Origin of the sequence: Thermosphaera aggregans (assembly GCF_014962245.1) — an archaeon.
Taxonomy (GTDB): domain Archaea; phylum Thermoproteota; class Thermoprotei_A; order Sulfolobales; family Desulfurococcaceae; genus Thermosphaera; species Thermosphaera chiliense.
This window is the reverse complement of the sequence record NZ_CP063144.1, coordinates 341061-563084: the sequence shown is the minus strand read 5'-3', so window position 1 is coordinate 563084 and position 222024 is coordinate 341061. Positions and strand designations below refer to the sequence as shown.

Sequence of the window (222024 nt, the reverse complement as noted above, 5' to 3'; positions counted from 1 at the left end):
CGGGAAAATATTGAAAACTAGCAAAACCAGGAAAGCTGGAAGTATTAGCAGCCACGGGTTCACCATTTTTCCTCGCTTCAAATAGAAGCGCGCCAAACCCGACACCTTTTATAGTTTTCTAAGCCTTCGCACTTAATAAAACTTAGACTAAGTTAAACATATAAATGTGTATGGTGTAGATACATATTGGTGGGTATATTGAAAACATCCCTGCTAGTGGGTATTCTAGTTATAGCTATTATTATTGTCGCTGTTGCCGCCTACTATTTGACGCAACCTCCAGCTAAGGAAGTAACCATCGTTATTCTAAGCCCTGAATGGGAGCCTGGTAAGATAATGGAGCAGATGGCAGCGGATTTCACGGCTTATGCTCAGGAGAAGCTTGGGTATAAGGTTAACGTTAAATTCGACTTCACTCCATGGGGTACCTATTACACGCGTGTAACAAGCATTATGACTGCTAAGAGTAGCGAGGTAGACATTATTTTCGCTGATAGTCAATGGCTTGGAGAGCTGTATGAAGGAGGCCACATAATATCTTTAAAGGACTACATACTCAACGATCCTGATCTCAAGTATGCGGTTCTGAACGATACTTTCGAGAACCTTGTATACTTCTACACTGCTTACCCACAGGGCAGTGACAACTACGTGGCAATACCCGGGTATGCTGATGCAACCCCTCTCCTATACTTCAGGACAGACCTCTTCAACCACCCGGATGAGAGAGCCGCGTTCAGGGCTAGGTACGGGTACGATCTGCCGACAACTTTGGAGGAGTGGAAGAACTTAGACTGGGTTCAGTTAAAAGACATTGCAGAGTTCTTTACAAGGAAGGCTGGTGAGACATTGGCAGGGAAAACGTTGACAGAGGACTTCTACGGCTTAGCCCTCGTATTGTCCAGGGACTACGATTACATCTCATGCTTTTTCCTGAGCGTGTTCTGGAGCTGGGGAGCGGAGCTATGGGATCCTGTAACTAAGAACCCGGTTAACTATATCAACAGCACTAAGGCTAAGGAGGCTTTAACATTCTTCGTCGACCTCACCAACTACATGCCGCCGGGCCCTGCAACCTTCGACTACGACAAGGTCATATCCCTTTATGCACAAGGTAGGGTTGCAATGACGATTCTATGGCCATCAATGGCCCCGGCATTGTTCGACCCCAACACATCCAGGGTTTATAATGCAACCGGGGTGGCAATACAGCCTCATCACAACGGCACGAGGTATACCACGCTGGGAGGCCAGCCATTAGTGATAAGCTCGTACTCGAAGAATAAGGAGGAGGCTAAGCTGTTCCTGAAATGGTTCTACACTGTCGCTTACAAGGAGTACTCTATGAGAGTGGGGTTCACCGCGAGGAAGTCGGTGGCGCAGGATCCCGAGTTCCTTGACTCGAAGCCGTGGGCAAGAGTTTTCACCGAGGCTGTGAAGTATGCGAAAGACTTCTGGAACGTCCCGTTCTATGGGCGGCTGCTGGAGGTTCAGCAGCTGTATTTGAACATGGCTGTTGCAAGGGAGGTTTCCCCTGCTGAGGCTTTGGATATTATTGCGCAGAGGCAGTGGGAGATTATACAGGAGTACAAGTAGTTTCTTTTTTAACCTGTAAAACCTCTTTTAGAGGGCTTGTTCGCTTATATTTCCCTTCTTAAATGTTTTTCTATAGGTCGGGGTTTATTGGGGAATAGGATCAGCCTGAAGTATCTGATGGGTCTTGGATTGCTGAATACTGCTTATTCAATGTACGTTGTGATCTCACGCCCTCTCTACGGGAACGACGTGTACGGGGAGTGGTTTGTCTTCTACCTTGTAAGCGCGGAGTACACTCCCGCTCTTTTCTCCTTCATTGTAGGAGGCTTGAGCGATGTCTACGGGAGGAGAAGGGTTCTCTGGCTATCGCTCCTTGGAAGCTTACTGCTCTGGCATCTTTTCACGGTTGAGAACTGGGTTTTGAAAATCCTTGCTGTTGCAGGGTATGCTTTCTCACACAACCTAGCAGTGACCATTGCGTTAAGCAGTGTTTTAGAGGACAGGGTTAACGTGGGCAGGAACTACTCGTGGGCAGCGCTAGCCGGCTCGACTGGCTGGGCGTTAACTACTACAGTCGTGTAGTCTTCCAATTCGTCAACGGCAAGCCAGTTTTAAAACCCGGATACGGGTACACCTGCACTCCCAGAGGATACAGCCCTGCTGGAAACCCGTGCAGCGATTTCGGATGGGAGGCTTATCCTGAAGGACTCTACCTACTGTTGAAAGAACTCTTCAACCGTTACAGAGTCGACTTGATCGTGACTGAGAACGGGGTTTCAGATAGTAGGGATGCGTTAAGACCTGCATACCTTGTCTCCCACGTCTACAACGTGTGGAAAGCAGTAAACGAGGGAATACCTGTGAAAGGCTATCTCCACTGGAGCCTGACAGACAATTACGAGTGGGCCCAGGGGTTCAGGCAGAGGTTTGGACTAGTCATGGTCGACTTTAAAACAAAGAAAAGATATCTCCGCCCTAGCGCTCTAGTGTTCCGTGAGATAGCGAGAACTAATGGAATACCGGAGGAGCTGGAGCATCTCGTAATGATGCAGTAAGCTGTTTCACAGGTTGATGAGAGCCGGGGGCGGGATTCGAACCCGCGGTGAAACGGGTGTCCGTGAACCCTGAGCGCTTAATAGCCCTGCAGCCCGCCGCCTTAGACCGCTCGGCCACCCCGGCTCAATTCTACATTAATGTTAAAGGATTAATTAACTTTTACGTATAAGATTCCTAATACTCTTATTACTCGTATAGCATGTACTTATTTTTCACTTAGATTATCGGTAAATATATAAAAACGTTTTGTACATAAATTAAATATTGTATGATAATTACAAATGTATTAAAAAAGTGGTGATATACTCATGCCCAATATAGAGAGAAGGAAGGTTCAAAAAACAGGCTCATCATCGTTTATAATCACACTTCCAAAAGAGTGGGTTGACGCTGTTAAGCTGAAAAGCGGCGATCACGTATATGTCTACGAGTACGAGGGGAAGCTCGTAATAATACCGCCTGAAATGGAGGTGTTTCAATCACAGTCAACAATCAAGGTTTCAGCAGACATCCCGACGGAGCAGGTTTTCAGAATGCTGGTCGCGGCTTACTTATCCGGCTACAGCAATATCACAATACTTTTCGACCCCAGCTTGCCCAATCTCGCAAAGAGAGTCAGCGATATAAAGAACCTTGCAAGGGTGAAGCTCGCAGGCGTCGAGGTTGTCGAGGAATCCTACAACGCTGTAACTTTCAAAATACTGCTGAATATTAAGGAGCTCCCAATAGTGAGTGCTCTCCGCAGGCTACATTTAATTGTGAACAATATGCTGCAGGACGGGGTGGAGGCGTTACTGAGCAATAACAGGAACCTGGCTGAAGCAGTCATTCAGAGAGATGACGAGGCAGACAGGTTCCATCACATGATAGTTAGGGAGCTGTCAATGGCTTTAATCGATGTCAGAGTCCAGCACGAACTAGGCCTTTCAAACATTATCGAAGCAATGAACTACAGGATTATAGCCAGGAACCTTGAGAGAATAGCTGATCACGCCACCAACATTGCTAAAAGATTATTGAGAACTGAGAAAATAGCTAGAGTAGACATGGTTGAAAACATTTCATACAAGGCCCTGGAAATATTCAACAAGGCAATGGAGGCTTTATACAGCCAGAGTAGAAGAGGTGCTGAAGAAGTCATCCAGGGCGCGAAAGAGGTTGTCGAGCAGATAGACAAGGTTCTATACGAGGATATAATCCCGGCTAAAATGGAGGAGCGTGAGAAAGCATTCCTAGTAATGGTATGCGACAGTTTAAGAAGGATCGTAAGATACTCTAATGGGATAGCAGAGGCTTCCCTGAACATTAAAGCTTCTAAATCACCCGAGATAGAGGTTAAATAGGTTTAAAACTCCCCGAGAGAATATTTTTCAACGTGTGACCCCGGTGCCCATGCAACGCCCCCGAGTACCGGGGGAAGAGTGAGCATGGGTCGGGTCACTCCCGGCCTCAATCCTTTGCCGTGAACATCACGGTTTAAAAACAATCACCGTAAGCTAGAAAAGGCTATCTTCTCCCTTCCCTGCTCTTAATATACAAGTCGTCCTCGGGGCCGGCCTCAACCCTTTCCGGTATGACCGTTTCTTCTTCAACAGTGAGCTTTTTCTCCCTAATATAAACCAGTAGCAGTTCGTCCGGCACGTTATCCATCTTGCCTATTATGTGAGTCCTTCCCTGGGTCTTCAGCCATTCGATGAAGTCTTCTTCGAGGCCGGCGTTGATTATTAGGGAGATGAGTTCTCTCCTGAATGAAGGATCGAGTCTTAGCTCACCCACTGTAGGAGACACCTACTAATATATTGGTTTTTGAAACTTAATAACGTTATCGAGGACGTGTTACCATTTAACTGTATAGTCTTACGCGGAGAATACCTGCTAACCCGTTGAATGTCTTGTTAAACCATTCTGATTCTGGAACATCACTGCTGAGAACCAGCGCCTTAGCCCCGCCCTTCTTAGCCAGCTCTAGCCACTGCTCAACATCCTCGCGCTCCTCACTAATAATCAGCACTGCAACCATCCCCATCTCCAGAGCATTCCTAACCTCTTCCTCACCGTACACGATAAGCCCGTCGTCCTTTGCTAGGTGTAGTTTGAACTCTTCAATGTATTTTAAAAGATCTGCATACTCCTGCTCCTTCAGCAGGTCTCCAGCCTTCAAGATCATTTCCCTGAGGCCTGCCTCACCCTGATACCCTACATCTATCAGCTCCGGCAGGACAATCTTCTTCAGCCTGTAATCCAGGTAGTCCTTCTCCAGGAAGTCGTACTTCGCATAGGCTGGGCCGCCTACTAGAATCCCCTTCAACTTCCCCTGCTCGTGAAGTGGTAGGAAGACTCTGTTAGCATGCTCTCCAACCCTCTTGTAAAACTCTTCAACCATTTGCTCAATAATCCTGTCGTACCTCCGCTGGCTCTGACCACCCTTCTCATGCTTACCAGGGATGTAGTCCTCAAGCTCCTCGACAATCTTCAGCCTGTTTCCTTTAAGCATGCCGATCGTTGCCGCATCCCTTTCTATGAGGAGAAGCCCAATGATGTTGGACTCGGAAACCATCTCCTCGAGAAACTCTGTGTGGAAGTGCTTATCGGTTCTGTAGAAATATACTGGAACCTCCTCCGGAGGGATCAGCATTACCAGTATTGATTCCCCGGTATCCGGGTTCTCGCCGGCGAACAACACCAGCCCCTTGTCCGGGATCTTCGGGATCTTGCTGAGCCTGTCTATAGCCATTGAGAGAGCTCTTTGAACAGCAGACTTGGTCTTCTTCAGCTTAATGTTGTCTGTGATGGATAGCTCCTGCCTCAGCATGTTTAAGACATCGCTAACGGGTCTTCCAGGAGGGACGTACAGGCTGAGCAGGATTGTAGCATGTGCCTTCCACTTTTTAAGCTCCCTAACTATTTCTCTAAGCTTTTGCTTATCCACGCGCATTGATTCAAGCTGTTCCTCACTATAGCTAAAGACTCATCCCTTGAACACCTTAACGAACGTATATATTTCAGGTTTTAAATACGTAACGATAACTAATAGGTTAAAGGTTGCTGCATTGCCCTCAACGCTGGCGGCTAACTGGAGGAAAATCATTGCCACGCTGTTAATGGTAACCCTTGTAATACTAGCTTACAGTATCCTGACAGCCGGGTACGAAGGATTTAAAGACCTGGTCTCGTGGAAAGGGTTGGCATCCTTCACGGTTCTCATGGCAGGCTGGTTTATCTCAGCGGTGAGGCTGAAATATCTTGTGGGAAAAATCTACGGTTACAGGCTTAGCCTTAAAGCTTCTCTGAAAGCCCGCTTACTAGGAGGTTTAGTCGCGAACATCACCCCATCAGCCATAGGCGGGGAGCCGGCTAGGGCTGCATTCCTTAGAAAAATCATGGGTAAGGATATAGAGGAATTGTACGCGCTAGCTCTCTACGAGGTCTACTACGACGTGATACTTGTCAACACAGTGGCCCTAATACCAGCCCTCCTCTACATCCCGGTTTCAATCCCGGTAGTACTTGTCGCATCCTTCATGGTTACCTCATGGCTGTCAATGAGTTATTTTATTAAACGGAATAGTGGGCGCTCAAATAATTCACTCCTGCTGAAAATATCCGCAAGACTCCCCGCATTCTATGAGAGGTTTGTGAAGTTTTCAAACGGATACAGGGAGATATCGTCTAAAATAGGTTTCACCGGGGTGCTCGTGCTGGTTGCGCTGACAATAGTTTATAACACAACCTGGGGCTTAGCTATATTCTTCCTGGCAGGTGGCAACTACCTACTAGAAGGCGTTATAGCATACTACTTCATGATGAGCATGGGTTCAATACCCACGCCCGGTGGAAGCATATCTTCAGAATACGGCTTATCAATCATTCTTCCACCATCCATCGTTGTTAGCTACAGAACTCTTTTCTACTATTCAACAATCCTAATAGGATTCGTTGTTGCCGCTAGAGAGCTGGCTCAGGGAAACGGGTGAAAACGGTTTAAAACTTCCAGAACGTATTAACAGACTCGTAAGCTTGGTGATAAAGAGTGAGCTGCCCGTTTTACCACAATGGCTTATGCTATAACCCCTCGGTGGTTTCAACATACGGGAGGCCCTCCAGCGTCGTGGTTAAACAGGAAACATGCACTACTAAAAACTATAGAGAGTGCAGCTATTTTGCCGACCCCCCGGAGCAGGAGGCTCCGAGAGAGGTTTACCCCATCATTCACAAGATAGCCTGCACCGTGTTCAGCGAATGCCCTAACTTTCTAGTTAAAAGGTTTGGAGAAGAGGATTGCGTAGCATATTGCAAAGCCATTGAAAAATACATCCCTAGAAACAGCGTGTCAAAGTGCGTAGAGCTGTGGAGGACATGCCCCTATCTCTCGCTAGCCAGTGAGAAATAGGCTTGCCCCTACCGATATTGGAGAAGCCTAGTTGAAAACCCATCCTGCTACAGCAGGGCTGATCACTTTAAACAGGGCTAATTCATTATTCAAAACTAAACCTTGATTCTCACGCCACTAAACGATTGTGTCGGCTTCCCACGCGCTCACAATCCCGTATGGCGCTTGCGAGAGCTCGCTGAGATCTAGAGCAAGCGTCAACATGTTCAAGACTTCGCTAAGGCTTGGAGGTGTTTTCACAACTATAGGGGGAAACCCTGCTATTTTCAAAACAGGAAACTCGACCTCATCTTCCCAAACAATTTTCAACTCCAATTTGGCGGAGTTGGCTTTGCTGAACGCTTTTACGGCTTGGCTAACGATCTCTACGGTAAACAATGATAGGAAGTTCTTGGAAACAATCAGCTCTACCTTCAATTCACACTCCCCATTCAACATCCTTTTAAAATCCTTTTTAAAGGAAAGGTTTTATTCTCCTAGATACAAAATATAATCACAGGGGTTTCTATGAGTGAGCCAATCCAGGAAGCGAGGAGACCCGTGGAGGTAATTGTAGACCTGTCCAATATTCCAGTGAAGCCGGTGGGGAAGAAGGAGATTCAGCAGTTGGAGACCGCTTTAATCATAGGGACATTGTTCCGCCCAGAGATAGTGGAGCTGTTAAAAGACCCTGTTGAGAGGGCTACATGGGTTGACAGCCTGGCTATTGCTGCATCAGCGCTGGCCAGGAGCAAGGCGGGGATGATGGTGCCTCAAATAGCCGAGGAACTGGGTAGGAGCGAGACAACCATTAGGTCTCACCTATCAGGGAAGACTAAGGCTGGAAAACTGGTGGCGGAAACATATGAGAAGCTGAAAGCCGGGGAGTTGAAGCTCTCGTTCCCGTTTGTAAGCGGGTTCAAAATCGAGGAGGAGAGGGTGAAGAAGCTGGAGGCTGAGCTAGAGGAGGCAAGGAGGGAGAACACAATGCTCAAATCCCAGTTAGAAGAGGCTAGGAAGCGAATAGTGGAACTCGAATCCTTGATTAGTGAGAAGGAAAAACTAATAATTGATCTAAGCGAGCAGAACAAAGCTCTTTCATCCAAGAACCAGGATTTAATGAACAAGCTGGAATCATTGACCAGGCTTATAGGAGAGTTGAAAAAGCTGTTAGAGTCCGCCGGTTTTTAAACATTAATGGTTTGATAAGCATTAGGGGTTGTTTTGAGAATAGTAGTTGCAAGACTCGACTATAATGGAGAACTAGTGGAAATCTACCCCTTATCCAGCATATCTAAGAAGGAGATGGATGAGGTTGTTGAAGCATCGAAGGATGTTGTCAGATCTCACTTGTTCTTGTCGAAAGAGCTTAAACGTCCCCTTCCCCGCAGCATTGTAATAGATGCAAACATTTATGAGATAACAATAGTGTTTAAACCGAAAGGAATCCTCGTCTTTGCATCGCTAAAGGACAGTGTACTGAGTACTCAAAACCAGGGCGCAATCGTCACCGCGTGAAGAGTCTCCTAAAATTTTCCTCAATCTTTTCCTCAACGATTTCTCTATCCAGGTTGTGAAGCCTTGCTAAAAGGTCTAACGAATCACTGATCAGCTCGGGGTTTAAGCTAAGGCTTTTATACTGGTATGGAGCATCACTCTCTGTTAACAAGTTGCTTAACGGGGTTTTGGAGATTATCCTGTAATGCTTCTCCTGGATCTTCCATGAAGGGTTTACACCGATAAAATACCCGCTATCTATCAACTCCTTGATAAGATCCTCGGGGCCAGTATACCAGTGGAAATATGCTTTCTCAACCCGCCATGTTTTAAGCATTTGGAACACCTCCCTGTGCGTCCCAGCTGTGTGAAGGTTCAGGACTAGATCGTACTCCCTGGCATAATCTAGGAAGATTTTGAAAACCTCTCGTTGACGTGGAAGCGTCTCCGGGACAAACCTAGAGTCAAGCCCCACCTCACCTAAGCACTCAATATTGTTTGAAACAGCTATCTCCATGAGGCTCCTCGCCTCTTCAACGCTTGAACGAGCAATATTCCATGGATGGATCCCGACGCAGGGCTTGATGAAATGGAACCGCCTGGAAAGCTCAATGGTAGCCTTACTTGTCTCCACGTCCTCTGCAACACATGCAAACAAGTGGCTTCCAGAGTAGTGGTCCAAGTCTTTTAGCTCGTTGCAGTGAACATGCATGTCAATAAGCATGGGTTCACCATTAGCTCAAGCACTAGTATTTTCCAATTATGGATTTAAAACCTTAAACCTCTCCCTTAATAAGCCCTGCTGGTTCTCAAAGAGACGTTGTTTAACAAGGGGGTTAGCGGTGGAAGCTCCCTGCAATATGGGAGCACGGTCTCACTTATTGTATCATCGTGTAAGTTTCGTCATGCTATTAAATCCTGTTTACAGAATTATTTATTAGACCCAGATGATGAGTTTGCCGAAACCCGAAAAACATTGATGTGGTGTCTCCCGATACCTGATGGTGAAGCAGATGGGTATTAAACTCGTTATACTCGACTACGACTTAACCTTTGTGGACAATTACGTGGACTTCTACGAGGCCTATTCGAGTACTTTAAAAACCTATGGGTGCGAGCCTCCTGGTTTCGACAAGTTCATGGAGATGTTGGAGCATGATATGCTGGAGGATAGCGTCCCAGCGGGGATAAGTAAGGATGACTTCTGGAGACTGTTTAGAAGGCTTTACGTTTCCAGGCACGGGGTTTTGAAGAAAGGATGTAGGGAAGCATTGATCGCTTTGAAAACCAAATATCACACTAAGACGGTCATAATATCTGGAAGGGAGTCGAGCCCCAGTTTTATATGGATGGAGTTGAGGAGGCTGGGGGTTGATGAGTTCATAGATGAGGTCTACACACTGCAGGATCTGGTTTACCTGAACGGGGTGGAGGAATCACTCTTCGACAAAACCTGGCTCATAAACTACGTCATGAGAAAGCACGGGGTGCAGCCGTGTCAGACGGTTTTTCTCGGAGACTACATCACAGACTACGTCAGCGCCTTGAAGAGCGGCGTTTACTTCATAGGGGTTAATCAAAGTGAGGTGAGAGGAGGATTAATGAGAAAGAAAGGAGTAAGCCTCGTGGCCAAAGACTTCTACGATGTACTCCTCCACCTCTCCTCTCTCAACCATGTCATGTGCTGAGATACCTTCCCTCACTGTTGATGTATGCTTCCCCTGATTCCAAAAGATTGTTTAAAGCCCTCCTGATCTTGTCCTCGCTGGCTATCCCGGATAAGATAGCGTGGATCTCCCTGAGGTTTAAAGGCTTAATCGAAATAAGCTCCTTGATTATCGAGGCAAGCTGGTCCTCGTTCGGAGCCGTCATCAAGACGATGTCGTCATCCTCGTGAAGTATTTTCAACCTTACTCTTCGAGCCAGCTCTTCTATCTCCTCTTGAGTTATTGAAATATTGCCCAATTCCAACACCATAAGCCTTTCTCGACTCAGCTTTAAATTATAAATTAAACAACCGTATAAATGTTATTGCCCACAGGTCGGGAACGGTTGATCAACCTCATACTTCAGTATGATAAGAGAGTCAGGTACAGCTTGAACGCGATCCTAGCCTCGATTGACAAGCTTGGAGTCTCCAGGGTTTTACTATCGAAATCCTTTGATGAAAGCCTGCGTCACGCCTCCTCACCCCCGAGAGGAGAGAAATGCGTTTACGCAACATCCCTTCTCACAACCATGCTCGCCGACGACTCCTACTTGATAAACCTAGTTGAAACGGTTAAAAGAATCCGTGAGAAGGGGTGCTTAACGATCGTGGGAGGTCCACACGCTTCTGGAGACCCTTACGGGTCCCTATCAGTCTTGGGTTTCGACTTCGCCTTCATAGGTGAAGGTGAGAAAACCATTGCGGACTTTCTCAGCGCTTTAGAGAACAATCTCGACGTGCACAGTGTGAAAGGCTTGGCCTACAGGGATCGTGAAACCGGAGAAGTCTCGTTCACCGGTAGAGGGAAATCCGTAAACCTGGATGACTACGACCCGTTCCCATACTGGAGAGGTATCGTGAACCCTATAGAGATCACGAGAGGCTGCTCATTCGGATGCTTCTACTGCCAAGTCTCCTACCTTCACGGCTTCACTCTAAGACATAGGAGTGTCGAGAAAATAGTTAACTATGCTGAGATTTCGATGAAGCTTGGATTAAAAGATTTAAGATTCATCTCCCCAGACAGCCTCTCCTACGGCTCACCGTATTCAACAAACCCTGTTAACATGGAGAAGATCGTATTTTTAATGGAAAGCCTTCACGCTAAAACCGTTCAATACGGGGGAAGAATATTCTTCGGATCCTTCCCCAGCGAGGTTAGGCCAGAGCATGCTCAGGAAGATGTTTTAAGAATTATACGAAAATATGTTGCCAACAAGGAGTTGATCATCGGAGGGCAATCAGGGAGTGAGAGAATGCTCAAGCTGGTTAAAAGAGGCCACGGAGTTGGTGAAATAGAATCAGCTGTAGACTCAGCGTTGAGAACAGGCTTCACGCCCAGCGTGGACTTCATAGTAGGGTTTCCCGGCGAGACCGAGGAAGATATGCTTTCCACTTTAAAACTGGCTGAAAAATTAGTTGGTAAAGGAGCTAAGATACATCTCCACTACTACATCCCCCTACCTGGAACACCGTTAGGGTTGAAAAACCCCTCTCCCCTGCCTGTCAAGGTTAGAAAAGAGTGGAGCAGGCTCGTGGGTGCTGGAAAGGCTTACGGCTCCTGGTTAACTCAGGAAACCCTTTCAAAGAAAATCATTGAGCTATACGAGAAAGGCTTCGTATATCCAAGGAAAGCGGGTCTTGCCAGCGCCCAGCTTCTTCATCCTTCAGGCTGAAAAACCTTAGGTCATCCCCATAGAGAATTCTTTGAAAAAGAGTTTTAAAACAATTTTATTATTTCTCCAAGCCAATAATCATAGTGGGGGTGGGTTTTGAACCCTGTTCTCCAAAAAGTTATGGAAACTCTTCGCAAAAACATTGAAGAATCCTCAAAAGGGGTTATTCTTCAAGTAAGGGTTGAACCCGGTTCCGAGCCCGAGGGTTTCACCATAGAGTCTGATGAACTGGTTTTCAAAACCTCCGAGCCTGCTGAGCGGGGACGCGCTAATGCTTCGTTGATAAAGTACTTGTCCAGGGAGCTTAAGATTCCTGTTTCAAAGATCGATATAGTGTACGGTCAGCGTGAAAAGTTGAAGAAGATCCTTATAATGGATGAACCAGCTGATAAAATTGTTGAGAAGCTTGCCAGGGTTGTAAATCTCATCTAATCTTTTCTCAAAATCGTGAATAGAGGCGGGCTGATCCACTCGCTTTTACAGCGCGGGCACCTGGAGGGTTTTTTAGGCTTGTCGAGATCTTTGAAAACATACCCGCACTTCCTACAGTAAGGAGGCTCCATACCAAGGTATTCTCTCCCTTTCGAGCGGGCTTTAACTGTTCTCGCAATATGCTCCAGGTGCTCATAAACATCTCTAGGGGTTAAGTCCTCTAAACCGAGGAGGCTGATGATCTCCTCCACGCTCAAAGGCTTCGAAGCCTTATACAGGAGGGTGAGTATTCTCTCCCTAGTGGTTGACTCCTCATTCTCCACGCGTACCACCCTCTTAAAACTCTTTATACTTTAACGACATGTATATACTATATGGTGATGGATTTATGGGTAAGAGCTGGGTTAGAGAAATCTATGCTAAAAAGCTTCAAGAAATGATTGAGAGGGGGGAGATCTGGGAGATAAGGAGGTTGAACGGCCCCACAGGCCCCCGCGCGCTTGTGAACGGTAGGGAAATGATCATTCTATCCTCAAATAATTACTTGAACCTAGCTAATGACCCGCGGTTGAAAAAAGCAGCCGTCGAGGCGATGGAGAAGTATGGCTGGGGACCGGGGGCTGTATGGGCTATTGCAGGTTATCATGAACTCTTGGACGAACTCCATAGAAAGATAGCGGAGTTTAAGAGAACAGAGGCCGGGCTTGTCTTCCCAACAGGCTTTGCTGTTAACGCTGGCACAATCCCAGCAATCGTGGAGCAGGGAGATGTTATTTTATCCGACGAGCTGAACCATGGAAGCATCATAGACGGGATAAGGCTTTCAAGGGCTGAGAAAGTTGTGTACAAGCACTGCGACGTGGGCGATCTTGAGGATAAGCTTAGGCAGGTTCACGGGAAGTATAACAAGATACTCATAGTCACAGACGGCGTCTTCTCGATGGATGGCGACATAGCGCCTCTCGATAAAATAGTTAAGCTGGCCAGGGAGTTCAACGCAATGGTGTACGTTGACGATGCCCACGGTGAAGGAGTGTTAGGAGATGGGCATGGAAGCCCTGCACACTTCGGCGTTGACGAGGAGGTAGACTTCCACGTGGGCACGTTCTCTAAAGCCCTTGGATCCTCGGGCGGCATGATAGGAGGGGATTATGAGGTCATAGAATTCATTAGAAACAAGGCTAGAACATGGCTCCTCAGCACAGGATTCCCTCCAGCGGTGGCAGCAGCTAACTTGAAAGCTCTCGAGATAGTGATGACGGAGAAGGAGAGAATCAGGAGGCTGTGGGACAACAGGAACTACTTCAAGAAAAGGCTTGATGAAATGGGGTTCAACACTGGTAAGAGCCAAACGCCAATAGTGCCCGTGATAGTCGGAGACACTAAGAAGGCGAGGGAGCTGGCGAAAATGCTCTGGAACGATGGCATCTTCGTGGTCCCAATAGTGTACCCAATGGTGGCGAGAGGGACAGAGAGAATTAGAAACCAGGTTAACGCTGGACACACGATTGAAGACCTAGATAAGGCTTTAGCAGCCTATGAGAAAGCCGGTAGAAAACTCGGACTGATCTAGGTGACGCAACCTATGAAGAGAATCCTGGTTATTGGCGCAACAGGACAGATCGGCACCGAGCTGGTTCCAGCTCTACGCAAGCTATACGGGAACGATAACGTGGTGGCTGGATACCATAGCAAGCCGCCCACAGGCAAGCTGACAGAAGGCCCTATAGAGCAGGTGGACGTCCTGAGCAGGGAGTCTGTCGAAAAAGCTATCAAGAAGTACGATATCAACGAAGTATACCATATGGCTGCAATCCTGTCAGCTGCCGGGGAGAAAAACCCTCAGCATGCCTGGAGGGTTAACATGGATGGATTATATATCGTGCTCGAGCTGGCGAGAGAGTATGGTTTCAGGATCTTCTGGCCGAGCTCCATAGCAGCTTTCGGACCAAGCTCTCCAAAAGTCAACACCCCCCAGGTAACCATCATGGATCCCACAACAATGTACGGGATCACAAAGTATGCTGGTGAACTGTTGACAAGATACTACGCGTACAAGTTCAACGTTGACGTCCGCGGGGTGAGATACCCCGGGATTATAAGCAGTGAAGCCCTTCCAGGCGGTGGGACCACTGATTACGCTGTGGAAATATTCTACTACGCTCTTGAAGGGAAAAAGTACCGCTGCTACCTGAGGGAGGATACAATGCTTCCAATGATGTACATGCCTGACGCTGTGAAAGCAGCTATTCAGCTAATGAATGCTGACAGGAGCAAGCTGACGATTATGAGCGGCTACAACGTAGCAGCTTTCAGCTTCACTCCGAAGCAGCTAGAGCTTGAAATCAAGAAGTACATTCCGGATTTCAAGGTAGAGTACGCCCCTGACTTCCGCCAGAAGATTGCTGATTCATGGCCTAAATCGCTTGACGATAGTGTGGCGCGAAGCGAGTGGGGCTGGAGCCCTGACTGGAGTTTTGAAGCCATGGTTAAGGATATGTTGGGCAAGCTTGCATACAGGCTTGGTAAGACTGAAATTTTGGAGAGAATTAAGTAGTTTCTCCAACCAATATTTTTACCTGATTAGAAGACTCAATACCTCCTCGAGATCTTCCACAACATATTTAGCATGCTCACACGCAATCCCGCACGGCTTGACAGCGATAGAGATGCCTACTTGCTTGAAAACAGGGATATCCCACTTGCTGTCTCCAACATAAGCCACACTCTCCATTCTATACCCTTTGGATTCAGCGAGCTTTTTAATTACAAGCCACTTCTCCTTTAAAGGAACCCTGGCAACACCCCCTGGCACCAGCTCGTCATTAACAAATAACACGTCGTTGAATAAGCAGTCGCTAACCCCGAGCTCCCTGCAGATCCGGGAGACGAGGATGCCTATGCCACTGCTCACCACGGCGACAGGGTAGTTGTTCCTGAGCAGTTCACCTACAACTCTAGCCGCTGATTTCTTAGGCTTAATCTTTGAGAAAGCCTCCTCCACATGGTGCTTCTTGATAGGGGAGCCGAAGCTGTGTATCATCAGTGATATATCTATCTTCATCCAGTCTAGATAGCTTATCAACCCTTTCTCGTATAGTTCAGCGAAATACGAGTTGTCACGGCTACCGAAGAATTCGTGTAGGACCCGCCAACTACTATTGTTCTCGGTTAGGACACCGTCGCAGTCGAAAACCACTAGGGGCTTCATAACTTACCTATCACCGTTTTAAAATCATCTGGCTTAAGGGTAATTAATGATTACAGATCTAACGCGAACTAGGGCATTCGAGAATACTCTGCAAATCCCTGGACAAGAGGCTGGGATCGTCCTCTTTGAGCTCGATAACCATGTTAACCACGATCTTTTTCCTGTAAAACTTGATCTTCGCAAACCTGCCCTCTCCTAGCTCAACCCTGACCTCTTTCCTATCAGGATCCGACTCCATGTTAGGATACTTAGACTTCAGTAATGTAATCAACTCCCCTATGCTTCGACCCCGGTTATTCTTTCCATGACTACCTGCCTTATTATTCTTCAACATGCTTATCCTCGACTCCAAAGCCTTTGAGACTTCGACATAGTCGCGGTAAGCTTCCAACGCCTCCTCGAGTATTTTCACCAGCGCGTTTCTAAGACCATATGTATCGAAAACTTTGACCAAGTTATTGAAGTCATCGCTCATTAAGAATTCAGCTAATTTCTCAACATCCCCGCCATAAATGCTGAAACCGTATTTTTCCTCGCAATCATGTATGATTTTTCTTATCTCATCCAATATTTTGACATGCTCGCTCTTCCTAACATCTATAACCTTGCTTAGTACGGGGTTAACTATGTGTCTTGTGAAGTCAACGCTCATTAATCCACCGTGAAAGATAATATTATAAACCTTTTTAATACATTAGAAAATACAGTTCATAGCTTGGGAATGGGATTAGAGTTTGACTAGACAGCAGAAAAAGCATAGTTGGAACCCGTATACAAGTGACGTGCAGAGGTTCAGCATATACCCGCGGATTCAACAACCAAAGGATGAATCATTAAAACCTGGAATGATCCTAACAGTCGACATAAACGATGTGGATCAGAAAGGAAACGGCATAGTCTCCTTAAAAGATACAAAGATCATCGTCTACGGGGCCAGCCTGGGGTCAAAGGTCAAGGTCAGAATCTCAAGGGTAGCGGGCGATACAGCCTACGCCGAGATCATTGAGACTTTGAGTGAAGCTGATGAAACATACTAGGAGCAGGGATCCCTTCCTCACAATATCAAGCAAGATAGGTGTGGAAGAAGCCAGCATTCTCCGGCTTGGAGAACCCGTTGAAGGAGAAGTAGCGTGGAAGATAAGAGATCTCCTAGTGAGGAAGCATGACTATCAAGTATTGTATGAGAATGAAGAAGTAGAGGAAGACGAATGCTACTCTTTCGCAATACTTATTGAATCCCGCTACCTCTTCTACCTCATTAAAACCAATGATAAATCAGTAGCTTACCTCAAGGAATACGTTGAGAAAGAATGGGAGAGGATAGAGAATATTCTCGAGGATAACGTAACCCGTTGCGGATTGGAAAAGCAGGGTGTTTAAAAACTATTTTTTATAGCCAATCTTCCTAAGGAAGCTGTGACGCTCTTTTTTATCCTCCTCGCTTTCAACACCCAGCGGGGAATACCCGTCAACCACGCCTATTATAGCACTCCCCTGATCGGTATCCATGACTATTACCTGGACAGGGTTAGCCGTGGCAACGTAGAGTTGCACAATCTCCTGAATGTTTTTCAACTGGTTGAGAACGTTTATAGGGTACGCGTTTCTAATAAACAGGGTAAAAGTGTGTCCCGCTCCAATAGCTTTAGAGGTTTCAATAGCCTGGTTAACGAGCTCGGGATCGTTGCCTTCGTATCTTATGAGTCTCTTACCGCTTGCCTCGTTGAAAGCTACCCCGAACCTTATTCCCGGAACCGAGGTTACCAAGGCCTCGTAAATGTCTTCGACAGTCTTAATGAAGTGGCTTCTGCCGATTATAACGTTCGTTCCCTCAGGTATTTTAACAGTTACGAGGCGTATGTTGGCAGACATTTCAACACCACGTTATATACTTAATAACTTTTAATCTCATAAAACTTGTTAAACCCAGCCCGCAAGATTTAAGGGTGTCTTGCTTTGAAATTTATCGTCAAGCTCAACCAGTTAAACCCTGTTGAAACGGGGGATGATTTTTTAAAGCTGAGAGTTTACAATCTCGTTAACGAGGACTGGTTTGAAGTAGAGCAGGAGGTCAGCAGCTCAAACATAATGGATAGGATGCTTGAAGTAGCCCAGAACACTATAGTCAAGCATAGACCAGAGAACAACTACTTGTTCGTAACCGTGGAATCACCCGGGCTGTTACTAACCCTTGGGGAGGGTGAGACGGCTTCATCTGAGACAATAATATCTCCTAAGCCAACCACGTTGAAAGCCGTCAGGCTGTATAAGTTGGACCAGGAGGGGAGGCCTGTACTGGTTCATGAGTACAAGCCTCCCGGCGAGGTTTTCGTATATGATGGATTCGTCTCAATCCCGGCAACTATGAGCTACGATTTCATAGTGGTGGAGACATCCGAGGATTGGAGGCCGATGTTTCCAAACGAAATCGTCCTACCACCTGTGAAAGAATCTGTTAAAACCAGGAGGAAAAGGAAAAGCTCGACTAGGATGAGGAAGAGTAAAGCCTTAAGCGGTGTTAAAAAGCGTAGAAAGAAGAAGAGTAGAAGAAGGAAGACACGTAAAAGGTGAGAAAAATGAGCCTCCCCCACATAGTTAATGCTAAACCAGGGGATATCAGTAAAAACGTCATAGCTGTGGGAGACCCGGGAAGGGTTGAGCTTCTCGCAACATTGTTAGAGGACCCCAAGGTTGTCAACAAGCATAGAGGATTGATCGTTGTAACCGGTCACTACAAGAATGCCAAAGTAACCATTGCAACGCATGGAATGGGGTGTCCCAGCGCCAACATAGTATTTGAAGAACTAGGTCTACTCGGGGCTAAAAGAATAATCAGGCTAGGCACAGCAGGGGGTTTGCATGAAAACGTTAGAATAGGGGATGTAGTGGTTGCAACCGGGGCAATGTATGTTAACGGGGGATGCGGCCTAGCCCAGTACATGCCGGGTTACTGTGGAGCATCATCCCCGGACCCCGTGCTAACATACCGGATTATCAGGGAGTTGGAGGGGTCAGGGCTTCCTTTTAAGAAAGGCCCCTTGTTCACAAGCGATGCTTTCTACGCTGAAAGCCCTGAAATGGCTTCCAGGTTGAGCAGGTATGGTGCTCTCGCAGTAGAGATGGAGGCAGCCGGTCTCTTCACCCTCGGATGGATGAGAGGGTGGGAAACAGGGTGTGTTGTAGTGGTTAGCAACGTACTCCACGGGAAAGACCCTAACGCCGTGTTCTTGACCACGGCGGAGCTTGCTGATAAGTTCTCGAAAACTGCCCAAGTCTTAATGGAGGTTTTCAACAAGTATTATGGTGAATCCTGATTATGCTGCCCGAGTTGAAAATCTATAACACCCTTACTAAGACCATGGAAAGGATTCAGCCGGTTGAGCCAGGATTACTGAAAATGTACGTGTGCGGACCAACAGTTTATGATTCAACCCATGTAGGGCATGGAAGAGCATACGTCATGTATGATGTTTTCAAAAGATACTTAAACTCGCGGGGATACCACGTCATCCACGTCATGAACATTACCGATATCGATGACAAGATTATCAACCGGGCCAGGGATGAAAACCGTGATTGGATGGAGATCGTTGAGACCTACACTAAAGAGTACTTGGAAGCTTTGAACAGCCTCAACGTCCAAGTAGACCATCACCCAAGGGTTACACAACACATTGACGAGATCATTGAGTTCATCCAGAAGCTTATAGAGCGAGGGCATGCGTACGTTACACCCAGCGGGAGCGTATACTTCGACGTAAACACCTACGAGGATTATGGGCGCTTATCGGGAAGACTGGTAAAGGAGGCATGGAGCCAGGAACCCGATTTCCTGTCCGAGAAGAAGAACCCGTATGATTTCGCCCTTTGGAAGGCCGCTAAGCCGGGTGAACCCTTCTGGGAAAGCCCGTGGGGCAAGGGGAGGCCTGGATGGCATATCGAGTGCAGCGTCATGAGCACCAGGTATCTCGGTGAAAGATTCGATATTCATGGAGGTGGAACCGACCTCATTTTCCCACACCATGAGAACGAGAGGGCCCAGAGCGAGTCAGCGCTAGGGAGTAAGCCGTGGGTGTCTGTTTGGATGCATGTTGGAATGCTCATGGTTGGAGCCGACAAGATGAGCAAGAGCTTGAAAAACATTGTACCTATTAAAGAGGTTGTAAAGAAGTGGGGAGGTAGAACCCTTCGCTACTGGTATTTGATGAGCCACTACAGGAAGCCTGTATCGTTCTCCGAGGAATCCTTAGAGATTGCTAGCGAGCAATTGAAAAGGTTGAACCAGGTCTCAAGCCTTCTTCAAAAACTGGGGAAGGAGGCTGTTGAGCCTCACAAAGCATCTGATGAAGACTTGAAGATACTTAGAAGCCTCTTGAAAACCCACTATAGCTTCCACGCGGCTTTAAGCGAAGATTTCAACACGCCGGAAGCCGTGGCATCTCTTAACGAGTTTACCACAATAGTCTTCAGGGACATACAGCATAATCCAAAATACATCCTTGTCAACACTGCATTCAGGATCTTGCGGGAGTTTGACAACGTTTTCGGCGTGCTTGAGACTCCCCCGGAGGCTCTCGTTGAAGAGGATGTAGACTCCTACATCAAAATCCTTGTTGACGTTAGAAAGGAGTTGAGAAACAGGAAGATGTACGACCTAGCAGACATGATTAGGAGCGAACTAGGGAGGCTCGGTGTAACCTTATCCGACAAGGGGCCTGAGACAACGTGGATACGTGTTAAGAAGCAAGCATTAAACAAGTAGTTTGCAATCCTTGCCTAGGCCAGGAAGGATTTAATTCTCTCAACATCCTTTTCAAAATACGCGTCCACGAACCTGGCTGTACCCTTTTTCCTCATTGACTCGAGACTATTGAAAACATTCACCACCGCGTTCGCGAGGTCTAAAGCATTGCATTGATCAACTTTCACCACCAACCCTGTTTGATCATATCGAGTATTCTTCGCTGACTGACCACAAGCTATGACCGGCCTTGAATCGGTTATCATCATTTGGAAGACAATATTAGATAGCGTGTCGTTAACCCCTATGATCCCCATTATAGACTTTTCCAACAGGCTCACAGGGTTCTCGGTGAAAACATCTATGATGAACGGGTTGAAACAGGGCTTGTCGGGCGCGTTCACATTTATTAGCAGGGAGGTAAAGCCTATTTTCCCTAACTCCAATATTAAGTCCTCTAAAACCCTGCACTTATCAAACCTGGTAACTATGGCGCCATCCCTCGGGAGAGTGTCGCGCACGAATATATGTTCCACGTTGAATATAGGAATGAGAACGTGCTCAAACTCCGGGTAAAGGGAAGAGTTAACCTGATGTTCAACAGGCGTGGTTTCAACGAATAAGACAGGTAATTTCTTCTTGTGAATGTTTAAGAGATACCTCTTGACCTGGCTGGAAAGGTGATAGGGGTAATTCTCCACGGGCTTAACAAATACAACTAGCCTGCCAGAAACAGTGTTGGAGTATGCTTTGAGAAAGCTTAGGAAAACCTCGGTTAAACCTCCCGCGTATATTGTAGTGTTGTCTTCGAGAATATCACCCCCCGAGGCAAGCTTCTCCAGCCCAACTTTCTCGAAGCTTGCTCCCGCCTCCCTCAGAAACTCTTCGACAAGCCAGCAGAATAAGTCATCTCCGTCACAAGCTAAGTAAATCATTTCTAAAACCTGTTTCTCACAATTTATTATTGGAACAAAGTGGTTAAAAAGATGAAGAACAACGGGTTTCACGAGCTTGAAGGATTCAAGAAACACCTACGGGAGAAAATTAAATCGTTAATGACTGTTGAAGAGGCTGAGAAGGCTTCACGCGACCCTCACTCTAAGCGTCCGCCCCGTCCATGCGGGTTAACAGTCCACACGGGAATAGGATGTCCTTTCAAGTGCGCCTACTGCTACATTTACGATATGGGCTTTAAAGCTGAAATCACCGAGTATCCTTTAACAGGCATACAGCTCGTCTACGCTTTAAGCTTGAACAAGTATTTCATCCCGGGCCCAAACGGGACGTTCATAGCACTAGGCAGTGTAACAGAGCCCTTCCACCCCATCACGAAGGAGAAAACGATTGAATACATAGAAGCAATTAATAAACATCTGGGGAACCCGGTCCAATTCTCCACGAAAATGTTCTTAACAGATAGGGATGTTGAAAGATTGAAAACCATTGACCCCTACCTCTCTCCTCTAATCAGTGTTTCAACAATGACTAGAGACAGGTTGTTGGAGCCGGGAGCCCCTCCCGTTGATAAAAGATTTGAAACCATTGAAATACTCCGCAATCACGGGTTCAAGCCTTTCCTCTTCCTAAGGCCGATCATCCCCGGTATTACGGAGAGGGAGTATAAGAATATGATAGATGCTGCTGTTCAGCACGGTGCGGTTGGAGTTGTCGCCGGGACGCTGAGGATCACTAGGAGGATACTGGAAAAACTTGAAGAGTGCGGAGTTGACACCACCGTGTTGTTGAAAAGAGCTGGGAGAAGCCCTAGAGAATTTGAGAACAATGTTCAATACGATGTTAGAACTGGGGATATTAAGATAGAGATAGCGAAATATGCGTTGAGGAAAGGCTTATTGTTCCTCCCCTACGCCTGCATGGCGAACATTTTCTCACACGGCTACAAGTGTTGGAGGATGAAAGCCATGGGGATTGAGCCCCCGGCTGAGGAGCCTCCCGAGATTATCGGGGTGGAGGAGTGTGTCAGTGGTGAGGAGGTAAAGGTGAAATACTTGGGTTTTGAAAACGGTTTCATCAAGGCCAAGGTTGTCAAAGGGGATAAGAAGATTGTTGAAGAACTGTTGAAATACAGGTTTAAATCATGCGTCAGGCTCTATTAGAGACTACTGCTTAGCCTGCTTCGAGACCTCGTTCACGAGCGCGGCTATATCGTTCAATCCGGTAATGGATGAAACCGGTGTTTTACTCTTCACCAGCACAACCTTACCAGTAATCTTCTCAACCGCCCTGATCAAGTCTCCTTCTCGGGTATGGTAAACATCTAAAAGCACGAAGCCGTGTTTAACCAGCTCACTAGCCAGTAGCACGCTCGGGTTTTTAGCCATGATCTCACCAATCCTTATTAATCAATGAAGAGATTTTAATCTTAACAGGGATTTAAATCTTGCATCATACGGTTTTACGCTACAAGGAAGCATGCATAATAGGGGAGTACTCGCCTGAATACTTCCATGTGAAAGCTAGAAACTACGAGCTTGAAGTTAGGCCAAGAATGATATCGTTGACGGGCTGTGGAGACGTTTCCGTGTCAACCCTCCACCGTGGAAGAAAGAGAGCTGTTTACGTTTCACACCAGGTAATTGAGTGTTTTCGAAAAGAAGAGTGCAAGGGTGATGTGGAGAGCGAGGTTAATACAGGGTATTTCACAGTGAAGGCTACCGCCACCCCTCACGGGGACTATATCACTATTCTAACCCCCGGCTCTTTCCTATCAGACTACATTGTCATTGGAGAGGACATGACGTATATTCAATTACCCGGGGGAAGGGATGTATACTTTGAGAAGCTGACGGGCTTGTGCACGATATACATTGTTTAAACAAAGATCATTCAGCCTTTAAAGCTAGCGTTCTTCAAGCATTTCAATAACCGTAGATCTCTCGGGAGTCACGCCCCTTATAGCGTTCACAACATTCTCATGGTTAAACCCTGAGGTAACTATGACCTTGGCACCTGTCTTCCTGGAGAGCTCGCTCATCGACATGATTTTCGAGTACATGCCCCCGGTAGCATCCCTTGAAACATCGCTTTTCAGTGACTCCAGCACGGCGTTTAAATTACTGCTGTCGATACGCTTTATTAGTTCAGGAGTTGAGCACTTCTTGGGATCGCAAGTGTACACGCCTTCCACGTCCGTTAGGAGAAGAATTCTTGAAGGCTTTAAAATATTGGCCACGACTTCGAAAACTTTTTCGGTTGAGAAGATTTCAACAGATCCGTTCTCCGTAAGAATGCACTCCCCGTGTAGCACGGGGATAACCCCGTTGCCCACTAGGTTTACCAATGGTGGAGTGAAAGCTCTAAGCGAGCCCTTCCCGTAGCCTATGACCGCGCTTGTCTGCAGGCTTGTAACCGGTATATCGTTGAGCAATAAGTAGTCCACTATCAGCCTGTTCAAAAGCCTCGTAGCCTGCTGGCACTTAACCATTAACTTTACAGGATTCTCTAATCCATGCTTCAACACTGCGTGGTGTGCGAAACTACCTCCCCCGTTGCCTAAGACTATGCTTACTTCTTTATGGGTAGCCCTTAGTGCTTCAGCTAAAGCTTTAAGTGCTTCATAGTTAACGGATACAGGCTTGTCCTTGAACGTTATGAAACTACCTCCTGCTTTTAAAAACACCACATCCCTGTTCAAACACGACACCACTCTGGGAAGGTTAATATATCATTGTGTTTTTATAGATTAAACGGTGTTACGAGTAGAGATGGGTCATAGACTGGCAGGGTTTTTGAAAAACCATGTTGAAATAGTGGTTGCTAATGTCATATGCGTATTACTGGCTATTTCCAGCTGGAATTACTACGATGTGAGATACTTTCTCGAATGGTACACATACTTTTCCTCTGGGAGGCTTCTATACGTCTATGCTTCATCTGTTTACGATAAAATCGCGTACCCGCCTTTACCCGTCCTTATTTTCGTCTCCGCGCACCACGTGGCTGTGAGTTTAACCGGGAACATTGAAGCAATAAGGTTAATAGATAAACTCCCCTTGATTCTATCCTTCAACGCGATATACTTTATCCTTAGAAAACAGTATGGGAGAAAGGCTGGCATGCTTTGGCTGGTAAATATTGCGGGATACATTATAATCAGCGGCTACCAGTTCGACCTTATAGCAGCCCTATTCCTCCTGCTCGGATATGTCGAGCTAACCCGGAAGAATTTCCTCAGGAGCACTGTTTACCTGACCCTTGCCACACTTGTAAAGCAGGTTTTAGCCGTCTTCATCCTCATCCCGCTACTGATTAAGCTTAAGAACCGTGATTTCAATGGATTACTCCACGTGGTTTCCACAGCCGCCGGGGTAGGCTTAGTATTTGTCACGCCTTTCCTGCTTGCCGACCCTTACGCGTTTATTAATAGAGTATTCTTCTTCCACGCTGCAAGATACCCTCAGGAGCTAAGCCTGTTCGCCATCCCTCTATATGCGACATGGTACAACGTTAACGCTGTCCCGGCATGGCTGGTATGGATCTGGATAATACCCTTAGCGATTTACACTCTCCTGGTTTACTTTTACTTTCTTAAAGAACCGGTTTATGATGGAAAAGTGCTTTTAAAATACTTCATCACTCTGTTAATAGGCTTACTTGTTTTCAACAAGATAGGGGGTTTCAACTACTTCACATGGCTTGCCCCTTTTCTAGTTGTTTTCATCATGGAAAACGCTCCACGTTCAGGCAACCACTTGTTTGAAACACTCTACGTGTCAATACCTATAATATCAAGCGTGATCTACTACGCGTCAACCCTGTTCGCCGCAGCAGTGGTTAGCTCTGAAATATTCATGGTTGAAGACCTGAACTGGGTCTCCGCTGAGGAAGTGATTTTAAGAAGCACGAGCGCTTCCTCACTCCTCTACACACTAGTCCAGGCGTGCAGGTCTAACCCGCTGCTGAACATCCTTTTCACTATGCTGAATCAGAGCAAGCCGGTTTCCCAAATATTTTTCACATTACTGTACAACGCTTACCTCATCTACATTTTAAAAGAAACTTGGGCAATCGCGAAGACCCGGTGATAACGGTGCTAGTCTTCCTCGGAATCGGCTATTCTCTCAAGCATCTAACTCTGGAAGCCATAGAATACTTGGGCAAGGCTGATAAGATAGTGATTGACAGGTACACATCGCTCTACGAGGACGACCCAGCGGAGTTGGCGAAATACACTAAGGGCGAGGTAGTCTACGCTTCTAGGAAGGATCTGGAAGGAGAAGGAATGAGCAAATTAATCGAGGAGGCGCGCTTCAAAACCATCGTTCTAGCCGTACCCGGCGACCCGTTTATAGCGACGACCCACGACTCCCTGCGTGTCGAAGCGATTAAGAAGGGGGTTGAGGTTAAAGTAGTTAACTCCATCTCCGTTCTAACCCTGATACAGAGTAGGCTTGGCCTTCAAGCATACAGGTTTGGTAAAACTGTGACCCTAGTGTATCCGGATTACTTCAAGCCCTACTCAACCATTGAAACAATATATGAAAACCTGAATAGAAGGCTTCACACAATCGTCCTGCTCGACCTGAGACTAGAGCATGGGAGAGCCATGACCATACACGAAGCGGTTGAAATATTGTTGAAACTTGATGATGAGCTGGAAAACAAGCTTGACAACTCGCTAGCTATCGGGGTGGCCAGGCTTTCATGGAGGGATGAGCGGGTTCAGGCTGACCTGCTGCCAAGACTGGTGAAATACGATTTCCCGCCTCCTCCCCACAGCCTGGTAATAGTTTCAACCCCGCTCCCGGTTGAGATGGAAGGCTTAAAACTCATATGTAAGCTTCCAGAGTGAGCCGGTGTAATTACCGGTCTAAATAATCATTTCCCTAAATTCCTAAGCGATTTTTATTAAATCCTGCTTGATAATATTACAGTTTTGATGGTGTTGGACAAAATGTCCAAGCTTATCCCAGCACTAACAGTTATTACAATACTTATGTGCCTCACACCCCTAACCGCGGAGTCGACGACCCTAGTAGTTAATGATGCGTTGGGGAGGAAAGTTGAACTTCCAAGTCCTCCTGCACGGGTTGTTTCACTAGCACCTTCCATAACGGAGATCCTCTTCGAATTAAATACTCAGCAATACATCGTAGGGGTTGACGATTTCTCGCAAGGGGATTGGTATTTAAACATAAGCTTGTTGTTGAAAAAGCAGAATACTCCTTCGGTTGGAGGTTACTGGTGGAGCACTGTCAACATTGAAACAATATTGAGCTTGAACCCTGACGTAGTTCTCGCTGACAAAGGCGCTCACAAACCCCTTCTCGAGGTGTTCCAATCCTACAATGTGACTGTTGTTTTCTTGAACGGGGGTTCGGCAAGAAGCTTCAACGACGTGTTAAGCGATATTTACTTGATCGGCGAAATTTTCAACTCAACCGCTGAAGCACAATCCCTCGCTGACAGGTTGATAAGCTCTCTTGAAGAGGGGAGAATGCTCCTCGAGAAATACCGTGGCCTTAAAGTGCTCGTAGTAGTGGATTTCTGGCAGGGAATATGGGTTGCGGGAAGGGCAACCTACATCGACGACGTACTAGCTAGGCTTGGCCTGTCGAACGCTGCTTCAACATACGGGTGGAGTGCAGTAAGTATTGAGAAAATACATGAGTGGAAACCAGACGTCATCCTAGTGGCTACGTCTTATGCTACACAGGAAACTGTTAAGGAGGCTGGACTATTTGACCTAGGCGTACCCGTTATTGTTTTGGGCCAGGAAGAAGTAGACATTATATCGAGACCTGGTCCAATGATCGTGAAAATCCCTGAAATCCTGAACGCGGCTTTGGCGGAGGCTTTTGATTCTTCAAAACCCACTAACACCGATGCCTATGGTTTAAGGCTCAGCGAGAGCTTCGCGCTCATCCTACTGCTTGCAGGATTCGCGTTAGCATTCATGATAGGGTACTATGTAGGGAGGAAGTAGCTTGAAACAGGAACTAAGGCTGAAAACCGGCGTAGCGTTTTCAGTCTTCATCGCCTCGATAATTCTCCCAATCGCTTACACGTACTTCTCAAGCGTTAACCAGGATGTATCAGATATCATACTCTCGTACCGTTTCTACCGTTCAGTCTACACGGTACTAGCGGGGATAGTCCTGGCATCATCGGGATGCATGCTTCAATCAACTTTTAGAAACCCTCTTGTAGACCATCACATACTCGGGGTTGGAGCAGGAGCATTATTCGCTGTATACCTAACCATTCTCATACACGGATACTCCAGCATGTTTATTATCGCCCTCGCCGCCTCGGCCGGAGGCTTGCTCGCGCTCTCCCTATCGGTAGGGATCGCCGAGGTTATGTCGGGAAGCGATGCAGCATACGTGCTGTCAGGGCTTGGAGTGACAAGCATGTTCTCAGGGCTCTCCATTCTCCTACTCTATTATGTTGCGCCAAGGTATGGACTTGCCTCCCTGATGCTGACCGGGAGCTTCGTGCATTCAAGGAAGGAGATGATGCCCTATGTTCTCACGCCCGCCGCAGTGATGATCATCTCCTACTTCGCCTTGGCTAAAAAGATGAACACTGTGGTGATAGGGGATGACTACGCGTTGCAATTAGGGGTTAATCCTAGAAGAGTTAGGCTGACCACTGCACTGATAGTTGGGGTTTCCTCAAGCCTGATTGTTTCAATTTTTGGAATGATAGGCTTCATAGGTCTTGTAACACCGCACATGGCTAGGCTCTTTTTAAAGACAAGCGATAACAGGCTGATTACACCATTAGCCATGGGCCTGGGCTCCCTCTTACTCTACGTCACCGACTTGTTTTCCCGAACCATCGCTGCAGGAGTAGTAGGGGAGATACCTGCTGGAGCGGTAACATCGGCAGTTGGAGCCCCATTCTTCCTCACACTACTTATCAAAAGGCTTAGAGGTGTTTAGCATTGATCGAGTTGAGAGAGGTTTCGGTGAGATATGGGAAAAACCTCATAGACGCGTTGAAAAACGTAACCGCCGTGATACCTGAGCGTTCCGTGTCCTGCGTCATGGGTCCTAACGCTTCCGGTAAAACCACCCTGCTTAAGGCAATAGCCCAGCTAGTCGATTACAAGGGGATAATCGAGTTCGACGGGAGAGACGCTAGAAAGATTGTTAAAACCTTGAGACGAGTCCTCGCCTACGTGTCAGCAGTAGAGGTTAGAGACCTTCTAGGCGTAACAGTGCTGGACCTTCTCGTTTACTCGAGATACCCTGTCTCCGATAAATTCTTAACAAGCATTAAAGATGTGGAGGAGTCAGTCAAAACCGCTGAATCCATGGGTATTAAGCACCTCCTACGTAGAAGGGTTAACGAGCTCAGTAGCGGGGAGCTTCAAAAAGTTCTCATAGCCTCAGCTATCGTGAGAAGCCCGGAAATCCTTCTCCTCGACGAGCCCGAGAGCCATTTAGACATGCGCTCTAAAATATGGCTTTCAAGATTCTTGAAGAGCATGTCTGACAAGATAACAATAGTGTTGTCTACTCACGACCCTTACTTCGCATCCTTGACCTGCGACTACTTAATGCTCTTATCCCGTGGAAGGCTGGTTTTCTCGGGTCCCCTTGACCAACTACTCCGAAACCCGGGGGTTCTTGAAGAAGTATATGACACGCCGTTTACTACTGTTGAAGTAGGGGATTACGAGGTATTGATTCCCCTCCCCTTCAAACCACAGGGTTAGAAGCGTTAAGCAGTGAAAATGGAGGATCGTGCAGAGCGGCTGAAGTCCTGTATCGGTGAATTCTTTAAGGAGATGCACATAACTGGGCTAAAGAGTGGATAACTACAGAGTCAGACCTTATCCCCTCGTAAACCCTCCAGACAACAACCAAGGAGTTCTCTAACTCTACCCAGCTGTCTCCCTCGAGAATCTTACTTACGTAATCGGCGGGTACGCGTGGAAAAATTATGCCGCGAGCAGAGCCTAACGAGACGCCTATCATCCAAATACTACTAGACGATCCTGTCCCAATAACCAGGTAGTCTCTTAGATCAACAATCCTGGACGCGGCCATTTCTAAGAGATGTGTGGATAGCGGCGCGTAAGCAGTTATATGAAACCCCTTGTTGTTGCTAATAGTTTTGATCTCAAGGGTATTGAACAGTTTCTTGAGAGACTCCTCAATCACGCCCCCGGAGTCATCTATGAGTCCCCTAACTCTCAAATACTCGATTATTTTCCGAACCCTTCTCTCACTCATTTTCAAAACTTTAGAAGCCCCAACTCTCCCCAAGCCCTTCCAACTGTGTGCTAGCAAGACCTGGAGGAGTGTTAGCTCGCTGAACCCTTGGACGTTTCTAAGAGCTCTCAAAGCTTCTATAAAATCACTGCATTGAAGGCTCATTAACGGCCTCCCATGACGGTTTCAACAACTTCTGCACTGTTTAAAACCTTTGCGCCCAGCACCTTCCTCATGTATTCTAAAGCGTACATGTGATCGCTCTCGGAGAAGGCTGCGACAGCGTCAGAAACAACTATGATGTTGAACCTCTCGTAGAAGGCGTCGATAGCTGTGTGGAGAACACATATGTGCGTGTGGATCCCGGTTAACACAACCGTGTTAACCCCTAGGTCCCGTAGCACATTAGCCAATCCTGTGTCACGGAAGCCGCTGTAAGACCTCTTCTGCAAGACCAAGTCCATCTCACCAGGCTGCAACTCCCTCACTATTCCAGACTCCTCACCATGGGTTAGTGCGTGAGGACCCCATATCGATAATTCCCTGTCAAACGGAAGATGATTATCTATTAAGTAGATCACGGGAATGCCATGTCTCCTAGCGTTCTCAGCAAGCATTCTGATAGTGGGAATTATTGCTTCCGCGCTGGGGCTTCTCAGTCTCCCGTGGACAAACTCCTCTATCATGTCAATGATGAGTAGGGCGGGCTTCATGGTGACCACTATATGAATATTAAGACGTAACATCTTATTATGTTAACGAATGATGAACGACTTCGGTCGCGAGCTCTCGGCGATGAAGAACCGTGTGAGGGCTGATCATTATTGATCGTTTTTTAAGCAGGATGCTTACATACGAGTATATACGGTATTTATCAATTATTAATGTTTTTAAATCCGGACATGGATAAAAACCGATTGGTGAAGTTATGAATTCACTTGCATCACTATACGAAAATGACCCCGTATACCAGATGGCTGTTAAACAGCTTAAGGAATCAATCAATATTCTTGGTTACCCCGAGGAGTATGTTGAAATACTGAGACACCCTGAGAAGCTTGTTCAGGTTAGAATAACGATTAAAAGAGACAACGGTAAGCTTGAAACATACCTGGGCTGGAGAAGCCAGCACAACAGTGCTTTAGGACCCTACAAGGGAGGCGTAAGATACGGTGAAAACGTTACCCCAGGTGAGGTAGTCGCACTATCTATATGGATGACCTGGAAGACCTCGCTTGCAGGACTACCATACGGTGGCGGTAAAGGAGGCGTAAGAGTGAACCCGAAGGCTATGAGTCCAAGAGAGCTGGAAGAGTTGAGCAGGAAGTTCTTCGCAGGTATTGCAAGAGATGTGGGCCCCGACGTCGACATCCCAGCGCCAGACGTCTACACCAACCCGCAGACAATGGCATGGTACTTCGACGAATACAGCAAGATCGCAGGCTACAATGCATGGGGAGTTGTAACAGCGAAACCCGTGGACCTAGGAGGGTTGAACGCCAGAGTCGTGTCCACAGGATACGGCACAGCGCTAGCGGCAAGAGAGGCGGCTAAGAAGGCTTTAGGAACGTTCGAGGGCAAAACCGTTGCTGTACATGGTTTCGGAAACGTTGGAATGTACGCTGCTAAATATGCCCAGGAGTGGGGTGCGATAGTAGTAGCGGTTAGCGACAGCAGCGGGTACATCTACGACCCCAAGGGTATTGATGTGGAGGAAGCGATCAGGGTTAAGAACGAGACCGGTAAGGTGACCAATTACAAGAAGGGTGATGTAAAGGTTTCAACAAACCACTTAGAGCTCCTGGAGCTACCAGTTGACGTTTTAATACCTGCCGCCACCGAGAACGTTATAACGATGGAGAACGTTCACAGGATTAAGGCCAAGGTAATCTCAGAGGGCGCAAACGGACCTACAACTCCTGAAGCAGATATAGTTCTCCACGAAAAAGGAGTCGTAGTCGTCCCAGACATCCTTGCGAACGCTGGAGGCGTTACAATGAGCTGGATTGAGTGGAGCCACAACAGGATGGGTTGCTGGTTAACAGACGATGAAGCGTTAAGCAGGCTTGACAAAATGATGACCATAAACTTCCACAGAGTTTACGACGACTGGCAGAAAAGGTTCTCGCAATACCCGATGAGAATTGCCGCCTACGCCATAGCTGTTGACAGAGTAGTAAAAGCAATGAAGCTTAGAGGCTGGATCTAGGGCTTTTCGCCACGCCTATAAACCATTTTCCCGTTTTTTAACCTTATCTCTACAACTCTGTGAAAAGGTATTTGATCCTCCCCGGTGAAGATGTAGCCTCTTCTTACATCAGTTATAAACTCGCCGGGCACCGGCTTCAAAACGTCAACCCCTTCATCCCTGTATTTAACGTAGACAACGTAATCGTTTTTACGGCCTCCGAAGAAAATCTTCTTCAACCATTCCTCGATCTCTCCCTTCCTCCTAGTCAACATTCCACCACGAGATACGTTAAAAGCCGGGTTACTATTATATTAGTTTAAAATAAAAGGCTTGGTGAACCTGTTTGAGAAAGAGAACTATTGGAGCACTACTGATGTTTTCAACAACTGTTTTCATGGGTTTCTACACATACCTGTTATTCTTCTCGAGCAAAAGCCTCCAAGAGGTTACGTTGAAAATTACAATATACTCTCTAGTGTTCATATTCGCGGCCTCTCTCTTTCTAATAGGCTACGGGTTCTTTAAAACCCCCACGTTAACCCCTCAGGAGGTTAGGGAGAGAATTAAGAGAGCGAATACGGGTAAGGAACGTGAGGAGATGCGGTAGGAAATATTACTTCTCCCTGTAGGCTAGCTTATTGAGGAGCCAGGTTAAAACCTCCTTCGCTTCACGGTTTACTTCAACAGCCTTCTCAACCTCTCGCAACGCCTGTGAGACCAACTCGTCTATGAGCTTCAAGTTGTAGTCTAAGCTACCGGTTGATTTAACGATCTCCCTTACTCGTTCAACATGCTCTTCCGTTATCCTCTCACTAGGCAGTTCGTCATACACTTCCTCGAGAAACTCTTTATCACTGCTGGAAGAGAGCTCGTATGCTTTTATAATGAGAAGGGTTTTCTTCTTTCCTTTAACATCACTTCCACTGGGCTTCCCCGTGGTGCGCGGGTCTCCGAATAAGCCTATTATGTCATCCCTAAGCTGGAAGGCTATTCCAGCCGGCATAGCGTAAGAGGAGAGCTCGTTTAGAAGCCTGTCAGTGTACTTTAAAGAGGCTATGGCGCCTAAATGTAAGGGTAACTCCACCGTGTAGGATGCTGTCTTCAACTTGTGAACAAGTAGGATATCGTTTTCACCCACCCTAGCTAACGGCAGATTGGAGTATAGGACATCCAGGTATTGGCCGTAAGCAACCATTCTCAAACCTTTAGAGTAAGTGGTGATAAGTTTTACGAAGGCTTCGCTAGGGAGCTTGAGCATGGCCAGGTTTTCCACGGCTGTTGCTTCAAGATAGTCTCCGACGGTAATTGCTTGTGAAACACCGTAGTGTGTGCAGTTTGACGATGTGCAAGCCTTCAAGCACTCATCCCTGAACCATGCGTGCACGGTTGGACCTCCCCTCCTCAGCTCATCCATATCCATGATATCGTCGTGGACTAGGAGGTAGCTCTGAAGCAATTCAAGCGCTGCCATTAGCTTTGAAATAGTTTCGACATCTCCTGAGCCCCAGGTCCTGCTCCAGTAGCCCACTAAGGCTAGGAAAGCGCGAATCCTTTTCCCCCCGCGTAAAGTATAATCTCTCGCAATAAACGGGATATTGTTTAAATGAGGGCTTACACCGCCTGCTTCTCTCTCAAGCTCGTTGAAAACTTCACTTAGCCTTGACTCAACGAGTTTCACGCTATAGTTCAACAGGTTGGAAAACTCTTCCATCAAATCATCCCGTTAAGTATTGATTACTATGGTGAGTTATTAAGCTACTTGCTCAGTATTGATTTAAGCTCCCTTACCACTTCAAGGTTCTCCTTATCGCCTAGCAACTCCCAGAAAATCCCCTTGGGTCTAACCATCTCTCCATCAATCCTTATCAGCTTAGCCGGTGTCGCAACATAGTCTACCGTGTAGTCATGAGGCTCCAGTGGAACCTCGTCAACGATTTGGAGGTCGTGAATGGTTGTTAAAATAGGGGTTTTCTCGTCGAGAAGATGCAGTTCTCTTAGAATAGCGTACTCGAGCTCTGAGTAGCCGCCTCCCTTCCCAAGCCTTCTACCCTTTAAGTCGACTGCGACGCATCCAGTAACAACAAGATCTACTGGGGGAATTTCTCTCAGCGAGACCCTCCTACCATGCTTGAAAGCTCCCTTAATAGTTGTAGCCTGCCGTATACGTGAAGGCTCTATTGAGCTAGGCTTCAGCACTAGGAAGCCGTTCAACAGTCTAGGAGTCGCCATTACAAGAGTCTTCCCCTGCCTCAACGCGTGCTCTCTTAAATGGGCCTGGGGCGAGTCCGGGTTGGACTTCACGACTTCAGCATTCTCCCACACTTTCAAACTCAATAAGCGCTGAGCAGCCCTTTCAGCCCCTGCAAAGTTAGGTATTCTACCGTAAACAGGTCTCGGAAACAACGCTACATTCTTCTCCTCTAGCAACCTCCAGATTCTCTCCCGAATAAGCTGCTTCTGCGCCTTAATGTTTAAAGTCATCTCTACCTACCAGGCTCTCACATATTTAATTATGTGTGGGAATTATAGGTTGTTGTGGTCTAGATGCCGGGAAAGCTACAGATTGCCCTAGATCTCCTGGAGCTTACGAAAGCTGTTGAAATATCTACTAGGATAGTTTCCGCAGTCACCTGCGAGAACATCTGGATCGAGGTGGGCACGCCTCTTCTGAAATCCTGGGGCAAGATAGCTGTGAAAGCCTTGAAAAACATAACAGACTGCTTCATAGTGGCTGACACGAAAACCATGGATGTTCCCGAGGTCGAAGGCGCGACCGTCTTCAGCGCTGGAGCAGATGCTTACACTATACTCGCGGTTGCTGACGACGAAGTCGTGAAGGAAGGGGTCAGGTTTGCACACGAGAGCGGTAAGACCGTGATAGCGGACTTGATAAACCATCCTGAACCGTTGAAAAGAGGCATTGAGCTAGCTAACTACGGCGTCGACGTGCTACTGTTCCACATCGGTATCAGCGTTCAGAAAGCCCGCGGGGTTTCTGCGAAAGACTTGATCAACGAGGTGAGGGAGCTGAGAAGACTTGTTTCATCCAGGATAGCAGTGGCTGGAGGGCTGAAGCCAGGCGACATAAAGCCGTTGATCGACTCAGGTGTTGACATCGTCGTGGTAGGCGGCGCGATAACTAAGAATCCTGAGCCGGAGAACGTTGTTAAGCAGATACTTAGAGAAATGGGCTATGATTAGAAGGACGGTATGTTAACTATTTTTCCAACAATATTACTCTCCTTTACTTCCTGATACCTTCTACGGTGCTCTCTTATTCTTTCGAGAAGGAGGTCCAAGGCCTTCCTCTTGCACTGCCCGCATAGAATCCTGCCGCTAACGCAATCATCGTATACTTCCTTAAGCTTCTCATCATCATACAGCAGGTGGTAGAGATACATCTCATAAACCGTGCACTTCCACGGCTCACCCCCCAGCCTCCTCTGCTCCTCAGCCGTCGCCCGCCCCCCTGTTAAAGCGCTTACGAACTTCTTCCTAACCACTTCTTCATCATCGTCTAAATGGATAGCGAACTCCGGCCTGCTCTTACTCATCTTATTGCCGTCCAGCCCTCGGATAAGCTTATGGTATATAGATCCCGGGCGCTTCAAGCCTAGCTCTCCTTCAAACCTGTCGGCTATGTCCCTCGTCAACCGAAGGTGGGGGTCTTGATCAGCACCCACAGGGACGAGAACGTTCTTAAACCCCCCGTAGGAGTCTAGCTGCAAGTGCAGGATATCCGCTGCCTGCGTTAGAGAAGCAATGATTTTACCCGGGGACAGCTCCCCATATATCGCCTCCATTTCCGCCATAGTTATTTTCCTGGAAAACATCTGTATCAGACGATAGTATTCCTCCTTCATAGAGGTTTGGAAGTAGAACTCTGTTCTCTCCGGATCTAAACCCCATGCGATAGCGTGGGCTATGAAGTCCACACCGTTTAAAATAGTTGATCTCCTATCCTCCCTCCTCACCACATATGCCTCCGCATCAGCGATCGCGATTTTAACGTGAGCCCCTAGCTCCTGGAAGAACCTTAACTCCTCGTAAACCATAGCAGTGCCTAAGTGAGGCCTACCGCTCGGCATGAATCCTGTGAGAGCCGCTACCCTGCGGCCAGCCCTAAGATCCTCCAGCCACTTGTCAAAATCCCTGTGCCCGAAAACCACTCTACGGGTGAAATACGGGTGTAGCCTGCTCATCAACCCGTAAACCTCGTTAATAGGCCGTATCCCGAACTCTTCCAGCAATTTCTCATAATCCTCTATTGCGAAATGCCCCCAGGGGTCTAGCCTAGCGCTCATCCACAATCCTCCTTAGCATATTTCAATCCTTAACAAGCCATTATAACCTTAACAGGAAGCCAGCAACCCGTGGAAACGGGGAAACCCGCAGAGATGAATGATCCGGCTCAGTCCCGGAGATTCCTCATCACACATCATCCTGGACTAGGATCCTTCATCGCCTTCATCGATCAAGAAAAGTCTTTGTAGACTTAAATACTAGGTGGTTATAGCTTTCGCGAGGCCAGGAGGAGTGTCGATAGGTCTATTAAACCCTACCCCAAGCCTGTATGCGAGCAATTGGATTGGAATGCTGGATATGATCGGGGAGAGATACCTTGGAACGCTGGGTGTTTGAATAGTGACGCTGTCGCCAAACCTGCCAGGACCGATCACGATGGGTTTAGCACCCTTATTGCGGGCTTCCTCCAAAACCTTAACGTACAGTGGTTTAGCCTGATCCTCCGCGGGCTCTATCAGTATCATTGGGAAATCATTGGAGATCAACACCATGGGTCCATGCCTCATCTCGCCAAGCTGGAATCCTTCAGCGTGAATTATCGCTGCCTCCTTAAGCTTCAATGCGCCCTCGAGAGCAAGGGGGTAGTTTATCCCGCTGCTCGCAACGTAAGCGCTCTTCCAGTCATAGTCCAGCTGAACAATACTGGTCACACTCTTGTCAAACTCCGATATCTTCTCCTTCAACAATGCGGAAGCATTCCTAACCTCGTCAACTATTCTCCGGTAATCATCCCGAGTGGTTTTACCTGTGAACATCCCCGTGTAGGATGCGAAGAGAAGCAGTGTCGCAAGCGTCGCAGTAAACGACTTCGTCGCCGGCACCGCTATCTCCGGCCCAGCACCTATCGGAAGGTAAACGTTAGACTCCAAGGCAAGCCTTGACCCGACGTTGTTGGTAATCCCTATAACCACAGCCCCTCTCTGCTTAGCAAGCTTAATGCTCGATATCACATCGGAGGTTTCACCGCTCTGGCTTATCGCAATAACCACAGTGCCGGTCTCAACAGTTTCCAAAGCATAGTAGGGAAACTCTGCTGCTGAAACCGGGTCAACACTCACACCCGCTAAGTCGTTAAAGTAGTAAGAACCTATCATTCCGGCGTGAAGGCTCGTCCCATTGGCAAGTATGAAAGCATTCTTCGCACCGTACACGATCATTGATGCTAAGCGGAGATACTTCTCCATTACCGCGAGCAAAACCCTGTTTAAAGCCTCGGGCGTTTCATATATCTCCTTAAGCATGAAGTGGGGGAAGCCGCCTTTCTCCCCAGCCTCGGCAAAGTGCTTTACCCTTTTACCCTGAAGCCCTGAAGGGGTGATAATGCTTCCGTCAGCGATCCTTACTCCTGAGAAGCCTTCAGCATCCACCCAGCCCACTGTTCCATCCTCAACCACGTACGCGGTTTCAGCGAAGCCGTATAAAGAGGGGATGTCGCTTGAAAGGAAGTAGCAATTCCCCCCTGCACCGATGACCAATGGCTGACCATTCGCGATAAAGAATATCTTCCTATACGGCTCGACAAGAAATGCCAGAGCGTACAACCCTTTCAACTGTCTACTCAGGTTTTGAAGCGCTTCTAACACGTTGACCCGCTGGTTCAACTCTTCTTCAAGCAGGTGGGCCCCTACCTCCGTGTCCGTCCTCCCCTTGAACTGGTGCCCCCTATCCTCGAGTACTCTTCGAAACTCCTCGTAATTCTCGATTATGCCGTCTCCTACAACGGCGATTCTACCGGTGCAATCCAGCAGGGGATGAGTATTCTCTAAGACAGGCCAGCCCCTGCTAGCATATCTTGTATGTGCAACCGCGACGTCCGAGTCAACGTTTAAAAAGCTTAATTGTGGAGCAATCTTCTCTAAATGCCCGGGTGATTTCAATACAACGATTTTATCCCCTCGTAGAAAAGCAACACCAGCTCCGTCATAACCCCTGTAGACAAGCCTCCTCAAGCCATTGTACAAGACGCCTTCAGGTATTCTCTCCTTACAAACCGCGGCAAATATACCGCCCATGCCCAGCCCTCAAGATATATATGAGGAATAACCATATTTATAGTGAAACAATGTGTCTCCAATAAGCGCGTCATGGAGTAAGATGCGGGTTGCCCCGTGTAACTTATGTGAGAATACTAGGGGAGGATAGAATCCGTCTCTCCAAGGGATATCTCGGCTATGACGAGTTTGAAGGTTTGACAATGAGGGTTCGCGAAACCCTGTTTCAATACTATCTGAAGCATGAGGGGCTCGTATTTCACACAATGAGCGGATTCTTCACGGTTCTGCCAGGAAATGCTAGCGAGCTGGATGAGAAAATGGTTTACCAGCAGTTGAACCAGATGGTTGAACACGGGGTTTCATTCGTATCTGTTAGCCATAGTAAACCATACACTACACTGCTACTTGCTTCGAAATACTTGTTCGATAAGCCTGGATTCACCTTTTTAGCGGGAGAGACAGGTGAAGTGGTGATCGCGCTCTTCGATTACAGTAGTGAGCTACCTCCCAATGACCTAGCCCTCAGCGTTTACGTTAGTAAGTACTATTGTGCTGAAATCTCTAAGCTAATGTTTAGAAACGGAGGGTTGCTGCTAGAGTGCAGGGATGCAAGGTCGGTGGGTCTGCTAGATCCTTCAAGCATTAGCGAGTTTTTAAGCCTTGGGCTTGACTTCAAGGTGGGTATAGGTAAAGCGGTGACACCCCTCCAGGCTTATGTGAAAGCTCAAAGATCACTTGACCGGGGAATCCCGTTGGTCGAGTAATGCACTTCTAATCCCTTCCTGTTTGAACTCGAGAATGGTTAAAGTGATGAAAACCGTGAAAACAATGAGCAAAGCAATGTAGGAGAACGGGTCAAGGCCTTCAACCCAGTCCTGAAGACGAGTGTTGTTTATCGGCTGAGTTATCCTTGTCAGGGTTTCCTCCATTGAACTCAACTCGTTGATTCACGCACCCATCTCAGGTAGTCCGGGTTGCCCGCAACAACCGGTATTGCTATGATTTCGGGGACACTATAAGAGTGGATTTTCCTAACCTCCTTGATAAGGGATTCTAGTTTTTCAAAAGTAGTCTTAACAATTAAGAGGAGCTCTCCACCCTCCTCAACCTTGCCCTCCCACCAGTATATGCTTGTAACATCTCTTACAATGTTAACGCATGCCGCTAACTTAGCCTCGACAAGCATTCTGCCTATTTTCAAAGCCTCTTCACGCGTGCTTGCTGTTATTAGGACAACCACCCAGCCACCCTCCAACACCAGCACCCTCCATCCTGAGCAGATTATGATGTCAGATCTGGGGCCCGTTCATCGCTACCGCTCCCCGGTAATACCATTCATCACTCACTATACTTTCAGTATTCCCCGGTTATAATGCTTCGCTCCCGCTGGCCCCAGGCTCGACAACCGTTAGCTTCTCCCTGGCCTTGTTTGACCTGGCGAAGCCCAGGTAGATGTTGATTATTCTAAGTGATTGATTAACCTCCTCATCCAGAAAACACCTGGTTTCAACAACCCTGCCGGTGACAACCACCCCTCTTATCTTCCTGAATCTCTCCTCTCCACACTCCACAACCTCAGCCTTTTCCAGCAAGCCAATCATTGCCAAGGCCTCAACATATCGAAGTGGACAGTCTTTCTCACACGTAATGTAAATGTCAAACTGACTTGAAGACTCCATGCAGGCTTCGACCCCTCTGCTTGTATTAGAGTTATCTACGTAAAATATTATTAATATTCCCAGTGCCACAAGTTATCCAGATACCCTGAACAGTTGTCTAGAGTCCTATTCTTTAAAAACATTTCAACTTCGATAAGAAGAGTGAGCCTTAAACTGGTGGAAAATATGAGTTGGGCAGGAATCAGACGTGAGGAAACCATTGGCGACAAGTTGAGGAGACTCTTCACCAATGACAAGGAGCCGATTGAGAAGAAAGCGATTGTTGCTCAATACAGGGTTAAAACAGCTATTGGCAGGATAAATGGTTACATCGAGAAGCTCTCAGAAAGGGACCGTGAGTTATTTGAAATCATCGTGGACGCTTTGTCAAGAAGGGATGAAGTAAGGGCTAGAATGTATGCTCGCGAAGTAGCCGAGATAAGGAAGATTACCAAGCAGCTGTTAACCGTTCAATACGCCTTGGAGCACGCTGCGTTGAAGCTTGAGACCTTCGTGATATATGGTGGAGCTGTCAACGAGGTTGCGCCAGTACTGGGTGTTATGAAGGAGGCGCTTGGAATACTGAAGGGTGTTGCACCGGACATTTGGATCGACCTCCAATACGCTGTGAGAGAGCTTGAGACCGCGATGGGTGCAGGGATGGTCGACCTGTCGATAGAGGTTGGCACTGGATTGGATGGCGAGGCTAAGAAGGTGTTAGAGGAGGCCAAGGTTGTGGCTGAGCAGAAGATTAAGGAGAGGTTCGCGGAGCTTCCAAGAACTATCGGTGTTGGGGAAGGAGAAGCCTCGAAAACAACTGCTACTCCTTAAAATCCTTAAACACTGATTTTTCCAAGCTTAACATTTAAACTCTGGATTAGTTTTTTATTAACCACGGTTTCTAACTCATCGACCAGGAATTTTATGTCATTGTATTTTTCAACATAGTCTCCCCTATTGTAAGGGTCGAATTCCACTGAGAATCCTTTAGAAATTACTTTAATCCTTCCAGGCGAGAACAATGCTTTAAACCTGCCGGCTGAAACCCAGACCTCGCGGTTTTCGGGGCTGAAGGAAACCATGAACCTCCTAGGGCTTGCCTTAGCGAACACTACCTGATTCTTTAAAGCATAAGCATAGAGATAAGGAGCTAGTTTAATGCCTTCCCCGCCCCCCTGTAGCAACTGTGCTTTCTCGCCTAATGCTTTAACAAGTTTTCCAAGCATCTCAACATCCTCCCTAACTCTTGAAACAAGGCTCACAACCTTACGGTTCATCTTGCCAGACTCCTTTAGCACATTACTCGTTATCTTCTCGGCAATGCTTAACAGGGTCTCTGAAGCGATCAAGAGTCCGCTTGAAACACTCGTCATAGTAAACACCAATGGTTTTAAAATAACTCCCACACCTTATAAATCTCATCAACAATATCAGAGTCTATTGAAACGGTCTCGCTTCCCTTCCTCAGCAACACCTCGGGCTTCTCCGAGTCTTCAACCCAGCCTATAATGTTAAACTCCTTGCCGCTCTCCGCTGCTACTTTTTCCGCTGTTTTCAACCTGGACTCCGGCAGGGTTGCAATGATGCACCCACTGCTCAATATTCTCAACGGGTCGAGACCCAATGAGGAGACTATCCTATCCACCACCGGGTCCAACCTTATACGGGAGGCGTCTACGACGACTTTTTTACGGCTTGCCACCGCTAGCTCTCTCAGAGCCTGGATCAACCCGCCCTCCGTGACATCGTGCATGGCGTTAACGATGTTTCTAAGCCCGAGGGCTACTTTCACGACGCTGATATTGTACATGTAGCTCTTAGCGATCTCGATGAATTCAACCGGGACATTCTTCTCCAGCAACTTCTCCTCCCAATCCCATGCTAGAACCCCCGCGCCCTCTCCACCTATCTTCCCAACCACGACTACTACATCGCCGGGCCGGGCATCCCTCGTCAATACGACCCTACCATTGGTGTACCCGATAGCCGTCATCACTATTATGGTCCGCTGGAGGCCGGGAGTAACCTCTGTGTGCCCGCCTACAACCACACCATTAATCTCCCCTAGAGCCCTCCCTATATCCGTGAAGATCTTCTCAAGCTCCTCCATGTTTAACTCGGGCGATACGAGTATTGTGGGCAGGAACCACCTGGGGTGAACACCTCTCACAGCTAGGTCGTTAGCCGCGACGTGAACAGCTAAGTACCCGGCGTGCTCCACACCGGTTGTAATCGGGTCTGAGTGAGTCACCATGAACCCGTCTCCAAGCCTTACAACCCCGGCATCTTCTCCTTGAGACGGGCCTAGAACCACGTCCGGATCTTTAACAGGTAGTTTTCCAAGAAGCTGGGACATTGTCATCCAATCTAGCTTACCGGTTTTCAAAACCATCAAACCACCACCTGTTAGGGTTAATGAGGAATTTATAAGCAGTTTTAACACTCTTGTTCCTGGCGAAGCAGTCCCGGCATATGTAGGCTACGTTTGAAACCTGGATCATACAGTCCTCACATCCCAGCCTACCGCATACTACGCAGTAGCCTACTGATAACTGTTTCCCACAGAGCTCGCAAAGCGTGAGAGAGCATACTTTGCAGATTCCTCGCTGATCATCGAAGTCCTGCCTGCACACCCTTCTACCGCACAACCTGCATGTGTAGACCGCGTCGTTAACCATGCAGATCTCGCATCTCTGTTGCAAAGCATTGCTCATGGAGGAGGCACCTCGTAGATTTTCGAAACATTGTCAACGTTCAGCTTGAACACGGTTTCCTCGGAAACCTCACTCCTCTCAAGCTTCTCGTTGAAAAACCTGGGAATCTCCCACGGGTATGCTGAAACCCCGGGCCGCTTAGGATCATCTATAAAGTCGGACTCTACCAGGAACCCGTCGAGCCGTATTCCAGGCGTTCCCAGGATTTTCTCCAAGCTAGTCTTAACCGGGAGGGTTGCCGGGAGACCGAGCACGCTGCTCCACAATCCTGTCTCATAGTTAACATGGTGGAGCACCACCCTGTTGCTCTTGCAAGGGATTTTATCAAGTATTTTCGCAATGTTGAAAGCTGTTGCCCAACCCCCCTGCTCAAGGTGTAGGTGGACGAGGGCTTGGTGCTGACAGGCTAGCTCCAGGGCCTCCATCATTATCGTCTCTGATAATACCAGCCTCTCCGGACTCGTGCCGTAGTGCTGCCGCCCAACCTCGCCTATCCCGTGGATCAGGCCCTTCCTTACATAGTCAATTATCAAGTTGAGAACCTTCACCGCCAGCTCGTAAACCTCCTTCTTGCTGAGGCCCCTTCTCAAATACTCGTCTACTTCGCTCGGGTGGAATCCTGCTAGGGCTACAACGCTCAACCCCTCACTCCTAGCGGACTCCGCCTCCCTTACAAGCAGGTCAAGGGTCTTCCTGTAGGAGTCGACCGATATCTCGGTGAAACCGTAATGGTATGGTGGGAGAGAGACAAGCGATATGAACCAGCCTCCTTCCTTCTTAAACTTCTTAGCTACCCTGCCCGCCCCTAAGCCTTGGAGAGGGTTTGTGTGAAGGTGTGAGTCAGCGTACAGCAATTCTTAAAACCCTCCTTGTTTAAATGAGAGTTTAAACTAATAATATAGGTTTGGATGCTATTATGGAAGCTGATGAAACGTTTGAGCTGAAAATACGGGTTTCCCGCGATACTTACGAGAAGCTGAAAGCTTTGGCGGAGAGGAAGGGTTTCACGGATGTCTCAGCCCTTATAGAGGAAATCGTTAAGCAACAGGTGCTAGGACCTGAGGCCGCTAGAGAGGTTGAGCTCGAGAAGCTGAGGCAGAAGCTTGAGCGCAGGCTCCAGGATGAGCTGAACAAGTCCCTCTCAGTTATTGATTCTTTAAGGAGACAGTTAACCGAGCTTTACGAGAGGGTTGACCATATCGAGAGCGTTGTTAAGGAGTTGTCTGAGAAAAAGGCTGAGGCGAAACCGCCCCCGCCTGTTCAACGGGGTAGGGCTTATAAAACAGGTATTGAAAGGCTTAGCGAGGATAAAATCCTGTTCGAGAGCACTCTCCCTCCCCGGATTCAACGGGATGCTTTCTTCTCCTACCTTGAAAGAGAAGGGGCTGTAGTGTTGAAGCTGAGCAGGGAGAGAATAGCCGTGGACAGAGGCTTCTGGGAGGAGTTCAAAGAAAAGCTTTTCAAAACGGTTACAACGAACAAGGAGGATGAGATAAAGCAGGCCCTGGGGGAGAAAGGGTTCGCGCTCTGGAGAGCCCTTTACGATGACAACCTCATAATCTACGACCCTAAGACAAGGGTTTGGAAGCCTTTGTTCAAAAACCCTGAGTAGGGGTCTGAGTTGCTCAATCAATACTACTACCGCGAACTACTGAAACATGTGAATATTCTCGAAAACGGTGCTATACTGCTAGGGGAGAACATATCCGTTGACGGTCATGGAGGCAGAAGGATAAGGGTAGTGACCCACGCCCACTCCGACCATGTAAATCAGCTCTCGGACAGCGTGAGAGAATCGGAGATTATACTAGCCACACCAGTTACTATTGAAATGATTGAACTCTTGGGATACGTGGGCAGGTCTCTTAGAACACTGTTTAAAATGAAGGCTAAGGCGTTAGAGTACAACCAGGTTTTCTCAACAGGGGTTGAGAAAGTAACCCTGCTACCAGCTGACCATATAGTAGGCTCTGCACAGGTCATGGTCGAGTACAAAGGATATAGATTAGGATACACCGGCGATTTTAAGCTAACCAAGAAGACAGCTGTAATGAAAAACCTGGATGTCCTAGTCATAGAAGCAACCTACGGTAATCCCACGCATCGCAGGCCTTTCAAAGACTCTGTACCAGGAATTCTCTACGAGCTGGTCAACTACGGCCTGTCATACTACGGGCAGGTGTTCATATATGGGTACCACGGTAAGGTGCAGGAAGCCATGAAGATCCTCAGGGAGAAAGGCGTGAGCGAGCCCTTCGTGTTAACTGAGAAGATTTACGAGATCACTAAGGCGCTTGAGAAATACGGTTTCAGAATAGCCAATGTTTTCAAGGAAGGCCCTGGGAGAAGGTTTGAGAGAAGCGTGGTGTTCAAACACATGATGTCCGCTTCAAGGCGCAGGCTTGACGGATCAGCCCTTCACATAGTCTTAAGCGGCTGGGAGTTCCGCGAGCCCTTCAGGAGGGTGGATGACTACACGTACCTGGTAGCCCTCAGCGATCACAGCGATTTCGACGATCTAGTCCAGTACGTGGAGACGGCTAAACCAGGCCTTGTCGTAGTGGATGCGTCGAGGAATGGGGATCCTCAAGGGCTTGCCTCTTCCCTCAGGGAGAAGGGTTACTGCACTGTCACGCTTCCCGGAGATCAAGAGTCGCAGATTGAGGAATACTGCTTATGACAAAACACATTGTAGTGAAACATCATATGATTAACACAATGGTAATGGGGCCTGGCGGAAGCGAGTACGTTACCATAGAAACAGCAATTGCTTTCGCGAAGAAAGGGTTTGAAGCATACATTGACTCGTGGACCCTTCGAAAGCCTGAGGATTTGCTAAGGATCACAGGATTCTTCGGCATATGGGTTGACGAGTTGGAGAACTATGATATCGGGCTAGGCGAGCCGCCCGGGAAGCCTGTTTTAACAGTAAACACTAGCGGCGACGCTATTTCAGGTATCGGAGATGTAATATACTTCCACTACCCTAGCCTAATGCCCCACGATACATACTATCCCGGGGTGAAAGGGATTGGAAGAATCGTTGGAAAAGCCTACTCACTCATAAATGCTGTGGCATTCCCATTCGTGTTTAGAAGAGCTAAAGCATTCGTGGCCAACTCCTCATTCACTGCAAGGTTCCTCAGAAGATACTACGGAATAAAACCTTTGATCATACACCCCCCAGCCAACCTTAAACCGCTTCTCATCCAGGAACCCCTGGGCTTTTACGAAAGAAAACCTTACGTATTAACAGTCTCCAGAATAAGCCCTGAGAAAAAGCCCGAGAGAGCTGTCGAGCTGGCATCGCTACTGAAGAAGAAGAAGATTGGTGTGAAGGTTGTTCTAGCAGGCTCCCTCTCAGAATACAATAACGACCTGTATCGCAATTTAAAAAACACTATAAGTAGCGAGGGTCTCGAAGAGTCTCTTGAAATCTTTCCCAACGCCCCGAGAAGCGAGCTTCTAAAATTATATAGAGAATCCCTTCTCTACATCCATCTAACCCCGAGGGAGCATTTCGGGATCTCAATCGTGGAGGCAATGGCGGCTGGAACACCCGTTATTACCCCTATAGATAGTGGAGGGTGGAGCGATATAGGGAACTACAATCCCGATATTGTCAAGCCTTATGAAACCCTGGAGGAGGCTGTTGAGATAATAAGCAGACTAGCTGGCAATAAGGAGGAGTGGGAAAAATTAAGCAGGAACGCGAGAACCAGGTCGTTCTTCTTCGACAGGGAAACATTTCACTTTAAAGTATATCAGGCATTAAGAAAATACATTTATTATGGATGATTGGAAATTGCGGACCTGACACAGGAATGATGAGGAAGAGCCGTTCTGAATATACTCCTACGTCATACCCGGATTAGATGAAGGTGAAAAACCTGAACCATCTTAAAAGCTCTCGCCAGCGAGTAACGACTGATGCACGTAGAGTTGACGCATTGAGGAATAGTCTGAGTCCAGCGTTCCCAGGCCTTGCAGAGGCTTAGCCGAGATGTTCTCAGCGAGGTTAACGCCGAGTTTTAAAGGTTTCCAAGCGTTCTCAAAGAGTTCTTGGTGGTTAAAATCAAAACCCTCGTATCCTCCACAAGCCTCGCAGCAACATCTACCTTGTGCCTCAGCCCAGGGGTTATCGCGTCAGGGTAGTCGAGACGCTTCAGGCTCTCATAGATTGCCTCCATGATCCTTAAATAGCGCGTTGCTTCTTCAACCAGTGCGCGGTCGAGAAGATCTACAATGTACCTTCTAAGCTCTCCCACAACATCCCCAAGCCCCTGCAGGTAAGCAGGTATTGGTACATCGATCTCCTCGAGAGACGGCATTCTCCCCTCCAACACTAAATGATACACGATGACCGCTTCCGCGAACTCGCTTAAAGCGTTATAGGAAAGCCCAGAGTATAGTAGGTCAGGATGCTTTGATAGGAGAGCGAGAAACTCCTCCTTCCTAGCCTTAAGGCTCTCCAGGATTTTTACGGCATTCTCTACTCTTTTAGCATGAACTGATGAGATAAGATCGCCTGACAGCCTGACAATCTCTCTCACAAGCCTGATCGCCTCCTCCCTAACCTTATCCTTCTCGTCAAGCATTTTAGAAACAGTCTCAATATCTCTCCTTAAAACACTCAACACCTGTGGCTCAAAACCCATGGTAACACCGTTTTAAACTATCCCTGGTAAAACTTATAAGAAGCCCTTAATCTAGATTAAAAATGGATCCCGCGGTAGCTCAGCGGCAGAGCGCCCGGCTGTAGTGGGACCACAGTCACCGGGTGGCCGGGGGTTCAATTCCCCCCCGCGGGATCCATTAAAAAGCTTTCTCACATACTATCCAAATCGATCTTTGCTCATTGAAAACCCTGAGCTCAAGGACTTGGAATGGGCCCGCGGGGACTTGAACCCCGGGCCTCCGCCTCTCCCAGGATGGCTTGTAAGGGCGGCGTCCTAACCAGGCTAGACGACGGGCCCTTTAAACAAGTATTACTTTTCACCGGGAATTAAAAATTTTCCACCATGTTTAAAAACCCCTCCCCTCATACTGGTGGTTTGAGAGTGGTATTTTGAAGCCTGAAACTCAGAGCATTATTCTATTCCTTTTAGGGATACTCCTTATCGGTCTAGGGGTTGCGCTGGCTCTCGTTCAGCTCTACACCTACGTGCCTAGAATTGTCTCAGGAGGGCCCGAGGAGGCTTTATCAGGAATCCTGTACGAGCTTCTGGGCCTGGTTGCTAAGTTAGGATTCATAGGATTGGTGATCTACGGGGGCTCTGTCTTGCTGAGAAATGGGGTTCACATGCTCCTGGAGCTACGTAGAATTGAGAAAGGTGTTCCGCAACGTTCGGAGTCTTCAAAGCAGGGTTAATAATCCTATTGTTTTTCACCTTGATCGTCTTGATGTCTCCGCTCGCGATTTTCGTCACCGATATTTCAGCCTCAAACGGGGAGATAATCGGGTTGGAGCCTATTAGAGATGGTGAGTACTGCGGTGTAAGAGTCTCCTACGAGGGGAACGTTAAGCTGGTTGGATTCACATTGTGGATGGGTCAGTCGGAAGTAGTGATTGGAGACCTGGAGAAGGGTTCTGTGCGGGAACGCCCCGTGGACTGCGACGTGATGAGCGAGCCAATCAGGATCTCTTTCACCGTAGCGGGGCTGTACCCTTTTGAGATAAGATTAAACACTACAGGTGGGCAGCCATGAGTGATTCTTTGAAAGACACTGCGATGAGGGTTTCGAAAGAGCTAGCGTACGGGGCTGTTCAATACGTGTTATACCTAGTGTTAATCCCTATGTTGATGAGTAACTTTGGACTACCCGTAGGCCTAGGGCCCTCCTGGCTGGCAGTATATTTCGCCATCGTGATCGCTCTCTCAGCCATAAATGCGGTAGTAGCTTCAAGCCCTGTCTCAATCGGGTTCAAAATACTTAGAAGCTTAGTGATAATCTACGTGTTCCTCGTAGCTACTAACTACGGTGTTGCCGAGATCTCAATGGATAATGTGATTGTGAGTGCTAACTTTTCAATTATTATATATACTTTAGCATCATTCCTTGCCATATACTCGGCAATATCCTCGCTGGACGAGATGCTGGGGATTATCGAAAAATTTAAATAGAAAAGTAAAGATTTATATATAACCAATGTGGAGAGGTTGGTGGAGATGGCTGAGAAAACTGTAGACGAATTGTTGAAAAAATATTTCAAGATAAGCGCGCCGAGAATTATCATAGGTATACTGATGCTTCTCTTCGGCATAGTCATATGGATATGGCCCGACCTCGTAGCTTTACTAATAGCGATATATTTGATAATAAACGGGGTACTAGTTCTGATCGATGAATTGTTGAAGGGCAGAGTCTTCAAATCTTAGAAAGAATCAATCCATTTTTCCCCAATCTTCTCCACCTAAAAACGTGTAGCAATTTACGTTAAAAATTCGAAGCTTTTTTCCTACCTTCCACCCGGCTTCGGGAACAGGAGTATCTCGTGAACCTTCACATATAATCCAAGGTAGACATATCCTCTCTCGCAAATTCGGTATCGCTTGACCCGTTCATCAGGTTCTCGACGTATAAGCCCGTTCGCCTCTAATAGCTTTAAGATCCTGTTGCATCTGTCCACTGGCAGGTTAGCGCTCAAGCATAGGGCTGTCTTACACATCTCACCATTCCTGCTTAAAACGGTTAAAATATCGTATACGATGTCGTGAACACACCTGTTTCTCCTCGTGATGGCCAAAAAGCCTCCACTCTTCCCCGCTTGTTTAAACGTTGCAATCCAAGGCGATGCTCAGCTTATCGGTTTTTCTCAACTCCCCTACCCGGGATTTATCGCTCAGCTCGGCTTTCACAACATACACTAGCACTCCAACCGTGGCCGAATCCTCTACAACAGCCTCCTCAGCTTCCAAGTAATCCACCTCTGCACCTCTGCCAATCCTCACCTGCTTGCCCACCACTCTGTCAACCGAAGCGTTTCTCGCAACCACCACGTTGCAGCCTACCATTAAGCCGTGAACCTCGGATTTCCTGCCAACCTCTACCTCTCGACCCTTGAAGCTACCGCCTCTCGCCATCCCATATATCTCAAGCCGATTTGCGCGAGCCTCGCCGGCTTTCAAAGAGCCTGAAACGCTTAGGTTTTCAGCCTCAACCTTTTCAGAAACACTTAATGATCCTGAAACCTCTATTTTACCTGCCTCGACGTTTTTCTCAACAGTTAGGGAGCCTGAAACCGTGATTCTACCCGACCTCAGCACGCCCGTGATCCTCGCCGACCCGCTTACTTCGAGGACATCTGTTTCAAGATCCCCCTCAACACTCAGGCTTCCAGCGATTGAGAGAGTCCCAAGCTTGACAGGTCCTTTAAGCTTAACACTCCCTCCTACGGATAAGTCTCCAATACCCATTCAACACACCTGTTTAACGAGTCTGCTGTTTGAAATAAATATTCTTGACTCACAATTTGTGAGTTAGGTCGTGGGGGTAAGATTTTTCAAGAAAGAGAGTTAGGGACCGCCTAAATAATTTAGCCTGCTTTAGTTGCTGTTCTAACAGCCTTCTTCGGCCTCAGCGTGCCCTTGGATTTGCATCTCCTGCACTTTGTAGCCCCGGGAGGGTTTAAAGCACCGCATCTCCTGCAGACCATTTTGTTCAAGACTCTTGCCTGCACTATTTTCAGCAACTCCGGGTCGTTAATCGGCATTAGCAACCACCCTTATCCTTTGAATTAGAACACGTGTTTAAAAATATTGGGTTACACCGTTAAACCTATGCTTCTAAGCCTCTCCCTGATCGTCTTCTCCTCGTAGCCTGGGAAGCAGCTTATTGCCTCCTCCACAACCTTCTTGTTGAAGCCTGCTCTCTCAACCTGTTTAAGCCATCGCTTCAGCTTGTCAAGGTCAACCCCCTGCCTAGCCTTTAAAACAAAGTAGTGCTCCGGCCTCAAAGCCCTGGCTCTCACACTGCCCACGGTTAATGTGACAGACAGGTTTAGCAATTCCTCTGGTATTTCAAGATCCATGAAATTCTCATAGAACTCAACCTCCACGGTCTCCCCGTTCACAGCGCATATCAGCTTAGGGGTGCCGAGCTCGGTTGAAGCAACCTCCCACCCGTTCGCCTCCGCGAGGGAGGAGTAGAACTCCTGCTCCCCTAAGGGGCTGGGGGCTAGGACGAACAAGTCTACATCCCCCTCAAGCGTTTTAAAGCCGAGGTGTAGCTGGACAACCGTGTCCCCGATCAACACGTAGTCGACACCGCTCTCGCTGAGCCGTGAGAGCACGCTGGCAAGACTGTCAACGCTGAAACCCATTAGACCATCCCCCTAGCTGTAAATATAAATCGGATTAGGCAAATATTAAATAAGCCTGGTGTGAAAGACTGTTCAACTATGAAAGAGCTGTCCACGCCCAGAAGGTTCTGGGGGAAAGAGTGCTGAAACAGGTAAGCCGGTTTCCCAAACTAGAGTTCTCAAGGGTTAGGCTTGTAGCAGGACTCGACTCCTCCTTCATCAACAGTATTCAAGTCGCCGCGGCAGTCGTGTACGATGTCCGTGAAGACATCGTTGTCGAAGAAAAGGTAGTCCGCAGGGAGGCGGCAATCCCTTATGTTCCAGGGCTCCTAGCGTTCAGGGAGCTCCCGGGCTACTTGAAAACCCTATCCCTCCTTAAAGTGAAGCCGGATATGCTACTGGTGGATGGCCACGGGTTAACCCATCCGCGAGCCTTCGGAATAGCCACACACCTCGGGCTCGTGGCCAAGACCCCGTCGATAGGGGTTGCGAAGAAGCCTCTCCACGGAGTAGTTGACGGAGAAGGCTACATAATAGCCCACGGGCTTAGGCTCGGGAAAGTAATTCATCACGGCGGACGCCGCCTGTACGTGAGCATCGGGTACGGGTTAAGCCTTGAATCAGCCGTGGAAATAGTTGGGAAACTGTTGAGGGAGGGAAGCCACCTACCAATACCCCTCCACCATGCAGACAGGCTTTCAAGAAAATATAAGAAGGAAAACCCGTAGGTAAGAGTTTGAAAGGGCCCGTTGCCTAGCCAGGATAGGGCGCCGGCCTTCGGAGCCGGAGGACCCGGGTTCAAATCCCGGCGGGCCCGCATCCACCGGGAAATTGAGATTATTCAATGTTTTACAGTTCTCCACGTTTTCTCACCTCCCCCGCTAACCCGGTTTCTTCGTGCCAGCCATGGCCAGTGTTAGGGGAAATACTCCTGGCTCACAATGGGTGATGCTTGCTGTGAATTATGGTTGCTCTTAACGTCTCAGCTTTGCATGAAGGATTTTGGCAACAAAGGTTGCAGCCACCATTGCAGCGCTTACCACTGCCGCAGCTACGATGCTTTGATTCTTGCTTTGATTAACCGCAATGCCAAGTAAAGCCCACACGACTACTAAGCCGAATGCTATGTCTTTCCTGGTCAATGCAACCAGCTCCGTGATCAACAGAGCAATTATTATGATTGTAACAGCCCATGCCTCAGGGCTTATCCCGAAACCGTCCCAGTTGATTGAAACCAGTGTAACAGCCACGTTTGCTATGGTAGCAATGGTAATCCATCCAAGATAGATGCTGAAAGGCACGTGAAATCCTATTTTAATCCGTGCTGGGAGCTCAGATGTTGCAACGCCTAGTCTGAGGTAAATAGCTATTAAACTAGCTAGGAGCAGGAACATGACGGCAACGGATGGAACAAGGTACTCAAACTGCCAGAGGAATAGCCAGGCTGTGTTCAATGCGCAGCTAGCTGCGAACAGGTAGCCTATTCTCTCCCTTAACTCCTCTGCTTGACGGTTTGAAAGTGCTTGAGAATAAACAAATATTTCGAGCAGTACATAGATAACCCCCAATATGGCGAAGACATACCCGCCGGGGTCACCAAGGTCGGATACGCGTCGGAGACTTGAGCAGTAGTCTTACCGCCAATAATTGTCGTGCTACCAGCCAGGAAGTTAACAATGACCACGACCGTGAAAGCTACAATGTTCAACAATTTCAAAATGTTTGAAGCCATCTATAACACCAAATATGTCTTCCACCACATATTTAACCTTGAGCACAAAACCCTTGTACCTAGTTGTAGTATCTAAAACAACCTCGGGCTATTCTTCTTTAAGAATGGTTGTAGCAACCGTTCTATAACATCTTCAATCTTCCTGGGCTACGTTATCATGTCTAGCGAGAACGCGCAAACCTTTACTCTAACATTATCAATGCTTCTGGATGGATTATTCAAGTGATTCCCTAATTCATCCTCTTTCTTATTGTAATCCTTCCAGTACTCGTGATCAAACAGGTTTGTTTTTGACAATAAGTACGACTCAAAGATTATTTGTTTTAAGTTTTTACTCCAAGCGGGAGGGAATCTAGCTGTCCGGCAGGTATACATCTATGGCCGTAACTTCCCCGTTCCTGATTTTCAATGCAAGGTTTCCTCTTACTTTGCACCCTGGTATCTCAACTCTCTCACCGTTCTCCAAATGTAGTGTTATTCTTGCTTTCTCGAGGTCAAGCCTCCACGTATCCGCTCTGCGCGGGTTGTGGTAGGTTACTCGGCACTTGCCGAAGAGGGTGAACCCTGCGTTCCCCTCTTCGTCGAAGAGCCACCCCGGTAGAGCCGGCTTAAATTCTAGCACTAGCTCCCCGTTCTCCATTGTGAGCAGTTTGCCACCAATAAACATGTTCTTCCATATGCTGAGGAACTCTGCGTTAGCCCCTGTCAGCCTTGCCACAAAGCCGGCTCCATGAAGGGATTCATCAGGATAGGCGCTGCTGACAATGAAGGATGAGTTTTCAAGCGGGCTCCTCCCGTAGACGCCCGGGTCTAGGAATGCGACCACGACGTTTCTGAAGTCCTGGTAGAACTCGTCGTAAAGCCCATTCCTGATGAGCTCGAGCATGTACTTGTACTCCATGTGAAGCCATATAGACTCGTTCTCCAACCATCCAGGCGGGAACGCCCTAGCCCTCCCGATCTCCATTGGCTGGTCTCTAAGCGGGGCGTTAACCTTGTACATTCCCAGCTTCCTATCATATAGTTCGCTCTCCCTGACCTTCCCGTAGATCTCCTTGAGAGCATCTTTGTCTTTTACAATCCTGAACTGCTTGACCACGCCCTCGAGGAAGAGAGGCATCCTCTTCTTTTCAAACTTGGTGATCCTGACCTCCCCGTCCACCCCCACCTCATACTCCACAGGCTCGTAGTAGTAATACATTGGGAGCAGCCCATCATTCTCATCCATGGCTTGCTTAACACCGGTCCACAGCTTGTCTCTCAGCTTCTTCAACCCGTCAACCAGTTCCCCGGCTTTAACAGCTAATTCCTTACCTTCAAAGCCCAGCCTGGTCTTCTCCCTATACTCCTCTCTGAGCTTGGAGAGATTGTCCCACAGCCAGTGATCCCTTCCCCCACCGCTCATCTTACCGTATTCTTCAAGCAGTTCAAGCTCCTTCCGGTACAGCTCCCACACTTCGACAGGAATTCCCAGCTCCTCGCCAGGGTATTCCTGGAAGGACTCGGTCAGGAAGTCCAATAGCCTAACCAGCTCTGCCGCCTCCCCAACCGATGAGCCGAACAGCCCCGGCAAGCCGTTCAAAGCATCATACCAGCCCGGCTTGCCGGCTTCCATTTCTATTCCAACACCGGCTGGGTCAAGGGTTGCGAACTTTACCAGCGCTAGGTTTAAGAGCTTCACAGCAAGCGTTGTCCTATATATCTCACCCCTCCCTCTCTGAGCCCTCATCAAGTGCTTGAACTCCCATCTCGACTCTATCAACGACTTCTTCTCAGGGTCTTCGGCAAGCGAGCCGTACTGCCTGATCCTACCTCCCTGAACAACGTATCTCTTGCTCCTGGGGAGCACCACCATTGTGTTGTCGTAGTACGTGTAGCTACGGTCTCTGAAAAGGAGGTCTCTCTTCCTCTCGGGGTACACCCCCAGGTAGCTCTCTATCAGGTCCAAGTTGTAGGTCCAGTGATCCACCCAGAAGCCCTCGCCGTGGACAGCGTCTACTTCCTCCTCGCAGTGCTTGATAAGCCTCCTGAGGAACTCGTCATCAGGAACTTTAAGCCTTATCCCCTTCTCCTCTATAAACATTGAGAGCTTACCGGGCGTGAAGGGCTCCCTCAGGAACTCCGCTAGTAGCTCTGGCTTATCCACCAGGTCTTCGAGCATCTTTACATCAATGTTTTTCAAACGGTATTTCACACCATTTATCACCAGGGGATTGTAGCCGTCAGTCTGCAACAGGTTTACGAAGAACTTCACATCGTAGTCTCGTATCTCAGGGTGGAGGAAGACGTATTCACGTCTGTTCTGGTTAACATCCCTGTAGTTAGCGTTCCCTGTTGAATAGTACTCGGGAGTCATGACGAAGTAGTTGTAATCCCTCTCCTGATCCCCATGCTTCCTAAGGTAGAGATAGTAGACGAGGGGCTTCTCCTCATCGAGCACGAGAGGGTAGCCTCCTCTCAGGACATTGTCCAGGTAGCATTGCTTAACATACTCGTCGAAAAGCTTTGAAGAAGTCTTCGTGGAGACATCCTTCACTATCTCCTCTAACACTGCATTTGCCTCGGCACGCTTCCCCTCAAGGTATTCTGGATTTGTGAATTTCCCAACGTACTCCTCAAGCACCGCCATGCTCGGAGCATAGCCTATTACAGTGTAAAGCTTGACCACCCCGCCTGGTTCAAGCCTTGTCTCAACAGGTGAGAAGGCTGACGGCGGCTTGTTGAAAGTCACCTGTCTTCCACCGGCCCACTCCCTCAAGGGTTTAGCAATGAAGTTTACAGGTTTAAACAAGGAGGTGTCGCTGCCGAAGACCAGGTCAGGGTCGACTATGGGCTTCAGCAACACGCTCCTCCCATCCAATACAGCGATGGAAACGTAGAAGTTGCCCTGGGTTAACTCCTCAACCCTGGGGACATCCTCCGTCGAAGACCTCAGCTTGAAGAATGGAACCCCTTTGTCGAGGTTGTAGACCTCCATCCAAGCTTTAATCGTTGTAAGCATGTGTTTTAAAACCCAGTCGTTCACTCCGGAGGGTACTATGAAGGGCATGCCGTCGAGTATTTCAACCCGTCTAGCGTCGGCGGAGAGGTTCTCAACGACCACCCTTCTCACAAGCGCTGGAATCCTCTCCAGTGGGATTGTATAGCATAGGATGTTGATCTTAAGGCCGAGCTTATCGTTAACCTCCTCTATTTCCAGCTCGCCCCTTCCTATGTACATTCTCTGAATGATTCCTTCGCCAGGCATGGTGAAAGGCTTGTGGAAAACCCCTCGTCAGGTAGCTTTATAAATGTCCTGAAGCCATGGGTCCATACTCTTTAGTACGCTATAACAGCGGAGTCGAACTCCATTATCGGGTGATCCTTGTCCTGGAATCCGAAAGAGCTCACGCATTGCGCCCTATTAACGTAGAACACCCAGAGGGGAATGCCCTTCTGCCCTGCTATGCCCGGCAGGAAGCTTGCGAAAGGCCTGAACACGTTGTAGTTCTCTATGTAAAACCTGCCCCTCTCGTCGAATCCGTGCCTCCCCACACGCCATGACCTATAAATAGGGGATCACAAGGGTCTGTTAAAAATGAGGACAGTTTAAATTTTTCAACCTCTTCGAATAAGGAGTAACCCGGTTTTGAAGTTAGGTATTTTTTTAAAAAAAGTGTATCTTATATTAATTAGAGTTTTGGGCACGGTGTAAGGAGTGGTGCTCGAGACCACATACAGGGACTACACGTACAAGTTGACAATAGGGTTCACATTCATCTCTCTCCTGCTCGGGTTAACGATTCAAACTGTTTACAGAGACCTTTTCTCCTCCCTCGTAAAGCTAGCCCTGACTGAGGAGTATAGTTACATCCTCGTCGCGCTTTTCTCCACGCTTTTCGTGATATACCTCTCACTGAGGTACACCGGGTTCTCCTACGGTTTAAGAGTTAGCAAGATACTTGCATCAATTTTACTAGCCCTACTTTCCCTGTCGATTTACCAATTCTCAATCATCGATCTAGAATACAGGGTTCAGTTACAAGCCTTAAGCTTCTCACTCTTCTTCATAGCTCTCGTAACCCTGGTGTATGAGCCGAACACTCCCGGAGAGCTAATTCCGCTTTTCACACCTCTCCTCCTAACTCCTCTGCCGGCCAGCTTTCTCGACTCAGTAACTCCTGTCCTATCCAGGTATGTTGGGAGGCTGGTGGGCTTTATCGCAGGGGTTAGAGTGGTTGAGGCCCCGGGTTTCACCCAGCTAGAGGTGGTTACGTCAACAGGGGAGACAGCGATCCTGAGCGTTGAGGCTGCGTGCACCGGGATTGTAACCGTGAGCTCGCTGATCGCTATAGCACCTTTAATCATCTACATGTTAACATTCGGTGTTGACAAGCCTCTTAGAAAAGCTGGCATTTCAATAGCTGCTGTAGCCGCTTCCCTCTTCATAGGGATACTGGGGAATATCATAAGGGTTTTAACAGTGGTTTACATGGCTAAATGGTTCGGGGTGGAGCAAGCCTACGACTTCTTCCACTACTCCCCATCCCTGATCTACTCCGCAATCTCCACAGTAATAGCTTTCAGGATTGTTGAAAAACACGCACGGTTTAGAAAAACATTCTCGAGAATTCTGGTTAAACAGGTTGGAGAGAGAGTTACGTGGAGCTATGTTCTAGGAGTCTTCGCCGTGTCAATAATATTCACCAGCATCTTCACCGCGGCGGCTGTACACGCTACGGGAACACCTCCGGGTCAATCAGTTGGTATCCGCCCAGGAAGCGTGGAGGAGATTGTTGAAAACCCTGAGAAGTATCTTTCAACAGGAAGCATCGCTTTCACCAGTAAGCAGTATGATTCCTTCCTGACAAGAGTGCTCGGCGCTCTCGCAGTGTACAGGGTGGGTATTAGAGCTTTCAACGAGTACTACACTGGATATGTTGAGGTCGTGGACACCCCTGCTAGACTACATACCTGGCAGCTATGCCTCACACTCCAAGGGTACAACATCCTAGCATCCTGGGCTGAAGAAGTAAACAATACGAGGGTGGTTTTCATATCACTGGAGAAGCAGGGATGGAGAGGGGTTCTAGCCTACACCCTGCTACCCATCCCTGCAGGAATCGGCAACGCTGAAACCACTGTTTACATCAGGGTATCAGCAATGAAGAGCGGGGAACCAGGTAGCCTGGCCTCCCGGTTAACCGTATTGTTAAGTGAGCTGTCCTCAAACACCATACCGTACTCCAACCGGTTTGTTGGACCAGACCTCATCACCATATCCTCTGCCGGCACGTATTTAATACTAGTAATCCTCATAGCCTATATATCAGCAGTGCTTCTCATAGGTAGGATGCGTAGAACGCGTGGTGAAGTTTGATGAGCGAGGCGGTGAGAATGGGGTTCGACGAGGTAAGCCGGGAGATAGGCGACTTACTCTCCGAGATCTCAAGGGTGTACGTGGGGAAGAAGGAGCTCGTGGAGCTATCGATAGGGGCTCTATTGTCAGGCGGGCACTTGCTAATAGAGGGCTACCCTGGAACAGGTAAGACGCTCCTAGCCAAAGCCCTTGCAAAAGCCATCGGGGGAACGTACAACCGTATACAGGGACACCCAGACGTGCTACCCAGCGATATCCTAGGGTTCCACATATACAGGATCACAGGGGAGAGAATACTTGTAAAGGGCCCCATATTTACCAACATCCTTATGTTCGACGAGCTCAACATAACTCCCACCCGGTCCCAGGCCGCACTCCTGGAGGCAATGCAGGAGTACCAGGTTACTATAGAGGGTGTCACCCTTCCACTTGAAAGACCTTTCACCGTCATAGCCACCCAGGTTCCCGAGAAAATCTCGAGCGGTGCTTTTAAAGTGTTGGAAACCCTTCTCGACAGGTTCACGCTGTCTGCACCCAGCTATTACAACCCGCCTGAGGAGGAGCTGGAAGTATTGAGAAGGTCGGATTACATAGTTACCCTTCCCATAGAGCAGGTGACAACTCCTAAACGGGTTTTAGAGGTGTCGAGAAGGCTTCACGAACTAGTCCACGCGAGCGATGAAATCCTTGACTACGTGGTGAGGCTTGTCAACTACGTGAGAAACCATAAAGCCGTTTTGTACGGTCCATCACACCGTGCAACAATAAACCTGCTCAACGTGAGCAGGGTGATGGCGCTTATCGATAAGAGAGATTATGTCATCCCCGACGATGTCAAGAAAGCTTTCATCCCGGTGGTAGCGCACAGGTTCAAGCTTGGCGAGGAGTTCGAGCTGGAAGGGTTGACAACCCAGGCTGTAGCGGAAGAGGCTTTGAAAAATGTCCCAGTCCCCAAGTAGGCTTGTCGACCTGGACGTAGCCTTAATCTCTGCTATAGCATTAGCAAGCATTATCATTAAAGCCGGGGTTCTAAGCCAAGGCTATTTTGCAGGGCTTGCCTTATCAATTATTTTGATAAACCTCCTCTTCCTTGCCCGTATCCCCGCCGAGCTTAGCGATTTGCTAATTGTTTACTCAGGGATCCTCCTTGCTACGTGTCTATGCGAAGCACTCGTGGATTATTTCCCCGGCTTCAATGTTGAAATAGTGTTATCCACGGCTTACATTTTACTAATACTTCTTATTCTAAACCAGTTTCACGCTAAGGAGGGCTTCAGCCATGTTGCAACCCCACTTCTACCTGTAGGGGTTCTAGCAAGCATTATAGCAGGGGTATACTTGGGTGTCGATAAACCTCTTCTACTCATCGTTCTCGGGTTGATCGATGCTTTCTCAGCAATACCTGTCTTCGAGTCTAAGAAGCGGGTTGAGCTGAAGCTTGCGATCACCCTTCTAGCATTCCTCACGCTCTACTCCCAGCCATTCGTGAACATGGGGCTCCCCGCCCTACTAGTACTCCTCGGCCTCCACCTGGCTAGGAACGCTTACATTTTACTTGCGAAACACCGTGCCGCAGGGCTCATACTAGTGTTTGACCTGGCATTGAGACCCTTCGCGGTGGTGCTGGCATGACACAGCAATTGCTCGTGCTAGGGTTGAACATGCTTATAATAGCGGGGCTCTTAGCTGCCTACGGGCTTGCAACCGGCTATAACAATTTAGTCGGTGTAGCGGCTTCGCTGGGAGTGCTAGGGGGAGTGTTCATAGCGTACAGTAGGATACCGCGAGACCCTGCTGTCTCATCTCTCCTAAACTATTCGAAAATCCTGGTGGAAGGGGTTACGAGCACTATTGAAGACCTCGACCTGCTAGATGCCAGCTTGTGCATTGTTACAAAAGGGAGCGAGGTGCTCGCAGTCTACTCGAAGATACCGTGCCCTAGCAGGGTTGACCCGGGCCTCGGGTTCGCCGGTGGCTCACCCTACCTTGCAATACCCCTTGACATGCCTGTGTTGGAGTTGGTGGAGTCGTCCACGGGGGAGCTGGATACCATAGAGAAAGCTTTGCGAACCATCGTGATTGAGGAGCTAGGCATGGCTAGGGATGTAGGGGTTTCCGCAACCGGGAACATCTACAGGGTCTACGTTAGCGGGCTGGCTGATGCGTTGAAAGAGTATGTGAAGTACCCGGTTGACCCCTACTCGATCATTATTGCGTCAACGCTGGCCCGGGCTGCAATGATTAATTATCTAAGAGTTATTGAGAAAACTCAAACGCTTGATGGAGTATTGATCACGCTGGGTGTTGGGGAAGTTGCAGGATAGGGTTCTCGCATTCATCTTCATGTTCACAGTGCTCACGGCTGTTTCAACCCTCTCCCTGAGCCTTATCAGGGAGGAGCGGGTGGACTTCTACGCCTCGTTAAGCATCCTAGCCTACTATGTTTCCTACGCTCTAACCCGTCCTGCCACAGGGTACAGGCATGTCAGAGTCCTTAACATTGCGCTCCTAGCATTGTTCGCGCTCATCATAGCTTACAGGGTTTACGGGGTGCTTGCTGCGTGAGACTCGTTGCAACGGTCGCTGTAATACTGCTTGCAACCCTCATCCTGCAGACACTTCTTGTTGAAACCCTGAGTACTCCTCAACCCGTTACCGACTGCACCTACTTGTTAGCTGTTTTTAAGAAGGTTTTAACCGAGGCTCTGGACGGATCCCCCGTTGGAGAATACTATGCGAGAGTAATGCTTGAAACACGAGTAGAGCCTACTCTTTCAAGCCTGCACGAGAAAGTGTACAGGGCTTTCCTCAAGTACTACAGCCTGTTATCCGGCGAATACGAGGGATCTGAGGCTCTTAGAATCCTAGGAGAGGTTTACGAAGGAGTCGACTCTGTAACCCAATACCTGCAACGGCTCCACTCTTGCTCTCAGGATAGGGAGTCGGCTTACGCATTAAGAGCTAGTGCAGAGCTGATGCTGGAAGAGCTGAAGAGCAGGATATGGGAGCTTAAAGCAGTTATCTCGCAGAGAGACTCGCCTCTCACGATCACCACTAACCGGGACACTTATAGAGCAGGGGAGGACGTGCTAGTTACCGTAGCCGTGAAAAACTCGAGCTGCATGGTCAGCAACATATACTTGTCCACCGGGGTAGAGGTATTAGGTAACACTATTTTCCAGTGCAACTCCACCGAGTGCAACGCCTCAATCCCAACCCCGCCAGCCTACTTAGTAGAGAAGTATGTTGGGAGAGAAGGAGCAGTGAAGATCACGGTCATGGCTGAAGCAGTTTGCGGGGAAATGGTCTACAAGCCCTACAGAAGGATTACGGTGCTTTACTCCCGCCCGAGAATCGCGTTGGAGGCACCGTCAAAGATCACGAGAGGAGAATACTTAAACCTGACCATCTACTCTGAAACCTCTGTTGAAATACCGGGCATTGTGAGCGTTAGAAACCGGGCTGGGGAAACCCTTATTGGAAACATAACTGTTGCGCCAACCCCGCTGGTAATAGGTGTTAACACCTCAATGTACAACTTCACTCTTGGCGAGAACTTGATCAGACTCTGCGTTAACTCCACCGAGACAACGCTCTCCTACTGCATCGATAAGCCGGTGTTCTACGAGCCTAGGCATCCCCGCCTTGAGATCATGGTTCCATCAATAATACTCACCACGTATGGAGAGATCCCAGTATTGATTCAGGGAGACCCGGGCAATGATCTCCTCGTCGAGGTTGAGTCAAAGGGATTGTTTACAAGCAGGGTTTCCAGCATACTCAACATTAACTGTTCTCTACGTGTTCTCGGCAGCGTGCTCCCCCTTTCCCTCATTGAAGTAGTGGTCTCCGTAAGGGATCCGAGCGGGTACTACGATCCTTACAGTTACACGACTCGTGTAGTAGTCTTCAACACGTTGTCGTTAATCCTGACCCTCATCCTGGGCGTGTCATCCACTATCATCCTCCGAGACCGGGAAAAGGTTTTCTTCATCTTTCTGGAAAAGGGGTTGCGGAGAGGTGTGGAGAAAATGAGCAGAGGTATACGCGACCTAACACAGGATTTGCTGAAGCCCTATGTCACAGGCCTAGGCTCGGCGGTGGCTCTGGTATACTATAAGTTGCTTAGACGTCTGACGCAACGGCTTCCCCTAGCATATGAAACTCTCCGAGAACACTACTCTCTCGTTGTTGAAAACGTAGTAGGTAACAGGAGAGTCAAGGAGTTAGCGTGGAAGCTGCTAATCCTGGCGGAGAAAGACATGTATTCAAAGGAGAAGCCAAGCATAGAAGAAGCTAAAGAAGTGTACGAGAGTGTTCTAAGTGAGGAGGAAGCCTAGCCCTATACTAGCGTACAGCGTACTCCTAGGCCTGCTCACAGCTCTATCCCTGATAGCAGTGCTACCCACCAATCTCGACTACTACGTGCTGGACACGGGAGACAACGGCTACTCTACACTCTGCCATGAGTCAAGCCTTACCCTGTACAGCCTGAAAGAGCTGGAGAAGAACCAGGCTGAATCAGCACTGCTCGTGGTAGGGAGGGATAGGCTACTGGATAAGGGCGAGCTGGACTACGTAATTAATTTTTCCGAGAAAGGAGGCTTGGCGATTGTTTTCGGAACCCCTGAGGTAATCCTCCAACTGCTGAAGACTCTAGGCCTGGACGCTGAGCTGGAGGGATACGTGTACGACCCGGTTTTCAATGCCGGAGACTCCCGCACCGTAGTAGCGTGGGACACACGCTTGAACACAACCCTGGTGATCGACACACCGTTTGCTTTAAGGCTTCCAAGCACTCCAGCTCTCGCTGTACATCCAATTATATACACAAGCAACTTCTCATTTATCGACGAACACGGCGATGGCCTTTACACGGTGGGCGAGTACCTGGGCGAGGTTCCTGTAGGGTTTGAAATAGAGGTGGGAAGGGGGTTTATGCTAATAGTGTCGGCGAAAGGGGTTTTAACCAACCGCGTCCTCGAGTTCAACAGGGACTGGTTTTCAGCTGTAAGAGCGGGCAGGAGCATCCTTATAGATCAGTCATGGGTGAGACCCAACCTACTCCTCTATATGAAATCTCTTCTCCACGGGCAGCACGGCATATCCCCCTTCTACCTGGCTTTCATCACTTTAATAGCCACGGTGGCGATCATATATGTTGCTAGGACAGTTTACGCGGAGTAAGGCTGTAAAGGGTTTCACGGCTGTCCTCCTCGTCTCAGCCCCGTTTATAGCCAGGCTGGGCGTGGAGGGTTTAACCCTGGATGCTCACTGGTATATTGCAGTACTACCTGTGTTCATCCTCATGGCTCTCAGCAGGGATTCAAGGCTTCTCTTCGCAGCAGCAACAGGTGCCAGCTTCCTATCATCCTTTAACGGGAACACGGTAATCCTTATAGCCGCGTCCACCACAGCCTTCCTCGGGTTCCTCATCCTCTACGCGAAGGGTCGTGGAAGTATAAGGAAAACCGTAGCAGTAACCCTGTTCTTCTACACACCAGTGCTCATTGTTAACCCATACTCACTGGTACCGCTGACAGCCGTGGTGGCTGGCTTCACCGCTTGCTTGTTGAAGGAGAGCGCTAGGGTGGGAAGATCACGGGTAGAGGTTAGGCAGGCTGGGAAAACCGTGTATGCTGGTGGACAGGTTAATTACCTGGTTTCCATAAAGTGCCCAGGCTTTTTCAAGTACAGAGTGCTCGCGGACGGGCGTGAGGTGAGAAGCGGGAGCGCTGTAAACCAGGCGGATCTGGAGCTAGCGGTTAAAGCGTTGAAAGTAGGGGTTAACGAGACATTTGTTCAAGTAGTCGTGAGCGATGGTAAAGGGCTTGCAAGCACCGTGCACGGGCCGTTTGTCCTCCAGTACACCGTCATGGTTAAGGCGGTTCAGCTTCTAAGGGAAGCGGAGAGAATACTGAAGGAGTACGCTAGGTACATAGCGGCTCCTAGAATACTCGTGGTGAGGCTGGAGAAGGGTGGGGGCGTAGGGGAATACGGTGCTGGCGAACACCTCGTGCCCGATGGACTAGGACACGGATCGCTGGGTAGGGGGCTTACCGGTGGAGGGGGAGGCCCCGGGACTGGTGGTGAAGATCTTGAAAAACAAGCTTTCCTGCCTGCTGGTTTAGACACGCTTTACTTGGGAACGATGCAACATGGGGGTGAGGAAACGGAGCCTTCTTCAAAAGCTAGCATTATGGGTAAGCAACGCTTACGGAGCAGATTCCTCCTCGCAGCTAAGATGATGCGTGAAGTCGCGGAATACGTGTCCAAGATGCTTGCTCAATCCTATACAGGAGATTACGCAGGCGCCCGCGAATACAGCCCAGGTGACAACCCGCACCTGATTCACTGGAAGAAGAGTTTAAAGCTTGAGTTGGAGGAAAGCTTGTTCATCAAGTTGTTCACCAAAGAGGCCGAGGGGGGCGGGGGACGGGGCCTGGGGGAGAAAATCGTGTATTCGGATCTAACTGCAGCAAACCCGGTGGAGCTGGACTTGCTGGTAACTGCTACATACGTGGAGCTGTTAAGTGGGCTGAGGGGGAATGGAGGGTTATCCAGCGTTCACTTCTTCGTGAAAATCCCCGGGGAGGAGCTATACTATATTCATGGAAGTATCCTCGACGTGCTCGCAGCATTCAACAGTATCTTCCGGAAGCACGGTGTTAAAGCATTACACGATTACAGCACGTGGAGCAGGACAAGGACTATTAAGCTGGGGGAGGCAACGGGTTTCGTGGGCGAGCTCGAAGACTACTATAAAGGTATTGGAGCAGGATTAGCCGATGCCTTTAAATCCAGGGCTCCAGGAGTCAGGAACGTTACCCTAATATTTTCGAAACCTCTTGCCTACAAGTATGGAGTGGTAGCCACGGTGCTCAGGGATAACGGGTACTTCGTTAACCTACCTGGCGATTAGGTATTTTACTCCTCCCCAACATTCCAATATTACAGCGCAGGGGTTTCCATGCATAGGAAAGTGTTTGTGGTAGCTTTGTTGATGCTTGCCACGTTTTCGCTCAGCATGCTCTACACTGCTTACAACGAGGACTTTGACGCCAGGATCGCGGAGTATGTTGAAAGAATTGCGGAGCTGGAGGCTAAGCATGTTGATGCTAGCAGCGTTGTAGATAAGCTTAATGAAGCTGTTAAAGCATTTGAGCAGGGTGACCATGCCAGGGCTGGCTTAATCCTCAGCGAGGTTGACACGATGATCGCGGATCTTGAGGAGGGTTCTCAGCAAGCATACCTCCTCCACACAGCCTCGAAGGCTGCTTCCGTGGCTGTTCTCGCCCTCATTCCTCTCCTAGTTTACACTCTGCTTCCACGCGCTTACATCTACTTATGGTTTAAAACCAGGAGGAAGTGGGTTGTGAGGGAGTATTAGCATGATCATGGATGAGGAAGTATTCGCCGTAGTCCTCGCTGTCTCGATCATCGGTGCTGTGCTCGGGATAGCCTTGATTCTGAGGCCGGAGAACCCTGAACCCTTCACGGCAATCGGCCTGCTCAACCAGGACTGTAAAATAGGGGAGTACCCTAGCAATGTTCTCAACGGGTCGACACTGGACCTGTGCATATACGTGTTCAACAACCTGGGACGCACAGGGTATTTTAAAGTAGTCTACAAGATCGCAACGGGTGAAACCCTACCCTCGAACACCACGGAGTCGCCAGCCCCGGTTCTCAAGGAATGGAGGCTGGTTCTAGCTCACAACGAGTCGTGGGAAACCCCTGTTAAAATCCCAGTGTACTCCCCCACCCTTCCCTCCAGGGTTGCACTGGTTTTCGAGCTCTGGGTTCACAATACTGGGGAGGGCTGGGTTTACACTGGCAGGTGGGTTCACCTATACGTGAACGTTACACAGTGGTAGTTATGAAGCGCGAGATCACTCTAGAGGAGTATGTTGCGAAGCTAGGGAAGAAGAGCAGGTGGAAAGCGCTGAAAACTGCTTACGAGAATGCCTCACGTGGAAGGATAAGGCTGGTGGACCCCGATCCTCCTAAAACCCTTGGAAGCTACATCCTCAGGCTAGACTACTCCGCATGGTTCTGGACCCTGATCATCTTAACCATCGCAACGGCAGCCACAGTCTACGCCAGCGGCATCATGCCTACTCTAACACCGCTGAGGTACCTGCTCGGGACAGTATACGTTCTCTTCCTACCAGGATACGTACTCGTAGAGGCCTTGTACCCAGGTGAGGATGATTTAAAACCCCTTGAAAGACTCGCACTCTCAATAGGCCTATCCCTCGCCGTAATCCCCTTGATAGGCCTCCTCCTCAACTACACTCCCTGGGGGATCCGTCTGGACCCGTTGATAACAGCACTCACACTATACAACACGGCAATAGGCCTAGTAGCTGCTGAAAGAAAACACAAGGTTGTTAAGAAAAAACTCCAAGCCTACCCGAGCCCCTGAGCCAGCGGCAACCAATTGATGCAGTGGTTTCACGTCTTACGCCTCCCTAAACCCAGAGTAGTATAATTCCCTGGTCAGCTACAGAGAGGGCGGGCCTTGGACGTTTCCCAGTCGCGCAACCATTAAGATTACATAGCAGGGTTTTTCCACAGCGCTCCAAGCAGTCCCGGGCTGCTTGGGCAGATAAGAAGTCGGGAATGGGTGTTAAAAAAGGTTTGTGAAAGAGAGCTTACTCCTCTTCAATCTTCTTCGTATATATGTTACTAATGCTCCGCCGGTGCCGGCAACTGCTAGTGAAACGATGACGGGCTCAGGAATAGGCATTGGCTGCAGGGTTTCCGGATAATTGCTCGACACGTAGTATGCGACGAGATCGTTGCCCTCTACAGCAAAGACTACCACTGTTCCAGGTGATCCGCCTGGCAACACAACCATGTTCACCGGTATATTGCTAACGCTATCGTCTGTGCTAACCGGTATGACGAAACTCCCGATGCCGCCGTCCTCCCCGACCAGTGCCAGGAACAGGTCGTAGTTGCTCGTGCCGAGATCCCTTACCGAGTACGCTACAGGGAACAACCCTGCTCCTGCATCATAGGCTACTCTAACATAGCTGGAGCTCCTGTCAGCCAGGGAGACCAGGCCCGTGTTCGAGCCATCAGGACTAACCAGCGTGATGTTAACATAGCCTCTTGCACTGTAGGCAAGCAACCACTTCCCGCTACCTCCCGCAATCCACGGGTAATAGGTTGTAGCGGAACCATAATCATACAAAGATATGCGAGATACAATCTTAGTATCTAAATCGAAAACAGCGTATGCCAGCGCGCTGGAGTTTTCATTATAAGCGGTCAACAAGTAACGGCCACTACCGAGCAGTGCAGTGTACATTGGGTAGACGTTGTAGTAGGAGTAGCTACCAGTCATATCAGGCTCTGGCCCTTGATCACCGGTCCTGGAGTCAATGGTGTAGGTGAATATAAAGAAGCCTAATGTACTATGAGAATTTCCATGAATACCTATGATGTTGTGATCGGTTGTTTTATTCCTAGCAACTACGAGGAACGATTTGGTTACATTATCAAATATTAAACCGCCCATAACGTCTACTCCAATCTTTACGTCAGCCGCAGGTGCTCCAGCTAGATTTACATTAGCGAATCTGTTGGTATATTGGGGCGTCAAGTCTAAGAGGTTTAATGTATACCTGGATACAGAGGTGGTCTGCTTGCCGTAGCCTATAATCCACCATCTAGTGCCGTTGGAGTGTTCGAAGAATGCGACTAACGGATGGTTCTGATAAGTATCCAGGTAGATATGTTGTGGCTGTGTAGGAGTGCCTGTTACTGGCACGAAGCTGTACAGTACAACTCTACTATTACCACTTCTGGTGAGGTTTGTCCACGCTACCATGAAGCCTGTTTCATTAGCCGCTATGTCCAACATCCCGCGCCATACGTTGGCGTACCAGTCAGATCCCTTATCTGGACCGTAGTCGTAGCTGTTGACGATGTTCCCCTCTCTGTCCAGTATTCTAACATGCAGTGTATAGTCTCCACCGTAATCCGAGAATGCTACTCCAATGTAGTTTCCATCAGGTGTGACGGCTACTCTAACACCCCAGGAAGTACTGTTAGCTATTGCCCCACTGTGCAGGGGTATCCTGGTTATGGTTGGTAGTTTCTCATTTTGTATCGGGTATTCTATGTACAGGTTCCACTGTGAAGGATCAAAGTCGTTTGGATAGTCCTCTACTACAGCGTGGTTGTTGTCAATCATCCACTTGTTTACGTTTAACAAGTGGGTTGTGTTCTCCCTTACATAGGCTACTGCTATAACTCTTCCTTCACCGTCTACGCCCCCAGCTTTGTCTATGTCCAGATATACTACTCCTCCATGCTGTGCTAGTAGATTGGTTAAGGCCTGCTATGCCTGCTGTCCTTCAGAGGTATCAAGCTCCGGCGCGTCAATATCTGCTAGCCTGACAACCGTCCTGTACTCTCCCCCTACGTAGACCGGCGGGGATATGCAGAACGTGTCCCCGTCCACCACTTCTGTGACAACTACCCTGGCATGCGGGAAGTCGCCGTGAACGCCCACAGGATCTGGTGATGCTGCAAGCGGGGTTAGAGTTGTTAGCAGGATTAGGAGAGTTAAAATAGGGATAGGTTTAATACTCACGAGTATTCAACCTCTCTAAATATTATTTTAGGTATATATTGTATAAAAGCATTTAATATAAAATCCCAGGTTTTCCGCGAACCTTAAGCATCCATTCCTGAGCATTCAGGAGCAAACGCGTTTAGACGCCTATTTCCGGTAAATGCTCAGTGCTCTAAACACGGGAGGGGGTTTGTTGATGCTGAAGTTTACCCGGGATCAAGCAGGCACCTCCGTGCCGGGTTATTTCCCAGAATCGCCGCGTAATCCAGGGATTCCCCTTCTTTAAAGTTTCGTCGAAACTGTGTAATCCAGGGACCGGCCATTCGAAGTTTTCAACCGCTCTAAACATAGGGAATCCAGGCCTTCTTCATGTTTTCACAATGTATTTACTCCATACCTGATAGGCTGGTTTAGGACTGGAGGCATCCAGCCTTTCTTGGCGTGATTGCAGAGCCTGTATCAACACTTCTTTTTAAGCCTTAGAACACTCTTAGGATGGGGAACTAACGTCTCGTATGCTGATTTTGATGTGAAAACCTGGTGTTTAATGCTGGTGTTTTTAAGAGAACGCGGGCCCGCGGGGATTCGAACCCCGGGCCTCCGGCTTAGGAGGCCGGCGCCCTATCCTGGCTAGGCAACGGGCCCTCCTCAGTATTGGGATTATGTTGTCTTGTTTATAAGTGTTTACCTCGACAGCCCGTCACGGGATTGGGGAGTGTTCTCCATTACACCTTCTAAACGTTAATATAGCTTTGAATCGTAAGTAATAATAGAGGTGCATGTTATGATTGTCACGCCTTCATCACAGGCTGATTTAGCGGGTTCTTTCAGCAAGATGCGTGAAGGCCTTCTCTACGGTATCATAGGCTCAGTCTTAGCCGGGGCCTCCCTGATGTTCCTTCTCTTCGGGATGCTAGCCTCCACCGCCTCCAGCGGCGATGGAGGAGGTGCCTCAGCATTAGGGGTGTTGCTGGCCAGCGTGGTAGGAGTCTTAATAGGAGGAGTACTGTGGCTGTGGGGTTTCTACGGGAAATTCATCCCTGGGGTAGAAGAGCTTAGGAAAGCCCGGCCCGAGTACTCGACAGCCGCCACGTTGATCAGGATAGGCTTCATCTGGGGGTTAGTACTAGTCATCATAGGTGTAATCCTGACGTTGATATTGATTGGAATACTCCTAGTGTTAATAGGCTACATCCTGCTGATACTTGGATACGTTGGAATGATCATCCTATGCTTCAACCTCAACTCGAGCGAGGGCAACAGCCTCTACCTGGTAGCAGGCATCCTCCTCATCATAGGAATATTCATCCCAATCCTATCATTCATCGCATACATTCTCATGTACGTAGCGCTGGGAGACGCCGTCAGAAAATACAGCACCATGCAACCACCCCCGCCGGCAACCCCTCAACCCAGCCCAGCCCTTCCCCCGCCAGTATAATTTTTTAAACTACCTCCCAACCTTTCTGATAACGGGGAAACCCGTAGTCATTCTTAAGTTTTTAATAAGGTCATGGTTTATCATGATAGTAAGGAGGGGGCCGTAGTCTAGCCTGGCTAGGATGCGGGGCTTGGGCCCCCGTGACCCGGGGTTCAAATCCCCGCGGCCCCATCTCAAGGCTTGATGAAACCGCTAGAAACTGAGAAATGATGATCTTTCAGCGGACTGACCTGGAAACATTTAAAAAACCATGCGATATAGGGTTTTCACGGTTGAGACGGATTGCACGAGGCAGGCTTACCTGATGATTTAAGCTTTATACTCGGAGAGGTTAAATCCTTAAGCGTTGAGAAGAGGAGCATACACGAACTGCTCCTGGCAATGGCTGACACAGCCTTCCAGGGGAGGGCTTTAGGGGAGGCCTACAAGGTTTTGCTGGAAATGTTCAAGGACCCCGAGAACACTATTTTCCTAGGCCTGGCCGGCTCGCTCAGCACGGCCGGGATGTGGAGGATTGTGAAGTGGCTTGTGGAGCAGAGGTATGTTGACATCGTCGTCTCAACAGGAGCGGTCATTAGCGAGGATATTTTCGAGGCAATGGGGTTTAAATACTATAAAACCCTGCCCACCGTTGACGATGAGAAGCTGTTGAAACACAAGTACGACAGATTCTACGATACCGTGGCAAGCGAGCTGGAGTACAGGGAGATGGAGAAGCTCATAGGAGAGTTCGTCGAAACACTCCCGCCGGGAAAGCCCTTCTCGACCGCTGAATTCCTACACGAGTTCGGTAAATGGCTTAGCGAGAAAGGAATAGACTGCATTGTCTCAGCAGCATACAGGGCTGGAGTACCCGTTTTCTCCCCAGCCCTAGTTGACAGTGCTTACGGTATGGCAACCCTCCTCGCCTACAGGAAGGGACACAAGGTTGTAATAGACATGGTGAAGGATTTCAGCGATATTGTCGAGCTGGGGAAGCGCTCCAGAAAGCTCTCAGCAATATACGTAGGGGGAGGGGTTCCCAAGGACTACGTCAACCTCGTCACCGTGGCGCAAACCCTCATAGGAGAGTATGAGGAAGGGGTTCACGACTACTACAAGTCTCTCGAATACGTTGTACAGTTCACAACCGATGCGCCCCAGTGGGGAGGGCTGAGCGGGGCAACCCTTGAAGAAGCTGTGAGCTGGGGTAAGGTATCTCCTGTTGCAAGGAAGAGGACTGTTTACGTTGACGCTACAATAGCCCTACCGTTAATCTCTCACGCATTGTTGGAGAGCGGGGTTAGAAGAGCTAGGCCTTTCGACACCTCATGGTTCTTCCAGCGCCGAGGCTAGACTAGCGATAGAAGAATCGCTGCCACAGCCAGCGGGTAAGCATATTTCAGCAGGAACGCTACAGCCTGCTCTGGCTTATACCTTGGAAGGATCGAGTCAGCGACCACCAGGATTGTGAAAACCACTATGGTTTTCAGGTAAACCACGAGCGCTGAGGCCATCCAGTTTGAAGGGTCGGCAGGCCAGACTCCTCCTAGGAACAATACTGCAAATATCATTGGCATAACGATTCTTTCAGCGAACTTGAGGAAGAAGCCGAAGGCAAGCCTGGGGCCGCCGAGCTCTGTAAAAACCCCCCAGTATATTTCAGACTCAGCCTCCGCAGTGTCAAAAGGCTTAACCATGAGGGCTCCGAGCATGCCTAGGAAGCCCGATATTGTTGCAAGGATCATCGCTATTGATTCTGAAAACCCGGATGTCCAAGCACCAGCCGCTCTCAGAGAGGTGAGGTAGATGCTGAAATCGCCTCCTGTTCTCGAGGAGATTATCAGCGGAACTAAGAGGGATGCGGCGAAAACAGGCTCTGAGACGGCGAGGACTGCGAGGAACCTGGCAGCGCCAATGGTTGTGTAGGGGTTTGGGTGAGCCACTGCAAGGTATGCTATTGCAAAGGGAGCTATGAGGAGGAAGTAGAGCACTGCTATAGCATCGTATCTCGCATAGATCGGGCTGTAAGCCACGGGTAGTGCAAGCTGGGCTACTATTAAGACACCTATCCCAAGGCTTACAACGATTACAGGGCTGTGCATTAGCGAGTACTTGTTAACCATGTCCCTCTTAGCCACCAGCTTTAAGAGATCTGCTAGAGGTTGCAGTATACCGGCAGGGCCGGCATGAATAGGGCCCCTCCTGAACTGTATTCTCGCCGATAGTTTTCGAGCCAGCCACTGAGTAAATATTATTAGGATTATGGTGAAGACTAGGCCCGGGTAGACCAGCGCTTGGATTATGAGATCTAGGATGCCGGCCATCCACTACCACCCCAGCAGGAAGGATGCAGCGACAAGGGCTGCGAGGAAAATAAGCGCGAGCAGGTACCATGAACTGATTTCTCGGCTGAAGGATTCAAGCCTCAGCACCCTCCTCCCCAGCGCTCTCCTAAGAATGTCCTTGAGAATCCTGATCGCTGAGAGCCTAAGGGGTTCGTCAACAACGAAGCCTCCCATCACTATTAAACCTGATACATCATCTCTCTGCTCAGGTGTTTTAGAAGCGGCTAGTTTCTGAAAAACCACGTAGAAAACGAGATATACTGTAAGCCCTGTTAAGACCGCCATCCCAGTATATATTATGGTGAACTCGTACACATCCATCATAACCACCTGCTACTCGAAGATTTTAGATACGTCTTTCTCAAACACCTCGGAAACACTTTTCCTAGCCTCCTGGTCCTCGAGGGCCTGGGCGTTGATCCAGTGAACATAGAACAGCTTCCTATCCTCGTCAACATCGATCACCACTGTTCCCGGAGTGTTTGTTATCGAGTTCGCTATTGAGACAATCGAGTACTCGCTGCTAACACCGTAGGGAACTCTTACAATAGCTGGCTTGTATTTAGCACTAGGCTTAAGAATGAGCTTAATCACCTCCCAATGAGCCTTAGCCTCTACAACAGTGAAGTATTTGACAAGGTAGGCTACAGCCCTGGAAAACCTTGCTATCGAGAGCTTCCCAGGGTTTCTCACAAGGTCCTGCCCAAGCAGTAGCGACACGCCTAGGCCGGTTAGCAGGGCTATACCAACCTCTAGCACCCCGTAGGAGCCTGTGTAAACCAGGTATATTAAGGCTAGCAGTAGGGTTGGAATTATAGCGGAAACCTTACCCACCGCTCTCAACCTCCTTCAACTTAGTCGTTATCAAAGAACCATACTCCCTTGCAATCCGGATGGAGATTGCAGCTAGGAGCAGTAAGACTGATAAGCCGATGACTATTGCGGTGACTATCAGGACCTGTGGAACAGGGTCAACGCTTCCTGCGGAGAACATGGAGATTTGACCAGCCTCAGGGAACACAGGGTTCTCGAGACTTCCGCCGGGGTAGACTGGCGGGGTGGTTGACGATAGCGTGTAGCCAAGGTATACTAGGAGCACGTATATCGCGTCGCCGAGGATTGTGAACAGAGCCATTTTCTTAACCAGGTGGGGCCTGGAGGCGATGCCGTAGATAGAGAACCCTATTGTCAGGGTCAATGTGAAGCCTATATAGTACCATAAAGCCTCCTCGATCACTTGCCAACACCTCCCTTCTCAAACTCTGCGGTTAAATAGTAGAGTGCGAGAGTGAAGCCCGTTAAGACTGCAAGGTATTCGGCAATGTTATAAATAAATATGGAGCCCGAGAGTAGCATTTTGAAAAACGGGGTTTCTATGAGAGCTGGGTAGCTGAAGCCTGTCCCAGGCTTCCCCAGGTTCTGGAACAAGTATGCTTCCACGTTCACAGCTCTAGAGTATATAACTGGTAGCAACCCGGTTAAACCGATCAACGATACGCCGAGGGCTCTCAGGAATAAGAGCCTCTCGCCTTTGAACCCTAGCATGGTTAAACGCTGGCTTGAGAAAGCCAGCATTAAAATCAGCGGGGCTACGACAAATACCGAGCCGCCTTGGAAGCCTCCCCCGGGTGTTACATGCCCGTGGACGGCGACAGATACGCTTACAACAACTATGACCGGTGCGAGAATCCTTGACACAAGCCTAACTATCACTGTGGAGGCTTGGGTTTTAGCAATCGCCTGACGGGTTCCAGCTATTAATGAGAGGGATGCAACTATTGCTAGGAAGAGGACGCTTGTCTCGAAGAACGTGTCAAACCCTCTTTGATCCCATATTACTGCTGTAACAACTTCGAAACTCATTGAAGTAAGGATGGAGCTTTGGAGAGGTATGACTGTGAGAAGCGTTTCAGCTAAGCCCGTGAGCCCTCTTTCAGGGCTGAGCATTCCCAGAGAGTAAGCCAGCGTGAAAATCAAAACCCCTATCGAAACCGGGATTAAAACCTCAAGCCTCCTCATACCTCTCACCCTTCGAGAGCACGTAGAGAAGTATAACCGTGTTCAGCCCAAGGCCTATGGCAACGTAGGCTATTAGCAGGTCAGGCGCCAGGAAGATTGAAAGTATGAGAGCGTAGAACACGGATTCAACACCAGCCAACACCACGGCTTTGGCAACATCCTTCTCCTGGACAACCACTATTGTTGATATCAAGGCAAGGGTTGCAGCTAAGGATGCGAGGATAAGCATTATCATTTCTTCTCACCCTTCTCCAAATCCTCCCTCAACCTGTCCGCAACCACGCTGGGCTCAGCCTCCCTCGACCTGTAAACCCCCCTTGCAAGGGCATGGGAGCCTGCTGGAACACCCAGGGCTATAACAGCTGCAGCGACCAGGGATACCCCTGAGAACACGGCTTTAAGCCAGAATTCAACATCGAGCCCTAGGACTGTAAACGCTACGCCTATAAGCGGGTAGAAGCCTCCCCCGATGGCTCCTACGGTGGCAGCGTGGAGCCTAGTGTAGAACTCTTTAAACTTGAAGAAGCCTAAGGACGCGACTATGTCCAATACTCCGCCGACAGCGAGGAGACTGATGCCCAGGTAGAAAAGCAGTTGATCAATCACCTAGCCCACCTCTTCTCCAGGTATTTCGCAACGATAAGGTCAAGCAGGAATATCCAGGCGCCGAGCGGTATAACTCCCACTAACAGGTAGGGAGACCTGTAGTGCAGGGCGACAAGCATCATTAAAACGATCAAGTCAACCGTTAACGCGTCAATAGCTAGGACAGCGTCACCGAGGTTTCTCGAGGTGAAAACCCTTATTGAGTAAACAATCATCGCCACGGTGAACAATCCTATTAGAAACGGGGTTACAGAGGCCAGGGATTCCACCGCTACCATTACTCCTCACCCTTGCTTGTGGTTGCCTCGCCTTTTGAGAGAGCGCCCCCGCTGTAAGCCTTGGTGAACAATTCCTTGGTCACTGTAACCCTGCCCAACGGCTCCTTGAGCTGTAGAGGCTGTTTGAAAGTAGTGTCCTTGTTTGTGGTGAATAGCTCGTAGCCTGTGACAGTGGTCATCGAGAGAGCTCCTACCGGGCAGTATTCAACGCAAAGTCCGCAGAAAGTGCACTTTGAGTGGTCTATTCTCGGGAATCTCCTCCTAGGGTTCTGGGGGTAGTTGCCTTCAACTGAAACCATGTCTATGCATGCTGCCGGGCAGACCTGCTGGCACATGCTACAGCCGGTGCATTTAAGCATGTCTAGGACATGGGCTCCCCTAATCCTTTCTGTTTTAAACGGGTTTGACTTCCTCGGGACTAGACGGGTGTAGGGTTTGCTGGCAAGGTGTTTCAAGGATTTAACCAGTGTAGGCAACACCATGCGAATCACCTGTCCAGGTCGGGCGGGCAGGGGTCCAGGGATGCAAGGATCACGGGGAAGTCGGCAATAGTCACCTCTTCCCTGGAGACAATGTGGTCAACCACTGTTGTTAGAAGAGGCATTGACATGCTTCTCAGCCTCACCCTGTAGGGCTTCCTGCCTCCCTGGCTGATGATGTGGATCATGTACTCGCCCCTTGCTGACTCAACCCTGGCTACTCCCTCGCCTACGGGAGCGGTGAGCCCAAGCTTAACCCTGAGGGACTCGCCGGGCCTAACCTCGTCGAGCGCCTGCCTTATTATTGAGAGGGATTGATGTATCTCCTTGAACCTTACGACAGCCCTGTCGTAGGAGTCGCCCGATGCTCCGACAGGTACCTCGAACCTTACCTTGTCATAGTTTAAGTAGGGTGCGTGAACCCTTAAATCATACCTCAGCCCTGAAGCCCTCAGCACGGGGCCAGTAACCCCCAGGTTTAAAGCATCCTCAATCGATAGCTTCCCCAGTCCTTTCAACCTGGCCTTGAAAATGCTGTTTCCCAGTAAAGCTTCCTCCACATCCCTGGCCTTCTCCTCCACGAACTCTACAACGCGCGTTGTCTCCTCCTTAAAGTTCTCTGGGAGCGAGTACCTGATGCCTCCTGGTACGCTGAGGTTGTGGTAAACCCTGTGCCCGGAAATCCTCGCGAACCATTTCAGAATCTCCTCCCTAGCGGCGACAGCCCAGTAGGCCGGGGTCCGCAGGCCAATGCTCCCGCCTATGAAGTGGCTCCAGAACAGGTGTGATGCTATCCTGCCCATTTCAGCCTGGATCATCCTGAGCCATTTAGCGTTCTCAGGTATCTCAGCCTTGTAAATATCTTCAACGGCTAGCGAGTAGGCTATTTCAAGGTGGTCAGGGTCTTCGACGCAGAACCTGTAGCTCATTGCAACATTCATCTCCCAAGTCCTGTTCTCCATCATTTTCTCGAAACCCCTGTGGAGGAATCCCGGGACAACCTCTGCTTTAACAACCCTGTCACCGTCCAGCCAGAGTTTGTAGGCAATGTTGCCAGGAACCCCGGGGTGCTGGGGTCCGAAGTAGACTACCTGGTAGCCGCTACCTTCCATACTTGTAGCCTCCATACATTGTTTTAACCACGAAGCCCGCCGTGTCAACATCCTTCCTAAGAGGCGGGGGTCCCTCCCAGTTGCCTTCAAGTATCCACTTTCTAAGCAAGGGGTGGTTCTCGAATAAAACACCCATCATCTCGTAAACCTCTCTCTCAATGTAGAGGGCTAGGGGGAAGATGTCGTGCACGCTTTCAACGGTGGGATTCGCCCTCGGAGTGTATGTTTTAACCCATTTCTGCTCGCCTGTCCCAGGGTTTTCAAGAATATAGTAGAGCTCTATCACTCCTTTATCAGGGTAGTCAACCGTGTTGATGTTGATGAAGAGGCTGAACCCTTGATCCTTAAGCTCTTTCAAAACCATCTTTAACTTCTCTCTTTCAACGCTTAGCTTGCAGATTTTATGCTTAGCGGAGGCTTCGTAGCACTCGGGGTATGACGGGTTGAAAACATAGTTAACGGGTTCGCCCGCTTGCTTAGAAGCCTTATCCAAGTACTCCTTAAGCCACTGCTTCTCAAGCTCCTCATACCTTGCTATCTTCTCGAAAGCATCAGGCTTTATCCGTGAAATATGTGTCTCAAGCCCGGAGGTGGCGATTTTCCTCCTTAAATACTCCAGCATGCTGAAGTAGTCGTCAGGCATTGGCATGCAGCCTGGAACCCATCCCTCAACATCCACGAACTCGTCAAGCCTCTTGTAGGTGGCGTAGCTGTCCCAGTATAACCCGCCTGTTGCAGTGCAGTTGCATCCAGCCGCGACCAGCCTAGGCTCTGGAACCTGCCTGTACATGTTGAGGAATAGCTTAACCGTTTTCTTGGTTAGATAGCCCATTCCAACGTAGAGGTCGCTCTGCCTAGGGGTTGGTGCAGGCATGTACCCGTATCTCTCCCAGTCTAAAGGAGACATTACTATGGGAGGGAACTCCACCGCTCCGCATGCTGAGCAGTAGTGTATCATCCACATACTCCTGCTACGCGCCCATTTAACAAGCTTGTCAAGCAAGCTCATAGCGAACCACTCTCGCAGTACAGGATTCCGCTTATCTCTGAGAGGTAGTCAATCCTTCCAGCCGTTATCGAGTTTGAAGCCGATGAGATTAATGGTTCGATCGAGAAAGCGTAGACAACTCCGAGCACTATTGTGAGAGCAGTGAGGAGCAGTAGATAGGTTTTAAGGGCTTTGGGAACAAGCTTCAAACCCTCCCTTGGAGGAGCAAGAATCATCGCCGATACTGCTTTAATGAAAGCTGTTAAAGCAAGAAGTGACCCAGCAAGCGAGGTGAAAAGAGCTAGCGGAACAGTCACGTCCGCGTTCAAAGAGTTGAAGAGGTTTACGTAAACACCTAGCTTAGCGATGAAGAAAATGGTAGGGGGCAACCCTGTCACGGCTGCCGCTCCAACTATTAATCCAGCTTGAAGTATTCTCGAAGACCTGAGAGAACCCTCAACGTTCTCGAACACGTCAGTACCGTATGAACTCCTAACCCAGCCTGCCGTCAAGAAGAGCAGGGGCTTCACTACTGCATGGGCCAGTATGTAGGCTAAGGCCACTTCTACGCCAGGTGGTCCGAGAGACAGTGCTATTGCAACATACCCCGAATCCATTACCACGGTGTAGGATATGGTTTTTGAAAAACTCCTAGAGTATAGTGCTCCCAAACCCCCTACTATAATGCTGGCTATTCCAAGGATTCTTAAAGAGTATTCTAGAACAGGGTTCAACCCGTTTAAAACCGTGTAGACAATCCTGGTCAACGCGTAGTATGCAACTCCCTCGGAAACCCCTGCTAGAAGCGAGGCCGTCACCGGCCCCGTGGAGGAGTAGGCTGGAGGAAGCCAGAAGTGGAGTGGTACGAGAGCCTCATCCACAACCAGCCCCCAGAAAAGTAAAAGAGAAAGGGTTTGCAAGGCTTCGACAGGGTTTTGAGAAAGCCCCCTGCCACACGCTGCGAAACCCTGCTCTATCAAACCCATGTGGCCAATGTTCAGGGTTCCCGTGGCGAAGTAAATTAGAACAGCCCCCATGAAGAAGAGAAGCCCGCCAACGCCTGCAACCATGGCGTAGTCGAAGGCGGATCTATAAGATTGCTTAGAACCCCCCAACGCTACAAGACCGTACGTGGAAACCAGCATCACCTCCATCATCACGAACATGTTGAACAAGTCTCCCGTGTACAAGACCCCGGTGAACCCTGCCAGCAGGCCGAGGTATAGAGCTAAGTAGTACTCGTCGCTCTGAGGCTGTAGGACAGGTATTAAAGGATATAGGAGGAGTCCAAGCCCTGTCGCGATGACTGCTAGGAAAGCTGAAAACTCGTCGACAACGTAAGTAATGCCTATGGGAGGAGGGAAGCCTCCGAGCTCATAGTACAGGATCCCGGAATCCTTCACCGATAAGTAAGTTAATAAGGAGAAGATGAGGGATGCGAAAACATAGGCGAACGCGTAAATCCTTGAAAACACCTTCCCTGCTTTAAACACCTTGAAAAATACTAGAGTGAAAGCTCCGAAAACCAGGAGGTAAGGGGTGAGAGCGGGCAGTATGCTTACAGAGCCCATTAGGTTCACCAAACCTAACATTTCTTACAATAACAGGCTATTTAAACCTTATTTCCCGGAAAAACCCACGCTTTGAAACACTACATCCAGATTGTCTCTGCTTATTAGGATGAGTGCGGCGGCCGGGATTTGAACCCGGGATTTCCGGCGTGGCAGGCCGGCGTCCTAGTCCAGGCTAGACGACCGCCGCTTCAAATATATGAATTCCGACCTGGAGGTTTTAAACATTCATGATTGGTTAAAAAGTAAAAAATATTTAGGACTCACTAATCCTATTTTCATAAGGATGCCGCCGTAGTATAGCCCGGTCAAGTATGCGGGCCTTTCGAGCCCGTGACCCGGGTTCAAATCCCGGCGGCGGCATATCCTTGCCCGCCGCAATCCTGCTAAGCCTGGTTATCTACATTATAGAATCCTACACATGTGTCTGTATTCAAGGACCGGTCCCTAGGAACCAGGTGGATGGATAAAATTTCGCTCATGGCTCGCAAGGCTTATCGAAACAGATCCCTTATCTTTTCCGCCGCCTTGCTGACTTTGTAAAAATGTAATAGATATATTTATGAAAAGCTGAATCAATTCAAGAGGAGAGGCGTTTGTGATGATTGGAAAACTAATCTACTGCTCCGTTGAGCTTGAGCGTAAGGTTGCATCTCTCTACCAGGAGCTCGCATCACTCGCTGAGAGTGGGGAACAGTTTGCCTCGCTTCTTTTAAAGCAGATCGGGCTTGAAAGCATGGTTCACAGCGAGGTTCTCCGCTCACTGGGCGTGAGTTTAGGGTTGTACGAGGAAACAGGAGAGTGTCAAACACTAATTGGTGATGTTTGGAGTAGGGTTGAAGAAGCTTATTCAAAAATTAAGCAACCGGGAAAGGCTGATGTCAGAGGTGTTTTGAAAGAACTAGTATCTTTGGAGGGCTTTGTAGGGGAGGAGACGTATCATAGACTCCTACTACCATTACTGGAGAAAGTCTTGCAGGATAGGGATTCCCTTAGGTTAGCCAAGCTCGTGTTGGAGAAGATTATCCAGGATGAAGGCTTCCACGAGAAAGCTGTGAATAGTATTCTGAAATACTAGTTAGGAGGCTACGGTTTACTGGTTATCACGTTTTATTGATTAATGATTTCTCCCACGGTTTCTTGAAACGTTTTGGAGGCGCTGAGTTAAGAGTTCTCACTCGCTGGGAAATGCCTTCTTTAGAAGAGCTTTAAACTCGCTTCTAAGCTTGTTTAAAACCTCCTCGTTCAGCTCGATGGTGCGGGGTTCGCTACCTCTTCTCCAAGACTGGATAATTGGAACTGTACTGCCATTCTTCTCGACGAACCGGGTTTGGACAACCACGTCTGAAAGGGCTGCGTTCATCTCACACCAGTCTCTAGGTGTGCAGGCTCCGAATCTCATATTGGTGACCCCATTGTTCTTTGTCCATATCAGCTCGTTCACTAATGAGTTAAAGTAATCTTTTTCATCGAACAGTTTGCTGAAAACCTCTATCCCGTGGAAAACGATAACATCTGGCTTAGACTTCTCAAACTCTAATATTGAGCGGGAGTATAGTGATGTTAACGCCTCTCCAGCCGGGTTGACTGATTCTACAACCATGTACTTGTCAACCAGCCTATGTGCTTCCTTTCTTGAAATCCCTGCGTAATTTACAAGTACTTTCACAACGCTATCTAAAACCTCGTCCTTCGAGTAAACGTAGGATGTGAAAAACGCCACCATCTCATTCGAAACCAGGTAGTCGAGGATGAAAATAACTGGTATTGCTGACCGTGCAAACGGGTCGTAGGTGAAAAAGACTACCTCACCCCTCAACAGCCTCGGAATAACCTCCCTTGTTAGGGAAAGAGTGTCCTCGAGAGGGGTTCCGTCTCCTAGGAATATTCTCTCAGGAGCAGGGGGTGGAAAAACCCTGATGCCCTCACCCTCCACTATCTCGAATGGGAACTCCACCGCCCTAAGCGGGGCTCCCCGGATCTTTCTAATCTCCATCGCCCTGTCCAATAATCCGCGAACAACATGGTGTTTCAAGATGATGACGATATCGGATACAAACTCTATTGACCCCAGGTTAACTCTCTCCTCACCCATCGGTATCTCTGCAAGCAACACCGCTATCCCCCTAATGCTTCTCGAAACCTCGTAGAAAAAGTTCTGCAGTAACATCCTCTGCTCATCCTTGTTCTTCACTGGCTCGAGAAGGGCGTTTATAGAGTCAACTACGATGACTCTGTAAGAGTCCGAGGAAAGAAGAACCGATAACTCCCTTATCAAATCATCAACCAGGGTCATCATAGGAAACCTTACGTGTTTGAACAAGCCTTTCTCTTCAAGCCCTTCAAGATCGAGCCCAAGCCTCCTTGCATGCCTGTAAAGCTTCTCCTTGTCTTCTTGAAAACTAATATATAAACACTTATGTCCAATCCTAGCATTAGCGTGACACAACTGTAATGCGAGAGTTGTCTTCCCAGCACCAGGATGGCCGACTATGACCGTCAGCGTCCCAGGCTGGAAAGCTTCGTTAAACCTTTTGTCAAGCTCCTTCAAGCCGGTGGTAAAATCCAATAGTTCTCACGCCCACTTAATCCTAACCTGTATCAATATACTTATATAATTTAAAGAATTCTTTTATAATTTTTGATCGTATCCACTTTTAAAACCTTTGAAGCAATATATAAAAGTGTGATTTGCTTGCCACTCAAGACTATTGATAAACGACTGAAAAAGCTTGAAGAACAGTCGAAACGCATAGGGCTCGCCCTGAGGCACGTGCTGGAAGAATTTGTTTGCAGGGCGAACGCGGGAACTGGGTGCACCGATTTATTCGTCAGTAATCCCGGCAAGCTAAGGGATCTACTGCGCGAATATTACGAAGGCAATATTAATACTGTTAAATTCCTGGTGAGAGAGATGTATATAGTTCCCCTCCTCATTCTCGCAGATGAGGAATCATCTGGAAAGGAGGAGTTTTTGACGGAACTCTTCATCAAGGATCCTGATGCTTTTAAAAAAGAAGTAGAGCTTCTACTGGAAAAAATCAAGCCTTAAAAACCTATTTCTTAGAAAATCTCTCAACAGCCTGCTTAATCCTCTCCAACGCCTCGCTCCTACCCCTCCAACCAACAACCCTTACCCACTTGCCCTTCTCCAACTCCTTGTAGTGCTGGAAGAAGTGCTCGATCCTTTGCCTAACAGCCTCGGGGAGATCGCTCACATCCCTGATCCCCTGGAACCTCGGGTCTATCTTCTCAGATGGCACTGCAACTATCTTCGCATCCCTGCCCTTCTCATCCTCGGTTTCCAAAACACCAACAGGCCTGGCCTTGATAACCGAGCCGGGGAGGAGTGGGTCATAGGATACCACTAGGATGTCGACAGGGTCTCCATCCTCCTCAAGAGTCCCTGGTATGAACCCGTAGTTGAACGGGTAAACCATTGAGGTATAGAGGATTCTGTCTACGAAGAGCACGCCGGTATCTTTGTCCAACTCGTATTTAACCCCGGAGTTGATGGGTATTTCGATCACAACGTTAACTTCATCCGGAGCCTTGGATCCTGGACCAATCTTATCATACATGCTCATATAGCCCACCATTTCTTAAGAAAAAGATAAGTTTGACTAGATTAAAAAACAGTAAATACCTAGAGCCTTAGAATGAAGGATGATGGAATACCTTCCTTAATCACGACAGTTATCCTGTTGGGGACTTCGACACCGCTCCACGGCTCTAGAGCCTTCTTCAAGTTCTGAAGGGTTAGTATCGTCCTGTTAATTCTCTCAATAGCTTCCTCAATAACCTGTAGCTCTGATATAGGGTCTGGGTTTACGAGAATCTTCGCATCCTTCAAGTCTATGACTTTACCCGGGCCTGAAATATCCTCGCCTGCAAGCGTTTTCAACAACTCCTTCAGCTTCTTAGCCTGCTCGGCCCTTGCCCTAGCGTCCTCAAGCTTCTTCAAGTTCTCGGCTAGCTGCTGCCTTAGGGAGGCTATTGTTTCATCAATAGATTTTATCACTTCTGCAAAGGATGCATACTCCTTTATTATATACATTCAAATCCTCCTCTTCGTCTTTCGTTAATAATATAGTGCGGATTATTATAAAAATCTTTACGTAAAAACCTATCTTCTCTCCAACAGGAGTGGTATTTGAGAAGGCGTCTCTGCAACAGGTATGCCCGCTTCCTCGAGAGCCCTCCTCTTAGAGGGGTAGTCGCCAATACCCATTGAGATTATTGCGCCTGCGTGACCCATTCTCTTCCCTGGAGGAGCTGTCCTCCCAGCAATATACGCTACCACAGGCTTTTTCACCGGTAGGCTGGCGTAGTATTTTGAGAATCTTTCCTCAGCATCACCGCCTATCTCGCCTATGAGAACCACTGCTTTTGTCAAGGGGTCCTCGCTAAACATCTTGTAAACCTCTATGAAGTCGAGGCCAGTGACGGGGTCTCCGCCAAGGCCGACCACTGTTGAAACCCCCATGCCATGCTTGGCCAGCTCTCTTGCAACCTCGTAGGTGAGTGTTCCACTCCTGGATACTACGCCTACCGTTCCCGGGGTGAAAACGTGTGAGGGCATGATGCCCAGCTTGGCTTCGCCGGGAGTCATTAAGCCAGGGGTGTTAGGACCAACTATTACCACTCCCTTTCTTCTCGCGTAGTTGACAAATTTCAGCTCGTCGTGAAGCGGTATTCCCTCCGTTATAACCACTACTAGCTTAACACCGTTGTCGATCGCTTCGTAAACAGCGTCCGGGGCGAACCTTGCTGGTACGAAGATTATTGAGGCTTCAACCTCGCCGTGCTCCCTCACTATCTCTCCAACAGTGTTGTAGACTTGGACCCCGTGAACTGTTTGCCCCTTCTTACCTGGAGAGGTGCCAGCTATGATCCTTGTCCCATACTCCAGCATGAGCTTTGTGTGGAAGCTTCCCTCCTTGCCTGTTACTCCTTGAACAATTACCCTAGTGTTCTTTGAGAGGAGAATGCCCATGTCAACCACCTCTTGAATACTCGACGATTTTACGCACCGCTTCATCCATTTCAGAATAGACGACTATGCCTTTCTCCGAGAGGATCCTCCTCCCCTCCTCCTCGTTAGTTCCAAGCATTCTCACGACAACGGGTTTTGAAACACCTGTTTCAGCCAAGGCCTCGAGAATGCCGTAGGCAACCTCGTCACACCTGGTTATACCGCCGAAAATATTCACCAGCAGGGTTTTCACCTTGAAATGGGAGAGCAGTAGTTTAACGGCTTCCTTAACCCTTTCCCTCCCCGCTCCCCCTCCTATGTCGAGGAAGTTCGCAGGCCTGCCCCCGTAGTAGAGGATGGCGTCCATAGTGGCCATTGTGAGGCCCGCGCCATTGCTGATCACGCCTATATCCCCGTCCAGCTCAACATAGTTGAAGCCGAGTTCCTTAGCCTTCTTCTCGTAAGCCGTGAGGCCTCTCCCATACAGGGCTTGTAGCTCGGGGTGTTTGAACAAGCTGTTATCGTCCACTATGATTTTCGCGTCGAGGGCGACAAGCCTGTTGTCGCATGTTAGTGCGAGAGGGTTGAACTCGACTAGTTCTGCATCGTAATCAATCATTATCTTATACATGGCCGACAGGACCTGGTCTACCTGGCTGCTGAGAGACCATGGAACCTCCATGAATACTGCAGCTTCCCTACCCATGTAGGGCGAGTACCCGATGGAAGGATCTACGCTCATCCTCCTTATTTTCTCAGGGTACTTCCTCGCAAGCTCCTCGATCTCCACGCCGCCCATTGAGGAGACCAGGTAGGTAATCTGCCTCGTAGCCCTGTCAACAGTTATAGACACGTAGTACTCCCGGGATATGCAAACCTTCTCCTCAACAAGGAGTTTTTCAACCCTTTCCCCCTTGATCACCTTGCCTAGAAGCCCCCTCGCCTTCTCGTAGGCGTCACCAGGGTTTTCAGCTTTTAAAATACCGCCGGCCAGCCCCCTCCCCCCTACCAGCACCTGGGATTTCAACACCACGCTGCCGAACTCCTCAGCCGCTCTCACAGCCTCCTCAGGAGTGGATACCACTACTCCGCGAGGGGTTTGAACCCCATACCTCCTAGCAATCTCTTTAGACTCGTACTCGAAGAGCTTCAAGCAGAAACACCGGTTTCAAATAATATTCAGCTACTACTTAATAAAACAACCGGGAGGGCTGTCGTGGAGGTTTCAGAATCAAGGAGTAGTGCGGGGAGTGGGATTTGAACCCACGCAGGCCTACGCCACCGGGTCCTCAACCCGGCCCCTTTGGCCAAGCTCGGGCATCCCCGCTTCAAAATCATTAATTGCAGGAGGCCTTTTATAATCTTTAACTACCCTGGGCAATATATTGATTAATAGGGTGTTCTCAAGTGTATGTTGAAGTATCGCCTAACGAATACCATGTCCTCCATCCGAGGCCAGTATACTTGATAGTTTCCAGGAGCAGGGATGGAAGGCTTAACGTTATGCCTGCATCATGGGTTTCACCAGTGTATGACGACCCATTCCTCATAGCTGTTTCAATTTGGAGCGGTAGCCTCACACACGAGTACGTAATGGAGACCGGTGAGCTAACCATCAACATCTTAAGCGAGAAGCACGCTGAACTCGCCTACAAGTTGGGGACGGAGTCGGGGAGGGATGTTGACAAGTTTAAGAAGCACGGGCTGAAACCATATCCTTCAAAAACAATATCCACACCTGGTCTTGACGGAGTGCTAGGGTTTGTTGAATGCGTGGTAAGGGATAAGCTACGCGTTGGGGAATCCACGCTGTTCATATGTGAGTCGAAGGCTGTTCACGTTGATAAAGAGGTTTACGAGAAATACGGGTGGAACCTGTCGAAGACGAGCATACTGCTTCACGGGGCTGGTAAAAGCTTCACCACCACGAGCAGGCTTATACGGGTTTCCAAGTAGTTTTCATGAAATCCTTAAATTTGTAGCAACCATTAATATCTTATGTGATAGAGATGCCTAGGGTTCGAACCCAGCTGGTTTCATGGAGCGAGATCGTTGACTGGACTAGAAATCTTGCGAGAATAATCAGGGAGAGTGGTTTCAAGCCGGATCTCGTTGTGGCTGTTGCAAGAGGGGGTTTCGTCCCGGCAAGGCTCCTGTGCGATTTTATGGGTATCGACAATCTCGCAAGTATTCAGAGCCAGCACTGGACTGAAGCTGCCAAGGCTGAGGAGAAGGCTATTATAAAATTCCCCATGATCATAGATGCTGAGAATTTAAACATACTCATCGTGGACGATATCGTTGATACTGGTGAAACACTTAAGCTTGCGAGAGACTTTATCGCTGAGAAGTGGAAGCCTAGCAAGGTTAAAACCGCTGCACTCCAGTGGATAAGCCCTGTGGCGAAGTTCAAGCCCGACTACTACTATATTGAAGTAAAGGAATGGATATGGTTCCAATACCCGTGGACAAGGCTTGAGGATACCTACCAGTTTATCAAGAGAATGGTCTCGGAGACTTTCAAGGAAACCGGGAAAACAGAGTGGAGTTTTAACGAGATAGTGGAGGGTTTCAAGGAATGGTACGGTATCGACGTGGGCGAGGAGTACTACAGGGATGCTTTAAACGTGCTCGTTGATAAGAAGATTCTTGAATATGATGGTTCGAAGAAGGTATACAGGTTTAAGGTGTAGGATATGCTCGTGGAGACTAGGGAGAAAGCCTTAATCGGGGTAATAGGCGGGAGCGGAATATACGACCTCCCAGGCCTTGAGAATGTGAGGGAGGTTAAAATCTACACTCCATACGGAGCCCCCAGCGATAACATCATCATAGGGGAGTTGAAAGGCAGGACCATAGCATTCCTCCCCAGGCACGGCAGGGGGCATAAAATCCCGCCTCACAGGATAAACTACAGGGCGAATATCTGGGCGCTGAAAGCCCTGGGTGTTAAATGGGTTATAGCTTTCTCCGCTGTTGGAAGCCTCAAAGAGGACTACAGGCCCGGGGACTTCGTCCTCCCAGACCAGTTCATAGACATGACCAAAGGAGTTAGAGGGTTCACGTTCTTCGAAGGCGGTATCGTGGGGCATGTGAGCTGTGCAGACCCCTTCTGCGAACACCTAAGGCAGGTAATCCTTGAAGCTGCTTCACAAGTACCCGAGATCAAGATCCATCCAAAGGGAACATACGTTTGCATCGAAGGGCCGAGGTTTAGCACGAGAGCGGAGAGCAGGGTTTGGAAGGAAGTGTTTAAAGCAGACATCATAGGGATGACCCTGGTTCCAGAGGTTAACCTTGCGTGCGAGGCTGAAATGTGCTACGCCACCGTGTCAATGGTGACAGATTACGATGTCTGGGCTGAGAAGCCTGTGACAGCTGAAGAAGTGGTTAAAACAATGGGCGAGAACACTGTTAAAGCGAAAAAGCTGCTTCCGAAGATTATTGAGAGGCTTCCCGAGAAGCCGGATGAGAAACTATGCAGTTGCTGCAGAAGCTTAGAGACCGCTCTAGTATAGCTTTTTTCTCAAAGCTTATAGGGGACTTGGAGAAGGAAGCCGTAGCTCTCGGAGGCGTTATTGAGAGTTTCCTAGCCAGTAGTAGGAAGCCGTTGATAATAACTTATAATAGACAGGGGTACCTGCCTGCTTCAACAGCGTACTGGCACATAGCTACGGTAGACCCGGAGCTGAACACGCTGATAAGCGATATCCCCGCTGTTTCCCTGTACACCCTTGCCTACCGGGAGGGCTGGAGGGTTCTCGTCTTCGCGAGCAACCCCTACACCGGGTTGCTGAACACTATGCAGGTTTCAAGAATACTTAACCACGAGCTCCTCGCTGTAACATCGAAACCCATGGATGAGAGGGTTAAGAGGATTCTCGACAACTACGGCCCAGTGTATGTTGAGAGAGCGGATGAGCTTGAGGCCTCGCTCACGATGGCTCTAGGCGTGAACCATGCTCTCTCAAGCCTTTATAAGGACAAGCTTGAGGCGAGAGGTGCAAGGCTTTTCCAGCACAGTAAGGAGGGGGTGGTTCCCTTGATAGAGGAGCTCATAGAAAGATATTCCGAGCCCTTAACGAAAATTATTTCGCAGAAGGAGGTGCTGCTTACTTCAAGCAAGCTGATGGAGGCTCCAACATTATACCTGGGCGAGTCGTTGAGACGGATTGGCGTGAACGCCAGGTTTGAAAACGCTGAAAACGTAGCAGGACCCGGGTCAATAGTGCTCGTGTCAACAAGCGTGGAAGACTATTATGTCAAAGAACTCAAGTTTCAATACGCTAGAATGGGGTTGAAAACCATTGACCTATCTTTCAACACCGACCCCTTGGAAGCCGGTATTTACCTAGGGCTACTCTCGCTCTACATTGACAAATTAAGAATGCTTTAAAACATCCTCAACCTAGATTCTCTTAAGAGGGTTCACAATGTCGAGTAAGCAGAGTAAGAGAATAATTGATTCGGCATTAATAGCTGCATACGTAGGCGCAGCGATATCTTCCTTCAGCCTTGAGCTCAACTATGTCATAGCCGGCTCGCTAGTGATCCTAGCTTCCCTGATACTTATATTCAAATACACGGGTCAAGCCAGCAGAAGCGAGGCGAGAACCCTAACCTATCTCTCAGCCACCGTCATCGTCCTGGGAGGTCTCACCGGGATTGCGCTAAACAGCTTCTCAAGCATTGCGAGCGTTCTCTACACAGCTGGGTTAAGCCTGCTAGCCCTCGTCTACTCCTTAATGGTTTCAAGGAGGAGGAGTGCTTGAAGATCGGTATAATAGACTATAGGCGGGAGCCGCCGGGAAGCGTTAACGATCTTTTAGAAGCCGCTAGGAGAAGAGGTGTTGAAGCAGTCTATTTGAAACTGCCATTGATGGATGCGTTGATTGATGATGGGAGGATAGTTGTTAAGCAGAGAGATGAGCCTGTTAACATTGACGGGGCAGTGCTACGAGGAATAGGGCTGGTTATGAGCCTGGACGTGTTTGAGAAGAGGCTGGGGGTTCTTGAAGCACTTGCAAGCACGGTGCCCGTGATAAACAACCCGTTTAACGCTTTGATCGCGAAGGATAAGTGGAGAAGCCTGGTAAGGCTCTCGCTTCACGGCCTCCCAGTCCCGGACACGATGATTACTGAAAACCCGTTCTCAGCTATGAGGTATGCCCAGGCGAAGAAGAAGATTGTTTACAAGCCGCTAATGGGGAGTCTTGGGCTTGGCAGCGCCCTGATAGAAGACCCTGACCTAGCCTTTCAGACCACGAGGAGCTTGATGAACATTGGTGTTCCCAGCTATCTCCAGAAATACTTGGAGAAGCCGGGTTATGATTACAGAGTATTCGTAGTAGGTGGGAGGGTGATCGGAGCGATGAGAAGGGTGAGCAAGAATAGTTGGAAAACGAACATTGCGCAAGGCGCCCAGGGCGTCCCGGTGAGAGAGGAGGAAGCGCCGGAGATATTCGCAACGGCTGTCAAGGCTTCGGCGATTCTTGGGCTGGATTATGCTGGTGTAGATGTTGCGGAGGATGTTTCAACCGGGAGACACTATATTTTAGAGGTTAACGCGTTCCCCTACTGGGAGGGCCTGCGGGCTTCAACCGGTGTAAACCCGCCGGACTACATTATTGAACACTTGATAGAGAAGATTAAAAAGTGATCGTGTTAACTCGTTGAAAGATGCTGTTTTAAAGGAATGTTAACATAGTCTTTTTCAAGATGATGAATAGTAAACCGTCGGATAAGTGAAGAAGAGCTCTCATCCTGATTTCTAACACATTAATAATTCCTTATGTGATAAAGGATTAAATGGGGTTTGAATTGACCAGTGAAGTAGTTAGAAGCCTTATACACGGGGCTTTAGTCGGTTTAGGATCCTACTTCAAACCGGGAAGTCTTCACAGGTTGAAGCCTTTGAAAACCTATGATGAAGCATCATGCAACATTGTATCATCCCTCCCGCTTCTAGAGGAGGCTTTCTTGCTGGGGGAGAAGGTTAGGAAGGGTGAGCTAAGCTTTGCAAGCATTGAACTAGGGAAGATTATTGCCAAGCTTCTCAGAGAGTCTTACAGGTTCTGCAACACCTGCCACCCCTCGTACACTGTGCCTTTACTGGTGTTTTCAATGGCTATCGGCCACAGCAACGTTGTAAGCATCACGGCTGATTCAAGCAAGTTTAAGAGAAGCCTGGAGCTCATTCTATCGGTAAACAAGCCGGGAGAGGTTAAATCTGTGGTGGATGCTTTTAAAACTGTTGGAAGAAGTGACCTCTACGAGCACTTGTATTCAACAGGTGTAGATCAGCTAACACTTGTCAAATCCGGTGTCTCATTCAGCGAAGTATTTAAAACCCTCGGGTCTAAGCACCCGGCATTCACGCTTTTAGAATCCAGGGACACCCCGTTGTTCAACTACTTGAAAAAGCTCTCCGAGTACTATAAGAAGACAAGGGATTTGAACAACACGCTCGTAGCGTTCTACCTGGACCTCTCAGAACCATTCATGACCGCTGAAGCGAGGAAGCTTGTTGAGGAGGCAAGGAGCCTTGGCTTAATGACGAGCAAGGAGGGTGCTAGAAAGCTTTACGAGGCTGACCTACAATTAGGCAAGCAAGGTATAAGCCTGAACCATTTAGCTGACATCGTATCAGCCATGGGGGCTGTAGCGGTTTTCGAAGGATTCACCTAGGCTTGGCAAGCCAGTTTAAAATGCTTCTCCTAGGCTTAACCTCAATGACTAAGATTCTCCCCCTGCCTGGGAGGGAGGCATTGTAAATTGGTACATTGTTTACAACCGTGTACTCCACCACGGCGTTGTGAGCGTGGGCGTGGATCACAAGGTCAACCAGCTCGGGCTTAACCACCTCGCTCATCCTCTGCGAGGCGAGATAAGGATAGATGCTCGGCTTCTCCCCCTTTAGATTACTGTATGAGATGCCGTAGTGTGAGGCGAGAATGGTTATCTCCGCTGCTGAATCCCTGCATTCCCTTAAAAGGCCTGCTATTTTCCCGGGGAGATCCCTGTAGTACTCTAGAATCCCCGGTATGTTACTAGCCTGCCACGGGGTCGGCTTGTCCAAGGCTCCTCTCGTACCTACGATACATGTTTTAAACCTGTTTAAACCGAACACTCTCAACTCGTCGTTAAGCCAGGAGATTTCAGGGTATTTCGCGTAGTATTCTCTCTCAAAACCCCTGTACTCCTCGTTTCCAAAAACCCCTATCACCGGAACATTCTCAAACCTCTTCCTAATCGCCTGGTAAACAGGTGCGAAGGCCTCCACGTTATTCTTCTCGACAATGTCTCCGAGGAGGATGAAGGCATCGATGTTAACGGGAACCTCGCCTAAGGATTTGAGGAAGAGGGGCAGGAACTTTGGCGAGTGGACATCGCCAACAGCAGCTATAATCAACTCGCACACCTAATCGTTAATTTTAAAAAACTAGTATTATATCTCTCTACTAGAAGGTGTTTAACATGACCAGTGGTTTAATAAAAGGAGTCAACAAGCCGGGACATAAGGGATGGACAACTGAGAAGTGCATTATCTGCAAGACTAACATAGACTTGTACGAAGCCTACGAGGGGAACAATGCCTATTACTGCCCGAAATGCCTTAGCCAAGGGGTGAAGGCTTACTTCTGTAGCGCTGATGCTAGAAGGGTACACTACAAGTGCCCCTACTGTAAATCAGAGCTGAAGCCTTACTACCCGATTTAAATATCTATCTAACCTATTTAATCCGGCACACTATAATTAACCTTCTTGAAAGCTGGTTGCAATGACGTTTAAAGCAGACCTGCATATTCACTCGTACTATAGCGATGGCAGGGCAAGCCCCAGGGAGATTATTACCTACGCGATCTCCAGCGGCTTATCAGTAATATCTATCACAGACCACAATACCTTCCAGGGAAGCATTGCTGCCTTGAAAACCACATCTTCCTTTAAAAACATTTTAGTGATACCTGGGGTTGAAGTTCGAACGGACGAGGGGGACGTCCTTGTTTACTGCTACGAGGGGTTTGAATTCCCCAGGAGCCTCGGGTTACTATTGGAGAAGGCTCGTGAGAACAACTGTCTAGTGGTTCCGGCTCATCCTTTCGACGTTATGAGGCTTGGAATAGGTGATAAGGTCTTCGACTATAAAGACTGGAGCGCTATCGAGGTGTGGAATGCTGGCGCTAATACAGGGGCAAACAAGAAGGCTGTTGAGGCTGCGAGACTACTCGGCATCCCGGGAGTTGCTAACAGTGATGCACATATTGTTGAGCACGTCGGGGCAGCGTACACGCTTATCGAGGCAGGGGATTTAACGCTTTCAGAGGTTTTCGAGGCTGTTTTAAAAGGGAGGGTGAAGCCTGTCCAGGGAAGATACCCCTTTCGCTCAATGGTGAAGAGGATAAAGTGGAGTATTGAGTACAGGGTTAGAAAGCATTATTCTCGCTCAGGACTCTCTTCTGAAACATAAACTCCTCCGCCAATGCTAACCGCGTCCTCAGGGGCTACCTCCTCGTAGAACTCAACCGTCTCAAGCTTGTGCAAGTCAACGATCTCTTTCAACGCCTCCTCCAGGACGGATGGAAGGAACACCTTTATTTTCAACGGATCGCTAAGCCTCATGTTCCTTTTCTTCTTGTAACCCCAGATAGCAGAGTTAGCCTCCACTATCGCTTCAGCAAGCCTCGTCGACGCTTCAGCAAATTCCTCATCCGGCTCGGGGAATTTCTGAACGTGAACGCTCTCACCGTAGAGCTCCCGGTATATTGCGTCGGTGACGAAAGGCATTATTGGGGCTAGCATTCTTAAAACCCTTCTCAGGATGTAGTGGAGAGTGTGCCATGCACCATATTGTTCAAGCCTCGAGTACTTCTCATCCCTGTTGTACGCTCTTGATTTAACAAGCTCGATGTAGTGTGATGCGAAATAATCCCATGTGAAACCGTAGATTAGGGTTGCGGGCTCGTAAACATCTAGCTCACTATACGCCTTGTCCACCTGGACTAGGACCTTGTTGAACAAGGCGAGGGTCGCCCTGTCAATAGGCCTGAGCTCGTAGTCCTCGGGCTCCGGGAAGCTTGACACAAACCTTGCAATATTCCAAAGCTTGGTTGCGAACAATAATCCAGTCTTAATCAACTGCTCGCTGAACCTGTAGTCGTAACCGAGCTTACTGCTGGCTGCTGCCCAGTACCTGAAAGCGTCACCCCCATACTTCTCCACATACGGATCGGGATCTATGACGTTCCCCTTAGACTTATGCATGGCTTCGCCTTTCTCGTCTAGACCCATTCCCGTTATCCTGACCCATCTGAACGCTGGCTGACCTGTCAGCTGGTAGGTCCTGAGGATGGTGTAGTAAAGCCATGTCCTTATAATATCCTGCCCCTGAGGTCTGAGAGTGTTCCTGAAAGCCCTCCTGAACAATTCATGGTTTCTCAAATACCCTGTGACGTATAGAACTGAAATACTGCTGTCAAACCAGGTGTCGAAAACCTTCCTCTCCCCTTCAATCTCATCCCTCGGCGCGCCGCAAGCAGGGCAATTATCCCATGGAGGCGGATCCCTCCATGGACGGTAATACCTTCCCGGCTCTGGCAGTAGGACTGCCCCGCACCTTCTACACCTCCAGACAGGGACCTCTGTGGCGTAATACCTATCCCTGCTTATAGGCCAGTCGGTTGAAACACTGTTTATCCAGTCAATAAGCTTCTTCTTATGCATTAAAGGCTTGAAGTCCATCAAGTCAACTAGCTCGAGAAGCTCGCTCTTAAAATCCAGTTGCTTGAGGAAGTATTCTCGTGAATGAATTATTTGAACAGGTGTTTTACACCTCCAGCACACTGGGACGCTGTGAACATGCTTCTCTTTCTTAAGAAGCTTCCCCATAGACTCCAGGAGTTCAACAGCCTTACGCCTTGCATCATCTACTTTCAAGCCGGCGAGAACTCCTGCTTCACTGTTCAACCTTCCATCCTTCTCAATGATGATCACCGGGTCCAGCCCGAGGTCCCTGAACATTTTGACATCTACTTGGTCCCCGTAGCTGCAAACCATCACCAACCCTGTGCCGAACTCAGGGTCGACTTCATTGTACTCCAGGATCGGCATTTCGTGACCGTACAACGGGTTCACAGCATGCATGCCCTTGTACTTAACATATCTTTCATCGCTAGGATTATAGACTAGGGCTTTACACGCTCTAAGCATCTCAGGCCTTGTAGTAGCTACAAGCAAGTCCTCACCTGTCTCTTTGACCGTGAACTTTATGTAGTAGAGCTCGCCCTCCTCCTCGTCGTGCTCAAGCTCCGCGTCAGCCAGGGTTGTCTTACACCTGGGGCACCAGTTAACGGGTCTCTCAGCCTCGTAGACTAGGCCCTTCCTATACAGCTCTATGAACGTTGCCTGGGTTAGAGTCCTGTATTCCGGGCTATCTGTCCCGTTAACCCAGTACTGGAAGCTACATCCAAGCCTTCTCCAGACACTAACAATATCCTTTTCAGCCTCGTCGAGAAAGCTTTTACAAGCCTCGAGAAACTTTTCCCTCCCCTCAGGAGTCTTAGCTAGTTCGTGCGGGTTGACCCCGAGCCTCTTCTCGACCTGAACCTCAACCGGTAGCCCATTCCTGTCCGCGTAGAAGGGTACTAAGACGTTATAACCCTTCATCCTGAAATACCTGGCAATCATGTCTATTTGAGCGTAATGGGCAGCACCCCCTACATGCCATTTACCGCTTGCGTAGGGAGGGGGCGTGTCGATAGCTATGATCTCCCTCACATCCTCCGGTGAGAACTCGAAAACCCCTATACGCTCCTCCTCCCATTTAGCCAGAACTTCTTGCTCCCTCTCAATGCTCCACCTGGTCTCCTTCAACTTAGGCACATACTCTTCCATGCTGAAACCCTTTAAGCAGTAGTATCAATAATCTCACATGTATATAAGGATATAAAGAATTACCTGTTGAGAACACCCTACCTCGATTTCAAAGCCTATTAATCAGAAGACTTAGGGAGCGCCGTGATATACGTTGAGCTGGTGAAACTGTCGCGGAAAATCTCGATTGATAAATTAAGGTCGCATGGATAAGGAATCAATGATTCAATTCCCATGAATCCCGAAGCATGAACGTGGTAGTGTAAAGGAGTGGCACTGTATTCGTCTTGAGAAACATAATGAAGCACGGACTGATACTGGTGTAGGAGTCAACACTGCCGACCCGGCTAAGCCTGTAGGCGAGAATACGTGGGTTCGGAATTCGTTTTCAAAGCCTCACAATACTGCGGATCATTAATCTCTGTAGAAGCGTTCACTGCTCGCAGTTAATGTTGAAAGGGTCTTTAAGAGGTGGTTGACACTTTATCAAGCTCCAAGAAGCGTTGAAAACCTTTGAAACCTCCTCCTGCCCTAGCTCTCCTTTGAAAAACCATTTAACACTAATCGTTTCCTCAACCCCTGAAACCCTGACCCCTTCCACTATGATCTTCTCCACCGACAGCAGTGGTTCTCCAGGGAGTTGTGCTGGCGATATAGTTTTGAACAACAGGCAAACTTGTCCTTCCGCAACACATTTCTCCTCGTAATCTTTGAAAGGCCAGCCCTTCCTGTACACGTCAACAGATACTATGAAGTTCTCGCCTTCCCTGAAAACTATCACTCTGTAGTAATCGCTGAAGTAGTACTCGAATACCATTATCCCCGTATCCCCCAATATGTTCCACCAGTAGAAACTGCTGTTTAAACAATAAACTAGGAGACAGGCTTATATACTATCCCAAGGTTGTCAGCTATCTCGTAAGCCCGCTTCATCTCGTCCCTGCTCGGCCTCCTGCTTATATCAGGGTATTTCTCCGGGTACTTGGACACTAAGTGCTCCGGCCTATACTGCTCCATTATGTTGACTAGCACTCTGGGGGTGTTACCAGCAATCCATTCTAAAACCTTCCTAGTGCAACATTCAACGTGGTTTGGCAGGACCAGGTGCCTTATTATCATGTCGCCGTTCTCATAGGCTAGCTTGTGGTTTCTCGTAACAACCTCCCAGTAGTTCCTGACCCGGCTAAGCCTCCATGCACACTCGTTTGAACCATACTTGAAATCAGGCAGCCATATGTCTATAACGTCTGCTAAAAGCTTCATTGATTCAAGGCTCATGTACATGTTACTGTTCCATAGCTGAGGCGTGTTAGTTTCAAGATGCTTAAGGCTCTCCAGGATGAATGGTAAGTGAGGTGTTGGCTCACCACCTACATGGTTGATGTTTCGCGCACCCCTCTTCCTCAGCGAGTCCTGAATCCTTGCAAGCCTTTCAGGAGTAACCCGCTCCCCGCTCCTAGGGGAGACCTGGCTGATGTCATAGTTCTGGCAGAACGCGCACTTGAAATTACATCCCCCGTAGAATATTGTCCCGCTTGGAACCAAGGGGGCCTCCTCGCCCATGTGGTGGAAGTATGTGTGGACAATGCACTCCCTGTCGACAAAGCACACCCCGGGCTTCCCTTGAGCCCTTAAAGCACTACATTTCCTTTCACAAAGCCTGCAGGGAGAGTACAGCCTATAGGCTAAAGCCACTTTCACATCCAACAGGCTGAATGATGGCTTAACAAGATCCTCCAACCCTACACCGCCACTTCTCACTTCCTGCAGGATTCTTTTGAATTCTACACTAGCTTTATCATGAATCCTCCACAAATCATCAATCGACAACTCATCATTGTAGGGGTTCTCGTCAACAGGAATTCTTTTAGCGATAAGGAACTTAGCCGGCTTCAAATCCCTCATCACGCTGTAGTACCATGAAAGCCTTTCCCTAACCTCCTGGTCGTCCCAAACAAGGATCGCGTCAGGTCTAGCGTGGATTATTGAAATAAACCATTCCAAACCCATTAATCCACCATTTTAAAAATATGCTTTAACAACCCTTATGATTCTTAAAAACCCCGATCCCTAGGGCAGAGCAGGCGTCCCGGACTCCACCAGTAATTCGTTGAGAAGCCCCCTAGTTTTCTCCGCCAGCTCCAAGGCTTTTAAACGGGAGTAGTGAAACTTCACCTCACCGCTCAATTTGAATATCTTCTCGTCGAAATGTCTGAGAGTGTCCTCGAGAGATCGGCCGTTCCTACAGCTGTAGAGAAACACTCTGATGAAGCCCACGACGCCGAGAGCATCGAGCTTGTCAGCATCGCTCAGCACCAATGCCTCCGTCGACCCCGGTTGAATATTGTGATTCCTGGCGTAGGAGAAGCTGTGGTATTGTATGGCGTTAACAACTCTTCCTATCACAGCATGATCAATGCCTAACTCTTTCAACAACTCCTCTGCCAGTAAGCCTGAGTAGTAAGCATGAGGCTCACCTATGATTCTTCCCACGTCGTGCAACAGGATGATAGTCTCCAGCAACTCGCGATCCACCACAAGGTTTTCCGCTGAAACAATCCTCTCAGCCCATTTCAAAACCCTCTCCACATGGGGATATCCATGGTCGAAGTCGCCTCCCAGGAGAGCTTTAACCAGTGATTCAATAATCCTCAATACCCACCACCAGCACATTTCACAAGCTCTCTCAACGCTTCAACCGGTATTTCAACGCCGAAAGCCTCCGCAACCCTCCTCCCCGCCACCACCGGGTTCAAGCCTGAATCCTTTAAGACGCCTGCTACCAGCCATGTTAACGCATCGAGCTTCACGCAAGGTATTCCGGACTCCCTGCACACTATCCTCCACGCATCAGCCAGCCTCGCACGGTACGGGTCTCGCATGAGCTTCTCCGAGCAGGCTCGTTCTCCCCCGCCGCATTCTCTCACGATACAGCTCCAAACGCTCAGCTCAGCGTTTCTCAGATCTATGGGTAAATCCACATCACCCTTGACCTCTCTTCCGCATGAAGTGCAGACGTAGTTGTACATTTTAACAGCAAACAGTATTGTCTTGGAGAACCTGCTCGACGCTAGCTCCTCCGCAAGCCTATCCCTGAGTACTTCCAAGGACGAACAGTATTTCAATCCATCAATGCTTAAATCCCTGTAGAGTTTTGTATTGAAGAAAGATTTAACCCTCTCAATCTTCTGCTGGAGCAACCTGTTCCTATGCTTATTACTGAGCAGAAAACCCAGCATGACCGAGTCGGGCGAGCCCCTCGCGGATGCAGTGCTCTCCGCGAAATACTGCCAGTACTCCTCGCCCCGGACATTCAACTGGTAGCTAACCAAGGCATTAGCAATGACGAGCACAGCGGCCTGGTCGCACCCTTTCACCCTGGCTAATGCTTCCACAGCCCTGTACTGAGGGTCGTTTCTCTCAACAATTCCTACGAGATTGGTGAGAGGCTTGAAAATCCTTGACAACTCGTACGCTCTCTGAATGTCGATAAACATTATCTTAATCCTCACTGAATCCCTATCCCGCCTCCTTCTTTATAAGTTGCTTAAGAATTAAGCATTATGGAGGCGTGCTTAATGGTTGGCAACAACATTATGGTCGTTGCAGTGGGGAATGGGCGGGTTTCAAGCCTGGCTTCATCCGAGAAGCTAATTGTTTACGATATGGATACGAAGAAGATACTTGCAGAACTCCCCTCTCCCGGTATAAATGTCGACCTCCTAGAGGACTTGCTCGAAGAGTATGATGCCAGCATCCTGGTCTCGACAAGCGTGCCCGAGGAGCCTGCGCTGGCTATTGAGGAGGGAGGGGTTAAAATACATATTGTCAAGCCTGTTAAACTTGAAGAGTTTCTTGAAAACATTTAGAGGATTAAGCATGATAACTCATTTTCTAATAGACACGAATCATTTAAAGCTGAGGAGAAACATTGTTGACGTTCTCGCAGAGAAGGGGTGCGTCATAGTGTTTGACATTGCTCTCCAGCCCGAGCAATCGGCTGGGAAGCTAATGCTTTACACGTGCAATAACACCGTCGTCTACCTCGCGTTTAAAGGTGAAACACTCTTCATCGATATCCAGGGAGAGAATGCTACAGAGATATTTGAAGAAATAAGTAAGATTCTGCCCCCGGAGCACTCGTTCGTCCGACGGATTGTACGAGGATTTTAAACTAAAAATCTTTTAAAGAATCGCTGCACCGATTTTCTCGCTGAAGTTTAAAACCATTATTGAGACTAAACGCCCCTCTTTGAGTCTGAAAACCACGTCGCCATCCTCACTTAAAACCTCCTCGTCAGCATCCCCTATCTCCGTGGCAAAGTTTAAGTACAGTATGTCGTTTTGCTTATCGTACTCTATCCACATGTTGCCGAGGTTTTCGATAAAATACTTCCTCTCCACGTTAAACACCTATAGAGGGGATGCAACAACATCTGAGAAGTCAAGTGGTAGCGGCTGGCTCTTAGCCTTGTATTCATCGTACTTCTTCTCGAGAAACGCCTTGAACACTGGGCACGTGTCGAACTTTCCCTCCCTGTCGCACTTGGTCCCGAGAGTTATGAAGCACATCTTCGTCCTTTTGTCAAAGTACGGGCATATCTTGTGATACTGCTTAGCACTCTTCAAAATCCTGTTAACCCACTTCTGCTTCTCGTCCACGGGCTTCTTCTCCTGCTTATCCATTAACGCCTCGTTCAGCTCTTTATCAGTTATCCTTGTAGAGGAAGACACTTTAGCCTCACCTCTTCCACAAACGAATCTCTGGCTAGTAAATCCTATATTGTTTTATAATCTAATAAGGATTTCCTAGCTCAACTAGAACAGGGAGCTTCGGGATATGCAGGAAGGCCTGTTAAACGAGCTTAGACGCGTTTACGGTAGTTTAACCCTAAGGCTGGTTGAGTCTTTGAAGACGCCGCCTAGAAGGCTTTACATCCGGGTCAACACTTTGAGAGCAAGCATTGAAGCGGTTCTTGAGGAGATGGAGAGGGAGGGGGTTAGGGCTTGGAGGGATGGAGAGATTGGAGAAGCTGTTTACGTTGAGCTGAAGGGCCCGTATAAACTCCCCGGGGATGTTGAGAAAACTATAGTGGTGGATGAGAAGACCGCTGTCTCCGTGATGATGGGTTCCAACCTGTACAGGCCCGGTGTCTTGAAGGCTGACTCCTTCAGAAGGGGGGACATGGTTAGGGTGGTGTCGAAGCATGGGTTTTACGTCGGTGTTGTTGAAGCAACAGTGTCTTCCAGCGAGTTGTTCAGGATGAATAGTGGCTTAGTAGGGGTAAACGTTGCCTCCGTCTACAGCGCCCCGAGGATAAGTGAGCTCTCGGTTTACCGTAAGGGATTGGTTTATCCGCAAGGACTTCCGGCGATGGTTACTACGATATTTCTAGATCCTCGCGAGGGAGAGCTGGTCGTAGACTTGAACGCATCGCCGGGTGGTAAAACCGGGCACGTAGTCCAGTACACTAGGGGGAGGAGTAGGGTTATAGCTTTCGACCGGAGCGAGTCCAAGATTACGGTGTTGAAGTCGAACCTTGAAAAACTGGGCTTGGCAATGAATGTCCTCCCCATCCCGTACGACTCTAGGTATGCACACCTGGATTTCAACCTTAACGGAAGAGTTGACAAGGTTCTTGTGGACCCACCGTGCAGTAACATAGGGGTTAGGCCGAAGCTAGTTTTTGATAAAACTATGAGCGATGTTTCAAACAATGCCAGCTATCAGAAGCAGTTTTTGAAAACTGCTCACAGCTTGCTGAAGAAAGGGGGCATAGTAGCTTATTCAACCTGTACTCTAACGTCGAAGGAGAACGAGGAAGTAGTATCATACGCTGTGAGGGAGCTCGGATTTGAAAGCGTTGAAGCTGAAACACTGTTCACGCGGTGCGATAAAGTCTATTTTGAAAACATAGTAGGCTACAGATTCCACCCGTTAAACAGTGACATGCCTGGCTACTTCATTGCTTTACTGAGAAAGGCCTGACCCTTTTGATCTCGCTTCCGCATAACGGGCATGTTTTCTCCCCGGGCTCGCCTGGGACATACCCGCACACGGGGCATTTCTCCAGGTAAGCCCTCTCCTCTGAGATGCCGTAGGTCCTCAACGGCTTGAACCCGATTCTTAAGTGGAGTAGAAGGTTTTGCAGACTGTAGTCATCTGTGAAAACAAAGGTTCCGCCAGCCTCCTTAAGCTCAAGGGCTAGGGCAGCTACTTCAACATCAGTCTTCGAAAGCTTTGAAACCTCACCTATTGAGGTAGCATGCTTTAATACTTTTCCAACGAACTCTTTCCCCGGGGATTTAACAGTTATTAAACCAAGGTCTAAAGCCTCCTCCAAGGCCTCCTTGTTCTCGCGATCCTTCACCTCTTCCACTGCGCGAGGAGTCGTGTATAGTTCGATCTCATGCCTCGGCAGGAGCCTGTATATTTTCGCTAGAAGGGCTGACGTGTCCAGGACAGCTGTTTTAAACCTGGGGGAAGGAAACCCATCTCGACTCGATGACATTTTTGAGAAGATCCCTCCTGGGCTTGAACCTTATCACTCTAAGATAGTTGTTAGAGCCTGAGACAACCACCTCTTCTCCACGAGTCAGCGTCGCTATTTTCTCCCCGTCGAAAAACATTGATGAAAAACCCCTGCATGAAACCCTTACGTTTGTTGAAAAAGATGGAAGGATTATGGGTGGAAGGTTGAGCTGCATAGGGTTCAACGGGGTTATAATGATCAAACTGTTCCAGGCGTCAACTAAAGGTCCTCCCGCGGACAAGTTGTAAGCGGCTGAACCAGGCGATGAGGCGACCAGGACGCCGTCTCCTTCAAACTCTAGCCTCGAACTAATCCCCGGGGTGTTGATAACTATGGAGAAGCCCGTGATCCTTCCCTGATCTATTGAGGTTAAAGCGAGCTCGTTAATGAAAACCCTGCAGTCGCTCCCCCTACAGGCTTTCAGCCTCGGATAGTACTGAACTATGAACTCGCCGTTCAAAACATTCTCAACAATCTCCGGGAGAGGCATGGTAATCGGGTCGAAGAAGGCTCCACGCCTGCCGCAGTGAATAGGTAGGATGAAAGCCCCTGTTCTCTGAATAGTGCTGGATGCTTTGAGAAACGTTCCGTCTCCTCCAACCACGACGACGAGTTGTGTGTTCTCTATCTCAGCCGGTAGTAAATCGTCAACAGTGAACAATATGGTTTCAGACCCTCTGCTATAGAAAGCGTTCGAAAGCTCCTTAACCATTTCAATACACTTAAGCGTTGGCTTGTATATCAACGCTACCTTGGAAAACATTCCAATCCACGATCAAACATATGTTAAGCTAAGTAATATAGATTTTAATTAGCTGAGCATGGTGACTGGTTTGGGCGGGAAAGTGCTTTGCGTGGAAGTTGAAAAAACCCGCGCTGAGAAAGCGATAAAGGCTTTGAGGAAAACCGGCCTACTCCTCGAGGACTACTTAATAGAGAGGGCAGGTGACAAGGTACTCATACCTGTTGCTGAGAAGCCTGAATCCATCGATGAAACATTGTTCAGAGTTGTCGAATGCGCCCCGGGATACAAGAAGAAGATAGCTGTTAACCCTCCCTCATACGATTTGCTGGGAGATGTAGCAATTGTGAGGAGCAAGGTCTTGGAGCATAGAGCGTCGGAGGAGGTTGTGGATGCGCTTCTAAAAACTCATCCAAGGCTGAAAGCAATATATGTTAAGGAGGAGACTGTTGAAGAGTATAGAGTACCGGTTCTCAAACTCCTATGGGGAACCCCGGTTGAAGTAGTTGTTGTTAAAGAATACGGTTTAAGCTTCAAGATCAGGCTTGGAAAAGTCTACTATAATCCAAGGCTAACAGAGGAGCATAGGAGGCTCGCATCCCTGGTCAGGGATGGCGAGATCGTTGTTGACTTATTCTCAGGGATAGGCGGGTTCCCAGTCCACATTGCATCATTGAAAACCGCACTGGTCTTGGCAAACGATTTAAACCCTGTTGCCCACGAACTCTTAATAGAGAATATTAAATCCAATATGAGGAGGCTTAAAGGAGTCATCATACCGTTAAACAATGATGCAAGAGACATCCCTGATCACCTCCCGAGGAAAGAGGTGGCTCACAGGGTGATCGCAAACCTCCCTAAGGCAAGCCTAGGCTTTGCCGAAGTCTACGATCAAGTCCTCGCGCCTGAAGGCATCTTACACCTATACGTTCTAACAAGAGATGTCTACACCAGCATTGACGAGGTGGGCAGTGTTCTCCCAGGGTGGAGAATACTCAGCCACAGGCTTGTCCTAGAGTACTCTCCAGGCTCAGGGATTTACAGGTTCGATATCATCAAGCCTGAGCACGTATAGCTTAACCGTTAACACGGCGTCACCGCTTTTCAAACTATTGACCAACCCTCTATCTAGATCCCCGGCTGCCTTCGTCGCGTAAACCCCTATTGTCGCGGGCTCGACATAGCTACTTCTCCTGATAATGATTCTTCGAGGATCGGTAGCAGTAATTTCTCTCGAACCATGTGCTATCAGGTAGTCCTTAAACCCGCCTGCCTCAAGAACAATTAACAATATGTTTCTCGGAGACGTTAAGGCAGCCTTAAAATCACTGGACAGGTTTGACGCAGCCTTGTCAGCATTAACCCCTATTATGCAGTCCCCTCTCAACGTTAAATCACAATCCCTCGTTATCTCCAGCGTTGTCTTATGCTTAGCCGTAACGTTTGGGTGGCCCTTTGCGCGCACTATCTCGCTGGCAACTATCATCCCTAACCCCATGTTTAATTAAACCATAAACCTAATATTTTCAAAGGGATCGCGTTGAGCTTTCACGAGCAGAGGAGTAGAGTTGTCGAACTCCTAGTTGACTCAGGCTACTTGAGAAACCCCAGGATCATTAAAGCTCTCCTAACAGTGCCGAGGGAGTTGTTCGTCCCAGAGGCGATGAGGAAATACGCCTACCATGATACCCCGCTACCCATAGGCTGGGGTCAGACGATAAGTGCTATACACATGGTTGCCATAATGACCGAGGAGCTGGATCCTGAGCCGGGCAACAAGGTGTTAGAGATTGGAACCGGGTCGGGTTATCAGGCCGCTGTCCTGGCTGAAATAGTTGCCAAGCAGGACTCCGGTGGAGGACACGTGTACAGTATTGAGAGAATCAGCGAGCTAGCCTCGTTTGCTAGGAAAAACCTTGAGAAAGCAGGATACTCGGAAAACGTCACGGTACTGGTCGGCGATGGAACACTGGGCTACAGGGAGGCTGCTCCCTACGATAGAATAATAGTAACTGCTGCAGCCCCGGATATTCCTCCGCCACTGCTGGAGCAGCTAGGGGATCCCGGGATCCTGGTAGCACCGGTGGGGGACAGGTATTTCCAAAGACTCTTAATCGTTGAGAAGAAGAATGGGAGAATAAATAAGCGGTGGGGGATAGAATGCGTGTTCGTCCCTTTAATAGGCAGGTATGGATGGAGCGTGGAGGAAAGGTGGAAAAATTAGACTGGGGGTGGGAGAGGGGTTTGCTCCTGTGCAACGGGTTTCTCCGGCGGCTTCCACGTTAATCCGAGAATCCCTCCTATCAAGCCCAAGACAAAGCTTAGGTAGAATCCTCCGCCAACAGTGATCAGGCTTACAATAGAAAGGATTATCCCTATTATAGACCAGGTTTTAACCTTGCCGGGTTCACCACTACGAATCTTAAAAGCGGCAACGATCATTAACAAGCCAATTAACAAGGCTATTGCCCCGACTATTATCATCACAGTCCCTATCGCGAAAGCCGTGAGGAACCCCATACCGGTTGGAAGCGGCATTGATTCTTCAAGGGGAATCTCCGCGCGTAGCAAGGCCCCTATCGCTAATGCTAGTATCGCGAAGAGCAGTAGGATAATGCCTGAAAGCAACATCAGCACGAACGCGGTTGTGGGTTTTTCACCGCTCATGAGCTTCACAAAGTATTTTATGTTAAAACATATCTATAAACGCGATCCTGCCACTTCTTAGCATAGGTTGAGGATAGGGTTCGGAGCGGGTGGTTTTTCTCGATTTAAATGTTTTGAACCTACCTGTTAACAACGCGTAAGCTAGGAGGGCTTGGCAAACCACTTGCCCAGCCCGGTCTGAACTCCTTTAATATTCTCCTTGTATGCTTTAGTAAATCTTTCAAGCGCGTTCTTCACTCTATCCTCGCTAAAATCGTGCTCGTTAACAAGGATCTCGAAAACCAGTTTCTCATCGGGCTCCCTCCACTCTATCTTGTACGAGTCTGTAACAGGGGGTTGGAGGAAGTATTTCTTAATCTCTAGGACATCAACCTCTACGCTGGACTTGAGCAAGGCTTTAGGAATCTTCTCGATCGACCCGTATGTTTTGACGAGCTGGTAGGCTTTCTTAACCCCTATCCCTTCGAAGCCTTCCGGATTATAATCCGTGCCTACCAGAATCCCTATATCTACAAGGTTCTCCAGGGTCAGGTTAAGCTTGGAGAGCAACGTGTTAAGCTCTATCATCTCAGGCTTGACCTCGATGTATTCCTCTCTTCTCGGAAGCTTTCTCTTCCCGCTAATAGTGAGATTCCTTATCAGCCTGGGGGAGCCGAAGAGGAGGCTATCGTAGTCCTGGCTTGCGGAAGCGTAGGCGTCGCCCTTCTTAACAAGGTATGCTGCCTGGGCCTCACCCTCGGCTGGTGCCTGAACGTAGGGAACTCCGAGAGCGTCTAAGAGCTTTTTAGCCTCCTTAACCATCTCATCAGTCAGCTTCGAAGCCATCATCGCGTATCTTCTAGCCGCTTCCAAATCACCTGCTTCAACAGCAGCCTCATACTTTCTAGCAGACTCCTCCTTCAACGCTCTCCTGCGCTCAAGCTCCCTAGCTTTAAGCTCAGGGGGCTTCCCGTCAAACACGTAAACTATTTTCAAGCCTTCCTCAACAAGGTTTATAGTCCTGTAGAAAAGCCCGCTCAAGTGGCTCGTGATCCTGCCCTGGGAATCCATTAGAGGGGTTCCATCCGGCTGCCTTATGGCTGCTAGGAACTGGTACAGGGCATTGTAGGCATCTATCGCGATAACCTTCCCCTTCAATGAGCGCATGTTCTCAATAATGATCTTGGCATCCTCTGGTATGAGGTCTTTAAGGTTTACTCCCATGTCTCTCCCACGATCATTAAAATAGTTGTTTAAAACATTTAAAACTATTCACTTAAAAAGCTCGGGAAAGGATGGTGAAAGCCGTATAACGAATTCTTTTCCAACAGGCTCTACCTGGATATAACCCGATAGCTCCAGCTTCATCAAGGCTTTGTAGAGCTCCGCCTTCCCCACCTCGACCTCGTGCTCCTTCTTCAAGATATCTATCAGGTCGGACTCCGAGACTCCCTCCGGATGGTCGATCACGATCTCCAGGATCAGTCTGAAAAGAGGGGTAAGACGCCAGTAGCCCGGGTTATACTTCATTAACAACCACCTTAAACGTAAACCTGAGGCTTTAAGTGAGACCTGGGGAGTTGCTGCCTCGCCCTAACCCCCCATTCCAGGTAATATCTCAACATATTATCATTAATGCTTGGCTTAATAATCTCTAACGCCCTGTTGAAATGCTTCACTGATACCTCCTTAACGTTGAGGGATTCTCTCAGAGCAGACATGACCGCTTCCCTAACCACCGCCTCAACATCTGCGCCGCTGTACCCCTCTGTTCTCCGGGCGATCTCCCGGAGGTCTACATCCCTTGACAAGGGTATGCTTCTTGTCTGGATCCTGAGTATTTCAAGTCTCGCGTCATAGTCTGGCGGGGGAACATAGATGAGCTTTTCAAGCCTTCCAGGCCTCAGCAACGCGGGATCTATTAGGTCAGGTCTATTGGTTGCCGCTATCACAACGACGTTTTCAAGCTTCTGAATACCATCCATCTCAGTAATCAACTGTGTTACAACCCTCTCAGATACTCCAGAGTCCAGCTCGGCACCTCTCAGCGAGGCTATTGCATCTATCTCGTCGAAGAAGACAACCGTGGGTGCATGTAGCCTGGCTTTCCGGAAGATCTCCCTCACAGCACGCTCAGACTCTCCAACCCACTTGCTCATGATCTCGGCGCCGCGAACAGCTATGAAGTTGGCGCCGCTCTCGGTTGCAACAGCCTTGGCGAGGAGCGTTTTTCCGCATCCGGGAGGCCCATAGAGCAGTATGCCTTTCGGAGGCTTGATCCCGAACTTCTCGAACACCTCGGGCATTCTCAAGGGCCATTCAACACTCTCCTTTAAAGCCTGCTTCACTTCATGAAGCCCTCCTATATCGCTCCAGTGAACCTCCGGGACCTCGACATATATCTCTCTTAGACCGCTGGGTACGATGCTCTTATACGCGAACATGAAGTCTTCAAAAGTAACCTTAACCTTTTCTAAAACCTCTTCTGGTGTAGGCGGATTGGACTTTTCAAGAGGCACATACCTTCTCAAAGCATGCAGGACAGCCTCCTTAACCAGGGCGGCGAGATCAGCGCCGGTGTACCCGTGGGTCATCTCTGCGAGCTTGACCAGGTCGACATCCTCGCCGAGGATGCCAGATTTAACAAGCCTCCTCGTGTGGATTTGAAGTATTTCCAGCCTGCCCTTCTTATCTGGCATAGGTATTTCAATCTCCCTGTCAAACCTGCCAGGCCTCCTCAAAGCAGGGTCGACAGCATTAGGCCTGTTCGTAGCCGCTATCACTATGACGTTCCCCCTGCTCTCTAACCCGTCAAGTAAGGCTAGGAGCTGGGCGACAACCCTCCTCTCAACCTCGCCTATGACCTCATCCCGCTTCGGCGCAATAGCGTCTAACTCGTCTATGAATATTATTGCAGGGTTCTTCTTAGCCTTCTTCCTCGCTAGCTTGAAGATCTCCCTAAGCCTCTGCTCCGACTCACCGTAGTACTTGCTCATAATTTCTGGACCATTGATCACGATGAAGTACGCGTTAGCCTCGTTAGCCAACGCCTTAGCAAGCAATGTCTTGCCAGTGCCTGGGGGACCGTACAGGAGTATTCCCTTAGGCGGGTCTATGTTCAGCTTCCTAAACACTTTCCTGTACTTGAGCGGTAGCTCAACCATCTCCCTAATCTTCTCGATCACGTTGCCTAATCCGCCAATGTCTTCATACGTTACTCTCGGAACCTCCCCGACAGGCTCCTCGAAAATGTAGAGCTCTGTTTCGTCAGAAACTATCACAGGCCCCTTCGGCTTCAAGGTGACAACTCTGAAAGGAATGCTCATCTCCATTATGACTACGTGGATTTCATTATCCTCCATCAAGGGCCTTCCAATAATCCTCCTCTTAACCTCTTCCACCACGCTTGGGTCAGCGGGTGCGAAGTAATTGGTTGGAGCTAGCTTAACCACCTGGGCGTACTGTTTCTCAACCTTCTCCACGAAAACAACCTCGTTAATGTTCACGCCCGCGTTCTTCCTGGTAACCGGGTCAAGCCTTATTACGCCCAAACCCCTATCCTGGTCCCTGCTTGCAGCAGCTATCACGGCCGTCTCCGACTCTCCCTCAACGAGGAGGAGGTCTCCTTCCAATATACCGTGCTTATCCATTACCTCAGGGTCCAGCCTCGCTATTCCTTTATGTAGGTCCCTTCTATCAGCGTCTAGTACTCTTAGAGGTATTCTCAACTTATTCCCTGCCAAATCAAGCACCAGCGTTAACAACCTATAATGTTGAGTGTGAAAAACCCTTAATATAAGAAATTACTAAGGAAGCCTGTAAACAGCTTCAACCTCGACCTGGCTGATGCCTGGAATACTCATTAAAAGGTTCTCCAAGGGCTCTGTACCGCCCTCGGTTTCCTCAGGCATAGCTATTAACAAGCGGAGAGCTTTCAATCCGAAGGCTATGGGTTCCTCATCGCTAGCCTTCACCTGATATCCCTGCGGCAGGCTCTGCTCTATCCGGGCTTTCAACTCGTTCAACGGCGTCTCCACGTCTTCTGGGAGGATTTTAACCACTACAGCAACCTGAGCCATTCACACCACCTCTTCAAGGACCCCTGAACCCGCAGTTAGGGCAGGCGTACTCAACTGCTTGCTGCCTGCACCTCTTACATCTACGGATCAATACCTTCCCGCAGTTAGGGCACATGAACTCCGTACCATAGTCCCCGGGCTCCATGATCCTGTGGCAGCTATCGCACACCGGAGGTGACGCTGCTTCTTCAACAACGATGCCGGCCTGCTGCGTTAAACTGTACTGTGCAACCATGTAGCAACCACCATGCTTAAGCAATCAACAGTTTAAACGTGATTAAGGTATTAAAAATATTCCCTCAGCAACTTGCAGGCTCTTGCTCTTCCGCAGGTAAGTTATCGCAATTAGCCCAAGGGTGAAGCCAACTGTTACCGCTGCCAAACCCATAGGGGCAAGGGCTGGGTTAACCCTGTAGTATGCGCTTGTCGAAAGTAGTTCTAGGATTGCCACACTGTTGAAGAAGAAGGTCTCGGTTAGCTCAACGTACCTTATCAGCACGCCGTTGACATACTTGGCTGTAACATTTGAGAAACCTGTTGCTGCCTGATAACTCTCCGCGAACTCGCCAGTATACGAGGGGTTGGCGAAGAATCCTATGTAGGATGATGAGGGCTCAGCATCCAGCCTGTCAACACCCTTGCTATCCCTGAAACTGTTCTCAACCATCTCCAGGCTTAGGCCGAAAACCTCGCAGTCACCGGTTAATCTAATCCTCCTGTGATCGCCAATACTGTACTCCACAAAAGGATATGACACGCTCTCCACTCTAACCGTAAGAAAAACTTTAACCGTGCAGAACTGATTACTTCGTGAAAGCGTTACAGTGTACTCGTAGTTGAAGAAGTCTCCAGGGCCGTAAACAGGCTCCACGCCTTGCGCGCTAGCCGTTGAGGCCATGGCTAAAAATAGTAGTGTCAGGATTGTGAAACACGATTTAGCACTCATCAAGTCCACATCCAAGCATTGAATAATCCAGCGGGAACTAATATATGAGGAGTATTTAATAATTCTTGTTGAGGGTTTAACGGATTGAAACAGGTTATAATTGTTAGAAGCGATCTCGGGATGAGCAAGGGAAAGCTTGCCGTACAGGTTGCCCACGCGTCGGTGACAGCTGCTTTCGAAGCATACCGTTCGAGAAGGGAATGGTTTGAAGAATGGTGGAGTAGTGGGCAGAAGAAAGTTGTGGTAAAGGTTCCAGGCGAGGCCGAGCTCGTCCAGCTGTATGAGAAAGCGGTGAGGAGTGGGCTTCCAGCATCCTTGATCAAAGACGCTGGGCTGACCGAGCTGCCTCCGGGAACGACAACGGCCGTTGCAATAGGTCCAGCGCCTGATGAGGCTGTTGACAAGCTAACAGGCGGGTTGAAGCTTCTTTGACCTACTACCCTCATCCATTAGATTACGTGACTGGGTTGAAGCACGTTCTCACGCATCGGAAAATAAGCACCGAGCTCAAGATCACCCCTGACACGTTCACCGTGGAGGAGGTTGTCAACTTTCAAGAACTAGGCTTTAACAGGGAGAAAGGCGAGTACGCGGTATTCAGGGTCACTAAGAGGTCTATGGATACTTTACGCGTTAAAAGGCTTCTCGCAAAACAGATCGGGATTCCTGACTCCAACATTATTCACCTTGGGTTGAAGGATAAGGAGTCCACAAGCACCCAGTTCTTCTTCGTCAAGAAAACCCTGGTTAGCAACGATCTTAAGGAAATTTGTGGCGAAAACTACGCCGCTCTCCTAATAGGCTTCGCACGTGCGAAGCCCACGAGAAAATCACTAGTCGGGAACAGGTTTAAGATAACCCTGGAGGCTTCAAGACCCGGCGATTACAGTATTGCCGAGGATTTGCTCAGGCTTATCGTTGCTTCGGGGTTGCCATCATACTACGGGTATCAGCGATTCGGGGTTGAGAGGCCGATAAGCCACCTGCTAGGCAAGCAGATTCTTCTTGGAAGGGAGGACCGGTTCAGCAGGTTCTTCCTGAGAGAGCATTATCCATGGGAAAAAATGAACAGTGCTGTTGCAAGGATTAAAGGATCATTCCCGGGGAGACTGTTTTACGAGAAACTATATGTTGAATCACCACTATCCAAGGGTTTAGAGCTTGTGCAGAAATCAACGTCGAGAATCCTTGTGGAGGCTTACGCTAGCTACCTTTACAATCTTCTCTTAAACAAGCTGGTCGACACGTGCGGGTGGGGCTGTCTAAACAGGGTGCTTCCAGCCCCTGGCTGCGGTGAGGAGGGCTCAACGCTTTACACGGATCTCTTCGAGAAGGAGGGCTTAAACCCTGACAGGATTAGCGAGCTGGGATGCTGGTGGAGGACGGGGTTGTTCAAGCCATCCAACATCAGCTTAAAGCATGCCAACAATCTCCTAGAGATAGGCTTCTTCCTGAAACAAGGATTCTATGCGAGCATGGTGTTAAGGGAGTTGTTTAAGGAGAACTTGGTTTTAAAATAAATCTCTTATTACTCGAAAACAATCCTGGCCTTCCTGCCGGTTAACTTAGCTATTAACTCCTCGAACGTGGTTCTATTTTTCTCCAAAAATCTTCGATCCCTCCTCGGAACCCTTACGTTAACGATTTCCGTTCCATCGGGGAGCCAGACCTGGTTCACGCCGAGGAGTGATGCAGGACTGATCACCTGCTCAATAAGCCTTCTCATATCGCCTGTCTCAACAATTATTTTAACCTTAGCGTCAAGCTCCCTGCTAAGGTGTTTTGAAACCTCCTCAAGCTCGGCCTGCTCCACGCCGTCGCGGAGTATCAGTATGAATTGATCACCTGCCATGAAAGATTTCACATACTCCCCGTTCCTCAAGACCTTGTGCTTTTCCTCAATATCCATTAAAGCCTTCATCACTTTAACCTCATCAATATCGACAACGCCTGTCTCCACTTTACGCTGGCAGCTAGGGCATAAGATGCCGCTTTTAACGCATATCCTGTCCAGCGGGTATTTCAAGCTACATCATCACCGTATTACTCTTCAAAGGGATTTTACGATTAAACAGTAATTTAAACTCTTTTTCAAGGAGAAAGGAGGGATATAATTATTCCTGAAGAAATAAGCAGTGCTCCTCCAACAGTTCTCAGCGTCGGCTTCTCCCTGGACAGGAGCTTGACAGTTAGCTGGGATAGCACCGGGGTTAGCGCGGTGGCTACCGCAGTGGCTGAAACACCTAACTTGTTTATAGAGTAGATGAAAAGGAGCATTCCAATACTCCACCCTAAAACCCCTGTTATGAGCGAAGCCTTGATCAAAGGCTTCGAATCCCCTTTCCCAGGACCCCCTTCCACGATCAGGCCGGCGGGGATGAAGAAGACTGCTATGAACCCGAGCCTCATCACGGTGAGGGTTAAGGTGTCAGCGTATAGGAGGGCCACCTTAATCATAGATGTTGCAAGACCCCATGAAATAGAGGCAACAACAGCGTATGCAACACCCTTCACGTTAAACCTTCCCCCGTTGCCGTTTGAAGATGCTAGGACAATGCCTAGGAAGGCCGTCAAGCTGCCGGCAACAACCGGAAGCCTTAAGGGCTCGTTCAGGAAAACCGCCGCTACGAATTGGGAGACGAAGATGTACGTATAACTTATTATCACCGCGAGGGAGCCGCCGAGGAGTTGAATAGCTTTAGTGTATGAAGCGTCCCCTATTCCGGGCCCTAGCAGAGCCGAGGCCAGAATGACTGCGACACCAGCTTCCGTAAACCCTGGAAAGCCATGACTATTGATCAGCGCGAAAGGGATGAGTGATGCAAGAGCTGTGAGAGCCCTGAACCCGGTGAAAAGCACCGGCTTAATATGCTCCCTGTACTTAGAAATTACGGCAGGGTTCAAGCTCCACATCAGCGATGCCACTATTGGTGCGAGATAATCCACTTTAACCACCCTTCTTCATATGCATACTTATTCGCTCTTAAAGAATATACAGAAGAGACGTTTATACTTATACATTGTTTGAAATAATTACGTGTCAAGGAATCTTACAAGATGTGAAGGATTCCACAGGAGGAAGGGTTTCTTTTAAAATTTTATAAGACGTGGAGAGGTTATTACTAGCAAGTAAAAGGTGTAAATGCTTGATTGAGGTTAACAGTGTTTCAAAATCCTTTGGCAGGCTTAAAGCCCTTGACAACGTCTCATTTAAAGTGTATAACGGGGAGATAACGGGCTACGTAGGCTTGAACGGTGCTGGCAAGACCACAACTATTAGAATAGCTGTTGGAGTACTGCCCCCGGATTCCGGGGACGTGTTAATCGACGGCTTATCGGTGACGAGGGATAAGAAAAAAGCTTCTGAAAGGATCGGGTGGGTTCCAGAGCTTCCCATTTTTGAAACAGACTTTAAGGCGCTGGACTACTACGTGTACCTAGCAGGCTACTACGGCATACCGCCTACCGAGGCGAAGAGAATGGGGAGAGAGGCTTTAGAGATGCTGGGTCTTGGAGACGCGTTGAACATGAAGCTTGCCGCTTACTCGCAGGGAATGAAGAAGCGCTTCGCCCTAGCGGTCTCACTGATCAACGACCCCCCAAACTTCATTTTCGACGAGGTTTTAAACGGCCTGGACCCTAAGGGAATAGTTTTCTTCAGAGATCTAGCCGTGAAGTTTAAGAAGCAGGGTAAGGCTGTATTATTCTCCTCACACATATTAAGCGAGGTTGAAGGAATAGCTGACAAGGTAGTATTCATCCATAAGGGCAAGATCATCGGTGTCTACATGATGAGCGAGATCGTGAACATGGCTAAACCATCCCTGATCATGAAGATTGACAGGGTTGAGGAATCCCTCAGCATTCTCGAGAAGTATGGACGGGTTGAAACCAGGGGTGAGTACGTGGTGGTCTCAGGCTTAAACGCTTCCCCAAGCGTAATCGTCAAGGAGCTCGTGGAGAGCGGCTTCAGCGTACAGGAGGTTAGGAGTGAGGAGAGAAGCCTCGAAGAATTCTTCTTCAACCTGATAAGGGGGAAGGGTGAGTGATGTGAACCCCATTTTCTACGACTTTAAAAGAGCCTTCATACGTCCAGCAACGCTAGTGACACTAGCAGTTTTCATCCTGGTCGGTGTTGGGCTATCATACCTAGTATCCATCTCGCTTAGCATGGGTGCAGGATCTTCTTATCCAGCTTTCCTCGCAAAGCTTGACGTTGAAACCGGGGAGTTAACCATGCACTACAACATCTACGACTCAGAGATGAGACGAACCACAGCTAACGTCGAGGTAAACCTTCTAGTTGAGGAGAACGGGGTTTATCAAACACTGAAAACATTTGCTTTCCGGGCGGATGGCTACCATGTCGTTGAGACAACGCTGGAGTCTGACATCATAAGGTCGCTACCTGAGGATACGGGAAGGTTGCTTTTCGAAGTAAGATCATCAACGCCTTTCGGATTCAACAGTATAGTGGCACGCTTCATAAAGGGAGGCGGAGGAGTGCTCTATGCTTCCACCCCTCTTATCTACTTCTCCAGCCTCGACGGCACGAAGTCGGTGTATTCAGCAGGCTACGTGTTTCTAAAGAATGATGAGCTAACTATTTCAATGTTGATTGAGCCACCCGGCGATGGCTTCGAGCTATACTGCACGTTTTCCACGGACACAGGTAACGCTGGGCTTGAAAAAGCATTGTTAGCCGGTAATGTTTCAACAGGGCTTAATGTTTTCAAGACCAACGCATCGGAGCTAGGCTTGAATGCTTCAACTACAACTGGAATCATGCTCTACCTTAAAAACCCCGAAGGCCTTACCTACTTGAGTGGCGCATTACCTGTGATCAGGATCCAGACAGGGATTATTCAGCGACGTATTACAAACATCGCTCTCGGCACAGCCGGGCTCGGCTTATTCTCCCAATTCTTCCCAATAGTGGTTCTATACCTCGCATACACTCTCGTCGCTAAGCCGAAGGGGATTGGGGCATTGGAGTTCCTCATAGCCCGCCCTGTTACAAGGCTAGAAGTATATGTCACGAGGTTCACGGCCGGGGTTTTAACCGCTCTAGCTTCAACAGGGGTTTTCTTCGCAGCATTCAACGCGAGCATATTCTTGCTCACCGGCTACAGTATCGAGGCATCTTACACTGTGATACTGTTCCTAGGCGTTGCTGGATCACTCATAGCTTTCTACAGCGTCTGCTACATGCTTTCAACAGTGGCAAGCGGGGGTAAGTATCTCGCGGTCTCAATCATCCTGTACCTGTTCTTCACAATGATCATGGGGATCCTGGTATTCATCCTAGCATACTTCATGCACGGTTTCACCCCCAGGCTTGTCGAGGAGCTGCAGAAACTCCAGTATACTAGCTACTACTTCAACCCCCTCGGCTTAACAAGCTTTGCAACATATTTCGTAAACAGGGCAGAATTCCCTGATATCTATGCAGAAGTCTCTGTTGTAAATCCGTACCTAGTCGTTGCCGCTGGGGCCGCTTGGACGCTGGTACCTTTCCTGCTGGGCTGGACCCTGTTCAGGAAGGCAAATCTTTCAAGATAGTTTTCATAAGAGGAAACGGGTTGCTTGGTCATGGTTGATCTTTACTCCTGGCTTAAGAACATGCTGGGCACCGAGCTTCTATACCTTGAAGATTCATATTTGAAGACGGCAACAGTTAATCTTCTCGACTATGCCTGCGATAAGCCGGGCAGGTGCTACCTTGTCTTCGATAAGACAGTGTTTCACCCGAAAACCGGGGGTCAGGGAAGCGATACCGGCTGGGTCAAAGGCGAGGGCATCAAGTTCAGGGTTGAGAAAGCCCTCATGGTTAAGAACGTTGTAGCACACTACGGCAGGTTGGTTGAGGGAAACCTGCCCGTTAAAGGCTCCCAGGTGGTGCTTGAGCTAGACTGGGAGCCCCGGTACAAGACTATGAGGCTTCACACCGCAGGGCACATCTTGGACTACGCTGTGATGAAGGCTTATGGGAGAAATGTCAACACTCTCGAAGCCCAGCACGCTCCCCCGGATGCCTACATAGAGTACGATGCTAGGAGTGCTTCGAAAGAGGTTGTCGAGGAAGTTCTCAGGGAAGCTACGAGAATAGTGGAGGAGGCTCGGAGGGTTAAAGCCTTCTGGGTCAGCTGGGAGCAGCTTCCAGCAAGGATTTACAACGCTCCTAACCTTCAAAGACTTCCCAGGACAAGCAGGTACAGGGTAGTCGAGATTGAAGGAGTCAACGCAATCCCGTGCACGGGGACACACGTCTCTAACACAAAGGAGGTTGGAAGGATCAAAATATTGAGGCTTGAGGAAACCGTTAGAGGCTTCAAACTATACTACGATGCTGATTGAAGGAGATGGGCCCGCGGGGACTTGAACCCCGGGCCTCCGCCGTGTCAGGGCGGCGTCCTAACCAAGCTAGACGACGGGCCCCTTCCTATAATTAAGGACTCAAGTATTTTTAAACCCTACCACGCGGTCTTAAACCAGCAAGCATTGAGTGATGTGTGGTTAGGCAGAATCGTCTGCGAGCGATAATATTATTCACTACTACACGCGATTTCCAGCTACTGGAGTGTGATGTAAAGGCGAATGGGTTAGGAGTAAAAAATCATTTTGGTCTTCTAACTAACCAACCTACGAGGAATCCGACTATGAGTGTTGCAATAGCCCCGGCTATTCCTGTTGAAGTCTCAAGGATGCTTGTGGTGTACGTCTCGGTCTTAGTGGATGTTGTCCACTCAGTACTTACAACCGTTCTCGTCGTAGTCTCTGTCTGAGTCTCCGTTACAGTAGTGTATACCGCGTTGGTCACCGTGGCTGTGCTCGTCACCGTTGTAGTATTGGTTACCGTGGTGCTCACGGGAATCGTAGTGTACGAGGTCTGGACAACTGTGGTTGTAGTTGGGATCACCGTGTAGGATGTCTCCGTAACGGTTGTTGTATTCGTGATTGTTGAAGTAACCGTGGTTGGAATAGTCGTGTAAGACGTCTCTGTTACCGTTTCCGTAGTTGTCTCCGTATAGGTTTCAGTAACCGTAGTGGTCACAGTTGACGTAACGGTTGAGGTGACCGTCTCAGTCACAGTAGTGGTGTTTGTCTCGGTTAAAGTGGTTGTAACGGTTGTTGTCTCGGTCGCGGTCTCGGTCACGGTGGTGGTGGATGTGATGGTTTCGGTAATTGTCGTGGTTGTTGGAACAGTCTCCGTCACAGTGCTCGTAGTTGTAACGGTTGTAGTGGTTGTCACGGTCTCTGTTGTTGTCGTCGTCTCCGTGATCGGGGGGAGGTCGACGCCTATTCTGCCGAGGAACAGGTATGTGTCAGACTCGTTGGTTGCAACATTATATTCTCTGAACAGAACGGCGAATCCGTCCAGCCCGTCCACTCCAACCCTTACAGGCGTCGCGTTCATGGCTGGCGTGGTTTCAAGCGTTATGGGTCCGGTGAACCCTAGGCTGCTCTCCTTAACGCCTCCAACCACTATCGAATAGGTTGTGCCGTACATCATGCTCCATGTTACAATATAGTATCCCATGGGTGAGTAAGCTATTTTCACATATGCCTCATTAAACTCCTGGGTCCCAGCAATCCTGCTCAGGTTGAGCGAGGCTATTTCGCCAAGGCTCTCAATGTCGAGAATCTTGAGCACTACATCGTATCCTCCAGCACCAGGGGAAGAGTAGGCTACTGCTATGGTCGATGATCCAAGAGCGATCGAGGGATAGTGGCCCGGTCCAAGCACGATCCTTCTCAGCACTACTTCACCCCCCACCATCGCAGCCTCAGCGATGAACACGCTTCTCGAACCGTCCGAGTTGTAGGTGAACCCTGCGAAGACAACCCTGTTGTCTGAGACAACCACGGGAAGGAATGGTGAGTAAGTAGTGTCAGTCCTAGTGATGTTGGGCGCTCTCATCGTAACTATATCGCCCAGGGTTTCATTAGCCCCTGAAGTAGGGATCACGGGGAGCTGATACATGCTGGTCAGGTTGAAGAAGACCGGGTTCAGGTCTAACTCTCCAGGAGTTGAAGTATCGTTAACGTATAGGAAGATGAAGCCGTCACCCAGCGGCGCGATGTTAAGGGTTATTGTCCTGTAATCGAGCGTCGTGTTGGGAGGTATCAAGTAGGTTTTCACGAGTGCTTGGCTCGACAAGTCCACGATGGAGAGCATGAAGCCCCTGTACGAACCGTTGCCCATGTAGTGGGCTATGCCGAGAAGGTTGCTCACCGGGTTGTAGGCCGCAACAGGATGCTCGTCGTAAATCCTCGGAGTCTCGGCCACAGGTATGTTGGCTTCAACGCTCCCTGTCGCAGGGTCGATTAGGAAGAGTCTCAGATCCCTGTAATAGGTGGTGTTCGGGAATCTCGAGTACGCTAGCGCCAGCTTGCCGCCGGCTAGGACAAGATAGTTGTCGATTCCCAGGTTGTCGGTGAGCACGGTTTTCTCAGCCTGCCCGGTGGCAGGGTCTATCGTGAAGAACGTGATGTTTCCCTCGACATACGACCCATGGGTTACGTTTAGTATTGAGGTATAGTATTTACCGCCATAGTAGACCAGGTTTGGCTCTATAGTGTACGAGGCGTACGGGGTGTTGTCAACAGGGATTTTCACCCCGAGCGGGGTTTCGCTGACAAGGGGTTGATTCCTGACCTGTGTTCCAAGGGCTAGCGGTAGTATGGATGCTGTTATTAGTGTGAGAATTAGGATTATTTTCAATGCTTCATGCATTCAAACCAACCCTTAATCAATACTAACTTCTCAACGTTAATAAAGTTGAAAAGCGGAGAAGCTTGCCGAATCCCCCAATACTCACGTATGAATCTGCTAGTTAAACGCTATGGTTGAACAATTACCGATTCAATATATTAAGTTGGAAGCTGTTAATATTAGTGAGGTGTTACTTTATTGTCTAGTGGCAAACCTTCACCAGATCTCAGGCTTTACGAGAAGCTACTAATGCTGTTCCCCGGGTACAAGGGTTATAAGGAGAAAGAGCTTATCAGGGAGACCGACAGGGTTGTCAGGGATGAGCTTTACAGGAGGCTTAAGAAGAGCGTTTCAGACCTCAGAAGCTTTTACTCGCTCATAGTGTCGTCATCAGGTTCCACGCCTGTTTCAAACCGTGTTGAAAAACTCATCTACAGGCTTGACTCCCTGGCCGAGAAAACGAGGCACGCACCCTACGGGTACAGACCGCTTTTCCACGCTTTCAAGGTTGACGAGAACGTTCTGGACAAGATGCTGGAGCATGATTTAAACATGGGCGTGGTAGTTGAGGAGCTGAACAAGACTACTTCAAGCAAGCCGTCGAGCATCCTGGAGGCTGAGAAGTTCCTTGCGAGTATCGAGGAGCTTTTAGGGAAGTATGAATCCCTCCTGGAGGAGAGGGAGAGGATATTGTCCGGGATTGTGAGGTGATGATGCGTGAGCAAGACTAACGTTATAGAGTGGGTTAACCCCGGCCCCGAGGATATTTTATGGGTTTACCCGTACGAGGATATTAGATGGGGCAGCGTTCTAGTAGTGCACGAGTATGAGACAGCAGTGTTCATGAGAGATGGGAAAATATACGATGTCCTACCGCCTGGTAGACATGTTTTGACGACACAGAACCTCCCGCTTCTAACAAGGGCTTTCAGGCTCGTGGCAGGCTATGGTGAAACCCCGTTCAAAGCTAGGATAATCTTCGTATCGCTGAAGCAGTTCAGAGGGAAGTTTGGGCTGTCAACAAGGGTTAAGCTGGGTCCCCGCACCCTTTACATGACGGAGCTCCAGAGCTTTGGAGAATTCTGGTACAGGGTTGCAGACCCCGTCCTCTTCCTAACACAGGTAGCCGGGGCCGTGAGGGAGCTGTCTTCAACAGTGGTTGCAGACTTTATAAGAAACTACTTCGTGGAGACGCTGATACAGGAGATCAGCAAGTACAGCGCAATAGATATCTACACCAACCTAACCCAGGTTACAAGTAGGCTGAAGGCGGGAACAATCCAGGAGGCATTCGCGCAGAGAGGGTTAGAGCTCATTGATGTTAAAATAGCCGGGATAACCCTGCCCCAGCTTGAGAGAATGGAGAAAGAGGACCCGACCTATGGACTACCCCTCCTGCTCGCAATCCAGAAGGGAGACGAGGACAAGGTGTTGGAGATTGTTAAAACAGTTGAAGTCATGAGGGCTCTTGGGAAATCACCGGCCGCAGGCTGGATGGGTGCTCTCGTAGCCATGCCGACATTAATGCAGCAGGCTATTCAGCCTACTCAGCCGCAACAGCCTCAGCAGGCACCTCCCCAGCCAGCGCCAACGCCAGCCCAGCCGCAGGAAAGCCCCCTCGTAGCCAAGCTGAGGGAGCTGAAGAAAATGCTTGACGAGGGCTTGATAACCCAGGAGGAGTACGACCAGCTGAAGAAGGAGTTGCTTGAGAAGTATAAGAAGGAGATGTAGCCGTGATATTCTTCAAGAGTGAGAGGGAGAAGTTTGAGGACGAGTTAAACAAGGCTTTCAGCGATAGAAACAAGGGGAATATAGAGGGTGCTGTAAAGCACTTCCTTAACGCTTACGAGATCGCTTCTAAGTCGAACGACCCCGAGATTAACCGGAGGGCTGGGGAAACCATCTTCTACGCGACATTCTACGATGCGCTTTTGAAGAAAACCCCTGAAGCATTCTCGAAAGCCGCAGAGCAGTGTAGGAAGCTAGATCCCGCCCTCCCGTTAGATATTGGGATCGCTGCAAAGCCTACAGCGGGGGAGCTTGCGAGAGATCTCGAGCTGGCTTCAATGATCTTCAGCCTGCCTAGATTCAACATTAACGAAGCCGTGAAGATGGATGAATCGATCGCTCAGAAATATGAGGAGGTTGGCAATATTCTCCTCGGGGAAGGCTCGAGGAGGCTGATACTCGAGGACTTGCTGAACATTCACGACTCTTTAAGCTCGGTTGGCTTCAGGCTCCTAGGTTACGCGAGGATTATAAGAGCGTTGAAAATAGAGGCTGACAACCCCTCTAAAGCTGTTGAACTATACAGTGAGGCAATGGCGTATCTTCAGCAAGCGCCTCCCGAGGTTAGAAGCTTCGTGAACGATAAGCTGGGGAAGCTTTCGAAAACAACGAAGTGCTGGGTTTGTCACAGGGAGATACAGGGCGAGGAGATAAACTACATCTACATGCCGGCCTCGGTTAACAATTATATAAGGGAGAAATATGGGGGCGAGGCGTCTTTCCTCATAGCTGACGGCAAGATAGCTGTGTGCAGGGTATGCTACACCATGGTTTACAATCTAAGCGACGCGCTGGCTAAGAGATATTATGAGCTAGCAATGAAGGCTCTTCAAGAAGTCGAGGCAAGGTTGAACGCTAGGATAAGCTCGCTTGAAGTGAGAGTCTCAGCTATAAGGGTTCAAGTGGGAAGAAGATAAGGCTAGGATAGGGGGATAGCATGGAGACAGTTGTGTTGCGATGCACCAACTGCGGAGCCCCTCTTCCGAAACCCCAGCAAGGAGAGGAATGGGTTAGGTGCGAATACTGCGGCTTCCTCAACAAGATAGTGGACGCCACCCGCTATATTGAAAAACTCAGAGGCGAGCTTGAGAAGTGGATTAAGGAGTTACTGCCCTCCACCGCCGTCTCCACAACTGTTGCAGATATTGCTGCTAGGCATCAAATATTCCAGAGCCTGATAAAGCCGAAGCTGTTAATGACCAGGGCTAATGTTAGGGCGAAATACCTCCAGTACTTGTCAAACCCTGTGACACCTGTTCCACCTCCCACACCGCCAGGGGAGGAGCCGAGAGCGTTTTTCGAGGAGGCGTTGAAAGTACAGGCTGTCAAGGACTTCGCAGTCTCAGAAGAGGATTCAAGATTCGTTAGTGAAACAATAATCTACGGTAACACCGCAGGATACCTCCTCAACGCTCTGCGAGCACTATCGAAGTATGATGTAAAGTCTGCTTTGAAGAATATTGATGAAGCCTTGTCCGAAATTCCAGACGACCCTGGTTTCACGTTTGTTAAACAAAGGCTCAGCTCTATCAAGACAATGCTCGCATCTCTTGAACAGCTCTATGCCAGGAACACTTCAGCAGCACTTGACCTTGCGAAAACAGGTGTTGACCAGTACGCTTTGCTTCTCGAGAGGGTTGGGTCCTCGCCCATCCCGGAGGTTAACAGGGGTATTTTAGAAGTTGAGAAAATGGCTGCTGAATCAATATATCATTTATCAGACGCTGCTCACAAGTTCTTCACGGCTGGAAGAGATCCTTTGGAGATTGTGAGATGGGTTGAAGCATACATGAGTGTTTTCAAATGGCTGAGAGACACCTATAAGAGGCCTATCCAGGATCTTCTGGAGATAATGGTTAACCTCAAGAAGCTAGCATACGGGAAGACGGGTTCACCCGAGGTTAACGTGCTCCCTGGCAGGGGAGGCTTCTACGTTCCATTCTACGTGGTTGAGTGCAGGTTCTCGTTCGTCAAGGGCATTGTTTTCAGGAAGGGCGGGGAGTCAAGGCTCACTGTTCTAGTAGCCTCAATACCTCCATACGCTGAAAACCCAGTTCTAGACGTCCTAGGATTATACACTGGGAGAACGCCGCCTCCCGAGAAAATTGAGGAAGCACCCGGCTACTCTCTGGCTAAAGATATTGCTTCCTCAGCAAGGGTTTCAAGCATACCTGGAGAAGCCAGGGCTTTCCCCCCGTTCATATCCAGCGTGCTAGCCGAGAAGCTCGTGGACGGTTATATTGAAGCAGTCAACAACAAGTACAGGGGCAAGATAACCTTTGCATCCTCCCAGGCAGTAGGCCTGGTTTACATACCTTTCAACACGCTCGACCAGAAAACACTTGTGAACGAGAAAGGACTGGGCGTACGTCTCACAACCGAGTTAAATAACCTGTTAAAGCTAACTATATAGTAGAGTTGAATAAGTATGAGCGAATACCTCGTTCTAACCGGGTTAGCGGCAACAATGCTGTTCGCAATACTGACATTTCTGAGAATTAACATCGCTACAAGCTTCAGAGACTTCGCGGTCTTTATCGCGTCAATAATTTTAGCAATCGCTTCAACGCTTGCTGTAACAGGAGGGGAAGGCGTCACGCTAGCCGCGGGAATCTTCCTCTATGTTAACGCGGTTTGGTTCTACGGCGTGGGAAACGCTCAGCAGTCTGCGAGAAAAGCCTTCTTCGCGCCCAGCGCACCCAGGGTGTTCATCGGATTATTATTCTTCATCATCGCCACATGGATCGCCTTCTCAGGGATTGATTTAAGAATAACCTTGATCATTCTACTAGTATCCATCCTCTTAGCAGCCTACAAGGTTAGAGTGCTTGAGAAGAAGTAATTTTCAATCGTAGTGGGCCCGAGGGGATTCGAACCCCTGACCTACGGGTCACTCCCTCCAGATCTATCTCATCCCGTAAAGGTCGTCTGACCCATAGCACTGGATCTGGAGCTTCGACCGCTGGAGACATCCCCCAGCGTCCGCCGCTCTGCCTGGCTGAGCTACGGGCCCACTACCAGTCATCGAGTTCTATTATAACTTTAGGAGTCATATAAGCTTTTCCGCTTAAAACCATTTTAAGGGTTCAACGAATACTTCTTCACTTGCCGGCAGATGAAGAGGGAACCCGGGGATAGAACCCCCTCTGAACACGGTGTTGACAAGGCCCGCACAAGATGCCGGGTTGAAAAGGTGGTTGCCTTGGAGGATTGGGTAATCTACGCATTGCTAGATGCCTTCATGGCTGCGCTTGCAACGATTTTCGCTAAAATAGGGCTTCAACACGTGGACTCCCTCACCGGCACCGCCTTAAGGTCTATAGTAATGATGGTTTTCGCAGTAGCGGTCATGCTAACCTTCAGGGGAACAGGCTTCGTGTCAACAATTACTTCGAGAGAAGCACTTTTCATAGTGCTAAGCGGCGTGGCTGGAGGAGCATCATGGGTTCTCTACTTCCTAGCGCTCCAGAAAGGGGAGACAACGCCTGTGGCCATAATCGATAAGTCCAGCCTTCTATTCGTGATAGCATTATCAGTGATCATTCTTCACGAACAGCTTACCCTTAAGAAAGTCGTTGCGAGCGCGTTCATGATCGTTGCTATATACCTACTCGTTTTTTAGAAAACTTCTCTACTCCTGCTTTCCTTCCTCTCCAGCTTCTATTTTAGGAGGCTTGAGCCAGAGCTCCCTCATCCTCCTCCTCTTCAAGGTGAACGTCTCGTTCTCAACGTACTTGTAAACTGTTGAATGCCTCCTCCCCTGTATCAGCATTTCAATAGCTGTTTTAGCTATATTAGCTGTTTCAAAATCCCCAATGATAGCCACGTAAGGCTCATATATCGATATGAACGCACCGGTCATTTCCTCAAGAGTCCTCCTCGCCTTACCATCCTCGCCGATTATTCTCCCTAGAACCCTTGCCACATGGTTAGGCTTATCTCCCACGTACTGTCTAACATCTATGACCATTAACACCTGGTCCTCATCCAGCAACCTCATAGCCCTGTCAGGGCTGAAGCCGTAGGCTATTGCCTTAACTATATCCCTTGCCTTCATAAGCTCGAGAGCGGTGGTTGTGGGGAGGGCTGGCTCTATCACTACGCCGCCTGTTAAAGAATCTATCGTTATAGCTGTCCTAGTCTTCTCCTCTATCTCCTTCTTCACCCGGCCGTTATCGCCTATTAAAACCCCTATCCTCTCCAAAGGTATTTTCTCGTAGAGTCTTGTAACGCCTAGGATGAATCTTCCCTTCTCCTCTCCAGACATTTAAACAACCCCTCCAAAACCTCCTCGTCACTTAAAACATTTATCTTGGCTTCATTTTTGAAAAACCTGTTAATATTTCTAACATCCCTTTCGAGAAACTCCTTCGCGTTAGGGTGTGAGTAGTCGACAGCCTGGCTTACATCTATGATTGCTATGTCGAGATCAGGCTTAACCATTATGTTGAACTCTGATAAATCCCCGTGCACGAGCCTAGCCTTGCAGACAATTTTCTCCAGCTCCTCTAAAACCAGCTTGTAAATGTTTTCCAACTCCTCTTTCTCCAGCTCCTTGTAGGCTTCCACTAGCAATGGATACCTCTTACCCTCCTCGCCCAGGAACTCCATAACTAAAACATTGTTGAGAAACGCGACAGGCTCCGGAACCTTGACCCCTGCCTCCCTCATCCTTACAAGATTCCTGTACTCCTTCCTCGTCCACGCATAGATTAGCGCTCTCGTGTCACCGGTTTTAACCCCCTGAAACCTCGGGTCTCCGACAATATACTTCAATATTCCCTTCCTGAACTCTGCTGAGCTTGTTAGGTATATTTTAACAGCCAACGGCCTACCGTCTGAAGCGTAGCCGAGGTAAACCCTTGCTTCTTTGCCAGCACTGATCACGCCTGAAATCCGCTTTAAAACTCTTTTACGAATCAGGGAGACAACCGTTAGGACTGTGGATGTGTCGAAAACCTCCTCAACAGTCTCGTAGAGGTCTGCATCCTTGATTCTCGGCTCCTCTCCCCCTCTACGGAGAAGCCTGTCCACTTCATCGCTCATACGTATTCACTGAGAGCGTCAATGAACTCCTTGCTCAAAAAGCCCTTCTCAATAAGCTTGTTTATCTCGTTACGACCATACTTGTAAACCACTTCACCCTTATCCGGGCTGAAATCCCATAGTCCGACGAGAATTATGTCTCCCTCGTTAATCCACACTCTCTTCCTAAGCTTCCCCGGTATCCTAACCTTCCTGTCCACGCCATCCATGCATTTTGCCAGCAGGTAATCCCCGCCGAGATGCCTTATGACGCCGCAGACTACTGTATCGTCCCCGGGGAACGGTGTTTCTGCTCCGGGCCCTAGACCCTGGTCCTTCTTAGGCAAAACCTAATCACTCTCCCTTATCAAATACTCCTTTTCCTCTATTGACAATAATAATACTTCATCGCCGGCTTTTAAATGAGAATACCCGGGCTTAACCGGAACCTCTCTAAGCTCCCCCGTCTCCTCGTTGAGCAAGTAGACGTAGTTCTTGTCAACACTCGTCACGACATACCTGCCGCCTAGGTGAGCCCTTGGCAACGGCTTAATCCTTCCATCCCAGTAGCCTGACACCTTTGTCTGAACATGCTCTCCTGTTTCAAGAATCCTTATCTTCACCAGTCCTTTCGAAACCTCCTCGACAACGCCAACCTCACCCTGGTACTCGACCACCATGCCCTTGTGTATTGGCGGGATTCTCACGGACAGCGTTACAACACCCCTCCACTTACCCTCGTGAGCGTCAAACCGGGTTGACCTGAAGGACTCGGTTGTTGATGCCCCGTACTTCCTGCTCAGAATGCTTGAAAGCTTCCTGGCGGCAACAGGGTCTTCGAACTTGACGTCCACGCCTTCCCTCACAGTCTCAACCTCTGTGACGCTTGAAGCCAGCCCAGCCTTAACAATAAGCTCCTCAACCTCCTCAGCCAGCTTCTCGACATCTACCTCTCCCTCAACCCTTACCTGGACTAATGCTTTATGAGAACCTCCTGCCCTGGCTAAGCATGAGGGGCACGGCTTGTAGGTTATTTTAACAGGGGCTTCCAGCTCGTAGTTCACGGGATTGGTTTCCTTAATCAATAATTGATAGTTCAAGGTCACCCCGTGCTCGCTCGCGCTGATTTTATGGAGTGGTTTAACCACCGAAACATCTAAAACCTCCACTTCCTCCCTGAGGAAGCGCTTAGACTCCCCCATCGCGATTCTTCTTAAAACCTCGTTTTCTTCCAAAGGATGATTCCACTCTCCCTTGTAAAACCATGCACCGCACTTAGGGCAGACCGTCACCTCAAGCCTCGGCTTATCCTTGAATGGGGTGAGGTATTTAACATAGCATTCAAGACAGTGGTTTCCAATAATCTCCTCGTCCGGTACCTCTCTTCCGCAACGCACGCAGAACCTCATATGCAACACCTATAGTATTGCGAAGAAGGCTATTGGAACACCTTGAACTATGAGAATGGCATCAGGATGGATGAACCCCCTCTCTATTGCTGCTTTAACAATTCTCTCGCCAACCAGGTTGCCTGTTGTAGCAGTGGAGAGGATCTCCAAGGCTTCTTCAACACTTTTAAGCTCCCCCTTGTAGAAGAAAGGGTCTACTACGTATTTAATGCCCTTATCCGGGTCGACAAGGGTTTTTCCCAGAACCTCTTCATCGCACACTGACACTACTACTTCGTCGTCTGAAAACCTTACGCTTACATACTCCAAGCCGGTGTAGGCTTCCCGACCACCTTTCTCCTCCATCAAGACATCACGCGCTCTAGAAAGCCGGTAGCGTGGTCTCCGCGCCGCAGGCCTCGCACCTCATCACGAAAACCTTGCCCTTCTTAGCAAGCTTCGTGTGGATGGCTCCGCAGGTGGGACATTTAACGTATTTCTCAACGAAGACTTCTATAAGCTTGTTGATGACTGAGGCGTTGAACTTGCCCTGCAATAGCAACTGCCCAGCATCGTTGAGGAAGGCGGGAACACCAAGCTCCTTGACAAAGTATTTTTGAACAATATCTTTCTCCCTACCAAGAGCCTCAGCTATTTCCGAGAAATTGTGAACAATAGTTCTGCCTCCAACGATCAAAACCTCGGCCCTGGGGATTTCGAAAACCTCGCCGCTGCTCTTCTTAGACGGCAGTCTCTGAATCGCCCTGTCCAACAGCTCCTCGTAACTGTAGTCCCTGATACTCTTCAAAAACAACACCTCTCCAGGGAGATTATTGTTAAGAGGGCTATTTAACAATAATTCTGTTAATGGATGGTTTAATGAGGGTTTACGTGGAAACATACGGCTGCGCGCTCAACAGGAGCGATGAAGCCTTGATGAAGCATGTTTTAACAGAGAGAGGGCACTCTATTGTTGCCGACCCCTCCAGCGCTGACGTGGTAATAATCAATACTTGCACGGTTAGGCTTGACACGGAGCAACACATGTTGAAGAAAATAACCAGTCTTAGAAGACTGGTTCAGGAGAGAAATGCGAAGCTCGTGATTGCTGGATGCCTCCCCGCTGCACAGCCATACAAGGTGTTGAAAACCGCTCCTGAAGCCAGCCTTGTCTCCCCGCAGAACTCTTCCAGAATCCATGTAGCAGTGGAATCAAGCGGGAAGGTTGTGATGCTGGATGGGGTTAGGGAGAGAGACAGGATAGGACTGTTCTTCGAGAACAGGATTGCGCCAATACCTATTCAAGAAGGATGCTTGAGCAACTGCTCCTTCTGCATAACAAGACATGCTAGAAGAGTATTAGTGAGCCACACTGTTGAAGCAATCGTAAAATCCGTTGAGACCGCTGTGAGAATGGGCGCGGTGGAGATACAGTTGACGGGGATGGACCTGGGCACTTACGGAGTAGACCTGTACGGTAAACGGTGTCTCCCAGAACTGGTGAGAAGGATTTCAACACTGCAGGGAGAGTTCAGGGTTAGAATAGGGATGATAAACCCGGAGCACCTGCCACCAATCCTTGACGAGCTGGTTGAAGCCGTCAATTCTGACCGCAGGATCTACAGGTTTCTGCACATCCCTCTGCAGTCTGGTAGCGACAAAGTGTTGAAGGCTATGAATAGGAAATACACTGTTGACGAGTACAGGGGTTTAATCAAAGAGGTAAAGCGGAAAATCAGTGACGTTAGCATTGCAACCGATATAATAGTAGGCCACCCCTCCGAGGATGAGGAAGACTTCGAAAATACTTTGAAGATAATTAAGGAGTTAGAGTTTGAAAGAGTTCACTTCGCAGGCTACAGCGTGAGACCCAACACACTTTCAGCTGGAATGCCGAACATTCCGACACGTGTTAGAAAGGAAAGAATGCTCAGAATGCTTGAAACCGTGGAGGAGATGGGGCTTAAGGTTAGGGAGAAATATGTTGGATCAACCCTGCCGGTGTTTGTAACAGAGTACTCTAACACATGGGTTGGCAGGCTTGACAACTACATCCCTGTTATCCTGCTGGGAGGAGGCCTGCTCGATTATGGAGTATCTGTTGAAGCAGTAATTGAAAAAGCTACTTTCTACGACCTCAGAGGCAGGGTTCGGGGAGGGATGGGTTAAACATTCTTTTAGTAAACTTTCACGAAACGGACTTCAGGATCATACTCCTTGAATCTTCCAATCAATTCGGACATGAAATCAATGATCTCAATATGCCTGATACTAGGACCCGTGGGATGCGCTACAATCCTTATAGTAAATCTCGACGGGCCTACATGCCGTATAATGGTTCTCCTATCATCTATCCTGAAAACCTCCGGTTTAAAGCTCTTGAATAGCTCTATCAGCTTCCGCAAGTCCTCTTCACCTGTGATCTTCAAACGAACGTCAAACACCACGGTTGGTGTCAGCGGTTTCAACACGGCGTTATACATTACCGTGTTGGGTATCAAGTACTTCTCGCCAAAGACATCTTCGATCTCGCAGTATGACGATGAAATCTTCGCCACCCTCCCGTAAACCGGCTCTTTGAAACCGGGCAGTACTATTTCAAAATACTTGCCCATGATCTTCTTATCCATTTGAAGTGATAGGTAGGCGATAAACCCTCTTATCTTATCGATAAGCATGAAGACTAAGACAAGGGTCAGCCCCGCTATCGCTATAAGAGCCATGTGTACCTCTATGAACTGGGCTACCAGGACGAGGAAGGATATAACTATGATTGAAATATCCAGAATCCTCAAAACTGTTTCCTTACCCGTGACTGAGATCGTGCCTCGCATTGCCAGGGAGTCGAGGAGTTTTTTGAAAAGCACTCTAACAATGACTAGTGTGAGAACTATGATTATTGGGACCTCGAGCTTAGACAGTAAGTCCTGGATTAGGCTTGGCTCAGCCATGATTACCCCTTTATATTGCTTATAAAATCAGTTCCCGTAGCCATTATCACCAAGATATCTCCGGGTTTTAAAACATCGTCTTCAGAAGGCACTTTAAACCTGGTTCCGTCAAACATGAGTATGATCTTGCCTACCTCCTCACTCATTTCAAGATCCTTAATCCTGGATCCTGCTGCCCTATCCCCTTCCGCAACCCCTACGACATATAGGTCGAAAGATCCAAGCTTTCCCAGTAGAACAGGTGTCAGGACCGATGACATGTAGTCTGCTACAATGCTCGCCAAGATCTTAGGCTGCGTTATAGGGATTCCGAGCTGGAGCTCCCGAACCAGCTCGCCAATCTTCTCCTCGGCAAACCTCCCGATCCTGATAGGTACATTGTAGATTTTCGCTATTGCGAGAACCAACATGTTTATTTCATCACTATTGGTTAAGGCTAGGACAGCGTTTATCTCGTCCATCTTCACCTCTCGAGCGTAAACGTCAACGTCCGTTGCGCTCTTATTGATCACCAGGACATCGTACTTTGACTCCAGCTCTCTTTTCCGCGCCTCATCCTTCTCTATAACTATGATCTCGTTTTCCCTAGGGTTCAGCATTTTAATTAAGTTCTCAGCGAACTCGCCGCCACCGGCTATGAGTATTTTCATGAAAAACCCTCAGCTAACACTGCTCCAAGGTATTTTATTATTGGTGAACTATCTTAATAATTTAATAGTTTTCCTGCCCAGGATCCAGCCTACAAGCATGAGGAGTGGGAGATACTCCAGCCTTCCTAGAACCATCAGTAAGATTAAAACAGCTTTAACCCCGGGGGGCGCCGTGGCAGATGCGATCCCTGTGGATAATCCCACACAGCTCGCGGCCGATGCTGATTCAAACAACGCGTCGGCATAGTCGAAGCCTGGGAGCATGAGTTTTATAAGCATGGCCCCTGTGAAGACTGCTGTGAAATGTGTTAAAGCCAGTAAGAGTGCGGAAGCCACTTCCGAGTCGTCCATCACGTTTTCCCCTAGCCTAATCCTTGTCTCAGCCCTCCCACCTGTTACAATGCTTATTGACGCAGCCTTAAGCTTCTTCAAAATTATGAGAAACCTGAGCACTTTAATGCCTCCCACGGTTGCAAAGGTCATCCCTCCAATAAGCATTGAGAAGGTGAGGATAAGCTTCGTAGCGTATGGGAGTTGACTGATCGCGCCGATGTTGAAGCCTGTTGTAGTCATTGCGGAGATCGCGTTGAAAACCCCGGAGACTATTGTTTCAGAAATGTTTGATGAAATGTTATTGGATGAAAGCATGGATGCAGATGTGGTGGCGGAGAAGAACAGTAAGAGAACTATGTAGAGCTTGAACTCCTCGTTACGGGCAACCTCGCCCACATCCCCTCTTAAAAGCTTGTCAAGAAGGAGGAAGTTCGTAGCCCCAAGCACCATTACAATGATTAATGGAATAGAGGTTAAGGGCGCAGTGCGGTAGATGTGGTCGTAGTTAGCATCGTAGTTGCTCATACCGCCGGTGGCTATTCCGGTCATCGAGTGCGTTACAGCGTCGAAAATGTTCATGCCCGAGTAGTAGAGCATGAGGGCTCCGGCAAGTGTTAAAACTATGTAGATGTTGAAAAGTCTTCGCGCGGTTCGATACATTGAAGCCTCTATCCTAACCGGTCTCTCAACACCGTACATGAGTAGCCCATACCTGTAGAAGAAGGGGAACAATACCATTGCGAAAACAACGAACCCCAGCTCCCCGACCCACTGCATTAAAGCCCTCCAGAACAGTATGCTAGGCTTCAACTTCTCAAGCCCTGCGAGAACCGTTAACCCGGTTCCGGTGAACCCTGAGACGCTTTCAAAGAACGCATCGTACAATGGTATTGAAAGCTCAATAGACAACGGTATTGCGGAGATCGCGGGTAGAAGAGTCCACGCTAGAGTAGAGGAGAGAACTGCTTCAATAAATGACAAGCCCTCCTGTGTCTGTATTCTCGAAAGCAGGAAACCCCCTGTCATGAGGATGATTGAGAATGCGAGAAACCCTGCCGAAACCTGCTCACCGTACGCTAAATCTATCAAGGGCACAGAGGTCATAAGTGCGCCCAGCAGGGACATGAGAGCTCCCGTGGTTTTCAGAACATTAAGGCCCCGTAGCTCAACCATACGCGCTAACCATTCATAGTATACACCTCATATTGTAAAAAACGTTTTGTTGATTGAACTGTTATCAACCGGTGAGGAGTGTTATCATCGGCATGAAGGCTATCAACACTATGGAGGACAATAGCGTTAAAACCAGGCCAACCTTAGCCATCTCATAGTTCTTGAAGTATCCGTAGGAGTAGGCGATAGCGTTCGGGGGAGTGTTGGCTGGTAGGAGGAATGCGAAGCATGATGCTACACCAGCTACAATGCCCGTGAACCTTGCATCCATGCCTAGGGATCCTGCTATCGCTATTGCGATTGGGACGAATGCTGACGAGGTGGCTGTTATACTGCAAAATACTGTTACACTGAACCCTGCCACCAACGCTATTACGATGTTGACAAGATAAGGTGATGCCCCGGCCAGCCCTGTCGCTATAGCGTCTGCAAGCATTTTAACAATCCCGGTTTCCCTCAGACCTCCACCCAATGCCAGCCCTCCGGCGACGAGGAATAAAACACCCCAGTCAGCCTCTCGCGAAACCTCATCCCATGACAGTGTTCCAACCCCAGGTATCAGGTAGAGTATGATGATTATCAAGGAGGCTATGTAGGTCCAGTTAGGGAGAATAGGGTAGAACGAGTCCATAAGCCATAGAACCACTGCTACTCCGAAAATTGCCAGGGTTGTCTTCTGCTGTTTGTTCAGTTTTCCAATCTTAGCTAGCTCTCCTTCAACAATGCTTTTGCCTCCCGGGATTGTTTTGACCTCCGGAGGATAAAACAGTGTGAGGAGTTTCCATGCAATAATCGTTAATGCTAAGGCTATTGGAACACCCCACGCCATCCACATGGCAAAAGTGATGTCGTACCCTGTTGCTTCCTTAACATTCCTGATAGTAATGGGTACCGGAGGAGTCCCGACAGGTGTGCCTATCCCGCCGATAGTTGCCGCGTATGCAACACCGATCATCATTATCTTCCCCGCATTGCTCCTCCCCTTCTCCGCCCTTATCAGCTCCAGCATACCCACGGCTACAGGCGCCATTATTGCCGCCGCAGCCGTGTTAGGAATCCACATTGAGAGAAGGGCTGTGGCAAGCATCATGCCGAGGACTATCCTATCGGTTTGCTCACCCATGAATGAAAGAATCTTAAGGCTTAGAAGACGATCCAGCTGGTACTTTGAGAGAGCAATGGATATTACTAACCCGGCTAGGATCAGCATGTTGACATCGGACGCTATGTAGGACAATCCCTTCGCTAGAGGGAATACGCCGAAGACTATTTCCAGAAGGATTATAATTATGCCTGTAACAGGTATGGGCACGCACTCCGTGACCCAGTAGGCTATTGCCAATATGGAAATGCCTATCATTGCTTTCTGTTGCAGTGTGAGATCTCCGAGCGGAGAGTACGCTACTATCCCAACCAGTGCAAGCATCGCAACAGTCACAGCCAGTTTCCACTTATTATTCATAAGCATCCCTTAAGGGAACCAAGAATATTGGAAGGGTTGCGTGAAAATAAAAATATAACTCTAACTAAGCAACGGTCTCACCGTATTTCCCGCTCAACCACTCATCTTCATCTGCTCCTCGAGGCTCCTCGCCATCTTGGACGCGTCCTCCCTGCTGAACAACCCCATATCTGATAAGCGAGTTAAACACACCTCAACCCTCTCTGGGGTAGTGTTGGCCAATAGGTTTTTAGCACTAACCTCCGGCTTCATCTCCTCCTTGTCAAGCACTTGTTTAACCCAGGAGAAGTAGTTAGCGATTCCCTCGTTAATGTAGTGGATGAGTCTTGGCCCAAGCATTCCACCAGGCTCCAGGACCACTATTGTCGTAATACTTGAACGAGCAGTTCCATCCGAAACATACGAGGTGTATACAAGGGGGATTAAATGTATCTCCTCACTCTTCGACGGCGCGTTAATGCTGATTTCTTCAATCCTTCTCCCAGCCTTGACAAGCCCCTCTACGTACTCCTGGAGACTACTCCTAATAGCGTCAAACCTCTTACCAGCCTCCTGGATCAATGCTTCCACCTCTTTCTGAACCGCTTCCCTCTCGCTGAGAATCGACCTAACCTTGTTATTCTCCGCTTCTACAAGCTCGCTATACTTTTTCTCAACCCTTCTAACCTCGTAATCATACGATTCCTTAGCGTTCTCAAGCTCCTTCTCAAGATTCTTCAACGTCTTCTTCTGGTCGTTAAGCCTCTTCTTCAAATCCGAGGTGTCCTTGTCGTACTCCTTCGCCTTTTCCAACTCCTCCTCAAGCCTCCTAACGTTTTCACGAGTCTCAACTATCCTTTTCTCAACAGTCTCAATATTAGGTAGATATCTTTCTTTTACCGCGGAAAGCTCCTCATCCTTCTTTCTCTTCAATTCTTCAATAGCCTTGGCAACGGCTTGCTTTGTCTCCTCAATCTTTTTATCCATAATTCTCAGCTTCTCATCATATTCCTTCGAAATATCCTTCTTCCATTCCTCTAGAAGCTCTCTAACCTTTTCCAACAGTTTGTTAACGTAGTCTACGAGTTCATCTACTTCGCTCATAACCTTTCTTATCCTACTGGCAACCTCCTCGTGATCAACTGAGGGGAAAGGTATTTCTATGAACGGGACGTTGTAGGTTGTCTCCATCCCTATTAGCGGCTTCAACCCTTGCAGTAAACCCGGGTCTGAGACCACGTTGTCAAGCTCTACAACCTCTTTCCGCACCCCCGACCTAGCGCCCGCCACGTCCTGGGCAAGCCTGCTTAGCTTTACCAGTCCGTCGAGAAAGCTCTTCCCGGTCATTGCTGAAAGCTCTTGCAACGCGGAGTCCAGTAGGTTCTTATCCACCACGTTATACTGTATGGTTAGCCTGCTACTCCTGAGCGGGTCTATTAGGACGGCCATCCCCTTCGAGGTCGGCTTGACAAGGAGCGGGTAGAGAACGAGCACGACCGCGCTGATCCTCTCCCCCTTCCTCCTTAGGAATCCAGGCTTTTTCCTAAGCTTCTCCGAATAGTAAAGTGCGAAGCCGACGACCTCGTCATCCCCCAGTTTCTGGTAGGCTTCACCCGTGTGCTTGAGGAGGAATGGCATATATCTCTTCGGAAAAACATTGACGTTAGAACTCATAACTCCCACTAAAGTAAGTTTATGTCACAAAGACCCTATTAAAAGCTGATACTGGGGTAGGAAACTCCTATGGGATAAGAAGACGCCACAATGAAATAGTTCACTACTTCATCCTAATTGTTAAAACCTGTGCCTAAGATTCAACAAATTAACCACTCGCGTAAAGCCAGCACTTTACCTTTCTCCCAGCGGCTAATTCGATGAATGGAGGCTCCTCCTTAGCGCATTTTTGACTAGCGTATGGGCACCTTGGGTGCAACCTGCAGCCTGTGGGCGGGTTAGCAGGATCCCCTATCTCCCCTTTCAGGATGATTTTCTCGAACCCTAGCTCCTGGCTGACCAGGGGGATTGCGGATAAAAGAGCCCGTGTATACGGGTGTAGAGGGTTCTTAATGACTTCATCGCTGGGCCCTTCCTCAACCAGCTGGGCAAGATACATTACCCCTATCCTATCCGCTATTAGGCTGAGCAAAACTATGTCGTGTGTAATGAACAATAGTGATTGATTATACTTCTCCTTGAAATCCAGCAGGAGCTTCACTATGGAAGCCCTTATGGAGGCGTCTAAATTACTGGTGGGTTCATCAGCAACAATGTACTCCGGTTTCAACAACATAGCCCTAGCTATAACAGCTCTCTGCAACTGCCCCCCGCTCAGGTTAAAAGGCCTCCTGCTAATGAAATCCTCCGCTGGAGTAAGGCCAACGTTCTCCAGCATTGCCTTAACCTGTTCCATCGCCTCACGCGTCTCCAACCCATAGTGCACTATCAGGGGTTCTGATAAAGCCTCGCCTATTGTCTGAACAGGGTTAACAGCCCCGTATGGGTCCTGAGGGATTAGCTGCATCCTCCTTCTCAAAGGCCTCAGCTTGCTCTCAGGTAGTCCTGTAATATCCTGTCCATCAAACAACACCCTCCCTGACACCGGCTTGTAAAGCCTGAGCGTTACCCTCCCTAACGTGGACTTCCCGCTACCGCTCTCGCCAACCAATCCATATATCAATCCCTTGTCAATGCTTAACGATACATTATCAACAGCTCTAACCTTCTTCTTCCTGCCGAAAGAACCTATATCAAACTCCATCACTATCCTGTCAAGTTCAAGTAGCGGCATCAAGCTCACCCGCGTAATGGCATGAAGCATAGTGTCCAGGGGAAACCTCTCTTAAAACAGGCTTCTCTACTCTACACTTATCGGTCGCGTATTCACACCTAGGGTTGAACACACATCCTTTAGGAGGGTTTCTTAAATCCGGCGGATAGCCTTTTAAAAACCTAGGCAACTCCTTAGACGAGATCCTTGGGAGAGATGCGAACAAGGCCTTCGTGTACGGGTGGAACATTTCTCTCATCAAGTCATCCTTACCAGCATACTCCATTACCTCTCCACCATACATTACAAGGATTTTATCAGTTCTCTCAAGAGCGAGAGCGATGTCGTGGGTTATCAGCATTATCGACACGTTGTGCTTAACCCTTATCTCATTCATCAAATCCATTATCTGCTTCTGCACGATAACGTCGAGGGCTGTAGTGGGTTCGTCAGCTACCACTATGGAAGGGTTTAAGGCTATAGCCATTGCTATTGAAACCCTCTGCTTCTGCCCCCCGCTGAGCTGGTGGGGGTAAGCGTCCCTAAGCCTCTCAGGTATCCCTACCGCTGCGAGTAGCTGGTAGCTTCTAGACTGCGCCTCCTCCTTCGATAAACCATGCTCCATGAGGAACTCTACGAATTGATCGCTCACCTTCCTCAAAGGGTCAAGAGTTGTGAAAGGGTCTTGGAAAACCATGGATATCCTGCTACCCCTTATCCCCCTAAGCTCCTTGCTTCCCAGTTCGAGAATGTTTCTCCCATCGAGAATCACGGCTCCCTTAACTATTCTACCGGGAGGAGGCACCATGTTCATGAGCGCGAAACCCAGCGTTGACTTCCCACTACCGCTTTCTCCTACAACCCCCAGCATCTCCCCGCGCTTCATGGTGAAGGAGACGGCTGAGACCGCTGATACAACCCCGCTGGCAGTGTAGTATTTAACCCATAAGTCTTCGACTCTTAAAGCCTCCATTAATCCCTCCCCCCGAACTTTAGGGAAACGCCCTCGCTGAGCAGGGCGAAGCCTATTGCTAGAAGAGTTATCATGAGCCCGGGGAATGCTAGCAGCCACCAGTCTCCTGAGAGGATGAAGCCTTTACCCTTGTAGAGGTCGAAACCCCAGTCAGGCTCCGGGGGTTGGACGGTTAAGCCGAGGAAGCTCAGCGCTGCCTCGGTGAGCACGGCGTCGGCACTGTTCATGCTGAACACTACCATTAAAGTCTGAGTTAGGTGTGGAAGAATATGTCTTGTAATTATCCTTGAAGACGGGATCCCGAGGGCCCTGGCAGCCTCGATGAAGAGCTCGTTCTTCAAGCTCAACACCTGGCCCCTGATCATCCTGAAATAGGTTGGAATGTAGACCACCGCTATGGCTATGGCAGCGTTCAAGGGACTCGTCCCGAGCGCAACAGATAACGCTATCGCAAGAATCAGGGATGGGAAGGCGTAAAGGGAATCCATTACGAATGATGCAACCTTGTCGATAAATCCGCCGACGTAGCCGCTTAAAAGACCGAGGATCGTTCCAACGCTCCCGCTCACGAGCACGGATAGGAAGACAACTACCAATATAATCCTGCTCCCGTAGACGATTCTTGAAAACATGTCTCTTCCAAGATTATCCGTGCCCATCAAATACTCGCGGGATGGAGGGCTTCTCTCAGGGCCGACTTTCTCCACGGGAGAGTAGGGGGCTATGAAGTCAGCGAAAACAGCCATGAATGTGAAGAACGCTATCATGGCAAGGCCAATAATTATGTAAGTGTTTAATCTCCCAAGCCTCATTAATACCTCACCCTGGGATCTATCAATGCGTAGAGAACGTCCACGATTAAACTGGTCAACCCTACTATGAAGGCAAATATTATCACTACTGCTTGTATAGCAGTGTAATCCCTGTACATTACCTTGTCGACCAAATAGGTGCCTATGCCGGGCCAGTTGAAAGTCGTCTCCGTTAAAACAGCCCCTCCAAGCAGGAGGGCGAATTGTAATCCCGCGTAAGTTGCCACCGGTATTAACACGTGCCTGAAGACGTGGCGGGACACAAGCTCCTCCCTGACCCCTCTCGCATAGTAAGCTGTAACCATCTTAGACTCCCTGATCTTAACCATGTTGTTAAGCGTTAGCCTTGTGAAAGGGCCGGATAGGACGAGGCCCAGGGTGAAAGCTGGCAGAACTATGTGTTTCACAGCGTCCACAAAGGCTGGAATATTGAGCTGGAGTAGTGAGTCTATAGTGTAGAGCCCGGTGACAGGTTTAAGGTAGAAACCGGTGGATAATCTGCCGCCTGAAGGAAGTATCCTGAGCCATTGAGAGAACACCAGCTGGAGGAATATTCCCAGGGCTGGTATGAATATCACATATGTGATAGAGCCCGTCAGCCTCGCGAAGTTTCTAACCGACTCCCTCTCGCTGTTGCCTGCTAAATACCCGGTTCCCACACCTATTAAGAGGCTGAAAGCCATAGCCCACACGGAAAGCTCTATGGTTGCTGGGAGCTTGTCCGCTATATCGCTCGCAATAGCCCTACCCCTCACTATCATGGACTTGCCCATATCTCCTTGGAGAAAGTTTACCAAGTACTCGAAATACTGCTGGTACAACGGTTTATCAAGCCCCAGATCCTTCATAATAGCGATCAACTGTTCTTCAGGGATGTTCTTAGTTCCCAGCGCAGCTAAAACAGGGTTCCCAGGCAGTATCCTTAAAACTATGAAGACAAGAGTGTACAAGACAATGATCGTGGGAATTATTAGCAAACCCCTTATTAGCACGTAACGGGCCAGGCCCATTGAGAAAACCCCTTTCAACTCAAATCTTTAACAAGTTATAGAGGGTTAAATTTATAAATTAAATGGAACTGTAAAAACTATTGGTGTGGGATTTGAATAAAAAGATAATAATAGTATTACTCCTACTTATAATTATCGCCGCGGGAGTATTAATCTACGTATACACGCAGCCAGCACAGCCTGCTCTGGCTGAAAGGGTTGTCATAGGAGTTACCGATAAAGTAACCGATCTCGACCCTTCAAACGCCTACGATTTCTTCACGTGGGAAATACTAACCAACGTGATGGAAGGCCTGGTCAAGTATAAGCCCGGCACAGATGAGCTTATCCCCGGTATCGCGGAAAGCTGGACGGTTTCAGAGGATGGTGCTGTGTGGACTTTCAAGTTGAAGCAGAATGTTTCATTCTGCGATGGGAGAAAGCTCACTGCCGATGATGTTGTTAGAAGTATTGAAAGAGTGATGACTATTAACGGGGACCCTGCGTGGCTCGTCACAGACTTTGTCTCGAACGTTACTGCCTTGGACAACTATACTGTAAGATTTGAGCTGGCAACACCTGCAGCCTTCTTCTTAGCCGTAGCCGCGACGCCTCCATACTTCCCAGTACACCCGAGCTATCCCAACGAGATAGTGAGCGATGCAACCTGGGGCGGGGCCGGACCCTACTGCATTGCAGAGTTTAAGCGTGACGAGTACATAGTGTTAAGGGAGAACCCGTACTATCATGGCGAGAAGCCGAAGACTAAGGAGATTGTTGTCAAGTTTTACAGGGATGCTACGTCCCTAAGGCTTGCCTTGGAGAACGGCGAGGTCGACATTGCTTGGAGAACCTTGAGGCCTCAAGACTACACTGACCTGGAGAGGAAGCCGAACCTTGTAGTCCAGAGCATCCCGGGCACGTTCATAAGGTACATAATTGTTAATGTGAAAATGTCCCCAGTTGACAACGTCCTGGTGAGGAAGGCCATAGCCGCTGCGATAAACAGGACTGAAATAGCGTCAACAGTCTTTTACAACACCATGAGCCCGCTCTACAGCCTGGTTCCAGCTGGAATGTGGGGGCACGTAGATGCTTTCAAAGAGGCATATGGCCCAGGCCCAAACATCACTCTCGCCCGGGATCTCTTAATGCAAGCAGGGTTCAGCGAGGAGAACAAGTTGGTGATCGAGCTATGGTACACGCCCACCCACTATGGTGACACGGAGGCTGACGTAGCCACCTTGCTAAAGAACCAGCTAGAGGCTACGGGAATGATCACCGTCCAGCTTAAGAGTGCTGAGTGGAGCACGTATGTTGACAACGCCAGGAACAACAGGATGATGCTAAGCCTGTTCGGATGGTATCCTGACTACATAGACCCGGACAACTTCCTGACGCCATTCCTGATGACAGGTGCTAACAAGTGGACAGGTTCGCAGTACTCCAACCCAACGGTGGACGAGCTACTGAATCAGGCTCAAGTACTAGTTAATCAGTCCGAGAGAATTGAACTCTACAGGCAGGTTCAGAACATCCTTGCAGAGGAAGTCCCGTTCATACCTTTACTGCAAGGAAACCTTATGATAGTCTACAATACTAATGTGCACGGGATTCTGATAGGGCCGCCTATGCTAATGCCGTACTACACGATTTACAAGACAGTTCCCTAATTTTTCAAGCCTTTTTTACAAAACCCTCTTTCCTGTTGAATAGTGTTCTAGCTTGTAGAATTTTCTGCTAATTGACACGTGTCAAATTTAAAAAGGGATGAAACAATACCACATCTTGGTGAAAACCTTGAACCATGTTAGCAAGGAGAAGGTAGAAATCGTGAAGAATTTGCTTAAAAGAATCCATGAAGGAGAAAGCTATGAGGAGTTGAGGAAGGAGTTCTCGCATATTCTATCACAGATTACTCCCTTTGAAATAGTCACGGTTGAACAGGAGCTCGTCAGGGAAGGCGTATCCGTAAGCGAGATATTGAAGATGTGTGATATCCACCTGGATTTATTCAAAAACGTCCTCGCATCCAGGGAGCTCAAAGACATTCCCAAGGGGCATCCCCTGGACCTGCTAATTTCCGAGAACGATGAGATATTGAAGACTTCGGAAGCCCTCGGCCTTTACGCAGGCCTCTTAGCCCAAGCCTTGAAGAATGGTGATGCCGAAAATGCTTCAAAAGCCTTAGCAAACGTTAAATCACTGATCACTATTGCGAAGAACCAGCTGAGAAGCCATTACAGGAAGAACCAGATGGTTCTCTTCCCTTACTTGGAGAGGAGAGGCATCTACGCTATTCCCAGGGTTCTATGGGGTAGGGAGGACCAGGTTATTGTAAAGATAAGGGAGTTGCTGAGTTTGCTCGATAAGGTTGTTGTGAACCCGTTAAGCGAGGAGTACGCCAAGGTTTCGGAGATTGCTACACAGCTCTCAAGGGATATCGCTGACCTAGTGTTCCGTGAGAACAAAATCCTCTACCCAGCACTATGGGTTCTTTTATCGGAAGGTGAGTGGGCAGGGGTTGACAAAGTGGCTGGAAAACTAGGCTTCTTCGTGAAGCAGGATAAGCATGAGTGGACGCCGTCTGAGGAGCCGAAGTATCCGTATCAAGTGGTTGCGGAGATAACCCCTGAGCAGGCTGAAAGACTTCCTGAGGAGGTGAAGGGTGTTATCGGCTCTACGAGTTTTCAACCAGATGACTACTCTGTAGTGAGAGAAGGCGATCTTGAGTTTGAAACAGGCTTCCTCTCGCGTGAGGAGGTTGAGGCATTGTTTAAATCCCTCCCACTTGAGATCACCTACGCTGACGTGAACAATAGGGTGAGATTCTTCAGCGAGAGCAGTGTTTCAGGAGGATTTCCTCGCGCAAAAACCATTCTTGGGCGCAGGCTTGAATACTGCCACCCTCCCAGGCTTGAGCAGTATGTTGCAAGAAATGTTGAAGCCTTGAAAACGGGCAGGGAGAAATACAGGGTTTTCTGGACGAGGCTTGGGGACAGGATCATAAGGGTTTTACTCGTAGCTGTGAGAAAGCCTGACGGGGAGCTACTCGGCGTTGCAGAGATTGTGGAAGACTTCACCGAAGTATTGAATAATCCTGAAGAGATCATGAAGAAGATAGTGGTGTTGTAGTTTGCCTAAAAACATTTTCGAGCTAGCATACCGGTATGTTGAACCCTCGATTAAAAGACTCATAGTGCTGAAGCTCGTAGAGAAGAATATTCCACCCATAGCTATAGCGGAGAAGTTAGGGGTTTCACCATCCCTGGTTTCAAGATATATGAAAGGAGAGAGAGGCATGTTCCTCGATGTTTCGAAAAACCCAGGGATCATGGAGAGGGTTGAGCAGGTTTCCGAGAAAATAGCCCGGGGAGAGCTTGAAGGAGTCAGTCTTCAAATAGAGGTTAACAAGGTTGTGCTGAAAACCCTGGCCGACAAGCATGTTTGCGGGCTACATAAATTGGTTGATGAAACCGTAAACCCGGTTACCTGCAACATATGCCCCACGCTCTTCGCCGAAGCCATCAAATAACTTTGAGACGTCGCAGGTTCTGAGGCCGTAAAATTGAGGTTAAAAATATAAAACGTGAAACACTATTAAACAGGATTGAAGCGGGCCCGTTGCCTAGCCAGGATAGGGCGCCGGCCTTCTAAGTAGGCTCCGAGGAGAGCCGGAGGCCCGGGGTTCGAATCCCCGCGGGCCCGCTTCAAGGTTTCCCACGCCTCAAGCCCCAGCTACTCCGTTTCCTCTTAAGAAGACAGTGATTTTTAACAGTGTCCTGATAAGTATACCTGACAGCGTGGTGGATGTTGAGAGGTCTTGTAATCGCTGGGTACGGGGGACACGCCGGCTATGCTTTCTCAGCGGCTTACGAGCTTGCCAAGCATGGTGTGGAATTAGACATATTGCTTCCAAAAGGCTACGAGCACCTGTCCAAGAAGTTCACCAGGCTGGGGAAGTTGCGTTACGCCGTCCTCCCTCGAAAGCCGCTGGAGCCTTTCCACCGTGGAATCCACAGGTGGCTGGCAGGGTTTGCCAGCACAGCATGGCTTGTCAAGGAGAAGTATGATTTCGTCTTCGCTGCTGGCTCCAACTTCTCCATACCCGCCTCAGCATGGCTTAAGCTGTTTAAAGGCACGCCGGTGTACGTTGTTGAAGATGTTAACAGGTTTTCCAAGCCTGCTAAAGCTGTTAAAATCCTTCACATGCTGGGAGCCAAGGTTCTCCTCCACTGGGAGGAGCAAAAAGCGCTTTACGATGATGGAATCGTTGTTGGACCTTTACACGAGCCCGCACTCCACCAGCCTAGTGACGAAGGGTATTTGCTGGTAACTCTTGGAACACTGGGATCATCAGAGGTTTTCGAAGCCGTGGTAAGACTTAGCTTTGAGAAAGTGGTTGTTCAAACTGGCGACATAGATCCCACCCCCTTCATCTCCAGGAAGCCTCACTGGGTTTTCTTCAAACATGTTGACGACTTCCACAAGTGGCTTGCAGGGGCATCAGTGGTTGTCACCCACCCGGGCACGACCGCCGTCACCGCCAGGCTCGCGTATGGGAAACCCGTAGTGATAGTCTACTCTAAAAGGCATTCACCGCTCTATCCTAGAGAAGACGTTGAAATGCTTGCATCCAAGCTGAAAGCGGTTTTCATAGACCAAGTAACTCCTGGTAATCTAGAGGCTGCTTTACAGGAAGCCGCCAAGCTTGAAAAACCTTTATACGAGAACGGGGCTCGGAACGCTTCAGAATTCATATTAAGGGATTGCTTAAAAACATGAGTCATGAATAAACTCTTCACCAACCCTAATCACAAACACTATTTCCCACCAGCTATGGCTCCACCTATCAATCCTCCAATGCCTGCGAGAACGGCTGTGAACACGAGGAGAATAATGAAGGCAAACCCCACGACCCACCCTATTAAGGCTCCCAGTACTCCCGCCAGCAACCCGCCGAGAACTGTTAGAATAATGGTGAGCAATATTCCCCCGAATAATCCCCCTATGAAGCCTGTTAGGAAGCCTCCACCAGCCCCTTTCTTAGCGACGATCCCCCCAGCTATTCCAGCTAGAATCGGCCCTATCACAGGTATCCATCCAATCACTATTAACAACAGGAATGTTACGAGTATTCCTCCAGCATACCCCATCTTTCCCCCTCATATGAATATTCTGCTAAAACCAGTGATAAGCTTGACTTGTAAGGGTTCAAGCCTTTAAAATAATGGAGATTGTCGTTGTGGAAACGCCTGGCGTGTTTCTATGTAACCCATCCTAAGATTCAACAGTATTGCCGAATTAAGCCTATTCACCGCGTATAGCGGTGCTCCCTTGCTTTTAACCTGTTCCCGCCGGATTTCTGACAGGGGGAGAAAATGAGTGACGGGTCGATTAAGGTTGAAGCATTAATGGGTTCGCTTCAGAAAATACATGAAGTATCGCTGATAGCGTTCATCTCAATCGGCATGGTTGTAACCGGGTTTGCCTTAACCATTCTGGCACCACCCTTGTTAAGCGCGTTGGAGACCGGTGCTTTCTCCATAAGGCTAAGCTTCTTTAAAGCCTCGCTAGATAGGCATGTTGACGTAGCGATTATGGGTGTATTCCTGCTCGTGGCAGGGCTCACCATATTCATGCAGGTGGTTGACGAAAGCCTGCAAGATAGTCTTAGCAAGCTTGCCGAGTTAATCCCGGAGTTCGTTACAAGCGTCAAGCTTGTTCAATACATGAAGCTGGGGATTACTATATCGGCCATAGGACTGGTCGCAATGGTGATAGGTGCTTTCAACTATTTCCTAACAGGGCTAATGCTTGCTTTCACCGGAATAGCTTTAGCACTTTCATGCACGGTGGGTCCTGGTGACTCAGACTACTGTAAATCAGTACCATTCCAGATGAGATTGTTGATCGGTGGCCTGCTGATCCTGCTTGGGATCGCATCTTTCACGACAGCGCGGGTTTTCCCACCCACCGTGTTAACCATGGTCACCGGGGTGTTGTTAACCATGCTCTCAAGCATCGGCTTCTCAATACTTCTCGCAGGTTTAGACAAGGCGTTCGAGTCTCCAACGCTGTGGGTTGCCAGCCTCATGTCGCTCACCGTAGCTCTAATCCCCTTATCCTTCCTGATGCTGTACTTGGAGCTGCCTGAAATCGTTGCGAAGATAGATAGAAGCTATCGCGGATAACACACCATCCCTACTCTTTTCTTAAACCAGGAACCAAGGAAAAGTGTTGATGGAAAAAATCAATGCTTTCTAGTTATTGCAAAGTAGAGTAGGGTTGCAACAACCACTCCTATATACCAGCTCAGGCTTGTCGGAAACGGTACGCCTCCTACGATGGTTATATCGCCCATCACGTAGCTGATGGCGTATATGATGATTATAGACATCACGTATGTTAGGATAGCGGCCTTGTTGTACCCGTCTCCATACCAGTAGCCCTCGGGACCATTCATGTATAGTTTCCGCAAATCATAGTTCCCCCTAACCAAGTAGTAGTCTGCTATCATGATTCCTGCTATGGGCCCCAGGATCAGCCCGTAATTGCTAGTGAATGCTGAAACATAGTTGATGATGTCTGGGCCCTTCTCAACAGCCCACCATGGGGCGAGCAGGAAGCCTATGAAGCCCGCTATCACGACCGCGCTACGCCACTTCATTTTGAAGCATGATGTTAGAATGTTCACTAGTGCTGGAATGTTTGCCGTGATATCAGTGCTGAATGGAGCTAGGGACGCGAAGACCTGTCCAAGGACTATCGCTATAACCCCTGGCGCAGTGTAAAGTATTATCTCCTGTGGTGTTGAATACCCGGTGTACATAGTCAAGTAGTAACCCAGTATCGATGCTACCACAGCCGTTAACACAATCCCCGTTAACGGGCCAATAATCAACGCCCTTAAACCTCTCTTGTCAGCGTAAAGCCCTCTGGAAAGATCGGATATGTTAAGGCTCATAGTAGCCCAGAAGTTTGTTTGAATAGCCAGGTATAGTGCGAAGCTTCGGGGGAACAAGCCTGCCCCACCACCCCCGGTCTCAGGGATTTGCTGAGTCGACAGCTGCAGGGTCAGCCATATGAAGTAAACCAGGAGCAACGGCCCGGTCACGTTAACCACTCTGGCAATCATCCCAAGACCCTTAGCCGTCACGATCGTTGCGAAAGCAACGTATAATGCTACAACGAAGACAACGTAGCGGAACGCTGCCGAAGCTATTGCAACAGGATCCCTCCCAGCATATCCGAGAATGTACAGGGCAACCATCAGTATTGCTAGCGAGCCACTGTATGCTTCAATACCGTACCACCCAGCCCCGACAATCCCCCTGAGAACCACCGGTATTTTAGAGCCCTTAAAACCCCAGCTAGGCCTCAGCTGCACAGGGTAAGGTATGCCATACTTAACCCCTGGAAGACCGTTGAGAAACAATATCACCGTTGTCGCAAGATTCCCCAGCAATGCTCCGAGAGCAACCTCGGTAACGCTGAGCCCTAGTTGAAGCCCTATGGATCCGAGGAAGAACAGTGGGATACAGACGTTCATGCTGAACATCATCCAGGTGAATGTTCCAATACCGTAGAGCCTCTTATCTGAAGGTATTGGTAGAAGAGATTCGTTTTCCACATAGCCAACCGGTTTTACATCCTCGGGCATGAGCCCACGCCTACTAATGCTGGGATAAGCTATTTAAATATTTCGCCGCACGCTGTTCGCAGGACTCGTGCCAGATTAAGCTTTTTTGAAAGAAAACTTATAGTACACTTGGTGCTACCGGTGGCGGTGGAGAGTGCTGAAAAGAGGGCTTCCAATCACAGAACAATAGTTGTACTTGGCGTGGTTGTATTGCTATTAGCCGCTGGCTGGGCTCTATACTCAACTATTCTACCCACAACACTGGTGCAAACTACTAAGGGAAGCGTGTGTGACTTGTTCAGGGAGAAGCATCTCTCAACGATCACGAGCTTCAGCCCTGAGCTACGTGAGCATGCTATCAGCATTCTCGAAAACTATAGCAACCCTAACATAGTCTTAGAGAATACAAGCTACTACATACCGGGTGGGAGAGCGCTTACAATCTCTTTTTACGCAACCTCCGGTGCAACCATCAAAACTAACATCATTGCAACAATATATAACGTACTTATTGAAATATACGGTCCAGGAGGTAGCCTTATTTACTCACAATTGACAAACAACTCCTCATACTCTTTCAACGCGTCTGCGACAGGAACATACGTTTTAAGAGTAACTAACAAGCTCCTCCGCACGGGTGTGCAGGTTTCAATCCTGCTTCAAGCAATAGTTCCGGTCGACATAAATGACCCGGTTTTCAAAATAATGGCTATCGGACACTGGGTAGGCGTCAACGTTAAATACGTTAGCGATCCAAACGGTCTCGAGTATGTAGCATCTCCTCTAGAAACACTGAGGATCGGGGCTGGAGACTGCGATGACTTCGCAGTGCTTATTGCCTCTCTTTACGAGTCTATCGGCTTAGACGCCGTAATAGGTCTCGTGGACACTAACGGTGACGGGGCGGTTGATCATGCGGCAGCACTAGTCTTCGTCAACCAGGACCCCGACAACCTGCTGAAAGCCGTGCAAAAGTATGATTTAGTCTTCAACACGAGGACTTCAAGAATAAGCTACTTCTCCGGTTTGAAGAATGCACAGACGGGTATATGGTTGTTAATCGATCCTCTTATGGCCGGCGTTAGGGATGCTCCCTGGGACGTTAGCCACGAGCCATACATTCTAGAATGCTATGTTGACGCTCATCTTAAAAAGTAAGGTAGTTTTCAGCATGTTTTCACTGCTTACCACTGGCACAGATGGTTTTCTCTACGGCTTCTAAAACCTTGTCCACAGCCACGCCGTTTAGTTTCAGGGTGATGTGGTCGGAGCGCCCTCCTCCCTTAGCCCCCAGGCTTCTCAAAGCCTCAGCGGTCTTCAACAGGTTGACTCTTTTCTCAGCCGCCTCTCCAGGGTCTAGCGCGATCTCAACCATATCTCCCGTGAAAACTACTGCCAGGGTCTTATGCTTCAGTGAAAGGTCTTCCAGGACTGTTTTAACGAGTTTTTCATCCCTGACCGGTATCTCTACCATCGTGGTTTCAACACCGCAGACAACTCTCTTAGTGTTTAAAGCGTTTGAAACGAGGGCGTCAGCCAATACTCTTCTATAGGTGGCGACAGCTTCCTCGAGCTCGCTCAAGCTCTCCCTCAGCTTGCCGGCTGCTAGGACTAGATCCTTATGAGTGGAGCCCATTGCCTCAAGCGCTTTCTCCTTCTCCTCCTCCATGCTCCTTGCTAGTTCAACAAGCCTTGTCCCAGCAACATACTCGAGCCTGATCACGCCGTCCTGGATTCTCTCAGCGTTAATTATTTTAACACCCCCTATTTCGGAAGTGTTCCACAGGTGTGTGCCGAAGCATGCCTGCGCATCCCATCCAGGTATTTCAACGATTCTTAGAACAGGGGAGTAGACAGCTCCTCCCTGATATATCTTTAGCCCGTACTTGGACTCGGCTTCGAACTTGCCCATGTAGTGGAATCTAAGCTGGATCCTGCTGTCAATAATCTTGTTAGCCAGCTCCTCTATCTCAGCAACCTCCTTCCTCGTCAACGGCTTGTGATGAGTTATGTCAAGCCTGCCCTTCTCAACGGTTTTCTCAGCACCAGCCTGCCATACGTGATCTCCGAGAACCCTTCTCGCAGCTGCGAGAACAACGTGTGTTGCCGTGTGATGTCGCATGAGCCTGTATCTTCTAAACCAGTCTATCCTAACCTCTACCTCATCGCTAGCTCTGAACCCTGGTTTCTCGAAGAGCTCGTGCACTATTACGCCGCCTATCTTGCCAACGTATTTCACAGGGTAGGCTTTACCGTTGAAGACTAACTCTCCTGTGTCGTGATCCTGCCCGCCAGCCCACGGGTACATTATGGTCTGGTCTAGGATGACATAGTTCTCCAGAACCCCGAGCACCCTGGCCTTAATGCTTGTTACATATGGATCCTGGTGGAAAACCCTCACAGTCTCCGGGAAGCCTTCCGCCCATTTAGCAAGCTCCTCAGGGAACTCGTGCTCCTTCTCCTTCACCAACGGTGCGGCGGAGTGCCTCTGCGCAATCTTCGAGTAGAAGTCTCCGGGAACGCTTACCTCAACGCCCTTCTCACGGGCTCTTTCAACAACAAACTCCGGCGGGATCCCGTGGGAGTCGTAAATCTCTATTAAATCCTCCTCTCCGAGAGCCTTCTTCCTCTTCAAATGCTTGTCAACTATTTCAATACCCCTGTAGACAGAGTCGACGAACTTGTTTGCCTCTAAGCCGACCACGTCTAAGATGTAATCCCTGTGCTTCTCGAACTTGCCGTAGATGTAGTCGTTCCTCCAGTACTTTATCTGCCTGTCAACAAGCTCTTGAGCAATGTCTGCAAGCCTGTTAGACTCAACACCCAGTTTCACAAGGTTTCTGAAAAGCCTTCTTAAAACCAAGCGGGCCAGGTATCCCTCGCCGCTGTTCGATGGCACAATGCCGTCGGAGAGCATTAAGCTTATTGTTCTAACGTGGTCGAGGCTCCCGTACAGATATATTATTTTGGAGAACGAGGCGAGGTGCTCGCTAAAACCATGCTCCTCGAGAGCTCTAACATACTCTGCCACACTGTTCAGCTCTTTATCGCTTAAAAGGTAAACAGCCTTTTTCAAAACCTCGTGAGGAGGCTCCTCAACCCCTAACACATCCTTGTACTCGTCCACCAACCTCCCGTATATTGCGTGGAAGCCTGTTGGAGACTTCTGGGTAAACCATGTTATCCTCTCAATACCGTATCCGCAGTCCACGACTAGGACAGGGTTTTCAACATACTTACCGTCAACGGTCTTATACATCATGTGGACGAGAGTGGCTAGCTCCATCCCGTCGACGAGAACCTCCGGGGCCGGCCCGGCGTTACCGCCTCCCTCCCACCACCCCTCCTTGAAAACAAGGTCTTCTAGATCGATCCCGATCTCCTTGTTGAAGAACTCTATAGTATTGTCAATTATGCCCTCTACCCAGTAAATCATCCTGCCGGGCTTGTTGAAAGCATGCATCCCGCCCATTTCAAAACTTGTTAAATGCCTCCCGAAGGTTAAGCCAACATTGTCAATATCGCTTAGCCTTATCGAAGGCTGTATTATTACGAGCGGGTTGTGCGGCGGGTCCACAATACCCTCTGTCACAGCGGGCTGGAAGACTATTATTGAGGCGATGTTAAGGTATAGGTCGTTCCTCCACCTGGCTAGAACCGGGTAGGGATCCACCACCCCATGCCCCTTGGAGACCAGGAAGTTTATAAACTTCTCCCTAACCTCTTGAAGGCTCAGGGGCTTAACCCTCTTATAGTCCTTGTAGAGAAACTCATACTTACTGCATGGGCGGTCGGGGCAGGTATCCCTTGGCACAACGCTCCATATCACGCCTTCCTCGCACTTCTTGCAAACATACTTCTCGTAGCCGTATTTTCGAAGATAGTCAAAACTTATTTCTCCAGGCATTGAAACACCTCAATACTTGGTTATACTATGTGTTAGAATAATTTAAATCGATTCTGAAACCAGGAATGATTTGTTTAAATAGGGGAGTTTAATGATGGAAAACTCCTTACTGTTTCCAATACGCTGAAAAACCGTTGCTTTACCCGAACAGTGCGCTTAAGCCTTCTGCAAGAGTCTCCTCGCTAACGCCTTCCTCCTTCTTCTCCTCTTCCTCAGCAGGCTTCTCCTCCTTCGGAGGAGCCTGCGCGGGAGCCGCCTGAACAGGGGCCGCTGCAACCGGCGCTGCTAAGGCCTGCTCCAGCACTTTCGCAATATCGATGTTTTTGAGAGCCGCTACTAGGGATTTAACCCTGACTTCGTCGACGGCGACCCCGGCTGCTTCTAAAACCTTCTTAATGTTTTCCTCGCTTAATTCTTTCCCAGCCTTATAGAGTAATAGTGACGCATATATGTACTCGATGGCTCACCACCTCTTCCCACATTAAACATGTATCACATCTTAAATAGATGATGAGGTGTTTTAAAACTATCTCTTCCCTTATCCGAACAGTGCGCTTAAGCCTTCTGCAAGAGTCTCCTCGCTAACGCCTTCCTCCTTCTTCTTCTCCTCTTCCTCGGCAGGCTTCTCCTCCTTCTTCGGCTTAGCCTCCTGCACCTGTTGCTGGGCAACCCTAACCTCTATCCCAAGCTCCGGCGCGAGCCTTGAGACCTCGTAAGCCAGTGCCTGGGCCTTGGATTCGGCAGCTTTTAACACTAGTTCAACGGTTTCAGGCGTGACATACCCTGCTTCAACAGCCAGGGCTGTTGCCTGTCTAACAGCCTTGGACAGCACTAGCGGTAGCACCTCAGGCTCCGGTAGCGCTAGCTCAACAGCTATCTTCAAAGCATCCAAGCCAGCTGCCTTAACCAACTCAACATACTGGTCAATGTTCAGGATAAGGCTTTCACCAGGTATCAATACGCCGTCATACGCTGCCTTAAGCCTCAGCCTTATCTCCTTCAACGCTAGACCGAGCTTCTGCAGAATGCTCGACAGCTCCGGCGAAACCACATCCCCTGGCTTCGCGACAACAGTATCCTTGGCAACATGTATTACGTTAGCCTGCACCTTGGTCTGAATCTTCAACTTGCCGAAAACACTAAGCATTGGGCCTGGGGGGATTCCAGTGTTGCCTTCAGGAATTACGATCTCCTTGTCTGTCTTCTCCCCGGGCTTGTAGTAATCCATGGTTACAATGTTGTGTATTTTCAACGCCACGTCGAACGGGTTCTCGTTCGTGAAGAACACTATGTTCTGCCCTGTCAAGACATCCTTGAAAGCCTCGGGGTCTATGCCCACCTTCTCAAGCGCTATTGCGAAAAGCTTCGGCTTAACAACTCTGACCTCCGCGATCTTTGCAAGCTTCTTCCTCAGCCTCTGGACATGGCTGGCTGGAACGCCTGTTAGATCGCCAATGATGAAAGCCCTGTGAGTTTTCAACAACCCTACAAGCTCCTCTAACTGCTCCGTCTTCCACCTGGGGTATGTTCTAGCTACTGCTGACATATCCACCACCTACAGAACCTCCACTGCTGGACCCATCGTGGTCTTAAACAATATCCTGTCAACATTGCCCATTCCGGCGGGGAGCTTAGATTCTAGGAGCGATAATACGCTGGATGCGTTGGCTGTTAAATCCTCAACGCTCATGTCCTCAGTACCTATTGCAACGGATAACTGCGGCTGCTCCTTAGTCCTAACCACCACGGAGTTCTCATATCTTTTTATAAGTGTTGAAATATCCGCAGAGGGAGGCATTGGGACAGGGGGTTTTCCGCGCGGACCAAGAGCCGGTCCCAGGATGCGTCCAACCTGCGCCATCAGGTCAGTCCTGACTAAAACCCAGTCGCACGTGCTCGCTATTTTCTTAGCCTGCTTCTTACCTATGGACTGGAGCTCGCTTGATGAAATCACCATGAATGCTCCAGCAGACTTCGCCTTCTCAGCGAGCTCGCCATCAGCTACGACGCAGATCTTCTGCCTCTTCCCCCTCCCCTTCGGGAGCGTAACAGTCTCCCTGAGCTTCCCAGCCTGGCTCTTGGGATCTATATCTCTTAAAACAACCACCATTTCAACAGTCTGTTTAAACCTTCTCCCCTTACCCATTTCCAAGGCCTTGGACAAGGCTGCTTTAAGCTTCTCGGTGTCAACCGGCATTAGGCACCGCCCTCCCACTCACTCTCATACTTCTTAAACAATTCATCGTAAGCACCCTCATCTATCAGCCTCTGAACCTCGCGAGGGTCTTTACCCTCGACGGTAATGCCTATGGATCGCGCTGAGCCGAGAATAGTTTTCACGGCAGCCTTCAAAGTTTTAGCGCTGAGCTGCTCCTTCTTGGCGATGGCGATTTTTATGGCTTGCTCCAGAGTTATGTTGCCTATTCTCTGGTGGCCCGGGTCACCGGTTGGCTGCTTAGCCCCTGCCTCCTTTAAAAGCAGCGCGGTCGTGGTTGGAATGCCTACTTTAACCTCGAACTTCTTCGTGTCCACGTCTATGGTTATTTCAACAGGTACTGTTAAACCCTCGAAATCCTTGGTCGCATCGTTTATAGCTTTGACTACTTCGGGAATGTTGACTTTGTAAGGGGACAGCGTTGGCCCCAGGGGCGGTCCAGGAGTAGCCCTGCCGCCCTCAACCATTACCTTGATGGTTTTCTTAGCCATTCCTACTCACCCTTCTTAACCTGCTTCACGTAATCACTCGGAATAGATATCGGGATCGCGAAAGCTGCTTCTAAAATATTCACTGTAAGCATGTTTTTATTTCTATCTATGCCTGTAACCTGGGCTTTCATCCCTCTGAAAGGCCCCCTGATAATCTCGACAACGTCGCCTACAGATATGGATTCGACCACGGGCTTAGGCATGATCAGCTTCTCCAGCTCCTCGAGCGATACTTTAACAGGCCTTGAAGCCTTGACATACTTCACTTCCGATGAAAGCCTGTAAAGGGATGCAAGCTTTTCTACCTCGAAGAACACGTAACCCCTGACGTTCGGGGGTATGACAATGCTTGCAATCCCCGGGTCCTCGCCCTTGGCTAGAAGCTCCTCCGCCCTGCGCGCGATAACTAATGCTACGTCCAGCTCGCGCCCCATCGTAGTCCTCACAGCAAATATCTTACCAGTGCCTGCTGCTTCCTCTGCCCCGCTCAAAACTCTTCACCCGGCTGGAGGGGGGAATAGGAAAGTGTAGAATAAAATCCTTATCACAAAGGATATGCCCCCCACTAGGGCCAGCCCTAGGAGGCTGAGCTTCAAGGACGTCATGTAGTCATCCCTGCTCGGCTTAGTCGCCAGCAAGAGTATCTTCCTCCAAGCCTCAACCAGTTCCCTCAGGTTCATTACTCATCAACTCTCTAATCCGGCAAAATCTTGTTGACGTATTCATAAACGTTAAACGGCTTTAAATCTTTATAGCCCTGCCCAACCCCTGCGTAGATCACTGGCTTCCCAAGTATGTACGCAATACTAAGCGGTACCCCGCCCTGCTCGTAAGCATCAACCTTTGTGACAACGACCCCGTCAACCCCTACTGCGTCGTTGAAAAACCTGGCTTGCTCTATCGCGTCGTTACCGGTTAAAGCATCCACCACGAGTATTTTGAAATGGGGTTTAACAATCCTCACAACTTTCTTCAACTCGTTAACCAGATCCACGTCAACATGCATTCTCCCAGCAGTATCTATCAACAGTGCGTCAAAGCCCCTGCTGGATGCGAACTGTATGGCGTCGTAAGCCACGGAGGCTGGGTCAGAACCGTACTTGCCTGTGAAAACAGGGATTCCTGTTCTCTCACTATGTATCTTCAGCTGCTCCTGCGCTCCAGCACGGAAAGTGTCCGCAGCAACCATTAACGGCTTAAAACCGTTCTCCCTTAAGAGCACGGCTACTTTAGCAATAGTGGTTGTCTTACCCACTCCGTTAACGCCTAGGAATACGAGTTTGCAGGGCTTGTTAGCCCTTGCGACATCGAGGAGGTTGACACTACCCGCTTTCTCGAAAACCTCTATTAAAATGTTCTTAAGGACGCGCTGAAGATCCTCCCTGCTCTTAACCAAGCCCTCATCCACTGCTTTTAAAAGCCTGGCTGAAATCTCTTCTGCAACCTCGTAGGCCACATCGCTCGCAACTAGCTCGAGCTTTAACTCATCAATAAGGGATTCAAGCTTCTCTCGCGAGAAAATTATCGACGAGGCTGAGTCAATAAACTTTCTAAAAGCTTCTTTAATCTTCTTGAACAAAAGCTAGCCACCAGTGGCTTGGCCTCCCGAGTCCTCGGGTTTCTGAGCCTCGGCATACATCTGGTTTAGAATACCCTGGATAGCAGAGTACTCGTCAAGCGCTGCCCTATACCTTTTTTGAAGCTCGTCGAGCAACCTGTTAACGCTGGCAATCCTTTTCTCTATCACTTCAACAGCCTTATCCCTACTAGTTTTCAAGTAGTAGCCAAACCCTATGTTAACCAGGACGCTCCCTGTCCATCCCTCCCTGATAATCCCCGGCACCAGGACGCTTGACAGCCTGTCAACGACTACGAAGCCTTCTCCTCCCGCTTCGGGAAGGCTTTTCAAAGTCTCTGATGCTAGCTGAAGCTCCCTATACTGTGTCACGTAGTTGTTGATAGTGTTGGATAAAACAGTTATATACTCCCTGAGCTCTGAGGCTCTTGCCAGGAGCTCCTCCAGCGTTATCGTCTTCTCGCCTTCCGCCTGCTCACCGCTCATGGCTTAACAATCCTCGTCGCTCTAGCCAACTCCCTCACAACCACGTCGATGGATTCCTCAGGATTTATCTCAGTGATGCTCTCGATTCTTATATGGTATCTTTTAAGCTTGTGCTTGCTACCCATCAAGCTGTATATCTCCTCGAGCGCGTCGCTCTCGTTAACGGCTCTCACATCTTTCGTAAAAACCTGCCAAGTAGGGAGCCTGTCATGGCTGATAAGCATGTATCCTTTAACCCGGTATGTTTTAACCGTGCTCACTCCAGCTCACCTCCCAAACCCCTCTTAATCCTGAGTATTTCGGGGCCAGTTGTGTTGCCCCCGACCACTATTCCCTTATTATTAGCTAATACCCCGCTCCTTATATATGGTACTCCTGCGTTAACCGTGGCCTTCTCAGCCTTAATCTTTAAAACATCTAATAGGGTTTTAAAATCATCTTCAACGAAGCCTGGGTGGACGGCGCCGCCGAGATCGTTTACCACGCCGAGGCTGCCAGGTATTGACAGCTTCATTAAATCCTTCTCAACCACTTCGACGCCGAGAACGTCCGAGACTTTTTTCTGAGCCTCTCTCTCGAGCAGGGGGCTTGTTATACACCCCTTATTATTGCATAGGAGTAGGTTGCCAAGCGCTGTGTGCCTCGACCTCACTACTTCAACGCTGAGCTCGTGCTCCCTAGCCTTCTCCTTGATCAAGCTGAGCTCTTCTTCGAAAACAATGTGCGGGAGAATTATCCCGTTGTCGTTACCGTTAATGAAGACCCCGTTTAAAATTGTGCCGGCTATCCTCGCCTCTACAATATCGACTTTAAGGGTTTCGGAGATTGCTGCTAAGTCGTCACGCCCGATTCCAGGGGGTAGGATGATGATCTTGTTATTGGTGAACCCGTATACTCCAATGTTTGAGTTTCCGAAAAAACTCATCCTGATGATATCCATGTTCACACCTGGGCTTTAAGGGTTAGCCGGATGGTTTCGGCGTGGCAGTTTTTCTAGCCAAAAAAACTTTGGCAACCTTATTCTCCTTGTCAAGCCTTACCTCAACCACGACCTTCCTAGGAGGCTTCTCCCTGCTTCTAGACCATATGTAGTCGTTCACCGCTGGGTCGACAATAATCTTCTCCGCCTCCTTGAAATGCCTGGCCACGTACTTCTTAACCAGCCTCACCGCGCGGTCAGCCCTGTTAGCCCTCCTGCCATAGTAGACTTTTCTCAAAGGAATTACGTGAACGGCTTTAACAACCTGACCCTGCTCGCTCATGGTGCCTCACCTAAATATTCTTAAGCTTACTCCTCCTCCAATTCCTAAGCCTGAAACCTCTTCTAACACTCATCCTGGTTTTAACAGTGACCCATATTGGAATAGGCTTATTACTCTTATCAGCCGCGGCAAGCCTTAGCTTGCGAGCCAGGTGTTTGAAGCGAGCCATAAACACCACCTACTTCCTCTTAAACGTTATGCGTGTTTCCCTCCGGGAATGCTCATATAATTCTGATAAAATCTTCTTTAAAAACTCATCAGTAACGGGAACAGGTATACGCCCGGCCTGGGCCAGGGCTATTATTTGTTGCTCAAGGGCTTCAGCCAGCTCAGGCTTGACAAGCCTGATATTGTTGAGTCTTTCACGAGCCTCAGGAGTTAGCAGCTTCCGCATCACAGCCTCTATCTGAGCCCTACGGGCCTGCTCTTCCTCCATCCGCTTTTTAAGCTCCATCATCTTCCGTTGCCTAATAGCCTCCAACTCCTCGTCGCTGTACCCGTAATCCTCCATGATTCCACCGCTGAACCTAGCCTAGTATCCTAGCCCGTGCAGACTCCGGCAGGTACTTCGCCAGCTCAGGGTTCCTCCTAGCCTCCTCAACCATGACGTCGTACGCAAGCCTGTCCAGCAAGGCCTTGCCCTGTGGAGTAAGCACCCTTCCCCGCCGAGTCCTCCTCACCAGCCCGGCGGCTTCAAGCTGTTGAAGAATCTTCCTAATAGCGTTGCCAGGTGCCTCAACGCTTCTCTCAGGCCTCACGCCCCTGTTCTTCCTCCCACCATACTCCCTCCTAAACTCCGTCAACCCGGTGGGAGCAGAGTTCTTGTAAAGCTTTCTCAATATGCTGGCAGCCCTAATATACCACCAGTTTGGATCCACCGGTGGCTTCTCCTTGTGAGACCCTGTTTTCACAAACATGGCCCATGAAGGCGGCTTAACCTCTGGAATATTCTCCCTAATGTAGTCAGCCAGCCTCTCCAACAGCTTCTCAGCCGGTGCTTCCAAAGCATTAACCATTGCATCCACACCTGTAAATCTCTGTTATTTGATTAATCCTTTTTAATATTAATACCCGGGACTTCAACGATCCTTCTTCACAATTATAAAGGTATATCCCTTAACCTCTCTGAGAACTCCTCCAACAGCTCTCGCAACCTCCTCCGCGAACTCCTCCCGGTTGAAACCTGGTTCAGCCCTAGCAGACTTTAAAACCTTAACCTTAACAACACCCTGCTTCTCCAGCCTCCTCCTAACCTCCTCGAGAAGGGATTCCGTCACACCCTTCTTCCCAATTCTAATGTCAACCTTACCTCTCCTACGCTCCTTCAACCTCTCCCTGAAGTCTTCACCACGTACCTCCTCATCCATCCACATGCAAGGCATGATACAACAACCCTCGATACTGACCCATCACTCCTAACCCTAACCCGGGATGTAACCCCGGGGATCAAGGGTATCTTACAGCTTCTACAATAACCCCTCCTAATATATCTTGGAGGCTTAACCCTTGCCTTAGCCGAAATCTTCAGCATTATCTCAACATACCTTCTAGCGAGCGCGTAATCCCCCTTTCTCGCCTGCTCCACCGCGAGCTTGTATAGAAGCACTATTCTTTCACGAGCAATCTCTCTTAAAACATTCACCCTGGACCTGGGCAATAGTTAGCAATCCCCTCGAAGAGTTCATTATCAAAACTATTTTTGAGCTAATGCTTAAATATTGTTTACAAGGTCGTTGCGATGGGGAAGCTGAAGATAGCAATTCTTGAAGCTGGCGTAGAGCTCGTTCCAAAGGAGATTTCAAACCATCCTTCAGTAGTTAAGAACGCGGCCAGAAGGGGGAAGCCCCCAACACACACTCTTCTAGACGTGAGCATACACTACTCCGCCATGCTGAGAATCCGCGACAGGTTTAAGAGAGGGAGGCCTGACATAGTACACGTCACCCTTCTAGAAGCATTGGAAAGCCCCTTGAACAAGAAGGGCCTTCTCGAAATATACGTGCACACGTACGATGGTAAGGCAATATTCATACATCCCTCTACAAGAATACCTAGAAACTATAACAGGTTCACAGGCCTGATGGAGCAGCTACTTGTCGAGGGGAAGGTTCCACCAGGGTCTCCTGAACCACTACTTCAAGCCAAGAGCATGAGGCTCCCTGACCTGGTGAGAGCCGCGGGGGCAAGAGGACTCCTACTTCTCAGAGAGGAGTGCGAGAGGGAGAGTGTTAGAAGCGTGGTGGTGAAAGCCTTAAATAACGCCCTCCTCATAGGAGTCGGCGGTTTCCCGCACGGGGATTTCAGCCAGGAGACTCTCGAAGCAGCCGACTACTGCTACTCCATATACGAGGAGTCTCTGATGACGTGGGTGGTAGCATCAAGGCTGATATCAACGGCTGAGTTGCTAGCGAACATCCTATAATAATATGTGATTCATGTGATCATTATTTATTTATCTGTTTAAAAAACTGATCAATGTTTAATAAAAAGAAAAAAACTTTTAAACCACCACACTAAGAGATAATTCAGAGTTGTGGACGCATGCAGGTTGGTTTGAGCGAGAACCTCGTGAAAGATCCTTTGGAGGAGTACATAGCCTGGAATAGTCTTGAGGTTAACGAGAACGCTAACAGGTATTTAGGACCGGGGAGCTTCTTCGCATGGCTCCTTGAGGAGAAGATCAAGTACGAGTCAATCCAGCTTCTCCCCAGGCATATTGCGAGGGCACACATGGATGGTTTAATATACATTCACAAGCTCCCTCACAGCGTCTACATCCCCTACTGCACAGGGCACAGCATAAGCAGGCTTTTGAGAAAAGGGCTTAGAACACCCACGGTGGTTTCCAGACCTGCCAGGCACCTTGACACTCTCGTAGACCATATTGCAAACTACTTGATAACAGCCCAGCACTACTTCACCGGGGCACAGGCTTTCTCAAGCGTTGAATGGTATTCAGGACCCTTCATCAGGAGGGATGGATTAGGCTTCAAGGATGTTAAACAGCAGATTCAGAGGCTACTGTTCAACCTTAACTACCCTACCAGGATAGGGCTTCAAACACCCTTCACCAACTTCACAATAACCATGGATGCTCCGAAAAAGATGATGGAGGAAGATAGGGCTGTTTACGGCGGGGAGGACGCAGGGGTTTTAGGCGAGTATGAGGAGGAGGCGAAGCTGTTTCTCAAAGCACTCTCACACGTCCTGCTTGAAGGAGACTCTGTTGGACAACCATTCACATTCCCCATCCCAACCCTCATGGCAACCGCATCATGGATATGGGAGGACCCTGAGCTACACGAGCTAATATTCAAAGTAGCGGCGAAGAGAGGGAGCTTCTACTGGCTCAACACGAGAATGGTTGACCCAGACGCCAGCTTCGCCCTGTGCTGTCGTCTAGCAATAGATAAGAACGAGCTGAAACACGTTTTCAACAATGGCTCAAAGTTCTCTCTTAAAAGAGACCTCGGGGTTGCCAGGGAGGATTACTGGAGCAGGATTGAGAGGCAGAGGTTTGGCGGGCTCTGGGCTATGCCTGATGTAACCGGCTCGGTCAACGTTGTGGATATCAACCTGCCGAGGCTTGCCCTTGAGGCTCGTGGCGAGGAGTCAAGGTTCTGGGAGCTCTACGAGGAGAGGCTTAAGCTGGTTAAGGAAGCCGTTGAATGGTTTAGGAACAGGTATGTCTCTATTTTGAAGCAGGCTCCAGGATTCTACGGGTTGATAGCAGAGTATATGGAGGAGTTTCCCTCAAGCCACTTCAACACTGTCGGCATCATAGGGCTTCCCGAGGCATCGGCAATACTCATGGGTGAGCCTAAGCTATGGCTTGACGGGAATAGGAAGGACTGGTTGAGAGCGGCCGAGCTCATGAGGAGGATGGTTGAGTTCGCTACTGACAGGGCTAGGGGTTGGATGAGGGAGACAGGTGTCCCATGGAATGTGGAGGAAGTGCCTGGAGAGTCAGCCGCACCCAAGCTGGCTCTCAAAGACATGAAGCTCTACCCTGAGCTAGCCGAGTACCTCCCAGCCGAACCCCTCTACAGCACCAGCGTCGCCCCCTACTACACCGACTCCATGACCATTCCCGACAGGATTGAGGTTGAGGCAAGGGTTCAGAAATACTTCACAGGAGGAGTAATGATGCATCTCTTCCTGGGAGAGGAAGCGGATCCCGAAGCTCTTGCCAAGCTGGCTAAGAGGATTGTGGAAACCGATATTGTCTACTGGAGCTTCACCCCCGCTATAACACACTGCAACGACTGCGGGGCAACAGTAACAGGGCTTTACAGGGCTTGCCCCAAGTGCGGTAGCGGTAATGTCGACGTGTGGAGCAGGATAATAGGCTACTACAGACCCCTCAGGAACTGGAACCCGTACAGGAGGAAGGAGTTCTGGCAGAGAAAACACTATGGGCTTTAACTCTTCTTTTTCACTCTTCAACTTCACCAAGCTATTCTAGATGAACGCTAATGACCTCGCTCATATACTCCTCAGGCTGGAAGAACGTCTCCTTGATAGACGTGTACAATTCCGTATCGTTCACCCTTTGGCTCTGTGGTTGCAACTTGAAATGCCCCTTCTGCCACAACTGGAGGCTTGCAGAAAACGACCCAGGGGTTTGCAGATGGGTTAGTATTGACGAGGTTGTTGAAAGCCTGTCAGCATCGCTAATGTTCATAGACTACTTGCACGTAACGGGCGGGGAGCCCTTACTGCAGTGGCGGCCCCTGTCCAAGCTCTTCCAGGAGGCGGGGGATTCTCTCGGAGTTAAGAGAAGCTTGAACACAAATATGACTTTGAAAGAGCCTTTTAATAGGCTCCTGGAGGCAGGCCTCGTAGACCATGTTGCAACCGATTTAAAGCTACCGTACCGTGAGCTGTACGGTCTCCCAGCAGATGTATCGGATAGGCTTTGGGAGAACTATCTGGAAAACCTGAAGCTAGTGTCAGAGCACGACATACCCTTGGAGCTCAGGATCCCGGTTTCCAGGCTTCTTAAGCCTGAGGTTTTAGAGGAGTCTTTAACCATTATTGGGAAGCACCTTCACAAACTCAGCAACCTCGTCATTATCATCCAGCCTCTGATGGGTCCCCCTGTCACAACCCCTAGGAGTGTTGAATGGTGTGTTAAAAACTGCGCAATAGACGGTGACTTCCTCTCCTTGCTAAATGATGTGTTGAGGAAACATGGTTTTACAAAGATTGCTGTGAGGGAGGAGCCGGCTTAACAGGTTTTTCACGATGCTTTAAAACAAGCACCAACCCTACAATCACGAGGATTACGCCGGCGAGCGCCCTAAGCCTCTCATCAACCCATACATAGCCCCACCATCGGGCTAAATCCTTTACGAGATCACCCATCACGCTAGTGATGATTAAGCCTCCAACCACTAGTAGAATAATCCCTGCCACTAGAAGAGGCTTCTCGTCTACAGTGCGCTCTAAACGAAGTGGTTGGCTCGGTGCAGGAGGTTGCTGAGGACCAGGCTCCTCCGGGATTATTAAGCATGCTACAAGGTAGAGGATCAATCCGGGAGCAGGAGCCAATACGGTTACGGCAACCCATAGAAGCCTCACGATAGTGGGGTCTACCCTGAAGTATGAAGCCAAGCCGCCGCAAACCCCGCATAAGATTTTATCGCTCCTGGACCTGTAGATTTTCCTTATCTCGCTCATGGTATCACACAACTTTACTCATAAATAGCATATTAATTATGGTTATTATAAGTAGGTGTGCGTCAAGAAGCCTTAAAGGGTTGTGGAATGAGCAGTATCCCCGGGGAAAACCAGTATAGGCATCTCCCGCAGGCTAGGCTTGTGGCTTGGCTTGACCAGGCTGACTCCATTATTGCATCCGCTGCTAAGCTGACAATATCCCCTAAGGACTTCACGGAAATACTTGAAAGCCTCAGCAACGAGAGGAAGGATTCATGGATACGTGAGCTTGTCTCAAGGGGTCATGGGAGCCCTTTGGAGCACAGTGTTTACGTGTTTGAAATCGTCTGTAGCAGGGCGTGTAGTCATCAGCTGGTTAGGCATAGGCATGCAAGCTATTCTCAGCTGTCGCAGAGATATAGCGATAGGTTTTTGAGAAGGCTTGTTGAGAAGGCTTCAGCCCTTGTCAACTCCCCGGTTCCAGAAGGCTTTGCTGAAGCCGCCGGGGTGCTGGAGGAGGCTGGGGGAAGCCTGAGTGATTTCAACACCCTGCTGGATCTTGTCAGCGAGGCATACGTGATCCCTCCAACCATGGTTAAGGCTGGCGAGACCTGGTTCTTCAAGCATCTTTTAAAGGCAACAGCCGCATACTACAAGGCTCTCGCATCGCAAACACCCTACGAGGATGCCAGATACCTGCTCCCCCAGGCTGTGAAAACCCGTGTACTAGTCTCAATGAACGCTAGGGAGCTCCTGGAGGTTTTCCTCCCCCTGAGAATGTGCTCCCGTGCTCAATGGGAGATTAGAATGATAGCCTGGGAGCTGAGGAATCAGCTGGTTAAAACACACCCTGCAATCTTCTCCTACGCAGGACCACGCTGCGTGCTAATGGAGAACAGGGTGAGAAACAACCCATGCAGCCTCAACGATTACTTAGAGGGCAAGTGCTCGTTCACCATTCAGAGATGCCCCGAGCTTGTCCCAAACGATAAAATCCCCTCCTGCTTGAAAAACGCTGTCAACAACCCCTCTCCCTGAAACCTTTCTCAGGCTACCTATATTCCTGGCTGATTGAAAAATCGGCCACTCCAGCATTAAATCTTGATATAAAATTTTAAATAATCGTGCGTAAAATTTACATATCGGTGGAGGTAATGCGCACCCTCCACGCGGTAATAATAGCCGTTCTCGTAACCGCTATAATTGTTGGCGGAATACTATACTACTTCCTATCAACGGCTCCCAAGCCGAAGGCTAACCTGTTGGAAATATATCACTGGTGGACATCCGGCGGCGAGAAAGCCGCCATAGACGCCCTCGTAGCAGTATTCCAGGAGAAATATCCCGACGTGGGCGTTATTCAAAGCCCCGTTGCTGGAGGAGCTGGATACGTGTTGAAAGCAGTAATGAAGTCAATGGTGGCGGCGGGGGAGGCCCCAGACTCGTTCCAAATCCACGCAGGATATGAGATGAAACCATATATCGATGGAGGCTACCTTGAACCAATAGACCACCTATGGGCTCAGCAGGGATGGGAGGAAGTCTTCCCCGCCGTAGTGAAGGACATGGTTAAGTGGGGCGGGCATTACTATGCCGTCCCATTGAACATTCACAGGGCCAACGTCCTATGGTACAATAAGAAAATCCTGGAACAGCACAATATCGACCCCGCATCCCTGGAGACCTGGGACGGCTTCTTCGAGGCTTGTGAAAAACTCAGAAGGGAGGGTATCACATACCCTATCGCGATGGGCGGTATTGGTAAATGGGAAATAGCGCACGCGCTCGAGCAGATACTGATAAGTCAAGGAGTTGACTTCTACCAGGACTTGATAAACGGCAAGCTCTCAGACCCTAACGATCCAAGGCTCGTCAACGCGTTCAACATCTTCAAGAGATACATGGATTACGTGAACCCTGACTATGCAACCCTCACCTGGGATCAGGCTGTTGCTAAAGTGATTAGGGGTGAATCCGTCTTCACAATCATGGGAGACTGGGCTAATGGAGAGTTCCTCGTAGCTAACAAGACGTTCAACGTGGATTATGGTGCAATACCTGTGCCAGGAACGAAGGGGGTCTACGTGTTAGTTGTCGACTGCTTCCAGAAACCCAAGGGTGCTAGGCACCCTGAGAACTCTGAGAAGTGGCTAATAGTGGTTGGGTCAAAGGAGGGCCAGGATGCGTTCAACCCGATTAAGGGTTCAATACCAGCTAGGCTCGACGCTGACATTAACAAGTACGGCCCCTATCAGAGATCGGCTATCCAGGACTTCAAAAACGCCCAGTACATGGCTCCCAGCATAGTCCACGGTAGCGGAGCGCCTGAAAAGTTCGCGAGCGCCTTTAACGACGTGGCAAGCGCTTTCGCGTCGAACAGGAATGTTCAGGAAGCATGTAATGGCATAATAAACGCTATACAGGCCGCGAAAAACGAGTATGTTAAAGAATGGAAGCTCATTCCATAAAGTTTTTTTTAAACCCTCCATAATCAACTATAAGATAGGGGAGATCGGGTGGAGAAAGGCTCCCTTTTCCTCGTAATTTTTCTCGCTTTCACGATCACAATAGCATACTTCTTCATCTACGGGCTTATAGGGTGGAACACTTTCTTATCGCTTTCAGAATCCACTGGTTTAACCATGGAGTTCAGGTTTTCAGGTCTCGAACAATACTACAAAGCCCTTGAAGACCCTGTTTTCTGGGTTTCACTTAGAAACAACATAGTTTTGATAACGGTTTTCATCCCCATAAGCGTGGGTGTTGGACTGCTGGTGGCAATCCTGCTCGACATTGTGGGCGGGAGGTTCGAGAGTTTCTACAGGAGTCTATACCTGCTCCCGTTCTCACTATCCTTCGTAGTCACAGCATCAATGTGGGCTTGGATGTACAACTACTCATACGGAGTAATCAACACCCTTCTGGGACAGCGTGTTAACTGGCTAGGGGATCCCGAGATCGCTTTATACAGCGTGATAATAGCGTTAACCTGGCAGTTCTCGGGGTATGCGTCACTAGTCATGCTGGCTGGGATTAAGTCGATACCGGAATCCCAGCTCCACGCTGCGAGAATAGATGGGGCTTCCCCGCTACAAATATACACCAAGATTGTTCTACCCCAGATAAAGCCATGGATTCTCTCAATCTTCGTTGTTCTAATGGTTTTCTCGCTTAAGGCTTTCGACTTCATATTCGTGCTCACCAATGGAGGCCCGGGTGTTTCAACATATGTTCTCGCACTATTAATGTATAGGAGAGCGTTCTTTGAAACAGACTTCCAGTACGGTGCTGCACTAGCCAGTATCCTCTACTTAATGGTTATGGCCATTGTTATCCCGTACATGATAGTCTCCTTGAGGAGGGGGCAGAAGTGAGGTTTCCAGGCAGGATTGTGATTTACGCGATCCTTACATTGTTCGCGCTGTTCTACCTACTCCCGTTCTGGACGGTTTTCACAACCGCGTTGAAGAACGATATTGAAGTTAGAACATCCATCCCTATCGCCCCTCCATCCCAGCCCACAATAGATCCCTTGGGGAGAGCTTTAAACGCTATTTCACAAGGGCTTCTCAACAGCTTGATTTTCACAAGCGTAGCCACCGTGCTCTCAACCATGATAGGCTCCGTTAACGGTTTCGCCCTGACGAGAATTAGGTTCAAGTACTCGGATCTTGTCTTCTTCCTGCTGACTCTTGGAATATTCATACCCTACCACGCAGTTATTATTCCATTAATAATTGTTACCAGGAACCTGGGATTGTTCAACTCCATACTGGGTATGTCAATTGTTCACACGATCTACGGCATCCCGATATGTACTCTCTTCTTTAGAAACTTCTACGGTGAAATACCGGAGAGCATTATCAACGCTGCGAGAATTGACGGCGCAGGCTTGCTGAGAATATACTTTAACATAGCACTACCCGTCTCATGGCCTGCTTTCGTTGTAACAGGTGTTTTCCAGTTCACAAGCATATGGAACGACCTATTGTTCGGCTTAATACTCACAAGAGGCGTGAATCAGCCTGCTAGCGTCGTGTTGGCAAACCTCCTCGGCACGACCTCGGCTGAGTGGAATGTTCAAATGGCTGGAACCCTTATCTACGCCCTACCCGTGATTATTGTGTACGTAGTTTTAGGAAAATACTTGATTAGAGGGTATCTCTCAGGGGCGGTGAAGGGGTGAGACCGTGGTTGGTGTATCGATCGTAAACCTGCACAAGAGGTTCGGGAAAACCGAGGCAGTGAGAGAATTCACCCTGGAGATAAGGGATGGGGAGTTTTTCGTCCTGCTCGGGCCGAGCGGGAGTGGGAAGTCAACAGTATTAAACTGTATAGCGGGAATACTGAGGCCTGATAAAGGGGAAATCTGGATTGGCGATAAACTAGTCGCCTCAGCGGAGAAGAAGATATATATTCCGCCACAGGAGAGAAACCTAGGAATGGTTTTCCAGGATTATGCCTTATACCCCCACATGACAGTGTTCGATAACATAGCATTTCCCTTGAAAGTTAGAGGAGAAAGCCCGGAGACTATTAAGGATAGGGTTACGAATATTTCAGCCATCCTAGGTATTCAACATTTATTGTCTAAGAAGCCGGCGCAGTTGAGCGGTGGGGAGAGGCAAAGGGTTGCCTTAGCGAGAGCTTTAATCAGGAACCCGCCGCTACTCTTAATGGATGAGCCTCTCTCAAACCTTGATGCCAAGTTGAGGGTTTTGATGAGGGTTGAGCTCAAGAAGATACAGAGAGAGTTCAGGAGCACCGTGGTTTACGTTACCCATGACCAGGTGGAGGCTATGAGCATGGGCGACAGAGTGGGTGTGATGTCGTCCGGCGTTCTCCAACAGGTGGCAACCCCTGAGGAGATTTATGAGAAGCCGTTGAACACTTTCATAGCAGGTTTCATTGGAAGCCCGCCTATGAACATGTTTAACTGTAGGATGCAGGATTTTGAAACAGGCACAGTTCTATGCGAGTTCGGAGAGTACAAGCTCCCGGAAGCCTACGGTAGGATTGCGGCTGAGAAGAAGGTGTTAGAGATAGTTTTGGGCGTGAGGCCGGAGCATGTTAAAGTATCGGTTTTCAAGGAAGAAGGAAGCTTTCCAGGGAAGGTGATGTATACTGAGAAGCTTGGGCGTGAACTAGTGGCCCACTTGAAAATCGCAGACACTCGTTTAACAGCTATAATTCCTCCCGAGCAAGCAGAGGTGGCCTCCAGGGAGGAGGTCTGGATCAGTTTCCGCGTGGATAAGCTACATGTTTTCGAGAAACAGTCTGGTAAGAACCTGCTGAACCTGTGACCCCATCCTTAAACAACAAGTTTTAAAAATAAAGCCATCCCAATATTAATTGTGAGTCCTATGTATGTCTGGGCCTTAATAGTTGTCCTAGCCTACCTGTTACTAATGCTTGGGGTCGGGTTCTACGCTGCTAGGTATAAGGTGAAAACTGCTGAAGACCTTGTAATAGCTGGCCGAAGGGTAGGATTATTATTCGTGGCTGCGTCGCTCTCAGCCAATAACATCGGCGGAGGAAGCACCGTGGGCGTGGCTGCTAGGGCGTACGGGGCATGGGGGCTGTCCGCTGGATGGTACATTATGACAGCTGGAATAGCAATGATACCCGTTGGCTACGTCTTCTACTACATGAGGAAAACCCGTGCTTGGACCCTTCCACAAGTCATATCTAAAAGGTTCGGCGCCCCCTCCCACCTAACTACCTCCATTCTTCAAATGATATCTCTCACAACCCTGACGGCTTCGCAAATACTTGCGTCGGGAACTATTTTCTCAGCCCTAACAGGCCTCTCCTTCGAAACCGGCGTGCTCTTAGCAACAATCATCACCATCCTCTACACTATTCTCGGCGGGTTATGGGCTGATGTGATGACGGATTTCGTGCAGTGGCTCATGATAACCCTGGGAATGCTTGTCGCAATACCGTTTATACTAGCCAACGCAGGAGGGTGGGAAAGCGTTGTTGCAAGGCTGCCTGCCGGACACCTAGACTTCTTCAAGCTGGGATACAACAATATTCTGAACCTGACGTTCATGTACATAGTATCTTTCATAACCGGTGCTGAAATGGCCTCGAGAGCCCTTGCGTCCAGGGATGAGAAAATCGCTCTGAAAGGATCAATACTTTCGGGAGTCTTAATGGGCGTGTATGCCTTCATACCAGCTTTAATCGGACTGATAGCGCTGGCCGAGCTTCCAGGCATAAATGCTAGCGAAGCATATGCAAAGGTAATGCTTGGATACGCGCCCGAGCCTGTTGCAGGAATAGCCTTAGCCGCCATTCTAGCAGCAACCATGTCCAGCGCTGACTCAGACATGCTGGGGACAGCTTCAATATTCGCTGTCGACATATGGAAGAGATACATTAGGAAAAACGCTAGCAACAAGGAAATACTGATCCTGACCCGTTTAGGAGTAGTTGTTGTAGGCGTACTAGCAGCTTCAGCAGCCTTGACAAGGTTCGACATAGTGACGATCAACACTTTCGCGTTCATGCTGAGATCCGCGGGACCCTTCGCGCCCTTCGCCCTGGGCTTGATAATGAAGTATGTCACTAAGGAAGCGGGGATTGCTGCGATAATTACCGGGAGCATTGCCGGAGTCTACTGGAGGCTTGCTGGTCAGCCGTACGGGATCGGGGATACCGTGATCGGCGCCCTTGTAGGAGTGATCACCTTCCTAGTATTGATAGCCATCGGGAAAGCTCTCGGGAGGCCTCCTGCCCCGCCACTGGAGGAGGTTGGGGAATAACCCTACCCTGTTTTTCTCCTTTCTGCTTCAATATTGTTTTTAAATGAACAGGCTCTATAAATACCCCTTAGATGCTGCCAAAGGGTGTTTTGAATGATTTTGAGCGACTGGGATATTAAAGTCTACCTTGAGAAAAAACTCCTCGCTATAAGCCCTCTCTACGAGGACACGGTAAGGGAGAATGGTGTGGACCTGAGGTTTGGCAACACGTTCTGCAGGTTCAAGGCCAACGGAAGCATTCTAGACTCCAAGCTGGTTAACGTGGGAGACTTCCTGGAGTGTGTAGAGGTTGGTGACGAGGGCTTCGTGATAAATCCTCACGAGCACGTCCTGGCGACAACTCTTGAATGGGTTGAGATGCCGATAGACCTGGTGGGTCTCGTCAACTTGAGGAGTACTTTCGCCAGGCTCAACCTGTTCATCCCTCCAACCGTGATAGATGCTGGCTTCAAGGGGAACATTACCATTGAAGTTATAGGCGGGAATGTCCCGGTGAGGGTTTACCCTCTGCAACGGTTCCTCCACATAGTCTTCTTAAGGACGAGCAGCCCTGTCTACAAGCCCTACGAGGGGAAGTATCAGGGGCAGGTTAGTGTAACCCCTCCCAAGCCTGACAGCGGTAAGTAAGCAGTCCTCTTCCGACAAGGTTAAGCAAGGTTTTAAACCCCCATTAACTATTAAACGAATACCTAGGTGCCGCCGTAGTATAGCCCGGTCAAGTATGCGGGCCTCTCGAGCCCGTGACACCCTAGGTCCGTTCGAGAAGGGTGCGGGAAACCCGGGTTCAAATCCCGGCGGCGGCACTTCTCCCTAACACTCAAGCAGTACAGGAAGGTCAGGGTTCTCTAAAACAATCCAGCCCGATTCGTCAACCATGTACGTGTTAATGGATTTGAAAACCACTCCTTTCATGGAAGCATTCATCACGGCCTCAAGTATCCTTGGGTCTCCCCTGCAGAACGGTTTAAACCCTTTGACGCGTGGAAGAGCCGCGATGAACACGACGAGGGGCTTGTACTTCTCAGCGAACCGTGCAAGGGTTTCAATCTGTCTCACTCCTCTATCGGTAGGGCAGTCCGGGTATGATGCGTAGTTATCTACTGTTCTCAAGACACTGCTCTTGAGCTCTACAAGCCTTTGCAGACCGTGGCATTCGATAAGGTAGTCTATAACCTCTCCCTCAATCCTATAGTTTCTCTTAACGATGAAGCAGTCCTTAAGCCATGGAATCGAGTTGTCCCGTACCAGTGATTCGAAAACCCTTTGCTGGCTGATAGTGTCTACCACAGCGTATCCATCACCATCTTCAACAGCAATAAGCCTGTAGCTGAGCCTGGGGCCTTTAATCCTGGCGAGGAGGGATTTCCTCCCATTCACCAGGTATTCTTGAAGCCTGCCGGTATTGGTTAAATGAGCCTTCACCGGGGAACCATCTACCTCTACTTCAACCGTGAACCTGTTAACTCTTTTCCTCAGCCAGGCCTTCACCAACCCCTCCAGTTTGAGAACTCTCAAGCCCACCCCTCCCTGCCCTGAGTTTGTTGGCTATTTTCTTAATTCTCTCGTAAATCTCCCTCCTCCAAACTATAAGGATTGTTAGAATCGCTAGCTGCCCGTAGTCTACGTATAGGCTACCCCCGTATGAATCATGCTCAACCACTATTAAAGGGAGCACTGTAACCTTAGCGTACTTCGATATTATGCTAATTACCGTGTAGTGGAGGATGATTAACACGAGGCTGAGCCAGGTGACCACATACCTCCTCCACCCTTTCACACCGGCTAGCAGTATGAAGGCAAGTATTGCAAGCAACAGCACCGCTGAAACTTCCTGTAGAAAGTAAACGTTCGTGCTGGCTAGTGAAACCAATTAATTACCCCCTTCAACCCTTATAGTAGACAGGTGTATTTTAACTTATGAAGGCAATGCTCCTGCGCAACCCAGCCCCTGTTGAAACCAATCCCCTGGAATACGTTAACGTTGAAACCCCTTCTCCGAGGAGCGAGGAAGTCTTGATAAAAATATCGAAATGCGGCGTCTGCAGGACAGACCTCCACATAGTCGAGGGCGAGCTACCTCCTCCAAGACTCCCATTAATCCCTGGGCACCAGGTGATAGGGAGAATCGTTGAGGTTGGAGACGCTGTTGAAGGCGTGGTGCCTGGCGAGCTTGTGGGTGTTCCATGGCTGTACTACGCATGCGGTGAGTGCAGGTATTGTAAAAGGGGTTTGGAAAACCTCTGCGATAAAGCATTGTTCACAGGCTACTCTGTAAACGGGGGTTATGCTGAATACATGGTGGCACACTACAGGTTTATTCATAAAATACCCGGAGGGCTCAGTGAGCTTGAAGCAGCTCCCTTAATGTGCGCCGGAGCCGTAGGCTACAGGTCTTTAAGACTAACCGGCCTCGTGGGCTCGGACGGGGTGTTAGGCTTGTTCGGATACGGGAGCGCGGCGCATTTAATGCTTCAAACAGCTAGGAAGCTGGGGCTACGGGTTTACGTTTTCACGAGCAGTCCGTGGAAAATAGAGCACGCGCTTAAGAACGGGGCTGAGTGGGCTGGGAGAACGGTTGATGAACCGCCGTCAAAACTTGATGCTGCAATAGTTTATGCACCGGCTTCACAAGTGTTCGTGGAAGCTTTGCGGAAGGTTGACAAGGGAGGCAGGGTCGTACTAGGCGAGATATACATGACCCCTATAGAGAGGCTTGAGTATAGGCTACTCTGGGAGGAGAGGGAGGTTAAGACTGTTGCAAACGTGACGAGAAGGGATGTGTCCGAGTTCCTCCAGCTCGCGGTTAAGCACGGGATTAAGCCTGAGGTTAAAGCCTTCAAGCTCGAGGAGGCTAATGAAGCGTTGAAAGAGCTTAAACACGGTCGTAGCCTTGGTCAAATAGTCCTAGACGTCTCCTAGGCTGGGAGCTAGATGACACCGGTCTTGCTTCTATCCACTACACCCTTCCTGCCCGCAACCTCCTTTAGAACTAGGTATGCTATGTAATCAGCCCGCGCCCTTCTAGCCATAAATCTTTGGATAACATTCTTCATGCTCTCGGATAATTCCTTCCTCTCCCTAGCCTCTTTCAAAACCAGCTGAACATCAGCTGGCTCAATCCTCGGCTCCTTCTCCTCACCTGTTAACAAGGATTCAGGAGTGAATGGTTTAACAGAGAGGTCAGCAGATTTTTCACGCAGGTCTACAACTTTACCAGGCTCTTTTTCAATGAATCCTGCAAGCATCCTTAGGTTAGCAGTTCTCAACTGCTTGAGAACCATGCCCCTGTCCTCGACGACAAGCTTGAAGTCCTCGTAGAGGATTTTATCCAGGACCTCTCTCTCAAACTCTAGTATTGCTTGCGGGGGTTTAACGTAAGGTATTGGGGGATAAAGCTCTACCACCGCTCTTGACAAGCCCCCGTCATAGTAGGCTAGCGCCACGAGAAGGCTCGGGGAGAGAGAATCCTCATCCAGTACTTCACTAATGATGCTGAGTGAAAGGGTTTTCAACGCTGGGCTGGGTCTCGGTATGAGTGTCTCAACGCCTTCTATCACTGCCCGGATCTTCTCCTTGGCCAGGACGTAGTCAACCACCCTGAGCATTTCCGCTTTCACAAGGCTCCAGTTAAACTTCAGGGAGACTAGGGTTGAGTAGGCAATATCGTCTATCTCGGATATTAGAATCCTGTCTAAGTCGTCGAAAACGTATTTCTCAACATCCCTTCTAACGCTCAACCAGTCAAGCCTGTCTATGATACCGGCCGCTACGGGCTCGTGGAGCGAGAAGTACTTGTACTCCCCTAGCTTGACGACATCATACATTATTGTTTCAAAAGCTATCCCGTAAAGCCTCCTAAGCAGAACCATCAGCACTGCGAGAGCAAGCCTGAGGAGCTCGGAATCCTCGCTCATTTCAACATCGTAGATGTAGCCGTATGTGAAATCCCTGTACTCACCCCCCGTTGGTGTTGGAACGTAAATAGTCTTCTTATCGTAGAAGACCAGCGGCGTGTCGTCAACGCGGACATACCTGGGCCTCTCAGACCTCACAGTCCAAATACATCTCTCAGGTATCTTCCTATACCTGCCGAAACCGTTCCTGGGGACGTAGACCACGCAGAGCTCCTCGCTCGTTATCCTACCTGTTAACAAATCCTTTATGAGCGAGGGCTTCTCCCCCCAGTTCATCTTCAAGTACTTGTACTCCTCCGCTGCCACTGAGAGGGCGTCATGGGAGTAGAAGTCAATCTCCTTGATCGGTTTCTCTATCACGCTTTTAACGAGCCTGGAGGTTTTCCCATACTCTATGGAAACCACGAGCGCGTCCTCGGAGTAGTCGATGCATCCTGGCTGGAACTTCTCGATCAAGTCTACGTGTCCAATCGGCTCCAGCGGTCTAAGCTCCCCGTTCCTCTCAATATACCTCTTAATCCCGTATGGCGGGGCAAACTCGTAGAAGTTCATCCTCTCGAAAACCCAGTCCAACAGCTCCGTGTTCACCCTATCCTTCAACAGTATCCCGGCCTTGGACAGGGCTTTCTTCTCCAGCTCGTTCAGCTCTCTCCGATACCATGGTGACTTCAGCTTCACCGTGCCCGTGAACAAGTAGATGTAGAGGTTTTCCTCGTTTACAAGGGTTTTCTCAATGCCCAGGCTCAGCCATTTACGGAGGGTTTCAAGCCCGTTGTTCAGCAACTCCCTATCCCATCTCGTGTACGGGATTATAACCGTCTCCGCATACCCCAGCTCCCTCCTCCTCCCCTTCCTCCCCTCCCGTTGATAGAACTCCCGGACATCATCTGGAAGACCGAGGTGGACTATCCTCCTTATCGTGCCTATGTCAATGCCTTGGGAAAGGGTTCTCGGAGAAACCACCACCTTCACCAACCCCTTCCTCGCCTTCTCCTCCACCTCCTCCCTCCTCGCCTTTGAGATTAAGTGGTGGTGGCTTGCAAGCGGGGCCTCCTCCCCAGCATACTGTTTAATGCTTCTCACCAGCTCTTCCGCAGAACTAATGCTTCTCGTGAAAACAAGTGTTACGTAATCATCCTTGAAGAACTCCGTTATTATCTCGGCAGGGTTCACGCTGATGCTTGGAACGTTGTAGCCGAGGCCCTCAAGTATTGAAACAACCCTGTAGGCTTCCTTCTCAAACGACGAGTAGTCTTCGACAAGCTTACTGTAAGCGGCCAGCTCCGGATGTGTCCTAACCGCATCGCTCCACAACCTCCTAACGCTGTTGTAGACCTCCCTCATGTTCTTGCCGAGCACTATGTAGTAATGGTTGGTAATCCTGAACGCCTCGCCCTCAACAACCCGGTACTCCCGCCCCGTCGCCTTCTTCAGGAACTCTCCCATATCCTCCGGGTTGGAAAGAGTTGCAGTTAACACTGCCACCTGGGGCTTGACATCGCTGATATCGCTGAGGATTTGCAGAACACTCATCAATAAAGCCAGGCTTCTCGGATCGTAGAAGTCGAGTTCATCAATAACTATTAAGTCGAGCCTACTGTATAAGCCGGCTAGAACGCCCTGTGTCTTCCTTAAAAGATACTTCTTCAAATCATGCATCAGGAATGCTGGGTTAGAGATGACGATGTTCGAGGATCCAATGGCTTCCCTTAACCATGGCATCCCATGCCTTTTCACGTACTCCTCCTTCTTAATACTGTCTATTTGAATACTCCTCCCATCAACAAGCTTAACGTATTTCTCAATCCTCCTTATCTGGTCATTAGCCAGCGCGAGAGTGGGGTATAGCGCTATGGCTTTGAACCTTTTATCCTCCTTAATCCTGCTCAAAGCATAAAGTATCCATGCCTCCGTTTTCCCGCTACCCGTGCCGGCTTTCAATAAAACGTTGAAACCCTTCATCAACGCCTCATGTGCTTCCAGCTGATGCTTGTAGAGTAGTTTATCCCCCAATTCTATTGATGAAAACTCGGGGAGAACATCCTTAAACCTAAGGCTTGAGTATGAAGGCTCGACAGGCGGGTCTGAGAAGAATATGAAACTATACCCTTTTGACTCTAAAACATTTTTGGCAAACAAACCCATTATCCCCAATCCTTCGCCTTTAAATCAATAAGTGTTTAAACCCTAAATAATTATGGAATCAGTTGCTCAAACCTTTCCGGTTAACAATATGCTTGCCAACCTCTGGTAAACTTCCCCGTCAGTGATCAGTGCTCTAAGCTTAGAGAGGACTTTGTCAACATCGTATTTAACCCTGATGATCCTGAACTCCATGGTCTCGGTGTCGAGCAAGCCGCATGACGCCCTTGGATCCCCATCCCTCGGCTGCCCGACGCTCCCGGGGTTAACTATCCTCACATCTCCAAGGCTAACATCCATGGGTATGTGGGTGTGGCCGGAGACAACGAGTCCTGTAACCCTGCCGCGAAATCCGTGGAGGGTTAACGGGGAAGGGGTAAGCATCCTCATGTAATCGTTGAAGGAGAGGTCGGGGAGCATGTAATCGTAGAGAGGGTTCCGTGGGCTACCGTGGACGATAACGGCCTCCAAGCCTTTTTCAGCAACTCTTTCAACAGGACTGAGGCTCTTAAGCCATTCGACATGCTCCTTACTCACTTTTTTCATTGAAATATTGACTCTCGTGTAAACGCTAAGGTCATGCGTCCTCTCACCACAGCCGCAGTCAACCCCGAAGGCTACGGCGTGATCATGGTTCCCGCGGAGAACGTGCCTGGGGCTGAGCGATCTAACATAATCTATTACTTCATAAGGTTCTGGGCCATAGTCGACAAGATCCCCTAGAACCCAGACCTCATCCCATCTTGGAACATTATTCATCAGCGCTTGCAACGCGTCCATGTTCCCGTGAATATCGGATAACACGAGTATTTTCAGATAAAATCACCGTTAAATAATAACTTGAATTTGGATTAAAGGGTTATCCGTTAATGGCGGGGTTTTTATACTTGAATTATTATTCAAATGAGTTGTGATTCATATGAAAGAGTTGATAATGTGCGTATGCCAGGGCACCTGCCCCTCATTTCAGAAGATGAACGTGTTTGAAGTAGTGAACTACTTCCGAAGAAATAGGAAGGTTGACTTCGCTCTCATTCACCCCCAGCTGTGCGCAACCGATGGTGATAACTTCTGAAGTGAAAGATATAGATTTGTAAACTGGAAGAGTGCACCTGATAGAATTGAGAGATTTCCAGATGCAATAGAAATATATGTAAATGGTGTATTAGAAAAAGTAGATGTTGATAAAATAGCTAGAAGAGACTTCAAAGTACTAGTAGACCCTGGAAACAATGTAGGTTCACTAACAACAACCCTTCTACTCAAGAAACTAGGTGTTAAACCAGTTGTTGTAAATGGAAACCTAGATCCACACCCAGCTAGACTACCAGAGCCAATACCAGAAAACCTAGTAGAAACAATTAAATTAGTAAAACTATATGGATGCGATTTTGGAGTAGCACATGATGGCGATGCCGATAGAGCAATGATTATAGATAATGAAGGTAGATTTCAATGGGGTGATAGAACAGCGCCACTACTAGCTGTCGGAGGTGCCAAGGAGGTTTATAGGCCTCGGCGACTTGAAAGAAGACTTTCTAGTCATAGCAGTAGACTATGATGCAGTCGTCAAAGAAGAAGTAGTAAACACCGCTGACGTCTTCGTTGTAGACGATAAACAACAATACCTAGCAACCAGGGCAAAAGGCCCATACTTCAAAAACTACCCTGATAAAGTAGAACTAGACATGGGAGACATATGCACCAGGAGAATAGAGTACTTGAAGAGCAAACCAAAGAAAGCAGCAGTCTTACTAGAAATAGCATCACACGACGTCGTAGTCACCAAATTAGCATATGAAAAAGCAGTCAAACTTGGCATTGGAGCAACCCTACCACTCTAACCAGCACAACACGGCTAGAGTTAACACGTCTACACCGAGTACATGCGCCTCCAAACCCCAGCAAGACGTGTGAGTTGCTCTATTGTTCTCATTAAAACATAAAATCCCTTAGCGAAACTCTTTCCTCCAAAGTAGCTTACACCCTTCTTCTCAGCTTTAATAAGTGAGTAATTTGGAATAGGATTATATATCAAGTAGCTTTTATCTTTAATGTATGGAATTAATGAATGTATTAGGTTCATTTGAGCTCTACTAACAAAAATTAGGGCATCCGCCATTATGCCTAGTTTATTATAGTACTTCCCAAATACTTCGTTCATCAAAGAAGAAGTTACGACGGAGACTATTTTTCGTCTCCTTTCAAGTATTTCATGGAGTATGAAAGATCGTAGTGTTGCAGGTCCTACTCTATCTCTGGCAAAATCATACATTAAGGATGTAGAGCATGCAATGGAGTAATTATGTATATGGGCAACAACTGGTTTTTATGCATTTTTGCAATCGGTATTGCACTATACCAACAGCCTGGAATATAAACTACATCGCTTTCTTTAATCAGTTTTTGATTAAAGTCTTTCAATAGAATTCCCATATTAACGAGTGTATCGTACCTGCTACCGAGCGCTATCTTCATTGGAATTCTAAATATCGTTAGATTCTTGTTCACTAATTCCGTAGATGGTTCGCCGGGGAATTGACGAGTTACAACTTTAATCTTAATTCCTTCTTCCTCACTGAGTAGCTTTAAATACAACCACGTTGCTAATTCAGCACCTCCACCGTGAGGATAGAATAGTTCTGAGAATACTGCCATTTTCATATTTGTACGCCATACATGAAATTGTTAATACGTCAAAGTTTTCTAAACTTCTTAGTTTTCAAGAGACGATCTCTTATAACATGCAATATTATAAAATACAATTTTTTCTCAATAACATCTCGACTGTATCTAGTAGCTATAATGTTTTGTAATACTTGACCCATGTGTTTATACTCGTCGTAATGTTCGAGTAAGTGTCTGACTAAATAGATGAATTCTTGTTTATTTCTAGCCAGTAAGGCATTATTCTCGTTAAGTTCAGGTATGCCCTCTCTCAGAAATTTAGTACCGACAATAGGTTTACCAACAGCCATAGCATCTAACACCTTTACAATTATTCCAACACCTGTCCAGATGGGACATATGAATGCGTCAACAGTATTTAAAACTTCGTATATGTCTGGAACAAACCCTAGATATTTTACTTTTCTGTGGAGAGGTCCAACTAATTGCTCGATAGGAACTGGGCTACGGCCACATATATATATTTCTACGTTTTCTATGTTATCAATCGCTGGTGCTAATTCATTGTTTATAAATCGTAGAGCTTCAACGTTTGGCTCGTAGTTGTAATTACCAAAGAAAAGTAGAGTCTTTTTACCCTTGGGAATAGGTATGTTCGTGGAGGGATTCATTATAGCTCTTTTTACTTTTTCGAGATCTATAAAGCTTGGAATTACATATATTTTCCCAGGAGGAACTCCTTGGTTAATGTAACATCGTCTGTCAAATTCCGAAACAACCAGTAAGACCGAACACTTTTTCGCCAAGAATATGTCTAAGAACGTTATGTAGAGTCTGTAATAGAGGGGATTTCTAAGTCTTATACACTGTAGGTATTTGTTTCCATGGCTATCGTAAATAAAAGGTACTCTTAAAATCTTGGAAAGTATAAATCCAACCAATGCATATTCCGGTTCTTCACAAAATATAAGTGTTATGAAGTTTCGTGAACCCATCTTAATTCCGTTTAAGATCATAATAATTCTCTCTGTAATCCATTCAAGAATCCATATAATTCCATATACAATTCTATTCTTATAATAGATTGAACGACGTCTACATAGGGGCTTCAATCCCACTAAGTCAAAATATTTTGACAAAATTCTAATTAGTGAAGGAACTCGTTCACTTGTTTTGTCTTCTGTGAATGGGATGAACATAATTTTTATTCGTTCTTTCTCAGACAGGATATCTTATCACCGCAAGTTTTTACTTCGCGCCATATAGTTAAATAATCTCAGTGCTAACTTATTAATGCGATGAAATGCCTAAATAGTTCAGCCATAAATGCAAAGTAAGCTACATACATATAAATTATAAATTTTGTAATACTAACATTTAGATACTACTTGCCATCCAATTTTCGGATAACGTACTTTTGATCGTATTTTTAAATCTAAGTAACAATGATGAGGCTAATAGTATTAAACCTAATAATGGCTTTCTTGTTAGCAAAAACACGAAAAAGAATACAATGCAAAGTATATGAAATAATACGCTGATAGTATCTTTTAACATTGCTCTTCCGTATTTAATAAATGCACGAGCCCTTGAAGCGCCCATTTTCCAGATAATCTTTTAATGTAAAAGGCCGTGATTGATGATATACTACGGCTTTCTTGTTATAAACTATTTGTATGCGATGTTTTTCCACACGTAGAAGAAAATCTCGATCTTCGCTGCCAATATCAAAAAAGACCAAACAGTCCTACGATAGACAGCAATTCACGTCTTATTGCCATTATAGCAGTAGTATATTTCGGCCTACTCAGGTAAATTAAGTCGTTAGGCTGAAGAAGTCTATTTTTCTGATAGTCGATTTTCTACGCAATAATAGTTTGCTAAGCCATTTGTTCCCAAAATAAGAAATTGTTGAATCATTACATCTTTCTGTGTTATGAATACGCTGCATATGTTTTCTATAAATTGTGAATATACACGAGCATCTGTGTCAATAAATGTAATGATATCAAATACAATGATATTGCCTATAGAAGCTCTAATCCCGATGTTTCCGGCTGTGGCATAATGACTTATGTTTTGAGAAGTCCCTCTATATCTTGAACTACTATTCTTATTAAATTACCGCTATTAGAATTCATGAATAATTTGATCGCATCGATTATTGTATCTTTAAGTGAAGGTACATCGACAATTATTTCGTGGGTTTCCATGTTTGTTTAAGTAAAGAGCATAAGGTATAACCTATCGTCTTTTATGCGTTCTTTGCTATAATATAACACCCACGCATATGTTTTCCACAGTCCCAACCATCTAAATAACTAACCCATGTAATCTTTTGTTTTACCTTTTATTTTATTACGGAGAGCTATTATTATTGCTTCAGCTAAACCCTTAACGGCATGTTCATACGTGTAAGCGTTTTCTACGATTTTCTTAGAAGCTAGTCCCATCTTTTCTCTCAAATCCTTGTCCAAGACTAAGCTTTTCAGGGCATTATATGAAGCATCTACGTCTTTTTCTGGAATGATATAACCATTAACTCCATGTTGAACTACGTCGGGAGCAGAACCAACAGCTGTGGTAACAATAACGGGTTTTCCAACTGACATAGCTTCAACTACGCCTAAAGGCCACTCCTCGGGTAGTTCTAGTGTAATTGAAGGATAAACATAAATATCTGCCGCCAAGAAATAGCCTGGTTTAACATCTTCGGACACGGCACCGATAAATACAACGTTTTTCACTTTCAATTCTTTACATAGGTTTTCTAAATTATGTCTTTCAGGTCCATCTCCAGCTATAATTAAGACTACGTCTTCAACTTCTCTCTAATTTTGCAAATGCTTTAATTAAATAATCCACACCTTTTTTCTTTATCAATCTACCAAAGTACAATATGATAACTTTACCGCTGAATTTATCGCGAATACGTCTAGCAGACTCTATATTTTCGGGAGTCGGTTGAAGTATACTTGTATAGAAGTGCACAATTTTGATTTTTTCTCTAGGTATACCTAGTGATCGCCAATAGACATACGCTCGTTTACCTGGACAAATTATTAAGTCGGTTTTAGAACACATCAATTTATTTATGGGCCACATTAATTTAGAGATAAGTGTGCTAGGCCAGTACCAGTGCGTTTCTTCAATTATCACGGGAATACGTAAAAGCTTAGCCATGAGAAATGCTGGTATAGACTCTAAAACAGGAATACCTGTCGTAATTATTACATTAAAACGACCTTTCAATATACAATGTATAAGACCAAGAAATATTTGAAAACCATCTAAGAGATAAACGCGCCTAAAGCTAATTGGTAGTTCACGACGCTTAGTCCAACTCTACGAAATAACATCACAAATCTCTCTCAATCTTATAATAAGAGGTGATTCACCTTTAAGGTAGTACCCACTAGAAAAACGTGTGATGGGAGGTGAAGAAATAAGTAATATCTTTGGTCTTCTGCGCATTCTAGAGCTATTTAAACCTCTCGCATAATTGCTAAATAGATTAATCACCTCGCTTTTATATATCACTTTGAATATAGAAATTTAAAGCTAAAAGCCGGTTAAAACTAAGAGATCCAGCAATCCACCTATAGCTGACACCATCGTTGCTGCAATTAACAGTGTCAAAAGCCATTTTTTACACCTGGTATTCAATAATGTTTGCTATAACCTAGGTTGTTATAACTGTTGATCGTTCTATGATTACTGAATTTCTGTAAGATAAATAAGATAAACATTTTATTAATGATACCTAATTCATTAGCTTCCTCCAATGTAAGAGTATTGAAAGTTATTATTTCATCTGCAACAACATTATAACTTTTACTCCTAAGCCAGCTCCAGCTATAATTTCCGGTATACCACCTACGTTGATGCTATAACTTATTTGTTGTATAATATATTATAACATAAACTCAATTAATACATATGGCAATGGTCCTGGAATTAATGAAGAAACCACTATATACGTAACTTTTTTACAATCTTTAAATATCTGAGAGTTTAATTTTAGGCATAAGATTAATTACAATATTATCTAACTCTCGTAGCATGATGTTTCTCTAAGATTTTTGCCATATAAAATACAATATTAGCACTCGTATCCCAAAGAGATTTTGATGCTTTCATTAGAACATAGAAGCTTTTAGTAAAAACTTTTTCCACCAAAATAACCTATGCCTTTACTCTTTGCCTCTATATATGGTAGTTCTGGAGAGCCTTGCTAAGCAGGAACGAGTATATTGATAAAGTTGTTGTAGCAGGCTGCGACCCTGTCATGCAGAAGAAAATGTTCGGCTGGGTGTTTAAGGAGTTAGGGTTCGACGAGTCCAAGTTCGTCGGCGTTGAAATAAGGAATCTTTCAACCGAGGAAGCCATTAAGGCTATTGAAAACGCTCTTTAACCCTGGTGAATACTGTGGCGAAAAACTGGTATCCAGTAATAGATTACGAGAAGTGTTCCGGATGCCTCACATGCTTCAACTTTTGCCCTCACGATGTTTACGAGGTCCGGGGGGATGGGGAGCCCTTAGTGGCTAACCCTAGTAACTGTGTAGAGCTCTGCAGAGGCTGCCAGAAGATCTGCCCTAATGAGGCCATAAGCTACAGAGGGGATTTAGCTACTGAGTAATCCCGCGGGGAAGGTTCTTTTAAAACATTCTCAAATATTGGATCATTAAGGGATTGAAAACTTGTCAACGAAATCGGTGAAGGTTTCCGAGATCCTTAAGGAATTAAGGGGGAAGGGAGCATGCAGGATCAGCGAACCAATCCCCCTTAACCATGATTTAGATATTAAAATACCCGGGAAAGAGTTGGAAGGGTTAATCCATGTTTTCAAGCAACTCTCAGACCCTACGAGGCTTAAAATCCTATCACTACTCTACTTAAACGGCTCCCTACCAGTATGCATAATATCCTACGTGCTAGGTCTTGATCAAACCCTGGTTTCACATCATTTAAAAACACTGCTGAAGGCTGGGCTGGTCCAGTATAAGCGTACTGGAAAGTATAAAATGTACTCGTTAACTAGTCTTTCAGAAAAGGTTTTCACAGTGTTTCCAAACATATTATCCACACGTGAAGAGAGGAACCAGGTGTAGGTGTTTAAAACCGGGAAACCACGCGTGGATAAAGCCGTGTTGAACAGCTTCGAAGAACACGGGAAAGAGGAATTAAGCAGGAAGTATTAAACACCATAACATGATGAAAGTGAATGTAAAATACTTCTAATCCTCAAACCTTTGATCTTTAAGGATTGGATTTACGAGGAAGATGAGGGATTAGTTTCCGGGGAGAACGGTTAAAACCTATTTAGAGCGCTTGAACAATAGGATCGTATCATCTAGTAGAGGTTTTCGGCTGAGCATGGGAATGGGGAAAGGTGCTTGAGATGGTGGATGAGAGGGCGAAACAGGTTGAGGAAGTGCTTTCAGGCATTGAGGTTCCAGGTTTCGACGTTGACGTTATAAGAGGCGGGCTGGTCACTGGTTTCAGGATCTCATGGGATGGTAAAAAATAATAGTCTTCGTAAGCTTCAGGAGTTTCCAACCCGGGTGCTTGTTCTGCAAATTCTTAAACAATGTTTTATGGGATGCAATAATAAGTAAGATTAGAAACCGCCTCAAAGAGGTTGGTTTCGACGAGGTGTATGTTGTGGATGAAACCATGAGGAGTAATTTTTCACTCCCACAGTACTGAAGGAAAAACAATATGTTTTCAAAAACCAAGTGTAGAAGCATTCCTCTAAAACCTGAACGTGCTGGAGTTTAGAGAAAGCCGGGATTCACACATTGGATCTGTGAAGCTTTCGATGGAGGATGCGGCGGCCGGGATTTGAACCCGGGATCTCCGGCTTGGAGGGCCGGCGTCCTAGTCCAGGCTAGACGACCGCCGCTCATTATTATATGTGATTGGGTTCTTGTTTTAAAAACTTCCCGGTGCAGGCTTATATAAGGTTGGTTATTCCTGTATTTTAAATAGTGATGATAAGAGGGTCTCTTGAGCAGTTTGCTGTGATGAGAGCCGGAAATCCTGATCCCTAACCACTCCTGTATCGTTCCATAAGGGTTTTCGAAGCTTCCTCCAGCTCCTTGAAAGTATCTATCGCCTTCCAGAACACGTCAGTGTATTTCACCGTTCCGAGAACCCCGTCCCTCGCCATTGCGGGGAATGCTGTTTTCTCAAGATCACCCTTCTCCGGGAAATACTTCAGAGCCTCCGGCTTTAAAGCGTATACTCCAGCGTTAATCCAGTAATCCTTAAGCAAGGGTTTCTCCACGAAACCTGTAACCATGTCGCCATTTATTTCTAAGACGCCGTAGGGGCTTGGAAGAGGTATTGAAGCTATAACGCCCAGTAGTCCATTAGCTGACTCAAGCTTTTCAATCAGGAGTTTAGGGTCTAAATCTGTTAATATGTCCCCGTTGACCACGAGGAAGACATCAGTCTTGCTCAAAATGTGCTCAGCGTTTTTAACAGCACCCCCGGTTCCCAGGGGCTCATCCTCAATGACATATGTCACCCTGACCCCGTATTTTGAACCGCTCCCAACGTGCTCGATCATCTTCTCCTTCTTATACCCTACCAGGAGGACCAGCTCGTTGAAGCCATGCCTCCTCAACCATTCTATCTGCCACTCTATAAGGGTCTTATCCCCGACCTGTACCATTGGCTTAGGCACGTCATTGGTGAACGGCCTCAGCCTCTTACCGTAACCACCTGCCAGGATAGCCGCTAACATTGCAACACACCAAGCATAATTTATAAATTACAGGTGCAGAGATATAAAGCTAATAAACCCTGAAACCCTAATGATTTAATAGGCCGCCGTAGCTCAGCTGGGAGAGCGCCCGGCTGAAGACCGGGATGCCCGGGGTTCAAGTCCCCGCGGCGGCACTTGCTTTGCTTTATTAAACCCTCCCTGTTTTCTTAAAAATAGGCTGAACGGTGTTCCCTGATGGAGTTGCTACTGGTTTCCATGACCAGCCACGGCGTCTCAGAGTATGTTGAGGAGCTCGCAGCAAGGGTTTCCAGCATCCTGTCCGACTCAGGCGTAAGCCTTGAAGTCAATGTTTGGCCCGGAGTATTCAAGCCCTCTCTTAAATGCTTCGACTGGGAAAGGGCTCAGTACGTGGCTCAGTGCCTGGTGGAGCAGCTTGAAAAGCACTTCACAGTGTTCAAAGCCGGTAGGAGAATCCTCGTGGTCGGTATCGGCTACCTGGACGGGTATGAGTACGGGTTAAACTTCGTGTTCGGCGAGGCAGTTCCCTCTAAAGGAGTTGCCGTCGTGTTCTCGAAGAGGCTGAGGCCTGAGTTCTACGGGGAGGCCCCGGATCCTGGCAAGTATTTGGAGAGGCTTGTGAAAGAGGTTGTTCACGAGCTAGGACACTTGCTCGGGCTTAAACACTGCGGGAGCGCGACCTGCGTCATGAGGTTTAGCAACAGCGTTAGAGAGGTTGACGGGAAGACCGCGTTCTTCTGCCCCCAGTGTAAATCACTGCTTAAAACCTATATGTCGAGCACGAAGTAAGCCGTCCACTTGTCAACATCTTTGAGAATCCTCATTAAACTATAAGTTGGTGATTTAATCTCAACCCTTGCCTCGTGAACGAGCGGGTTGAAAACCTCGCCTCTGCACACACCCCTAACCTTGTATTCCTCGCCAGCCTCCTTCTTCTCGGCTTTAAACTCCGTAACCTCTACCTCACTGCACATTATCTTCTCAGCATAGTAGAGTATTAGGAGGTTTTCAAGCCACTTGTAGAGGAGGCTCTCCAGGTCAAACCCCTCTGCCTCAACAATCCTCTCAACACTCCTGCCAACCGCGGAGGTGTCGGTCATTGCTTCAAACAGCGCGAGCCCCGAGTTCTCGAACAACTCTATAACACTCCTCCCGTGAGCCTTAACGTACACATCGCTCATGTGTTCCAGGAATTCGAACCTCCCCGGAATCCCTCCAACCGCTTTCTCAATCATTTAAAACACCCTGGTTCAAACCCGGTAATACTTATAATCCTTTCTAAACAATATATTTTCAAAACTCTTGAGGAGTCCTACATGCCTGAGAAATTCGATTTTGAAACATACCACGAATATATTGACAGGTCTTTCAAGCCAGATCCTGATTCTCATGTCATCGCTGTCTTCAGGATTAAACCGGCTCAGGGCTTTACGATAGATGATGCTGCGGGAGGAGTGGCTGCTGAAAGCAGCACGGGCACTTGGACCACCATCTATAACTGGTATGATGCAGAGAGGGTTAGGAGGCTTAGCGGGAGGGCTTACGAGTTCCTAGACATGGGAGATGGTTCATGGATTGTTAAGATAGCGTATCCTGTCGAGCTCTTCGAGGAGGGCAACATCCCCGGTTTGCTCGCCAGCATTGCTGGAAACATTTTCGGAATGCGGCGTGTGGAAGGGCTGAGGCTTGAAGACATATACCTTCCTGAAAAGTTTCTCAAAGATTTCAAAGGACCCTCTAAAGGCGTTGAAGGCGTCAGGGAGATCTTCAAGATAAGTGATAGGCCGATCGTAGGCACTGTTCCGAAGCCGAAGGTTGGATACTCTCCCGAAGAGGTTGAAAAACTAGCTACTGAGCTGTTAATGGGTGGTTTAGACTATATTAAAGATGATGAAAACCTTACAAGCCCGAAGTACTGCAGCTTCGAGGCAAGGGCCAGGGCTATAATGAATGTGATTGACAAGGTTGAGAAGGAGACCGGTGAGAGGAAGGCTTGGTTTGCAAACATAACAGCCGATGTGAGAGAGATGGAGAAGAGGCTTAGGCTGGTGGCTGACTACGGGAACCCCTACGTCATGGTTGACGTGGTAGTGTCCGGCTGGGGTGTTCTAAACTATATCAGGGATCTCGCAGAGGAGTACGGGCTAGCCGTTCACGCTCACAGAGCAATGCACGCATCCTTCACGAGAAACCCGTCCCATGGAATATCCATGTTCGTGCTGGCAAAGCTTTACAGGGTTATCGGGGTTGACCAGCTCCACGTTGGAACAGCGGGCGCTGGGAAGCTTGAGGGCGGAAAACTCGACGTTGTAAGGTGTGCGAGAATATTAAGAGAGGAGAGGTTCACGCCGGATCCGGAGGACCGGTTCCACCTCCCCCAGGACATGCACCATATCAAGCCGGCAATGCCTGTCTCCTCAGGCGGGTTACACCCAGGGAACCTGCCTCCCGTGATCGAGGCGTTGGGGACTAACATAGTGCTCCAGGTGGGGGGCGGGGTGGTTGGACACCCTGATGGACCTAGGGCCGGCGCAATGGCTGTTAGACAAGCGCTCGAAGCCGTTGTGAAAGGGATACCTCTCGACGAATACGCTGAATCACACAGGGAGCTTGCCCGGGCCCTGGAGAAATGGGGGTTTGTTAAACCAATATAGTTTTTTAACTCTCCTGGTAAACGTATGCAATATCTCCTATTACCAAGTAGTATTTCCTATCCTGTTCGGAATATATGACTGGCGCGTCAACCCTCCTAGCCAGCGCGTCAAAATCCTCTGCACTCTCCACGATGACTGTTTTAAACCGGTACTCGTCTACACGTGCTTTCACAATCCTTCTCTTAAACTTCTTCCCTCCCTGTGTTTTGAACACCCCGTAAGACCTGAGGGAGGTGTAACCCATTACCGCTGCCAGCAAGCCGGTGGTTAGTGTTGAAATGGTTGCCACGCTTCTAACAGTGGATACTCTAACGCTAAATCCTAATGGGAGGGTCATCGTGTTTTCAATGGTTTTCTTAACTTCTTCACCGTAGGATGAGGTCAAACCGCCTGTAGATATTTCCAGGAGATTGTATATCTTGTTGATGCTTAGCGCTATAAAAGGTTTCAACTCGTAGGAAGCGTTAACCCCTGTAGAGTATGCGGCATGAATCCTGAGGCTCAAAGTAGTGTTTGCGTCAAACCTCCACGAGCTTACCCGAACCTCCTTGTCTATAGCGTCCACTAAGCCTTCCAGCTCGCTGATGTTGAAGGAGCCTTTAACCACAACCCCCTCGCCCGTCTCAAGGATCTCGGGGGTTATTGCGAAGCTTTTACTCCACGTTGAAGTAGTTATTAAGAGGGCAGGTTCAACACTGTACGTAATGCTTGAAACCGGGCCTTTCGCTGTGTTATTGTACACTGCCCAGGATAAGTTGAAGACATAATCAACTTTCTCCGCCAGGGAAAGGTAGACTGTTGAATAGGTCACCACAGTCGCGTAATCATATATTAGCGAGGGCTTGACGAGAACGCTGTAGTAGGGTTGGGAATTGATATCCGCTGTCTTGTACGAGTTCTTGTAGGTAATGTAGGGCTGAAGCCTATAGCTCTCGGCGAGGTAGAAAGCACTGGTAGCAAAGACCAGGATAGACACAACTGTGAGAAGTAAGAGGAGGCTTTTAACAACCTTCCCTGAGAATAAGCGGTTTCTAGATAGGATTTTGCTCAAAACAATACAACTCCTTTCACAACATGGTAAACGTAAACAAGGGATAATAAAGCAAGCATCAGGGATACTAGTGATGAGAAGCTGCGTAGAAAACCCAATAGAATAACTGTCGGCAACCCTACCAGCGGGATCACGGCTATAACTTTTCCAACAATGCTACCGCTGCAAGCCCACAAAGGATCGGGGCTTTCATTAGCATCCCCCCTTGTTACGAAGCAGTTGTTGCCTGATGGCTCAACGATCCGGTGAACAATAAGGCTTGAGTCCCCGGTGAAAACAATGACATCCCCTGTTTTCAGCTCGCCGGGTGAAACCGGTATTGCTACAACAACATCTCCAATATTGATTGAGGGAGTCATGCTGCCACTGCCCACTGCTAGCAGTCTCACCCCGAGGAGGAAGGAGCCGAGTAGTAAAATCGATAGCGCGATAAGCATGATTGAGAAGATTTTTGAAGAAGGTTTTCGAGCACGATATCCTGCAGGGACCGGGGCAGGCTTAGCCAGGGCGTACAGGGATCCTGAGAGCAGAATAGTCTGCAATGTTAATGTGAGAACACTTGTAAGAAGAGATGTAGAGGCAGGTATGACAGGGGATAGGTAGAAGAGACTAGCATAGGTTAATGCGTTCAATAACGAGGTTTTAAACCCGTACCTCCACGCTATGATCGATAAAACCGTGCTGTATGATGCAAAGGCAAGGTATTTTATAACCCAGTTTAAACCGGAGGGCACGCCCTCGAAAACATACGCGTATATGACTGCTAAGGGGAGTGCTGAAACAGCTGTGGCAAAAACAGAGTGGGAGTGTAAACGGGTTTTCACCGTGAGGAGGATTCTGGAAGACTCCGTGAAAAACACAGCTGTTAAAACCAGCATAGTCCTCAAGGCGAGCGTGAGAGGCGTTAAAAGTAAAGTGTTTAATCCAAACCCCCATATCAAGCCTGCTACTAGGAAAGATGCCAGGTATATAATCAAGGATAGAGCGTTGAAAGAATGCGACAAGTCCTCGCTCAACCCTTTCAGGTAGGAATAGTTCACGCTAAAACCTATAAGAAAAATCACTGAAGGAATTAAGTAGTATGCGTTACTGTAAAGCATTTTGCCCGTGAACAGAATAATTAGGGCTGAAAAGACTAGGGAGAAATATATGAATTGGATGTTTTCGATAAAAAAAGATCTGCTCATTTACACGCGCCTCGCAGGGGCTACTCTGGCCCTTGGATTGGGGTAACTGTGGACGGAGTATAATACTCGTTCCAAGCTATCGCGTCAAAGTATATTGTGAATGAGAGCGAAGCTCCCTGTGGAGCTGTCTGCAGTATTGTCAAATCGAAGCTTATGTCTGCTGACTGACAAGGATGTAGTTGCTTCCCGAAGTTGTCTCCCCACCATACTAGTATGTCGGGGTTTCCATCACCGTCCAAGTCAACTTCAACGCCTTGCTGCAGCTCACCCTCGTTTATCTCATAGTATTCGTGTCCGTCGAAGACAACTCTCCATATTTTCAAAGGTATTGTCCCATCATTGTGTACTTTGAAAGCTATGTGAGTATAGTACCATGGGTAAACGTTCACTAGGGTAACATTCATTGTGTCATAGTCTCCATCGCCGTCAGAATCTATTAGGGTGACGCTAGTGCACCCCACGTCCTTGTCGAGCTGGATGGCGCCTGGCATTGGGAGAAGGCTTGCGTTCCAGTCGTTCCCTTTGAACATTCCATAGCCCGGCGGAAGACCGCATGCGTCCAGCCAGATAGTTGGACCAGGCACGATCTCCCAATCAAGCTCTCCTGTTGACACGTAGCTGTTTGCTTTCAAGCTGTCAGTCCACATGGCTAGTCCTACGAGGACTGACACCCCTACGAGCGCTATGCTTAACATATACATTATGCTTTTATTCATTTGAATACACCTTATTACGTTGTTACGCTATGGTTTAATGCTTGCTATGAGCAAGCATTTCTCTCTGAAAAACTATGGAACCTCGTTCCACTGTGCGAACGTGAATTCCAGTTCGAACGAGTATGTTGTTAGCTCTTCGGCTTCCTGGTTCACAATTATGTGTATCCCTATAGGCAGGGATTCGCCTGGATGTATCTGAGTGTCCTCTGGAATGTCTAGGTAAACCGTCAATGGTTCCTCATCGTACTGTAGATTAGTATAGTTCAATAGTTTAACAGGTATCGTTCCAATATTACCAGCGTATAGTGTTATGAACGGTGCATAACCGGGGTATGCGTTGACCAGTGTGATGTTAACCTTGATAACGTTTTGCTCGTCATCGTAGATCTCCGGCGTTACAATGCACTGCGCTACATTCTTACCTTCCTCGTTATGGAAGGGTTCGCCAGCCTGGGGGTCTGGGCCCTGGTCCGAACACGTCCACTCGGTCCAGGCAACTCTTACCTCGCCAGTCTCGATATAAGTGTTTATCCACAATGTCTCCATCCACATAGCTGTTGCCACTCCTAGAGCTAGGAGCATTAACCCTATGAAGGTTAAGCCCATTATAGTTGATATAGATTTCATACATTACACCTTTCGGTTTGGGTTATTGTAAGCAGCTTTTAAAACACTAGTGCAGAAGTATTATGTATTAACCATATGTATTAACTATACATATTAAACCACTATTATCCTAACCCTTCTCTCCGGAGAATTGGATGAGGCTAGCCTTTCAACTACATCTTGTATTCTCTTGTTTCTCAAAACAATCAATAAGGGCATGCCCGTGTCGTCTGAGACAAGCAGTGAGTACGCGAGATTTCGAATTAAATACTGGGAGACAACTGCCTCGTTTAAAGATACTAGAAGGTGTTCAACACCCCCGTATCCCACTGTGAGGTGGATGTATGTTAACCCGGTTTTACCTATCACCGACCTGTAGGAAACCGTGAACTCCTGCGAGCCCATGGTCTTCTTGAAAACATCCCTGTAGAAGACGAGCTCGTCGCTCAGCAAATCCCTCTTACTGTTCAATACATCGTTGATGTTTTTCAACTTTTCAAGAAGTTCTATCCCTTTAGGGGTGATCGCGTACGCTATGTTCCTGTTATCTTCAAACCTTTCTACAAGACCGAGCTTTACCATCCACTCCAGGTACTTGTTAAGATTGCTACTGTTCAGGTTTGAGGCATAGAGGATATGGGTTTTAAGAGCTTTCTCCTCTCTTGCTATATAGTCTAGGATTTTTTCAACTATGTCGATTCGCGTTCTATTACTCAAGCATTAAACCTTCGTTAATCATTTAAATAATAAATGCATTTATCTACCTATAAAGCTTCCGTATATCTAATACATTTTAAAAAAGAAGTTAGTTATTTTTTATGAGAAATTGTTTAATCAACCATCACAGTGTATTTTAATAACCTGAAACTATCTCCACAGTGATCTCAGCATTGCTCAGCCCGAGCTCTACATAGAGCCATGCAACCATTTTATAACCTGGCTTAACCAGCACAGGATACCCTGCTAGGTAACCGTTCACGGGTAGGTCAGAGCACCTAACCCCTCCCCAGTAGGGCATGTAGCCTATGCCTGTTTTAACAGGCTCATATAGGTATGATATTGGGGTTAACTCGTATTCTCCTGAAGTATCGTTGATCTTGACCTCTATGTTCTCCAAGTAGAGGCTGGCTTCCTTATTATTCTCTATTACCAGCCCTATCCACAAGTATTCAACAACCCTGCTTCCAATAAGTATGTGTAAGGTGTCGTTGCTTGGCGACAAGAATGTTAAATCATAGCCTAGGCATCCATCACATCTGTAGCGTGCGAAAACCTTCCAGGACCCTATCTCCAAATACCCGGGGAACATGTGGATGTAGACGTTGGCTTTCAAAGTATCGCTCCATAAGCCATACCCGACGCCTATTAGTAGGATTGAAAGCAGGAACATCATGACTATGAAAACGTTTGTCAAAATACAAACACCTTGGTTTAAGATCACGCTTCAACTATTAATAAAGCAAGCGTATCTTTCATACATATGGATAGTACTCATCCTGGTTGAAACATGTTCCAGGACAGAAAGCACGCGACTGTTAGCAGTAATTACTCATTTCCTAGTAGCTGGGGCAAAGATATTTATTGGAATATGTTTCAAGTTTAAATTAGGGTTTAACCATGCCTAGACGGTGCTGTCATCGCTGGGGACGGTATAGGGTTAGGGCGCAGGTCGAGAGTAGCCTGGGCGTCACGGATATTTTCTACCTGCCTGTGAAGCCCGTTGCCGGCTTCAACCCGGGTGAGTGCGTTGAGATCTATGATTTCGAGATCGAGGCTTTCTCACTGGTTCACTACCAGGGTTTAACCACGGACGAGGCCTCGGAGAGGTTGAAGCTGTCTAAAACAACTTTTTGGCGAATACTAGAGCAGGCAAGGTTTAAGCTGGCTAAAGCGCTCATCGAGCATAAGCCTATTAGGGTTGTTTCGTCGAAACAGGAGTCGGGAGGGTCGAGTCCGTAGATTGAAATATGTTTCTTATTTCAGCGGAAAAATCCTTAAATATATAAAGGTATTTGAAACATATTTCTAATACGGTGTAAAAATGGATTGGCGTTGGATAAGGTCTTGGAAACCACATCCTGGAAAAGGGCCGTGGAGCAATCTACCACCCTGGGAGAGACCAGGCTGGTATTTCGGAAGAGGATGGTGCAGGCTGTGGACCACTACTCCGCTTCCACCGGTAAGCAACGAGGATGAGGCAAAGTATCTGGAGGAGCTGAGGAAATACCTAACCGAAGTCGTCTTGAAGGAAATAGATAAGAGGCTTGAAGAGCTCAGGAATAGGGAGGCAGGGTTGAAATGAGCAGTGAGTCCTCTAGCATTCAACCATTCATGGTAGCCGCGCCAGTGGTAAAGGTTGGGAGCGAGTACTATTTAACCCCTCACTTTGGGCGGGCGCCCTTCTTCGCCATAGTTCAGGTAGCAGGGAATGATTACAGGATTCTAGAGATTATTGAGAACCCCCATGTAAGGCATGAGCATGGCAGGGGGAGCAGGGTGATAGAGATGCTGACTTCACGGGGCGTAGACTCCGTAATAGTGCTCGGAATAGGTTATGGAGCATTCCGCTTGCTAAGGGAGAGCGGTGTTAAAATATACTATGTGCCGGTGGAGGGTGCTACGGGAAGCTTGGTGCCGCTTGGCAAAGCTGTTGAAATGTTCGTGAACAAACAGTTGGAGGAAGCATTAGAGCCCAGGGAGCTTGATTAATAAAATTCTGCTCGAATCGATCACCTAAACTCGAACTGGCTCAGCATTTTCAACCTTCCTCCTTAAACGCTTGATTAAAAATGCTACTGCCGCAGCCAGTATTAAGGCGAGACCTGCGATCACTATGTAGGGTATCCAGCTGTACATCTTGATCAGGAATATGCTGGTATCCACGAGCTCTATCTTAACACGGCTTACAATAACATCGCTGGACTCCTGCTCAAGCACTGTTAAAACACCCCTGGTGTAAGAGACTCTTGCACCATCGCTTGTCGTGTACTTGCCCGTGTACGAAGGATTTATCAACACCTCCTTAGACTCAGGGGTGAGGGCTGAAACATCTCTTTCAATATTTGTTGAAAACGTAAACCCGAGAAGCAGGAGTGCTGAGATTAATTGGCATTTCTGCTCATCGCCTTTCTCAAGATTTTCAAGCGCTAGAGAATACTTGACAATAGTGCCGTTAACATCCTTAACTGTGAGCCTGATCCTGTACACGCACTCGGTTCCTCCAATATTCAGGGACGCCCTGTAGGAGGCCCAGTCTCCCTGGTGGTATACAACGTTCTCAGCGTTCACTGAGACCGTTGCAGAAACTGTGAGCAATATTGCGAACAGGGTAATTGTAAGCTTAAACCATGCATGCCTCACTGGTAGACACCCAGCATTATTAACAGGCAACGTACATAAAAAGTGTTTCCAGAACTGAACACTATCGTATCTTTTTATCAAACCATCACTGATCTGCGTTGTTCCCCCACTCTGCATGGATAGGGAAGTTGTCTATCTCTTAATCTCAAACAAGCCCTGTGTTAACCTGGTTTTAAACCATAACATGATATTCGATAATTGGTTGTGGCATGTTTGTGGGAAAAGTTTATTAGTAAAACAAAACAAGTATCAACCATTAAAGGAGGCCTTATCAATGTACTATTTAGTGAAGACTAGGCTACTCCTACTACTCCTCCTACTAATAGGTCTCACGGCTCTCGGATGCGCAAGAATAACCCACGGTAGAACCATTAATGTACCAGGCGACTATCCCGAGATTCAAGCAGCCGTTGACAACGCTGAGAGAGGAGACATCATAATAGTCTCAAGAGGGGTGTACATGGGTTTCACAGTATCGAAGAGCTTAACGATAATTGGCACAAGCCCTGCCGAGGTAGTTGTAAATGGTAGAATAGTTGTTGAAGCAGATGACGTTCACATCTCTTCTCTAAAGGTTTTACTGGAAAACCCTACTTCAGGCCTCGACTCAGCGGTAAAGTTGTTTGGCAGGGGGATAGTTCTAGCCAACATCATCGTAGAGAGCGGTGCTAGCGGTGTTCAAGTGGGTGATGCAAGCCGCACGGAGGGGGTAGTCTCCCTGGAATCTGTTCAAATAAGCGCCGGCGGGGCTGAGACATACGGTACTCCCTCAGGCGTGTGGGGGGTGTGCAATAGTTTAACAATAACCTACTCAACAATACAGGTGTCAAACGGCATAGGCGTGTCAGGTTGCGGCAACACCGATATATTTTCAAGCAGTATCTCTGCAGGAAAGACGGCCTTGAAGATTGGAGCCGGAACGGTTAAATCATCCGTAATATCTTCCACAAACGAGAACGCAGTAACGCTCACGGGATCAAACGCGTTTGTAGAGGAGAACGAGATAACGGGGAAGATAGGGATTGATATACCTCAAACATCTTTAAGCAGCAACGAGATTAGAGGAAATAAGATAACAGGGAGTGACATAGGAGTTAGATTGGTTGGAAGATATAATATCATCCACCACAACACCATCAGCGGAAACCACGCGATCCAGCTACACGGTGACTATAATCAAATATCATACAACTACTTATCAGGCGGTAGAGGTGTTCACGCGGCTAACGGGCATGGAAACACCATATCCTTCAACCTAGTAAACATGACAGGCTGGGTTGGCATTTACATGTCAGAGTATACTTCGGAAAACCTCATATTCGGCAACACGTTTTGGTACTGCTACAACTATAACGCCGCGGATGACAGCGGGTTCAACCAGTGGTACCTGGAGAATGAGACACATAGAGTAGGGAACTACTGGTATGATCACACGGGTCCGGATGCCGACTCCGATGGAATAGTTGACCAACCTTACATCATTCCCTCTTCAACAGGTAAGCAATCAGTCGACAAGTATCCATTGGCGAACCCCATCATCCCACCATACGCATCGCTAACTGCTACCACGTCGAGCACCACCACCCTAACAACTTATTCGCCGACGACCACTAGCACGGAAACCTCTCAGACAAGTATGACGGAACAGGAGGCCCCAGGTGGTGAAACAATAACATATGTTGCAATATCCGCTATAATTCTGCTAATGCTAGCCCTGATCCTCTTGTTTAAAAAAGTGAGAAGATAGTTTAAATAGCCCTAGACACGTTTTCACGTCTAGGGCCTTTCTTGAATGCTTAAGCGTTAAACCAGCATAGGTTAACGGCAATTAACTTCCCTCGGGGTGAATACGTTTACCTATTATGAGCGATAATGACAAAGTCGTGGCCCCTTAACGATTTCATCTCGACATGGTTATTGCTGGAAGCTTCCCTGAACAATTTTCCTACACAGTCTGAAACATCTGCCTCCTCCCCTGTAAGGTTGAACAACCCGGTAACTTTATCCCCTTGCAACCATCTCTCCACAACCAGTACTTTATCGTTGCAGAGCCATGTCCGTGTGAAGCCATACCTCACTGCTGTGTGTTTCCTGCGTGTTTCAACAGCTTCAAGATAGGTGGTGAGAACCTCCTCATCCCATTCTCTACGATCCCACTTCATGAGCCTCCTGTTGTCCGGGTCGTTCCCCCCTTCAAGCCCTACCTCATCCCCGTAGTATATTGCCAGGGAACCCGGGAGAATGTTCAACAGGTTTATCAACAGCTTCAGCAACGTCTTATCTTTTTTCACTAGTTCAATGATTCTCGGAGTGTCGTGTGAGCCTAGGAGGTTGTAGAGCATGGTGGCTTGGTAGACGGGGTGGGAGGCTAGGATCTCCCCGATTTTCGCAACCATTTCCCGAGGGCTGAGATCGCCCTTAACAAGCGTTCCCAGGAGGATGTATCTGAGCCAGTAGTTCATGTAGGAGTCCATGTAATCCCTGTAAAGGAACGGGTGGTCGCATACCTCGCCGATGATGACGACATCCTTTGAATTCTTCTTAACAGCCCTGTAGAAGGCTTGCATCCAAGTATCCATTACACCGTGCGCAACATCTATTCTAAAGCCTCTGACGCCTCTCCCAATCCATGATTCGGCTACGTGGATGAAATACTTTAGGGTCTCAGGGTTTTCATGGTTAATCCTGGGCATTGCCCAGACAGTGTAGAAGGCCTCGTAGAAAGGCCTCCTATACCCTGCTCTAAAAATTAGGTTCCTTAACCCTTGATAATTGCATTCCTCAATCAACTTGACAGCCTGGCTTAAGAAGTCCTGGCTGGGTTTTTCAAGAAAGATGAACCAGTCCCAGTAGTCGGATTTCTCACGCCTGGTGAGAGCGTCCCGGAAAAACTGGTGGCAAACCCCCATATGGTGGAGTGTGATGTCAAGAACTATTTTTATGCCCTTCTCCTCGGCTTTCCTGACAAGCTCTTCGAAATCCTCAATTGAGCCGAGGTAGGGGTCAACGCCAAGGTAGTCTTTAACATCATACCTGTGGTAGCTACCGGCTGGAAATATTGGGGTTAGATAAATAGCCTCGGCTCCGAGGCTGACAACGTGGTCGAGCTTCTCCGTAACACCTTTCAAATCCCCGCCTAAATACCCGTGGCTCCTAGGAGCGGTGTCAGGCACTTTTACAGGGGGATCGTTTGACCGGTCGGCGTTGTAGAAGCTGTCGACGAAGATGTGGTAGTACACTGCGCCCATGTACCACGCTGGCTTGTCGAAGCCTTTAATATCGCCTGTGTAAACCTGAATAGGCTGCACCCTCTCCCCTACCCCGTTAAAACCATACGAGAACTCCTCCCCAGGGGCCTCGAGCCTGAAATAGTATGTGATGGCTTTCCCAGGCTTCTCCACAGGGACGTTGTGTTCGAAAACCTTCTCAAACCCTGTCTCATAAACCACCGACGCATCGTATTCTTCATTATTGACGACCAGTATGGATTTCAAAACCTTAACACCGGTTCTAAGCCTGAAAACATAGTGGTCGAGATGCCTGTGCAGGAATACTTCATCATTCTCATCGTGAACCACGTAATCCCTCGGATCCACGGGCGGCTTCAACTCCAGCCTACTCCCTTTGAAAGCGTTCTCCTCCAGCGTCATAACGTTTGGAAGGAGGATTGTATCCGGGTTTTCAGGGTCTAGGATGTTGGTGAAATCGTTGTCCACGACGAACCCGTAGCCATATACTCCTGGAAACAGCTCAAGAACAGTGAAACCCCTGCCCCCTTTCTTGGCAAGCCTTTTGAAGCCTGGGAACCAGCTTGTGAAATTACCTACCAGGTATATTCTCCTAGCGTTCTCGGGCCATTCACGGGAAAACTCTACTAGGAACCCTCTGGCACGCCCACTACTTATCATCCTCCGCCCTAGGAGCCTGAACAATCCCATCACTCCTGGCAATTTTAAGCTGTCAAAGTAATTCATATTCATCAACGGTAATTAAACGTTTAACTATAAACCAGTATACCCTCTAACAATATGTCAACGCTTCAATAATGTTTAACAATGACCTCTGGAAACCAGGGAGGCCCGTCATTATCTGGGAGTAAGGCAGCGCCGGGGGCGGGATTTGAACCCGCGCGGGCGTGCGCCCACTGGCTCTCAAGGCCAGCCCCTTAGACCGCTCGGGCACCCCGGCTCCTATTATGGTTCTAGGTATAGGAGAATATAACCTTTTTTACTACGGGCTTCAACAACCCTGTAGGTCTCCGCCGCCTTTCTCCTCAGGTAGTCACCTCCTCTGGCTAGAACAAACTGTGCGAACCCTCCCGGCGCTAAATGGTTAGCCGCTCCCAGCACTATTTCCTCAACAATCCTCATGCCTGCTGACAAGGGAGGGTTGGAGTATATCGCGTTGAAAACCTTATCCTTTACAGGCTCATACCTGTCTCCCTGCAGGATTAAAACCCTGTCCCTAACCCTGTTTAACACCGCGTTGTGCTCGGCTGTTTTAACGGCAAGCGGGTTCACATCTGTCATGTAAACCCTGAGCCTCGGGTTGAGCTTAGCTAGCACAATACCTATCACGCCGTACCCGCATCCGACATCTAAAACCTCTCCCTCAGCAGGGGTTTTGATGTTTTCAAGCAGGAGCCTCGTCCCCTCGTCCACCTGCTTGCCCGAGAAAAGGCTCGTGTATGAGACGAACTCGAAAGTGTGCCCGTGTATTGTGAAGGGGATTAAAACCTTCTCTCCGGGTTTACCGGGCTTGAAATAATGCATTAGCTAGCCCTTTCCACCGGTCTTCCAGAACCTGGGGTACACGCCAGTAGGCATTAAAACCCTCTTCGTCTTTGCAACTATGCCTTTCTCCATCGAAGCTATTTCGCGAGCATTCTTCAACGCCTTGGCCAGGGCGACCAGTTCTCCCTTAAGCGTGAAAACAGCCACGGTAGCCCCTGCTGAAACGTTCTCGGTAAGCCTTACCACGCCGGGGGCTGCTAGGCTTGCTCCGTGAGCGATCGCGTCAACAGCTAAGTCATTGATCACTATCTTAGGAAGGTGTGTCACCGCTGTCTCAACTGGCAGGATTATTCTTCTAAGCATCCTCTCATCTTTTTCAAACCTCCAGAGGTACAGTGCCTCGCTGACATCCTGGAGTTTTACAAGTGTTTCATCCTCCCTGTAGGGGCCTGTCCTCGTCCTCCTCAACTCCCTCATGTGAGCCCCTACCCCGGTGTATAACCCAATATCGTGCGCGAGCTTTCTCATGTATGTTCCAGGATCGCATGAAGCCTTGACGAGAGCGAACCTGTCCTTGAAGTCGATGAGCTCTATCTCGTGAATCCTCCTGGTTCTCAAAACTCTTTTCACGCTTGACCTGAGGGGCGGTCTCTGATATATTTCGCCGGTGAAGTATTTCAATGCTTCAGTAAGCTTCCCGATCTCCACGTCCCCGTGGAACTGTATCACCATCACGTACTCCTTAACCGAGTGGACGACGTTGCCAATAACCTTTGTGCTATTGTCCAGCCCTACCGGTAAGACACCGGTCACCTTGGGGTTTCCCCGCCCCGCGCGGGCTCTAGGGTACCCCCGTGACCGGCTTTGTCAATGTTGAACAGCTTCTTAACCCATGCTACAACCTCGTGGCTGGTTGGGCCCGGAGGCTTATCCAGGTTTATCACGCCGTACGATATGTGTTCTTCAATGCTTCTCTCGTACGGGAGCTTCCCGTGTGAAGGGTCTGTTTCAACATCTCTGAGGATTATCCACTTATTCTCGTAGCCGGCTTTCCTGGTTATGTAGTCTATAAACTCCACGCCTTTAGCGGCTAAGCTCATAAAACATGAACACCTTGTAAACAAAATATTTTGTTAACAGCTTAAATAGGAGAGAGCTTTGGCTTAACAACCTGTGTCATAAAGTCTGTTAAGCCTGAGGTGCCGATGGCTTTTAAAACATCCTCGTCGCTAGCGCCTTTCGGGATGTTCACGATCTTGTCGGTTGGCTCAATATGCTTTATATTGGTCTTCCTCCTCCTAACCCCGGTTAAGGACTTGGGGCCTGTCACGATTACGAAGTTTTCATCAACAATGTCGACAACCACGCATTTACGTCCAGCCTCCCTACCAGCAACCTTAACACATATCCTGCCTATTTCAATAGCCGGCATGGGTAAACACCTCTATATATCTCCTAATCGTTTAACCACGATCTCCCTTTAAAACCTTATCTATAACAGTCCTAATGATCTGAAAGGCCTCGTCAACCCCTATTATCTTTGTATTGATTACGACGTCGAAGATGGATAGGTCGTCGAGGTCTATGCCGTAAAACTCCATGAACCTTTTCCTCTGTGCGTTCTCCCTGATAATTGTCTCCCTGTAAGCCTTCTCCAAGGGTATGTTATCCCTGCCTGCAATCCTGAGGATCCTGAGAGATACTGGCGCGGTAACAAGTATTTTAACATCCATCATGTCCGAGACAATCCATGCTGAGAGATGCCCGTCCAGTACGATGTTGTCCTCCCTGGCAACCTCCATGGTCCTCCTATCTATTTCCAAGTCTATCCTTGGATCCTTCACGGCCAGCAGGCTGAGCTCCTCAAGGGATAGCCCCCTGGATCTCGCGTACTCCCTGAATATCTCGCCCGCGGAGAAGTATTTCAACCCGTAGTGCTCCGCAATCTTCTTAGCCTGAGTAGTCTTCCCGCTACCCGGGGGGCCGCTGACCGCTATTCTAACCAAGACCCGTGGCACTCTCCTTTAGAGTTGGGACAAGGCTGGCTGAGCCGCTACAGCTGCGCTCTAACCGCTTCCCTCAGCCCTCTTGCAAGGCAGTCGGGGCAGACAACGCCGCCGTACATTCTCTCAGGTCTCTTCTCGGTTTTAGCAAGCTTGGACATCTTGGAGGGCCTGAGCGAGGGGACACCGTTCAAGGGTTTCCCGCAAACCGAGCACTTGGCAACGCCTGGCCTCCTCTTCTCGTAGTGAACCACTACCCTGCCGGACGGTGTTCTAACGCTTACCCTTCTCCAGCTCCTTGTCCTGAGCATTGGGCGCGGCATGAGTGATCACCGTAAGCAGGCTTAGCCTATTGTTTCATGAATATTGTAAGGATTTCTTAAATTTTATGGAGGAGATGGCTCCTCGGAGAGCTTAACCTTCTTGTTAACGAAGTAGAGGGGTAGGGCGAAGGCGAGAATGGAGATGAAGGTTACATGGGTTGTGAAACCCCCCTCCTCTAAAGGCACTGAGAGGAGGGGTATGGCCACGGGTATTTCAACCCATTCAACACCCGTCCATGAAGCAATAGTGATAACGGTTAGCAGCATTAAGACATACATGCCTATGAACACTGAGAACTGTGTTAGAAACAGGAGGAGCATCCTCCTCTTAGCTGTTTTAACCATGAGCCTGTACCTCCTGATCCGCCTCACATCGCCCTTGCTCCTAGGGGTTTCGGGGATTTGAACGCTCCTGTAAACCTCGACCGCTTCCTTAAAGTATTCGAGAGACCTGACCTTCCCGATTATGAAGCCTATGCTTAGCGAGAAGAGAATGCTTGTGAAAACCACTATTGAAATTATCATGACTACTCTCCAACCAACCGCTTGAGGAGCGGGTAGGCCTCAAGCGTTCTCTCGTAAGCTATCAGCATGTAGTACTGTTGAACAATGCCTATGGCTAGTAGGAGACCGGTGCCGGTTCCATACGCGCCGAACACGTCCGCCGTGACCGCTATCAACGCTACTATAATGCTTGACAGCACTGTTAACGGGTAGATGTACTTCGCCAGCATGCTCTCCAGGATTTTCGGATTCCTCCTCATGCCGGGGATTTCGAAACCGCTGTTAACAAGCTCCTCAGCCTGCGCAGCAGGGCTGAGCCCTGAAACCTCAACCCACATCAACCCGAACATTATCGCCAGGATCACTACTAGGACAGAGTAGACTATTATGTGAACAGGGTCCGCGAACACGCTGTAAAGTCCGTTGGGGGATGCCAAATAGTAGGCTAACCCGCCGATCAACCTCCCGTTCTCATCATACTTTGCAAGCAACTCGACAACCCAAGCCGGCAGGATCCCTCCGAGATATGTTCTAAAGATGGTTGCGAACACCAGGATGTTAGCGTACAGGATGCCCACGAACAGTATCGGGATGTTTGCAACGTAGAGCAGTTTCAACGGGATCCTCGACTTCACAGTATACATTTTAGGTGTTGAAACCGGTATCTCAATCTTCATCGCGTCGAGATATAGTAGGACGAAGATTATCACAATGGTTGCCATAAGTCCTGTTAAATCCCTCCCCCCAGGCCGGATCAATATGTCCCCCAGCCCGCCCCCTGCCTGAATCCTCGATATCACGTAAGGTATGAAGCCAACGGGCTCCACCCCGCCTGCTTCGGTTGAAAGCGTGAAGGGGCTGAACAGGTTCCAGAAGATTGTTGTGGCAACACCTGACAGGATGAATAGTGAAACCCCTGAGCCCAGCCCCCAGCCTTTCTGAATCATTTCATCAAGCATGATAACCATATATGATGCAAGGAACAGCTGTGCCCACACTATTAGACGGGTGGTCCAGGATGCACTGCACTGGAGGAAGGGGTTTCCGCCCGTAGGGTACCAGTACCTGCAGGATAGCACGTACATGGCTGCCTCGAAGCCTGCTAGGAAGACTCCGAGGGTTTTCTGTGCAGCAGTGAACTTTTTCCGGTTCTCCGGGTTGGTTAAATCTAGATCTATGAGCTTAGCCCCAACTAGGATCTGCATTATCAAGCCCGCTGTCACTATAGGTCCAATCCCGAGCTCCATTAAAGTACCACGGTTTGATGCGAAAATTATTTGAACCAGGAGGATCTGCTCGGGACCGGCCTGTACAATACCGTACAAGGGGGTGTTAGCCATGATCAAGTAGACTACCAGGGCTATTGCCGTCCAGAAAAGCCTCTCGTAGAGAGAGGGCTTTGTAGACGGCTTGACAGCAGTGGGCATGTAATCAGCAATCTTAGCCATTACGTCGAGCACTCCCATCGCCGACACCGTTACCTCTTAGTATTCACTTCTAGACTCCTTAATAATACTGATAAATCGTTTAAATACCTAATTCCGCACGCTGAAACATTGAGAAATGCCTGAGGCAACCGTTAACTTGTGAGGAGAAAGATGTGCGTAGGGAGTATTGAATGATGCTACTCTAAAACCTCTACCCTACCGCCTGCCTCCTCGATCTTCCTCTTAGCCTCCTCGGAAACATACTCAGCAATAACCTTTAGCTTCCCGGAAACCCTTCCTCTCCCCAGCACTTTGTTATAACCCATTTCCACAGTGTTAATCACTACTAGCCCGTTCTCAACCACCGCCTTACCCTCCTGCTCAAGCCTCCTGGCTATCTCGTCGAGCTCGCCAACGTTTATAGCCCTGACCTCTTCCCTAACGCTCCATGGTGAGGTGAACCCGTGCTTCCCGTACCATCTGGGAGCGTTCTTTATAACCCATAAGTACTTGTGCTTGTGCATTCCAACAGCTCCGAAGCCGCCTCTTGAACCGCTCTTCCTGTGCTGGCCAACCCTTCCCCATCCCATTGTCCTGGTCCTGCCGCGGAGCTTTCTGGATTTTTTCTCCTTTCTCACAACCATTCCAATCACCCTAGATCATTTTCATTATTAAATCGTTAATCGCCTTACCCCTGTAGCCTAGCTCCCCGCTATTCCCTACTGATTTCTTAATGCTCCTCTTAAACCCTCCTCTCGGCGGGTGCATTCTGAAAACAGGTTTAACCAGGCTGTCTATCTCGTGAAGCCTGACACGCCCCTCTAGCAACGCGTCCGCTAACCCTTCTATCCCGCCGGTTATGCCTAGGTGTTTCAGCTTCTCGTTAACGTACTCATCGGTAAGCTTTCTGCCGCCGATGGTTCTCCCCCTACTCCTCAACAGTTCGATAAGGGTTTCCCTTGAAATCTCGCCCCATGTGACCCAGTCCTTGACGGTTTCCAACACGCCTTTCAGCCCGGGAAGGTCTGACGGGTAGATGACCAGGTGGTATTTCCTGTGAAGCCTGAGCAGTTTCAACGCGTGCTCGACGTCGGGCGGGGTGTCCGCCAAGCCCCTGAGCCTTATTATAGCGTAGAGTTCAGCAACCATTTAAACCACCTCAGCCTTTCAACCAGTCAACAGGTGTTACAAACCTGTACGTGTTCCTTAAAGCATTCAACGTTGCCTTTGCAAAGTTCAGGGATGTCCTTGTCTCGCCAAAAGACTCCGTCCACGCATCCTTGATACCGGCCATTCTCAAAACCACTTTACCAATATCTCCGGCTACAAGCCCTGTTCCCTTAGGCGCTGGCTTAATAATGATCTCAACGCTCCCGCTCTTCCCGGTAACCGTGAACGGGACGCTGTGAGGCTCTCCGCACCTGCACTCCCAGCTCCCGCACCCTCTCCTGATCGGGGTTATGTTGAGCTTCGCGTTCCTAATCGCCTTGGCCAGGGCATCAGTGTACTGCTTAGCCTTGCCTGAGCCCACGCCCACGAACCCGTTGCCGTTGCCTATTACTACGACAACCCTGAACTTCGTCCTCCTTCCAGCATCTGTCATTTTCTGAACAATGCCAGCGTCAATCCTCTCGTATTTGAGATCGGGGAGGAGGTAGTCCACTATCTCCGGCTCCAGCAATGGGAGGTTCCTGTCGAATATCTCCTTCAAACTGGTGATCTTGCCTTCGACAACCATCCTGCCTACTCTGGTCCTGGGAACCCATCTCTCCAGGGCAACTTTGTCCACCGCGCTCATAGCCATTTAAATCACCCCTTCACCCCGCAATCCTTCATAATCCTCTCCTTAACCTCGTCGAAGTGTGAGGGAAGGTCAACGGGGTTTAAACCGTTAGCAAGGTATTTTGAAAACCTCTTCTCTAATAAACCCTTCTCGCTTAGTATTTTAGCGTATTCTGAGATGTGCTCACCCCTAATTCTCTCCTCAGATGGGACCACTTCCTCGCTAACCGGTACTTTCAAGCCTGCATCGTTAGCTGCTTTTATCGCCGCATATACTATTGCCCCCTTCCTCGAGGAGTGCAGCCCGATGTCAGGGGTTGCGAACTCAACACCCTTCTTCAAAGCCCTGCAGGCAGCAAGCAAGCCTGTTAAGTAGGCTGAGGGCGTGTTGCAGGTGCCTGCTTTCCACCCATACTTTTTAACCAGCTCCCTGGAGTGAGCCGCCGCTATAACCACGTCTCCCTCAGGCTTCGCCTCGATGATTTGAACCCATATGTAGTTGAGCGTTTTCCTAACAACAAACCTCGGGTGTTTGGAAAGTATCATGACATATCTCTTATAGTAGTTTGTCTTACCCTCCCTTCTCCTCCTTCTCGGAACCTTGTACCTTGGACCCTTCGCCATTCAGGACACCTATTTAACCTCCTTCAAGATCTTGTTCTCCTTCAAGTAGAGCTTGAGGGATGAAAGGTTCTTGAAAGCACCGCCCTTGGCAAGCCTGTAGAGCCTTCTATAAGTCCTCTTGTCGATCAAGTTCTTATCCCTGAGGTATCTGAGGAACCTTCTAATCTTCCTAATCCTTCCCATCCACGCCTCCTTCTCGCCAAGCCTTGCTGTTTTAACACCCTTCCTCTTACCCTGACCCCTCCTCCTGCCCTTAGCCCTCTGGGTTTTCCTAACCTTCGAGCTAACCCCTGCGATCCCGTGTACGGGTTCAACCCATATAGCCCCGTCCTTCACCAGTCTCTTAACCTCCTCCCTCGTTATCGCGCCGCTTACCTCCTCAGCCCTTGACGGGTCAATCCTTATCCTTGAAACCCCTACTCCAAGGATCTCTGCTGCAAGCCTTTTCTGCAGGGATAGATCGCTCATTGACCAACACCTCCCATGGTTGAAGACTGTATGATTCTCGGCGGGTTAGCAATCCTGAAGCCCTTGGACAATGCCGCGTTGAATATTTCAACCCTCTTCCTGAAGCCAACCGTACCGGATATGTATATTATTGTTGTAGCAGGGTTCAGTCCTTCAAGCTCGCTCACATTGTGAACCACGACGGGTTTCAAGCCGGTCGGGTGGAGGCCTCTCGCTAGGCTTGGACCCCTGTAGCCTATCTTAACAACCGGTGGGAATCCTTTAAGCTGCCTCCTCATCTTGTTATCAATACCCTTGGGCTTCCTCCACTTGGGCTCGTTCTTGAACTTCGGCTTCTTCCACCATAAATGCCTGAGGAACTCCGGCCTCTCCTTGTTCATCTCATTCCTTAGCCTCAATAATCTCTCGAAACCGCTGCTCATACAGCCTCACCCTTCTCGTAAATAAATATTCCATCTGAGAAAACACGCCTATCCCTATCAGGTATCTTCGTAGCCCTTTCAATGCTTGCAGCTGTCAACCCAACCTCCTCAATGTCCAGCCCTTCCACTATCACGTCGCTCCCGCTGACCTTGACCTTGGCGTTCCCGTAGATCTTAGCGATCCTGTCGGCTTTTTCTCCTATGAAGTTCTTTATCCTGACAATCCTGTTCTTCTCGTCAACCACAACCGTCATTGGGAAGTGCGACGAGATTATTTTCAGCTTGTACCGGTACCCCTTTGTCACGCCCGTGATCATGTTTCTTATATGAGCAGCTATCGTCCCTGCCAGCGCCTTCTTCCTCCTGTCAGCGAGGAATGCTTCGACAACAACTCTTCCATCCTCAAGCCTTATCGTAATATCCCTTGCGTAGGAGAAGTCCCTTGACAGCTCTCCCTTCGGGCCCTTCACAACCACTTTCAAACCGTCAACAGTGACTGTGACGTTCTCGGGGATTTCAACGGATTCCGCGATGTGAAGCCTCCTAACCATGCGGGCCACCTCAGTAGCAGTAGGCTAGCAGTACCCCGCCAGTCTTCTTTTCAACAGCCTCCTTGTGCGACATAACGCCCTGGGATGTGCTGACTATTAATATCCCGATGTTGTAGGCTGGCAGGTATCTTTTAAGCCACTCCGGGAACTCCTCGAGCTCCCTGTACGAGACAGGGTGCCTCGGCTTAACAACACCTATCTTGTTAATCCTTCCGAGAAGCTGTACTTTTATCTTCCCCCATCTCCCGTCGTCAATATACTCGAACTCGCCGACATACCCTTCTCTCTGCAAAACTCTTAGAACGTTTAAAACCAGCTTAGACGCTGGCCAGAGCACTACCTCGCTCTTCGCCCTTACCTCAGCGTTCTGTATTGCCGAAAGCGCGTTTGAAAGCGTGTCCATGACCACCATGGGTTAAACACCTCTCCTCCTTAAATCCACACACCACCTTTTTAACTGTACTTCTTAAACCCTATCGTCCCCGCTACCTCGCGGAAGCACTGCCTGCACAGGTAGAGCCCGTACGCCTGGATAACAGCGTCTCTCGAACCGCATCTCTGGCACTCCTGGACTCCACGCCCATACTTGTGTATTTTAGGCTGTTTGAACTTGCCCATCCTACTCACCCACTATTTCAATGCCGAACTCGTTTTTCAGGAAAACCATTGCTTCAAGCTTGCTCACCCGGTGCCTCCTAGGAATCCTCCTCTTCCTGCAACGCTTCCTCCTCATCACCCTGTACCCGGGTCTCTCAATAGTTATAGCGACATCCATTCCGAAAACACCTATCTCGGGGTCGTACCTTACCCCTGGCATGTGTATGTGCTCCTTAATCCCCACGCTAACGTTCCCGTAGTCGTCGAAGTAGGATGCTTTAAGCCTGTAGCCGAGGGTCTCGAAAACCTTGCGGAGGAACTCCCTGGCCTTGTCCCCTCTCAGCGTGACTATTGCAGCAATGTTCTCGCCCTTTCTAATGTTAAAGTCCTTGATAGTCTTCTTCGCCCTTCTCGGGACAGGCTTGGCACCGGTCAACTCCTCTAGGACTTTCAAAGCCTTTGGAAGCTTGTCGGTCTCAGCCCCTACTCCAATGTTAACCGTAACCTTGCTTATCCTGGGCTTGAGCATTGGGTTGCTATTCCACTTCTCAATAATCTTCTTCTCAACATCAGGGGTTAACACTGTTGCCGTGGACATCACCAAGCACCCTCGGGAAGCGTTATCAACGGCTTATCAACACCTATCGGGAAGATGTAGTCAAGGCTTGTCTGAACCCTTGCCCCAGTCTTATCCTCAATGGTTACAATACTCCTATGCCTTCTCATACCCCTGTGGATTGAGACAATCCTGCCAACTCTTCCAACGTTCCTACCACCGGAGATGATGGCGATGACGCCTTCTTTCAGCGGGATGTAGTTGAGTATTTCCTGACTGGGCACCGATATCTGGAGAACGCCCAGGGTTTCGTAAACATCTTCGACAGGGTTCCTGGGGTCGTTAACCCTGATGAGAATGTTCCTGCCGTCGTGAAGGTTTAGCTGGATGTGCCCGTTTTTAACCGTTGTCTTATCCTCTATTCTGACAAGCTTGAACGATGCCTCCTCCCTGGTGATCTTCACCAGGTCGAGGACTTTAGAGGGGACTGGGACTACTCTATAGTACTCGTTAACACCTACTACTTCAATAACATCCATCATTCCAACAGGGAACTTGTAACTCCTCCTAACCTTCCCGTCTACTTTGAAATATCCTTCGCTTATCAGCCTCCGAGCCTCCCTCCCTGTTTTAGCAAGCCTCAGCACATCCCTTACGACAAGTAGGAGCGGGATGGACCTGGCTATTGCGTGAGGGCCGGGGCTGGGTTTGACAACCCATTTATACTCCTTCCTAAGTATCGGCCAGTACCTCGGGGCTGCTATGGCTTTTAAATGCCTGGTTCCACCCATACTACCCATGACTACTCACCCTCCTTCTTCGACTCCTCGGTCTTACCCCTCCGCCTCTCAACGATTTTGAGGCGGAGCTTGTCGCTGAGATCAAGCTTCGTAATCATGACCTTGCTGGGGTGGATTGGAACGTAGACAGGGGTTCCATCAGCCTTCTTCTTCTGAACCCCTTCTATAAAGATCCTCGCCCTCTTCAAATCCACCCTGACAACCTTGCCCTCAGCTCCCTGGAAATCACCCCTCATAACCAGCACGGTGTCTCCTTTCCTCACCGGGAGCCTTTTAACACCGTACTTCTCCACGAGCTCGTCGCTGAGCCTTGCTGTTAGAAGCTTCCTCCTCAAGTGCAGGGGCATCTCGGCGAGAGCCTTCCTCTGCTTGCCTGGTTTATGTGAAGCTGTGACAGCCATAAACACACCTCCTAAATAATCATTGATGCAAGATTAGCTATCTGGGGCCACCTCTCCGCTGCCTCCCTCGCGATAGGCCCCCTGATCTCGCTTCCCTTAGGCGTTCCCTCAGGGGTCAGTATAACCACAGCGTTGTCCTCGAAAGCAATCCAGGTGCCGTCAGCCCTCTTGTAAGGCCTCCTCTGCCTCACAACTATTGCCTTAAACACCTGCTTCCTCATCTCCGGGATCCCTTTCTTAACGCTCACCACGACAAGGTCTCCAACGCCTGCTGGGGGAACCCTCCTCAGCCTTCCATGATAGCCTGGCACGCCGATTATCATTACTTCCTTAGCGCCGCTGTTGTCAGCCACCTTGGCTACTGTTTGAACCTGAAGCCCTGTGTTAACCCTTCTCCTGGAGAAGGCTGGCTTGCCGGCTACAGCTCTCTTAGCACCCATCAGACACCACCTGCCTTCTTAACCACTGCTAGGACAACGAAGGAAACAGTCTTAGAGAGGGGGCGGGTCTCACCTATTACTACAGTATCACCCTCCCTTACCTCTATGCAGGGCGGGAGGTGGGCGTGAATATGCTTCTTCCTCTTCTCATACCTCATGAACTTCTTAACATAATGAAGGTAGTCGTGCCTCACCACGACCATTCCGTGAGCCTTCCTCTTGCTCACAACCCCGGTTAGCACGACCCCTCTAACCTTGACATGCCCGTGCCACGGGCACTTAGGGTCCTCGCAAGTCCTCTCCGGCGGGGTTAAGCCCTCTAAACCTATATTGTTAACCTGAGCCCTGCTCATGCAAACCTACCTCAAAACCATTTTAACACGTTCCCAAGGTCTACCCAATATCTTAAACCCTTTAATAACCACGCTTCCACCATCTGGAAGCGTGAACTCGAAAACACCGTTCTCCTTGAAAACGCGTATTCTGCGGGAAGAGTTCTCGAGTACAAGGGTCTTAAGGGTTTCATCAACCACCACTCCCTCGAAACCCTTGACGGATGGGTCGGAGTATTCTACGACACGAGCCTTAAGGCCTATGAGCTCGTGGTATACTAGGTTACTGCTTCTCCTCTTCAACAGGAACCTCCTCCTTAACCTCTTCAGCCTGTTGCCTACCCTTTGCTGATTCCTCGCGCATAACCGTGAGTATTCTAGCAATATCCCGTCTAACATTCCTAATCCTGGCAGTGTTCGTCAAGGTACCGACCTTTGACTGAAGCCTGAGCTTGACAAGCTCCAGCCTGAGCTCGTTAAGCTTTAACAGCCTCTCCTCCGGAGCCATCTTCCTTATCTCACTAGCCTTCAACTACACCACCCTCCTGGGAGCCCTCTGCCTCCCCGCCTGGCTGCGGGGCCGCCTGCTTCAAAGCCTCAGGCTTCACAGGCTTGACCTCCACGTGGTCGGGGAGCTTTATGCCGGGTTTAACAATCAATACTTCAACACCGTATATACCGGGCTTGAGCAATGCTCTTGCAACAGCCCTGTCAACAATGTATTCAACGGGTTCGCCAGCCTTGTATATCTTGCCAACCCTCATCTTCTCGTAAGTAGCCCTCTCTCCTCTCAGCTTACCGCTGATTATTATCTCAGCGCCTACTGCGCCAGCATCCATAATCCTCTTCAACATCCCCATCATAACCCTTCTAAACGGTATCTCCTTCTCCAAAGCCCTGACAATCCTGAAGGCGACAACCCTGGCGTTCAAGTCGGGGTCCATCACAGGTGAGACGGTGATGTTAACGTTCTCTAGCCCGAACCTTGTCTGGAGGATCGTGGTCAGCTTCTTGATAACGCTCCCTCCCCTGCCTATTAGCCTGCCAGGGTACTCAGCGTATATCACAACCCTGTGGCCGGTCGGGGTCCTGAAAACCTCCACCCCGGCGTACCCGGCGTCCTTGAAGTAGTTCGCGAGGAACTCGTCTATCATCAGCTTTTTCAAACCATAAGATAGGAAGTATGATTTAACCCTTGGCCCCACCATGCTACCCCACCTCTTTAACAATTACCTCGACATTGCTCAATCTCCTGTACTTAGGGGTTGCCCTTCCGAAAGCCCTTGGCATATATCTTTTAAGAGTGAGCCCTTTGTGAGCAGCTATGTGGATTATCACAAGCTTCTCCTTGTCCAAGCCCTTGTTCTCAGCGTTTGCTTCAACATTCCTTAAAACCTCGAGCATGTACCTGGCACCCTTCACAGGGTACCTGCCAATAGGCCATTTAAACCTGTCAGCCAGCCCTTTCTTATGGCTCAGCTTGCCCGTGTACCTTCTGAACGGGACTGCCTGCTTCATCTTCAAAACGTCTTCCAGGAACCTTATAGCATCTTGGAGCTTCATTCCCTTCAAGGTGTAGGCAATCTCCCTCATGTACTTTATCGACACGGGAATATCGTACCTGGCTGCTTTAGCAATCTTTGACTCGTCGAGAAAGCTAACCGAGTAGTGCCATGTAGGCATGCTCCCACCTACTTAGCGAGCGCTACGAACCTGCTGCTACGGGTTGCCTTCAACCCGGGCTCCCCGTGGGTTACCTTCTTCGTGGTAATGCTGAACTCTCCCAGGTAGTGCCCTATCATCTCAGGCGATATCTTAACGGGGACGAACTCCTTGCCGTTGTAAATAGCTATTGTCAAGCCGATCATCTCGGGGAGGATGATCATGTCTCTAACATGTGTTTTAACCACGCCCTTCCTGGCAAGCTCCGGGTTGCTCCTAACCTTCCTAATCCTTGCGAGAAGCCTGATCTGAGCCTTGGTCAAACCCCTCTTCAAACTCCTCCTCTGCCTCGCGGGCAGGAGGTTTATCAAGTCATCCATCGGCATGTTGAGCAACTCTTCAAGAGTGTAGCCTCTATACCTGAACTTCCGCCACTCAACCGGCAGGTCCTGTAGACTCAGCGCCAACCCTGTTCACCCAGCACGTAAGCAATATGTTATCTAATTCTAAGCTAGACTGTATTTTAAACATTTAATTTCCTTTTTAAAATCTTTGGTATCTTCTCAGGGCTCGACACTACTTCAACCAAGCATCCAGCACTCCTCATCAACTCGACAACCCTCTCGTCAGCCTGGGAAGGAGTTATCACGACCACTTTCACACCCTTCCCCGTGATCCCGGCCGCCTCAACCCACGGGTCAACATCCTGCACTGTCTGCTGAAGATCGGTGAACAAGACGATCCTGCCGGAGCCTGTTTTCAAGCTCAGCCTGTAAGCCTCCCTGAGAGCGCTGGAGATGTTGGTGTATCCTTTAAAACCCTGCTGGAAAAGGTTCTCCAGGTAGTTTACGAGGAGCCTTTGGGTTTTCGCCCCCGGCGCTCTATATATAACGGGCTTCTCCGAGAACATTACAACCCCGCTTAAAACCGGGGTCAGGGATGCCAGGGAGAGAATGGACCATAGGGAAAACCTTGACATACTCCCGCTCACGTCGACAACGCCTACAACCCTAACCCTCCTCTCCCTCCTCCTGTAGACAATCGTCTCATCCATTCTAACATGTTTAAACATGGTCTTCCTAACATCCACCCTGCCCCTCCTCGCTGAAACCCTCCATTCAGCTGAAACGCCTCTGCGAGCCCAAGCCCTGTTCAAGATCATGCAGCCTATTTCAACAGCCCTCCTCAACATGCTGGGCTCAACCTCAAGCCTCCCCCTGGTTGAAACATACTCCCACAGCTTGTACGATAACGCCTCGAGAGCTTCAGCAGGGTCCTGCCTGGCAATAATTGTTATAAGCCTTCTGGAATCACCAGCCTGCAAGCCCTCGTGAAGCCTCCTCAGCCCCGGCTCCAGCGCCTCCGGGTTCACCCTGGAGGCCAGGTACATTGAGTAGTCGAGGTATGAGGGGTCTCGGGTGAGGAGGTAGGCGACGTAGTTCATGAGGGATTGCCCGAGAATGGTTTTCGAGCGCAAGGGCTCGCCAAGCCTGTCAGGGTTTCCAATACCTGCTAGTGAGAAAACTCCAAGCTGGCTCAGCAACGGCTCGTAGCCAGGGTTCTTGTATATCTTGTCGATAATCCTCCACCTATCCCTCAACGAGAGCTCCTCAAGCCTTTTCGCAAGCCGGGACATATCATCTCTAGACAGGAAGCTAGAGTCAACCTGTGGAAGCATGTAGGGGAGTAGCGCGCTCGCTTTCAGCCTCGGTGAAACCCTGCTCACAACTCTCTCAATCCTCCGGTACTCGTTAAGGCTAGGCCTCCACCCAGCGTTCAGCCTTGATGCGATTTCATGGTCAATCCTCTTGTCAACCCCCGGGTTTCTCCCGTAGAACCTGCTGGCAAACTCGACTATCTCATCCCTTGACATCCTCTCCAGGACACTGCTTGAAACAATCTTGCCCCACAGCTGGCTGGGAACCTCTCCAAGGTACTTGTTTAGGTCTTTAACGGTGATCGAGCCCCTGGCCCCCATGCTTCTTAAACGCTCAGCATCTACGACGAAGCCTCCGTTGCGGCTTCTCCGGATAACCCCTGTCTTCCTATACCAGATATACTCCAATACCTGCTGAGGCGTTGAATCCTTGCTCAACAGGTCTGAAACCCTCACGGTCCTGGATCTTGAAAGCCTCGCCTGGAATGACTGGTCGAGGCTGAATGATGCTAAAACCTCCTCCCCGGTTTTCTCCACGGGCTTAAGGCCGAGCGCGCCCCGGAGAAGGTCCTTGTACTGCTCCAGCTGCTCGCGACTCCTCAGCAAGCCCTCCAGCGTGAGGCCGAGCTTGACGTAAAGAATTATCCTGTCAACGGAGACCCCGGTTGCCCCAGCTCCTTTGAAGGCTTCCCGGATCCAGTCCTCTATTCTCCTAGAAAACTCTTTTTTCAAAGCCTCGGGTGATTCTTCACCGTAAGACTTCATTAACCAGTTCCTCGTCCTCAGGGTTCTTGTAAAGGGTTGACAAGCCGGCCTGCCTCAGCTCCTCATCCCCAACCCTCTCCCTACCCCTTGCCTCCGCCAGGAGCGCGGCCATGGTTAGCCATGTGACCGTGTCTGATATCCCTGGCTTGTAGTTAGCCTTCTCCCTTAGCTTGTTGACAATGGATAGTGCTTTCAAAACATCATCATCCCTTAGCTTCTGGAACAGGGAGCCTAGCTTAAGCCTCACTATCTCGTACTCCTCCTCGATGCTCGGGTATTTGAACTCAACCCTCACAACCCTTCTCAGGAAGGCATCGCTGAGCTCTCCCTGCGCTATGTCAAGAGGGTTGCTGGTTAAGACTACTTGGAACTCGTCGCTCTCCTGGCTGTAAACCTTCTTCAGCTCCGGTATGATAATCCTCCTCTTATCGATAACGTCGAGCAGCATGTTCTGGAACTCCTCACTACTCCTCCTTATCTCATCTATGAGGACCCCTGTCCCCATGATGAGTGCTGCTAGAAGCGGCCTCGGTATGAAGCTCTCCTCGTTGAAGCCTTTAGCCATTGCCATGGCAGGGTGGAAGTCGCCTATAACCCTGTACTCGTCATAGTTCTCGCTACATGGTAGTATGAAAGGGGTTTTACCAGCCCATAGGTAGAGTATGGCCTCGCCTATCTCGGTCTTCCCGGTTCCGGGAGGGCCCTCGTAGAGAACAGGCCTATTATTCATGAATGAAGCAATCGTCAAGTACACTACATAGGGCTTGACAACGAGCTTGAACTCGCTTCTCAAAACCTCTATGATCTCCTCAGGATCCCTAACCCTTTCCCTGCGCTTGACAACGGGCTCGTAGGTTTCGAACACTTTCCTAACCACTGGATCGTCTCGAGAAATAGTTGCTGTCATTTGCAGAAACCTTTCAGGAAAATCTAAGGGGAAACCCCTAATTAATCCTTAGCTTGGAAAAAGCTGTAAAGCCTAACCCTTCCTCCTGCCAGTTCTCCTGGCAGCTATGTGCCCGACCTTCCTGCCCGGAGGAGTCATCCTTGAGATTGTCGAGGGTCTTCCAACATGCTGGTGGCTTCCACCACCGTGCGGGTGGAACGCAGCGTTCATCGCCACACCTCTAACCCTAGGCCACCACCTGGACTTAGCGCTCCACTTATAGTATGACGCGCCAGCTTTCAGCAAGGGTTTCTCAAGCCTTCCCCCACCGGCTACAACGCCTACCATGGCCCTTGCCTCGTTCGGCACCTCAATGATCTTGCCGCTGGGGAGCTGGACCTGGGTCTTGCCCCCGGCTCTCCCAACTATTATAGCGTAGGTTCCACTAGACCTCACGAACCTTCCGCCATCGCCCGGGTTCTTCTCAATATTGCATATCTGGGTTCCCTCGGGTATTGAGCCTATGGGCAGTATGTTGCCGTGAACGGGTTTCGCAGCAGGGCCTACTTCAATAACCTGCCCCTTATACATCCCCTCGACAGCTGGAACGTAGAAGACCAGGCCGTTCTCAAGCTCTATCTCTGCGAGAGGCACCCACCTGCCCGGGTCGTGGATGAAGTCAGCTACCACTCCCTTAAACGTCTGGTCGAACGGTATCAACGGGTATTTCGCCGGCGCTACGTGAACGTGATCCGGTGTCCTGAAATTAGGGGATCCACGCCCCCTTCTCTGAATGATAAGCCTCTTACCCATTCAAACCACCCCTAGATCAAGCCTATTTGAGCCGCCACGTCGCTGGCCTTGTACTCCGGAGCCAGCTTGACGTAAGCCTTCTTCTCCCCCTTAGGGGTTACAAGTATCCTGACCTTTTCAACCTTAACGTTGAACAGTGTTTCAACAGCCCTCTTCACATCCTGCTTGCTAGCGTTGATATCCACTATGAAGGTTAAAGTGTTCTGCTTGTCAATCATGCCCAGGGCTTTCTCGCTCTGAACAGGCCTCACTATTATGCTGTAAAGCCTTTCGGTCTCACTGCTCACAGGAACACCACCTCGAACTTCCTGGCAACCTCTTCGAGAGCTGTCTTCGAGAAAACTGTAAGCCTCCCGGGCACCCCGCCGGGCGCCAGGTGCAGTATCCCCAGGTTCCCGGGTGTCGCAATATCCACGCCAGGGAAGTTTCTAACAGCCTTGGCAAGCGGCTTCTCATAGCTTGTGAGGACGAAGAGTATGCTCTTAGGCTCAACATACCTGCGCCCCCTCATCTTGCCCTTACCAGCCCTGATCCCGGTGCCCTCCTGGCTTCTGACAACATCATCCCATAAGCCTAGCTTTGAGAGCCACTCCCTAGCCTGCTTCGAATCGCTTATCTTCTCCTCGGCATCATCCAGGACTATGATGGGGAGCGTGTCAGCTGTGAACACATGCCCGCGGGCTTTAACCAGCTCAATCCTTGAAGTAGCCGCTAAAGCTGAGGCTATCGCGTAAACCCTCTCCTTCTTGTTAACCTCCTCGTGAAGCTTTCTCTCAGGCGTTGGCGGGAATGCCAGGTGCCCCTTCCTAGTGCTAACCACGAACCTGGCCGTTCCATTGGGGAGTCTCGGGACTCTCGCAATACCGTAGCCAACTCCCCAGTACTTGGCGGTTGTCCTCCTGCCAGCCATCGGGTCCCTGCCCTTAGGCTGGAGCATGGCTGTGAAAGCTGAGAGGAAGGCCCTCCTTATCAAGTCCTTCCTAACAGGTAGCTGGAACACCGGGGGGAGTTCGATACTGCCGGCCTCACCCCCCTCGGTGTTGAAAACCTTCACCGTTAACCTGTCAACCTGCCTGGGAACCATTAAAGTCCAAGTCATGGGCTACCACCTAAACACCTTGCTTACTCTCAAGGTTTAAGTACGTGATCCTGGGAGGCTCTATCGGGAGCCATGCAGGAGGTCTAACAGGGTGTCTCAGTATCAACAACCTCTTGGCAGGGCCGAACACCGTGCCCTTCAGCATCAAGTAGGGTCCGTAAACGAGGCCGTAGTGTAGGAAGCCGCCGCTGGGCGTTACCTCAAGACCGTTCAACCCTATCCTGAGGACACGCTTGTTGTAGTCGGTTCTACGGTGGAATCCTGTCTGACCAGCCTGCGGAGGCTCGCTCATTGTTCCGAAAGCAGGGCTCCTCGACCCTATCTTCCTAGCACCCTTCCTGTGCTTATGCCATCTCGGAAGCACTTTCACGCCAAACCTTTTCACCACGCCCTGGAAGCCCTTGCCCTTGGTAACCCCTATCACATCGATGAACTGTCCCTCGGTGAAAACATCCTTAGCCGTTACCAATCCGCCGAGAATGCTCTCCCCGTACTTCACAACTTCCTCAACCTTTCCCCCGCCTATCTTTATCTCAACGATCTCAGGCTTCTTCTTACCGAAGCCTGAGAGAACAGGTATTGTTGAAGCCAGCGCTCTAACCTCGACAACGTTGCCGGTGAATACTTTCTTGAAAGCCTCCTCCCAGTTGGTCTCCACGAACTTGAACCCGTACTTACCTGTTGGATCAGGTTTTACAAGGCCGTGGTTGAGCTTCCTAAGCCCCTGCAGGTACTTCCTGACAACGCTGTCAACACTGTCGGTGAGCAAGGGGTTCTTGCTGTAGTATTCCTCGTAAGCCCTCCCCACTGCTTCAACAGGGCTCCTCCAGGCCTCGCCGAGGGAGACGAGGCCTCCCTGCTCTCCAAAACCGTAAGCACGTAGCCCAAGGATAACCATGGGCGGGGCATCCAGGATGGTTACGGGCGTGAAAACCTCCTTACCCGTGAAAGGAGTGTGAGGCCTGTCCTCAACCATTAAACCATGGGTCATGCCAGCCTTGTACGCGGCGAAGCCCAGTAGCACAGGCTTCGACACTACACCGTGCTTCTCAGCCTCCTTCCCATACTTCTCCAGCACCAGCTCAGCCCATGTTTTAACAGGCCATGTCTTGACGCGGGGAGTCAGCTCCTCCGCTCTCTTCCTCGGTCTAACGCCAAGGCTTCCGCGTCTCGGCGCGTGCAGCTTTCGATGACCCATTAGCTTCCACCTTCATGGATGGATTATTATACAGGTTTTAAAGCATATTGTTCAATCTAATTTTTCAGATCCTTTTTAATTTTAAAGCATGGTTTACTAGTCCAAGAGTTATTATTAAAGCCTCCTCCGTTCTCACAGTTTTAACTTTTTGACCGGGCACAGTGTTCCACACGTCTCCAAGCTCCTCGAGCCTGAGCCCCTCAGCACCAGCTATATCGTGAAGCCCTCTCCCCGGGGATCCGAACAGTATTAAAACCCTGCTACTGGATGCTAGGGCTGAGAGCTCGTCGAAGCCTGGGACACGCCCATACCTGCTAGTCGCCACGATCCTCGCATCCCTGTTGCCCTCTACAAGCTGCTTGAAACTATCCGTGAACCGGAGCTCAGGCCCCTTGTAGAAGTCCCTGTCCACACACTCAGCAATCTTCTCCTCGGGATCCACTATCCTGATAACTGTCAACCCCTCCCTGCACTCACCGGTTGCGTCGAAAACCCTTGAGGAGTCAATATATACTTTGAAGCTCCCGCTCTTCTTGAACACGTATCCAACTCTTTCATCCCCGGGTTTGAGCCCGCGGGGGACGTCGAACCATTCCAGGCGGATGGGAGGGAGGATTCCAACATGCTTCAGGACGGGGCTTCTCGGCACAAGCCTCCTTCTCAGGTAGGGGGGTGTGAAGAAGTACTCCCAGTGCTTCCTGATCAGCCTAACATACTCCCTGTGCGCAGAGAGATCGGTCTCGAAATCCTTGTAGAAGAATGCTCTTGAAACCCCGAAAATCCCTAGGATCCTAGCTACTTGATGGATCCTGAGGGTTTTTAAAAGAAGGGTTGACTCCACCCGGAGAATGCTCGTGGGGACTGCAACGTCTACCTCGGTCATTTAAAACCCTATTGCTTCTCCTTAGCCTGCTTCTCCCCGGGCCTGACTTTTTCCTTGGTCATGAAAATGGTTGTTCTCTGCCTACCGCCCATCAGCCAACACCTCTCTGAAACCACTGAGAGTTTTTAATGCTTTGAAAGGGTTTTAAATCACGAGCTGTTTAAGCCCATGGGTGTTTTAACCCTTAATAGAACGGGAGCCGCCTCCTCAGTGTTAACGTAGAGTGCTTCCCCAATCCCCAGCTTCATGATGCGCTGTGCGTATTCAGCCCCAACCCCTGTCGACTTAACCACTTTCTCAACGTAGTCAGCGTCAAGGGAGCCGAAGAATACAAGGTTTGAAGCATTCTCAAGTATTTCTCTCGGAACATCCCCAGGGTTCTGAGTAGCTATTACAACGCCAACCCTCCAGCTCCTCCCCTCCTTAACCAGCTCGACCAGTGAGCGGAGCCTGCTAACCCTCCACGCCTCATCGATCACGAGTAGGTTGCTGAAGCCCTCCCTTCTTGAAAGCCCGTTTCTCAAAACCCCTATCACGATGCCAGCGTACACGTTTTGGAACAGTATGCTCCTGCCCTGGAGCTGTAAAAGCACGTTCTCCTTGTGAATGCTTTCGAGAAGCTCGTATCTCGGAGGCCTGTTGAAAAGCTCGAACAATGGGAGGAGCACTGAGCCCTCGCCCCGGTGGAGGAGAGCGGTGATCCCTGATCCCTCGACTAGTTCAAGCGCTTCGAGAACCCTGCCAGGATCCGTGTTCAGGGAGGTTGACAAGGAGTCAACCACTATCATCCTCCAGTCAGCATCGCTCAGCCAGCGGGGCTTGTGGGCAAGGTTCACCACAACATCCTCGGGGGTTAAAACCCTCGTCAACCCCTGGGGGAGGTACTTTGCCAAGTCTCCTTTGAAGTCTATGGAGAGGGTTTTCAACTCGTCGAATACGCTTGCAGACTCTATCAAGGATGCGAGCAGAGCTGTCTTCCCCCTTCCGGTTGGGCCTATGACAACCATGTGCTTGTAGAGTTGTTCGACAGGTATTTGAACAGGCCTGTTATCCCTCAGGTCAACCCCTAGGAAGACACCGTCCGTGAACACGCTCTTCTTCTCAGGAGGGAACGGGTGTATGAAGCCAAGCCTCCTCGATTCTGAAACAACGGGTTGTATATTGTTGAATGCTTCAAGGTTGAGGTCCAGTCTTAAAATCCTCACCAGCTCGCTCTTCGAAGCCCTCCTCAGGGTTAAGCCGTAGTATGTTTTGAAAACTCTTGAAACAGCTGACTCATGGTATTCGAGAAGAGACCTAGCCTCCTCCACGCTCCTTGCGAACACCCTTATCTTGACCAGGAGGACGGTGCTGGTGAAGGGTTCGCCTTTAAGCAAGGCCTCGTAGAGCTTGCTCAGGACTTCAAGCTTCACCCTGTGCTTAACCCTGCTGTGCTCATCCTGCGACCCCTCCAGCTTGACCCTGGTGTTCAGGATCTCGTTGACAAGCCTTCGGGCAAACCATTTCAAATCAACCTCATCCTTGACAATCCTTACCTCGGAGTTAACCGGGAGCTTGTCGAGTATTGAGGCAAAGGTTTCAACATACTTTCTCGCCGAGGACTCGTTGAAATCCCTGACAGAGTAGTCCACGCTGTCGCAGACAAGGATCCTGGACACGATCACTCCCTTCTCCCCAAAGAGTGTAACAAGATCCGGCGGCTCTATTCTCAAATCCCCGCTCACGAGGCCAAGGCTCGACTTAATCCTCTCTATAATCTTCAACACCAGCCCACCTTGAAACAAGCTCGAGGAAAACCGCTGTTGAAGCAATAGCTAAAGCAGCACCATATTCACCGTTCAGAAAACACGCTAGGGCCAGGATCAGGGATAGTGCTGTTAGAAGTAGCCGAGGATTTCTCAAACCCCTGTGAAAAACCTTGCCACGCGTGGTGAGACACCTCCGAGAAGTCTTGCAACCGTTAGTGAAATAGTTGCAAGCATGGCTGTGTAAACTAGCGGAAGGATCATCAGGTCGACAACTGCGAGGGAGACCCAGTATATCATCGACTCCGGCTCGAGAACGTTGACATCTATCAGCGATGCAGTGAAGTAGTGCTCGTCGACGAATGGTCTAGCATACCCTTTAAACCACGCGTTAACAGTTATGTTTGACACGCCTGAAGGTATTTCGAAAACGGTTTTCAACAAGCTTAAACCGCTCCATGAAGCGTTAACCCATCCCTCAATCCTTGAATTGTTGACAAGGATTACGGCGTTGTCCCCGGACTGTATGAATGCTTCAACGCTGCAGGAGCCTCGTGTTTCAACAACCACGACCGTGCTGTTCCCCTCCTTGGAGTACGACACCGGTTTAGCCTCGCAGTTGAAGAACAGTATCCTGTTAACCCCTATGGAGGCCGCATCCGGCAGCTTCAGGGAAGCGTTGACCATTCCGTTGACAGCGTGCTTCGAAGGGTTGAACACTACCATGTACTGCTTGTCGGCGAACCCGAGGACAAGGGTGTGCTCAAACCTTGGGAACCCGCCGCTGTAGAAGGATTTGTAGACAGCTCCTTTCTCGCTGACAAGGTACCTGTAGATTAAATCCCCCTCCGGCCCGTAACCCTCAACGACTGCGTAGCCGACGGGGTTGTTGAACATGTCCTTGAAGAGTAGGCTGGCCGTGTAAACCTCGCCCTGGTTGTACGGGATGGGGGGTGTTCCCTGCGAGACTTTTTCAACGAAGACGGGCATTAAGGGCGCAGCGGTTGAGAAAACTATTGAAACCGATATCACCGCTGCCCCCACGCTCCTGGTTAGCCTGAAGGGGACTGCGTGGAGCATTATGCCGAGAGCTATCAGCATCTCCCTCAGCCTGTTAACCACACTGCTGGCGGTGTAGATGACTATGATGGTTGTTGAAACAGTTGCGAGGTGGCTTGCCAAGGGGCTTATCAACCCTGTCGAGATGAAGGATAGCCCGGACCTGCTGAGGAGTGAGCCTATGATTTTCAAAACACCTATCATGGCTAGGAGCTCGTTAAGCCTTGTTAAAACCCACGCGGTGTAGTACTCCCAGTCAACCCCTAGGAGGACGCTTAAGTATTCCACGAGCCACAGGAGGATCCTGAACGAGAAAGCAAGGATTGCGGAGTAGATGCCGTCCATGATTAAAGCGTTAGCAAGCTTTTTCAAACCGTAAACAGGTATTGGGAGGGC

277 protein-coding genes, 16 tRNA genes and 1 pseudogene (2 of these 294 running past the window's edge) are annotated in these 222024 nt (G+C 48.7%); 117 read left to right on the top strand and 177 right to left on the bottom strand.

Annotated elements, in window-relative coordinates; genetic code table 11:
- Positions 1–96 carry the beginning of a carbohydrate ABC transporter permease gene (locus IMZ38_RS03405; protein WP_227410926.1) on the bottom strand. It extends 810 nt beyond the left edge of the window, so only the first 96 of its 906 coding nucleotides appear in the window; the start codon lies at positions 94–96; its stop codon lies beyond the left edge, outside the window.
- 93 nt (positions 97–189) lie between these two features.
- On the opposite strand from IMZ38_RS03405, the gene IMZ38_RS03400 reads away from it, so the two are divergent.
- The 3 genes from IMZ38_RS03400 to IMZ38_RS03390 all read left to right on the top strand — a co-directional run bounded on the left by IMZ38_RS03400 (position 190) and on the right by IMZ38_RS03390 (position 2591).
- Complete coding sequence (locus IMZ38_RS03400) at positions 190–1596, top strand: extracellular solute-binding protein (RefSeq protein WP_227410950.1); 1407 nt, start codon at positions 190–192, stop codon at positions 1594–1596.
- 87 nt (positions 1597–1683) lie between these two features.
- A complete protein-coding gene (locus tag IMZ38_RS03395; protein ID WP_193436757.1) occupies positions 1684–2118 on the top strand; it encodes a hypothetical protein in 435 nt (144 codons plus the stop codon).
- Positions 2064–2591 carry a family 1 glycosylhydrolase gene (locus tag IMZ38_RS03390; protein ID WP_227410925.1) on the top strand — a complete coding sequence of 176 codons (528 nt, stop codon included), beginning with the start codon at positions 2064–2066 and terminating at the stop codon, positions 2589–2591. The genes IMZ38_RS03395 and IMZ38_RS03390 overlap by 55 nt, the downstream gene beginning before the upstream one ends.
- 21 nt (positions 2592–2612) lie before the next feature.
- Here the strand turns inward: IMZ38_RS03390 and IMZ38_RS03385 are convergent.
- Positions 2613–2715: transfer RNA gene (locus tag IMZ38_RS03385), tRNA-Cys, on the bottom strand.
- A 185-nt stretch (positions 2716–2900) separates the two neighbouring features.
- Here IMZ38_RS03385 and IMZ38_RS03380 point away from each other — a divergent pair.
- Positions 2901–3935, top strand: coding sequence for a phosphate signaling complex PhoU family protein (locus IMZ38_RS03380; protein WP_193436756.1), 1035 nt, complete (start codon positions 2901–2903; stop codon positions 3933–3935).
- Positions 3936–4098: 163 nt separating this feature from the next.
- Here the strand turns inward: IMZ38_RS03380 and IMZ38_RS03375 are convergent, their stop codons facing one another.
- Positions 4099–4368, bottom strand: coding sequence for a hypothetical protein (locus tag IMZ38_RS03375; RefSeq protein WP_193436755.1), 270 nt, complete (start codon positions 4366–4368; stop codon positions 4099–4101).
- A 67-nt stretch (positions 4369–4435) separates the two neighbouring features.
- Complete coding sequence (prf1, locus tag IMZ38_RS03370; RefSeq protein ID WP_193436754.1) at positions 4436–5527, bottom strand: peptide chain release factor aRF-1; 1092 nt, start codon at positions 5525–5527, stop codon at positions 4436–4438.
- A gap of 115 nt (positions 5528–5642) precedes the next feature.
- Here prf1 and IMZ38_RS03365 point away from each other — a divergent pair, with 115 nt between their 5' ends.
- Both IMZ38_RS03365 and IMZ38_RS03360 read left to right on the top strand, forming a co-directional pair.
- Positions 5643–6566, top strand: coding sequence for a flippase-like domain-containing protein (locus IMZ38_RS03365; protein ID WP_193436753.1), 924 nt, complete (start codon positions 5643–5645; stop codon positions 6564–6566).
- Between the two features lie 101 nt (positions 6567–6667).
- Positions 6668–6982: a hypothetical protein gene (locus tag IMZ38_RS03360; protein WP_193436752.1), complete on the top strand. Its 315-nt coding sequence runs from the start codon at positions 6668–6670 to the stop codon at positions 6980–6982.
- A gap of 117 nt (positions 6983–7099) precedes the next feature.
- On the opposite strand, the gene IMZ38_RS03355 is transcribed toward IMZ38_RS03360, so the two are convergent.
- On the bottom strand, positions 7100–7399 hold the full coding sequence (locus IMZ38_RS03355; RefSeq protein ID WP_193436751.1) for a hypothetical protein: 300 nt from the start codon (positions 7397–7399) through the stop codon (positions 7100–7102).
- 90 nt (positions 7400–7489) lie between these two features.
- Here IMZ38_RS03355 and IMZ38_RS03350 point away from each other — a divergent pair, with 90 nt between their 5' ends.
- Together IMZ38_RS03350 and IMZ38_RS03345 are read left to right on the top strand one after the other, a co-directional pair.
- Positions 7490–8152: a transcriptional regulator gene (locus IMZ38_RS03350; RefSeq protein WP_193436750.1), complete on the top strand. Its 663-nt coding sequence runs from the start codon at positions 7490–7492 to the stop codon at positions 8150–8152.
- A 33-nt stretch (positions 8153–8185) separates the two neighbouring features.
- Entirely contained in the window at positions 8186–8479 is a 294-nt protein-coding gene (locus IMZ38_RS03345; RefSeq protein ID WP_193436749.1) for a hypothetical protein, read from the top strand.
- On the opposite strand, the gene IMZ38_RS03340 is transcribed toward IMZ38_RS03345, so the two are convergent.
- Positions 8469–9182, bottom strand: a complete 714-nt coding sequence (locus IMZ38_RS03340; protein ID WP_193436748.1) for a TatD family hydrolase — start codon at positions 9180–9182, stop codon at positions 8469–8471. The two genes, IMZ38_RS03345 and IMZ38_RS03340, sit on opposite strands and share 11 nt — an antisense overlap.
- A gap of 289 nt (positions 9183–9471) precedes the next feature.
- On the opposite strand from IMZ38_RS03340, the gene IMZ38_RS03335 reads away from it, so the two are divergent.
- Complete coding sequence (locus IMZ38_RS03335; RefSeq protein WP_193436747.1) at positions 9472–10146, top strand: HAD family hydrolase; 675 nt, start codon at positions 9472–9474, stop codon at positions 10144–10146.
- On the opposite strand, the gene IMZ38_RS03330 is transcribed toward IMZ38_RS03335, so the two are convergent.
- Complete coding sequence (locus IMZ38_RS03330; RefSeq protein WP_227410924.1) at positions 10136–10435, bottom strand: ArsR family transcriptional regulator; 300 nt, start codon at positions 10433–10435, stop codon at positions 10136–10138. The genes IMZ38_RS03335 and IMZ38_RS03330 overlap by 11 nt on opposite strands.
- Before the next feature lie 75 nt (positions 10436–10510).
- Between IMZ38_RS03330 and IMZ38_RS03325 the strand changes: the two genes are divergently transcribed.
- Together IMZ38_RS03325 and IMZ38_RS03320 are read left to right on the top strand one after the other, a co-directional pair.
- Entirely contained in the window at positions 10511–11842 is a 1332-nt protein-coding gene (locus tag IMZ38_RS03325) for a TIGR04013 family B12-binding domain/radical SAM domain-containing protein (protein WP_193436746.1), read from the top strand.
- 120 nt (positions 11843–11962) lie between these two features.
- Entirely contained in the window at positions 11963–12274 is a 312-nt protein-coding gene (locus tag IMZ38_RS03320; protein ID WP_227410923.1) for a DUF167 domain-containing protein, read from the top strand.
- On the opposite strand, the gene IMZ38_RS03315 is transcribed toward IMZ38_RS03320, so the two are convergent.
- Positions 12271–12597: a transcriptional regulator gene (locus IMZ38_RS03315; RefSeq protein ID WP_193436744.1), complete on the bottom strand. Its 327-nt coding sequence runs from the start codon at positions 12595–12597 to the stop codon at positions 12271–12273. The genes IMZ38_RS03320 and IMZ38_RS03315 overlap by 4 nt on opposite strands.
- 65 nt (positions 12598–12662) lie before the next feature.
- Between IMZ38_RS03315 and IMZ38_RS03310 the strand changes: the two genes are divergently transcribed.
- Together IMZ38_RS03310 and IMZ38_RS03305 are read left to right on the top strand one after the other, a co-directional pair.
- Positions 12663–13847 carry an aminotransferase class I/II-fold pyridoxal phosphate-dependent enzyme gene (locus tag IMZ38_RS03310; RefSeq protein ID WP_193436743.1) on the top strand — a complete coding sequence of 395 codons (1185 nt, stop codon included), beginning with the start codon at positions 12663–12665 and terminating at the stop codon, positions 13845–13847.
- A 12-nt stretch (positions 13848–13859) separates the two neighbouring features.
- Positions 13860–14831: an NAD-dependent epimerase/dehydratase family protein gene (locus tag IMZ38_RS03305; RefSeq protein ID WP_193436742.1), complete on the top strand. Its 972-nt coding sequence runs from the start codon at positions 13860–13862 to the stop codon at positions 14829–14831.
- A gap of 18 nt (positions 14832–14849) precedes the next feature.
- Here IMZ38_RS03305 and IMZ38_RS03300 read toward each other — a convergent pair whose 3' ends face one another.
- Both IMZ38_RS03300 and IMZ38_RS03295 read right to left on the bottom strand, forming a co-directional pair.
- On the bottom strand, positions 14850–15485 hold the full coding sequence (locus IMZ38_RS03300; protein ID WP_193436741.1) for an HAD-IB family phosphatase: 636 nt from the start codon (positions 15483–15485) through the stop codon (positions 14850–14852).
- Positions 15486–15543: 58 nt separating this feature from the next.
- Entirely contained in the window at positions 15544–16137 is a 594-nt protein-coding gene (locus tag IMZ38_RS03295) for a hypothetical protein (protein WP_193436740.1), read from the bottom strand.
- Positions 16138–16219: 82 nt separating this feature from the next.
- On the opposite strand from IMZ38_RS03295, the gene IMZ38_RS03290 reads away from it, so the two are divergent.
- On the top strand, positions 16220–16522 hold the full coding sequence (locus IMZ38_RS03290; protein ID WP_193436739.1) for a TRAM domain-containing protein: 303 nt from the start codon (positions 16220–16222) through the stop codon (positions 16520–16522).
- Positions 16509–16865 carry a hypothetical protein gene (locus IMZ38_RS03285; RefSeq protein ID WP_193436738.1) on the top strand — a complete coding sequence of 119 codons (357 nt, stop codon included), beginning with the start codon at positions 16509–16511 and terminating at the stop codon, positions 16863–16865. Before IMZ38_RS03290 ends, IMZ38_RS03285 begins: the two co-directional genes overlap by 14 nt.
- Positions 16866–16868: 3 nt before the next feature.
- On the opposite strand, the gene IMZ38_RS03280 is transcribed toward IMZ38_RS03285, so the two are convergent.
- Positions 16869–17357: an adenosine-specific kinase gene (locus tag IMZ38_RS03280; RefSeq protein ID WP_193436737.1), complete on the bottom strand. Its 489-nt coding sequence runs from the start codon at positions 17355–17357 to the stop codon at positions 16869–16871.
- 84 nt (positions 17358–17441) lie between these two features.
- On the opposite strand from IMZ38_RS03280, the gene IMZ38_RS03275 reads away from it, so the two are divergent.
- The 3 genes from IMZ38_RS03275 to cysS are packed head-to-tail and all read left to right on the top strand — an operon-like array spanning position 17442 to position 20247.
- Entirely contained in the window at positions 17442–18056 is a 615-nt protein-coding gene (locus tag IMZ38_RS03275; RefSeq protein ID WP_193436736.1) for a hypothetical protein, read from the top strand.
- A gap of 5 nt (positions 18057–18061) precedes the next feature.
- Entirely contained in the window at positions 18062–18799 is a 738-nt protein-coding gene (locus IMZ38_RS03270; protein WP_193436735.1) for a purine-nucleoside phosphorylase, read from the top strand.
- A gap of 2 nt (positions 18800–18801) precedes the next feature.
- On the top strand, positions 18802–20247 hold the full coding sequence (gene cysS / locus IMZ38_RS03265; protein ID WP_193436734.1) for a cysteine--tRNA ligase: 1446 nt from the start codon (positions 18802–18804) through the stop codon (positions 20245–20247).
- Between the two features lie 14 nt (positions 20248–20261).
- Here cysS and IMZ38_RS03260 read toward each other — a convergent pair whose 3' ends face one another.
- Positions 20262–21161 (bottom strand): hypothetical protein, encoded by a 900-nt coding sequence (locus tag IMZ38_RS03260; protein WP_193436733.1) that lies wholly within the window; start codon positions 21159–21161, stop codon positions 20262–20264.
- Positions 21162–21200: 39 nt separating this feature from the next.
- Between IMZ38_RS03260 and IMZ38_RS03255 the strand changes: the two genes are divergently transcribed.
- Positions 21201–22343 (top strand): radical SAM protein, encoded by a 1143-nt coding sequence (locus IMZ38_RS03255; RefSeq protein ID WP_227410922.1) that lies wholly within the window; start codon positions 21201–21203, stop codon positions 22341–22343.
- A 3-nt stretch (positions 22344–22346) separates the two neighbouring features.
- Here IMZ38_RS03255 and IMZ38_RS03250 read toward each other — a convergent pair whose 3' ends face one another.
- Entirely contained in the window at positions 22347–22568 is a 222-nt protein-coding gene (locus IMZ38_RS03250; RefSeq protein ID WP_193436732.1) for a hypothetical protein, read from the bottom strand.
- A 59-nt stretch (positions 22569–22627) separates the two neighbouring features.
- Here IMZ38_RS03250 and IMZ38_RS03245 point away from each other — a divergent pair, with 59 nt between their 5' ends.
- A complete protein-coding gene (locus IMZ38_RS03245) occupies positions 22628–23062 on the top strand; it encodes a hypothetical protein (protein ID WP_193436731.1) in 435 nt (144 codons plus the stop codon).
- A 24-nt stretch (positions 23063–23086) separates the two neighbouring features.
- Here IMZ38_RS03245 and IMZ38_RS03240 read toward each other — a convergent pair whose 3' ends face one another.
- Positions 23087–23881, bottom strand: a complete 795-nt coding sequence (locus IMZ38_RS03240; protein WP_193436730.1) for an isopentenyl phosphate kinase — start codon at positions 23879–23881, stop codon at positions 23087–23089.
- A gap of 70 nt (positions 23882–23951) precedes the next feature.
- On the opposite strand from IMZ38_RS03240, the gene IMZ38_RS03235 reads away from it, so the two are divergent.
- The 5 genes from IMZ38_RS03235 (at position 23952) to IMZ38_RS03215 (ending at position 28912) form a co-directional block, all read left to right on the top strand.
- Entirely contained in the window at positions 23952–25271 is a 1320-nt protein-coding gene (locus IMZ38_RS03235; protein WP_193436729.1) for a hypothetical protein, read from the top strand.
- Positions 25247–26038, top strand: coding sequence for a diphthine synthase (dph5, locus tag IMZ38_RS03230; RefSeq protein WP_319637049.1), 792 nt, complete (start codon positions 25247–25249; stop codon positions 26036–26038). The genes IMZ38_RS03235 and dph5 overlap by 25 nt, the downstream gene beginning before the upstream one ends.
- An 87-nt stretch (positions 26039–26125) precedes the next feature.
- Positions 26126–27172, top strand: a complete 1047-nt coding sequence (locus IMZ38_RS03225) for an ABC transporter substrate-binding protein (RefSeq protein WP_193436728.1) — start codon at positions 26126–26128, stop codon at positions 27170–27172.
- A gap of 1 nt (position 27173) precedes the next feature.
- Entirely contained in the window at positions 27174–28133 is a 960-nt protein-coding gene (locus tag IMZ38_RS03220) for a FecCD family ABC transporter permease (RefSeq protein WP_193436727.1), read from the top strand.
- A gap of 2 nt (positions 28134–28135) precedes the next feature.
- Positions 28136–28912 (top strand): ABC transporter ATP-binding protein, encoded by a 777-nt coding sequence (locus IMZ38_RS03215; protein WP_193436726.1) that lies wholly within the window; start codon positions 28136–28138, stop codon positions 28910–28912.
- A 64-nt stretch (positions 28913–28976) separates the two neighbouring features.
- On the opposite strand, the gene IMZ38_RS03210 is transcribed toward IMZ38_RS03215, so the two are convergent.
- Positions 28977–29576 carry a hypothetical protein gene (locus IMZ38_RS03210; protein ID WP_193436725.1) on the bottom strand — a complete coding sequence of 200 codons (600 nt, stop codon included), beginning with the start codon at positions 29574–29576 and terminating at the stop codon, positions 28977–28979.
- Positions 29576–30124 (bottom strand): cysteine hydrolase family protein, encoded by a 549-nt coding sequence (locus IMZ38_RS03205; protein WP_193436724.1) that lies wholly within the window; start codon positions 30122–30124, stop codon positions 29576–29578. The genes IMZ38_RS03210 and IMZ38_RS03205 overlap by 1 nt, the downstream gene beginning before the upstream one ends.
- 215 nt (positions 30125–30339) lie before the next feature.
- On the opposite strand from IMZ38_RS03205, the gene IMZ38_RS03200 reads away from it, so the two are divergent.
- Positions 30340–31620, top strand: a complete 1281-nt coding sequence (locus IMZ38_RS03200; protein WP_193436723.1) for a Glu/Leu/Phe/Val family dehydrogenase — start codon at positions 30340–30342, stop codon at positions 31618–31620.
- Here IMZ38_RS03200 and IMZ38_RS03195 read toward each other — a convergent pair.
- Positions 31617–31871, bottom strand: a complete 255-nt coding sequence (locus IMZ38_RS03195; protein ID WP_193436722.1) for a DUF504 domain-containing protein — start codon at positions 31869–31871, stop codon at positions 31617–31619. The genes IMZ38_RS03200 and IMZ38_RS03195 overlap by 4 nt on opposite strands.
- Positions 31872–31945: 74 nt before the next feature.
- On the opposite strand from IMZ38_RS03195, the gene IMZ38_RS03190 reads away from it, so the two are divergent.
- Positions 31946–32209 (top strand): hypothetical protein, encoded by a 264-nt coding sequence (locus tag IMZ38_RS03190; protein WP_193436721.1) that lies wholly within the window; start codon positions 31946–31948, stop codon positions 32207–32209.
- A gap of 6 nt (positions 32210–32215) precedes the next feature.
- On the opposite strand, the gene IMZ38_RS03185 is transcribed toward IMZ38_RS03190, so the two are convergent.
- Together IMZ38_RS03185 and IMZ38_RS03180 are read right to left on the bottom strand one after the other, a co-directional pair.
- Positions 32216–33313, bottom strand: a complete 1098-nt coding sequence (locus IMZ38_RS03185) for a polyprenyl synthetase family protein (RefSeq protein ID WP_193436720.1) — start codon at positions 33311–33313, stop codon at positions 32216–32218.
- A gap of 44 nt (positions 33314–33357) precedes the next feature.
- Positions 33358–34083, bottom strand: a complete 726-nt coding sequence (locus IMZ38_RS03180) for a 5-formyltetrahydrofolate cyclo-ligase (protein WP_193436719.1) — start codon at positions 34081–34083, stop codon at positions 33358–33360.
- A gap of 63 nt (positions 34084–34146) precedes the next feature.
- Between IMZ38_RS03180 and IMZ38_RS03175 the strand changes: the two genes are divergently transcribed.
- Positions 34147–34803, top strand: a complete 657-nt coding sequence (locus tag IMZ38_RS03175) for an orotidine 5'-phosphate decarboxylase / HUMPS family protein (RefSeq protein WP_193436718.1) — start codon at positions 34147–34149, stop codon at positions 34801–34803.
- On the opposite strand, the gene IMZ38_RS03170 is transcribed toward IMZ38_RS03175, so the two are convergent.
- Positions 34800–35906 (bottom strand): tryptophan--tRNA ligase, encoded by a 1107-nt coding sequence (locus tag IMZ38_RS03170; RefSeq protein WP_193436717.1) that lies wholly within the window; start codon positions 35904–35906, stop codon positions 34800–34802. The two genes, IMZ38_RS03175 and IMZ38_RS03170, sit on opposite strands and share 4 nt — an antisense overlap.
- Positions 35907–36104: 198 nt before the next feature.
- Positions 36105–37919: a glutamine--fructose-6-phosphate transaminase (isomerizing) gene (gene glmS, locus IMZ38_RS03165; RefSeq protein ID WP_193436716.1), complete on the bottom strand. Its 1815-nt coding sequence runs from the start codon at positions 37917–37919 to the stop codon at positions 36105–36107.
- Positions 37920–38008: 89 nt separating this feature from the next.
- Between glmS and IMZ38_RS03160 the strand changes: the two genes are divergently transcribed.
- Complete coding sequence (locus IMZ38_RS03160; protein ID WP_193436715.1) at positions 38009–38665, top strand: hypothetical protein; 657 nt, start codon at positions 38009–38011, stop codon at positions 38663–38665.
- Here the strand turns inward: IMZ38_RS03160 and IMZ38_RS03155 are convergent.
- From IMZ38_RS03155 to IMZ38_RS03145, 3 genes are all read right to left on the bottom strand, one after another.
- Complete coding sequence (locus IMZ38_RS03155; protein WP_193436714.1) at positions 38633–38839, bottom strand: hypothetical protein; 207 nt, start codon at positions 38837–38839, stop codon at positions 38633–38635. The genes IMZ38_RS03160 and IMZ38_RS03155 overlap by 33 nt on opposite strands.
- Positions 38836–39159 (bottom strand): divalent-cation tolerance protein CutA, encoded by a 324-nt coding sequence (gene cutA / locus IMZ38_RS03150; RefSeq protein WP_227410949.1) that lies wholly within the window; start codon positions 39157–39159, stop codon positions 38836–38838. Before cutA ends, IMZ38_RS03155 begins: the two co-directional genes overlap by 4 nt.
- A 109-nt stretch (positions 39160–39268) precedes the next feature.
- Positions 39269–39580, bottom strand: a complete 312-nt coding sequence (locus IMZ38_RS03145; RefSeq protein ID WP_193436712.1) for a hypothetical protein — start codon at positions 39578–39580, stop codon at positions 39269–39271.
- 165 nt (positions 39581–39745) lie between these two features.
- Here IMZ38_RS03145 and IMZ38_RS03140 point away from each other — a divergent pair, with 165 nt between their 5' ends.
- Positions 39746–40390 carry a Snf7 family protein gene (locus IMZ38_RS03140; RefSeq protein ID WP_193436711.1) on the top strand — a complete coding sequence of 215 codons (645 nt, stop codon included), beginning with the start codon at positions 39746–39748 and terminating at the stop codon, positions 40388–40390.
- Between the two features lie 5 nt (positions 40391–40395).
- On the opposite strand, the gene IMZ38_RS03135 is transcribed toward IMZ38_RS03140, so the two are convergent.
- From IMZ38_RS03135 to IMZ38_RS03120, 4 genes are read right to left on the bottom strand one after another with little or no spacing between them, the layout of a single operon-like run.
- Entirely contained in the window at positions 40396–40941 is a 546-nt protein-coding gene (locus tag IMZ38_RS03135; RefSeq protein ID WP_193436710.1) for a hypothetical protein, read from the bottom strand.
- An 8-nt stretch (positions 40942–40949) separates the two neighbouring features.
- The gene (locus IMZ38_RS03130; RefSeq protein WP_193436709.1) at positions 40950–41951 is read right to left on the bottom strand and encodes an AIR synthase-related protein; all 1002 of its coding nucleotides are present in this window, start codon (positions 41949–41951) and stop codon (positions 40950–40952) included.
- Positions 41932–42273: a hypothetical protein gene (locus IMZ38_RS03125; protein WP_193436708.1), complete on the bottom strand. Its 342-nt coding sequence runs from the start codon at positions 42271–42273 to the stop codon at positions 41932–41934. Before IMZ38_RS03125 ends, IMZ38_RS03130 begins: the two co-directional genes overlap by 20 nt.
- Complete coding sequence (locus tag IMZ38_RS03120) at positions 42270–43127, bottom strand: TatD family hydrolase (protein WP_193436707.1); 858 nt, start codon at positions 43125–43127, stop codon at positions 42270–42272. Before IMZ38_RS03120 ends, IMZ38_RS03125 begins: the two co-directional genes overlap by 4 nt.
- A 50-nt stretch (positions 43128–43177) precedes the next feature.
- Here IMZ38_RS03120 and IMZ38_RS03115 point away from each other — a divergent pair, with 50 nt between their 5' ends.
- From IMZ38_RS03115 to IMZ38_RS03105, 3 genes are read left to right on the top strand one after another with little or no spacing between them, the layout of a single operon-like run.
- On the top strand, positions 43178–43885 hold the full coding sequence (locus IMZ38_RS03115) for a ribbon-helix-helix protein, CopG family (RefSeq protein ID WP_227410921.1): 708 nt from the start codon (positions 43178–43180) through the stop codon (positions 43883–43885).
- Between the two features lie 9 nt (positions 43886–43894).
- On the top strand, positions 43895–44953 hold the full coding sequence (locus IMZ38_RS03110; RefSeq protein WP_193436706.1) for an MBL fold metallo-hydrolase: 1059 nt from the start codon (positions 43895–43897) through the stop codon (positions 44951–44953).
- Between the two features lie 26 nt (positions 44954–44979).
- Complete coding sequence (locus IMZ38_RS03105) at positions 44980–46071, top strand: glycosyltransferase family 4 protein (RefSeq protein ID WP_227410920.1); 1092 nt, start codon at positions 44980–44982, stop codon at positions 46069–46071.
- Positions 46072–46304: 233 nt separating this feature from the next.
- Here the strand turns inward: IMZ38_RS03105 and IMZ38_RS03100 are convergent, their stop codons facing one another.
- The gene (locus tag IMZ38_RS03100; protein WP_227410919.1) at positions 46305–46931 is read right to left on the bottom strand and encodes a translin family protein; all 627 of its coding nucleotides are present in this window, start codon (positions 46929–46931) and stop codon (positions 46305–46307) included.
- A gap of 68 nt (positions 46932–46999) precedes the next feature.
- Between IMZ38_RS03100 and IMZ38_RS03095 the strand changes: the two genes are divergently transcribed.
- Positions 47000–47084: transfer RNA gene (locus IMZ38_RS03095), tRNA-Tyr, on the top strand.
- 76 nt (positions 47085–47160) lie between these two features.
- On the opposite strand, the gene IMZ38_RS03090 is transcribed toward IMZ38_RS03095, so the two are convergent.
- A tRNA-Val gene (locus IMZ38_RS03090) sits at positions 47161–47249 on the bottom strand.
- Between the two features lie 92 nt (positions 47250–47341).
- Between IMZ38_RS03090 and IMZ38_RS03085 the strand changes: the two genes are divergently transcribed.
- From IMZ38_RS03085 to IMZ38_RS03070, 4 genes are read left to right on the top strand one after another with little or no spacing between them, the layout of a single operon-like run.
- Complete coding sequence (locus IMZ38_RS03085; RefSeq protein ID WP_193436704.1) at positions 47342–47644, top strand: hypothetical protein; 303 nt, start codon at positions 47342–47344, stop codon at positions 47642–47644.
- Between the two features lie 29 nt (positions 47645–47673).
- Positions 47674–47982: a hypothetical protein gene (locus tag IMZ38_RS03080; RefSeq protein WP_193436703.1), complete on the top strand. Its 309-nt coding sequence runs from the start codon at positions 47674–47676 to the stop codon at positions 47980–47982.
- A complete protein-coding gene (locus tag IMZ38_RS03075; RefSeq protein ID WP_193436702.1) occupies positions 47979–48398 on the top strand; it encodes a hypothetical protein in 420 nt (139 codons plus the stop codon). Before IMZ38_RS03080 ends, IMZ38_RS03075 begins: the two co-directional genes overlap by 4 nt.
- Before the next feature lie 27 nt (positions 48399–48425).
- The gene (locus IMZ38_RS03070; protein ID WP_227410918.1) at positions 48426–48653 is read left to right on the top strand and encodes a DUF3096 domain-containing protein; all 228 of its coding nucleotides are present in this window, start codon (positions 48426–48428) and stop codon (positions 48651–48653) included.
- 80 nt (positions 48654–48733) lie between these two features.
- Here the strand turns inward: IMZ38_RS03070 and IMZ38_RS03065 are convergent, their stop codons facing one another.
- From IMZ38_RS03065 to IMZ38_RS03050, 4 genes are all read right to left on the bottom strand, one after another.
- Positions 48734–49021 (bottom strand): winged helix-turn-helix domain-containing protein, encoded by a 288-nt coding sequence (locus IMZ38_RS03065; protein ID WP_193436701.1) that lies wholly within the window; start codon positions 49019–49021, stop codon positions 48734–48736.
- 25 nt (positions 49022–49046) lie between these two features.
- Complete coding sequence (locus tag IMZ38_RS03060) at positions 49047–49691, bottom strand: bactofilin family protein (RefSeq protein ID WP_193436700.1); 645 nt, start codon at positions 49689–49691, stop codon at positions 49047–49049.
- Between the two features lie 119 nt (positions 49692–49810).
- Complete coding sequence (locus IMZ38_RS03055; protein WP_193436699.1) at positions 49811–49987, bottom strand: 50S ribosomal protein L40e; 177 nt, start codon at positions 49985–49987, stop codon at positions 49811–49813.
- Between the two features lie 51 nt (positions 49988–50038).
- Positions 50039–50596, bottom strand: coding sequence for a nucleotidyltransferase (locus IMZ38_RS03050; protein ID WP_193436698.1), 558 nt, complete (start codon positions 50594–50596; stop codon positions 50039–50041).
- 119 nt (positions 50597–50715) lie between these two features.
- On the opposite strand from IMZ38_RS03050, the gene IMZ38_RS03045 reads away from it, so the two are divergent.
- Positions 50716–51303, top strand: a complete 588-nt coding sequence (locus IMZ38_RS03045; protein WP_227410917.1) for an endonuclease V — start codon at positions 50716–50718, stop codon at positions 51301–51303.
- 14 nt (positions 51304–51317) lie between these two features.
- Positions 51318–51392: transfer RNA gene (locus IMZ38_RS03040), tRNA-Arg, on the top strand.
- 157 nt (positions 51393–51549) lie between these two features.
- Here the strand turns inward: IMZ38_RS03040 and IMZ38_RS03035 are convergent.
- From IMZ38_RS03035 to IMZ38_RS07310, 5 genes are all read right to left on the bottom strand, one after another.
- The gene (locus IMZ38_RS03035) at positions 51550–52143 is read right to left on the bottom strand and encodes a tryptophan-rich sensory protein (protein ID WP_193436697.1); all 594 of its coding nucleotides are present in this window, start codon (positions 52141–52143) and stop codon (positions 51550–51552) included.
- The gene (locus IMZ38_RS03030) at positions 52068–52307 is read right to left on the bottom strand and encodes a hypothetical protein (protein ID WP_193436696.1); all 240 of its coding nucleotides are present in this window, start codon (positions 52305–52307) and stop codon (positions 52068–52070) included. The genes IMZ38_RS03035 and IMZ38_RS03030 overlap by 76 nt, the downstream gene beginning before the upstream one ends.
- A gap of 147 nt (positions 52308–52454) precedes the next feature.
- A complete protein-coding gene (locus IMZ38_RS03025; protein ID WP_193436695.1) occupies positions 52455–52604 on the bottom strand; it encodes a hypothetical protein in 150 nt (49 codons plus the stop codon).
- A 55-nt stretch (positions 52605–52659) separates the two neighbouring features.
- Positions 52660–55554 (bottom strand): cellobiose phosphorylase, encoded by a 2895-nt coding sequence (locus IMZ38_RS03020; protein ID WP_227410916.1) that lies wholly within the window; start codon positions 55552–55554, stop codon positions 52660–52662.
- 71 nt (positions 55555–55625) lie between these two features.
- Positions 55626–55841, bottom strand: coding sequence for a hypothetical protein (locus tag IMZ38_RS07310; protein ID WP_227410915.1), 216 nt, complete (start codon positions 55839–55841; stop codon positions 55626–55628).
- Between the two features lie 163 nt (positions 55842–56004).
- Between IMZ38_RS07310 and IMZ38_RS03015 the strand changes: the two genes are divergently transcribed.
- From IMZ38_RS03015 to IMZ38_RS02965, 11 genes are read left to right on the top strand one after another with little or no spacing between them, the layout of a single operon-like run.
- Positions 56005–57666, top strand: coding sequence for an archaeosortase/exosortase family protein (locus IMZ38_RS03015; protein ID WP_193436694.1), 1662 nt, complete (start codon positions 56005–56007; stop codon positions 57664–57666).
- Positions 57666–58625 (top strand): AAA family ATPase, encoded by a 960-nt coding sequence (locus IMZ38_RS03010; RefSeq protein WP_227410914.1) that lies wholly within the window; start codon positions 57666–57668, stop codon positions 58623–58625. Before IMZ38_RS03015 ends, IMZ38_RS03010 begins: the two co-directional genes overlap by 1 nt.
- Entirely contained in the window at positions 58606–59298 is a 693-nt protein-coding gene (locus IMZ38_RS03005) for a hypothetical protein (RefSeq protein WP_193436693.1), read from the top strand. The genes IMZ38_RS03010 and IMZ38_RS03005 overlap by 20 nt, the downstream gene beginning before the upstream one ends.
- Complete coding sequence (locus IMZ38_RS03000) at positions 59295–59990, top strand: hypothetical protein (RefSeq protein WP_193436692.1); 696 nt, start codon at positions 59295–59297, stop codon at positions 59988–59990. The genes IMZ38_RS03005 and IMZ38_RS03000 overlap by 4 nt, the downstream gene beginning before the upstream one ends.
- Positions 59980–60231 carry a hypothetical protein gene (locus IMZ38_RS02995; protein ID WP_193436691.1) on the top strand — a complete coding sequence of 84 codons (252 nt, stop codon included), beginning with the start codon at positions 59980–59982 and terminating at the stop codon, positions 60229–60231. The genes IMZ38_RS03000 and IMZ38_RS02995 overlap by 11 nt, the downstream gene beginning before the upstream one ends.
- Positions 60228–62006, top strand: a complete 1779-nt coding sequence (locus IMZ38_RS02990; protein ID WP_193436690.1) for a hypothetical protein — start codon at positions 60228–60230, stop codon at positions 62004–62006. The genes IMZ38_RS02995 and IMZ38_RS02990 overlap by 4 nt, the downstream gene beginning before the upstream one ends.
- Positions 61990–62853 (top strand): DUF4350 domain-containing protein, encoded by an 864-nt coding sequence (locus IMZ38_RS02985; protein WP_193436689.1) that lies wholly within the window; start codon positions 61990–61992, stop codon positions 62851–62853. The genes IMZ38_RS02990 and IMZ38_RS02985 overlap by 17 nt, the downstream gene beginning before the upstream one ends.
- Positions 62825–64588, top strand: coding sequence for a DUF58 domain-containing protein (locus IMZ38_RS02980; RefSeq protein WP_193436688.1), 1764 nt, complete (start codon positions 62825–62827; stop codon positions 64586–64588). Before IMZ38_RS02985 ends, IMZ38_RS02980 begins: the two co-directional genes overlap by 29 nt.
- Before the next feature lie 48 nt (positions 64589–64636).
- Positions 64637–65056 carry a hypothetical protein gene (locus IMZ38_RS02975; RefSeq protein ID WP_193436687.1) on the top strand — a complete coding sequence of 140 codons (420 nt, stop codon included), beginning with the start codon at positions 64637–64639 and terminating at the stop codon, positions 65054–65056.
- 1 nt (position 65057) lies between these two features.
- Positions 65058–65543 (top strand): DUF1616 domain-containing protein, encoded by a 486-nt coding sequence (locus tag IMZ38_RS02970; protein WP_193436686.1) that lies wholly within the window; start codon positions 65058–65060, stop codon positions 65541–65543.
- A 2-nt stretch (positions 65544–65545) separates the two neighbouring features.
- Entirely contained in the window at positions 65546–66094 is a 549-nt protein-coding gene (locus IMZ38_RS02965) for a DUF1616 domain-containing protein (RefSeq protein ID WP_193436685.1), read from the top strand.
- Between the two features lie 204 nt (positions 66095–66298).
- On the opposite strand, the gene IMZ38_RS02960 is transcribed toward IMZ38_RS02965, so the two are convergent.
- From IMZ38_RS02960 to IMZ38_RS02950, 3 genes are all read right to left on the bottom strand, one after another.
- A complete protein-coding gene (locus tag IMZ38_RS02960; protein ID WP_193436684.1) occupies positions 66299–67873 on the bottom strand; it encodes a hypothetical protein in 1575 nt (524 codons plus the stop codon).
- Positions 67874–68020: 147 nt separating this feature from the next.
- Positions 68021–68275 carry a hypothetical protein gene (locus tag IMZ38_RS02955; RefSeq protein WP_193436683.1) on the bottom strand — a complete coding sequence of 85 codons (255 nt, stop codon included), beginning with the start codon at positions 68273–68275 and terminating at the stop codon, positions 68021–68023.
- Positions 68276–68827: 552 nt separating this feature from the next.
- A tRNA-Arg gene (locus tag IMZ38_RS02950) sits at positions 68828–68902 on the bottom strand.
- A 139-nt stretch (positions 68903–69041) separates the two neighbouring features.
- On the opposite strand from IMZ38_RS02950, the gene IMZ38_RS02945 reads away from it, so the two are divergent.
- The 3 genes from IMZ38_RS02945 to IMZ38_RS02935 all read left to right on the top strand — a co-directional run bounded on the left by IMZ38_RS02945 (position 69042) and on the right by IMZ38_RS02935 (position 71033).
- A complete protein-coding gene (locus tag IMZ38_RS02945) occupies positions 69042–69698 on the top strand; it encodes a DUF973 family protein (RefSeq protein WP_193436682.1) in 657 nt (218 codons plus the stop codon).
- A 96-nt stretch (positions 69699–69794) separates the two neighbouring features.
- Positions 69795–69869 (top strand) — tRNA-Pro (locus tag IMZ38_RS02940).
- 111 nt (positions 69870–69980) lie between these two features.
- Positions 69981–71033, top strand: a complete 1053-nt coding sequence (locus tag IMZ38_RS02935) for a deoxyhypusine synthase (RefSeq protein WP_193436681.1) — start codon at positions 69981–69983, stop codon at positions 71031–71033.
- On the opposite strand, the gene IMZ38_RS02930 is transcribed toward IMZ38_RS02935, so the two are convergent.
- The 13 genes from IMZ38_RS02930 to IMZ38_RS02870 all read right to left on the bottom strand — a co-directional run bounded on the left by IMZ38_RS02930 (position 71030) and on the right by IMZ38_RS02870 (position 79268).
- Complete coding sequence (locus IMZ38_RS02930; RefSeq protein WP_193436680.1) at positions 71030–72004, bottom strand: complex I subunit 1/NuoH family protein; 975 nt, start codon at positions 72002–72004, stop codon at positions 71030–71032. The genes IMZ38_RS02935 and IMZ38_RS02930 overlap by 4 nt on opposite strands.
- Before the next feature lie 3 nt (positions 72005–72007).
- A complete protein-coding gene (locus tag IMZ38_RS02925) occupies positions 72008–72346 on the bottom strand; it encodes a hypothetical protein (RefSeq protein WP_193436679.1) in 339 nt (112 codons plus the stop codon).
- A gap of 12 nt (positions 72347–72358) precedes the next feature.
- On the bottom strand, positions 72359–72859 hold the full coding sequence (locus tag IMZ38_RS02920) for a Na+/H+ antiporter subunit E (protein ID WP_193436678.1): 501 nt from the start codon (positions 72857–72859) through the stop codon (positions 72359–72361).
- Positions 72852–73262 carry a sodium:proton antiporter gene (locus IMZ38_RS02915; protein ID WP_193436677.1) on the bottom strand — a complete coding sequence of 137 codons (411 nt, stop codon included), beginning with the start codon at positions 73260–73262 and terminating at the stop codon, positions 72852–72854. Before IMZ38_RS02915 ends, IMZ38_RS02920 begins: the two co-directional genes overlap by 8 nt.
- The gene (locus IMZ38_RS02910) at positions 73259–74044 is read right to left on the bottom strand and encodes an MnhB domain-containing protein (protein WP_193436676.1); all 786 of its coding nucleotides are present in this window, start codon (positions 74042–74044) and stop codon (positions 73259–73261) included. Before IMZ38_RS02910 ends, IMZ38_RS02915 begins: the two co-directional genes overlap by 4 nt.
- Positions 74031–74279: a Na(+)/H(+) antiporter subunit B gene (locus IMZ38_RS02905; RefSeq protein ID WP_227410913.1), complete on the bottom strand. Its 249-nt coding sequence runs from the start codon at positions 74277–74279 to the stop codon at positions 74031–74033. The genes IMZ38_RS02910 and IMZ38_RS02905 overlap by 14 nt, the downstream gene beginning before the upstream one ends.
- A complete protein-coding gene (gene mnhG / locus IMZ38_RS02900; protein WP_193436675.1) occupies positions 74276–74650 on the bottom strand; it encodes a monovalent cation/H(+) antiporter subunit G in 375 nt (124 codons plus the stop codon). The genes IMZ38_RS02905 and mnhG overlap by 4 nt, the downstream gene beginning before the upstream one ends.
- Positions 74647–74928, bottom strand: coding sequence for an MrpF/PhaF family protein (locus IMZ38_RS02895; protein WP_193436674.1), 282 nt, complete (start codon positions 74926–74928; stop codon positions 74647–74649). Before IMZ38_RS02895 ends, mnhG begins: the two co-directional genes overlap by 4 nt.
- Positions 74928–75410, bottom strand: coding sequence for an NADH-quinone oxidoreductase subunit I (locus IMZ38_RS02890; RefSeq protein ID WP_193436673.1), 483 nt, complete (start codon positions 75408–75410; stop codon positions 74928–74930). The genes IMZ38_RS02895 and IMZ38_RS02890 overlap by 1 nt, the downstream gene beginning before the upstream one ends.
- Positions 75411–75415: 5 nt before the next feature.
- Positions 75416–76534: an NADH-quinone oxidoreductase subunit D gene (locus IMZ38_RS02885; protein WP_227410912.1), complete on the bottom strand. Its 1119-nt coding sequence runs from the start codon at positions 76532–76534 to the stop codon at positions 75416–75418.
- Positions 76509–77528, bottom strand: a complete 1020-nt coding sequence (gene nuoB, locus IMZ38_RS02880; protein WP_193436672.1) for an NADH-quinone oxidoreductase subunit NuoB — start codon at positions 77526–77528, stop codon at positions 76509–76511. Before nuoB ends, IMZ38_RS02885 begins: the two co-directional genes overlap by 26 nt.
- Entirely contained in the window at positions 77525–79087 is a 1563-nt protein-coding gene (locus IMZ38_RS02875; RefSeq protein WP_227410947.1) for a complex I subunit 5 family protein, read from the bottom strand. Before IMZ38_RS02875 ends, nuoB begins: the two co-directional genes overlap by 4 nt.
- Before the next feature lie 105 nt (positions 79088–79192).
- Positions 79193–79268, bottom strand: a tRNA-Gly gene (locus tag IMZ38_RS02870).
- 98 nt (positions 79269–79366) lie between these two features.
- Here IMZ38_RS02870 and IMZ38_RS02865 point away from each other — a divergent pair.
- Together IMZ38_RS02865 and IMZ38_RS02860 are read left to right on the top strand one after the other, a co-directional pair.
- A tRNA-Glu gene (locus IMZ38_RS02865) sits at positions 79367–79441 on the top strand.
- Positions 79442–79679: 238 nt separating this feature from the next.
- Positions 79680–80156, top strand: a complete 477-nt coding sequence (locus IMZ38_RS02860) for a hypothetical protein (RefSeq protein ID WP_193436670.1) — start codon at positions 79680–79682, stop codon at positions 80154–80156.
- Positions 80157–80252: 96 nt separating this feature from the next.
- Here the strand turns inward: IMZ38_RS02860 and IMZ38_RS02855 are convergent, their stop codons facing one another.
- Complete coding sequence (locus IMZ38_RS02855) at positions 80253–81647, bottom strand: RAD55 family ATPase (protein ID WP_193436669.1); 1395 nt, start codon at positions 81645–81647, stop codon at positions 80253–80255.
- 126 nt (positions 81648–81773) lie between these two features.
- Between IMZ38_RS02855 and IMZ38_RS02850 the strand changes: the two genes are divergently transcribed.
- Complete coding sequence (locus IMZ38_RS02850; RefSeq protein WP_193436668.1) at positions 81774–82130, top strand: hypothetical protein; 357 nt, start codon at positions 81774–81776, stop codon at positions 82128–82130.
- Positions 82131–82134: 4 nt separating this feature from the next.
- Here IMZ38_RS02850 and ppa read toward each other — a convergent pair whose 3' ends face one another.
- The 5 genes from ppa to IMZ38_RS02825 form a co-directional block, all read right to left on the bottom strand.
- Positions 82135–82665, bottom strand: a complete 531-nt coding sequence (gene ppa, locus IMZ38_RS02845; RefSeq protein WP_193436667.1) for an inorganic diphosphatase — start codon at positions 82663–82665, stop codon at positions 82135–82137.
- 59 nt (positions 82666–82724) lie between these two features.
- A complete protein-coding gene (locus tag IMZ38_RS02840) occupies positions 82725–83135 on the bottom strand; it encodes a hypothetical protein (protein ID WP_193436666.1) in 411 nt (136 codons plus the stop codon).
- A gap of 69 nt (positions 83136–83204) precedes the next feature.
- Positions 83205–84074, bottom strand: coding sequence for a succinate--CoA ligase subunit alpha (gene sucD, locus IMZ38_RS02835; RefSeq protein WP_193436665.1), 870 nt, complete (start codon positions 84072–84074; stop codon positions 83205–83207).
- A 1-nt stretch (position 84075) separates the two neighbouring features.
- Positions 84076–85206 (bottom strand): ADP-forming succinate--CoA ligase subunit beta, encoded by a 1131-nt coding sequence (gene sucC, locus IMZ38_RS02830; protein ID WP_193436664.1) that lies wholly within the window; start codon positions 85204–85206, stop codon positions 84076–84078.
- Positions 85207–85295: 89 nt separating this feature from the next.
- Positions 85296–85380 (bottom strand) — tRNA-Leu (locus IMZ38_RS02825).
- Positions 85381–85460: 80 nt separating this feature from the next.
- Here IMZ38_RS02825 and IMZ38_RS02820 point away from each other — a divergent pair.
- From IMZ38_RS02820 to IMZ38_RS02790, 7 genes are all read left to right on the top strand, one after another.
- Positions 85461–86009 carry a flavin reductase family protein gene (locus IMZ38_RS02820; RefSeq protein WP_193436663.1) on the top strand — a complete coding sequence of 183 codons (549 nt, stop codon included), beginning with the start codon at positions 85461–85463 and terminating at the stop codon, positions 86007–86009.
- A 53-nt stretch (positions 86010–86062) separates the two neighbouring features.
- On the top strand, positions 86063–86746 hold the full coding sequence (locus tag IMZ38_RS02815) for a phosphoribosyltransferase (RefSeq protein ID WP_193436891.1): 684 nt from the start codon (positions 86063–86065) through the stop codon (positions 86744–86746).
- Between the two features lie 3 nt (positions 86747–86749).
- Entirely contained in the window at positions 86750–87571 is an 822-nt protein-coding gene (locus IMZ38_RS02810) for an S-methyl-5'-thioadenosine phosphorylase (protein WP_193436662.1), read from the top strand.
- Complete coding sequence (locus IMZ38_RS02805) at positions 87532–88449, top strand: hypothetical protein (RefSeq protein ID WP_193436661.1); 918 nt, start codon at positions 87532–87534, stop codon at positions 88447–88449. The genes IMZ38_RS02810 and IMZ38_RS02805 overlap by 40 nt, the downstream gene beginning before the upstream one ends.
- Positions 88450–88486: 37 nt before the next feature.
- The gene (locus IMZ38_RS02800) at positions 88487–88825 is read left to right on the top strand and encodes a hypothetical protein (protein ID WP_193436660.1); all 339 of its coding nucleotides are present in this window, start codon (positions 88487–88489) and stop codon (positions 88823–88825) included.
- Entirely contained in the window at positions 88822–89712 is an 891-nt protein-coding gene (locus IMZ38_RS02795; protein WP_193436659.1) for an ATP-grasp domain-containing protein, read from the top strand. The genes IMZ38_RS02800 and IMZ38_RS02795 overlap by 4 nt, the downstream gene beginning before the upstream one ends.
- A gap of 161 nt (positions 89713–89873) precedes the next feature.
- Entirely contained in the window at positions 89874–90740 is an 867-nt protein-coding gene (locus tag IMZ38_RS02790) for a hypothetical protein (protein WP_193436658.1), read from the top strand.
- Here IMZ38_RS02790 and IMZ38_RS02785 read toward each other — a convergent pair.
- On the bottom strand, positions 90733–91473 hold the full coding sequence (locus IMZ38_RS02785; RefSeq protein WP_227410911.1) for a metallophosphoesterase family protein: 741 nt from the start codon (positions 91471–91473) through the stop codon (positions 90733–90735). The genes IMZ38_RS02790 and IMZ38_RS02785 overlap by 8 nt on opposite strands.
- A gap of 56 nt (positions 91474–91529) precedes the next feature.
- Between IMZ38_RS02785 and IMZ38_RS02780 the strand changes: the two genes are divergently transcribed.
- The gene (locus IMZ38_RS02780) at positions 91530–91772 is read left to right on the top strand and encodes a hypothetical protein (protein ID WP_193436656.1); all 243 of its coding nucleotides are present in this window, start codon (positions 91530–91532) and stop codon (positions 91770–91772) included.
- Positions 91773–91833: 61 nt separating this feature from the next.
- Positions 91834–92523, top strand: coding sequence for a PHP domain-containing protein (locus tag IMZ38_RS02775; RefSeq protein WP_193436655.1), 690 nt, complete (start codon positions 91834–91836; stop codon positions 92521–92523).
- On the opposite strand, the gene IMZ38_RS02770 is transcribed toward IMZ38_RS02775, so the two are convergent.
- The 5 genes from IMZ38_RS02770 to IMZ38_RS02750 all read right to left on the bottom strand — a co-directional run bounded on the left by IMZ38_RS02770 (position 92490) and on the right by IMZ38_RS02750 (position 98437).
- Positions 92490–94946, bottom strand: coding sequence for a valine--tRNA ligase (locus tag IMZ38_RS02770; RefSeq protein ID WP_193436654.1), 2457 nt, complete (start codon positions 94944–94946; stop codon positions 92490–92492). The genes IMZ38_RS02775 and IMZ38_RS02770 overlap by 34 nt on opposite strands.
- A gap of 412 nt (positions 94947–95358) precedes the next feature.
- A complete protein-coding gene (locus tag IMZ38_RS02765; RefSeq protein WP_193436653.1) occupies positions 95359–95760 on the bottom strand; it encodes a hypothetical protein in 402 nt (133 codons plus the stop codon).
- 38 nt (positions 95761–95798) lie between these two features.
- Complete coding sequence (locus IMZ38_RS02760; protein WP_193436652.1) at positions 95799–96935, bottom strand: radical SAM protein; 1137 nt, start codon at positions 96933–96935, stop codon at positions 95799–95801.
- A 60-nt stretch (positions 96936–96995) separates the two neighbouring features.
- On the bottom strand, positions 96996–97580 hold the full coding sequence (locus tag IMZ38_RS02755) for an HD domain-containing protein (protein WP_193436651.1): 585 nt from the start codon (positions 97578–97580) through the stop codon (positions 96996–96998).
- Positions 97577–98437, bottom strand: coding sequence for an N-glycosylase/DNA lyase (locus IMZ38_RS02750; protein WP_193436650.1), 861 nt, complete (start codon positions 98435–98437; stop codon positions 97577–97579). The genes IMZ38_RS02755 and IMZ38_RS02750 overlap by 4 nt, the downstream gene beginning before the upstream one ends.
- 51 nt (positions 98438–98488) lie before the next feature.
- On the opposite strand from IMZ38_RS02750, the gene IMZ38_RS02745 reads away from it, so the two are divergent.
- Together IMZ38_RS02745 and IMZ38_RS02740 are read left to right on the top strand one after the other, a co-directional pair.
- Entirely contained in the window at positions 98489–98794 is a 306-nt protein-coding gene (locus IMZ38_RS02745) for a hypothetical protein (RefSeq protein WP_193436649.1), read from the top strand.
- Positions 98769–99098 (top strand): hypothetical protein, encoded by a 330-nt coding sequence (locus IMZ38_RS02740; protein WP_193436648.1) that lies wholly within the window; start codon positions 98769–98771, stop codon positions 99096–99098. The genes IMZ38_RS02745 and IMZ38_RS02740 overlap by 26 nt, the downstream gene beginning before the upstream one ends.
- A gap of 12 nt (positions 99099–99110) precedes the next feature.
- On the opposite strand, the gene IMZ38_RS02735 is transcribed toward IMZ38_RS02740, so the two are convergent.
- Together IMZ38_RS02735 and IMZ38_RS02730 are read right to left on the bottom strand one after the other, a co-directional pair.
- On the bottom strand, positions 99111–99329 hold the full coding sequence (locus tag IMZ38_RS02735; protein ID WP_227410910.1) for a DUF2283 domain-containing protein: 219 nt from the start codon (positions 99327–99329) through the stop codon (positions 99111–99113).
- A gap of 9 nt (positions 99330–99338) precedes the next feature.
- Entirely contained in the window at positions 99339–99659 is a 321-nt protein-coding gene (locus IMZ38_RS02730) for a hypothetical protein (RefSeq protein WP_227410909.1), read from the bottom strand.
- 106 nt (positions 99660–99765) lie between these two features.
- Between IMZ38_RS02730 and IMZ38_RS02725 the strand changes: the two genes are divergently transcribed.
- Positions 99766–100914 carry a PUA domain-containing protein gene (locus IMZ38_RS02725; RefSeq protein ID WP_193436647.1) on the top strand — a complete coding sequence of 383 codons (1149 nt, stop codon included), beginning with the start codon at positions 99766–99768 and terminating at the stop codon, positions 100912–100914.
- Here IMZ38_RS02725 and IMZ38_RS02720 read toward each other — a convergent pair.
- Both IMZ38_RS02720 and IMZ38_RS02715 read right to left on the bottom strand, forming a co-directional pair.
- Positions 100889–101437, bottom strand: a complete 549-nt coding sequence (locus IMZ38_RS02720) for an NOB1 family endonuclease (RefSeq protein ID WP_193436646.1) — start codon at positions 101435–101437, stop codon at positions 100889–100891. The two genes, IMZ38_RS02725 and IMZ38_RS02720, sit on opposite strands and share 26 nt — an antisense overlap.
- Positions 101397–102221 (bottom strand): NAD(+)/NADH kinase, encoded by an 825-nt coding sequence (locus IMZ38_RS02715; RefSeq protein ID WP_193436645.1) that lies wholly within the window; start codon positions 102219–102221, stop codon positions 101397–101399. Before IMZ38_RS02715 ends, IMZ38_RS02720 begins: the two co-directional genes overlap by 41 nt.
- 70 nt (positions 102222–102291) lie before the next feature.
- On the opposite strand from IMZ38_RS02715, the gene IMZ38_RS02710 reads away from it, so the two are divergent.
- On the top strand, positions 102292–103275 hold the full coding sequence (locus IMZ38_RS02710) for a class I SAM-dependent methyltransferase (RefSeq protein WP_193436644.1): 984 nt from the start codon (positions 102292–102294) through the stop codon (positions 103273–103275).
- Here IMZ38_RS02710 and IMZ38_RS02705 read toward each other — a convergent pair.
- Positions 103231–103698: a DUF371 domain-containing protein gene (locus IMZ38_RS02705; protein ID WP_193436643.1), complete on the bottom strand. Its 468-nt coding sequence runs from the start codon at positions 103696–103698 to the stop codon at positions 103231–103233. The two genes, IMZ38_RS02710 and IMZ38_RS02705, sit on opposite strands and share 45 nt — an antisense overlap.
- Before the next feature lie 42 nt (positions 103699–103740).
- Here IMZ38_RS02705 and IMZ38_RS02700 point away from each other — a divergent pair, with 42 nt between their 5' ends.
- Positions 103741–104424 (top strand): protein-L-isoaspartate O-methyltransferase, encoded by a 684-nt coding sequence (locus IMZ38_RS02700; protein WP_193436642.1) that lies wholly within the window; start codon positions 103741–103743, stop codon positions 104422–104424.
- Here IMZ38_RS02700 and IMZ38_RS02695 read toward each other — a convergent pair.
- The 7 genes from IMZ38_RS02695 to IMZ38_RS02665 all read right to left on the bottom strand — a co-directional run bounded on the left by IMZ38_RS02695 (position 104421) and on the right by IMZ38_RS02665 (position 109871).
- Positions 104421–104867, bottom strand: coding sequence for a hypothetical protein (locus IMZ38_RS02695; protein ID WP_193436641.1), 447 nt, complete (start codon positions 104865–104867; stop codon positions 104421–104423). The two genes, IMZ38_RS02700 and IMZ38_RS02695, sit on opposite strands and share 4 nt — an antisense overlap.
- Before the next feature lie 141 nt (positions 104868–105008).
- A complete protein-coding gene (gene fen / locus IMZ38_RS02690; protein ID WP_193436640.1) occupies positions 105009–106070 on the bottom strand; it encodes a flap endonuclease-1 in 1062 nt (353 codons plus the stop codon).
- Between the two features lie 48 nt (positions 106071–106118).
- Positions 106119–106376, bottom strand: coding sequence for an ArsR family transcriptional regulator (locus IMZ38_RS02685; RefSeq protein WP_193436639.1), 258 nt, complete (start codon positions 106374–106376; stop codon positions 106119–106121).
- Between the two features lie 11 nt (positions 106377–106387).
- Positions 106388–108598 carry a CDC48 family AAA ATPase gene (locus IMZ38_RS02680; protein ID WP_227410908.1) on the bottom strand — a complete coding sequence of 737 codons (2211 nt, stop codon included), beginning with the start codon at positions 108596–108598 and terminating at the stop codon, positions 106388–106390.
- Between the two features lie 54 nt (positions 108599–108652).
- Complete coding sequence (locus tag IMZ38_RS02675; RefSeq protein ID WP_193436637.1) at positions 108653–108925, bottom strand: elongation factor 1-beta; 273 nt, start codon at positions 108923–108925, stop codon at positions 108653–108655.
- A gap of 13 nt (positions 108926–108938) precedes the next feature.
- Positions 108939–109160: a zinc finger domain-containing protein gene (locus tag IMZ38_RS02670; RefSeq protein WP_193436888.1), complete on the bottom strand. Its 222-nt coding sequence runs from the start codon at positions 109158–109160 to the stop codon at positions 108939–108941.
- A gap of 42 nt (positions 109161–109202) precedes the next feature.
- Positions 109203–109871 carry a hypothetical protein gene (locus IMZ38_RS02665; protein ID WP_193436636.1) on the bottom strand — a complete coding sequence of 223 codons (669 nt, stop codon included), beginning with the start codon at positions 109869–109871 and terminating at the stop codon, positions 109203–109205.
- 120 nt (positions 109872–109991) lie between these two features.
- Here IMZ38_RS02665 and pth2 point away from each other — a divergent pair, with 120 nt between their 5' ends.
- Both pth2 and truD read left to right on the top strand, forming a co-directional pair.
- Positions 109992–110303, top strand: coding sequence for a peptidyl-tRNA hydrolase Pth2 (gene pth2, locus IMZ38_RS02660; RefSeq protein WP_413743237.1), 312 nt, complete (start codon positions 109992–109994; stop codon positions 110301–110303).
- Complete coding sequence (truD, locus tag IMZ38_RS02655; protein ID WP_193436634.1) at positions 110300–111391, top strand: tRNA pseudouridine(13) synthase TruD; 1092 nt, start codon at positions 110300–110302, stop codon at positions 111389–111391. Before pth2 ends, truD begins: the two co-directional genes overlap by 4 nt.
- 8 nt (positions 111392–111399) lie before the next feature.
- Here the strand turns inward: truD and IMZ38_RS02650 are convergent, their stop codons facing one another.
- The gene (locus tag IMZ38_RS02650) at positions 111400–111897 is read right to left on the bottom strand and encodes a transcription elongation factor (RefSeq protein WP_193436633.1); all 498 of its coding nucleotides are present in this window, start codon (positions 111895–111897) and stop codon (positions 111400–111402) included.
- 65 nt (positions 111898–111962) lie between these two features.
- Positions 111963–112817: a DMT family transporter gene (locus IMZ38_RS02645; RefSeq protein ID WP_193436632.1), complete on the bottom strand. Its 855-nt coding sequence runs from the start codon at positions 112815–112817 to the stop codon at positions 111963–111965.
- 200 nt (positions 112818–113017) lie between these two features.
- Here IMZ38_RS02645 and IMZ38_RS02640 point away from each other — a divergent pair, with 200 nt between their 5' ends.
- Genes IMZ38_RS02640 through IMZ38_RS02630 form a run of 3 tightly spaced genes read left to right on the top strand, consistent with a single transcriptional unit; the run spans position 113018 to position 116228 of the window.
- Entirely contained in the window at positions 113018–113920 is a 903-nt protein-coding gene (locus IMZ38_RS02640; RefSeq protein WP_193436631.1) for an ABC transporter ATP-binding protein, read from the top strand.
- Positions 113913–115433 (top strand): ABC transporter permease, encoded by a 1521-nt coding sequence (locus IMZ38_RS02635; protein ID WP_193436630.1) that lies wholly within the window; start codon positions 113913–113915, stop codon positions 115431–115433. The genes IMZ38_RS02640 and IMZ38_RS02635 overlap by 8 nt, the downstream gene beginning before the upstream one ends.
- A 30-nt stretch (positions 115434–115463) precedes the next feature.
- Entirely contained in the window at positions 115464–116228 is a 765-nt protein-coding gene (locus IMZ38_RS02630; protein ID WP_193436629.1) for an alanyl-tRNA editing protein, read from the top strand.
- A gap of 6 nt (positions 116229–116234) precedes the next feature.
- Here IMZ38_RS02630 and IMZ38_RS02625 read toward each other — a convergent pair.
- Both IMZ38_RS02625 and IMZ38_RS02620 read right to left on the bottom strand, forming a co-directional pair.
- Positions 116235–116309, bottom strand: a tRNA-Val gene (locus IMZ38_RS02625).
- Positions 116310–116487: 178 nt separating this feature from the next.
- A complete protein-coding gene (locus IMZ38_RS02620) occupies positions 116488–118608 on the bottom strand; it encodes a hypothetical protein (RefSeq protein ID WP_193436628.1) in 2121 nt (706 codons plus the stop codon).
- A gap of 177 nt (positions 118609–118785) precedes the next feature.
- On the opposite strand from IMZ38_RS02620, the gene IMZ38_RS02615 reads away from it, so the two are divergent.
- From IMZ38_RS02615 to IMZ38_RS02595, 5 genes are read left to right on the top strand one after another with little or no spacing between them, the layout of a single operon-like run.
- The gene (locus tag IMZ38_RS02615) at positions 118786–119298 is read left to right on the top strand and encodes a hypothetical protein (protein ID WP_227410907.1); all 513 of its coding nucleotides are present in this window, start codon (positions 118786–118788) and stop codon (positions 119296–119298) included.
- A gap of 6 nt (positions 119299–119304) precedes the next feature.
- On the top strand, positions 119305–120318 hold the full coding sequence (locus tag IMZ38_RS02610; RefSeq protein WP_193436627.1) for an SPFH domain-containing protein: 1014 nt from the start codon (positions 119305–119307) through the stop codon (positions 120316–120318).
- Positions 120319–120320: 2 nt separating this feature from the next.
- On the top strand, positions 120321–121292 hold the full coding sequence (locus tag IMZ38_RS02605) for a hypothetical protein (RefSeq protein ID WP_193436626.1): 972 nt from the start codon (positions 120321–120323) through the stop codon (positions 121290–121292).
- Positions 121293–121312: 20 nt separating this feature from the next.
- A complete protein-coding gene (locus IMZ38_RS02600) occupies positions 121313–122788 on the top strand; it encodes a TFIIB-type zinc ribbon-containing protein (protein WP_193436625.1) in 1476 nt (491 codons plus the stop codon).
- Positions 122789–122803: 15 nt separating this feature from the next.
- On the top strand, positions 122804–123217 hold the full coding sequence (locus IMZ38_RS02595; RefSeq protein WP_193436624.1) for a hypothetical protein: 414 nt from the start codon (positions 122804–122806) through the stop codon (positions 123215–123217).
- Between the two features lie 13 nt (positions 123218–123230).
- On the opposite strand, the gene IMZ38_RS02590 is transcribed toward IMZ38_RS02595, so the two are convergent.
- Positions 123231–123388: transfer RNA gene (locus IMZ38_RS02590), tRNA-Trp, on the bottom strand.
- A gap of 102 nt (positions 123389–123490) precedes the next feature.
- Between IMZ38_RS02590 and IMZ38_RS02585 the strand changes: the two genes are divergently transcribed.
- Positions 123491–123997, top strand: a complete 507-nt coding sequence (locus IMZ38_RS02585) for an EamA family transporter (RefSeq protein WP_227410906.1) — start codon at positions 123491–123493, stop codon at positions 123995–123997.
- Positions 123998–124006: 9 nt separating this feature from the next.
- Here IMZ38_RS02585 and IMZ38_RS02580 read toward each other — a convergent pair whose 3' ends face one another.
- From IMZ38_RS02580 to IMZ38_RS02555, 6 genes are read right to left on the bottom strand one after another with little or no spacing between them, the layout of a single operon-like run.
- Positions 124007–124642, bottom strand: coding sequence for a KH domain-containing protein (locus IMZ38_RS02580; RefSeq protein ID WP_193436623.1), 636 nt, complete (start codon positions 124640–124642; stop codon positions 124007–124009).
- The gene (locus IMZ38_RS02575; RefSeq protein ID WP_193436622.1) at positions 124609–125421 is read right to left on the bottom strand and encodes a serine protein kinase RIO; all 813 of its coding nucleotides are present in this window, start codon (positions 125419–125421) and stop codon (positions 124609–124611) included. The genes IMZ38_RS02580 and IMZ38_RS02575 overlap by 34 nt, the downstream gene beginning before the upstream one ends.
- Positions 125418–125747 (bottom strand): translation initiation factor aIF-1A, encoded by a 330-nt coding sequence (locus IMZ38_RS02570; protein WP_193436621.1) that lies wholly within the window; start codon positions 125745–125747, stop codon positions 125418–125420. The genes IMZ38_RS02575 and IMZ38_RS02570 overlap by 4 nt, the downstream gene beginning before the upstream one ends.
- A 3-nt stretch (positions 125748–125750) precedes the next feature.
- The gene (locus tag IMZ38_RS02565; RefSeq protein ID WP_193436620.1) at positions 125751–126809 is read right to left on the bottom strand and encodes a 60S ribosomal export protein NMD3; all 1059 of its coding nucleotides are present in this window, start codon (positions 126807–126809) and stop codon (positions 125751–125753) included.
- A gap of 9 nt (positions 126810–126818) precedes the next feature.
- Entirely contained in the window at positions 126819–127154 is a 336-nt protein-coding gene (locus IMZ38_RS02560) for a DUF424 domain-containing protein (RefSeq protein ID WP_193436619.1), read from the bottom strand.
- A gap of 16 nt (positions 127155–127170) precedes the next feature.
- On the bottom strand, positions 127171–127605 hold the full coding sequence (locus tag IMZ38_RS02555; protein ID WP_319637053.1) for a translation initiation factor IF-2 subunit beta: 435 nt from the start codon (positions 127603–127605) through the stop codon (positions 127171–127173).
- A gap of 62 nt (positions 127606–127667) precedes the next feature.
- On the opposite strand from IMZ38_RS02555, the gene IMZ38_RS02550 reads away from it, so the two are divergent.
- The gene (locus tag IMZ38_RS02550) at positions 127668–128957 is read left to right on the top strand and encodes a tRNA (N(6)-L-threonylcarbamoyladenosine(37)-C(2))-methylthiotransferase (RefSeq protein WP_193436885.1); all 1290 of its coding nucleotides are present in this window, start codon (positions 127668–127670) and stop codon (positions 128955–128957) included.
- An 8-nt stretch (positions 128958–128965) separates the two neighbouring features.
- Here the strand turns inward: IMZ38_RS02550 and IMZ38_RS02545 are convergent, their stop codons facing one another.
- The 9 genes from IMZ38_RS02545 to IMZ38_RS02505 form a co-directional block, all read right to left on the bottom strand.
- On the bottom strand, positions 128966–129739 hold the full coding sequence (locus IMZ38_RS02545; RefSeq protein ID WP_193436617.1) for a mechanosensitive ion channel: 774 nt from the start codon (positions 129737–129739) through the stop codon (positions 128966–128968).
- A 2-nt stretch (positions 129740–129741) separates the two neighbouring features.
- A complete protein-coding gene (locus tag IMZ38_RS02540) occupies positions 129742–130389 on the bottom strand; it encodes a potassium channel family protein (RefSeq protein WP_193436616.1) in 648 nt (215 codons plus the stop codon).
- 48 nt (positions 130390–130437) lie between these two features.
- On the bottom strand, positions 130438–131895 hold the full coding sequence (locus IMZ38_RS02535; protein WP_193436615.1) for a TrkH family potassium uptake protein: 1458 nt from the start codon (positions 131893–131895) through the stop codon (positions 130438–130440).
- A gap of 64 nt (positions 131896–131959) precedes the next feature.
- Positions 131960–133357 carry an SLC13 family permease gene (locus IMZ38_RS02530; RefSeq protein WP_193436614.1) on the bottom strand — a complete coding sequence of 466 codons (1398 nt, stop codon included), beginning with the start codon at positions 133355–133357 and terminating at the stop codon, positions 131960–131962.
- Between the two features lie 93 nt (positions 133358–133450).
- On the bottom strand, positions 133451–135010 hold the full coding sequence (locus tag IMZ38_RS02525; protein ID WP_193436613.1) for a hypothetical protein: 1560 nt from the start codon (positions 135008–135010) through the stop codon (positions 133451–133453).
- A gap of 148 nt (positions 135011–135158) precedes the next feature.
- Positions 135159–136124, bottom strand: coding sequence for an ABC transporter ATP-binding protein (locus IMZ38_RS02520; protein ID WP_193436612.1), 966 nt, complete (start codon positions 136122–136124; stop codon positions 135159–135161).
- The gene (locus IMZ38_RS02515) at positions 136111–137076 is read right to left on the bottom strand and encodes an ABC transporter ATP-binding protein (protein ID WP_193436611.1); all 966 of its coding nucleotides are present in this window, start codon (positions 137074–137076) and stop codon (positions 136111–136113) included. The genes IMZ38_RS02520 and IMZ38_RS02515 overlap by 14 nt, the downstream gene beginning before the upstream one ends.
- On the bottom strand, positions 137076–137888 hold the full coding sequence (locus tag IMZ38_RS02510) for an ABC transporter permease (protein ID WP_193436610.1): 813 nt from the start codon (positions 137886–137888) through the stop codon (positions 137076–137078). Before IMZ38_RS02510 ends, IMZ38_RS02515 begins: the two co-directional genes overlap by 1 nt.
- A complete protein-coding gene (locus IMZ38_RS02505; protein ID WP_193436609.1) occupies positions 137888–138898 on the bottom strand; it encodes an ABC transporter permease in 1011 nt (336 codons plus the stop codon). The genes IMZ38_RS02510 and IMZ38_RS02505 overlap by 1 nt, the downstream gene beginning before the upstream one ends.
- 92 nt (positions 138899–138990) lie before the next feature.
- On the opposite strand from IMZ38_RS02505, the gene IMZ38_RS02500 reads away from it, so the two are divergent.
- The 5 genes from IMZ38_RS02500 to IMZ38_RS02480 all read left to right on the top strand — a co-directional run bounded on the left by IMZ38_RS02500 (position 138991) and on the right by IMZ38_RS02480 (position 143662).
- Positions 138991–140550, top strand: coding sequence for an ABC transporter substrate-binding protein (locus IMZ38_RS02500; protein ID WP_413743235.1), 1560 nt, complete (start codon positions 138991–138993; stop codon positions 140548–140550).
- Between the two features lie 127 nt (positions 140551–140677).
- Positions 140678–142012: a DUF438 domain-containing protein gene (locus IMZ38_RS02495; protein ID WP_227410905.1), complete on the top strand. Its 1335-nt coding sequence runs from the start codon at positions 140678–140680 to the stop codon at positions 142010–142012.
- A gap of 1 nt (position 142013) precedes the next feature.
- Complete coding sequence (locus tag IMZ38_RS02490; protein WP_193436606.1) at positions 142014–142412, top strand: transcriptional regulator; 399 nt, start codon at positions 142014–142016, stop codon at positions 142410–142412.
- Between the two features lie 82 nt (positions 142413–142494).
- Positions 142495–142585 (top strand) — tRNA-Arg (locus IMZ38_RS02485).
- A gap of 102 nt (positions 142586–142687) precedes the next feature.
- Positions 142688–143662, top strand: coding sequence for a UDP-N-acetylglucosamine--N-acetylmuramyl-(pentapeptide) pyrophosphoryl-undecaprenol N-acetylglucosamine transferase (locus tag IMZ38_RS02480; protein WP_193436605.1), 975 nt, complete (start codon positions 142688–142690; stop codon positions 143660–143662).
- Positions 143663–143700: 38 nt separating this feature from the next.
- On the opposite strand, the gene IMZ38_RS02475 is transcribed toward IMZ38_RS02480, so the two are convergent.
- Complete coding sequence (locus tag IMZ38_RS02475) at positions 143701–144033, bottom strand: hypothetical protein (RefSeq protein ID WP_193436604.1); 333 nt, start codon at positions 144031–144033, stop codon at positions 143701–143703.
- Between the two features lie 225 nt (positions 144034–144258).
- Here IMZ38_RS02475 and IMZ38_RS02470 point away from each other — a divergent pair, with 225 nt between their 5' ends.
- Positions 144259–145071, top strand: a complete 813-nt coding sequence (locus IMZ38_RS02470) for a hypothetical protein (protein ID WP_193436603.1) — start codon at positions 144259–144261, stop codon at positions 145069–145071.
- A 59-nt stretch (positions 145072–145130) separates the two neighbouring features.
- Here IMZ38_RS02470 and IMZ38_RS02465 read toward each other — a convergent pair whose 3' ends face one another.
- Positions 145131–146540: a cytosine permease gene (locus IMZ38_RS02465; protein ID WP_193436602.1), complete on the bottom strand. Its 1410-nt coding sequence runs from the start codon at positions 146538–146540 to the stop codon at positions 145131–145133.
- 120 nt (positions 146541–146660) lie between these two features.
- Here IMZ38_RS02465 and IMZ38_RS02460 point away from each other — a divergent pair, with 120 nt between their 5' ends.
- Positions 146661–147677, top strand: coding sequence for a transglutaminase-like domain-containing protein (locus IMZ38_RS02460; protein ID WP_193436601.1), 1017 nt, complete (start codon positions 146661–146663; stop codon positions 147675–147677).
- 19 nt (positions 147678–147696) lie between these two features.
- On the opposite strand, the gene alaS is transcribed toward IMZ38_RS02460, so the two are convergent.
- From alaS to IMZ38_RS02375, 17 genes are all read right to left on the bottom strand, one after another.
- The gene (gene alaS / locus IMZ38_RS02455; protein WP_193436600.1) at positions 147697–150426 is read right to left on the bottom strand and encodes an alanine--tRNA ligase; all 2730 of its coding nucleotides are present in this window, start codon (positions 150424–150426) and stop codon (positions 147697–147699) included.
- Between the two features lie 139 nt (positions 150427–150565).
- The gene (gene rpl12p / locus IMZ38_RS02450) at positions 150566–150886 is read right to left on the bottom strand and encodes a 50S ribosomal protein P1 (RefSeq protein ID WP_193436884.1); all 321 of its coding nucleotides are present in this window, start codon (positions 150884–150886) and stop codon (positions 150566–150568) included.
- A 78-nt stretch (positions 150887–150964) separates the two neighbouring features.
- Positions 150965–151972 carry a 50S ribosomal protein L10 gene (locus IMZ38_RS02445; protein WP_193436883.1) on the bottom strand — a complete coding sequence of 336 codons (1008 nt, stop codon included), beginning with the start codon at positions 151970–151972 and terminating at the stop codon, positions 150965–150967.
- A 9-nt stretch (positions 151973–151981) separates the two neighbouring features.
- Positions 151982–152623 carry a 50S ribosomal protein L1 gene (locus IMZ38_RS02440; protein ID WP_193436599.1) on the bottom strand — a complete coding sequence of 214 codons (642 nt, stop codon included), beginning with the start codon at positions 152621–152623 and terminating at the stop codon, positions 151982–151984.
- Entirely contained in the window at positions 152623–153132 is a 510-nt protein-coding gene (locus tag IMZ38_RS02435) for a 50S ribosomal protein L11 (protein WP_193436598.1), read from the bottom strand. The genes IMZ38_RS02440 and IMZ38_RS02435 overlap by 1 nt, the downstream gene beginning before the upstream one ends.
- 2 nt (positions 153133–153134) lie before the next feature.
- On the bottom strand, positions 153135–153623 hold the full coding sequence (locus IMZ38_RS02430; protein WP_193436597.1) for a transcription elongation factor Spt5: 489 nt from the start codon (positions 153621–153623) through the stop codon (positions 153135–153137).
- Positions 153624–153629: 6 nt separating this feature from the next.
- The gene (locus IMZ38_RS02425) at positions 153630–153812 is read right to left on the bottom strand and encodes a SecE/sec61-gamma family protein translocase subunit (protein WP_193436596.1); all 183 of its coding nucleotides are present in this window, start codon (positions 153810–153812) and stop codon (positions 153630–153632) included.
- Between the two features lie 14 nt (positions 153813–153826).
- Entirely contained in the window at positions 153827–154711 is an 885-nt protein-coding gene (gene ftsY / locus IMZ38_RS02420) for a signal recognition particle-docking protein FtsY (RefSeq protein WP_193436595.1), read from the bottom strand.
- Positions 154712–154714: 3 nt separating this feature from the next.
- Positions 154715–155194 (bottom strand): prefoldin domain-containing protein, encoded by a 480-nt coding sequence (locus IMZ38_RS02415; RefSeq protein WP_193436594.1) that lies wholly within the window; start codon positions 155192–155194, stop codon positions 154715–154717.
- Positions 155191–155454 carry a 50S ribosomal protein L18Ae gene (rpl18a, locus tag IMZ38_RS02410; protein ID WP_193436593.1) on the bottom strand — a complete coding sequence of 88 codons (264 nt, stop codon included), beginning with the start codon at positions 155452–155454 and terminating at the stop codon, positions 155191–155193. The genes IMZ38_RS02415 and rpl18a overlap by 4 nt, the downstream gene beginning before the upstream one ends.
- Complete coding sequence (locus IMZ38_RS02405) at positions 155451–156134, bottom strand: translation initiation factor IF-6 (protein ID WP_193436592.1); 684 nt, start codon at positions 156132–156134, stop codon at positions 155451–155453. Before IMZ38_RS02405 ends, rpl18a begins: the two co-directional genes overlap by 4 nt.
- 22 nt (positions 156135–156156) lie before the next feature.
- Positions 156157–156456, bottom strand: coding sequence for a 50S ribosomal protein L31e (locus IMZ38_RS02400; protein WP_193436591.1), 300 nt, complete (start codon positions 156454–156456; stop codon positions 156157–156159).
- 10 nt (positions 156457–156466) lie between these two features.
- On the bottom strand, positions 156467–156625 hold the full coding sequence (locus IMZ38_RS02395; protein WP_193436590.1) for a 50S ribosomal protein L39e: 159 nt from the start codon (positions 156623–156625) through the stop codon (positions 156467–156469).
- 9 nt (positions 156626–156634) lie between these two features.
- A complete protein-coding gene (locus IMZ38_RS02390) occupies positions 156635–156967 on the bottom strand; it encodes a DNA-binding protein (protein ID WP_013129795.1) in 333 nt (110 codons plus the stop codon).
- A gap of 16 nt (positions 156968–156983) precedes the next feature.
- Positions 156984–157472 carry a 30S ribosomal protein S19e gene (locus IMZ38_RS02385; protein ID WP_193436589.1) on the bottom strand — a complete coding sequence of 163 codons (489 nt, stop codon included), beginning with the start codon at positions 157470–157472 and terminating at the stop codon, positions 156984–156986.
- 63 nt (positions 157473–157535) lie between these two features.
- Positions 157536–157823 carry a YhbY family RNA-binding protein gene (locus IMZ38_RS02380; protein WP_193436588.1) on the bottom strand — a complete coding sequence of 96 codons (288 nt, stop codon included), beginning with the start codon at positions 157821–157823 and terminating at the stop codon, positions 157536–157538.
- Complete coding sequence (locus IMZ38_RS02375; protein ID WP_193436587.1) at positions 157781–158113, bottom strand: ribonuclease P protein component 4; 333 nt, start codon at positions 158111–158113, stop codon at positions 157781–157783. Before IMZ38_RS02375 ends, IMZ38_RS02380 begins: the two co-directional genes overlap by 43 nt.
- Before the next feature lie 81 nt (positions 158114–158194).
- On the opposite strand from IMZ38_RS02375, the gene IMZ38_RS02370 reads away from it, so the two are divergent.
- From IMZ38_RS02370 to IMZ38_RS02360, 3 genes are all read left to right on the top strand, one after another.
- The gene (locus IMZ38_RS02370; RefSeq protein WP_193436586.1) at positions 158195–158878 is read left to right on the top strand and encodes a 16S rRNA methyltransferase; all 684 of its coding nucleotides are present in this window, start codon (positions 158195–158197) and stop codon (positions 158876–158878) included.
- Between the two features lie 119 nt (positions 158879–158997).
- Entirely contained in the window at positions 158998–160881 is a 1884-nt protein-coding gene (locus IMZ38_RS02365; protein ID WP_193436585.1) for an anaerobic ribonucleoside triphosphate reductase, read from the top strand.
- A 50-nt stretch (positions 160882–160931) separates the two neighbouring features.
- On the top strand, positions 160932–161690 hold the full coding sequence (locus IMZ38_RS02360; protein ID WP_193436584.1) for an anaerobic ribonucleoside-triphosphate reductase activating protein: 759 nt from the start codon (positions 160932–160934) through the stop codon (positions 161688–161690).
- On the opposite strand, the gene IMZ38_RS02355 is transcribed toward IMZ38_RS02360, so the two are convergent.
- On the bottom strand, positions 161656–162138 hold the full coding sequence (locus IMZ38_RS02355) for a PspC domain-containing protein (RefSeq protein WP_193436583.1): 483 nt from the start codon (positions 162136–162138) through the stop codon (positions 161656–161658). The two genes, IMZ38_RS02360 and IMZ38_RS02355, sit on opposite strands and share 35 nt — an antisense overlap.
- Positions 162139–162225: 87 nt before the next feature.
- On the opposite strand from IMZ38_RS02355, the gene thyX reads away from it, so the two are divergent.
- From thyX to IMZ38_RS02315, 8 genes are all read left to right on the top strand, one after another.
- The gene (gene thyX, locus IMZ38_RS02350) at positions 162226–163155 is read left to right on the top strand and encodes an FAD-dependent thymidylate synthase (protein WP_193436582.1); all 930 of its coding nucleotides are present in this window, start codon (positions 162226–162228) and stop codon (positions 163153–163155) included.
- Positions 163156–163271: 116 nt separating this feature from the next.
- Entirely contained in the window at positions 163272–164585 is a 1314-nt protein-coding gene (locus IMZ38_RS02345) for an ABC transporter substrate-binding protein (RefSeq protein WP_227410945.1), read from the top strand.
- A 48-nt stretch (positions 164586–164633) separates the two neighbouring features.
- Positions 164634–165491, top strand: coding sequence for a carbohydrate ABC transporter permease (locus IMZ38_RS02340; protein WP_193436580.1), 858 nt, complete (start codon positions 164634–164636; stop codon positions 165489–165491).
- The gene (locus tag IMZ38_RS02335; protein WP_193436579.1) at positions 165488–166303 is read left to right on the top strand and encodes a carbohydrate ABC transporter permease; all 816 of its coding nucleotides are present in this window, start codon (positions 165488–165490) and stop codon (positions 166301–166303) included. The genes IMZ38_RS02340 and IMZ38_RS02335 overlap by 4 nt, the downstream gene beginning before the upstream one ends.
- Before the next feature lie 4 nt (positions 166304–166307).
- Entirely contained in the window at positions 166308–167420 is a 1113-nt protein-coding gene (locus IMZ38_RS02330; RefSeq protein ID WP_193436578.1) for an ABC transporter ATP-binding protein, read from the top strand.
- Positions 167421–167480: 60 nt separating this feature from the next.
- Complete coding sequence (locus IMZ38_RS02325) at positions 167481–168887, top strand: sodium:solute symporter family protein (RefSeq protein WP_193436882.1); 1407 nt, start codon at positions 167481–167483, stop codon at positions 168885–168887.
- 93 nt (positions 168888–168980) lie between these two features.
- Positions 168981–169514 (top strand): dCTP deaminase, encoded by a 534-nt coding sequence (dcd, locus tag IMZ38_RS02320; protein ID WP_193436577.1) that lies wholly within the window; start codon positions 168981–168983, stop codon positions 169512–169514.
- 68 nt (positions 169515–169582) lie between these two features.
- Positions 169583–169690: transfer RNA gene (locus IMZ38_RS02315), tRNA-Glu, on the top strand.
- A 7-nt stretch (positions 169691–169697) separates the two neighbouring features.
- On the opposite strand, the gene sfsA is transcribed toward IMZ38_RS02315, so the two are convergent.
- The gene (gene sfsA, locus IMZ38_RS02310) at positions 169698–170408 is read right to left on the bottom strand and encodes a DNA/RNA nuclease SfsA (protein ID WP_227410904.1); all 711 of its coding nucleotides are present in this window, start codon (positions 170406–170408) and stop codon (positions 169698–169700) included.
- A complete protein-coding gene (locus IMZ38_RS02305) occupies positions 170347–170757 on the bottom strand; it encodes a hypothetical protein (RefSeq protein WP_193436575.1) in 411 nt (136 codons plus the stop codon). Before IMZ38_RS02305 ends, sfsA begins: the two co-directional genes overlap by 62 nt.
- A gap of 47 nt (positions 170758–170804) precedes the next feature.
- On the opposite strand from IMZ38_RS02305, the gene IMZ38_RS02300 reads away from it, so the two are divergent.
- Entirely contained in the window at positions 170805–171806 is a 1002-nt protein-coding gene (locus IMZ38_RS02300; protein ID WP_193436574.1) for a zinc-dependent alcohol dehydrogenase family protein, read from the top strand.
- 8 nt (positions 171807–171814) lie between these two features.
- Here the strand turns inward: IMZ38_RS02300 and IMZ38_RS02295 are convergent, their stop codons facing one another.
- Positions 171815–174946, bottom strand: coding sequence for a DEAD/DEAH box helicase (locus tag IMZ38_RS02295; RefSeq protein ID WP_193436881.1), 3132 nt, complete (start codon positions 174944–174946; stop codon positions 171815–171817).
- A gap of 66 nt (positions 174947–175012) precedes the next feature.
- Positions 175013–175747 (bottom strand): metallophosphoesterase family protein, encoded by a 735-nt coding sequence (locus IMZ38_RS02290; RefSeq protein ID WP_227410903.1) that lies wholly within the window; start codon positions 175745–175747, stop codon positions 175013–175015.
- 115 nt (positions 175748–175862) lie between these two features.
- On the opposite strand from IMZ38_RS02290, the pseudogene IMZ38_RS07385 reads away from it, so the two are divergent.
- The 3 genes and pseudogenes from IMZ38_RS07385 to IMZ38_RS02280 form a co-directional block, all read left to right on the top strand.
- Positions 175863–176015 (top strand): annotated as a pseudogene (locus IMZ38_RS07385) (heterodisulfide reductase subunit A-like protein); the annotation flags it as partial.
- Between the two features lie 48 nt (positions 176016–176063).
- Complete coding sequence (locus tag IMZ38_RS02285) at positions 176064–176504, top strand: phosphohexomutase domain-containing protein (protein WP_193436879.1); 441 nt, start codon at positions 176064–176066, stop codon at positions 176502–176504.
- A complete protein-coding gene (locus IMZ38_RS02280; protein ID WP_193436573.1) occupies positions 176437–176787 on the top strand; it encodes a hypothetical protein in 351 nt (116 codons plus the stop codon). The genes IMZ38_RS02285 and IMZ38_RS02280 overlap by 68 nt, the downstream gene beginning before the upstream one ends.
- A 29-nt stretch (positions 176788–176816) precedes the next feature.
- On the opposite strand, the gene IMZ38_RS02275 is transcribed toward IMZ38_RS02280, so the two are convergent.
- The 5 genes from IMZ38_RS02275 to IMZ38_RS07360 all read right to left on the bottom strand — a co-directional run bounded on the left by IMZ38_RS02275 (position 176817) and on the right by IMZ38_RS07360 (position 180823).
- Positions 176817–177218, bottom strand: coding sequence for a glycosyltransferase family protein (locus IMZ38_RS02275; RefSeq protein ID WP_193436572.1), 402 nt, complete (start codon positions 177216–177218; stop codon positions 176817–176819).
- Entirely contained in the window at positions 177218–177607 is a 390-nt protein-coding gene (locus IMZ38_RS02270; protein ID WP_193436571.1) for a hypothetical protein, read from the bottom strand. Before IMZ38_RS02270 ends, IMZ38_RS02275 begins: the two co-directional genes overlap by 1 nt.
- A gap of 32 nt (positions 177608–177639) precedes the next feature.
- Positions 177640–178770, bottom strand: coding sequence for a glycosyltransferase family 4 protein (locus IMZ38_RS02265; RefSeq protein ID WP_193436570.1), 1131 nt, complete (start codon positions 178768–178770; stop codon positions 177640–177642).
- Positions 178771–179892: 1122 nt separating this feature from the next.
- On the bottom strand, positions 179893–180378 hold the full coding sequence (locus tag IMZ38_RS07365) for a glycosyltransferase family 4 protein (protein ID WP_193436878.1): 486 nt from the start codon (positions 180376–180378) through the stop codon (positions 179893–179895).
- A 13-nt stretch (positions 180379–180391) separates the two neighbouring features.
- Positions 180392–180823: a glycosyltransferase gene (locus tag IMZ38_RS07360; RefSeq protein ID WP_193436569.1), complete on the bottom strand. Its 432-nt coding sequence runs from the start codon at positions 180821–180823 to the stop codon at positions 180392–180394.
- A 979-nt stretch (positions 180824–181802) separates the two neighbouring features.
- Between IMZ38_RS07360 and IMZ38_RS02250 the strand changes: the two genes are divergently transcribed.
- The 5 genes from IMZ38_RS02250 (at position 181803) to IMZ38_RS02235 (ending at position 183282) form a co-directional block, all read left to right on the top strand.
- Positions 181803–181985: a hypothetical protein gene (locus IMZ38_RS02250; protein ID WP_227410902.1), complete on the top strand. Its 183-nt coding sequence runs from the start codon at positions 181803–181805 to the stop codon at positions 181983–181985.
- A gap of 14 nt (positions 181986–181999) precedes the next feature.
- Positions 182000–182212, top strand: a complete 213-nt coding sequence (locus IMZ38_RS02245; protein WP_193436568.1) for a 4Fe-4S dicluster domain-containing protein — start codon at positions 182000–182002, stop codon at positions 182210–182212.
- Positions 182213–182273: 61 nt separating this feature from the next.
- Complete coding sequence (locus tag IMZ38_RS02240; protein ID WP_193436567.1) at positions 182274–182684, top strand: ArsR/SmtB family transcription factor; 411 nt, start codon at positions 182274–182276, stop codon at positions 182682–182684.
- Between the two features lie 290 nt (positions 182685–182974).
- Positions 182975–183103 (top strand): hypothetical protein, encoded by a 129-nt coding sequence (locus IMZ38_RS07355; protein WP_264409088.1) that lies wholly within the window; start codon positions 182975–182977, stop codon positions 183101–183103.
- A gap of 38 nt (positions 183104–183141) precedes the next feature.
- Positions 183142–183282 carry a hypothetical protein gene (locus IMZ38_RS02235; protein WP_193436566.1) on the top strand — a complete coding sequence of 47 codons (141 nt, stop codon included), beginning with the start codon at positions 183142–183144 and terminating at the stop codon, positions 183280–183282.
- Positions 183283–183402: 120 nt separating this feature from the next.
- Here the strand turns inward: IMZ38_RS02235 and IMZ38_RS02230 are convergent.
- A tRNA-Gly gene (locus IMZ38_RS02230) sits at positions 183403–183478 on the bottom strand.
- 144 nt (positions 183479–183622) lie between these two features.
- The gene (locus IMZ38_RS02225; RefSeq protein ID WP_193436565.1) at positions 183623–184324 is read right to left on the bottom strand and encodes a nucleotidyltransferase family protein; all 702 of its coding nucleotides are present in this window, start codon (positions 184322–184324) and stop codon (positions 183623–183625) included.
- A gap of 82 nt (positions 184325–184406) precedes the next feature.
- Between IMZ38_RS02225 and IMZ38_RS02220 the strand changes: the two genes are divergently transcribed.
- Both IMZ38_RS02220 and IMZ38_RS02215 read left to right on the top strand, forming a co-directional pair.
- Positions 184407–184479: transfer RNA gene (locus IMZ38_RS02220), tRNA-Phe, on the top strand.
- A gap of 61 nt (positions 184480–184540) precedes the next feature.
- Complete coding sequence (locus IMZ38_RS02215) at positions 184541–185113, top strand: archaemetzincin family Zn-dependent metalloprotease (protein WP_193436564.1); 573 nt, start codon at positions 184541–184543, stop codon at positions 185111–185113.
- On the opposite strand, the gene IMZ38_RS02210 is transcribed toward IMZ38_RS02215, so the two are convergent.
- Positions 185092–185559 carry an archease gene (locus tag IMZ38_RS02210; RefSeq protein ID WP_193436563.1) on the bottom strand — a complete coding sequence of 156 codons (468 nt, stop codon included), beginning with the start codon at positions 185557–185559 and terminating at the stop codon, positions 185092–185094. The two genes, IMZ38_RS02215 and IMZ38_RS02210, sit on opposite strands and share 22 nt — an antisense overlap.
- An 81-nt stretch (positions 185560–185640) precedes the next feature.
- Between IMZ38_RS02210 and rbcL the strand changes: the two genes are divergently transcribed.
- Positions 185641–186978, top strand: a complete 1338-nt coding sequence (rbcL, locus tag IMZ38_RS02205; protein ID WP_193436562.1) for a type III ribulose-bisphosphate carboxylase — start codon at positions 185641–185643, stop codon at positions 186976–186978.
- A 4-nt stretch (positions 186979–186982) separates the two neighbouring features.
- Here rbcL and IMZ38_RS02200 read toward each other — a convergent pair whose 3' ends face one another.
- From IMZ38_RS02200 to IMZ38_RS02175, 6 genes are all read right to left on the bottom strand, one after another.
- Positions 186983–188029 carry a hypothetical protein gene (locus IMZ38_RS02200; RefSeq protein WP_193436561.1) on the bottom strand — a complete coding sequence of 349 codons (1047 nt, stop codon included), beginning with the start codon at positions 188027–188029 and terminating at the stop codon, positions 186983–186985.
- Positions 188026–189069 carry a signal peptidase I gene (locus IMZ38_RS02195; protein WP_193436560.1) on the bottom strand — a complete coding sequence of 348 codons (1044 nt, stop codon included), beginning with the start codon at positions 189067–189069 and terminating at the stop codon, positions 188026–188028. The genes IMZ38_RS02200 and IMZ38_RS02195 overlap by 4 nt, the downstream gene beginning before the upstream one ends.
- A 167-nt stretch (positions 189070–189236) precedes the next feature.
- Complete coding sequence (locus tag IMZ38_RS02190; RefSeq protein WP_193436559.1) at positions 189237–189932, bottom strand: hypothetical protein; 696 nt, start codon at positions 189930–189932, stop codon at positions 189237–189239.
- Between the two features lie 72 nt (positions 189933–190004).
- A complete protein-coding gene (locus IMZ38_RS02185; protein ID WP_193436558.1) occupies positions 190005–190559 on the bottom strand; it encodes a hypothetical protein in 555 nt (184 codons plus the stop codon).
- 93 nt (positions 190560–190652) lie between these two features.
- Entirely contained in the window at positions 190653–191255 is a 603-nt protein-coding gene (locus IMZ38_RS02180; RefSeq protein WP_193436557.1) for a winged helix-turn-helix domain-containing protein, read from the bottom strand.
- Between the two features lie 136 nt (positions 191256–191391).
- Complete coding sequence (locus IMZ38_RS02175; protein WP_193436556.1) at positions 191392–191952, bottom strand: hypothetical protein; 561 nt, start codon at positions 191950–191952, stop codon at positions 191392–191394.
- 203 nt (positions 191953–192155) lie between these two features.
- On the opposite strand from IMZ38_RS02175, the gene IMZ38_RS02170 reads away from it, so the two are divergent.
- From IMZ38_RS02170 to IMZ38_RS02160, 3 genes are all read left to right on the top strand, one after another.
- Complete coding sequence (locus IMZ38_RS02170; RefSeq protein ID WP_193436555.1) at positions 192156–192497, top strand: DUF134 domain-containing protein; 342 nt, start codon at positions 192156–192158, stop codon at positions 192495–192497.
- 82 nt (positions 192498–192579) lie between these two features.
- Positions 192580–192840, top strand: coding sequence for a DUF5320 domain-containing protein (locus tag IMZ38_RS02165; RefSeq protein ID WP_193436554.1), 261 nt, complete (start codon positions 192580–192582; stop codon positions 192838–192840).
- Positions 192837–193247: a NifB/NifX family molybdenum-iron cluster-binding protein gene (locus tag IMZ38_RS02160; protein ID WP_193436553.1), complete on the top strand. Its 411-nt coding sequence runs from the start codon at positions 192837–192839 to the stop codon at positions 193245–193247. The genes IMZ38_RS02165 and IMZ38_RS02160 overlap by 4 nt, the downstream gene beginning before the upstream one ends.
- Before the next feature lie 24 nt (positions 193248–193271).
- Here the strand turns inward: IMZ38_RS02160 and IMZ38_RS02155 are convergent, their stop codons facing one another.
- Positions 193272–193898 carry a hypothetical protein gene (locus IMZ38_RS02155; protein ID WP_193436552.1) on the bottom strand — a complete coding sequence of 209 codons (627 nt, stop codon included), beginning with the start codon at positions 193896–193898 and terminating at the stop codon, positions 193272–193274.
- 115 nt (positions 193899–194013) lie between these two features.
- Here IMZ38_RS02155 and IMZ38_RS02150 point away from each other — a divergent pair, with 115 nt between their 5' ends.
- Positions 194014–195645 carry a right-handed parallel beta-helix repeat-containing protein gene (locus IMZ38_RS02150; RefSeq protein ID WP_193436551.1) on the top strand — a complete coding sequence of 544 codons (1632 nt, stop codon included), beginning with the start codon at positions 194014–194016 and terminating at the stop codon, positions 195643–195645.
- Between the two features lie 106 nt (positions 195646–195751).
- Here IMZ38_RS02150 and IMZ38_RS02145 read toward each other — a convergent pair whose 3' ends face one another.
- The 39 genes from IMZ38_RS02145 to IMZ38_RS01960 all read right to left on the bottom strand — a co-directional run.
- Positions 195752–197830 (bottom strand): glycoside hydrolase family 13 protein, encoded by a 2079-nt coding sequence (locus IMZ38_RS02145; RefSeq protein WP_193436550.1) that lies wholly within the window; start codon positions 197828–197830, stop codon positions 195752–195754.
- A 172-nt stretch (positions 197831–198002) separates the two neighbouring features.
- A tRNA-Ser gene (locus IMZ38_RS02140) sits at positions 198003–198086 on the bottom strand.
- A gap of 5 nt (positions 198087–198091) precedes the next feature.
- Positions 198092–198670, bottom strand: coding sequence for a class I SAM-dependent methyltransferase (locus IMZ38_RS02135; protein WP_193436549.1), 579 nt, complete (start codon positions 198668–198670; stop codon positions 198092–198094).
- Between the two features lie 3 nt (positions 198671–198673).
- Positions 198674–199444: an RNA-guided pseudouridylation complex pseudouridine synthase subunit Cbf5 gene (locus tag IMZ38_RS02130; protein ID WP_227410901.1), complete on the bottom strand. Its 771-nt coding sequence runs from the start codon at positions 199442–199444 to the stop codon at positions 198674–198676.
- On the bottom strand, positions 199441–199731 hold the full coding sequence (locus IMZ38_RS07300; protein WP_227410900.1) for a tRNA pseudouridine synthase A: 291 nt from the start codon (positions 199729–199731) through the stop codon (positions 199441–199443). Before IMZ38_RS07300 ends, IMZ38_RS02130 begins: the two co-directional genes overlap by 4 nt.
- A 41-nt stretch (positions 199732–199772) precedes the next feature.
- The gene (locus IMZ38_RS02125) at positions 199773–200063 is read right to left on the bottom strand and encodes a 50S ribosomal protein L14e (protein ID WP_193436548.1); all 291 of its coding nucleotides are present in this window, start codon (positions 200061–200063) and stop codon (positions 199773–199775) included.
- A gap of 31 nt (positions 200064–200094) precedes the next feature.
- Positions 200095–200637: a (d)CMP kinase gene (gene cmk, locus IMZ38_RS02120; protein WP_193436877.1), complete on the bottom strand. Its 543-nt coding sequence runs from the start codon at positions 200635–200637 to the stop codon at positions 200095–200097.
- A gap of 47 nt (positions 200638–200684) precedes the next feature.
- Positions 200685–200957 (bottom strand): 50S ribosomal protein L34e, encoded by a 273-nt coding sequence (locus IMZ38_RS02115; protein WP_193436547.1) that lies wholly within the window; start codon positions 200955–200957, stop codon positions 200685–200687.
- Positions 200958–201020: 63 nt separating this feature from the next.
- On the bottom strand, positions 201021–201482 hold the full coding sequence (locus IMZ38_RS02110; protein WP_193436546.1) for a 7tm Odorant receptor: 462 nt from the start codon (positions 201480–201482) through the stop codon (positions 201021–201023).
- 2 nt (positions 201483–201484) lie between these two features.
- A complete protein-coding gene (gene secY, locus IMZ38_RS02105; protein ID WP_193436545.1) occupies positions 201485–202927 on the bottom strand; it encodes a preprotein translocase subunit SecY in 1443 nt (480 codons plus the stop codon).
- A gap of 158 nt (positions 202928–203085) precedes the next feature.
- Positions 203086–203532: an uL15 family ribosomal protein gene (locus IMZ38_RS02100; RefSeq protein WP_193436544.1), complete on the bottom strand. Its 447-nt coding sequence runs from the start codon at positions 203530–203532 to the stop codon at positions 203086–203088.
- 10 nt (positions 203533–203542) lie between these two features.
- Positions 203543–204037, bottom strand: coding sequence for a 50S ribosomal protein L30 (locus IMZ38_RS02095; RefSeq protein ID WP_193436543.1), 495 nt, complete (start codon positions 204035–204037; stop codon positions 203543–203545).
- A 10-nt stretch (positions 204038–204047) separates the two neighbouring features.
- Complete coding sequence (locus tag IMZ38_RS02090) at positions 204048–204692, bottom strand: 30S ribosomal protein S5 (protein ID WP_193436542.1); 645 nt, start codon at positions 204690–204692, stop codon at positions 204048–204050.
- 5 nt (positions 204693–204697) lie between these two features.
- A complete protein-coding gene (locus tag IMZ38_RS02085) occupies positions 204698–205294 on the bottom strand; it encodes a 50S ribosomal protein L18 (RefSeq protein ID WP_193436541.1) in 597 nt (198 codons plus the stop codon).
- A 9-nt stretch (positions 205295–205303) separates the two neighbouring features.
- Entirely contained in the window at positions 205304–205762 is a 459-nt protein-coding gene (locus IMZ38_RS02080; protein ID WP_193436540.1) for a 50S ribosomal protein L19e, read from the bottom strand.
- Positions 205759–206184 (bottom strand): 50S ribosomal protein L32e, encoded by a 426-nt coding sequence (locus IMZ38_RS02075; protein ID WP_193436539.1) that lies wholly within the window; start codon positions 206182–206184, stop codon positions 205759–205761. Before IMZ38_RS02075 ends, IMZ38_RS02080 begins: the two co-directional genes overlap by 4 nt.
- Entirely contained in the window at positions 206181–206735 is a 555-nt protein-coding gene (locus IMZ38_RS02070) for a 50S ribosomal protein L6 (protein ID WP_193436538.1), read from the bottom strand. The genes IMZ38_RS02075 and IMZ38_RS02070 overlap by 4 nt, the downstream gene beginning before the upstream one ends.
- Positions 206736–206745: 10 nt before the next feature.
- On the bottom strand, positions 206746–207147 hold the full coding sequence (locus IMZ38_RS02065; protein WP_193436537.1) for a 30S ribosomal protein S8: 402 nt from the start codon (positions 207145–207147) through the stop codon (positions 206746–206748).
- Positions 207148–207188: 41 nt separating this feature from the next.
- The gene (locus IMZ38_RS02060) at positions 207189–207353 is read right to left on the bottom strand and encodes a 30S ribosomal protein S14 (RefSeq protein WP_193436536.1); all 165 of its coding nucleotides are present in this window, start codon (positions 207351–207353) and stop codon (positions 207189–207191) included.
- Position 207354: 1 nt separating this feature from the next.
- Positions 207355–207930: a 50S ribosomal protein L5 gene (locus IMZ38_RS02055; RefSeq protein ID WP_193436876.1), complete on the bottom strand. Its 576-nt coding sequence runs from the start codon at positions 207928–207930 to the stop codon at positions 207355–207357.
- Positions 207930–208688, bottom strand: coding sequence for a 30S ribosomal protein S4e (locus IMZ38_RS02050; protein WP_193436535.1), 759 nt, complete (start codon positions 208686–208688; stop codon positions 207930–207932). Before IMZ38_RS02050 ends, IMZ38_RS02055 begins: the two co-directional genes overlap by 1 nt.
- A 2-nt stretch (positions 208689–208690) precedes the next feature.
- Positions 208691–209089: a 50S ribosomal protein L24 gene (rplX, locus tag IMZ38_RS02045; protein WP_193436534.1), complete on the bottom strand. Its 399-nt coding sequence runs from the start codon at positions 209087–209089 to the stop codon at positions 208691–208693.
- Positions 209090–209100: 11 nt separating this feature from the next.
- Positions 209101–209529 (bottom strand): 50S ribosomal protein L14, encoded by a 429-nt coding sequence (locus IMZ38_RS02040; RefSeq protein ID WP_193436533.1) that lies wholly within the window; start codon positions 209527–209529, stop codon positions 209101–209103.
- On the bottom strand, positions 209529–209882 hold the full coding sequence (locus tag IMZ38_RS02035) for a 30S ribosomal protein S17 (RefSeq protein ID WP_193436532.1): 354 nt from the start codon (positions 209880–209882) through the stop codon (positions 209529–209531). Before IMZ38_RS02035 ends, IMZ38_RS02040 begins: the two co-directional genes overlap by 1 nt.
- Before the next feature lie 6 nt (positions 209883–209888).
- A complete protein-coding gene (locus IMZ38_RS02030; RefSeq protein WP_193436531.1) occupies positions 209889–210164 on the bottom strand; it encodes a ribonuclease P protein component 1 in 276 nt (91 codons plus the stop codon).
- A complete protein-coding gene (gene rpmC, locus IMZ38_RS02025; RefSeq protein ID WP_193436530.1) occupies positions 210145–210393 on the bottom strand; it encodes a 50S ribosomal protein L29 in 249 nt (82 codons plus the stop codon). Before rpmC ends, IMZ38_RS02030 begins: the two co-directional genes overlap by 20 nt.
- The gene (locus IMZ38_RS02020) at positions 210383–211069 is read right to left on the bottom strand and encodes a 30S ribosomal protein S3 (protein WP_193436529.1); all 687 of its coding nucleotides are present in this window, start codon (positions 211067–211069) and stop codon (positions 210383–210385) included. The genes rpmC and IMZ38_RS02020 overlap by 11 nt, the downstream gene beginning before the upstream one ends.
- Before the next feature lies 1 nt (position 211070).
- Positions 211071–211544, bottom strand: a complete 474-nt coding sequence (locus IMZ38_RS02015) for a 50S ribosomal protein L22 (RefSeq protein ID WP_193436528.1) — start codon at positions 211542–211544, stop codon at positions 211071–211073.
- 8 nt (positions 211545–211552) lie between these two features.
- Positions 211553–211990, bottom strand: coding sequence for a 30S ribosomal protein S19 (locus IMZ38_RS02010; RefSeq protein WP_193436527.1), 438 nt, complete (start codon positions 211988–211990; stop codon positions 211553–211555).
- 56 nt (positions 211991–212046) lie between these two features.
- Positions 212047–213945 carry a VWA domain-containing protein gene (locus IMZ38_RS02005; protein WP_193436526.1) on the bottom strand — a complete coding sequence of 633 codons (1899 nt, stop codon included), beginning with the start codon at positions 213943–213945 and terminating at the stop codon, positions 212047–212049.
- On the bottom strand, positions 213929–214852 hold the full coding sequence (locus IMZ38_RS02000) for an AAA family ATPase (protein WP_193436525.1): 924 nt from the start codon (positions 214850–214852) through the stop codon (positions 213929–213931). Before IMZ38_RS02000 ends, IMZ38_RS02005 begins: the two co-directional genes overlap by 17 nt.
- A gap of 72 nt (positions 214853–214924) precedes the next feature.
- Complete coding sequence (locus IMZ38_RS01995; protein WP_193436524.1) at positions 214925–215644, bottom strand: 50S ribosomal protein L2; 720 nt, start codon at positions 215642–215644, stop codon at positions 214925–214927.
- Positions 215645–215655: 11 nt separating this feature from the next.
- Positions 215656–215931: a 50S ribosomal protein L23 gene (locus tag IMZ38_RS01990; protein WP_193436523.1), complete on the bottom strand. Its 276-nt coding sequence runs from the start codon at positions 215929–215931 to the stop codon at positions 215656–215658.
- Positions 215928–216743, bottom strand: coding sequence for a 50S ribosomal protein L4 (rpl4p, locus tag IMZ38_RS01985; RefSeq protein ID WP_193436522.1), 816 nt, complete (start codon positions 216741–216743; stop codon positions 215928–215930). Before rpl4p ends, IMZ38_RS01990 begins: the two co-directional genes overlap by 4 nt.
- 10 nt (positions 216744–216753) lie before the next feature.
- A complete protein-coding gene (locus tag IMZ38_RS01980; RefSeq protein ID WP_193436521.1) occupies positions 216754–217941 on the bottom strand; it encodes a 50S ribosomal protein L3 in 1188 nt (395 codons plus the stop codon).
- Between the two features lie 64 nt (positions 217942–218005).
- Positions 218006–218824, bottom strand: a complete 819-nt coding sequence (locus IMZ38_RS01975; protein ID WP_193436520.1) for a putative RNA uridine N3 methyltransferase — start codon at positions 218822–218824, stop codon at positions 218006–218008.
- 149 nt (positions 218825–218973) lie between these two features.
- Positions 218974–220587, bottom strand: coding sequence for an ATP-binding protein (locus IMZ38_RS01970; protein ID WP_193436519.1), 1614 nt, complete (start codon positions 220585–220587; stop codon positions 218974–218976).
- Positions 220565–220726, bottom strand: coding sequence for a hypothetical protein (locus tag IMZ38_RS01965; protein WP_193436518.1), 162 nt, complete (start codon positions 220724–220726; stop codon positions 220565–220567). The genes IMZ38_RS01970 and IMZ38_RS01965 overlap by 23 nt, the downstream gene beginning before the upstream one ends.
- Positions 220723–222024 carry the 3' portion of a hypothetical protein gene (locus IMZ38_RS01960; RefSeq protein ID WP_193436517.1) on the bottom strand. The gene runs 72 nt beyond the window's last position, so only the last 1302 of its 1374 coding nucleotides appear in the window; its start codon lies beyond the right edge, outside the window — the gene reads right to left on this strand; it ends in the stop codon at positions 220723–220725. The genes IMZ38_RS01965 and IMZ38_RS01960 overlap by 4 nt, the downstream gene beginning before the upstream one ends.

Coding starts and splice junctions, on each gene's coding strand:
- IMZ38_RS03380 (WP_193436756.1), top strand. CDS start 2,901: ATGCCCAATATAGAGAGAAGGAAGGTTCAAAAAACAGGCTCATCATCG.
- prf1 (WP_193436754.1), bottom strand. CDS start 5,527: ATGCGCGTGGATAAGCAAAAGCTTAGAGAAATAGTTAGGGAGCTTAAA.
- IMZ38_RS03350 (WP_193436750.1), top strand. CDS start 7,490: ATGAGTGAGCCAATCCAGGAAGCGAGGAGACCCGTGGAGGTAATTGTA.
- IMZ38_RS03340 (WP_193436748.1), bottom strand. CDS start 9,182: ATGCTTATTGACATGCATGTTCACTGCAACGAGCTAAAAGACTTGGAC.
- IMZ38_RS03335 (WP_193436747.1), top strand. CDS start 9,472: ATGGGTATTAAACTCGTTATACTCGACTACGACTTAACCTTTGTGGAC.
- IMZ38_RS03330 (WP_227410924.1), bottom strand. CDS start 10,435: ATGGTGTTGGAATTGGGCAATATTTCAATAACTCAAGAGGAGATAGAA.
- IMZ38_RS03320 (WP_227410923.1), top strand. CDS start 11,963: ATGGAAACTCTTCGCAAAAACATTGAAGAATCCTCAAAAGGGGTTATT.
- IMZ38_RS03310 (WP_193436743.1), top strand. CDS start 12,663: ATGGGTAAGAGCTGGGTTAGAGAAATCTATGCTAAAAAGCTTCAAGAA.
- IMZ38_RS03305 (WP_193436742.1), top strand. CDS start 13,860: ATGAAGAGAATCCTGGTTATTGGCGCAACAGGACAGATCGGCACCGAG.
- IMZ38_RS03300 (WP_193436741.1), bottom strand. CDS start 15,485: ATGAAGCCCCTAGTGGTTTTCGACTGCGACGGTGTCCTAACCGAGAAC.
- IMZ38_RS03295 (WP_193436740.1), bottom strand. CDS start 16,137: ATGAGCGTTGACTTCACAAGACACATAGTTAACCCCGTACTAAGCAAG.
- IMZ38_RS03285 (WP_193436738.1), top strand. CDS start 16,509: ATGAAACATACTAGGAGCAGGGATCCCTTCCTCACAATATCAAGCAAG.
- IMZ38_RS03280 (WP_193436737.1), bottom strand. CDS start 17,357: ATGTCTGCCAACATACGCCTCGTAACTGTTAAAATACCTGAGGGAACG.
- IMZ38_RS03270 (WP_193436735.1), top strand. CDS start 18,062: ATGAGCCTCCCCCACATAGTTAATGCTAAACCAGGGGATATCAGTAAA.
- cysS (WP_193436734.1), top strand. CDS start 18,802: ATGCTGCCCGAGTTGAAAATCTATAACACCCTTACTAAGACCATGGAA.
- IMZ38_RS03260 (WP_193436733.1), bottom strand. CDS start 21,161: ATGATTTACTTAGCTTGTGACGGAGATGACTTATTCTGCTGGCTTGTC.
- IMZ38_RS03250 (WP_193436732.1), bottom strand. CDS start 22,568: ATGGCTAAAAACCCGAGCGTGCTACTGGCTAGTGAGCTGGTTAAACAC.
- IMZ38_RS03235 (WP_193436729.1), top strand. CDS start 23,952: ATGGGTCATAGACTGGCAGGGTTTTTGAAAAACCATGTTGAAATAGTG.
- IMZ38_RS03225 (WP_193436728.1), top strand. CDS start 26,126: ATGGTGTTGGACAAAATGTCCAAGCTTATCCCAGCACTAACAGTTATT.
- IMZ38_RS03210 (WP_193436725.1), bottom strand. CDS start 29,576: ATGAGCCTTCAATGCAGTGATTTTATAGAAGCTTTGAGAGCTCTTAGA.
- IMZ38_RS03205 (WP_193436724.1), bottom strand. CDS start 30,124: ATGAAGCCCGCCCTACTCATCATTGACATGATAGAGGAGTTTGTCCAC.
- IMZ38_RS03200 (WP_193436723.1), top strand. CDS start 30,340: ATGAATTCACTTGCATCACTATACGAAAATGACCCCGTATACCAGATG.
- IMZ38_RS03185 (WP_193436720.1), bottom strand. CDS start 33,313: ATGGAAGAGTTTTCCAACCTGTTGAACTATAGCGTGAAACTCGTTGAG.
- IMZ38_RS03180 (WP_193436719.1), bottom strand. CDS start 34,083: ATGACTTTAAACATTAAGGCGCAGAAGCAGCTTATTCGGGAGAGAATC.
- IMZ38_RS03175 (WP_193436718.1), top strand. CDS start 34,147: ATGCCGGGAAAGCTACAGATTGCCCTAGATCTCCTGGAGCTTACGAAA.
- IMZ38_RS03170 (WP_193436717.1), bottom strand. CDS start 35,906: ATGAGCGCTAGGCTAGACCCCTGGGGGCATTTCGCAATAGAGGATTAT.
- glmS (WP_193436716.1), bottom strand. CDS start 37,919: ATGGGCGGTATATTTGCCGCGGTTTGTAAGGAGAGAATACCTGAAGGC.
- IMZ38_RS03145 (WP_193436712.1), bottom strand. CDS start 39,580: ATGGAGTCTTCAAGTCAGTTTGACATTTACATTACGTGTGAGAAAGAC.
- IMZ38_RS03140 (WP_193436711.1), top strand. CDS start 39,746: ATGAGTTGGGCAGGAATCAGACGTGAGGAAACCATTGGCGACAAGTTG.
- IMZ38_RS03130 (WP_193436709.1), bottom strand. CDS start 41,951: ATGGTTTTGAAAACCGGTAAGCTAGATTGGATGACAATGTCCCAGCTT.
- IMZ38_RS03125 (WP_193436708.1), bottom strand. CDS start 42,273: ATGAGCAATGCTTTGCAACAGAGATGCGAGATCTGCATGGTTAACGAC.
- IMZ38_RS03105 (WP_227410920.1), top strand. CDS start 44,980: ATGATTAACACAATGGTAATGGGGCCTGGCGGAAGCGAGTACGTTACC.
- IMZ38_RS03100 (WP_227410919.1), bottom strand. CDS start 46,931: ATGGGTTTTGAGCCACAGGTGTTGAGTGTTTTAAGGAGAGATATTGAG.
- IMZ38_RS03075 (WP_193436702.1), top strand. CDS start 47,979: ATGAGTGATTCTTTGAAAGACACTGCGATGAGGGTTTCGAAAGAGCTA.
- IMZ38_RS03060 (WP_193436700.1), bottom strand. CDS start 49,691: ATGGGTATTGGAGACTTATCCGTAGGAGGGAGTGTTAAGCTTAAAGGA.
- IMZ38_RS03055 (WP_193436699.1), bottom strand. CDS start 49,987: ATGCCGATTAACGACCCGGAGTTGCTGAAAATAGTGCAGGCAAGAGTC.
- IMZ38_RS03050 (WP_193436698.1), bottom strand. CDS start 50,596: ATGGGTTTCAGCGTTGACAGTCTTGCCAGCGTGCTCTCACGGCTCAGC.
- IMZ38_RS03030 (WP_193436696.1), bottom strand. CDS start 52,307: ATGGCTTCAAACATTTTGAAATTGTTGAACATTGTAGCTTTCACGGTC.
- IMZ38_RS03020 (WP_227410916.1), bottom strand. CDS start 55,554: ATGCCTGGCGAAGGAATCATTCAGAGAATGTACATAGGAAGGGGCGAG.
- IMZ38_RS03010 (WP_227410914.1), top strand. CDS start 57,666: ATGAGCGAGGCGGTGAGAATGGGGTTCGACGAGGTAAGCCGGGAGATA.
- IMZ38_RS03005 (WP_193436693.1), top strand. CDS start 58,606: ATGTCCCAGTCCCCAAGTAGGCTTGTCGACCTGGACGTAGCCTTAATC.
- IMZ38_RS03000 (WP_193436692.1), top strand. CDS start 59,295: ATGACACAGCAATTGCTCGTGCTAGGGTTGAACATGCTTATAATAGCG.
- IMZ38_RS02980 (WP_193436688.1), top strand. CDS start 62,825: ATGTTGCTAGGACAGTTTACGCGGAGTAAGGCTGTAAAGGGTTTCACG.
- IMZ38_RS02975 (WP_193436687.1), top strand. CDS start 64,637: ATGCATAGGAAAGTGTTTGTGGTAGCTTTGTTGATGCTTGCCACGTTT.
- IMZ38_RS02970 (WP_193436686.1), top strand. CDS start 65,058: ATGATCATGGATGAGGAAGTATTCGCCGTAGTCCTCGCTGTCTCGATC.
- IMZ38_RS02965 (WP_193436685.1), top strand. CDS start 65,546: ATGAAGCGCGAGATCACTCTAGAGGAGTATGTTGCGAAGCTAGGGAAG.
- IMZ38_RS02960 (WP_193436684.1), bottom strand. CDS start 67,873: ATGATTGACAACAACCACGCTGTAGTAGAGGACTATCCAAACGACTTT.
- IMZ38_RS02945 (WP_193436682.1), top strand. CDS start 69,042: ATGATTGTCACGCCTTCATCACAGGCTGATTTAGCGGGTTCTTTCAGC.
- IMZ38_RS02930 (WP_193436680.1), bottom strand. CDS start 72,004: ATGGCCGGCATCCTAGATCTCATAATCCAAGCGCTGGTCTACCCGGGC.
- IMZ38_RS02925 (WP_193436679.1), bottom strand. CDS start 72,346: ATGGATGTGTACGAGTTCACCATAATATATACTGGGATGGCGGTCTTA.
- IMZ38_RS02910 (WP_193436676.1), bottom strand. CDS start 74,044: ATGAGGAGGCTTGAGGTTTTAATCCCGGTTTCGATAGGGGTTTTGATT.
- IMZ38_RS02905 (WP_227410913.1), bottom strand. CDS start 74,279: ATGATAATGCTTATCCTCGCATCCTTAGCTGCAACCCTTGCCTTGATA.
- IMZ38_RS02895 (WP_193436674.1), bottom strand. CDS start 74,928: ATGGTAGCGGTGGAATCCCTGGCCTCTGTAACCCCGTTTCTAATAGGA.
- IMZ38_RS02890 (WP_193436673.1), bottom strand. CDS start 75,410: ATGGTGTTGCCTACACTGGTTAAATCCTTGAAACACCTTGCCAGCAAA.
- IMZ38_RS02885 (WP_227410912.1), bottom strand. CDS start 76,534: ATGGAGGCTACAAGTATGGAAGGTAGCGGCTACCAGGTAGTCTACTTC.
- nuoB (WP_193436672.1), bottom strand. CDS start 77,528: ATGAGCTTGCTTGACAAGCTTGTTAAATGGGCGCGTAGCAGGAGTATG.
- IMZ38_RS02860 (WP_193436670.1), top strand. CDS start 79,680: ATGATTGGAAAACTAATCTACTGCTCCGTTGAGCTTGAGCGTAAGGTT.
- ppa (WP_193436667.1), bottom strand. CDS start 82,665: ATGAGCATGTATGATAAGATTGGTCCAGGATCCAAGGCTCCGGATGAA.
- IMZ38_RS02840 (WP_193436666.1), bottom strand. CDS start 83,135: ATGTATATAATAAAGGAGTATGCATCCTTTGCAGAAGTGATAAAATCT.
- sucD (WP_193436665.1), bottom strand. CDS start 84,074: ATGGGCATTCTCCTCTCAAAGAACACTAGGGTAATTGTTCAAGGAGTA.
- IMZ38_RS02815 (WP_193436891.1), top strand. CDS start 86,063: ATGCCTAGGGTTCGAACCCAGCTGGTTTCATGGAGCGAGATCGTTGAC.
- IMZ38_RS02810 (WP_193436662.1), top strand. CDS start 86,750: ATGCTCGTGGAGACTAGGGAGAAAGCCTTAATCGGGGTAATAGGCGGG.
- IMZ38_RS02805 (WP_193436661.1), top strand. CDS start 87,532: ATGCAGTTGCTGCAGAAGCTTAGAGACCGCTCTAGTATAGCTTTTTTC.
- IMZ38_RS02800 (WP_193436660.1), top strand. CDS start 88,487: ATGTCGAGTAAGCAGAGTAAGAGAATAATTGATTCGGCATTAATAGCT.
- IMZ38_RS02780 (WP_193436656.1), top strand. CDS start 91,530: ATGACCAGTGGTTTAATAAAAGGAGTCAACAAGCCGGGACATAAGGGA.
- IMZ38_RS02775 (WP_193436655.1), top strand. CDS start 91,834: ATGACGTTTAAAGCAGACCTGCATATTCACTCGTACTATAGCGATGGC.
- IMZ38_RS02770 (WP_193436654.1), bottom strand. CDS start 94,946: ATGGAAGAGTATGTGCCTAAGTTGAAGGAGACCAGGTGGAGCATTGAG.
- IMZ38_RS02760 (WP_193436652.1), bottom strand. CDS start 96,935: ATGGGTTTGGAATGGTTTATTTCAATAATCCACGCTAGACCTGACGCG.
- IMZ38_RS02745 (WP_193436649.1), top strand. CDS start 98,489: ATGGAGGCGTGCTTAATGGTTGGCAACAACATTATGGTCGTTGCAGTG.
- IMZ38_RS02725 (WP_193436647.1), top strand. CDS start 99,766: ATGCAGGAAGGCCTGTTAAACGAGCTTAGACGCGTTTACGGTAGTTTA.
- IMZ38_RS02720 (WP_193436646.1), bottom strand. CDS start 101,437: ATGTCATCGAGTCGAGATGGGTTTCCTTCCCCCAGGTTTAAAACAGCT.
- IMZ38_RS02715 (WP_193436645.1), bottom strand. CDS start 102,221: ATGTTTTCCAAGGTAGCGTTGATATACAAGCCAACGCTTAAGTGTATT.
- IMZ38_RS02705 (WP_193436643.1), bottom strand. CDS start 103,698: ATGGGGTTAGGGATGATAGTTGCCAGCGAGATAGTGCGCGCAAAGGGC.
- IMZ38_RS02695 (WP_193436641.1), bottom strand. CDS start 104,867: ATGAGCGGTGAAAAACCCACAACCGCGTTCGTGCTGATGTTGCTTTCA.
- fen (WP_193436640.1), bottom strand. CDS start 106,070: ATGGGAGTAAACCTTAAAGACCTCATACCAGAGGATGCCAAGATCATT.
- IMZ38_RS02685 (WP_193436639.1), bottom strand. CDS start 106,376: ATGAAGTATAACCCGGGCTACTGGCGTCTTACCCCTCTTTTCAGACTG.
- IMZ38_RS02675 (WP_193436637.1), bottom strand. CDS start 108,925: ATGGCTCAGGTTGCTGTAGTGGTTAAAATCCTCCCAGAAGACGTGGAG.
- IMZ38_RS02670 (WP_193436888.1), bottom strand. CDS start 109,160: ATGGTTGCACAGTACAGTTTAACGCAGCAGGCCGGCATCGTTGTTGAA.
- IMZ38_RS02665 (WP_193436636.1), bottom strand. CDS start 109,871: ATGAGTGCTAAATCGTGTTTCACAATCCTGACACTACTATTTTTAGCC.
- pth2 (WP_413743237.1), top strand. CDS start 109,992: ATGAGCAAGGGAAAGCTTGCCGTACAGGTTGCCCACGCGTCGGTGACA.
- IMZ38_RS02630 (WP_193436629.1), top strand. CDS start 115,464: ATGGTTGATCTTTACTCCTGGCTTAAGAACATGCTGGGCACCGAGCTT.
- IMZ38_RS02620 (WP_193436628.1), bottom strand. CDS start 118,608: ATGCATGAAGCATTGAAAATAATCCTAATTCTCACACTAATAACAGCA.
- IMZ38_RS02600 (WP_193436625.1), top strand. CDS start 121,313: ATGGAGACAGTTGTGTTGCGATGCACCAACTGCGGAGCCCCTCTTCCG.
- IMZ38_RS02595 (WP_193436624.1), top strand. CDS start 122,804: ATGAGCGAATACCTCGTTCTAACCGGGTTAGCGGCAACAATGCTGTTC.
- IMZ38_RS02585 (WP_227410906.1), top strand. CDS start 123,491: ATGAAGAGGGAACCCGGGGATAGAACCCCCTCTGAACACGGTGTTGAC.
- IMZ38_RS02580 (WP_193436623.1), bottom strand. CDS start 124,642: ATGTCTGGAGAGGAGAAGGGAAGATTCATCCTAGGCGTTACAAGACTC.
- IMZ38_RS02575 (WP_193436622.1), bottom strand. CDS start 125,421: ATGAGCGATGAAGTGGACAGGCTTCTCCGTAGAGGGGGAGAGGAGCCG.
- IMZ38_RS02565 (WP_193436620.1), bottom strand. CDS start 126,809: ATGAGGTTCTGCGTGCGTTGCGGAAGAGAGGTACCGGACGAGGAGATT.
- IMZ38_RS02560 (WP_193436619.1), bottom strand. CDS start 127,154: ATGGAGGAGAAAGGTGGTCGGGAAGCCTACACCGGCTTGGAGTATGTA.
- IMZ38_RS02550 (WP_193436885.1), top strand. CDS start 127,668: ATGAGGGTTTACGTGGAAACATACGGCTGCGCGCTCAACAGGAGCGAT.
- IMZ38_RS02545 (WP_193436617.1), bottom strand. CDS start 129,739: ATGGCTGAGCCAAGCCTAATCCAGGACTTACTGTCTAAGCTCGAGGTC.
- IMZ38_RS02540 (WP_193436616.1), bottom strand. CDS start 130,389: ATGAAAATACTCATAGCCGGTGGCGGCGAGTTCGCTGAGAACTTAATT.
- IMZ38_RS02535 (WP_193436615.1), bottom strand. CDS start 131,895: ATGGTTGAGCTACGGGGCCTTAATGTTCTGAAAACCACGGGAGCTCTC.
- IMZ38_RS02530 (WP_193436614.1), bottom strand. CDS start 133,357: ATGAATAATAAGTGGAAACTGGCTGTGACTGTTGCGATGCTTGCACTG.
- IMZ38_RS02525 (WP_193436613.1), bottom strand. CDS start 135,010: ATGAGTTCTAACGTCAATGTTTTTCCGAAGAGATATATGCCATTCCTC.
- IMZ38_RS02520 (WP_193436612.1), bottom strand. CDS start 136,124: ATGCCGCTACTTGAACTTGACAGGATAGTGATGGAGTTTGATATAGGT.
- IMZ38_RS02515 (WP_193436611.1), bottom strand. CDS start 137,076: ATGGAGGCTTTAAGAGTCGAAGACTTATGGGTTAAATACTACACTGCC.
- IMZ38_RS02510 (WP_193436610.1), bottom strand. CDS start 137,888: ATGAGGCTTGGGAGATTAAACACTTACATAATTATTGGCCTTGCCATG.
- IMZ38_RS02505 (WP_193436609.1), bottom strand. CDS start 138,898: ATGGGCCTGGCCCGTTACGTGCTAATAAGGGGTTTGCTAATAATTCCC.
- IMZ38_RS02480 (WP_193436605.1), top strand. CDS start 142,688: ATGTTGAGAGGTCTTGTAATCGCTGGGTACGGGGGACACGCCGGCTAT.
- IMZ38_RS02475 (WP_193436604.1), bottom strand. CDS start 144,033: ATGGGGTATGCTGGAGGAATACTCGTAACATTCCTGTTGTTAATAGTG.
- IMZ38_RS02470 (WP_193436603.1), top strand. CDS start 144,259: ATGAGTGACGGGTCGATTAAGGTTGAAGCATTAATGGGTTCGCTTCAG.
- IMZ38_RS02465 (WP_193436602.1), bottom strand. CDS start 146,540: ATGCCCGAGGATGTAAAACCGGTTGGCTATGTGGAAAACGAATCTCTT.
- alaS (WP_193436600.1), bottom strand. CDS start 150,426: ATGCCTGGAGAAATAAGTTTTGACTATCTTCGAAAATACGGCTACGAG.
- IMZ38_RS02445 (WP_193436883.1), bottom strand. CDS start 151,972: ATGTCAGCAGTAGCTAGAACATACCCCAGGTGGAAGACGGAGCAGTTA.
- IMZ38_RS02440 (WP_193436599.1), bottom strand. CDS start 152,623: ATGCCGGTTGACACCGAGAAGCTTAAAGCAGCCTTGTCCAAGGCCTTG.
- IMZ38_RS02435 (WP_193436598.1), bottom strand. CDS start 153,132: ATGGCTAAGAAAACCATCAAGGTAATGGTTGAGGGCGGCAGGGCTACT.
- IMZ38_RS02425 (WP_193436596.1), bottom strand. CDS start 153,812: ATGAACCTGAGGGAACTGGTTGAGGCTTGGAGGAAGATACTCTTGCTG.
- IMZ38_RS02415 (WP_193436594.1), bottom strand. CDS start 155,194: ATGAGCGGTGAGCAGGCGGAAGGCGAGAAGACGATAACGCTGGAGGAG.
- IMZ38_RS02405 (WP_193436592.1), bottom strand. CDS start 156,134: ATGGATATCATCAGGATGAGTTTTTTCGGAAACTCAAACATTGGAGTA.
- IMZ38_RS02400 (WP_193436591.1), bottom strand. CDS start 156,456: ATGAGCGAGCAGGGTCAGGTTGTTAAAGCCGTTCACGTAATTCCTTTG.
- IMZ38_RS02395 (WP_193436590.1), bottom strand. CDS start 156,625: ATGGCTCGCTTCAAACACCTGGCTCGCAAGCTAAGGCTTGCCGCGGCT.
- IMZ38_RS02390 (WP_013129795.1), bottom strand. CDS start 156,967: ATGGAGGATTACGGGTACAGCGACGAGGAGTTGGAGGCTATTAGGCAA.
- IMZ38_RS02385 (WP_193436589.1), bottom strand. CDS start 157,472: ATGGTTAATGCTTTGGAAGCACCGGCTGAGAAGCTGTTGGAGAGGCTG.
- IMZ38_RS02380 (WP_193436588.1), bottom strand. CDS start 157,823: ATGGATGAGGAGGTACGTGGTGAAGACTTCAGGGAGAGGTTGAAGGAG.
- IMZ38_RS02370 (WP_193436586.1), top strand. CDS start 158,195: ATGGGGAAGCTGAAGATAGCAATTCTTGAAGCTGGCGTAGAGCTCGTT.
- IMZ38_RS02365 (WP_193436585.1), top strand. CDS start 158,998: ATGCAGGTTGGTTTGAGCGAGAACCTCGTGAAAGATCCTTTGGAGGAG.
- IMZ38_RS02360 (WP_193436584.1), top strand. CDS start 160,932: ATGACCTCGCTCATATACTCCTCAGGCTGGAAGAACGTCTCCTTGATA.
- IMZ38_RS02355 (WP_193436583.1), bottom strand. CDS start 162,138: ATGAGCGAGATAAGGAAAATCTACAGGTCCAGGAGCGATAAAATCTTA.
- thyX (WP_193436582.1), top strand. CDS start 162,226: ATGAGCAGTATCCCCGGGGAAAACCAGTATAGGCATCTCCCGCAGGCT.
- IMZ38_RS02345 (WP_227410945.1), top strand. CDS start 163,272: ATGCGCACCCTCCACGCGGTAATAATAGCCGTTCTCGTAACCGCTATA.
- IMZ38_RS02325 (WP_193436882.1), top strand. CDS start 167,481: ATGTATGTCTGGGCCTTAATAGTTGTCCTAGCCTACCTGTTACTAATG.
- dcd (WP_193436577.1), top strand. CDS start 168,981: ATGATTTTGAGCGACTGGGATATTAAAGTCTACCTTGAGAAAAAACTC.
- IMZ38_RS02300 (WP_193436574.1), top strand. CDS start 170,805: ATGAAGGCAATGCTCCTGCGCAACCCAGCCCCTGTTGAAACCAATCCC.
- IMZ38_RS02295 (WP_193436881.1), bottom strand. CDS start 174,946: ATGGGTTTGTTTGCCAAAAATGTTTTAGAGTCAAAAGGGTATAGTTTC.
- IMZ38_RS02275 (WP_193436572.1), bottom strand. CDS start 177,218: ATGTATGATTTTGCCAGAGATAGAGTAGGACCTGCAACACTACGATCT.
- IMZ38_RS02270 (WP_193436571.1), bottom strand. CDS start 177,607: ATGAAAATGGCAGTATTCTCAGAACTATTCTATCCTCACGGTGGAGGT.
- IMZ38_RS02265 (WP_193436570.1), bottom strand. CDS start 178,770: ATGTTCATCCCATTCACAGAAGACAAAACAAGTGAACGAGTTCCTTCA.
- IMZ38_RS07355 (WP_264409088.1), top strand. CDS start 182,975: ATGGTGGATGAGAGGGCGAAACAGGTTGAGGAAGTGCTTTCAGGCATT.
- IMZ38_RS02225 (WP_193436565.1), bottom strand. CDS start 184,324: ATGTTAGCGGCTATCCTGGCAGGTGGTTACGGTAAGAGGCTGAGGCCG.
- IMZ38_RS02215 (WP_193436564.1), top strand. CDS start 184,541: ATGGAGTTGCTACTGGTTTCCATGACCAGCCACGGCGTCTCAGAGTAT.
- IMZ38_RS02210 (WP_193436563.1), bottom strand. CDS start 185,559: ATGATTGAGAAAGCGGTTGGAGGGATTCCGGGGAGGTTCGAATTCCTG.
- rbcL (WP_193436562.1), top strand. CDS start 185,641: ATGCCTGAGAAATTCGATTTTGAAACATACCACGAATATATTGACAGG.
- IMZ38_RS02190 (WP_193436559.1), bottom strand. CDS start 189,932: ATGAATAAAAGCATAATGTATATGTTAAGCATAGCGCTCGTAGGGGTG.
- IMZ38_RS02185 (WP_193436558.1), bottom strand. CDS start 190,559: ATGAAATCTATATCAACTATAATGGGCTTAACCTTCATAGGGTTAATG.
- IMZ38_RS02170 (WP_193436555.1), top strand. CDS start 192,156: ATGCCTAGACGGTGCTGTCATCGCTGGGGACGGTATAGGGTTAGGGCG.
- IMZ38_RS02165 (WP_193436554.1), top strand. CDS start 192,580: ATGGATTGGCGTTGGATAAGGTCTTGGAAACCACATCCTGGAAAAGGG.
- IMZ38_RS02160 (WP_193436553.1), top strand. CDS start 192,837: ATGAGCAGTGAGTCCTCTAGCATTCAACCATTCATGGTAGCCGCGCCA.
- IMZ38_RS02150 (WP_193436551.1), top strand. CDS start 194,014: ATGGATAGGGAAGTTGTCTATCTCTTAATCTCAAACAAGCCCTGTGTT.
- IMZ38_RS02135 (WP_193436549.1), bottom strand. CDS start 198,670: ATGCATTATTTCAAGCCCGGTAAACCCGGAGAGAAGGTTTTAATCCCC.
- IMZ38_RS07300 (WP_227410900.1), bottom strand. CDS start 199,731: ATGAGCTTAGCCGCTAAAGGCGTGGAGTTTATAGACTACATAACCAGG.
- IMZ38_RS02125 (WP_193436548.1), bottom strand. CDS start 200,063: ATGCCGGCTATTGAAATAGGCAGGATATGTGTTAAGGTTGCTGGTAGG.
- IMZ38_RS02115 (WP_193436547.1), bottom strand. CDS start 200,957: ATGCCGCGCCCAATGCTCAGGACAAGGAGCTGGAGAAGGGTAAGCGTT.
- IMZ38_RS02110 (WP_193436546.1), bottom strand. CDS start 201,482: ATGATAATTTCAATAGTGGTTTTCACAAGCATTCTCTTCTCGCTAAGC.
- secY (WP_193436545.1), bottom strand. CDS start 202,927: ATGGGAGTGCTCGACGTAATGGCTAAGATTGCTGATTACATGCCCACT.
- IMZ38_RS02100 (WP_193436544.1), bottom strand. CDS start 203,532: ATGGTTGTGAGAAAGGAGAAAAAATCCAGAAAGCTCCGCGGCAGGACC.
- IMZ38_RS02095 (WP_193436543.1), bottom strand. CDS start 204,037: ATGGTTGCTGAACTCTACGCTATAATAAGGCTCAGGGGCTTGGCGGAC.
- IMZ38_RS02090 (WP_193436542.1), bottom strand. CDS start 204,692: ATGGCTATGAGCGCGGTGGACAAAGTTGCCCTGGAGAGATGGGTTCCC.
- IMZ38_RS02085 (WP_193436541.1), bottom strand. CDS start 205,294: ATGGCGAAGGGTCCAAGGTACAAGGTTCCGAGAAGGAGGAGAAGGGAG.
- IMZ38_RS02080 (WP_193436540.1), bottom strand. CDS start 205,762: ATGAGCGATCTATCCCTGCAGAAAAGGCTTGCAGCAGAGATCCTTGGA.
- IMZ38_RS02075 (WP_193436539.1), bottom strand. CDS start 206,184: ATGAGCAGCGGTTTCGAGAGATTATTGAGGCTAAGGAATGAGATGAAC.
- IMZ38_RS02070 (WP_193436538.1), bottom strand. CDS start 206,735: ATGGTTAGGAGGCTTCACATCGCGGAATCCGTTGAAATCCCCGAGAAC.
- IMZ38_RS02065 (WP_193436537.1), bottom strand. CDS start 207,147: ATGGTGGTCATGGACACGCTTTCAAACGCGCTTTCGGCAATACAGAAC.
- IMZ38_RS02060 (WP_193436536.1), bottom strand. CDS start 207,353: ATGGGCAAGTTCAAACAGCCTAAAATACACAAGTATGGGCGTGGAGTC.
- IMZ38_RS02055 (WP_193436876.1), bottom strand. CDS start 207,930: ATGTCCACGGCAACAGTGTTAACCCCTGATGTTGAGAAGAAGATTATT.
- IMZ38_RS02050 (WP_193436535.1), bottom strand. CDS start 208,688: ATGGGTAGTATGGGTGGAACCAGGCATTTAAAAGCCATAGCAGCCCCG.
- rplX (WP_193436534.1), bottom strand. CDS start 209,089: ATGGCTGTCACAGCTTCACATAAACCAGGCAAGCAGAGGAAGGCTCTC.
- IMZ38_RS02040 (WP_193436533.1), bottom strand. CDS start 209,529: ATGGGTGCTAAGAGAGCTGTAGCCGGCAAGCCAGCCTTCTCCAGGAGA.
- IMZ38_RS02035 (WP_193436532.1), bottom strand. CDS start 209,882: ATGAGCAGGGCTCAGGTTAACAATATAGGTTTAGAGGGCTTAACCCCG.
- IMZ38_RS02020 (WP_193436529.1), bottom strand. CDS start 211,069: ATGGTGGGGCCAAGGGTTAAATCATACTTCCTATCTTATGGTTTGAAA.
- IMZ38_RS02015 (WP_193436528.1), bottom strand. CDS start 211,544: ATGCCTACATGGCACTACTCGGTTAGCTTTCTCGACGAGTCAAAGATT.
- IMZ38_RS02005 (WP_193436526.1), bottom strand. CDS start 213,945: ATGAAGTCTTACGGTGAAGAATCACCCGAGGCTTTGAAAAAAGAGTTT.
- IMZ38_RS02000 (WP_193436525.1), bottom strand. CDS start 214,852: ATGACAGCAACTATTTCTCGAGACGATCCAGTGGTTAGGAAAGTGTTC.
- IMZ38_RS01995 (WP_193436524.1), bottom strand. CDS start 215,644: ATGGGTAAGAGGCTTATCATTCAGAGAAGGGGGCGTGGATCCCCTAAT.
- rpl4p (WP_193436522.1), bottom strand. CDS start 216,743: ATGACTTGGACTTTAATGGTTCCCAGGCAGGTTGACAGGTTAACGGTG.
- IMZ38_RS01980 (WP_193436521.1), bottom strand. CDS start 217,941: ATGGGTCATCGAAAGCTGCACGCGCCGAGACGCGGAAGCCTTGGCGTT.
- IMZ38_RS01975 (WP_193436520.1), bottom strand. CDS start 218,824: ATGACCGAGGTAGACGTTGCAGTCCCCACGAGCATTCTCCGGGTGGAG.